The sequence below is a fragment of the Pseudomonas sp. Lb2C2 genome, from assembly GCF_052112205.1.
GTDB lineage: Bacteria > Pseudomonadota > Gammaproteobacteria > Pseudomonadales > Pseudomonadaceae > Aquipseudomonas > Aquipseudomonas kilonensis.
Map to the genome: position 1 here is coordinate 1 of NZ_JAUTYW010000005.1, position 230686 is coordinate 230686.

Annotated in this window: 196 protein-coding genes, 8 tRNA genes and 2 riboswitches (1 of these 206 cut by a window edge); of the genes, 87 read left to right on the forward strand and 117 right to left on the reverse strand. The window is 60.2% G+C overall.

The genetic code is table 11. From position 1 onward, the window contains the following. Positions 1-831 precede the first annotated feature (831 nt). Genes Q7F16_RS15430 through aroC form a run of 3 tightly spaced genes read right to left on the reverse strand, consistent with a single transcriptional unit; the run spans position 832 to position 3671 of the window. Entirely contained in the window at positions 832-1365 is a 534-nt protein-coding gene (locus Q7F16_RS15430; RefSeq protein WP_079302197.1) for an acireductone dioxygenase, read from the reverse strand. 34 nt (positions 1366-1399) lie between these two features. Next, on the reverse strand, positions 1400-2545 hold the full coding sequence (locus tag Q7F16_RS15435) for an MFS transporter (protein WP_014339614.1): 1146 nt from the start codon (positions 2543-2545) through the stop codon (positions 1400-1402). A gap of 34 nt (positions 2546-2579) precedes the next feature. Continuing rightward, positions 2580-3671 carry a chorismate synthase gene (gene aroC / locus Q7F16_RS15440; protein ID WP_003204486.1) on the reverse strand — a complete coding sequence of 364 codons (1092 nt, stop codon included), beginning with the start codon at positions 3669-3671 and terminating at the stop codon, positions 2580-2582. Between the two features lie 142 nt (positions 3672-3813). Here aroC and Q7F16_RS15445 point away from each other — a divergent pair, with 142 nt between their 5' ends. Further along, the gene (locus Q7F16_RS15445; protein WP_079302200.1) at positions 3814-4779 is read left to right on the forward strand and encodes an alpha/beta hydrolase; all 966 of its coding nucleotides are present in this window, start codon (positions 3814-3816) and stop codon (positions 4777-4779) included. Positions 4780-4889: 110 nt separating this feature from the next. Beyond that, positions 4890-5678: an N-acetyltransferase gene (locus Q7F16_RS15450; protein WP_046065634.1), complete on the forward strand. Its 789-nt coding sequence runs from the start codon at positions 4890-4892 to the stop codon at positions 5676-5678. Positions 5679-5799: 121 nt separating this feature from the next. On the opposite strand, the gene prmB is transcribed toward Q7F16_RS15450, so the two are convergent. Beyond that, complete coding sequence (prmB, locus tag Q7F16_RS15455) at positions 5800-6708, reverse strand: 50S ribosomal protein L3 N(5)-glutamine methyltransferase (RefSeq protein ID WP_018612518.1); 909 nt, start codon at positions 6706-6708, stop codon at positions 5800-5802. A 254-nt stretch (positions 6709-6962) separates the two neighbouring features. On the opposite strand from prmB, the gene Q7F16_RS15460 reads away from it, so the two are divergent. The 5 genes from Q7F16_RS15460 (at position 6963) to Q7F16_RS15480 (ending at position 9734) form a co-directional block, all read left to right on the forward strand. Beyond that, positions 6963-7553, forward strand: coding sequence for a cysteine hydrolase family protein (locus Q7F16_RS15460; protein ID WP_014339619.1), 591 nt, complete (start codon positions 6963-6965; stop codon positions 7551-7553). Positions 7554-7683: 130 nt separating this feature from the next. Next, entirely contained in the window at positions 7684-8004 is a 321-nt protein-coding gene (locus Q7F16_RS15465) for a hypothetical protein (RefSeq protein ID WP_014339620.1), read from the forward strand. A 73-nt stretch (positions 8005-8077) separates the two neighbouring features. After that, the gene (locus Q7F16_RS15470; protein ID WP_409557360.1) at positions 8078-8635 is read left to right on the forward strand and encodes a Smr/MutS family protein; all 558 of its coding nucleotides are present in this window, start codon (positions 8078-8080) and stop codon (positions 8633-8635) included. Positions 8636-8712: 77 nt separating this feature from the next. After that, a complete protein-coding gene (gene folE, locus Q7F16_RS15475; RefSeq protein ID WP_003204506.1) occupies positions 8713-9258 on the forward strand; it encodes a GTP cyclohydrolase I FolE in 546 nt (181 codons plus the stop codon). A 104-nt stretch (positions 9259-9362) separates the two neighbouring features. Further along, a complete protein-coding gene (locus Q7F16_RS15480; RefSeq protein WP_046065646.1) occupies positions 9363-9734 on the forward strand; it encodes a glutathione S-transferase N-terminal domain-containing protein in 372 nt (123 codons plus the stop codon). Between the two features lie 153 nt (positions 9735-9887). Here the strand turns inward: Q7F16_RS15480 and Q7F16_RS15485 are convergent, their stop codons facing one another. Next, positions 9888-11054, reverse strand: coding sequence for an aminotransferase-like domain-containing protein (locus tag Q7F16_RS15485; protein ID WP_095974867.1), 1167 nt, complete (start codon positions 11052-11054; stop codon positions 9888-9890). An 82-nt stretch (positions 11055-11136) separates the two neighbouring features. On the opposite strand from Q7F16_RS15485, the gene Q7F16_RS15490 reads away from it, so the two are divergent. From Q7F16_RS15490 to Q7F16_RS15500, 3 genes are all read left to right on the forward strand, one after another. Then, positions 11137-11583: a MarR family winged helix-turn-helix transcriptional regulator gene (locus tag Q7F16_RS15490; protein ID WP_014339671.1), complete on the forward strand. Its 447-nt coding sequence runs from the start codon at positions 11137-11139 to the stop codon at positions 11581-11583. A gap of 375 nt (positions 11584-11958) precedes the next feature. Then, complete coding sequence (locus Q7F16_RS15495) at positions 11959-13308, forward strand: NCS2 family permease (RefSeq protein ID WP_046065632.1); 1350 nt, start codon at positions 11959-11961, stop codon at positions 13306-13308. A 62-nt stretch (positions 13309-13370) separates the two neighbouring features. Continuing rightward, positions 13371-13997, forward strand: a complete 627-nt coding sequence (locus Q7F16_RS15500; protein WP_046065631.1) for a LysE family translocator — start codon at positions 13371-13373, stop codon at positions 13995-13997. 183 nt (positions 13998-14180) lie between these two features. Here Q7F16_RS15500 and uraH read toward each other — a convergent pair whose 3' ends face one another. After that, a complete protein-coding gene (gene uraH, locus Q7F16_RS15505; RefSeq protein ID WP_014339674.1) occupies positions 14181-14534 on the reverse strand; it encodes a hydroxyisourate hydrolase in 354 nt (117 codons plus the stop codon). 413 nt (positions 14535-14947) lie between these two features. On the opposite strand from uraH, the gene puuE reads away from it, so the two are divergent. The 6 genes from puuE to Q7F16_RS15535 all read left to right on the forward strand — a co-directional run bounded on the left by puuE (position 14948) and on the right by Q7F16_RS15535 (position 20718). Continuing rightward, entirely contained in the window at positions 14948-15874 is a 927-nt protein-coding gene (gene puuE / locus Q7F16_RS15510) for an allantoinase PuuE (protein ID WP_409557361.1), read from the forward strand. Then, a complete protein-coding gene (uraD, locus tag Q7F16_RS15515; protein WP_046065629.1) occupies positions 15871-16386 on the forward strand; it encodes a 2-oxo-4-hydroxy-4-carboxy-5-ureidoimidazoline decarboxylase in 516 nt (171 codons plus the stop codon). The genes puuE and uraD overlap by 4 nt, the downstream gene beginning before the upstream one ends. Before the next feature lie 67 nt (positions 16387-16453). Further along, a complete protein-coding gene (gene alc, locus Q7F16_RS15520) occupies positions 16454-17449 on the forward strand; it encodes an allantoicase (protein ID WP_046065628.1) in 996 nt (331 codons plus the stop codon). A 121-nt stretch (positions 17450-17570) separates the two neighbouring features. Continuing rightward, positions 17571-18074 (forward strand): ureidoglycolate lyase, encoded by a 504-nt coding sequence (locus Q7F16_RS15525; protein WP_024618504.1) that lies wholly within the window; start codon positions 17571-17573, stop codon positions 18072-18074. A 51-nt stretch (positions 18075-18125) separates the two neighbouring features. Then, complete coding sequence (locus Q7F16_RS15530; protein WP_409557362.1) at positions 18126-19427, forward strand: urate hydroxylase PuuD; 1302 nt, start codon at positions 18126-18128, stop codon at positions 19425-19427. A gap of 505 nt (positions 19428-19932) precedes the next feature. Continuing rightward, positions 19933-20718 carry an outer membrane protein OmpK gene (locus Q7F16_RS15535; protein ID WP_018612491.1) on the forward strand — a complete coding sequence of 262 codons (786 nt, stop codon included), beginning with the start codon at positions 19933-19935 and terminating at the stop codon, positions 20716-20718. Between the two features lie 218 nt (positions 20719-20936). Here the strand turns inward: Q7F16_RS15535 and Q7F16_RS15540 are convergent, their stop codons facing one another. Further along, entirely contained in the window at positions 20937-22097 is a 1161-nt protein-coding gene (locus Q7F16_RS15540) for a patatin-like phospholipase family protein (RefSeq protein WP_046065625.1), read from the reverse strand. Positions 22098-22146: 49 nt separating this feature from the next. Continuing rightward, complete coding sequence (locus tag Q7F16_RS15545) at positions 22147-23079, reverse strand: lipid A biosynthesis lauroyl acyltransferase (RefSeq protein ID WP_046065624.1); 933 nt, start codon at positions 23077-23079, stop codon at positions 22147-22149. A 118-nt stretch (positions 23080-23197) separates the two neighbouring features. Here Q7F16_RS15545 and minC point away from each other — a divergent pair, with 118 nt between their 5' ends. The 7 genes from minC (at position 23198) to Q7F16_RS15580 (ending at position 28877) form a co-directional block, all read left to right on the forward strand. Then, positions 23198-23935, forward strand: a complete 738-nt coding sequence (gene minC / locus Q7F16_RS15550) for a septum site-determining protein MinC (RefSeq protein WP_046065623.1) — start codon at positions 23198-23200, stop codon at positions 23933-23935. A gap of 200 nt (positions 23936-24135) precedes the next feature. After that, the gene (minD, locus tag Q7F16_RS15555) at positions 24136-24948 is read left to right on the forward strand and encodes a septum site-determining protein MinD (protein ID WP_003179114.1); all 813 of its coding nucleotides are present in this window, start codon (positions 24136-24138) and stop codon (positions 24946-24948) included. Further along, entirely contained in the window at positions 24948-25202 is a 255-nt protein-coding gene (minE, locus tag Q7F16_RS15560) for a cell division topological specificity factor MinE (RefSeq protein ID WP_003179111.1), read from the forward strand. Before minD ends, minE begins: the two co-directional genes overlap by 1 nt. 104 nt (positions 25203-25306) lie before the next feature. After that, entirely contained in the window at positions 25307-25942 is a 636-nt protein-coding gene (locus tag Q7F16_RS15565; RefSeq protein WP_003204542.1) for an RluA family pseudouridine synthase, read from the forward strand. Between the two features lie 18 nt (positions 25943-25960). After that, the gene (locus tag Q7F16_RS15570) at positions 25961-27064 is read left to right on the forward strand and encodes a hypothetical protein (protein ID WP_409557363.1); all 1104 of its coding nucleotides are present in this window, start codon (positions 25961-25963) and stop codon (positions 27062-27064) included. A 95-nt stretch (positions 27065-27159) separates the two neighbouring features. Continuing rightward, positions 27160-28449: a M18 family aminopeptidase gene (locus Q7F16_RS15575; protein ID WP_014339686.1), complete on the forward strand. Its 1290-nt coding sequence runs from the start codon at positions 27160-27162 to the stop codon at positions 28447-28449. Positions 28450-28694: 245 nt separating this feature from the next. Next, on the forward strand, positions 28695-28877 hold the full coding sequence (locus tag Q7F16_RS15580) for a hypothetical protein (protein ID WP_014339687.1): 183 nt from the start codon (positions 28695-28697) through the stop codon (positions 28875-28877). A 7-nt stretch (positions 28878-28884) separates the two neighbouring features. Here Q7F16_RS15580 and Q7F16_RS15585 read toward each other — a convergent pair whose 3' ends face one another. Further along, entirely contained in the window at positions 28885-29631 is a 747-nt protein-coding gene (locus tag Q7F16_RS15585; RefSeq protein ID WP_014339688.1) for a UTRA domain-containing protein, read from the reverse strand. A gap of 349 nt (positions 29632-29980) precedes the next feature. Between Q7F16_RS15585 and Q7F16_RS15590 the strand changes: the two genes are divergently transcribed. The 6 genes from Q7F16_RS15590 (at position 29981) to Q7F16_RS15615 (ending at position 35381) form a co-directional block, all read left to right on the forward strand. Then, positions 29981-31048: an ABC transporter substrate-binding protein gene (locus Q7F16_RS15590; protein ID WP_409557364.1), complete on the forward strand. Its 1068-nt coding sequence runs from the start codon at positions 29981-29983 to the stop codon at positions 31046-31048. A 211-nt stretch (positions 31049-31259) separates the two neighbouring features. Next, positions 31260-32066 carry an alkaline phosphatase family protein gene (locus Q7F16_RS15595; protein WP_409557365.1) on the forward strand — a complete coding sequence of 269 codons (807 nt, stop codon included), beginning with the start codon at positions 31260-31262 and terminating at the stop codon, positions 32064-32066. A gap of 5 nt (positions 32067-32071) precedes the next feature. After that, positions 32072-32908 carry an ABC transporter permease gene (locus tag Q7F16_RS15600; RefSeq protein WP_409557368.1) on the forward strand — a complete coding sequence of 279 codons (837 nt, stop codon included), beginning with the start codon at positions 32072-32074 and terminating at the stop codon, positions 32906-32908. Beyond that, the gene (locus Q7F16_RS15605) at positions 32895-33695 is read left to right on the forward strand and encodes an ABC transporter permease (RefSeq protein WP_018612464.1); all 801 of its coding nucleotides are present in this window, start codon (positions 32895-32897) and stop codon (positions 33693-33695) included. Before Q7F16_RS15600 ends, Q7F16_RS15605 begins: the two co-directional genes overlap by 14 nt. Beyond that, positions 33692-34681, forward strand: coding sequence for an ABC transporter ATP-binding protein (locus tag Q7F16_RS15610; RefSeq protein WP_409557366.1), 990 nt, complete (start codon positions 33692-33694; stop codon positions 34679-34681). The genes Q7F16_RS15605 and Q7F16_RS15610 overlap by 4 nt, the downstream gene beginning before the upstream one ends. A gap of 46 nt (positions 34682-34727) precedes the next feature. Continuing rightward, positions 34728-35381, forward strand: coding sequence for an HAD family hydrolase (locus Q7F16_RS15615; RefSeq protein WP_079305096.1), 654 nt, complete (start codon positions 34728-34730; stop codon positions 35379-35381). An 18-nt stretch (positions 35382-35399) separates the two neighbouring features. On the opposite strand, the gene Q7F16_RS15620 is transcribed toward Q7F16_RS15615, so the two are convergent. The 3 genes from Q7F16_RS15620 to Q7F16_RS15630 form a co-directional block, all read right to left on the reverse strand. Then, entirely contained in the window at positions 35400-36188 is a 789-nt protein-coding gene (locus Q7F16_RS15620; protein WP_409557367.1) for a DUF2182 domain-containing protein, read from the reverse strand. Continuing rightward, positions 36188-36823: a DUF1326 domain-containing protein gene (locus tag Q7F16_RS15625; RefSeq protein WP_053189678.1), complete on the reverse strand. Its 636-nt coding sequence runs from the start codon at positions 36821-36823 to the stop codon at positions 36188-36190. The genes Q7F16_RS15620 and Q7F16_RS15625 overlap by 1 nt, the downstream gene beginning before the upstream one ends. A gap of 337 nt (positions 36824-37160) precedes the next feature. Continuing rightward, a complete protein-coding gene (locus Q7F16_RS15630) occupies positions 37161-38123 on the reverse strand; it encodes a zinc-binding dehydrogenase (RefSeq protein WP_079305090.1) in 963 nt (320 codons plus the stop codon). A 139-nt stretch (positions 38124-38262) separates the two neighbouring features. Here Q7F16_RS15630 and Q7F16_RS15635 point away from each other — a divergent pair, with 139 nt between their 5' ends. Continuing rightward, on the forward strand, positions 38263-40341 hold the full coding sequence (locus Q7F16_RS15635; RefSeq protein WP_167310222.1) for a carboxy terminal-processing peptidase: 2079 nt from the start codon (positions 38263-38265) through the stop codon (positions 40339-40341). A 118-nt stretch (positions 40342-40459) separates the two neighbouring features. Next, on the forward strand, positions 40460-42247 hold the full coding sequence (locus Q7F16_RS15640) for a bifunctional diguanylate cyclase/phosphodiesterase (RefSeq protein ID WP_186652463.1): 1788 nt from the start codon (positions 40460-40462) through the stop codon (positions 42245-42247). 207 nt (positions 42248-42454) lie between these two features. Here Q7F16_RS15640 and Q7F16_RS15645 read toward each other — a convergent pair whose 3' ends face one another. From Q7F16_RS15645 to Q7F16_RS15675, 7 genes are all read right to left on the reverse strand, one after another. Next, the gene (locus Q7F16_RS15645) at positions 42455-42814 is read right to left on the reverse strand and encodes a hypothetical protein (protein ID WP_041476095.1); all 360 of its coding nucleotides are present in this window, start codon (positions 42812-42814) and stop codon (positions 42455-42457) included. After that, entirely contained in the window at positions 42814-47598 is a 4785-nt protein-coding gene (locus Q7F16_RS15650) for an RHS repeat-associated core domain-containing protein (RefSeq protein WP_409557444.1), read from the reverse strand. The genes Q7F16_RS15645 and Q7F16_RS15650 overlap by 1 nt, the downstream gene beginning before the upstream one ends. A 188-nt stretch (positions 47599-47786) precedes the next feature. Next, positions 47787-48188, reverse strand: coding sequence for a sel1 repeat family protein (locus Q7F16_RS15655; protein ID WP_046062489.1), 402 nt, complete (start codon positions 48186-48188; stop codon positions 47787-47789). Then, positions 48189-48560 carry a hypothetical protein gene (locus tag Q7F16_RS15660; RefSeq protein ID WP_007898892.1) on the reverse strand — a complete coding sequence of 124 codons (372 nt, stop codon included), beginning with the start codon at positions 48558-48560 and terminating at the stop codon, positions 48189-48191. Then, entirely contained in the window at positions 48557-48898 is a 342-nt protein-coding gene (locus Q7F16_RS15665) for a helix-turn-helix domain-containing protein (RefSeq protein ID WP_003204574.1), read from the reverse strand. The genes Q7F16_RS15660 and Q7F16_RS15665 overlap by 4 nt, the downstream gene beginning before the upstream one ends. 114 nt (positions 48899-49012) lie before the next feature. Continuing rightward, positions 49013-49468 (reverse strand): YkvA family protein, encoded by a 456-nt coding sequence (locus Q7F16_RS15670; RefSeq protein WP_018605394.1) that lies wholly within the window; start codon positions 49466-49468, stop codon positions 49013-49015. 294 nt (positions 49469-49762) lie between these two features. Continuing rightward, positions 49763-50476 (reverse strand): FKBP-type peptidyl-prolyl cis-trans isomerase, encoded by a 714-nt coding sequence (locus tag Q7F16_RS15675; RefSeq protein ID WP_003204577.1) that lies wholly within the window; start codon positions 50474-50476, stop codon positions 49763-49765. 269 nt (positions 50477-50745) lie between these two features. On the opposite strand from Q7F16_RS15675, the gene Q7F16_RS15680 reads away from it, so the two are divergent. Together Q7F16_RS15680 and Q7F16_RS15685 are read left to right on the forward strand one after the other, a co-directional pair. Further along, the gene (locus tag Q7F16_RS15680; protein ID WP_046062490.1) at positions 50746-52551 is read left to right on the forward strand and encodes a di-heme-cytochrome C peroxidase; all 1806 of its coding nucleotides are present in this window, start codon (positions 50746-50748) and stop codon (positions 52549-52551) included. Between the two features lie 31 nt (positions 52552-52582). Further along, entirely contained in the window at positions 52583-53719 is a 1137-nt protein-coding gene (locus Q7F16_RS15685; protein ID WP_409557039.1) for a catalase family protein, read from the forward strand. A gap of 858 nt (positions 53720-54577) precedes the next feature. Here the strand turns inward: Q7F16_RS15685 and Q7F16_RS15690 are convergent. The 4 genes from Q7F16_RS15690 to Q7F16_RS15705 all read right to left on the reverse strand — a co-directional run bounded on the left by Q7F16_RS15690 (position 54578) and on the right by Q7F16_RS15705 (position 55095). Beyond that, positions 54578-54654: transfer RNA gene (locus tag Q7F16_RS15690), tRNA-Asp, on the reverse strand. Positions 54655-54671: 17 nt separating this feature from the next. Then, positions 54672-54747 (reverse strand) — tRNA-Val (locus tag Q7F16_RS15695). Between the two features lie 176 nt (positions 54748-54923). Continuing rightward, positions 54924-55000: transfer RNA gene (locus Q7F16_RS15700), tRNA-Asp, on the reverse strand. Between the two features lie 19 nt (positions 55001-55019). Next, a tRNA-Val gene (locus Q7F16_RS15705) sits at positions 55020-55095 on the reverse strand. 160 nt (positions 55096-55255) lie between these two features. On the opposite strand from Q7F16_RS15705, the gene rdgC reads away from it, so the two are divergent. The 3 genes from rdgC to sugE all read left to right on the forward strand — a co-directional run bounded on the left by rdgC (position 55256) and on the right by sugE (position 57712). Next, the gene (gene rdgC / locus Q7F16_RS15710) at positions 55256-56176 is read left to right on the forward strand and encodes a recombination-associated protein RdgC (protein ID WP_014339706.1); all 921 of its coding nucleotides are present in this window, start codon (positions 55256-55258) and stop codon (positions 56174-56176) included. 137 nt (positions 56177-56313) lie between these two features. Beyond that, positions 56314-57279, forward strand: a complete 966-nt coding sequence (locus Q7F16_RS15715; RefSeq protein WP_409557038.1) for a bile acid:sodium symporter family protein — start codon at positions 56314-56316, stop codon at positions 57277-57279. Between the two features lie 118 nt (positions 57280-57397). After that, positions 57398-57712 carry a quaternary ammonium compound efflux SMR transporter SugE gene (gene sugE, locus Q7F16_RS15720; RefSeq protein WP_014339708.1) on the forward strand — a complete coding sequence of 105 codons (315 nt, stop codon included), beginning with the start codon at positions 57398-57400 and terminating at the stop codon, positions 57710-57712. Positions 57713-57905: 193 nt separating this feature from the next. On the opposite strand, the gene Q7F16_RS15725 is transcribed toward sugE, so the two are convergent. From Q7F16_RS15725 to Q7F16_RS15740, 4 genes are all read right to left on the reverse strand, one after another. After that, a complete protein-coding gene (locus tag Q7F16_RS15725) occupies positions 57906-59780 on the reverse strand; it encodes an MFS transporter (RefSeq protein WP_014339709.1) in 1875 nt (624 codons plus the stop codon). 81 nt (positions 59781-59861) lie between these two features. Next, positions 59862-61010, reverse strand: a complete 1149-nt coding sequence (locus Q7F16_RS15730; RefSeq protein ID WP_409557037.1) for a TDT family transporter — start codon at positions 61008-61010, stop codon at positions 59862-59864. Positions 61011-61113: 103 nt separating this feature from the next. Further along, the gene (locus Q7F16_RS15735; protein ID WP_046062494.1) at positions 61114-61425 is read right to left on the reverse strand and encodes a cupin domain-containing protein; all 312 of its coding nucleotides are present in this window, start codon (positions 61423-61425) and stop codon (positions 61114-61116) included. Between the two features lie 68 nt (positions 61426-61493). Then, positions 61494-62684, reverse strand: a complete 1191-nt coding sequence (locus Q7F16_RS15740; RefSeq protein WP_409557036.1) for an MFS transporter — start codon at positions 62682-62684, stop codon at positions 61494-61496. Positions 62685-62787: 103 nt separating this feature from the next. On the opposite strand from Q7F16_RS15740, the gene Q7F16_RS15745 reads away from it, so the two are divergent. Further along, on the forward strand, positions 62788-63327 hold the full coding sequence (locus Q7F16_RS15745) for a TetR/AcrR family transcriptional regulator (protein ID WP_014339713.1): 540 nt from the start codon (positions 62788-62790) through the stop codon (positions 63325-63327). Between the two features lie 249 nt (positions 63328-63576). Then, positions 63577-67047 carry a hybrid sensor histidine kinase/response regulator gene (locus tag Q7F16_RS15750; protein ID WP_409557035.1) on the forward strand — a complete coding sequence of 1157 codons (3471 nt, stop codon included), beginning with the start codon at positions 63577-63579 and terminating at the stop codon, positions 67045-67047. 155 nt (positions 67048-67202) lie between these two features. Here Q7F16_RS15750 and rmuC read toward each other — a convergent pair whose 3' ends face one another. Then, complete coding sequence (gene rmuC / locus Q7F16_RS15755) at positions 67203-68591, reverse strand: DNA recombination protein RmuC (RefSeq protein WP_161798346.1); 1389 nt, start codon at positions 68589-68591, stop codon at positions 67203-67205. Positions 68592-68779: 188 nt separating this feature from the next. Beyond that, positions 68780-69103 (reverse strand): sel1 repeat family protein, encoded by a 324-nt coding sequence (locus Q7F16_RS15760; RefSeq protein ID WP_024616481.1) that lies wholly within the window; start codon positions 69101-69103, stop codon positions 68780-68782. Positions 69104-70057: 954 nt separating this feature from the next. On the opposite strand from Q7F16_RS15760, the gene Q7F16_RS15765 reads away from it, so the two are divergent. The 3 genes from Q7F16_RS15765 to Q7F16_RS15775 all read left to right on the forward strand — a co-directional run bounded on the left by Q7F16_RS15765 (position 70058) and on the right by Q7F16_RS15775 (position 72457). Beyond that, on the forward strand, positions 70058-70282 hold the full coding sequence (locus Q7F16_RS15765) for a hypothetical protein (protein ID WP_003204606.1): 225 nt from the start codon (positions 70058-70060) through the stop codon (positions 70280-70282). A 276-nt stretch (positions 70283-70558) separates the two neighbouring features. After that, positions 70559-71041 carry a hypothetical protein gene (locus Q7F16_RS15770; protein ID WP_409557034.1) on the forward strand — a complete coding sequence of 161 codons (483 nt, stop codon included), beginning with the start codon at positions 70559-70561 and terminating at the stop codon, positions 71039-71041. 144 nt (positions 71042-71185) lie between these two features. Further along, the gene (locus Q7F16_RS15775) at positions 71186-72457 is read left to right on the forward strand and encodes an OmpP1/FadL family transporter (protein ID WP_014339718.1); all 1272 of its coding nucleotides are present in this window, start codon (positions 71186-71188) and stop codon (positions 72455-72457) included. Positions 72458-72546: 89 nt separating this feature from the next. Here the strand turns inward: Q7F16_RS15775 and Q7F16_RS15780 are convergent, their stop codons facing one another. The 3 genes from Q7F16_RS15780 to Q7F16_RS15790 all read right to left on the reverse strand — a co-directional run bounded on the left by Q7F16_RS15780 (position 72547) and on the right by Q7F16_RS15790 (position 74945). Beyond that, a complete protein-coding gene (locus Q7F16_RS15780) occupies positions 72547-73098 on the reverse strand; it encodes a glutathione peroxidase (protein WP_014339719.1) in 552 nt (183 codons plus the stop codon). Between the two features lie 181 nt (positions 73099-73279). Next, a complete protein-coding gene (locus Q7F16_RS15785; RefSeq protein ID WP_079305506.1) occupies positions 73280-74488 on the reverse strand; it encodes an MFS transporter in 1209 nt (402 codons plus the stop codon). A 52-nt stretch (positions 74489-74540) separates the two neighbouring features. Continuing rightward, positions 74541-74945: a MarR family winged helix-turn-helix transcriptional regulator gene (locus tag Q7F16_RS15790; protein WP_003204618.1), complete on the reverse strand. Its 405-nt coding sequence runs from the start codon at positions 74943-74945 to the stop codon at positions 74541-74543. A 220-nt stretch (positions 74946-75165) separates the two neighbouring features. Between Q7F16_RS15790 and Q7F16_RS15795 the strand changes: the two genes are divergently transcribed. Continuing rightward, positions 75166-75441 (forward strand): helix-turn-helix transcriptional regulator, encoded by a 276-nt coding sequence (locus Q7F16_RS15795; protein ID WP_014339722.1) that lies wholly within the window; start codon positions 75166-75168, stop codon positions 75439-75441. Positions 75442-75633: 192 nt separating this feature from the next. Here the strand turns inward: Q7F16_RS15795 and Q7F16_RS15800 are convergent, their stop codons facing one another. From Q7F16_RS15800 to Q7F16_RS15820, 5 genes are all read right to left on the reverse strand, one after another. Then, a complete protein-coding gene (locus Q7F16_RS15800) occupies positions 75634-80463 on the reverse strand; it encodes an RHS repeat-associated core domain-containing protein (RefSeq protein WP_409557033.1) in 4830 nt (1609 codons plus the stop codon). A 181-nt stretch (positions 80464-80644) separates the two neighbouring features. Then, positions 80645-83467, reverse strand: a complete 2823-nt coding sequence (locus Q7F16_RS15805) for a hypothetical protein (protein ID WP_409557032.1) — start codon at positions 83465-83467, stop codon at positions 80645-80647. Continuing rightward, positions 83457-85976: a hypothetical protein gene (locus Q7F16_RS15810; protein WP_409557031.1), complete on the reverse strand. Its 2520-nt coding sequence runs from the start codon at positions 85974-85976 to the stop codon at positions 83457-83459. The genes Q7F16_RS15805 and Q7F16_RS15810 overlap by 11 nt, the downstream gene beginning before the upstream one ends. A 7-nt stretch (positions 85977-85983) precedes the next feature. Then, positions 85984-88446, reverse strand: coding sequence for a hypothetical protein (locus tag Q7F16_RS15815; RefSeq protein ID WP_409557030.1), 2463 nt, complete (start codon positions 88444-88446; stop codon positions 85984-85986). 57 nt (positions 88447-88503) lie between these two features. Further along, a complete protein-coding gene (locus Q7F16_RS15820) occupies positions 88504-90321 on the reverse strand; it encodes a hypothetical protein (protein WP_409557029.1) in 1818 nt (605 codons plus the stop codon). A gap of 206 nt (positions 90322-90527) precedes the next feature. Between Q7F16_RS15820 and Q7F16_RS15825 the strand changes: the two genes are divergently transcribed. Both Q7F16_RS15825 and Q7F16_RS15830 read left to right on the forward strand, forming a co-directional pair. Beyond that, positions 90528-90998, forward strand: coding sequence for a hypothetical protein (locus tag Q7F16_RS15825; RefSeq protein WP_409557028.1), 471 nt, complete (start codon positions 90528-90530; stop codon positions 90996-90998). Between the two features lie 24 nt (positions 90999-91022). After that, positions 91023-95990 carry an RHS repeat domain-containing protein gene (locus Q7F16_RS15830; RefSeq protein WP_409557027.1) on the forward strand — a complete coding sequence of 1656 codons (4968 nt, stop codon included), beginning with the start codon at positions 91023-91025 and terminating at the stop codon, positions 95988-95990. Positions 95991-96275: 285 nt separating this feature from the next. On the opposite strand, the gene Q7F16_RS15835 is transcribed toward Q7F16_RS15830, so the two are convergent. From Q7F16_RS15835 to cobO, 13 genes are all read right to left on the reverse strand, one after another. After that, positions 96276-97736: a hypothetical protein gene (locus tag Q7F16_RS15835; protein ID WP_046062679.1), complete on the reverse strand. Its 1461-nt coding sequence runs from the start codon at positions 97734-97736 to the stop codon at positions 96276-96278. Between the two features lie 128 nt (positions 97737-97864). Next, complete coding sequence (locus Q7F16_RS15840) at positions 97865-100078, reverse strand: autotransporter outer membrane beta-barrel domain-containing protein (protein WP_409557026.1); 2214 nt, start codon at positions 100076-100078, stop codon at positions 97865-97867. A gap of 244 nt (positions 100079-100322) precedes the next feature. Next, positions 100323-102359 (reverse strand): hypothetical protein, encoded by a 2037-nt coding sequence (locus Q7F16_RS15845; RefSeq protein ID WP_409557025.1) that lies wholly within the window; start codon positions 102357-102359, stop codon positions 100323-100325. A 203-nt stretch (positions 102360-102562) separates the two neighbouring features. Continuing rightward, entirely contained in the window at positions 102563-103294 is a 732-nt protein-coding gene (locus Q7F16_RS15850; RefSeq protein WP_409557024.1) for an adenosylcobinamide-GDP ribazoletransferase, read from the reverse strand. A gap of 2 nt (positions 103295-103296) precedes the next feature. Continuing rightward, positions 103297-103872 (reverse strand): alpha-ribazole phosphatase family protein, encoded by a 576-nt coding sequence (cobC, locus tag Q7F16_RS15855; protein WP_046062508.1) that lies wholly within the window; start codon positions 103870-103872, stop codon positions 103297-103299. Further along, entirely contained in the window at positions 103869-104924 is a 1056-nt protein-coding gene (cobT, locus tag Q7F16_RS15860; protein WP_014339734.1) for a nicotinate-nucleotide--dimethylbenzimidazole phosphoribosyltransferase, read from the reverse strand. Before cobT ends, cobC begins: the two co-directional genes overlap by 4 nt. After that, positions 104921-105442: a bifunctional adenosylcobinamide kinase/adenosylcobinamide-phosphate guanylyltransferase gene (cobU, locus tag Q7F16_RS15865; RefSeq protein ID WP_014339735.1), complete on the reverse strand. Its 522-nt coding sequence runs from the start codon at positions 105440-105442 to the stop codon at positions 104921-104923. The genes cobT and cobU overlap by 4 nt, the downstream gene beginning before the upstream one ends. 151 nt (positions 105443-105593) lie before the next feature. Continuing rightward, on the reverse strand, positions 105594-107045 hold the full coding sequence (locus Q7F16_RS15870; RefSeq protein WP_409557023.1) for a cobyric acid synthase: 1452 nt from the start codon (positions 107043-107045) through the stop codon (positions 105594-105596). Beyond that, the gene (gene cobD / locus Q7F16_RS15875) at positions 107042-108034 is read right to left on the reverse strand and encodes a threonine-phosphate decarboxylase CobD (protein WP_409557022.1); all 993 of its coding nucleotides are present in this window, start codon (positions 108032-108034) and stop codon (positions 107042-107044) included. Before cobD ends, Q7F16_RS15870 begins: the two co-directional genes overlap by 4 nt. Beyond that, positions 108027-108935, reverse strand: coding sequence for an adenosylcobinamide-phosphate synthase CbiB (gene cbiB, locus Q7F16_RS15880; protein WP_046062511.1), 909 nt, complete (start codon positions 108933-108935; stop codon positions 108027-108029). The genes cobD and cbiB overlap by 8 nt, the downstream gene beginning before the upstream one ends. After that, positions 108932-109582 carry a 5,6-dimethylbenzimidazole synthase gene (bluB, locus tag Q7F16_RS15885; protein WP_409557021.1) on the reverse strand — a complete coding sequence of 217 codons (651 nt, stop codon included), beginning with the start codon at positions 109580-109582 and terminating at the stop codon, positions 108932-108934. The genes cbiB and bluB overlap by 4 nt, the downstream gene beginning before the upstream one ends. Beyond that, on the reverse strand, positions 109579-110976 hold the full coding sequence (locus Q7F16_RS15890) for a cobyrinate a,c-diamide synthase (protein WP_046062680.1): 1398 nt from the start codon (positions 110974-110976) through the stop codon (positions 109579-109581). The genes bluB and Q7F16_RS15890 overlap by 4 nt, the downstream gene beginning before the upstream one ends. An 11-nt stretch (positions 110977-110987) precedes the next feature. Then, complete coding sequence (cobO, locus tag Q7F16_RS15895; RefSeq protein ID WP_409557020.1) at positions 110988-111614, reverse strand: cob(I)yrinic acid a,c-diamide adenosyltransferase; 627 nt, start codon at positions 111612-111614, stop codon at positions 110988-110990. An 80-nt stretch (positions 111615-111694) separates the two neighbouring features. Then, positions 111695-111922, reverse strand: a riboswitch (cobalamin riboswitch). 153 nt (positions 111923-112075) lie between these two features. Here cobO and Q7F16_RS15900 point away from each other — a divergent pair. Both Q7F16_RS15900 and Q7F16_RS15905 read left to right on the forward strand, forming a co-directional pair. Further along, positions 112076-112660 carry a hypothetical protein gene (locus Q7F16_RS15900; RefSeq protein WP_409557019.1) on the forward strand — a complete coding sequence of 195 codons (585 nt, stop codon included), beginning with the start codon at positions 112076-112078 and terminating at the stop codon, positions 112658-112660. Positions 112661-112800: 140 nt separating this feature from the next. Continuing rightward, positions 112801-114111, forward strand: a complete 1311-nt coding sequence (locus tag Q7F16_RS15905) for a PQQ-dependent sugar dehydrogenase (RefSeq protein WP_046062513.1) — start codon at positions 112801-112803, stop codon at positions 114109-114111. Between the two features lie 144 nt (positions 114112-114255). On the opposite strand, the gene Q7F16_RS15910 is transcribed toward Q7F16_RS15905, so the two are convergent. The 5 genes from Q7F16_RS15910 to Q7F16_RS15930 form a co-directional block, all read right to left on the reverse strand. After that, complete coding sequence (locus tag Q7F16_RS15910; protein WP_046062514.1) at positions 114256-114789, reverse strand: C40 family peptidase; 534 nt, start codon at positions 114787-114789, stop codon at positions 114256-114258. Between the two features lie 165 nt (positions 114790-114954). Next, positions 114955-115581 (reverse strand): C40 family peptidase, encoded by a 627-nt coding sequence (locus Q7F16_RS15915; protein WP_046062515.1) that lies wholly within the window; start codon positions 115579-115581, stop codon positions 114955-114957. Positions 115582-115793: 212 nt separating this feature from the next. Then, positions 115794-116498 carry a DnaA regulatory inactivator Hda gene (hda, locus tag Q7F16_RS15920; protein WP_003178999.1) on the reverse strand — a complete coding sequence of 235 codons (705 nt, stop codon included), beginning with the start codon at positions 116496-116498 and terminating at the stop codon, positions 115794-115796. 169 nt (positions 116499-116667) lie between these two features. After that, positions 116668-117741, reverse strand: coding sequence for an AI-2E family transporter (locus Q7F16_RS15925; protein WP_409557018.1), 1074 nt, complete (start codon positions 117739-117741; stop codon positions 116668-116670). Positions 117742-117773: 32 nt separating this feature from the next. Next, entirely contained in the window at positions 117774-118832 is a 1059-nt protein-coding gene (locus Q7F16_RS15930) for a DUF2066 domain-containing protein (protein WP_409557017.1), read from the reverse strand. 364 nt (positions 118833-119196) lie between these two features. Here Q7F16_RS15930 and purM point away from each other — a divergent pair, with 364 nt between their 5' ends. The 4 genes from purM (at position 119197) to Q7F16_RS15950 (ending at position 122110) form a co-directional block, all read left to right on the forward strand. Further along, positions 119197-120255, forward strand: a complete 1059-nt coding sequence (gene purM / locus Q7F16_RS15935; RefSeq protein ID WP_409557016.1) for a phosphoribosylformylglycinamidine cyclo-ligase — start codon at positions 119197-119199, stop codon at positions 120253-120255. Beyond that, a complete protein-coding gene (purN, locus tag Q7F16_RS15940; protein WP_014339750.1) occupies positions 120255-120905 on the forward strand; it encodes a phosphoribosylglycinamide formyltransferase in 651 nt (216 codons plus the stop codon). Before purM ends, purN begins: the two co-directional genes overlap by 1 nt. Positions 120906-120913: 8 nt before the next feature. Beyond that, the gene (locus tag Q7F16_RS15945; protein WP_014339751.1) at positions 120914-121627 is read left to right on the forward strand and encodes a DUF3108 domain-containing protein; all 714 of its coding nucleotides are present in this window, start codon (positions 120914-120916) and stop codon (positions 121625-121627) included. Positions 121628-121915: 288 nt separating this feature from the next. After that, positions 121916-122110 carry a hypothetical protein gene (locus Q7F16_RS15950; protein ID WP_003204666.1) on the forward strand — a complete coding sequence of 65 codons (195 nt, stop codon included), beginning with the start codon at positions 121916-121918 and terminating at the stop codon, positions 122108-122110. 208 nt (positions 122111-122318) lie between these two features. Here the strand turns inward: Q7F16_RS15950 and Q7F16_RS15955 are convergent, their stop codons facing one another. The 5 genes from Q7F16_RS15955 to cysM form a co-directional block, all read right to left on the reverse strand. Beyond that, a complete protein-coding gene (locus Q7F16_RS15955) occupies positions 122319-122858 on the reverse strand; it encodes a DUF2058 domain-containing protein (protein WP_003204668.1) in 540 nt (179 codons plus the stop codon). 26 nt (positions 122859-122884) lie between these two features. Beyond that, positions 122885-123718 carry a nucleoside triphosphate pyrophosphohydrolase gene (mazG, locus tag Q7F16_RS15960; RefSeq protein ID WP_046062519.1) on the reverse strand — a complete coding sequence of 278 codons (834 nt, stop codon included), beginning with the start codon at positions 123716-123718 and terminating at the stop codon, positions 122885-122887. Between the two features lie 199 nt (positions 123719-123917). Beyond that, positions 123918-126164 (reverse strand): GTP diphosphokinase, encoded by a 2247-nt coding sequence (gene relA / locus Q7F16_RS15965; protein WP_409557015.1) that lies wholly within the window; start codon positions 126162-126164, stop codon positions 123918-123920. Positions 126165-126264: 100 nt separating this feature from the next. Beyond that, complete coding sequence (rlmD, locus tag Q7F16_RS15970; RefSeq protein ID WP_409557014.1) at positions 126265-127635, reverse strand: 23S rRNA (uracil(1939)-C(5))-methyltransferase RlmD; 1371 nt, start codon at positions 127633-127635, stop codon at positions 126265-126267. Then, the gene (gene cysM, locus Q7F16_RS15975) at positions 127635-128537 is read right to left on the reverse strand and encodes a cysteine synthase CysM (RefSeq protein WP_409557013.1); all 903 of its coding nucleotides are present in this window, start codon (positions 128535-128537) and stop codon (positions 127635-127637) included. Before cysM ends, rlmD begins: the two co-directional genes overlap by 1 nt. A gap of 240 nt (positions 128538-128777) precedes the next feature. Here cysM and Q7F16_RS15980 point away from each other — a divergent pair, with 240 nt between their 5' ends. The 4 genes from Q7F16_RS15980 to Q7F16_RS15995 all read left to right on the forward strand — a co-directional run bounded on the left by Q7F16_RS15980 (position 128778) and on the right by Q7F16_RS15995 (position 133632). Next, positions 128778-131528 (forward strand): response regulator, encoded by a 2751-nt coding sequence (locus Q7F16_RS15980; RefSeq protein WP_409557012.1) that lies wholly within the window; start codon positions 128778-128780, stop codon positions 131526-131528. A gap of 66 nt (positions 131529-131594) precedes the next feature. Continuing rightward, positions 131595-132584, forward strand: a complete 990-nt coding sequence (locus Q7F16_RS15985; RefSeq protein ID WP_046062522.1) for a 2-hydroxyacid dehydrogenase — start codon at positions 131595-131597, stop codon at positions 132582-132584. A gap of 209 nt (positions 132585-132793) precedes the next feature. Beyond that, positions 132794-133228, forward strand: a complete 435-nt coding sequence (locus Q7F16_RS15990) for a hypothetical protein (RefSeq protein WP_409557011.1) — start codon at positions 132794-132796, stop codon at positions 133226-133228. Next, positions 133228-133632 carry an META domain-containing protein gene (locus tag Q7F16_RS15995; protein ID WP_014339759.1) on the forward strand — a complete coding sequence of 135 codons (405 nt, stop codon included), beginning with the start codon at positions 133228-133230 and terminating at the stop codon, positions 133630-133632. The genes Q7F16_RS15990 and Q7F16_RS15995 overlap by 1 nt, the downstream gene beginning before the upstream one ends. A gap of 198 nt (positions 133633-133830) precedes the next feature. Here the strand turns inward: Q7F16_RS15995 and Q7F16_RS16000 are convergent, their stop codons facing one another. After that, positions 133831-134298 carry a TlpA family protein disulfide reductase gene (locus tag Q7F16_RS16000; RefSeq protein ID WP_046062523.1) on the reverse strand — a complete coding sequence of 156 codons (468 nt, stop codon included), beginning with the start codon at positions 134296-134298 and terminating at the stop codon, positions 133831-133833. 114 nt (positions 134299-134412) lie between these two features. Between Q7F16_RS16000 and arsC the strand changes: the two genes are divergently transcribed. The 3 genes from arsC to Q7F16_RS16015 are packed head-to-tail and all read left to right on the forward strand — an operon-like array spanning position 134413 to position 135786. Then, positions 134413-134766: an arsenate reductase (glutaredoxin) gene (gene arsC / locus Q7F16_RS16005; RefSeq protein ID WP_018610326.1), complete on the forward strand. Its 354-nt coding sequence runs from the start codon at positions 134413-134415 to the stop codon at positions 134764-134766. Continuing rightward, positions 134763-135368, forward strand: a complete 606-nt coding sequence (gene wrbA, locus Q7F16_RS16010; RefSeq protein ID WP_003204695.1) for an NAD(P)H:quinone oxidoreductase — start codon at positions 134763-134765, stop codon at positions 135366-135368. The genes arsC and wrbA overlap by 4 nt, the downstream gene beginning before the upstream one ends. After that, a complete protein-coding gene (locus Q7F16_RS16015) occupies positions 135361-135786 on the forward strand; it encodes a DUF2069 domain-containing protein (protein ID WP_046062525.1) in 426 nt (141 codons plus the stop codon). The genes wrbA and Q7F16_RS16015 overlap by 8 nt, the downstream gene beginning before the upstream one ends. Positions 135787-135885: 99 nt before the next feature. On the opposite strand, the gene Q7F16_RS16020 is transcribed toward Q7F16_RS16015, so the two are convergent. Both Q7F16_RS16020 and ttcA read right to left on the reverse strand, forming a co-directional pair. Beyond that, entirely contained in the window at positions 135886-136560 is a 675-nt protein-coding gene (locus tag Q7F16_RS16020) for a DNA-3-methyladenine glycosylase I (RefSeq protein WP_046062526.1), read from the reverse strand. Between the two features lie 64 nt (positions 136561-136624). After that, the gene (gene ttcA, locus Q7F16_RS16025) at positions 136625-137449 is read right to left on the reverse strand and encodes a tRNA 2-thiocytidine(32) synthetase TtcA (RefSeq protein ID WP_014339765.1); all 825 of its coding nucleotides are present in this window, start codon (positions 137447-137449) and stop codon (positions 136625-136627) included. A 280-nt stretch (positions 137450-137729) separates the two neighbouring features. Between ttcA and Q7F16_RS16030 the strand changes: the two genes are divergently transcribed. Beyond that, positions 137730-138332: a Yip1 family protein gene (locus Q7F16_RS16030; protein ID WP_014339766.1), complete on the forward strand. Its 603-nt coding sequence runs from the start codon at positions 137730-137732 to the stop codon at positions 138330-138332. Between the two features lie 174 nt (positions 138333-138506). After that, positions 138507-139001, forward strand: coding sequence for a SprT family zinc-dependent metalloprotease (locus tag Q7F16_RS16035; RefSeq protein WP_014339767.1), 495 nt, complete (start codon positions 138507-138509; stop codon positions 138999-139001). Between the two features lie 120 nt (positions 139002-139121). Here the strand turns inward: Q7F16_RS16035 and Q7F16_RS16040 are convergent, their stop codons facing one another. Next, entirely contained in the window at positions 139122-140303 is a 1182-nt protein-coding gene (locus Q7F16_RS16040; protein WP_409557010.1) for a CaiB/BaiF CoA transferase family protein, read from the reverse strand. 313 nt (positions 140304-140616) lie between these two features. After that, positions 140617-141945: a dicarboxylate/amino acid:cation symporter gene (locus Q7F16_RS16045; protein WP_409557009.1), complete on the reverse strand. Its 1329-nt coding sequence runs from the start codon at positions 141943-141945 to the stop codon at positions 140617-140619. Between the two features lie 333 nt (positions 141946-142278). On the opposite strand from Q7F16_RS16045, the gene Q7F16_RS16050 reads away from it, so the two are divergent. After that, complete coding sequence (locus Q7F16_RS16050) at positions 142279-143277, forward strand: AraC family transcriptional regulator (protein WP_046062529.1); 999 nt, start codon at positions 142279-142281, stop codon at positions 143275-143277. 163 nt (positions 143278-143440) lie between these two features. Here Q7F16_RS16050 and Q7F16_RS16055 read toward each other — a convergent pair whose 3' ends face one another. The 3 genes from Q7F16_RS16055 to Q7F16_RS16065 form a co-directional block, all read right to left on the reverse strand. Further along, the gene (locus Q7F16_RS16055) at positions 143441-144787 is read right to left on the reverse strand and encodes an ATP-binding protein (RefSeq protein ID WP_409557008.1); all 1347 of its coding nucleotides are present in this window, start codon (positions 144785-144787) and stop codon (positions 143441-143443) included. Continuing rightward, complete coding sequence (locus Q7F16_RS16060; protein ID WP_013694070.1) at positions 144784-145461, reverse strand: response regulator; 678 nt, start codon at positions 145459-145461, stop codon at positions 144784-144786. The genes Q7F16_RS16055 and Q7F16_RS16060 overlap by 4 nt, the downstream gene beginning before the upstream one ends. Positions 145462-145566: 105 nt before the next feature. After that, positions 145567-146166, reverse strand: a complete 600-nt coding sequence (locus Q7F16_RS16065; protein ID WP_014339773.1) for a membrane protein — start codon at positions 146164-146166, stop codon at positions 145567-145569. 144 nt (positions 146167-146310) lie between these two features. On the opposite strand from Q7F16_RS16065, the gene Q7F16_RS16070 reads away from it, so the two are divergent. Continuing rightward, a complete protein-coding gene (locus Q7F16_RS16070) occupies positions 146311-147102 on the forward strand; it encodes a dienelactone hydrolase family protein (protein ID WP_046062532.1) in 792 nt (263 codons plus the stop codon). Between the two features lie 199 nt (positions 147103-147301). Further along, a complete protein-coding gene (locus Q7F16_RS16075; protein WP_409557007.1) occupies positions 147302-148027 on the forward strand; it encodes a 4'-phosphopantetheinyl transferase family protein in 726 nt (241 codons plus the stop codon). Positions 148028-148159: 132 nt separating this feature from the next. Here the strand turns inward: Q7F16_RS16075 and Q7F16_RS16080 are convergent, their stop codons facing one another. Together Q7F16_RS16080 and Q7F16_RS16085 are read right to left on the reverse strand one after the other, a co-directional pair. Then, on the reverse strand, positions 148160-149770 hold the full coding sequence (locus Q7F16_RS16080) for an ATP-binding protein (protein ID WP_409557006.1): 1611 nt from the start codon (positions 149768-149770) through the stop codon (positions 148160-148162). Then, positions 149767-150489 carry a response regulator transcription factor gene (locus Q7F16_RS16085; protein ID WP_046062534.1) on the reverse strand — a complete coding sequence of 241 codons (723 nt, stop codon included), beginning with the start codon at positions 150487-150489 and terminating at the stop codon, positions 149767-149769. The genes Q7F16_RS16080 and Q7F16_RS16085 overlap by 4 nt, the downstream gene beginning before the upstream one ends. An 862-nt stretch (positions 150490-151351) precedes the next feature. On the opposite strand from Q7F16_RS16085, the gene Q7F16_RS16090 reads away from it, so the two are divergent. Continuing rightward, the gene (locus Q7F16_RS16090) at positions 151352-154243 is read left to right on the forward strand and encodes a ribonucleoside-diphosphate reductase subunit alpha (protein ID WP_018610285.1); all 2892 of its coding nucleotides are present in this window, start codon (positions 151352-151354) and stop codon (positions 154241-154243) included. 266 nt (positions 154244-154509) lie between these two features. Here Q7F16_RS16090 and flgE read toward each other — a convergent pair whose 3' ends face one another. The 6 genes from flgE to Q7F16_RS16120 all read right to left on the reverse strand — a co-directional run bounded on the left by flgE (position 154510) and on the right by Q7F16_RS16120 (position 159602). Next, positions 154510-155808, reverse strand: a complete 1299-nt coding sequence (gene flgE / locus Q7F16_RS16095; RefSeq protein WP_409557005.1) for a flagellar hook protein FlgE — start codon at positions 155806-155808, stop codon at positions 154510-154512. A gap of 28 nt (positions 155809-155836) precedes the next feature. Further along, positions 155837-156559 carry a flagellar hook assembly protein FlgD gene (flgD, locus tag Q7F16_RS16100; RefSeq protein WP_046062535.1) on the reverse strand — a complete coding sequence of 241 codons (723 nt, stop codon included), beginning with the start codon at positions 156557-156559 and terminating at the stop codon, positions 155837-155839. A gap of 15 nt (positions 156560-156574) precedes the next feature. After that, the gene (gene flgC, locus Q7F16_RS16105; RefSeq protein ID WP_014339780.1) at positions 156575-157018 is read right to left on the reverse strand and encodes a flagellar basal body rod protein FlgC; all 444 of its coding nucleotides are present in this window, start codon (positions 157016-157018) and stop codon (positions 156575-156577) included. A gap of 3 nt (positions 157019-157021) precedes the next feature. Then, entirely contained in the window at positions 157022-157429 is a 408-nt protein-coding gene (flgB, locus tag Q7F16_RS16110) for a flagellar basal body rod protein FlgB (RefSeq protein WP_014339781.1), read from the reverse strand. 360 nt (positions 157430-157789) lie between these two features. Continuing rightward, positions 157790-158617, reverse strand: coding sequence for a protein-glutamate O-methyltransferase CheR (gene cheR / locus Q7F16_RS16115; RefSeq protein WP_003204735.1), 828 nt, complete (start codon positions 158615-158617; stop codon positions 157790-157792). 58 nt (positions 158618-158675) lie between these two features. Beyond that, positions 158676-159602, reverse strand: a complete 927-nt coding sequence (locus Q7F16_RS16120) for a chemotaxis protein CheV (protein WP_046062536.1) — start codon at positions 159600-159602, stop codon at positions 158676-158678. Positions 159603-159680: 78 nt separating this feature from the next. Here Q7F16_RS16120 and flgA point away from each other — a divergent pair, with 78 nt between their 5' ends. From flgA to Q7F16_RS16140, 4 genes are all read left to right on the forward strand, one after another. Then, complete coding sequence (gene flgA, locus Q7F16_RS16125) at positions 159681-160445, forward strand: flagellar basal body P-ring formation chaperone FlgA (protein WP_409557004.1); 765 nt, start codon at positions 159681-159683, stop codon at positions 160443-160445. A gap of 172 nt (positions 160446-160617) precedes the next feature. Beyond that, positions 160618-160935, forward strand: coding sequence for a flagellar biosynthesis anti-sigma factor FlgM (flgM, locus tag Q7F16_RS16130; RefSeq protein WP_014339785.1), 318 nt, complete (start codon positions 160618-160620; stop codon positions 160933-160935). 48 nt (positions 160936-160983) lie between these two features. Then, positions 160984-161451, forward strand: coding sequence for a flagella synthesis protein FlgN (locus Q7F16_RS16135; protein ID WP_046062537.1), 468 nt, complete (start codon positions 160984-160986; stop codon positions 161449-161451). A gap of 92 nt (positions 161452-161543) precedes the next feature. Then, positions 161544-162290 (forward strand): flagellar brake protein, encoded by a 747-nt coding sequence (locus Q7F16_RS16140; protein ID WP_409557003.1) that lies wholly within the window; start codon positions 161544-161546, stop codon positions 162288-162290. A 61-nt stretch (positions 162291-162351) separates the two neighbouring features. Here the strand turns inward: Q7F16_RS16140 and Q7F16_RS16145 are convergent, their stop codons facing one another. From Q7F16_RS16145 to Q7F16_RS16205, 13 genes are all read right to left on the reverse strand, one after another. Continuing rightward, positions 162352-163719, reverse strand: a complete 1368-nt coding sequence (locus Q7F16_RS16145) for an MFS transporter (protein WP_046062539.1) — start codon at positions 163717-163719, stop codon at positions 162352-162354. 70 nt (positions 163720-163789) lie between these two features. Beyond that, positions 163790-165031: a glutamine synthetase family protein gene (locus Q7F16_RS16150; protein ID WP_409557041.1), complete on the reverse strand. Its 1242-nt coding sequence runs from the start codon at positions 165029-165031 to the stop codon at positions 163790-163792. Between the two features lie 333 nt (positions 165032-165364). Next, positions 165365-166057: a sensor histidine kinase gene (locus Q7F16_RS16155; protein WP_014339790.1), complete on the reverse strand. Its 693-nt coding sequence runs from the start codon at positions 166055-166057 to the stop codon at positions 165365-165367. Next, complete coding sequence (locus Q7F16_RS16160; protein ID WP_046062542.1) at positions 166050-167657, reverse strand: tetratricopeptide repeat-containing response regulator; 1608 nt, start codon at positions 167655-167657, stop codon at positions 166050-166052. Before Q7F16_RS16160 ends, Q7F16_RS16155 begins: the two co-directional genes overlap by 8 nt. 634 nt (positions 167658-168291) lie before the next feature. Then, the gene (locus tag Q7F16_RS16165) at positions 168292-169188 is read right to left on the reverse strand and encodes a PoNi-like cognate immunity protein (RefSeq protein ID WP_409557002.1); all 897 of its coding nucleotides are present in this window, start codon (positions 169186-169188) and stop codon (positions 168292-168294) included. Between the two features lie 74 nt (positions 169189-169262). Continuing rightward, a complete protein-coding gene (locus Q7F16_RS16170; RefSeq protein ID WP_014339793.1) occupies positions 169263-170132 on the reverse strand; it encodes a hypothetical protein in 870 nt (289 codons plus the stop codon). Between the two features lie 263 nt (positions 170133-170395). After that, on the reverse strand, positions 170396-171010 hold the full coding sequence (locus tag Q7F16_RS16175) for a GAD-like domain-containing protein (RefSeq protein ID WP_046062545.1): 615 nt from the start codon (positions 171008-171010) through the stop codon (positions 170396-170398). After that, positions 171007-171705: a polymorphic toxin type 15 domain-containing protein gene (locus Q7F16_RS16180; RefSeq protein ID WP_409557001.1), complete on the reverse strand. Its 699-nt coding sequence runs from the start codon at positions 171703-171705 to the stop codon at positions 171007-171009. The genes Q7F16_RS16175 and Q7F16_RS16180 overlap by 4 nt, the downstream gene beginning before the upstream one ends. Before the next feature lie 119 nt (positions 171706-171824). Then, positions 171825-172538: a hypothetical protein gene (locus Q7F16_RS16185; RefSeq protein ID WP_409557000.1), complete on the reverse strand. Its 714-nt coding sequence runs from the start codon at positions 172536-172538 to the stop codon at positions 171825-171827. After that, positions 172535-181756 (reverse strand): two-partner secretion domain-containing protein, encoded by a 9222-nt coding sequence (locus tag Q7F16_RS16190; RefSeq protein WP_409556999.1) that lies wholly within the window; start codon positions 181754-181756, stop codon positions 172535-172537. The genes Q7F16_RS16185 and Q7F16_RS16190 overlap by 4 nt, the downstream gene beginning before the upstream one ends. Positions 181757-181801: 45 nt before the next feature. Further along, positions 181802-182320 carry a toxin-activating lysine-acyltransferase gene (locus tag Q7F16_RS16195; protein WP_046062547.1) on the reverse strand — a complete coding sequence of 173 codons (519 nt, stop codon included), beginning with the start codon at positions 182318-182320 and terminating at the stop codon, positions 181802-181804. A 9-nt stretch (positions 182321-182329) separates the two neighbouring features. Further along, complete coding sequence (locus Q7F16_RS16200; protein ID WP_409556998.1) at positions 182330-183991, reverse strand: ShlB/FhaC/HecB family hemolysin secretion/activation protein; 1662 nt, start codon at positions 183989-183991, stop codon at positions 182330-182332. Positions 183992-184448: 457 nt separating this feature from the next. Further along, positions 184449-184525 (reverse strand) — tRNA-Arg (locus tag Q7F16_RS16205). A gap of 526 nt (positions 184526-185051) precedes the next feature. Between Q7F16_RS16205 and Q7F16_RS16210 the strand changes: the two genes are divergently transcribed. The 3 genes from Q7F16_RS16210 to Q7F16_RS16220 all read left to right on the forward strand — a co-directional run bounded on the left by Q7F16_RS16210 (position 185052) and on the right by Q7F16_RS16220 (position 187044). Beyond that, positions 185052-185378: an Arc family DNA-binding protein gene (locus Q7F16_RS16210; protein WP_003204761.1), complete on the forward strand. Its 327-nt coding sequence runs from the start codon at positions 185052-185054 to the stop codon at positions 185376-185378. A 165-nt stretch (positions 185379-185543) separates the two neighbouring features. Beyond that, positions 185544-186356 (forward strand): AraC family transcriptional regulator, encoded by an 813-nt coding sequence (locus Q7F16_RS16215; RefSeq protein WP_046062549.1) that lies wholly within the window; start codon positions 185544-185546, stop codon positions 186354-186356. A 79-nt stretch (positions 186357-186435) separates the two neighbouring features. After that, entirely contained in the window at positions 186436-187044 is a 609-nt protein-coding gene (locus Q7F16_RS16220) for a LysE family translocator (RefSeq protein ID WP_409556997.1), read from the forward strand. 605 nt (positions 187045-187649) lie between these two features. Here the strand turns inward: Q7F16_RS16220 and mgtE are convergent. After that, positions 187650-189092: a magnesium transporter gene (gene mgtE, locus Q7F16_RS16225; protein ID WP_018612646.1), complete on the reverse strand. Its 1443-nt coding sequence runs from the start codon at positions 189090-189092 to the stop codon at positions 187650-187652. Between the two features lie 322 nt (positions 189093-189414). Here mgtE and Q7F16_RS16230 point away from each other — a divergent pair, with 322 nt between their 5' ends. Beyond that, a complete protein-coding gene (locus Q7F16_RS16230) occupies positions 189415-189918 on the forward strand; it encodes a hypothetical protein (protein WP_046062551.1) in 504 nt (167 codons plus the stop codon). Between the two features lie 39 nt (positions 189919-189957). On the opposite strand, the gene Q7F16_RS16235 is transcribed toward Q7F16_RS16230, so the two are convergent. The 7 genes from Q7F16_RS16235 to ltaE form a co-directional block, all read right to left on the reverse strand. Beyond that, positions 189958-190034: transfer RNA gene (locus Q7F16_RS16235), tRNA-Arg, on the reverse strand. Between the two features lie 72 nt (positions 190035-190106). Beyond that, a tRNA-Arg gene (locus Q7F16_RS16240) sits at positions 190107-190183 on the reverse strand. Between the two features lie 106 nt (positions 190184-190289). After that, positions 190290-190380 (reverse strand) — tRNA-Ser (locus Q7F16_RS16245). A 62-nt stretch (positions 190381-190442) separates the two neighbouring features. After that, positions 190443-190631, reverse strand: coding sequence for a carbon storage regulator CsrA (csrA, locus tag Q7F16_RS16250; RefSeq protein ID WP_003178872.1), 189 nt, complete (start codon positions 190629-190631; stop codon positions 190443-190445). Between the two features lie 184 nt (positions 190632-190815). After that, complete coding sequence (locus Q7F16_RS16255; RefSeq protein WP_046062552.1) at positions 190816-192057, reverse strand: aspartate kinase; 1242 nt, start codon at positions 192055-192057, stop codon at positions 190816-190818. A 92-nt stretch (positions 192058-192149) separates the two neighbouring features. Then, on the reverse strand, positions 192150-194771 hold the full coding sequence (alaS, locus tag Q7F16_RS16260) for an alanine--tRNA ligase (RefSeq protein ID WP_079305434.1): 2622 nt from the start codon (positions 194769-194771) through the stop codon (positions 192150-192152). Positions 194772-194917: 146 nt separating this feature from the next. Then, entirely contained in the window at positions 194918-195922 is a 1005-nt protein-coding gene (ltaE, locus tag Q7F16_RS16265) for a low-specificity L-threonine aldolase (protein WP_046062554.1), read from the reverse strand. Between the two features lie 267 nt (positions 195923-196189). Next, positions 196190-196358, forward strand: a riboswitch (FMN riboswitch). 100 nt (positions 196359-196458) lie between these two features. On the opposite strand from ltaE, the gene Q7F16_RS16270 reads away from it, so the two are divergent. After that, positions 196459-196968 (forward strand): 6,7-dimethyl-8-ribityllumazine synthase, encoded by a 510-nt coding sequence (locus Q7F16_RS16270; RefSeq protein WP_003204780.1) that lies wholly within the window; start codon positions 196459-196461, stop codon positions 196966-196968. A 122-nt stretch (positions 196969-197090) separates the two neighbouring features. Here the strand turns inward: Q7F16_RS16270 and astE are convergent, their stop codons facing one another. The 13 genes from astE to acs form a co-directional block, all read right to left on the reverse strand. Beyond that, positions 197091-198098 (reverse strand): succinylglutamate desuccinylase, encoded by a 1008-nt coding sequence (gene astE / locus Q7F16_RS16275; protein ID WP_003204782.1) that lies wholly within the window; start codon positions 198096-198098, stop codon positions 197091-197093. Between the two features lie 12 nt (positions 198099-198110). Beyond that, complete coding sequence (locus tag Q7F16_RS16280; protein WP_003178862.1) at positions 198111-198398, reverse strand: hypothetical protein; 288 nt, start codon at positions 198396-198398, stop codon at positions 198111-198113. A 69-nt stretch (positions 198399-198467) separates the two neighbouring features. Beyond that, the gene (gene astB / locus Q7F16_RS16285) at positions 198468-199814 is read right to left on the reverse strand and encodes an N-succinylarginine dihydrolase (protein ID WP_409556052.1); all 1347 of its coding nucleotides are present in this window, start codon (positions 199812-199814) and stop codon (positions 198468-198470) included. A gap of 254 nt (positions 199815-200068) precedes the next feature. Continuing rightward, positions 200069-201538, reverse strand: a complete 1470-nt coding sequence (gene astD / locus Q7F16_RS16290) for a succinylglutamate-semialdehyde dehydrogenase (RefSeq protein WP_161798345.1) — start codon at positions 201536-201538, stop codon at positions 200069-200071. Continuing rightward, complete coding sequence (gene astA, locus Q7F16_RS16295) at positions 201535-202560, reverse strand: arginine N-succinyltransferase (protein ID WP_409556053.1); 1026 nt, start codon at positions 202558-202560, stop codon at positions 201535-201537. Before astA ends, astD begins: the two co-directional genes overlap by 4 nt. A gap of 54 nt (positions 202561-202614) precedes the next feature. Further along, entirely contained in the window at positions 202615-203634 is a 1020-nt protein-coding gene (gene aruF / locus Q7F16_RS16300) for an arginine/ornithine succinyltransferase subunit alpha (protein ID WP_003178851.1), read from the reverse strand. A gap of 257 nt (positions 203635-203891) precedes the next feature. After that, positions 203892-205112: an aspartate aminotransferase family protein gene (locus Q7F16_RS16305; RefSeq protein ID WP_409556054.1), complete on the reverse strand. Its 1221-nt coding sequence runs from the start codon at positions 205110-205112 to the stop codon at positions 203892-203894. A 353-nt stretch (positions 205113-205465) separates the two neighbouring features. Then, the gene (locus Q7F16_RS16310) at positions 205466-206446 is read right to left on the reverse strand and encodes a GlxA family transcriptional regulator (RefSeq protein ID WP_014339809.1); all 981 of its coding nucleotides are present in this window, start codon (positions 206444-206446) and stop codon (positions 205466-205468) included. Positions 206447-206559: 113 nt separating this feature from the next. After that, the gene (locus tag Q7F16_RS16315; RefSeq protein WP_003204797.1) at positions 206560-207324 is read right to left on the reverse strand and encodes an ABC transporter ATP-binding protein; all 765 of its coding nucleotides are present in this window, start codon (positions 207322-207324) and stop codon (positions 206560-206562) included. 56 nt (positions 207325-207380) lie between these two features. Beyond that, positions 207381-208079 carry an ABC transporter permease gene (locus tag Q7F16_RS16320; protein ID WP_003204798.1) on the reverse strand — a complete coding sequence of 233 codons (699 nt, stop codon included), beginning with the start codon at positions 208077-208079 and terminating at the stop codon, positions 207381-207383. Continuing rightward, positions 208076-208765, reverse strand: a complete 690-nt coding sequence (locus tag Q7F16_RS16325) for an ABC transporter permease (protein WP_014339811.1) — start codon at positions 208763-208765, stop codon at positions 208076-208078. The genes Q7F16_RS16320 and Q7F16_RS16325 overlap by 4 nt, the downstream gene beginning before the upstream one ends. A 90-nt stretch (positions 208766-208855) precedes the next feature. After that, positions 208856-209629, reverse strand: coding sequence for an ABC transporter substrate-binding protein (locus Q7F16_RS16330; RefSeq protein WP_014339812.1), 774 nt, complete (start codon positions 209627-209629; stop codon positions 208856-208858). Between the two features lie 774 nt (positions 209630-210403). Further along, positions 210404-212359, reverse strand: coding sequence for an acetate--CoA ligase (acs, locus tag Q7F16_RS16335; protein ID WP_041476105.1), 1956 nt, complete (start codon positions 212357-212359; stop codon positions 210404-210406). A gap of 420 nt (positions 212360-212779) precedes the next feature. On the opposite strand from acs, the gene Q7F16_RS16340 reads away from it, so the two are divergent. From Q7F16_RS16340 to Q7F16_RS16365, 6 genes are all read left to right on the forward strand, one after another. Then, positions 212780-213043: a DUF2790 domain-containing protein gene (locus tag Q7F16_RS16340; protein WP_024617097.1), complete on the forward strand. Its 264-nt coding sequence runs from the start codon at positions 212780-212782 to the stop codon at positions 213041-213043. A 32-nt stretch (positions 213044-213075) separates the two neighbouring features. Further along, positions 213076-213291, forward strand: coding sequence for a hypothetical protein (locus tag Q7F16_RS16345; protein WP_409556055.1), 216 nt, complete (start codon positions 213076-213078; stop codon positions 213289-213291). Between the two features lie 490 nt (positions 213292-213781). Then, complete coding sequence (locus Q7F16_RS16350; protein ID WP_025215114.1) at positions 213782-215029, forward strand: ribonucleotide-diphosphate reductase subunit beta; 1248 nt, start codon at positions 213782-213784, stop codon at positions 215027-215029. A 391-nt stretch (positions 215030-215420) separates the two neighbouring features. Continuing rightward, positions 215421-215930, forward strand: coding sequence for a BRO-N domain-containing protein (locus Q7F16_RS16355; RefSeq protein ID WP_046062684.1), 510 nt, complete (start codon positions 215421-215423; stop codon positions 215928-215930). A gap of 292 nt (positions 215931-216222) precedes the next feature. Next, positions 216223-216594 (forward strand): type II toxin-antitoxin system RelE/ParE family toxin, encoded by a 372-nt coding sequence (locus tag Q7F16_RS16360; protein ID WP_046062558.1) that lies wholly within the window; start codon positions 216223-216225, stop codon positions 216592-216594. Further along, positions 216572-216892: a helix-turn-helix domain-containing protein gene (locus tag Q7F16_RS16365; RefSeq protein WP_046062559.1), complete on the forward strand. Its 321-nt coding sequence runs from the start codon at positions 216572-216574 to the stop codon at positions 216890-216892. Before Q7F16_RS16360 ends, Q7F16_RS16365 begins: the two co-directional genes overlap by 23 nt. A 168-nt stretch (positions 216893-217060) precedes the next feature. Here Q7F16_RS16365 and Q7F16_RS16370 read toward each other — a convergent pair whose 3' ends face one another. Next, positions 217061-217429: a helix-turn-helix domain-containing protein gene (locus Q7F16_RS16370; RefSeq protein WP_046062560.1), complete on the reverse strand. Its 369-nt coding sequence runs from the start codon at positions 217427-217429 to the stop codon at positions 217061-217063. A 317-nt stretch (positions 217430-217746) separates the two neighbouring features. On the opposite strand from Q7F16_RS16370, the gene Q7F16_RS16375 reads away from it, so the two are divergent. Then, positions 217747-218739, forward strand: coding sequence for a hypothetical protein (locus Q7F16_RS16375; RefSeq protein WP_409556056.1), 993 nt, complete (start codon positions 217747-217749; stop codon positions 218737-218739). 5 nt (positions 218740-218744) lie between these two features. Here the strand turns inward: Q7F16_RS16375 and Q7F16_RS16380 are convergent, their stop codons facing one another. Beyond that, complete coding sequence (locus Q7F16_RS16380; RefSeq protein WP_409556057.1) at positions 218745-219560, reverse strand: sulfite exporter TauE/SafE family protein; 816 nt, start codon at positions 219558-219560, stop codon at positions 218745-218747. A 112-nt stretch (positions 219561-219672) separates the two neighbouring features. Here Q7F16_RS16380 and Q7F16_RS16385 point away from each other — a divergent pair, with 112 nt between their 5' ends. Together Q7F16_RS16385 and Q7F16_RS16390 are read left to right on the forward strand one after the other, a co-directional pair. After that, a complete protein-coding gene (locus tag Q7F16_RS16385; RefSeq protein WP_409556058.1) occupies positions 219673-220449 on the forward strand; it encodes an AraC family transcriptional regulator in 777 nt (258 codons plus the stop codon). Between the two features lie 81 nt (positions 220450-220530). Further along, on the forward strand, positions 220531-220848 hold the full coding sequence (locus Q7F16_RS16390; protein WP_003204826.1) for a helix-turn-helix domain-containing protein: 318 nt from the start codon (positions 220531-220533) through the stop codon (positions 220846-220848). 17 nt (positions 220849-220865) lie between these two features. Here Q7F16_RS16390 and Q7F16_RS16395 read toward each other — a convergent pair whose 3' ends face one another. Further along, complete coding sequence (locus Q7F16_RS16395) at positions 220866-221924, reverse strand: MBL fold metallo-hydrolase (protein WP_409556059.1); 1059 nt, start codon at positions 221922-221924, stop codon at positions 220866-220868. 190 nt (positions 221925-222114) lie between these two features. Here Q7F16_RS16395 and Q7F16_RS16400 point away from each other — a divergent pair, with 190 nt between their 5' ends. Then, positions 222115-222723: a TetR/AcrR family transcriptional regulator gene (locus tag Q7F16_RS16400; RefSeq protein WP_046062565.1), complete on the forward strand. Its 609-nt coding sequence runs from the start codon at positions 222115-222117 to the stop codon at positions 222721-222723. 23 nt (positions 222724-222746) lie between these two features. Here Q7F16_RS16400 and Q7F16_RS16405 read toward each other — a convergent pair whose 3' ends face one another. Together Q7F16_RS16405 and Q7F16_RS16410 are read right to left on the reverse strand one after the other, a co-directional pair. Then, positions 222747-223280 carry a DUF1003 domain-containing protein gene (locus tag Q7F16_RS16405; protein WP_186650443.1) on the reverse strand — a complete coding sequence of 178 codons (534 nt, stop codon included), beginning with the start codon at positions 223278-223280 and terminating at the stop codon, positions 222747-222749. A 93-nt stretch (positions 223281-223373) separates the two neighbouring features. Then, positions 223374-224321, reverse strand: coding sequence for a LysR family transcriptional regulator (locus Q7F16_RS16410; protein WP_409556060.1), 948 nt, complete (start codon positions 224319-224321; stop codon positions 223374-223376). 14 nt (positions 224322-224335) lie between these two features. Between Q7F16_RS16410 and Q7F16_RS16415 the strand changes: the two genes are divergently transcribed. Both Q7F16_RS16415 and Q7F16_RS16420 read left to right on the forward strand, forming a co-directional pair. Further along, entirely contained in the window at positions 224336-225046 is a 711-nt protein-coding gene (locus tag Q7F16_RS16415) for a CTP synthase C-terminal region-related (seleno)protein (RefSeq protein WP_409556061.1), read from the forward strand. Then, positions 225043-225357, forward strand: coding sequence for an antibiotic biosynthesis monooxygenase family protein (locus tag Q7F16_RS16420; RefSeq protein WP_046062568.1), 315 nt, complete (start codon positions 225043-225045; stop codon positions 225355-225357). Before Q7F16_RS16415 ends, Q7F16_RS16420 begins: the two co-directional genes overlap by 4 nt. A gap of 214 nt (positions 225358-225571) precedes the next feature. Here Q7F16_RS16420 and Q7F16_RS16425 read toward each other — a convergent pair whose 3' ends face one another. Continuing rightward, positions 225572-225898, reverse strand: coding sequence for a DUF2025 family protein (locus tag Q7F16_RS16425; RefSeq protein WP_046062569.1), 327 nt, complete (start codon positions 225896-225898; stop codon positions 225572-225574). A 245-nt stretch (positions 225899-226143) separates the two neighbouring features. Here Q7F16_RS16425 and Q7F16_RS16430 point away from each other — a divergent pair, with 245 nt between their 5' ends. Then, positions 226144-227271 (forward strand): glycerophosphodiester phosphodiesterase, encoded by a 1128-nt coding sequence (locus tag Q7F16_RS16430; RefSeq protein ID WP_046062570.1) that lies wholly within the window; start codon positions 226144-226146, stop codon positions 227269-227271. A 122-nt stretch (positions 227272-227393) separates the two neighbouring features. Then, positions 227394-227699 (forward strand): PepSY domain-containing protein, encoded by a 306-nt coding sequence (locus tag Q7F16_RS16435; protein WP_046062571.1) that lies wholly within the window; start codon positions 227394-227396, stop codon positions 227697-227699. An 80-nt stretch (positions 227700-227779) separates the two neighbouring features. On the opposite strand, the gene Q7F16_RS16440 is transcribed toward Q7F16_RS16435, so the two are convergent. Continuing rightward, positions 227780-229405 carry a methyl-accepting chemotaxis protein gene (locus tag Q7F16_RS16440; RefSeq protein ID WP_046062572.1) on the reverse strand — a complete coding sequence of 542 codons (1626 nt, stop codon included), beginning with the start codon at positions 229403-229405 and terminating at the stop codon, positions 227780-227782. 260 nt (positions 229406-229665) lie between these two features. Here Q7F16_RS16440 and Q7F16_RS16445 point away from each other — a divergent pair, with 260 nt between their 5' ends. After that, on the forward strand, positions 229666-230686 hold the 5' portion of the coding sequence (locus tag Q7F16_RS16445) for a transporter (RefSeq protein WP_014339833.1). It continues 2 nt past the right edge of the window; 1021 of the gene's 1023 nt are visible here — the first part of the coding sequence; its start codon is at positions 229666-229668; its stop codon straddles the right edge of the window (only 1 of its three bases is visible, at position 230686).

The following is a 230686-nucleotide window of genomic DNA, read 5'->3' on the forward strand; positions in this document are numbered from 1 at the left end:
GAGCCTTGCTAGCGCTTGTAGGGGCCGTTTGGAGCCACAAGAGCGCTTCAGGTTTTAATCAGTTGGCTAACACCTGTCGGCACTACGTGCCGACGATGTTTTTATCGGTTTTTACACACTCTGGGCCCAGCGCGGCTATCCCGGCATCCATGCCGGGATGCCCACTCCACAATGCCTGCGTTCGGCCAGCGTGGTTAACGGGGCGCCGAGATCAACGTCCACCACGAGGCGGCCTTATAGCCGACCTGGCTCTCCCGGTCATATACCCATCAGAACTGTGGGAGCAAAGCTTGCTCGCGATGGCGGTGGCTCAGTCACATGGATGTTGGGTTTGCTGGCCTCATCGCGAGCAAGCTTTGCTCCCACAGGGGATTTGGGTGTTCATGAGTCTTGTGTTCACCGCAGCCCCATTGTGGGAGTGAGCTTGCTCGCGATAGCGGTGGCCCAGCCACATAGATGCCGGCCTGTGCCCTGCTCTTGCTCTTGCTCTTGCTCTTGCTCTTGCTCTTGCTCTTGCTTTGGATCTTGATCTGGGAGCCCCGTTAAACCACGATGGCCGAACGCAGGCATTGCGCAGTGGGCATCCCGGCATGGATGCCGGGATAGCCGCGCTGGGCCATGGATGGCCCTTCGCGGCGGCCCACGGAGCAATGCCGGAGTGAGGGCACACCGAGCCTAGGCGAGGTGCCGAGTGGTGGGGCAAAGCGCTTTTGGTTACTTTTGGCGCTCTCTTTCCAAAAGTGACCCGCTGTAAGAGCGGAACCGTCAGTAGCCGTTACCGCAGCAACGGATATACACACCAAAAAAACCTCATGGCACCACCAAAGCAGGTCAATCCTCCAAACGAGGAAACCGCCGAGCAATATCATCCCCCGTAACCTCAGCAACCAACCCCTGCAAATCACCAGACAAACGAATCGTAACGAAATGCGGCCGCTCCCCCCTGTCAAACCAATGCGGCGTACCGGCAGGCACCGTTATCAAGTCATTCCTTTCACACAGCACCGCATAGACATAATCGCCAAGGTGCAGGTTAAACAAGCCACGACCGGTAACGAAAAATCGCACTTCATCCTGGCTATGGCGATACTCATCGAGCTCCCCAGCCTGCTCCGGCTGATCACTGCTGACACTGACAACATCGACCCCAACATAGCCCCGCTCAGTCATCAACCCATCGATCTGAGCCTGGTAAGCCGCAATGATGTCCTCCTCACTGGCCCCCGGCTGGATTTTCACCGCCGCTTCCCAACGGGCAAAGTGAATACCTTGCTCAGCCAACGTCGCGGCAATGTCCTCAAAGTGGGTCAACACCTTGTTCGGAACATCAGGGCTCGAAACGTGATAGACGGACAGGCTGCTCATGACAATGGCTCCAGAAAATTAACGGTTCGAAGGCTCATGGCCGGTCCTCTTGCATACGTGTGGCAATGATAACGGCTGCCGCGAAAGCCGCGAGGCTGGCGAGGCTGAACGTCCAACTGGCACCCAAAGCGTTCCAGCTATAGCCGGAATACAACGCGCCCAAGGCCCCGCCCGTGCCGGCCAACGCCGCATACAGCGCCTGCCCCTGGCCTTGCTGGCGAGGCCCGAAGCTGCGTTGCACGAAATGGATGGCGGCGGCGTGAAAGCTGCCGAAGGTCGCCGCGTGTAGCACCTGGGCGAACAACAATACCCAGAGAAACTCGGCCAGCGAGCCCAACAACAACCAGCGCAACGCCGCCAGCAGGAAACTCGCCAGCAGCACCCGGCGCACGGAAAACCGCGTCAGGATCCGGCTCATCAGCAGGAAGACCAAGACTTCCGCCACCACGCCAACGGCCCAGAGCAGGCCGATCAGCCCGCGGCTGTAGCCCAGGTGTTCGAGGTGCAAGGTCAGGAAGGTGTAATACGGCCCGTGGCTCACCTGCATCAGGCCCACGCAGGTGTAGAACGCCAGCACACCGGGGTTGCGCAGTTGCCGCAGGAATCCCTCCCCCGCCACTCGCGGGCCCTGCAGCGGCTGGGCGTTGGGCACCCAGAAGCTGGCGAGGACGATGCCGGCCATGATCAGCACCAGCGCCGCCGGGTAGATGTCCAGGCTCAGCCATTCGAACAGGCGGCCGAGCACGACCACGGTGATGATGAAACCGATGGAGCCCCACAGGCGGATCTGGCTGTAGCGCGAGGCCTGCCCGCTCAAATGGGCCAGGGTAATGACTTCGAACTGCGGCAACACCGCGTGCCAGAAGAACGCATGCAGCGCCATGACCATCGCCAGCCAGGCGTAGCTTTTATCGATGAAGATCAGCGAGAAGGCCAGCAGCGTGCAGATCGCGCCAAACCGTACGATCGCGAGGCGCCGGCCGGTGTAATCCCCCAGCCAGCCCCAGATGTTCGGCGCCACGCAGCGCATCAGCATGGGAATCGCCACCAGCTCGCCGATGCGCGCCGCGTTGAATCCCAGGTGATCGAAATACAGCGCCAGGAACGGCGCCGTCGAACCGAGCAGCGCGAAATAGAACAGATAGAAACTGGAGAGCCGCCAGTACGGCAGTGCCGCCACGGCCGTCAGGCCACGGGGGTCGGCAGGCCAACCATCAAAGCTGCCCCAGCACCGGGGTGCTGACGCGAACGTCGGCGTTCTGGCCGCGATGACGCAGCAGGTGATCCATCAGCACGATCGCCATCATCGCCTCGGCGATGGGCGTGGCACGGATGCCGACGCACGGGTCATGACGGCCTTTGGTGATGACGTCCACCGGGTTGCCATGGATGTCGATGGAGCGGCCCGGCGTGGTGATGCTGGACGTCGGCTTCAAGGCCAGGTGCGCCACGATCGGCTGGCCCGAGGAAATGCCGCCGAGGATGCCGCCGGCATTGTTGCTCAGGAAACCTTGCGGGGTCAGTTCGTCACGGTGCTCGGTGCCGCGCTGGGCGACACAGGCGAAACCGGCGCCGATCTCCACGCCTTTCACCGCGTTGATGCTCATCAGCGCGTGGGCCAGCTCGGCGTCGAGGCGGTCGAAGATCGGCTCGCCAAGGCCCGGCATCACCCCTTCGGCGACCACGGTGATCTTCGCGCCGACCGAATCCTGGTCCCGACGCAATTGGTCCATGTAGGCCTCGAGTTCCGGCACCTTGTCCGGGTCGGGGCAGAAGAAGGCGTTCTGCTCCACCGAGTCCCAGGTCTTGAACGGGATTTCGATGGGGCCCAACTGGCTCATGTAGCCACGAATGACGATGCCCTGGCTGGCCAGGTACTTCTTGGCAATCGCCCCGGCCGCCACGCGCATGGCGGTTTCCCGCGCCGAGCTGCGACCGCCGCCACGGTAGTCGCGCTCACCGTACTTGTGGTGGTAGGTGTAGTCGGCGTGGGCCGGGCGGAACAGGTCCTTGATGGCCGAGTAGTCCTTGGACTTCTGGTCGGTGTTGCGGATCAACAGGCCGATGGCGCAGCCGGTGGTGCGCCCTTCGAACACGCCGGACAGGATTTCGACTTCATCGGCTTCCTGGCGCTGGGTGGTGTGGCGGCTGGTGCCGGGCTTGCGCCGGTCCAGGTCACGTTGCAGGTCGTCCAGGGAAATCTCCAGGCCCGGCGGGCAGCCGTCGACAATGGCGACCAACGCCGGGCCATGGCTTTCGCCCGCGGTGGTGACAGTGAACAGCTTGCCGTAGGTATTGCCGGACATGCAGGGTGCTCCGTGAAATCGCTGAGAGACTCAACCTTGGATTCGTAATGCGCGCCAGTATACGCAGGCTCCCCGCGTAGTTCATCCTCGAACCTTATCGGCGACCACCAGTCCAACCGGCACCTTCGCAACTAATGGCGTGATGATGTTAAAGCTGCTTGCCTTAAGCCTTACCTTGTTCACCGGCCTGTTTTGCAGCCTGGCCCAGGCCACGGTGCTGCAACGCCCGATCAGCCTCGACACCGGCAGTGGTGAGCTTTTCGGCTCGTTGCTACTACCCAAGTCCGACACACCGGTGCCGGTTGTCCTGATCATTTCCGGGTCAGGTCCTACGGATCGCGACGGCAACAACCCCGAGGGCGGGCGCAACGACAGCCTCAAGCGCCTGGCCTGGGTCCTGGCCAAACACAACATCGCCAGCGTGCGCTATGACAAACGCGGCGTGGCCGCCAGCCTCGCGGCGACACCGGACGAGCGCAACCTGAGCGTCGAGGCCTATGTGGCCGATGCCGTGGCCTGGAGCCGCAAGCTCGCCGCCGATCCGCGACTGGGCCCGTTGATCCTGCTGGGCCACAGTGAAGGCGCGTTGATCGCCAGCCTCGCCGCGCCCCAGGCCAATGCAGCGGCGGTGATTTCGCTGTCTGGCAGTGCCCGGCCGATCGACCAGGTGCTGCGCCAGCAACTGAGCAACCGCCTGCCACCGCCGCTGATGTTGCGCAGCAACGAGCTGCTCGACAGCCTCAAGGCCGGTCGACTCGACGACAACGTGCCGGCGCAACTGCAGGTCATTTTCCGCCCCAGCGTACAGCCCTACCTGATCTCGTTGTTCCGCCAGGACCCGGCCCGGGTCTTCGCGGCGTTGAAGATGCCGGCCTTGATTATCCAGGGCAGCAACGATATCCAGGTCAGCGTCGATGACGCCAGGCAGTTGAAAGCAGCCAAGCCCGACGCCGAACTGGCGCTGATCGAGGGCATGAACCACGTGATGCGCATCGTGCCCAACGACGTGAAACGGCAACTGGCCTCCTACAAGGATCCCAACCTGCCCCTGGCGGCCGAGCTCGGTGCGCGAATTCTGCGTTTTATAGGCTCGTTAGCCGCCCGTTGAGCGGTTTTAGTGGCAAGTGGCCCTCCAGTCCTGGCAAAAACGGCCGATAGCCCAGTGTCGGGCAGCGCTATGGCTGCCGACCCGCCGGCCTGGACAGGATTTTTGCCGTTATGACTGAAACTGATACTTCCCCCAACACAGCTGCCGAAGCCCCCGCCTCGCCTGCGGTGGAGCTGCCGTGGGCCGACGTGCATACCGAGCATCACAAAATGCTCCGGCTGGCGCCGCTCAAGACCGACCGCGCCACCGGTGTGCGGCCGCTGCGGTTTGTCGAGTTCAGCTATGTCGAGCGCCACAGCAAGGAACGCAGCCTGCTGCGCATGAGCATCCAGTTGCCGAACCAGCGCGTGCGCAAGGAACAGAATCACTTGGACGTCTGGGCCGACCACGTCGAGAAACGCCTGTTTTTTTCCCCGGACAACCTGCAAGTCGAGCCGTTCAACCGTGGCATCGGCCGTTTCCTCGCGGCCCAGGGCATTACCTGGGCCAAGAAACGCTGGTCGGCCTACCGGGTAGACGGCACCGACCTGGATAACAAGGACGCCCTGAACGAAGACACTCGCCTGCGCCGCGACCGTTTTCTCAAGGCTCAAGGCTTCGAGGTGGTCTACGCCGACGCCCAACACCTCAAGGGCAGCGTCAAGCCAACCCACGTTGGCGATCTGCTGGGGGACTGGAACACCGAGAAGCTGCAGTTCGTGGAAATCCTTGAAGCGGCGCAGATGCTGCAACAAGCCGAGCAGAACCTGGCGGAACAGGAAGTCAAACTCAAGCAGCAGGAAGAGAAGGTCAACAAGTTCAAGCGCGAAGACACTGGCTTGCGCTTCACCATCACCTGCCTGGTGGCCTTCGCCATGTTCCAGGCGGGGTTGCTGATCTGGATTGCGACGCGGCATTAAGCCCGACAGCGCCTGAATAACCCTGTGGGAGCGAGCTTGCTCGCGATGGCGGTGTGTCAGCCACCATTGATGCAACTGACCTGACGCCATCGCGAGCAAGCTCGCTCCCACAGTGGGTGTATCAAACCCGCGAAGCAAACAACCCCTGGTGCTGGCGGCACTGTTCGGCGCTGAGCATGAACACGCCATGGCCGCCGCGTTCGAAGTCGAGCCAGGCGAAATCGACTTCCGGGTACAGCGCCTCGACGTGCACCTGGCTGTTGCCCACCTCGACAATCAACAATCCCTTCTCGGTCAGATGATCGGCCGCCTCGGCCAGCATCCGGCGCACCAGGTTCAAGCCGTCATCGCCACAGGCCAGGCCCAGTTCCGGCTCGTGCTGGTATTCCTGTGGCATGTCGGCGAAATCTTCCGCATCAACGTAGGGCGGGTTCGACACGATCAAGTCGAAACGTTGCCCCGGCAGACCTTCGAAGCCATCGCCCTGGACAGTGAACACGCGCTCATCGACGCCGTGGCGCTCGATGTTCTGGTTGGCCACTTCCAGTGCTTCGAACGACAGGTCGGCCAGCACTACTTCGGCTTCCGGGAATTCATAGGCACAGGCAATGCCGATGCAGCCGGAACCGGTGCACAGATCGAGAATCCGTGCCGGCTCCTGGCCCAACCAAGGTTCAAAACGCTTTTCGATCAACTCGCCAATGGGCGAGCGCGGAATGAGCACGCGTTCGTCGACGATGAACGACATCCCACAGAACCAGGCCTCACCCAACAAATAGGCGGTTGGCACCCGCTCGGTGATGCGCCGACGCAGCAGACGCTGCACATGGACCAGCTCTTCGTCTTCAAGGCGGCAGTCCAGGTAGCTGTCGGCAATTTCCCATGGCAGGTGCAATGCGCCCAGCACCAGTTGCCGGGCTTCATCCCACGCATTGTCGGTGCCATGGCCGAAAAACAGATCCTCCCCATGGAAACGGCTGACGGCCCAACGGATATGGTCGCGCAGGGTACGGAGACGGGAAGTGATCACGGCGGCAAACTCCAGAAAAATCGACGGGCGAGTCTACCAGCCAAACGCGGCCCCACCCAAACACGCCCCGATGACGAACGAAAAACCCCGGACCAATCGTAGGAATTATCCGTTTTTTGATCCGCCTATTGAACAAGATGAGCATCTTGACAAGGCTGTAGGCCAGCAACGGCGGCCCTTGCGATGGAAGCGATTCACAGAACCGCTCAGCCAGAGGACAATGTCGCAAAAGCCCCACTCGAAGGAGCCCCAGAATGTCCGTTCCAAAAACGATGTTTCAACTCAGCGGCCGTGGTTATGCAGCGGCCAATCTGAGTCAAGCGACCTTGATCATCATCGATGCCCAGAAAGAATACCTCGCAGGCCCCCTGGCCCTGAGCGGCATGGATGCAGCCGTCGCGAACATCAAGCAATTGCTCGGTGCGGCCCGTGCAGCCGGTCGGCCGATCGTGCATGTGCGCCACTTGGGCACCCACGGCGGGCTGTTCGATCCACAAGGCGAGCGCGGGGAATTCATTCCCGGCCTCGAACCCCAGGGCGACGAAACCGTGGTCGAAAAGCTGCTGCCCAGCGCGTTCCACGGCACCGAACTGAAAAAGCGCCTGGAAGACTTCGGCCCCCTGGACCTGATCGTGTGCGGGTTCATGAGCCACTCCAGCGTCAGCACCACCGTGCGCGCCGCCAAGAACCTGGGCTTTCGCTGTACCCTGGTGGAAGACGCCTGCGCCACGCGCGACCTGCCGTACAAGGGCGGCGTCCTCAGCGCCGAACACGTTCAGCAGACCGAAATGGCGATCATGGCGGACAACTTTGCCACCCTGGCGTTGACCCGTGACTTCATCTGATTCGCCTTGATGAGCGGCCACTTTCGCCGCTCATCCGCAAAAGCCTCTCATTTGCCGCAATTGCCATACTGTCAGGAACAACCCGAACATCTTCCGGTCGAAGGGCCGATACCCATTGAGGAAGGTCGGAATGAAGTTATCCGATGGTTTTGACGCACGTCGCTTGCGGCCTAAAGGCCCAAGCAACTGGCGGTTTCGTTTTGGCGCGGCGATCGCTGCGCTATTGGCAACACTCGGTGTACTGCTGGCCATGGCCGGTGCCGCCAGCCTGCTGGGCCGCCCACCCGCACTGGGCGAGTTGAATGCCACACCAATGGGTTCGGCAATCATCCTGGCGGTCGGGCTTTTCGTGCTGTTGCTGGGCGTCTGGCTCTGGCGCCGCTGCCGCCGCCGTGCCCGCCAATCCCTGGAGCTGGCCATGGCTCCGCATCTGATGAAAAAGCACGACTGACCCGCCATCCGACGTTTTGTCGCGCCTGATCCCGCCAGAGTTGGGTAAACTGGCCGGCTTCGCGGAGGCTGACATGCAAGACGACGACTTTTCCCTGTTCAAAAGTGCGATCCAGGGCGTAAAACCGATCAAGCACAACCGTGCCGAAACCGGCAAGCCCAAGGCCGATCGCGCGCAAATCGCCAAGCTGCGCCAGGCCGCCACCGTGCGCACCGACGCCACGACCGTGGATGGCTTGTCCGATCAGTTCGTGATCGACGTCGGGCCGGAAGACGAGTTGATGTGGGCGCGCGACGGTGTCCAGGAAAGCCAGATGCGCAAGCTGAAGGTCGGCCAGATCCCTTTCGAGGGCAGCCTCGACCTGCACGGCATGAGCGTCGAAAAAGCCCGGGAAACCCTTTGGGCATTCCTGGCCGAAGCCACCAAGTTCGAAATCCGCTGCGTGCGCGTCACCCATGGCAAAGCCGTGCGCCTGGACGGCAAGCGGCCGATGATCAAGAGCCACGTCAACACCTGGCTGCGCCAGCACCCACAAGTGCTGGGCTTCACCTCCTGCCAGGCAAAACACGGCGGCGCCGGGGCGGTCTACGTGATGCTCAAGCGCACCATGATGGAAGGCCGCGACGAATAGCCCTCGCTTGCCGAGCTTGCAGCGCCGTGTCCGCCACCGTACCCTTGCCCTTTGCGTAAAATCCCACAGGTAGTTTCATGTCTCTGGAACAGAATTACACCGCGATTCTCGGCCAACTGGGCGAGGACGTTTCCCGCGAGGGCCTGCTCGACACGCCCAAGCGTGCTGCCAAGGCCATGCAGTACCTCTGCCGCGGTTATGAACAGACCCTGGAAGAAGTCACCAACGGTGCCTTGTTCAGCTCCGACAACAGCGAGATGGTGCTGGTCAAGGACATCGAGTTGTACTCGCTGTGCGAACATCACCTGCTGCCTTTCATCGGCAAGGCACACGTGGCCTACATCCCGAGCGGCAAGGTGCTGGGGTTGTCGAAAGTCGCACGCATCGTCGACATGTATGCACGGCGCCTGCAGATCCAGGAAAACCTCAGCCGCCAGATCGCCGATGCGGTCCAGCAAGTGACTGGCGCCCTGGGCGTGGCGGTGGTGATCGAGGCCAAGCACATGTGCATGATGATGCGCGGCGTGGAAAAGCAGAATTCCTCGATGATCACCTCGGTGATGCTCGGCGAGTTCCGGGAAAATGCCGCCACTCGCAGCGAGTTCCTCAGCCTCATCAAGTAATCCGTCGCATGAAGAAAACCGGCATTGATCGCCGGTTTTTTTTCGCCCGTGAAAAATCAGGTAAGCTGCGCGCCCTCTTCTTCCCTGCCGCGAGGCTTAATACCGTGATCGTCAAAGCGCTTCGAGTTGGCTTGGGCCAGCTCATCATCTTCATCGACTTCATCACCCGCCCGGGCAAGAAACAGCGCCCGGCCGAGGCCCAGGCGCAGGTTGAGCAAGCCGCTCGCAGCCTGACGCTGTATCAATTCCATGCCTGCCCATTCTGTGTGAAGACCCGCCGCACCCTGCGCCGCCTCAATGTGCCGGTGGCCCTGCGCGATGCGAAAAACAATGAGCAGGATCGCCAGACGCTGCTGGAGCAAGGCGGCCGGATCAAAGTGCCGTGCCTGCGGATTGAAGAGAATGGCGAGACCACCTGGATGTATGAGTCCAAAGTGATCATTGATTATCTGGATAAGCGGTTCTCGGCAGCCTGATAGTTTTCTGGTGTGACGACTGGCCTCATCGCGAGCAAGCTTTGCTCCCACAGGGGGCCTTGGTGAACACTGGATTTGTATTCACCACAGTCCCTGTGGGAGCAAAGCTTGCTCGCGATGGGGCCCGGACAGCCACCACAAAGCCCCCTGATATCAAGCTGCTTTTGCAGCCAACGCCTCCCGCACCACCCCCGCCAACCGCTTGAGCCCTTCATCCAACCGCGCCGGGTCGATGTGGCTGAAGTTCAAGCGCAAGTGCCCCGGATGCTGGTCCGGCTCCGGAAAGAACGGCTCCCCCGGCATGAACGCAACGTCGGCCGCCAGCGCGGCGGCGAGCAAGGTGCGGGTGTCCAGCGGCTGCCTGAGGGTCAGCCAGAAAAACAACCCGCCCTGGGGCACGTTCCAGTCCGCGATATCAGAGAAATGCTTTTGCAACGCCGCCTGGAACCGATCGCGACGATCCCGATAGAAATCCCTCAACTCACTCAAATGGCTGCGGTACTGCTCGGTGCCGATCCACTGCAGCGCCTGCCATTGGCCGATGCGATTGGTGTGCAGGTCTGCCGACTGCTTGAGTCGCAGCAGGTGCGGGAACAGATCCGGGCTGGCGATCAGGTAGCCCACCCGTAGCCCCGGCAACAGGGTTTTCGACACGGTGCCGGTGTAGATCCAACTGGTCTTCTTCAAGCGACTGACAATCGGCGTGGCACTGCCGCCATCGAACGTCAGCTCGCGGTAGGGTTCGTCCTCGATCAGGGTCACGCCAAACTCGTCCAACAGCGCCGCCACCGCATCGCGCTTGGCCTCGCTGTAGCGCACCGCCGAGGGGTTCTGGAACGTCGGAATCAGGTAGATGAACGCAGGCCGATGCCGCTCCAGCCGGGCCCGCAACTGTTTCAGGTCCGGGCCGTCGGCCTCCAGGGGCACGGTGATGCAGTCGGCGCCGAACAGCTGGAAAATCTGCAACGCCGCCAGATAGGTCGGCGCTTCGAGCATCACTTGCGTGCCGACGTCGATGTGCAGCTTGGCCGCCAGGTCAAGGGTTTGCTGGGAGCCGCTGACTACCAGCACCTGACTCGCCTCACAGGCCACACCCAGCGCCCGCGCCTGGGCCGCCAGGGCTTCACGCAGGGCGGGTTCGCCTTCGCTCATGCCGTACTGGCCCATGGACAACGGCATGGCCGCCCATTCCACTTTCGGCAGCATGGCTTCGGCCGGCAGGCCGCCGGCGAACGACATCACTTCAGGGCGCTGCGCCGCCGCGAGGATTTCTCGAATCAAAGAACTTTTGAGGCGCGAGACACGTTCGGAAAAAGCCATGGAGGTCACCTGTAGCGGGGCACGGGAGGAATGAGTCAAACTGATTGACCGAAATTACGCCGACCTCTGTGGATACGTCAATATGCTTGACCTTAAAAACCCGACTTCCCAACAGATGGCCATGGAAGCGTTTTTCTTCGGTTACCAGGCGTTCACCGCCAAGGCCGATGAAATGCTCGAGCGCCGCGGGTTGAGCCGGGTGCACCAGCGCATCGTTTTTTTCATCGCCCGCTACCCGTCATTGAGCGTGAAGGAGTTGCTGGCATTGCTCGGGGTGAGCAAGCAGGCGCTGAACATGCCGTTGCGGCAGCTGATGGAAATGCACCTGGTGAACAGCGTCGCGTCCGAGACCGACAAGCGCAAGCGGCTGCTGGAACTGACGGCCGAGGGCGAGCGGTTCGAGCAGGCGTTGCGGCGTGAGCAGGTGAAATTGCTGGAGCGGGTGTTTGCCGAGGCCGGGGAAGCGGCGGTGGATGGGTGGTTGGCGGTGAATCTGGGGCTGGGAAAAGGTCAGGTGGCTGTCGACTGAGTTTTCTCTGCAAGCTGTGTATTGCCCGGTCTATCGCCATCGCGGGCAAGCCTTGCTCCCACAGAGGGTCTCAGCGGACACCTGCTGGAAGCAAAGCTGTTCCCACGGAGGGTCAGTGGACACCCGCCGTGGGAGCAAAGCTTGCTCGCGATAGCGCCCTCAAGGGCGATATACCCCTATCGCCAGACATTTCGTCGACAACACAGAAAACATTATTTGCTTTATTTGTATACAAAAGCATAATTCGCTTCGTGCGAGTTCCTGACCAACAGGTCAACATACTTCGCCAGCCTTACCTGCCTCAGCGCATCGCAGCCACCCCCAGGGCGTGTGCGGTGCTGGAAATAACAATAAGACTCTTGAGGAGTACTCGCTGTGGAAAGCCGCAAACCCGAAGCCCAGACGCTGGACCTCTCGCCGCCACTACGCAGTGGCTGGCTGGAACGCCTCTTCAAACTCAGCTTGCACGGCACCACGGTGAAGACCGAGCTGATTGCCGGCCTGACGACGTTCATCACCATGGCCTACATCATCTTCGTCAACCCCAACATCATGGCCGACGCCGGCATCGATCACGGCGCCGCATTCGTCGCCACCTGCATCGCCGCCGCCCTGGGCTGCCTGTTGATGGGCCTGTACGCCAACTGGCCGGTGGGCCTGGCGCCAGGCATGGGCTTGAACGCCTTCTTCACCTACACCGTGGTCGGCACCATGGGCTACAACTGGGAAACCGCATTGGGCGCGGTGTTTATCTCCGGTGTGCTGTTCATGGTCCTGACCCTGTCACGAGTCCGTGAGTGGCTGCTCAACAGCATTCCGGTGAGCCTGCGGTTCGCCATGGGCGCGGGGGTCGGGTTGTTCCTCGGACTGATCGGCCTGAAAACCGCCGGAATCATCGTCGACAGCCCCGCCACCCTGATCAAGCTCGGCTCGTTGCGTGAGCCCGGTCCATTGCTGGCCGCGGTATGCTTCCTGATGATCGCCGTGCTCAGTTATCACCGCGTGTTCGGCGCGATCCTGATCAGTATCATCGCCGTGACCCTGGCCGGTTGGGGCCTGGGGTTGGTGCAGTACAACGGCATCCTGTCGACACCACCGAGCCTGGCCCCCACCTGGATGGCGATGGACGTAGCCGGTGTGTTCAACGTCAGCATGATCAGCGTGGTGCTGGCCTTCCTGTTCGTGCACATGTTCGACACCGCCGGCACCCTGATGGGCGTTGCCCAGCGCGCCGGCCTGGTAAAAGCCGATGGCAAGATCGAGAACCTGTCCCGCGCCTTGAAAGCCGACAGTGCCTCCAGCGTATTTGGCGCCATGGTCGGCGTGCCGCCGGTGACCAGCTACGTGGAAAGTGCCGCTGGTGTGGCGGCAGGTGGCCGGACGGGGCTTACCGCCGTGACCGTCGGTGTGCTATTTATTGCCGCCATGTTCTTCGCACCGCTGGCCGGGATGATCCCGGCCTACGCCACGGCCGGGGCCTTGATCTACGTCGCCATGCTGATGATGGGCGGCATGGCCCACATCGAATGGGACGAGGCGACCGACAGCATCCCGGCCATTGTCACGGCCATCATGATGCCCCTGACGTTCTCGGTCGCCGACGGTATCGCCCTGGGTTTCATCACCTATGTGGTGCTCAAGGCCGGCACCGGTAAACACAAGGAAATCTCCGTCAGCCTGTGGGTGCTCTGCGCGATCTTCATCGCCAAGTTCATCTTCTTGTAAGCGACAACATATCCACCCGCCTCACCCCTTGGGTGAGGCTTTTGTACATCAGGAGCAAAGCAATGAATCTGGAAACCTGGCTGTTGTTCAGTGGCGCCGCCTTGGTGGTGATCCTCATCCCCGGCCCGTTGTCGTTGTTGATGATCGGCAACAGCCTGAACTACGGCCTGCGCCGCTCGTATCCGGCGTTCCTGGGTGGGGTCATCGCGTCGATCTGCCTGCTGAGCGCCTCGGCGCTGGGGCTCGGTGCGTTGTTGATGGCGTCGGAGCAGTTGTTCAGTGCCCTGAAGATTGTCGGTGCCCTGTACCTGTTTTACCTGGCCTGGCAGAGCTGGCAGCAATCGCGCCAACCGTCCCAAGGCCCCGACGTGCCCCAGGCCGCCGCCGTCCCGCGCTTTCGCGCCCTCTTTGGCCGAGCGTTCGTGTTGGGCGCCAGCAACCCGAAAGACATCCTGTTCTTCGCCGCTTTCCTGCCGCAATTCTTGAGCGCCGAACAAGCGTTCCTGCCACAACTGCTGATCATGATCGCCACCTGGACCGTACTCGACCTGCTGTGCAAGCTGGCCTACGGCTTCGGCGCCCACGGTGCGGCGCGGTATCTGCGTACGGGTAAGGGCCAGGGCTGGTTCAACCGGGTCAGTGCCGGGTTGTTTGGCGGTGCGGGGGCAGCGTCCCTATTGAGCCGCTAAGCGCCAAAAGCATCGCGAGCAAGCTCGCTCCCACAAAATCCAGTGTGGGAGCGGGCTTGCTCGCGAAGGCGCCCTCCCAGACACCCTATTTTCACGGACGAAAAAAAGCCCGCAGTGTGAGCGGGCGAAAAACCAAAGAAGCGCCATGCGCAGTCGCTTCCAGGACAAGGCAGCCGCTTGGGGTCAGCTGCCTCGATAGGTGGAATAGGCGTAAGGTGAAATCAGCAGCGGCACGTGGTAATGATCCTGCTCGGCCGAAATGCCGAAGCGCAGCACCACCACATCCAGGAACGCCGGCTCGGACAACTGGACACCACGGGCGCGGTAGTAGTCACCGGCATGGAATTGAATCTGATAGACGCCCGAACGGTAGTCATCCCCTTGCAGCAGCGGTGCGTCGCAGCGACCGTCGCTGTTGGTCAGCGCGCTGGCGACCAGCTGCAGTTGCGAACCTTCCACACGGTACAACTCGACCTTGATCGAGCTGCCCGGGCAGCCGTGTGCAGCATCCAAAACGTGAGTAGTCAAACGTCCCATTGATTGTGCGCGCCTCGCTGCTGTGCAGTCCGGCCCGACGCCTCCTGAATCAGTTGAAAGACAGGCCGCACCATTTCGGAGCACGAAACGCCACGGCGATGAGCGAATTAAGACACTTTAAAAGAAAATTGTACACAATAAAAAACAGATATTTAGTCCGCATGCGTTCCGACAAAGGCTCCTGCCCAATCTTAAGCCACACCAACGGATGCGCCACTCTTCCAGCCATTAATTGACCAGATGGGCAGGTTTCTTGCAGTGTAGACAAACCGGGGACAGCGGTGAAAAATGCAAAAAATCAGGCTTACAAATCGCACATAAAGTTGTATACAATCACTCCATCGTCGTGACGCCAGCCTATGATCCATCGCCAGGGCGCCACCCACATGGTTCGAACAAGAAGGAAAACTGCAGTGAGCGCTGACTACCCACGCGACCTGATCGGTTACGGCAGTAACCCTCCCCATCCCCAGTGGCCGGGCAATGCCCGCATCGCCCTGTCCTTCGTGCTCAATTACGAAGAAGGCGGCGAGCGCAACATCCTGCATGGCGACAAGGAATCCGAGGCGTTCCTCTCGGAGATGGTCGCGGCGCAACCGCTGCAGGGCGAGCGCAACATGAGCATGGAATCGCTGTACGAGTATGGCAGCCGCGCCGGGGTCTGGCGGGTCCTCAAGCTGTTCAAGGACTTCGATATCCCGCTGACCATTTTCGCCGTGGCCATGGCCGCCCAGCGCCATCCGGACGTGATCCGAGCCATGGTCGCCGCCGGTCACGAAATCTGCAGCCACGGCTATCGCTGGATCGACTACCAATACATGGACGAGGCCCAGGAGCGCGATCACATGCTTGAAGCGATCCGCATCCTCACCGAAATCACTGGCGAGCGTCCGCTGGGTTGGTACACCGGTCGCACCGGCCCCAATACCCGCCGGCTGGTCATGGAGGAAGGCGGTTTTCTCTATGACAGCGACACCTACGACGACGACCTGCCCTACTGGGAACCGAACACGCCCAACGGCAAGCCGCACCTGGTGATCCCCTACACCCTCGACACCAACGACATGCGCTTCACCCAGGTGCAGGGTTTCAACAAGGGCGACGATTTCTTCCAATACCTCAAGGACGCCTTCGACGTGCTGTATGCCGAAGGCGCCGAAGCCCCCAAGATGCTCTCCATCGGCCTGCACTGCCGCCTGATCGGCCGCCCTGCCCGCCTCGCGTCCCTCAAGCGCTTCCTTGAATATGCCAAGGGTCATGAACAGGTCTGGTTCAGCCGCCGCGTCGACATCGCTCGCCACTGGCAACAGACGCACCCGTATCCGGAGGCTTCGAAATGACTGCCTTCCAGACCGTCAGACCTTCTACCTTGAACCGCGAAGCGTTCGTCAAAGCCTTCGCTGATATCTATGAACATTCGCCATGGGTCGCCGAAAAGGCTTTCGACCTGGGCCAGGACCCGTCGATCGACCAGATCGAAACCCTGCACCAGCGCATGAGCGACATCCTGTTGAGTGCCGATCACGCCAGCCAACTGGCCCTGATCAACGCTCACCCGGACCTGGCCGGCAAAGCCGCCGTCCAGGGCCAACTGACCGAAGCCAGCACGAACGAACAGGCCGGCGCCGGTATTCACCAATGCTCGAGCGATGAGTTTCGGCGCTTCACCGAGCTGAACGACGCCTACAAGGCCAAGTTCAAGTTTCCCTTCATCATGGCGGTAAAAGGCAGCAACCGGCATCAGATCCTCGCGGCGTTCGAAACGCGCATTCATCACTCGGTAGACACCGAATTCAAATGCGCGCTGGCAGAGATCAACAAGATCGCGTTGTTCCGATTACTGACCCTTTAGCGAGCAGCTTGGCCTTCGGGCTCCTGCAAGCATTCCCAGCCAACTTATTTAAAGGCAGACAAGAAGAATGAAAGCTTACGCCGTACCTTTCGAGAAGTTCGTCAACCTGGCCGACGCCCGCCTCGGCACCAAAATCATCTCGGTCACCGATGACTGGTTCGCCGACGCCAACCGTTTGTTCCAACCGACCCCGGCCGTATGGAAGGAGGGCGTGTTCGATGACAACGGCAAGTGGATGGACGGCTGGGAATCGCGGCGCAAGCGCTTCGAAGGCTACGACAGCGCGGTGATCCGCCTGGGTGTGGCAGGCTCGATCAAAGGCGTTGACATCGACACCTCATTCTTCACCGGCAACTACCCACCGTCGGCCTCCCTGGAAGCCTGCTTCCTGACCGAGGGCGAGCCGGACGAAAACACCCAATGGACTGAAGTGCTGTCGGCCGTCGAGCTGCAAGGCAACAGTCACCACTATCACGAAATCAGTAACGACCAGGCCTTCAGCCATCTGCGTTTCAATATCTACCCCGATGGCGGCGTGGCTCGGTTGCGGGTCTACGGCATTCCGTTCCGCGACTGGTCGACCGTGGGCGACAACGAACAGCTCGACCTGGCCGCGGCCCTCAATGGTGGCCGTGCCCTGGCCTGCTCCGACGAACACTTCGGCCGCATGAGCAACATCCTCAACCCGGGCCGTGGCGTCAACATGGGCGACGGCTGGGAAACTGCCCGTCGTCGTACCCCGGGCAATGACTGGGTCATCGTCGCCCTGGGCCATGCCGGCGAAGTCGAGAAAGTCATCGTCGACACCCTGCACTTCAAGGGCAACTACCCCGACAGCTGCTCGATCCAGGGCGCGTTCGTCAAGGGCGGCACCGACAGCCAGATCGAAACCCAATCGCTGTTCTGGCGCGAGCTGCTGCCGAGCCAGAAACTGGAAATGCACGCCGAACATACCTTCGCCGAGCAGATCAAGGCCCTGGGACCGATCACCCACATCCGCCTGAATGTGTTCCCGGATGGTGGCGTGAGTCGCCTGCGGGTGCTCGGTAAGGTGTCGAAATAAGGGTGAACCCGAATCGCGAGCAAGCTCGCTCCCACATTTGAAATGCATTCCCCTGTGGGAGCGAGCTTGCTCGCGATGGCAGCACAACAAACAACACAGAATTCAAGGTAAGAAAAACAGCATGCGCACACTCAAGATCGAACCGTTGACCAAAGAAGCCTTCGCCCCGTTCGGTGACGTGATCGAAACCGACGGCAGCGATCACTTCATGATCAACAACGGTTCGACCATGCGCTTCCATCGCCTGGCGACGGTGGAAACCGCCACGCCGGACGACAAGGCGATCATCAGCATTTTCCGCGCCGACGCGCTGGACATGCCGCTGACCGTACGCATGCTGGAGCGCCATCCGCTGGGCAGCCAAGCCTTCATTCCGCTGCTCGGCAACCCCTTTCTGATCGTGGTCGCGCCACTTGGCGATGCACCTGTATCAGGCTTGGTCCGCGCCTTCGTCACCAACGGCAGGCAGGGCATTAATTACCATCGCGGCGTCTGGCACCACCCGGTGCTGACGATCGAAAAGCGGGATGACTTCCTGGTGGTTGATCGCAGTGGCACAGGCAATAACTGCGATGAGCATTTTTTCAAAGAGGATGAGTACTTGATCCTCGCCCCCCACCAATAAGAGAAGGTCCGATCACGCGAAAACAAGCGTGACGGGCGAGAGGTAAAGACTGTGGAAGCACATATGCTGGAATGGCTGAACCTGAGCGTACGCTGGGTTCACATGATCACTGGCGTGGCCTGGATCGGCGCGTCGTTCTACTTCGTCTGGCTGGAAAACAACCTCAATCGCGTCAACCCCAGGAGCGGCCTGGCCGGCGACCTGTGGGCCATCCACGGCGGCGGCATCTACCACCTGGAAAAATACAAACTCGCACCACCGTCCATGCCGGACAACCTGCACTGGTTCAAGTGGGAAGCCTACTTCACCTGGATGTCGGGCATCGCGCTGTTGTGCGTGGTGTTCTATTGGAATCCGACCGTCTACCTGCTGGCTCCCGGCAGCAGCCTGAGTGGTCCCGAAGGCGTCGCCCTGGGCCTCGGTTCGTTGCTCGTCGGCTGGTTCGTCTATTCCTTTCTTTGCGACTCAGCCCTGGGCAAGCGCCCTGCCCTGCTCGGCGTGATCCTGTTCGTACTGTTGATCGCTGCGGCCTACGGGTTCAGCAAGGTGTTCAGCGGTCGCGGCGCCTACCTGCACGTCGGGGCGGTCATCGGGACGATCATGGTTGGCAACGTGTTCCGCATCATCATGCCGGCCCAGCGTGCACTGGTGGCGGCCATCGCCGAGAACCGCACGCCCGATCCTGCACTGCCGGCCAAGGGTTTGTTGCGTTCGCGCCACAACAACTACTTCACCCTGCCGGTGCTGTTCATCATGATCAGCAACCATTTCCCGAGCACCTACGGCAGCCAGTACAACTGGCTGATCCTGGCCGGGATCGCCGTGGCGGCGGTGCTGGTGCGCCACTACTTCAACACGCGCCATGACAGCAACCGGTTTGCCTGGACGCTGCCGGTCGGTGCCCTGGCGATGATCTGCCTGGCGTATGTCACAGGTCCCAAGCCCATGCCCACCGCACCGGAGGTGGCCAAGGCGCCCGGCGTGATCGAGTACCAACCGTTGCCGGAAACGGCAGTGGGGGGTGGCGCGAAACCGGCGACGGCCCCCGCCGCACCGACAGCGGCGCCCACTCAGGCCGCCAACGCCCAGGGCCCTTCGTTCGAGAAGGTCCACAGCGTGATCCAGGAACGCTGCTCGGTCTGCCACTCGGCCAAGCCCACCAGCCCGTTGTTCAGCGCCGCGCCGGGCGGGGTGATGTTCGACACCCCGCAGCAGATCCAGCAACAGGCCGCGCGCATCCAGGCCCAGGCCGTCACCAGCCAGATCATGCCATTGGGCAACATCACCCAGATGACCCAGCAGGAACGCGATCTGATCGGCGCGTGGATCAACCAGGGCGCGCGGACCAACTGAACCTCGCGCGCCAATAGCGTCACATGTCATACCGCTGACAGGCCGACCGGCTCACCACCGGCCGCCCGTCAGCGACTGCCTGCGCCTCAACAATAAAAACAAGAGGAAAGCACCCGATGACCCAGCCCCTCCATCACGCCCCAAATTCGCCGCGCATGCGCCGTTGCAGGGCACTTGAGCCCAGCGATACATGCCCGTATCCTGCGCGGCCGTTCGAAACCGGCCGACACAAAAACCCTCTCCGATCCTGACCGGCCCGCCAACTTATCCAGGCACCGGCGTATAGAATAAGCGCCCTTCCGAACACACCTCTTTCGACTGTTCCAAACAGCTGGATGAGTCTTTTTCCGGGTTTCCCCCGGCCTTGGCTCAGCTCTTGCTATCAGCATTCGCCACGCTAAAAAAGCTGACCGAACGGATGTTTTTTAATCCATGGAAAAAGGCGCCACACCAGAGCGCTGACCTGAAAAAAAAGCGGTACCACTTACCTTTGGGAGCAAACCGAATGAAACGTACGTGCACCAGCCTGATACTCGCGGGATCCTTGCTGGCCGGGGGCCAAGCGATGGCCGATGACCTGTTCCAGTGGCAGAACAACAGTCTCACCTACCTGTACGGCAAGGATTTCCAGGTCAACCCGCGCATCCAGCAGACCGTGACCTTCGAACACGCCGACGCCTGGAAATACGGGGACAACTTCTTCTTCCTCGATCGGATCTTCTATAACGGCCAGGACGACAGCCAGTCCGGCCCGAACACCTACTACGGCGAGTTCAGCCCACGCCTGTCGTTCGGCAAGATCTTCGACCAGAAGCTGGAACTGGGTCCGATCAAAGACGTGCTGCTGGCCATGACGTATGAGTTCGGCGAAGGCGACAACGAGTCCTACCTGATCGGCCCGGGCTTCGACCTGGCGATTCCCGGCTTCGACTACTTCCAGCTGAACTTCTACAACCGCCAGACCGAAGGCCCACGCGCCGGCGACAACGTCTGGCAGATCACCCCGACCTGGGCCTACACCCTCCCGGTGGGTTCATCCGACATCCTGATCGACGGTTTCATCGACTGGGTGGTGGACAACGACACCAACTCCAAGGGCACCTACCACGCCAACCTGCACATCAACCCGCAGATCAAATATGACCTGGGCAAGGCGTTGAAGCTCGGCGCCAAGCAGTTGTATGTGGGTGTGGAGTATGACTACTGGAAGAACAAGTACGGGATCGAAGACAGCGACGGGTTCAAGACCAACCAGAGCAATACCAGCTTCTTGCTGAAGTACCATTTCTGATCCTGGGATCGATATCGCAGACAATCCCTTTGTGGGAGCGAGCTTGCTCCGGGCGGCGATCCGACGATAGCGGTGGGTCTGCTTGCATTGATGTTGAATGTGCCGCCGTCATCGCGAGCAAGCTCGCTCCCACATTGGTTTGTGTGTTGGGCTCACTTCCAGCGCCCACCACAAATCCCCTTGTGGGAGCGAGCCTGCTCGCGATTGCGGTGGATCAGTTACCCCTGCGCCAACCCCAAAAACCGACTCAACGCCTCACGCTGCGCCAACGCATCCTGGCGTCCCAGCTCGATCAGTTCGCTGCAATACCCCGCCTCGAATAACAGATAACTCAGCACCCCCGCACCGCTGGTCTTGGTCGCGCCCGGCCCGCGCAAGAATAACCGCAACGCACGGGGCAGCTCCTGGCGATGGCGGGCGGCGATTTCGTCGATCGGCTGGCTGGGTGAAATCACCAGCACATCTACTGGTGCCGCGCCGAGGGCGTGGGCCGGTACGTCATCGGGCAGCAGGTGACTGAAACCGTTCAGGCGCTCAAGCAACTCGATGTCGCTTTCCAGGCTGTCAATGAACGTGCTGTTGAGCATATGGCCGCCGATCTGCGCCAGGGTCGGTTGCAGGCCGGTGTAGCTGCGCTCGGTGGGATCCTGCCCACCAGCGCCACGGGGGTTGCCGCTGACGCCGATCACCAGCACCCGATTAGCCCCCAGGTGCAACGCCGGGCTGATGGGCGCCGATTGCCGCACCGCGCCGTCACCGAAATATTGCGGGCCGATCCTGACCGGCGCGAACAATAACGGAATCGCCGAGCTGGCCAACAGATGCTCCACCGACAACTGCGTCGGCACACCAATACGCCGGTGGCGCAGCCAGGCATCAATGGTCCCGCGCCCCTGGTAGAAGGTGACGGCCTGGCCGGACTCATAACCGAACGCCGTCACCGCCACCGCTCGCAATTGCTGCTCGGCGATGGCCTGCTCGATGCCCGTGGCATGGAATTGGGCCTGGAGCAGTTCGCGCAACGGCGAACTGTCGATCAGCGCCACCGGCAGCTTGGCCCCCAGGCCCAGCAGGCTATGAATGATGAAACGCCTGGCCTGGGCAATAACGCCCCGCCAGTCGCTGCGCATGACCTGATGGCTGCGCACCGTTTGCCAGAACGCCGTCAGCCGCTCGATGGCGGTCTTGAAGTCCATCGCCCCGCTCGCCAGGCTGACCGCGTTGATCGCCCCCGCCGACGTACCGACGATCACCGGAAACGGGTTTCGCGCCCCGTCCGGCAACAATTCGGCGATGGCCGCCAGTACGCCTACCTGATACGCCGCTCGAGCCCCGCCGCCGGAAAGAATCAAACCTGTAACCGGTTCAGCTGGGGTCATCGCAATGCTCCGTGCTCAAGGTGCTGCTGAAAAATGGCGAACTACTGGCTCAACCGCGCTTGTCATACAGCTTGGGCTCGCCCGGCGGACGGCTCTTGAAGCGCCGATGCGCCCAAAGGTATTGCTCGGGGCAAGCGCTCACCGACTGCTCTACCCACTGGTTGATGCGCAGGCAATCGGCTTCCTCGGTCTCGCCCGGGAAATCCGTCAGCGGTTCCTGGATCACCAGGCGATAACCACTGCCGTCGGCCAGGCGTTCCTGAATGAAGGGCACCACCAGCGCCTTGCCCAGGCGGGCGAACTTGCTGGTAGCGGTGACCGTCGCGGCCTGGATGCCGAACAGCGGTACGAACACGCTTTGCTTGGCGCCGTAATCCTGGTCCGGCGCATACCAGATCGCCCGCCCGGCCCGCAGCAGCTTGAGCATGCCGCGCACGTCGTCACGCTCCACCGCCAGGGAATCGAGGTTATGCCGCTCGCGGCCCCGGCGCTGGATGTAGTCGAACAGCGGGTTCTTGTGTTCGCGGTACATGCCATCGATGGTGTGCTGCTGGCCGAGCAAGGCCGCGCCGATTTCCAGCGTGGTGAAATGCAGCGCCATCAGGATCACGCCCTTGCCCTCGCGCTGGGCCTGCTTGAGGTGCTCCAGCCCTTCGACATGGGCCAGTTTCGCCAGCCGCGAACGCGACCACCACCAACTCATGGCCATTTCGAAAAAGGCGATGCCGGTGGAGGCAAAGTTTTCCTTGAGCAGACGCTTGCGCTCGGCAGCGGACTTTTGCGGGAAACACAGCTCCAGGTTGCGCCGGGCGATGCGCCGTCGGTCGCCGGCCACCCGGTACATCAGCGCACCCAATGCACGACCGACCCGCAGCAGTAACGGATAAGGCAACTGGACGATCAGCCACAACAGCCCCAGGCCGCACCACAGCAGCCAGAAACGCGGATGAAAAAATGCAGTTCGAAAACGCGGGCGATCCATTACAGCTTCCATTAAGACATGGGCCGCGCATTCTACATTGTTCAACCCGGGTTGCGGCTGGCGGACGATCTCGTTATAAGTCTCGGCACTTTTAGTGACAAGCCGTTGTACGCCGACCATGAGCCAAACCGAACCGCTAGACCAAGATCCCGTGTTCCAGCTGAAGGGCAGCATGCTCGCCATTACGGTGCTGGAGCTGGCCCGCAACGACCTGGAAAGCCTTGACCGGCAACTGGCGGCGAAAGTCGCCCAGGCGCCGAACTTCTTCAGCAACGCCCCCCTGGTGCTGGCCCTGGACAAGCTGCCGGCCGGCGAAGGCGCGGTGGATCTGCCAGGCCTGATGCGCGTTTGCCGCCAGCACGGTCTGCGTACCCTGGCGATCCGCGCCAGCCGCATCGAAGACATCGCCGCCGCCATTGCCGTGGACATTCCAGTGCTGCCGCCGTCCGGCGCCCGGGAGCGCGTGCTTGAGCTGAGCCCGGTCGAAGCGAAGAAAACCCCGGAAAAACCACCGGAGCCCACCATCAAGCCGACGCGCGTCATCACTTCGCCAGTGCGCGGCGGGCAGCAGATCTATGCCCAGGGTGGCGATCTGGTCATCGTGTCCTCGGTCAGCCCGGGGGCGGAACTTCTGGCCGATGGCAACATCCATGTATACGGCCCGATGCGCGGTCGCGCGCTGGCCGGCGTCAAGGGGGATACGAAAGCCAGGATCTTCTGTCAGCAATTGAGCGCTGAACTGGTCTCCATTGCCGGGCAGTACAAGGTCTCCGAGGATTTGCGCCGCGATCCGTTGTGGGGGGCCGGCGTTCAGATCAGCCTGTCGGGCGACGTGTTGAACATCATTCGGCTTTAACGGATACTGCCGCATTTTCCAAGCATCTCTAAAACGAGCGAAAACGGCTTAAACGACGTAGGAAAAAGGATCAGGCAGTGTTTACCGGAGGTAAAACTCGCCCGACATCCGATTCCAGCCAAGCCTGTCCAATTGCAGCAGTTTTCCAGAGATGTTTTTCAGGGGCTGACAAAGTCCTTTTTCCTTAGGGGTGAAACACCTTGGCCAAGATTCTCGTGGTTACATCCGGCAAGGGTGGTGTGGGTAAGACCACCACCAGCGCCGCTATCGGTACCGGCCTCGCTCTGCGCGGCCACAAGACAGTCATCGTCGACTTCGACGTCGGCCTGCGTAACCTGGACCTGATCATGGGTTGCGAGCGTCGCGTGGTCTATGACTTCGTCAACGTGGTCAATGGCGAAGCGAACCTGCAACAAGCCCTGATCAAGGACAAGCGCCTTGAGAACCTCTACGTACTGGCCGCCAGTCAGACTCGCGACAAAGACGCGCTGACCCAGGAAGGCGTGGAAAAAGTGCTGATGCAACTCAAGGAAGACTTCGAGTTCGTGGTCTGCGACTCCCCGGCCGGTATCGAGAAAGGTGCCCACCTGGCCATGTACTTCGCGGACGAAGCGATTGTCGTGACCAACCCGGAAGTGTCGTCGGTCCGTGACTCCGACCGCATGCTGGGCCTGCTGGCGAGCAAATCCCGGCGCGCCGAGAAGGGCGAAGAGCCGATCAAGGAACACCTGCTGCTGACCCGCTACAACCCGCAACGGGTCAGCGATGGCGAGATGCTGGGCGTCGAAGACGTCAAGGAAATCCTCGCCGTCACCCTGCTGGGCGTCATTCCGGAATCCCAAGCGGTACTCAAGGCTTCCAACTCCGGCGTGCCGGTGATTCTCGACGACCAGAGCGATGCCGGCCAGGCATACAGCGATGCCGTCGATCGCCTGCTGGGCAAAACCGTGGAGCATCGTTTCCTCGATGTAACGAAGAAGGGTTTCTTCGAGCGCCTGTTTGGAGGTAGGTAATGAACCTTTTTGACTTCTTTCGTGCCAACAAAAAGCCCAGTACCGCCTCGGTCGCGAAAGAGCGTCTACAGATCATCGTGGCGCACGAACGCGGCCAACGCAGCACCCCTGACTACCTGCCGGCCTTGCAGAAGGAACTGGTGGAAGTGATCCGCAAGTACGTCAACATCGGTAGCGATGACGTGCATGTGGCACTGGAAAGCCAGGGCAGTTGCTCGATCCTGGAACTCAACATCACCCTGCCGGATCGCTGATCGCTCCGGCTGGAGCCACGGCGGCTCGGGCCCTTCTCCTCTTTCCCCCTGGGATTTGAGAAGGGCCCGAGCCGCCGTTGGCGTTTGTAACGAGACTGTTTTCAATGCCCCTGTCCAACATCCGCATCATTCATCAGGACGCCGCTGTCCTGGTGGTCGACAAGCCGACCCTGTTGCTCTCCGTGCCCGGCCGGGCCGACGACAACAAGGACTGCCTGATCACCCGCCTGCAGGAAAACGGCTATCCGGAAGCGCGAATCGTGCACCGACTGGACTGGGAAACCTCCGGCATCATCCTGCTGGCCCGCGACCCGGACACCCATCGCGAACTGTCCCGGCAATTTCACGATCGCGAAACCGAAAAGGCCTACACAGCACTGTGCTGGGGCCAACCGGAGCTGGACAGCGGCAGCATCGACCTGCCCTTGCGCTACGACCCGCCGACCAAACCTCGGCATGTGGTGGACCATGAGCACGGCAAACACGCCCTGACCTTCTGGCGCGTGCTGGAACGTTGCGGCGATTGGTGCCGGGTCGAACTCACGCCGATTACCGGGCGCTCGCACCAATTGCGCGTGCACATGCTGTCCATCGGTCATCCGTTGCTGGGCGACGGGCTCTACGCCCACCCGCAGGCCCTCGCTGCCTGGCCACGCCTGTGCCTGCACGCCAGCATGCTGAGTTTCACCCATCCGCAAAGCGGCGAGCGCTTGCGCTTCGAGTGCCCGGCACCGTTCTAAATTCGATAAAGGCTTGGCATGCAGGTTATTGATTTTCAGGAAACACCCGTCAAAAAAGTCCGCCATCAGTTGCTTTACCTGATCTATGGCGACAAGGACGCTTATCGCCACGAAGCCAAGTTCAGCATCCTGACCGCCCTGGCCCACGGCAATCTGTCAACCTTGCCCAGTATCAGGATCCTGACCGACCGACCTGAGGATTATCAGGGCTGGCCAGTCGAGACCCTCGCGCTGAGCCCGCAGTTGCTGACCGAGTGGCAAGGAAATAATGGCTACATTCACCGGCGCAAGGCCTGTGCCATCCTGGCCGGCCTGACGCTGGCGGAAAAAACCCTGTTCGTCGACACCGACACGCTGTTCCTCGCCGATCCCGACCTGCTGTTCAAGCAAATCCAGCCAGGGCAGTACCTGATGGACAGCTTCGAATACAACTGGGACTACGTCTGCAAGCGTGAGGACTACCTCAAGCTGGGTACGCACCTGCGCGCCCATGGCATCAGCCCGGACAACAGCTTCAAGCTCTACAACAGCGGGCTGTGCGGCGTGACTGACAACGACGCGGCGCTGCTGACCCAGGCCATCGAGCGGATTGACGAATGGACCGAAGATGGCTTCGACATCCATACCATCGAACAGATCGCGATCTCGTTCACGTTACGCAACCAGACCATTAACGAAACCAACAAACACGTCTATCACTACTTCGCCGAAAAACGCTTCTTCCACACCATGCTGGCGCACTTCTTTGCCCAGCACGGCGAGGCGTTCGGTACGCAGTTGCTTGAGCGCTGCCATGAGGTACCGCGCACCCGGCCTTTCCCATCGGCCTGGTGGCGGCTGAAGATCAAATGGAAATTGCGCCACCAGCGCGGCGCCTTGTACAGGATCGGTCGCGACCTGCTGTATGGCAGCGCGGCGCCGGAGCATCCCTACTACAACCTTTGCCGCCACCATTGGTGGGATTCGGCATCGCGGGAGATTCTTCGCCTGGACCCGGAGCGCCAGCAACAGCTGTTCGGCCAACTGGAGCACTGGCCGCAGCACCTGCCAGAACCGTCCAAGGCGCAAGACAAGCCCATCATCATGACTTATCTGCGTGAGCGACTCGCGACGTCGGGATAATCAAGGGCATTGGACACAAGCGCCATCGGGGATTGGGCCTGCAACGCTTGTCGTCGATGGGTTAAACTGCCGCCCATTGCTGTCTGGAGTTTCTTATGCGCGCAGAGTTGAACCAGGGCCTGATCGACTTTCTCAAGGCCTCCCCTACCCCGTTCCACGCCACCGCCAGCCTTGCCAAGCGCCTGGAGGCGGCAGGCTATCAGCGTCTTGACGAACGCGAGACCTGGGCCACCGAGGCCAACGGTCGCTATTACGTCACGCGCAACGACTCCTCGATCATCGCCTTCAAGCTCGGCCGCAACTCCCCGTTGCACGACGGCATCCGCCTGGTCGGCGCCCACACCGACAGCCCCTGCCTGCGAGTCAAGCCGCAACCGGAACTGCAACGCCACGGGTTCTGGCAACTGGGCGTGGAAGTCTACGGCGGCGCGTTGCTGGCGCCGTGGTTCGACCGCGACCTGTCCCTGGCCGGGCGCGTGACTTTCCGCCGCGACGGCAAGGTCGAAAGCCAGTTGATCGATTTCAAGGCGCCGATCGCCACGATCCCGAACCTGGCCATCCACCTCAATCGCGAAGCCAACCAGGGCTGGGCCATCAACCCGCAGAATGAACTGCCGCCGATCCTTGCCCAGTTCGCCGGTGACGAGCGCGTCGATTTCCGTGCCGTGCTCACCGATCAACTGGCCCGCGAACACGGCCTGAATGCCGACGTGGTGCTCGATTACGAGTTGAGCTTCTATGACACGCAAAGCGCTGCGGTCATTGGCCTGCACGGCGATTTCATTGCCGGCGCGCGCCTGGACAACCTGCTGTCGTGCTACGCCGGCCTGCAAGCCTTGCTGAACGCCGACACCGAAGAAACCTGCGTGCTGGTGTGCAACGATCACGAAGAGGTCGGCTCATGCTCGGCCTGTGGCGCCGACGGTCCGATGCTGGAACAGACCCTGCGTCGCCTGCTGCCTGAAGGTGAAGAATTCGTCCGCACCATTCAGAAATCCCTGCTGGTGTCGGCGGACAACGCCCACGGCGTGCATCCCAACTATGCCGACAAGCACGACGCCAACCACGGCCCCAAGCTCAACGCCGGCCCGGTGATCAAGGTCAACAGCAACCAGCGCTACGCCACCAACAGCGAAACCGCCGGGTTCTTCCGCCACCTGTGCATGGCTGAAGAAGTGCCGGTGCAAAGCTTCGTGGTGCGCAGTGACATGGGCTGCGGTTCGACCATCGGCCCGATCACCGCCAGCCAACTGGGCGTGCGTACCGTGGACATCGGCCTGCCGACCTTCGCCATGCATTCGATCCGCGAACTGTGCGGCAGCCATGACCTGGCGCATCTGGTGAAGGTGCTGAGCGCGTTCTACGCCTCTCGCGAATTGCCATAGCCGCCCCGAAGGCATGATGAACCCTGTGGGAGCAAGGCTTGCCCGCGATGAAGGCGACTCGATTTCTGGAAAGACCGAGTCGCCTTCATCGCGAGCAAGCTTTGCTCCCACACAGCTTTGCTCCCATACAGTTTTCTTCCCACACAGTGTTTGCCTCGGGAATGAGGGCGATGTGACATACATCAGCACACCCCGGCAAAACCCCAACTAGACTGGCCTTATCCTTCCCCGACAAGGCTGTCGCCATGATCTCGATGTCTTCGTTCAACGCCATGCTGGTGCCCATCATTGCCGGCATGATCCTGCTGGCCATCGGCTTCAACTTCCGTGACAAGAATGTCGGGGTCTTTGCCATGTGGATCGGCATGTTGTTGATCCTCGCCACGGTGGTGATCAAGATCCTGAGCAAGCTCAACGAGTCGCTCTGACCCTGCCTCAGGCTGTCGGCGATTGTTCCGGCACAGGTTGTTCCGGCACATCCACACCGACATGGATCGCATCGTGTCGCCAGAACTCCAGGTCGCAATCGATCAGCCGCTGATGCTGGTCATAGTTGACCCGTGCAATTCGAAGCCCAGGGCTGCCCACCGAAACCTTCAACGCCGCTGCCGCTTCCGGCTGTAGAGAGGTGGGCACGATTTCAAACTTCACCCGGCCGTAGTGCAGGTCGTAGTGGCGGGCATACAGCTCGGTGATGGACTGGTTGAGATCGAACCCGAGGATGTCCGGGAAATACTGCGGGTTCAGGTAGTGCTCGACGTACAGCACCAGCCGCTCGTCGATACGCCGCACGCGGCAGATCTGGATCACGCTGGACAACGCCGGCAACTGCAACCAGGCGCACACCGCCGCCGAAGCGGGTTGCAGGCGCGCCGAGATCACTTGGGTAGAAGGCACACGCCCTTGGGCCGCGACCATGGCGTGGAAATGGCTGCGCTGCATCAGGTTGTAGGCCAGGCGCGGCGGCGAGACGAACCAGCCCCGGCGCTCCTCCCGATAGATCTGCCCCTGGGCTTCGAGCTGCAACAACGCCTCACGCACGGTAATCCGCGTGGTCCCGAACAATTCACTGAGCTTGCGCTCGGCCGGCAATTTGCTGCCGGGCGCCAGCAACCCGTGGTCGAGCTGCTCTTGCAGGACCTGTCCGATGGCTGTCACCGCTTTGGTTGCATCGATGCGCATCAACGTTACCTATCTGGACTAGACCAGCACTGTTTCGGGGCAGGATCGACGGTGCATCGATCCGCTTCTGGGTCCAGCAAGCCTAGGCACTGCACATGACTGGCAGATGACAGAGCCGCCGAACGGTCGTTCTGCAAGCGTGCAAATTAACGGCCAAGTCCTTGCAGATCAGCTGTTTAACCATGGTCTACGCTTAATTCGCAGCCAATCCCCACGAGCCTGGCATTTCCCGGGAGATCCGGCACCGACATCAAAATGTCACAGGGCTCGCCTACATTGGCTCAGGTATTGCTGACCTAGACCAACACAACCGCAATCGCAGCGTTGAAAACGCCCATAGGAGCTTCGGATGAAACAGCTTTTCCTGGCATCACTGTTAGGCTCGACCATTGCCATGTGCACCGCCGCCATGGCCGCTGACACCGATCTGAAAACGTTGGAAGCCGCTGCGAAAGCGGAAGGCGCCGTGAACAGCGTCGGCATGCCCGATGACTGGGCAAACTGGAAAGGCACCTGGGACGACCTGGCCAAGGTCTACGGCCTGAAGCACATCGACACCGACATGAGCTCGGCCCAGGAAATCGCCAAGTTCGCCGCCGAGAAAGACAACGCCAGCGCCGACATCGGCGACGTCGGTGCTGCTTTCGGCCCGATCGCGGTCAAGCAGGGCGTGGTCCAACCCTACAAGCCAAGTACCTGGGAGCAAGTCCCTGCCTGGGCCAAGGACAAGGACGGCAACTGGGCATTGGCCTACACCGGCACCATCGCGTTCCTCGTCAACAAGAAGCTGCTGCACGGCTCCGAAGTACCGACCAAGTGGGCGGACCTGAAGACCGGCAAATACAAAGTCTCCATCGGTGACGTGAGCACCGCTGCCCAAGCCGCCAACGGCGTGCTGGCAGCCGCCCTGGCCAACGGCGGCGACGAGAAGAACGTCCAGCCGGCATTGTTGATGTTCGCCGAGATCGCCAAGCAAGGGCGCCTGTCCATGGCCAACCCGACCATCGCCACGATGGAAAAAGGTGAAGTCGAAGTCGGCGTGGTCTGGGATTTCAACGGCCTGAGCTACAAGGCCAAGATGGCCAACCCGGATGACTATGTCGTGCTGATTCCGTCCGACGGCTCGGTCATCTCCGGCTACACCACCATCATCAACAAATACGCCAAGCACCCGAACGCCGCCAAGCTGGCCCGCGAGTACATCTTCAGCGACGCCGGCCAGATCAACCTGGCCAAGGGCAACGCCCGTCCGATCCGCGCCGAGCACCTGACCCTGCCGGCAGAGGTCAAGGCCAAGCTGCTGCCGAACGAGCAGTACAAAGGCGTGACCCCGATCAAGGATGCGGACGCGTGGGAGAAGACTTCCAAGGCACTGCCGCAGAAGTGGCAGGAAGAAGTGATCATCAATATGCAATAAGGCGGTAGCTCCCGCTCGGATATCCACTGGGCACCCAACTGTGGAAGCAGTCCCTGTGGGAGCAAAGCTTGCTCGCGATAAACGATGACACGGTCCTGAAACTGCACCGTATCACCAGCATCGCGAGCAAGCTTTGCTCCCACAGGCCTGCTCTTACAGTGGAGCTTGGGGGATCCGAGTTATCTGGTATCTGCCCGGAGTCCCGGTACCCATGAAGCACAACGTCATCCTGGTGGTGCTCGACGGTCTCAACCATGAGGTCGCCCGGCATGCCATGGGGCATTTGCAGGCTTACGTCAGCGCAGGACGCGCAGCCCTCTACAAACTGGAATGTGAGTTGCCCGCCCTGTCCCGTCCGCTCTATGAATGCATCCTCACCGGCGTCGTGCCCATCGACAGCGGGATCGTGCACAACAACGTCTCGCGCCTGTCGCACCAGCGCAGCATTTTCCACTACGCCACCCAGGCCGGCTTGAGTACGGCGGCCGCGGCGTATCACTGGGTCAGCGAGCTCTACAACGTTTCGCCCTTCGTGGCCGGTCGTGATCGTCACACCGACAACCCCGATTTGCCAATCCAGTACGGGCATTTCTATTGGAATGACCACTACCCCGATTCCCATCTGTTCGCCGACGCCGAACACCTGCGCTTGCGCTACCTGCCGAACTTTTTGCTGGTGCACCCGATGAATATCGATGACGCCGGCCACAAGCACGGCCTCGACACCCCGCAATACCGCAACAGCGCCCGCTCGGCCGACATCAACCTGGCGGTCTACCTGCAAGCCTGGCTCGACGCCGGTTACCAGGTGCTGGTGACGTCCGACCACGGCATGAACAACGATCGCTCCCATAACGGTCTGCTGGCCGAAGAACGGGAAGTGCCGCTGTTTGTCCTGGGCAGCGGCTTCAGTTTCGATCCCGCCGCCACGCCCCGGCAGACCGAACTGTGCGGCACCATTTGCCAGTTGCTCGGCGTCGACCACGACAAACCCTACTGCCAGGAGTTACTCAAGTGAACGCCATGACGCGCGGCAAATGGCTGGCAGCGTTGTGCCTGGTGCCCTTCGCGATTTTCTTCATCGTGTTCCAGATCGCCCCGCTGCTCTGGGTGCTGGTCAACAGCCTGGAATCGGAAGAGTTCGGCTGGGGCCTGGCCAACTTCAGCAAGATCTTCAGTTCCAAGTTCTACCTGCAAGCGATCCAGCACAGCCTGGAGATCAGCTTCTGGTCCAGTGTGTTCGGCATCGTCATCGCCGTGCTGGGCAGCTATTCCCTGCGCCGCGTGGATTCGCGGTTGCGCAACTTCGTCAACGCCTTTGCCAACATGACCAGCAACTTTGCCGGCGTGCCCCTGGCCTTCGCCTTCGTCATTCTGCTGGGGTTCAACGGCAGCATCACGATCATGCTCAAACAGGCGGGGATCATCGAGGATTTCAACCTGTACTCGAAAACCGGGCTGATCATTCTCTACACCTACTTCCAGATTCCCCTGGGCGTGCTGCTGCTCTATCCGGCCTTCGACGCCCTGCGCGAGGACTGGCGCGAGTCCGCCGAGCTGCTGGGCGCCAACGGCTGGCAGTTCTGGCGACACATTGGTTTGCCGGTGCTGACCCCGGCGCTGCTGGGCACCTTCGTGATCCTGCTGGCCAACGCCCTCGGCGCCTACGCCACGGTCTATGCGCTGACCACCGGCAACTTCAACGTGCTGCCGATTCGCATCGCCGCCATGGTCTCTGGCGACATTTCCCTCGACCCGAACATGGCCAGTGCCCTGGCCGTGATACTGGTGGCGTTGATGACCGTGGTCACCATCGTCCATCAGTTGCTGCTCAAGAGGAGCTACCATGTCTCGCGCTGAACCGGGCTCCGTCGGGCTCTACCATCGGGTGGTGGTGTACCTGCTGTTCGCCATCCTGCTGCTGCCCCTGGCCGGCACGCTCGTCTACTCCATCGCCAGCAGTTGGTCGGCCACCGTGCTGCCCAGCGGCTTCACGTTCAAATGGTATGTGCAGTTGTGGAGCGACCCGCGTTTTCTCCACGCCTTCGGTCAATCGCTGCTGGTCTGCGTCGGTGCGCTGGTGCTCTCGGTGGTGTTGATCCTGCCGTTGCTGTTCGTGGTGCATTACCACTTCCCCAAACTCGACGCACTGATGAACATCCTCATCCTGCTGCCCTTCGCGGTGCCGCCGGTGGTGTCATCGGTGGGGCTGTTGCAACTCTACGGCTCCGGGCCGCTGGCGATGGTCGGTACGCCGTGGATCCTGATCGGTTGCTACTTCACCGTCGCCCTGCCGTTCATGTACCGGGCGATCACCAACAACCTGCAAGCCATCAACCTGCGCGACTTGATGGACGCCGCCCAACTGCTCGGTGCCAGCACCTTCCAGGCGGCGTTCCTGGTGGTGCTGCCGAACCTGCGCAAGGGCCTGATGGTGGCGCTGCTGCTGTCCTTCTCGTTCCTGTTCGGCGAATTCGTGTTTGCCAACATCCTCGTTGGCACCCGCTATGAAACCCTGCAGGTGTACCTGAACAACATGCGCAACAGCAGCGGTCACTTCACCAGTGCGCTGGTGATTTCCTACTTCCTCTTCGTACTGGTCCTGACCTGGGCGGCCAACATCTTGAGCAAGGACAAAAGCCAATGAGCTACGTCAGCGTCCAACACCTGCAAAAAAGCTACGCCGGCACGCCGGTGTTCAGCGACATCAATTGCGAGATCCGCAAGGGCGAATTCGTCACCCTCCTCGGCCCTTCCGGTTGTGGCAAGTCCACGCTGTTGCGCTGCATTGCCGGCCTGACCGCGGTGGATGCCGGCCAGATCATCCTCGACGGGCAAGACATCGTCCCGTTGAGCCCGCAGAAACGCGGCATCGGCATGGTCTTCCAGAGCTACGCCTTGTTCCCCAACATGACCGTGGAACAGAACGTCGCCTTCGGCCTGCGCATGCAAAAAGTCGACGCCGCGGACAGCCGTCAGCGTGTGCTGGAGATCCTTCGCCTGGTGGAGCTGCATGATTTTGCCGCGCGCTACCCCCATCAACTGTCCGGCGGCCAATGCCAGCGCGTCGCCCTGGCCCGCTCCCTGGTGACCCGGCCGCGCCTGTTGCTGCTGGACGAGCCGCTGTCGGCCCTGGATGCACGGATTCGCAAGCACCTGCGCGAACAGATCCGACAGATCCAGCGTGAGTTGGGCCTGACCACGATCTTCGTCACACACGACCAGGAAGAAGCCCTGACCATGTCTGACCGGATTTTCCTGATGAACCAGGGAAAGATCGTACAAAGCGGCGATGCCGAAACCCTTTACACAGCGCCAGTCGACGTCTTTGCCGCCGGTTTCATCGGCAACTACAACCTGCTGGACGCCGACAGCGCGAGCAAACTGCTGCAACGGCCGGTGAGCGGCCGTATCGCCATCCGCCCGGAGGCCATCGAGCTGAGCCGCAACGGCGAGGCCGATGCGCTGATCCGCAGCCACAGCTTGCTCGGCAACGTGATTCGCTATCGGGTCGAGGCCCGTGGCGTGGAATTGGTGGTGGATGTGCTCAATCGTTCCGCCGCCGACCTGCACCCCGATGGCGCACGGTTGTCACTTTCCATCGATCCGTCGGCGCTGTGTGAGGTAGCCTGACGGCTTTGTTGATTTTGAAACTGATTTTGAAAAGGAAAACGCGCTGATGGCCCTGGCAATTTTTGATCTGGACGAAACCCTGATCCACGGCGACTGCGCCACCCTCTGGAGCGAACAGATGGGACGCCTGGGCTGGGTCGATCCCGAGTCCTTCATGCGGCGCAACAACGAGCTGATGGACGCCTACAGCCACGGCAAGCTGCGCATGGAAGCGTACATGGACTTCAGCCTGGAGCCGATGATCGGTCGCACCCCCGAGGAGATCGAGCACCTGGTGGCGCCGTGGGTGGAAGACTTCATCGAACCGATCATCTTCAGCGACGCCACCAGGACCATCGCCGAACACCGCAAGGCCGGTGACCGGATCCTGGTGATCTCGGCCTCGGGCACGCACCTGGTCAAGCCGATTGCCGAACGCCTGGGCATCGACGAGATCCTGGCGATCGAACTTGAAGTGACCCATGGGGTATACAGCGGCCAGACCGTGGGCACCCTGACCTACCGCGAAGGCAAGATCACCCGCCTGCTGGACTGGCTGGATGCCGAGGAAGAGAACCTGGAAGGCGCAAGTTTCTATTCCGACTCGCGCAATGACCTGCCGCTGCTGCTCAAGGTCGATTACCCACATGTGGTGAACCCGGACCCGGTATTGAAGGCCCATGCCGAATCGGCCGGGTGGCCAATCCACACCTGGAAATAAACCCCCACAGGTTTTGCCCTAGCCCAGCAGCAGCCACAGGCTCCAGCCGAGCAACAACCCACCGCAGAGACGACTGAGCCAGAGTCCCTGCGGCAGGTTTTTCTCCAGCAGGATGAAGGCACCGATCACGGCCACCCAGAGCAGGTTCATCACACCGACCACGAACAGCAGGCCCATCAGGGCCCAACAGCAGCCCACGCAGTAAGCGCCATGGGCCAGCCCCATGCGCCAGCCACCGAGCACGTTTGGGCGCCAGTAGCTGAGCAGAAAATGCAGCGGCCCGCGACAATGCTCAAGGCAGACCGCCTTGCCTGGCAGCCACTGATAAACACCTGCGACCAGCAGCAGGCCGGCGCCCAGGGCGGTGCTGGTACTGCGCATCCCCGGACTGAGCAGAGCGAGCTGCTCGAGCGCCCATTGCAACGCCGTGGCGCCCAGGGCGAAACCGGCCCAGACCAGAACATAGGCGCTGCAGAACAGCAGCAGGGCCAGGTGTCGCTGCGGCGCCGGCATGCGCTTGCGCAGCATCTGCTGGTAGATCAGCAGCATGGGCAGGGCGCTGGGCAGCATCATGCCGACCATCATCACCACCCACATGGCGAACATCAGCAGCGCATCGGCCAGGCTCCAGGGCATGAGCATGCCACCCATTGCCGCATCAGCCATGCCGCCCGGCGCACTCATGTCGCTGGCCATGCGCAACAGCAGCAGCCAGGCCAGGGCGGTCAGCGCGAGCAGGCAGAGCAGGAGCAGCCACTGCTCGCCTGTCAGTCGCTTGCTCGGCGTCACCGCCTGAGGTTCTGCCATTACGGCTCTATGCCATGGCCGGTGAAGTGCACGTGGGCGAGGTGGCTATGACTGCCCTGGGATTGTAGTTTGAGGGCTGAATGCGTCTGGTAGCTGCCGCTGGCCACTTCGGCCTCGAGGAACTCGAAGCCGTTGGGCAGGGACAGCCGGACTCGATGAGGTGAGCCGTCGATCGGGCTGCGGATCGGCTCGCCACTGGCCTGCAACACGCCTGGAATGTCCAGGTGCGCCAAGCGCTGATCGACATCGATGGAGAGGGTGATGGGCACGAACAGCGGTTCGAACGCTTCACTCATGGTGCTGCTGAACACCTGAAACACGTTGGCCCCGGGGTCGCTCTCCAGTCCAGAGAGGATGGTCAGCAAGGACTGGCGTTGCGCCTCGTCGGCGCGCTCGTCGATGAACACCTGGCAACTGCCGTTGCCCTCATGGATGGCGCCCGGCCAAGCGAAGGTGGCGGCCCAGCACAAACCGTCCAGCGCTACCTGATTGAAATACCCGTGTTCCACTCGCATCGACGCCACCGCCTGGCAGTGACCATGGGTCGGTGGCGCATTGAATTGACAGGGGCAGCCCCAATTGCAGTTGCAGGCAATGAATTCGACGCCCTGCATGCGCCATTCGGCGATGGCCATGATCAACCTCTTCACCTGGCGGGTGAAATGAAAGTTGCGGTTGCCCCATCCCCCATTAATTAACGCTAGCAGGGTGCGCGCGTCGGGTACGGGCTACCGACCGAAGGTCAGCTTGCCCGTGGTCGCTGGTGAGAGTTGCAAGCCACCGTCGATAGGAGGCCTTGGCTCAGCTCCCACAAGGAATTTGGGGTGAACACCGGCTCTATGAGCCCCCGAAGCCTCATGTGGGAGCAAGGCTTGCCCGCGATGGCGGCCGTACATTCAGCATCAATGCAAACTGATCCATCGCTTTCGCGAGCAAGCTTTGCTCCCACAAGTCCGCACCCTGCTCCGGGAATCAGCTCAGGCTTTCATCGATCACCAACACCAGCTTCCCGGACACCTGGTTGGTCGCCAGCTCCGCGAACGCTGCTTCGGCGTCCTTGATGGCGAAGGTCCGGGCCAGTTGCGGGCTCAGGCGTTTGTCGGCAAACAGCGGCCACACCTGTTGGCCCAGCTCGCTGATCAGGTCGGCCTTGAATTGCTCGTCACGGCTGCGCAAGGTCGAGCCGAGCAATTGGATGCGTTTGCCCAGCACCTGGGCCAGATCGAGTTCGGTCGAGCGCCCGCCCATCAGGCCGATCAACACCCAGCGGCCGTCAACTGACAAAAGTTTCACGTTGAGTTTGGCGTAGTTGCCGCCCACCGGATCGAGGATCACATCGAAGGGACCGAGGTCGTTCAGACTCTCCAGGCCGTCGGTGCGCACCACGCCGCCCTGGGCGCCCAGGGCCTCGCAATAGGCCAGCCGCTCGGTCGAACCGACACTGACCCAGCACGGATTGCCGAAGGCCTTGCACAGCTGGATCGCGGCCGAACCGACGCCACTGGCCCCGGCGTGCAGCAGCACTTTTTCACCCGGCTTGAGCGCAGCCAGTTGGAACAGGTTCAGCCACGCCGTGCTGTAGACCTCCGGCAGCGCGGCCGCTTCGGCCAATGACAAGCCCTCCGGGACCGGCAGCACATGCCGCCCATCGACCACCGCCTCCTCAGCCATCCCACCGCCGGCCAGCAAGGCGCAAACGCGGTCGCCGACCTGCCAGGACGAGCCTGGCCCGACCTCGCTGATCACCCCGGAACACTCCAGCCCCAACACCTGGCTGGCACCGGGTGGCGGCGGGTAAAGCCCGGCTTTTTGCAGCAAATCGGCCCGATTCAGGCCGGCGGCTGCCACACGAATACGAACTTGCCCGACATCACATGCCGGGCTCGGCTCATCTGCCCATACCACTTGGCCTTCAACGCCTTGCAATGCTTTCACGGTGCCTCCATAGTGAGTCTCGACTGGGCCCGCTGCTTCAACGCCGGGCTTTCTTGCATTATGCGCCCGGGCCACATGGAACCGGCGACTTCAAAGACGGCCTAATATGCGTTATCAATTGTCCCTGCGTCGAATCAGCATGAAGCACCTGTTCCCCAGCACCGCCCTCGCGCTAGTCATTGGCCTCGGCCTGTTACCGCTGTCGAACGATACGTTCGCAGCCAACAGCTGGGACAAGCTTCAGCCCGATCGTGACGAGGTGATTGCCAGCCTTAACGTCGTCGAGTTGCTCAAGCGCCATCACTACAGCAAGCCGCCGCTCGATGATGCGCGCTCGGTCATCATCTACGACAGCTACCTGAAGCTGCTTGATCCGTCGCGCAGTTATTTCCTGGCCAGCGACATCGCTGAATTCGACAAGTGGAAAACCCAGTTCGACGACTTCCTCAAGAGCGGCGACCTGAACGCCGGGTTCACCATCTACAAGCGCTACCTGGACCGCGTGAAGGCGCGCCTGGACTACGCCCTTGCCGAGCTGAACAAAGGCGTCGACAAAATCGACTTCAACGCCAAGGAAACCTTGCTGGTCGACCGCAAGGACGCCCCTTGGCTCAAAAGCACAGCCGAACTCGATGACCTGTGGCGCAAGCGCGTCAAGGACGAAGTGCTGCGCATGAAGATCGCCGGCAAGGATCCCAAGCAGATCCAGGAAACCCTGACCAAGCGCTACAAGAACCAATTGGCTCGCCTGGACCAGACCCGCGCCGAAGACATCTTCCAGGCGTACATCAACACCTTCGCCATGTCCTACGACCCGCACACCAATTATCTGTCGCCGGATAACGCGGAAAACTTCGACATCAACATGAGCCTGTCCCTGGAAGGCATCGGTGCGGTACTGCAGAGCGACAACGACCAGGTAAAAATCGTGCGCCTGGTCCCGGCGGGCCCTGCGGACAAGACCAAACAGGTCAGCCCCGCGGACAAGATCATCGGCGTCGCCCAAGGCAACAAGGAAATGGTCGACGTGGTCGGCTGGCGCCTGGACGAAGTGGTCAAGCTGATCCGTGGTCCGAAAGGCTCGGTCGTGCGCCTGGAAGTCATCCCGGCCAGCAATGCGCCGAACGACCAGACCAGCAAGGTCGTGTCCATCACCCGTGAAGCGGTGAAGCTGGAAGAACAGGCGGCGAAGAAATCGGTCCTCAACCTCAAGCAGGATGGCAAGGACTACAAGCTCGGCATCATTGAGATCCCGGCCTTCTACCTGGATTTCAAGGCCTTCCGTGCCGGGGATCCGAACTACAAGAGCACTACCCGCGACGTCAAGAAGCTGCTGACCGAACTGCAGAAGGAAAAGGTCGACGGCGTTGTCATCGACTTGCGCAACAACGGCGGCGGCTCCCTGCAGGAGGCCACCGAGCTGACCAGCCTGTTCATCGACAAGGGCCCAACCGTGCTCGTGCGTAACGCCGATGGCCGGGTGGATGTGCTGGAAGACGAAAACCCGGGCGCGTTCTACAAAGGACCGATGGCCTTGCTGGTCAATCGCCTGTCCGCGTCGGCCTCGGAGATTTTCGCCGGTGCCATGCAGGACTACCACCGTGCGCTGATCATCGGCGGCCAGACCTTCGGCAAAGGCACCGTGCAGACCATCCAGCCGCTCAACCACGGCGAGCTGAAGCTGACCCTGGCGAAGTTCTACCGGGTTTCCGGCCAGAGCACCCAGCACCAGGGCGTGCTGCCTGACATCGATTACCCGTCGATCATCGACACCAAGGAAATCGGTGAAAGCGCCCTGCCCGAAGCCATGCCATGGGACACCATCCGGCCTGCGATCAAACCGGCCGTGGACCCGTTCAAACCGTTCCTGGCCCAACTCAAGTCCGACCACGATGCGCGCTCGTCCCAGGACGCGGAATTCGTGTTCATCCGCGACAAGCTGGCCCTGGCGCAGAAGTTGATGATGGAGAAAACCGTCACCCTCAACGAAGCCGAGCGTCGCGCGCAGCATGCCGACATCGAGACCAAGCAACTGGTCATGGAAAACCTGCGTCGCAAGGCCAAGGGCGAAGAACCGCTCAAAGAGCTGAAGAAAGAGGACGAAGACCTGATCACCGAGCCGGAGAAAACCAAGCCGGAAGACGATGCCTACCTGAGCGAGACCGGGCGGATCCTGCTGGATTACCTGAAACTCAACACGGCGATCGCCAAGCACTAAAATGATGGCCATTTAATGGTGATGCTCGTCGGAGTGTCATCAAACTGACATCAGTCTGTCGTGAAATACAGGACTGGGTGCCGTGCACCCGGTCCTTTTTTTATCGCCAGAGATTGCCATGACCACGACAGAGCAGCTGAGTGCCTTGAGTTCGATCCTGGCTCAAAGCGGTTTGCACAGCCTGTTCCAACCGATCATCTGCCTTTCCGAACGGCGCATCGTGGGTTATGAAGCCTTGACCCGCGGCCCCTCCAACAGCCCGTTGCACTCCCCCATTGCGCTGCTTTCCGTGGCCCGTCAGGCCGGCCGCCTCAGCGAATTGGAACTGGCCTGCCGCCGCAGCGCCTGCCAACGCTTCAATGAGCAAAAGTTGCCGGGCAAGCTGTTTCTCAACGTCTCACCCGAATCCCTGCTCGAATCCGCGCACCAGACGGGGCGCACGCTGCAACTGCTGCAGGACCTGGGCATCGCGCCCAGCCAGGTCGTGATCGAACTGACCGAACAAACCCCCATCGATGACTTCCAGCTCCTGCAAACCGCCCTGCATCACTACCGGGCCATGGGTTTCTCGATTGCCCTGGACGACTTGGGCGCCGGTTATTCGAGCCTGCGTCTGTGGTCTGAATTGCGGCCCGATTACGTGAAGATCGACCGGCATTTCATCGACGGCATCCATCAGGACGCCCTCAAGCGCGAGTTCGTCGGCTCGATCCTGAAAATCGCCCGGGCCTCCCGCGCCCAGGTGATTGCCGAGGGAATCGAACTGCCGGAAGAACTGGCGGTGCTGATCGAAATGGGCGTCGACCTGGTCCAGGGCTATCTACTGGCCCGACCTCAAGAACAACCGTCGCGCGATGCCAAGGCGCTGATGCCCAAGCAGGACAGCGGCGTGGCGTCGCTGAACGATGAGATCAACGACCTCAGTGCGCTGCTCAACGAACAGCCGGCAGTGGCCCACAACACACCGACAGCCACCGTGCTGGAAGCGTTTCGTCGCCAGGCCAACCTCAACTCCCTGGCGGTGCTGGACAATCAGAACCAGCCTTGTGGCATCGTCCACCGCCATTCGCTCTCGGACGCCTTGCTCAAGCCCTTCGCCACCGACCTGTTCGCCCGCAAACCCATCAGCCGCTTGATGAGCGATGACTTTCTCGCGGTGGAGTTGAACCAGTCGCTGCAACAAGTCAGCCGCCTGATCACCAGCCGCGCCCGACAACGCATTGAAGAAGACTTCATCATCACCCTCAACGGCGGCTACCTGGGCCTGGGCCGGGTAATCGACGTGCTCAAGCTCATCACCGAACTGAAAATCCAGCAGGCACGCTACGCCAACCCCCTGACCCTGCTGCCGGGCAACGTCCCGATCCAGCAATGCCTCACGCGCCTGCTGCAACAACGGCAGGAATCGGTGATCTGCTACGTGGACATCGACAGTTTCAAACCCTTCAACGACATCTACGGCTACGGCCGCGGCGACGAGGTCCTGCTGTGCCTGGCCCAATGCCTGAACGAACGCATCGACCCCAGCCGCGACTTCGTCGGCCACATCGGCGGCGACGACTTCCTGCTGGTCCTCGGCCCGGAAGACTGGCGCAGACGCCTGGACCAGCTACTCAGCGACTTCCAGACCCACTGCCGCCGCTTCTACCGCCCCGAACACCTGGAGGCGGGATGCTTTACAGCGTTGAACCGACAGGGCGTTCGGCAAGAGTTCGCGTTGTTGTCATTGTCGATTGGCGTGGTGCATCTGCGCGCCGAGGCCTGTGAGGAATTGGATGCCAGCCAGTTGGCTGAGCTGGCTTCGCAGGCCAAGCATCATGCCAAGGACATTTTGGGGGGGAGTGTGTATTTGGTGGATGGTTTGGCGGAGCGGGCGCCTGTGGTGGGGTTGGGTTTGACGGTGTAAGCGGATTCTCTATTCGCCACAGCCCGAACGCCTGGCGCAAACCCTGTGGCGAGGGAGCTTGCTCCCGCTGGGCTGCGTGCTGATCGTTCCCACGCTCCTGCGTGGGAACGCCGCCAGGGACGCTCCGCGTTCCGCTTCCGGATGTGACGCAGAGCGTCACGGGATGCATTCCCACGCAGAGCGAGGGAACGATCAAATACAATTAAGTTATGAGTTTTCGGCCCCCTCTGACTGATAGCGCTTGAGGCAGCTCAGCAAAACTCTCATAAAGTGACGCTGATCCTTAACATCATCATCGAAATATGTGGTTATCCTCGAAAATATCTCATCAAAATTCGCCCCCTCTTCCAGATAGAAGGAAATTTTTTGAATAAACCATTCGCGCTCATGAGATTGAAATATTAAAAAATCTGATTTAAGCAAGGAATCAAACAACTCCACCAACTCAGAGTCGGCGTTGATATCCTTCGAGACAATAACCTCCTCCCTTGCCTCATCTATCGTATTCTCTATATCAAATACAAATAGGAGACTTCTTAGCACAACCATATCAGACGACTTCGTCATCACTCAAATTCCGTATAGCTAGTTATCGGAAGGCCTTTGTCATTCAGTATCACCACAGCCTTTGTTTGCTCGCCATATTCCAACCCTTCCTTTTTATATCCCTCTCCGACTTTTCTTCCAAACTCAATAGGCTCACGAGATTGTTGCAGACCACTTTCCTTGAAAACGAGCCGCGCTCTATTTATCGCATAAAGTTGATCTCGATGACTTATGAAGTGTGTTGCCGCAGTAGGAATTTTAGGTTCTCCCTTTTTTTTACCTTTGGTATAACGTTCAATTTCACCCGTTGTAGGATTTTTACCAGATTGCAGCCGTTCCATTTGCGATTGCAAGGTAGTCTGCGCACCGTGTTTTTCCAGAAAGTGAGCGCCATCAATGGAACCTTCCATTTCCCTTAACTCCTTATAAGCTTTTGCCTCCGCTAGTTCATGCTCCTGTGCCCGCTGCTCCGCCGTCATCGGCAGCCGCGGCTCCCCCTCATCCACCCCAACCTTAGCCGCCGGATCCTGCTCCCCAACCGCCGGCCTACACCCACCCTTCCCCGGACAATCCACCAACCCCAACGGATCCACCCACCCCGTCGGGTTCAGGGTGTACCGGTACCCATTGAGCCCACCCGCCAACTTGCTCGGATCAGGCGTCAAATAGCGACCGGTCTCGGGATTGTAGTAGCGGTGCCGGTTGTAGTGCAGGCCGCTTTCCGGGTCGAAGTATTGGCCCTGGAAGCGCAGCGGTTGTTCCAGCTGTTCGCCGCCGCCGTGCTGGAGTTCGGTGAGTTTGCCGTAGCCGTTGTAGCGCGCTGACCAGACGACCTGGCCGCTGTGGCTGGTCAGTTCCTGGGGCGTGCCCAGGTGGTCGAGGTGGTAGTAGAACGGCGTGGCTTTTTCCGGGCCTTCGCCATCAAGCATCGCCAGTGGGCGGAAGGTGCCGGGTTCGTAGACGTAGCTGCGGTGGTGGCGCGGGCTGTTTTCGGCGACGACCTGGTCGCCCTGCCAGAAAAACTCCGTGGTCAGGCCATCCACGGTCTTGCTGATGCGTCGGCCGAAGACGTCGTAGCGGTAGGAGGTTTCGCGGCCATCGGCCGTGGTGACGCCGATCAGGCGGTGCTGGCTGTCGTAGCGATAGGCGCTGACCAGGGCCTGGCCGCGGCGTTCGCGGATCAGGTTGCCGAAGGCGTCGTAGTCGTAGTGGCGGTCGCCCTCCTTCAGCAGGCGGTTGCCCTTGAGGGTGGTCGGGCCGGGGCGGTCCTGCATCAGCAGGTTGCCGGCCGGGTCGTGGCAGAAGTGTTCTGGCGGTTCGCTGTGGGAAAAGTCGATGCGGGTCAGGCGATCCAGCGGGTCGTACTGATAGCTGCGGCGGTTTCGGTTGTCGGAAAGGGTTTGCAGGTTGCCCTTGGCGCTGTAGGCATAATCGCGCCAGAACAGTTGCTGCTGTTGGCTCTGCCACACGGTCTGGGCCTTGAGGCGGCCCTGTTCGTCGTACGTGTAGTCACTGAGCAGCCGGCCTTGCTGACGTTGCCGTTCGCGACCGCCGACAAAGCGGTGCTCGGTCAGGCGCGAGCCGTTGAGGTCGATGGCGGTCAGTACGCCGCCCGGGGCATGGTGGTAGTCGAGTTGGCTGTCGTCCGGCAGGCGCAGGTGATTGAGGCGTCCGCAAGCGTCGTAGCGATAACGCAGGGTGCCCCAGCCCTGGTGCTCGCAGACCAGCCGATCCTGGGCGTCGTATTCGAAGGCCAGCGGATGATTGCTGCCGTCGTTGACGTGGACCAGCCGGCCCAGCTCGTCGTAGCGGTACTCGATGGCCTGGCCGTCGGGCAAGGTCTTGACCCGCAGCCGCCCGGCCGCGTCGCGCTGGTACTGGGTGAGCCGTTGCGAACCGTCCTCGCCGTGCTCGGTTTTTTCCAGCAGGTGGCCATTGAGGTCATAGGCGTAGGCGGTGCGTTGGCCGTCGAAGCCGACTTGCTGTCGGATCAAGCCGTTGGGCGTGTAGTCCAGCTGATATTTTTCGCCGGATTCGTTTTCGATTTCGGTCAGCAACAGCCGCGCCGAGTCGTAGCGGTATTTCAGCTCGCTGCCGTCGGGGTTCAGGCGGCGGCTGACCAGGTGCAGGTCGTCGGCGTATTCGTAGCGGGTCAGACGGCCCTGTTCATCGCGCTCGGCGGTGACCTTGCCGTAGGCGTTGTAGCGCCAGGTCCGGGTGGCACCGTTGGGCAAGGTCACCTGCAGCAGGCGGCCGACGGCGTCCCATTGGTAGTGCGTGAGCGCGCCGTGTTCGTCCTGGCGGCTGAGTAAACGCCCCAGGGCGTCGTAGGAAAAACACCGACGACTGCCGTCGGGCAGGATCTCTTCGGTCAGTTGGCCCAGGCGACTCCAGGTGAAGCGATGTTCAGCGCCATCCGGGTCATACGTCGCCAGCAGTTGCCCGTGGGCGTCGTAGGCATATTCCGTGCGCTGGCCGTCCGGGTCGATGAGGACGATCACGTCCCCCCGGGCATTGCGCCGGTAGCTCCACACGGCCTTGCCGCGCGCACGGGTGTGCAGGAAACCGTTGCGGTATTCGTAGGACGTCGGCGTCTCGTCCGGGGGAAGCAGCGCCACCAGCCGTCCGACGTCGTCGTAGCGGTATTCGGTCAGAGCGCCCAGCGGGTCCTGCTCGGCGATCAAGCGACCTTGTTCGTCGTAGGCCTTGAGGTGCTCACCGCCGTCGGGCTCGACCTTGCGCACCAGCCGCGCCCGGTCGTCGTGGACATACACCTCCTGGCTGCCATCCAGGTGCCGGACCGTGACGCTGCCGTCTTCGCCCCAGGTGTAGCGGGTGTCCATCTGCGCAAACGAGGCCCAGTGCCGTACGCAGCGAGACGCCGGTCCGCCCCCTTGCCATTCCCAATAAAAACTCGCCCCACCGGCCAGTTGTCGCTGGAGGATGACGTGTTGGTCGTCGTAGTCGTAGCGTTCGCTTTCACCGGCGGCATTGGTCGCTTCGATCAGTCGCAAACGTCCGTCGTAGCGGTAGGACACCAGCGTCTGTTCGGTCCGCCAGGCTTCGTCGAGGGTGATAGCGGGATGGAAGCTCTGGTAATCGACGGCGATCAGGTGGCGCTGCTCGTAACGCAGGCGCAGGGCGCGCCCAGCGCCGTTGTCCAGGCGGCAGATGTCGCCATGGATGTTGCGCTGGAGGGTCAGGCGGTTGTCGTAGCGGTCGCTGAGGGCGCTCAGGTGGCCGTCGCGAAAGTGCAGGAATGGAGCGTTTTCGCCGGGTTGGGCAACGATCAGTTCATCCGCCTCGGTGCCCAGGTAGATCGCCGCGCGGGCCAGGCTGTTGTGGATCGCCGGACGCTGGGCGCTGGGCAGCGGAAAGGTCGTGCGGCGGTTTTCCTGGTCGACCCAGGTGACCTGCTCGCCCTCGAGTTCCAAGCGATGGGCCAGGGCATGGCTCCAACCGCGCCCGAGGCCGACGTCCAGGTCGGCGGCGCTGGTGCGGTACAAACGGGTGAAGACAAATGGCAAGCGGCCATCGAGGGTGCCATCGTCGAGGGTCAGCAGTTCTTCGCCGGTGACCATCGACACCGGGCAGCCGCTGGTCTGGGTCTGGGCGGCAGTGTCGGCGCTGTCGCCGTTGGGGTTTTTCGACTGGGCGGGGGCGTCGTCGTGGGGTTCGTGCCTTTTCAGCGTGGTGTTGCGCTGCGCATCCCAGCGCAGTTGCATCCGACCTTTCTTTATCCCCGCCGCGATGCCGCGTGCCGCCACGGTTTTGTAGCGGTCCACGTAGGTCATGAAGCCGTTGACCACCGCGAAGATCGCACGGATGAAACGCTGCATGGCGTTCAGCATGGTTGCGCTGTGCCTGGCCAACCGCATCGACAGGTAGGCAATCCCGGCCCCTGCCCCGGCAAAGGTCAAGACCACACCGATCAGCAAGTCGATCACCAGTTGCACCGCCACGGTCGAGAGCCCTTTGGCCGTTTCGCCAGCGACTTCACTGGGCGGCAACATCTCCAGCCAGAGGCTGGCGGTACGCACAAGCATGCACAGTGCCGCTTCGTCGCTGGCCAGCAGTTGCAGCTTCGCCATCACCAGCGGTGCGTCTCGCGCCAGTGTTTTCAACTGATCAGCGCTGTCACCCAACCGCTCAACAAACTGACCGGGGTCCTTGAGGATGTCCGAGAGCAAGCTGATGCTGTCCCAGACACTTTCAATCGCCGCCCAACTACCGGCGAGCAACCCGTTTCCCACTGCTGCTGCCGAAGTCGACAGCGATTGTTGTGCCCATCGAGGCTTGAAACCCTGCCACTCACCGCGCAACCAGTCCGTCAGATCGGTGGTCAGGCCATCGTAGGAAGAAAACAGACTGGCGATTTGCTTGGCGGACACCCCGCCCTGAACGTGAACCCGATAGGACTTGCCCGCCTCCCCCGTGAAGGTCCCCAGGCCTTGGGCATCCAGGGTGACTGGCGTGACCTCGCCGCTGGCCACATCCACCACATCCACCACGATGTCGCCCAGCGGGATGTCGTACACCGACTCGAACTTGCTTTCGATCGTCATCGGCCCGCCCTTGGGGCACTGGACGACCGTGGAGAGGAAGTCATCGTCACCGGTGCTGACAGCGGTGGTGCTGTCGCCAAAGCGGATCAGCCGCTCCATGCCCATCAGTGACGGCAGGTCAACGGCATGGCTGGCACGGTCCGCCGCTCGGCTGTACCAGCGCTCGAGTTGCTCGCGGTAGAGCGACAAGGTGCCTTTGAAGCTGTCGAGTTCCTGCTCGATTCGGCTCACCTGATCCATCAGGACAGGGCTCGCTCAAGGGCCGGCAGGAAAAAACGGTCGAACATGGGCAGACGTCTCGCAGCACTCAGGGAGCGCGAGACTTTGCCGGGGATGACAGGGGAATTAAGTCAGGGGAAGGAGACAGAGCGCGTAGGGCGATTCGCTAAATTCGTCTGACCTGCATAACGAATCGCCTGTGGATAACCCTAGATATCGCGAGTTTCAAGTGATTTGAGCTTGATTTCGGCCAGCGGGTGCCCGGCTTTCGCCGCCAAGGTCCACCAACGTGCCGCTTCCACCGGGTCCGGCGCCTTGCTGGTTGTACCGGCCAGGCTGATCACGCCGACCTGGTAGGCGGCCTTGCCATCACCGGCCAGTGCCGCCAACCGCAACAGGCGAACCCCTTCTTCACGGGCGCCCAGCCCTTGACCTCGGAAGGTGAGGATGTGCCCGTAGAAACTCTGCGCACCGACATCGCCCAGGTTCGCCATGCGCGAGAACTGCCCCTCGAGCCAGGTCCAGCCACGCGGCTGGCGGACGAACCAGGACCAATGAAACAGCCGACGCGCCAGCCAGTAACCGGCCCGCGCCTTGAGTCGCCAGAGCACTCAGGCCTCCGCCGATTCGGGGTACTCGTATTCAAATACCCGAACCACTTCCGAAGCGTGCCAGGAGGCGGCGGCCACGCCATCGGAAGGCCCGGAAAAGCGGCCCAGGCGTTCAACGCACTCGAAGAACCCCGTGCGCGGTAACCGACTGGCGCCCTGACTGATCACCAATGAACTGCGTAGCGGCTGTTCCGCCCGGGCGTCCAGCGCCGCCAGGTGTTCAAGGGCCGCGGTCAAGGTTTGCATGGCCGGGGTGGGCAGTTGCAAACGCTCGAGCAAGGCGCGGTAGGTCAATAAATGGCGCTGGCGACGCGCCTGGTCCAACTCACCCAACAACCCATCCCAATGCTGCCGACTGATGCGTACGCTCACGATTCTTCCCTCCAACCCGGCACCGTCAACTCCCAGGCCAGACTGCGCCGAATCGCGGCATCGGGCTGACGCTCGCCGCTCTCGATCAAAGCCAGATAAGACGGGCTGATACCTACCGTGCGGGCCAGCGCCTCGATGGCGATGCCCTTCCCTTCGCGTAAACTGCGTAACTGATCCAGGCCAGGGAGAACCTGGCCCGGTGCCGCCGCGTGACGGACTGTCGCTTCGCGCGGCGGAGCTTGATCGATGCCTGCTGCCTTCAACAACGACTGGTACTGATCCCACGGCAAAACCGCGTACTCGGGCTCTCCGTCACGTGTGATTATTTGAATATCCATGTCTACCCCGTAGGACAACAACACTTAGCGAGTCAGCCTTTTTTCTTGGAAGTGTAATCCTAATACCGGCTAAGGTCGCGGGGCGATGAATTCTCTGGGGTAAGTGCTACCGAATCAGGTTTTTTTCTGACCTTGGAGTTGGAGTTGTTCCGGGGTATCGGGAAGCCTTTCGACCTGGGCGAGCTTCTCGGGCGATTGCCGATAACGCCAGGCGCGGAATGCCTCGAGTTCAACGTCGAGGGTTTTCATGATCCATGCCAGCACCGCAATGTCGTCGAACATGCCAAACATCGGCAAGATGTCTGGAATCGCATCCAGGGGACTGAGGAAATACATCAGCCCTGCCACCACCGACAGCATCGACTTGGCGCTGACAGCACGGTATTCGCCTCGCCAGTAGGCCAGGCACAAGGCCTGCAACAGACGCAGGTCCTCCTTGAGCTTGCCCAGCCGTCCACCCTCCCGGGCACCTTTGCTGGCGACGGCGAACAGCAACGTCGGCAATCGACCGCGGGCCAGCAAGCGGCCTGCCAAGGGCAGAAATCGCGCAAAATTCCACGGGGCCTTCATTTTTTCTCCCACTGAAATGTTATCCACACAAATTGTGGATAACCTTGTGAACAGAGCTGCATTTCACCGCTGAAGCCCCCGTTTCATATGGGCCCGGCTTAGATCGGGCGTTTTTTACTCACATAAAAAAACCCAATATTTCATTGACTTGACCGGCTGACTGCGTCTAGCACAGCGCCTGTATTGCCTATGACTATACCCTGCATCGTGCGTTCGGTTTTTTTGCCATTTTGCCGAAGCCCAGATGCGACAACGCCCCGCATAAGCGAGGCGTTGTCGTTATAGCAGACGCGATTACTTGGCTGCGTCTTCTTTTGCCGGATCCTTGATCGCCAGCAGTTCCAGGTCGAACACCAGGACCGAGTTGGCCGGGATGGCCGGGCTTGGGCTCTGGGCGCCGTAGGCCAGGTCGCTCGGGATGTACAGCTTGTACTTCTCGCCGACGTGCATCAGTTGCAGGCCTTCTACCCAACCCGGGATCACACCGCTGACCGGCAGGTCGATCGGGCTGCCACGCTCAACGGAGCTGTCGAACACGGTGCCGTTGGTCAGCTTGCCGGTGTAGTGAACAGTCACTACGTCGGTCGGCTTAGGCTGTGGACCGTCGGCTTTCTTGACCACTTCGTACTGCAGGCCGGAAGCGGTGGTGGTGACACCAGCTTTCTTGCCGTTTTCTTCGAGGAATTTCTTGCCGGCGGCTGCCGACTCTTCGCTCATCTTGGCCATGCGCTCTTCGGCACGCTTTTGCAGCGCGGCGAAGGCTTCGACCAGTTCTTCGTCTTTCAGCTTCTGTTCTTTCTTGCCGACGGCATCTTCGATGCCCTGGGCGACCGCTTTGGAGTCCAGGTCATCCATGCCTTCCTGAGCCAGGCTCTTGCCCATGTTCAGGCCAATACCGTAGGAAGCTTTCTGCGCCGGGGTCTTCAGCTCTACGCTGGTCTGCGAGTCGCAACCCGCGAGTACCAGGCCAACCAGGGCCACCGCCGCCGCCAACCGATGCTGTTTCATGCTATTTCCTTGTTCATGCGCCTAAAGGGCAATCGAATAAAGCCGCGAGCTTATCAGGCGGCCACGACCAATGGCTACCGGCATGTGAGCCACAAAGTAATGATAAGTTCAGGTCCGCAAACGCTTTTTAAGCCTGGACGAATGAAGCATCTGTCATCTGTTACGTACAGGGACAAATTGCCGCTCCTCCACAGGCCAGGGTAATGGCCACTTGCCGGCCGCGCAGCACTGAGGCATAAGGACATATCAAAAAAAACAAGGACGTTACCGTGCGCCTTCTCTCCCGCATTCTCTTGCTGCTCCTCGCGCTGCTGATCGTTATCGTGGCCGTGGTGCTTTATTACGTCGCCAATCCTCGCTTGCCGTTCTATACGCCCGTCGAACAGGTGCATTACCTGGATCAATGGAGCGCCGCCGAGCGCCAGACGTATTACTTCACACCCCAGGGCACCCAGGTCAAAGGCCTGCGCTACGACTGGTTCACCGCCCTCGAACTGCCATTTTCGCAACAACGCTTCGCATCGCCCGAATACCTGGCCCGCTTTGGCTTCCTGGTCGATCCGGCGCAGAAAGCCTCGCCGGACAATCCCGGCAACTTGCCGGTAGGGTTTGCGCGGCACCAGAACCCCGGCAGCACCGACCAGTTCCTGGATATCACCTGCGCGGCGTGTCATACCGGCGAATTGCGCTTCAAGGGCCAGGCGATACGAATCGATGGGGGCTCGGCTCAACACGTGCTGCCTTCCAGTGTTCCTACATTACGCGGTGGCAGTTTCGGGCAGGCATTGGTCGCCAGTCTGGCGTCTACCTACTACAACCCTTGGAAATTCGAGCGCTTCGCCCGCCAAGTACTGGGCAAGGACTACGACGCCCGCCACGAGGAATTGCGCAAGGCGTTCAAGGTTTCCCTGGACACGTTCCTGCGCGTGGCCTGGAACGACACCCATCGCGGCCTCTACCCCACCGAAGAAGGCCCTGGCCGCACCGACGCCTTCGGTCGCATCGCCAATGCCAGCTTCGGCGACGCCATTTCGCCGCAAAACTACCGGGTGGCCAACGCACCGGTGGATTACCCGCAGTTGTGGGAAATGTGGACATTCGACTGGGTGCAATGGAACGGATCGGCCCAGCAACCGATGGCCCGTAACGTCGGTGAGGCACTGGGGGTCGGGGCCACGCTGAATTTCTTCGACGCCCAAGGCAAACCGCTGCAAGGCGATGCGCGCTACCCCTCCAGCGTGCGTGTGCGCGACTTGAACAAGATCGAAGAGACCCTGCAACTGCTCAAGCCGCCCGTGTGGCCGGAAGCGCTGCTGGGCTCGATCGATAAACCACTGGCGGCCAAGGGGCGGGCCCTGTTTACCGAAAACTGCGCCGGCTGCCATGTGCCCAAAGTGATCCAGGGGCCTGACAGACCGGTCCAACAACTGCACATGCTGCCCGTGCAGGTGATCGGCACCGACCCGGGCACCGCCAATAACATCGCCGACCACCGCTACGACCTGAGCAGTCTGCAATGGGATCCGGCCGAGCTGGCGAAGCTGGAAGTGCAACTGCACCCGACCCCGACGGAGCCGCTGGACTTGAGCCAACTCTCGGTCGCCAAAGGCCTGGCCTATGTCACGGCATTCGTCGAGAACCGCGCTTACCGCGACGCCGGTGTCACCCCCGCCGAACGCCCGGCCCTGGACGGTTTTGGCCTGCCCATTGGCGTGCGCGAATTGCGCGCCTACAAGGCCCGGCCGCTGGCGGGCGTCTGGGCCACGCCACCGTTCCTGCACAACGGCTCGGTGCCGACAATCTATCAACTGCTGTCCCCCCAGGACGAGCGCGCGACCACGTTCTATAAAGGCAATTTCGAATACGACCCGCGTCACCTGGGCTATCGCACCGAAGCCTTCAGCAACGCATTTCTCTTCGATACCCGGATCACTGGCAACCACAACAGCGGCCATGAATTCCGCGCGGGCGAGCGCGGCAACGGCGTCATTGGGCGTCTGCTGCAACCGCAGGAACGCTGGGCGTTGCTCGAGTATTTAAAAGTGCTGGGCGGGCCACTGGAGTCGCAACTGTAATGATGAACCTCACCGGTAAAAGGAAGTTTCAATGTTGATCACGCTCTGGCTGCGCCTCGGTGCCTTTTTGGGCAAGACGCTCCTGTGGCTACTGGGCATCGGACTGCTCGGCTGGGCACTGTCCACAGCCTGGTTTGCCTGGCAACACAAGGGACCGGTCCCGGACAAGGAACAGGTTGCGCCCGGCGAAGCGGCCATGACCCAGGACATCATCCAGACCGCTATTCGCATCGTCGACCAGCACCGCGAAAGCACGCGCTACCTGCGCGATGCCCACGCCAAGGCCCACGGCTGCGTCATGGCCGAAGTCCAGGTACCGAGCGACCTGCCGGTAGCGTTGCGCCAAGGCGTATTTGCCGAACCGGGCAAGACTTGGGAGGCAACGATCCGCCTGTCCAACGGCAACGCTTATCCGCAATTCGATAGCCTGCGCGATGCACGAGGGATGGCGATCAAGCTGATGAACGTACCGGGCAAGCAACTGCTCGCTGACCGGCAATCACAGAGTGAGCAGGATTTCGTGATGTTCAATCATCCGAACTTCTTCGTCAGTGATGTCGCCGAGTACCGTCAGAATGTGGCCGCTCAGGCTGACGGGAAGAAGGCGATGGCTTTCTTTCCAAGCCTGGACCCGCGCAGTTGGCAGATCCGTCATTTGTTCATCGCCCTGGCGACACTCTCGCCGGCTCCGGCCAGCCCGACCCAGACCACTTATTTTTCGGTATCGCCTTACAAATTCGGCGAAGCCAATGCCAAGTTTCGCGTCGCACCGGACCCGGACAGTTGCCCGAGCTACACTCTGCCTCCCCAGAATCAGGACCTGCCGAACTTCTTGCGTAGCGCATTGAATCAGCAGTTATCCACCGACCGGGTGCCGGCGTGTTTTGTCTTGCAGATCCAGCGTCAGGATCCGAGCAAGTACATGCCGATCGAAGACACCAGTATTGAATGGCAGGAAAGTGATGCGCCGTTCGAGACCGTGGCACGGATCAAGGTTCCAGCTCAGGATTTTGATACGCCCAAGCTGAATCTGGCTTGTGATAATCAGTCGTTCAATCCTTGGTTCGGCATTGAGGCGCATCGGCCTGTTGGTGGGATCAATCGCTTGCGTAAGGCGGTGTATGAGGCGGTCAGCGATTATCGTCATCGGCGGAATGCTGAGCTGTAGAGGTTGGATTGGGGTGTATATCCGTTTTTTTGGTAACGGCTGCTGACGGTTCCGCTCTTACAGCGGCTCACTTTTGAAAAGCGCAAAAGTAAGCAAAACGCTCTTTCCCCACCACTCGGTGCCTCGCCTAGGCTCGGCATGCCCTCACTCCGGCATTGCGCAGTGGGCAATGCCGGAGTGAGGCCAGCGTGGTTAACGGGGCGCCCAGATCAAAGTCCAAAGCAGCAACAACAGCAACAGCGGGGCAAATGCCGGCCTCTATGTGGCTGAGCCACTGCTATCGCGAGCAAGCTCGCTCCCACATTGGATCTTTGGCGGGCACAAAATCCATGTGCACCGCAAAACCTGTGGGAGCGAGCTTGCTCGCGATGAGGCCCGCACATCCAACATCACCGCAAACTGACCCACCGCCTTCGCGAGCAGGCTCGCTCCCACAGGAGAAACGCGATCACCCAGAACCAGGTCGGCTATCAGGCCGCCTCGCGGTGGACGTTGATCTCGGCGCCCCGTTAACCACGATGGCTGAACGCAGGCATTGTGGAGTGGGCATCCCGGCATGGATGCCGGGATAGCCGCGCTGGGCCATGGATGGCCCTTCGCGGCGGCCCACGGAGCAATGCCGGAGTGAGGGCACACCGAGCCTAAGCGAGGTGCCAAGTGGTGGGGCATGAGCGTTTTGCTTACTTTTGCGCTCTTCAAAAGTGAGCCGCTGTAAGAGCGGAACCATAAGCCGCCGTTACCGAAGAAACGGATATACACCCAAAACCCAAGCCAAAAAAAACGGCGCCTCTCCTCTCTCAAGGAAAAGCACCGCTTCTTAGTAGCCACCTGGCGTTCAGCATTCCAGATAACCGAATATGGCGCAGCGGACGGGACTCGAACCCGCGACCCCCGGCGTGACAGGCCGGTATTCTAACCGACTGAACTACCGCTGCGCGTAACACTGAAAGTTTGGTGGGTGATGACGGGATCGAACCGCCGACATTCTGCTTGTAAGGCAGACGCTCTCCCAGCTGAGCTAATCACCCTTCACTTTCGATGCGGGGCGCATTCTCTCACATTTTTTTGTAACGTGCTGATTTAATTAGCAAATTCAGCAAAAAAACATGAGCAACGCACACCACAGGAACTGCAAACAGCAAAAAGCCCGCGTTAGCGGGCTTTCCGTGGTGACCTGGCGTTCAGTGTTCCAGGTTACCGAATATGGCGCAGCGGACGGGACTCGAACCCGCGACCCCCGGCGTGACAGGCCGGTATTCTAACCGACTGAACTACCGCTGCGCGTAACACGTTGAACGAATGGTGGGTGATGACGGGATCGAACCGCCGACATTCTGCTTGTAAGGCAGACGCTCTCCCAGCTGAGCTAATCACCCTTCGCTTTCGGTGTGGCGCGCATTCTACGGAGCACTCTTTAAGCTGGCAAGCACTTTTTAAATTAATTTTTTCAGGCCTTCCAAAGGCTTAGCGAAGGGTTGGCCTATGGCGCCGCGAAGAGAATAATGCCCCCCTTTGTATAAAGGAGAGACTCACCCCATGTGGTTCAAAAACCTGCTTATCTATCGCCTGACCCAAGATCTGCCTTTTGATGCCGAGGCGTTGGAAACTGCACTGGCCAGCAAACTGGCGCGTCCATGTGCAAGCCAGGAGTTGACCACTTACGGTTTCGTCGCGCCGTTTGGCAAAGGCGAAGACGCACCGCTGGTGCATGTCAGCCAGGACTTCCTGCTGATCGCCGCGCGCAAGGAAGAACGCATCTTGCCGGGCAGCGTCGTGCGCGATGCCCTGAAGGAAAAGGTCGAAGAGATCGAAGCCGAGCAAATGCGCAAGGTCTATAAAAAGGAACGGGACCAGCTCAAGGATGAAATCATCCAGGCGTTCCTGCCGCGTGCGTTCATCCGTCGCTCGTCCACCTTCGCCGCCATTGCACCGAAACAGGGCCTGATCCTGGTGAACTCGGCCAGCCCGAAACGCGCCGAAGACCTGCTTTCCACCCTGCGCGAAGTCATCGGCTCGCTGCCGGTACGCCCGCTGACGGTCAAGATGGCCCCGACCGCCACCATGACCGACTGGGTCAAGACCCAGAAAGCCGCGGACGATTTCTTCGTGCTGGATGAATGCGAACTGCGCGACACCCACGAAGACGGCGGCATCGTGCGCTGCAAGCGCCAGGACCTGACCAGCGACGAAATCCAGCTGCACCTGAACACCGGCAAGGTGGTGACGCAACTGTCCCTGGCCTGGCAGGACAAGCTGTCCTTCGTGCTCGATGACAAGATGGTGGTCAAGCGCCTGAAGTTCGAAGACCTGCTGCAAGACCAGGCTGAACAGGACGGTGGCGACGAAGCCCTCGGCCAACTGGACGCCAGCTTCACGCTGATGATGTTGACGTTCGGCGAGTTCCTGCCGGCGCTGGTTGAAGCGTTGGGCGGGGAAGAGATTCCGCAGGGGATCTAAACCCCGCCTCCCTGTGGGAGCGAGCTTGCTCGCGATAGCGGTATGACAGCCACCGAGATGTTGACTGACACTCCGCTATCGCGAGCAAGCTCGCTCCCACATTAGTATTCGGTGTTCTTAATAATAAGGATCAGGTCATGCGCGCATTGGCTGCATTGAGCCGCTTTGCCGGCAACACCTTCGCTTACTGGGTACTGTTTTTCGCGGTACTGGCATTCCTGCAACCGCAGTGGTTCGTCGGCCTGAAAATCGCCATCGTGCCTCTGCTGGGCCTGGTGATGTTCGGCATGGGCCTGGCACTCAAACTGGAAGACTTCGCCGAAGTGGCCCGTCATCCGGGACGCGTAGCCTTGGGAGTGGTTGCCCAATTCGTGATCATGCCCGGTACGGCGTGGCTGCTTTGCCAAGTGTTCAGCCTGCCGCCGGAGATCGCCGTCGGCGTGATCCTGGTGGGTTGCTGCCCGAGCGGCACATCGTCCAACGTCATGACCTGGCTGGCTCGCGGTGACCTGGCCCTGGCCGTGGCGATTTCCGCCATCACGACCCTGCTTGCCCCTCTGCTGACCCCGGCACTGATCTGGCTGCTGGCCTCGGCCTGGTTGCCGGTGTCGTTCTCGGCGCTGTTCTGGTCGATCCTGCAAATCGTACTGGTGCCGATCGCGCTGGGCATCGTTGCCCAACGCCTGTTGGGGGCTCGGGTTCGTCATGCCATAGACGTGCTACCGCTGATATCGGTGGTGAGCATCGTGATCATTGTGGCGGCGGTGGTCGCGGCCAGTCAGGCGAAAATCGCCGAATCCGGCCTGCTGATCATGGCCATCGTGATGCTGCACAACAGCTTCGGTTATCTGCTGGGGTACTTCACCGGGCGTTTGTTCGGCTTGCCGTTGGCCCAGCGCAAAACCCTGTCGCTGGAAGTTGGCATGCAGAACTCCGGCCTGGGCGCGGCATTGGCGAGCGCGCACTTTTCGCCACTGGCGGCGGTGCCCAGCGCGCTGTTCAGCGTCTGGCACAACATTTCCGGGGCCCTGCTCTCGACGTACTTCCGGCGCATGAGCGAAAAACAGGACCGTGAGCTACTGGCCCGTCAAGCGGCAGATTGAAGGACAATCTTGACCGAATCGTCAGCATTGGGCACTCTTGCGCCCAATGCGGGGACGACCTCGCAACGCCATAGCGTTCATTATCCGGGGACGACCCCACCCATCGATGAGGTGCGTGATGTCCTGGATCATTCTGTTTTTTGCCGGCCTGTTCGAAGTCGGCTGGGCTGTCGGCCTGAAATACACCGACGGCTTCAGCCGCCCTCTCCCCACCGCGCTGACCATCGCCGCCATGGCGATCAGCCTCGGCCTGCTCGGCCTTGCAATGAAAGAATTGCCGCTGGGTACGGCCTATGCGATCTGGACCGGGGTCGGTGCCGTGGGCACGGTGATCGCCGGGATCATTTTGTTTGGTGAGTCGATGGCGCTGGTTCGCCTGGCCAGCGTGGCGTTGATCGTTGCGGGGTTGATCGGGCTCAAGGTCAGCACCTGAGCCCTCCTGCAAGAGCCAAACCTATGGGAGCAAGGTCTGTGGGAGCAAGGCTTGCCCGCGATAGCGATCGCAAGGACGCCCATCGCGAGCAAGCTTTGCTCCCACAAGTTTAATCCCACAGAACTTGCTCCCCACAGGTTTTAATCCCACAGGGCTTGCTCCCACAAGCTTTTTGCTCCCACAGTTTTTCGTTCTAGCGGACAGTCCCACGCAACTCCCCCACCAACGCCTGCAACTTCGCCGGCTCAGCCACTTCCACTGCGACCGCCGAACCCGCCACCAGCGTCACCCGCGACCAGAACCGGCGAAACAGCCCTTTGGCCGGGTCGCGACTGAAAAAACTGCCCCACAAGCCCTGCAGCGCCAGGGGAATCACCGGCACCGGGGTTTCCTGGAGGATGCGGGTCAGTCCGCTCTTGAACTCATTGATCTCACCGTCACCGGTCAATTTTCCTTCAGGGAAGATGCACACCAACTCACCGTCCTTCAGGTATTGGGCGATTCGCTTGAAGGCTTTTTCGTAGATGTGAATGTCTTCCTGGCGCCCGGCAATCGGGATCGTCCCGGCGGTGCGGAAGATGAAATTCAGCACCGGCAAGTTGTAGATCTTGTAGTACATCACGAAGCGAATCGGCCGACGCACCGCACCGCCAATCAGCAAGGCATCGACGAAAGAGACGTGGTTGCAGACCAACAGCGCAGCGCCTTCATCCGGAATAGCCTCCAGGTTGCGGTGCTCCACGCGGTACATGGAATGGCTCAGCAGCCAGATCATGAAACGCATGCTGAACTCAGGGACGATCTTGAAGATGTAGGCATTGACACCGATGTTGAGCAACGACACCACCAGGAACAGTTGTGGAATCGACAGTTTTGCCAGGCTCAGCAACACGATGGAGACGATGGCCGAGACCACCATGAACAACGCGTTGAGAATATTGTTGGCGGCAATCACCCTCGCCCGCTCGTTCTCCACCGTGCGCGACTGGATCAAAGCGTACAGCGGCACGATGTAGAAACCACCAAAGATGCCCAGCCCAAGGATGTCGATCAACACCAGCCAGGCGTGACCGAAACCGAGCACTTCAAGCCAACCGTGGCCTTCGACGCTGTCGGGGATTCCACCGGAATGCCACCACAGCAACAGACCGAATACCGTGAGCCCGAACGAGCCGAACGGCACCAGGCCGATCTCGACTTTGCGCCCGGAAAGCTTTTCGCAGAGCATCGAACCCAGGGCGATCCCCACCGAGAACACCGTCAGGATCAAGGTCACCACGGTTTCGTCACCGTGCATCCACTCCTTGGCATAGGCGGGGATCTGCGTCAGGTAGATCGCACCGACGAACCAGAACCAGGAGTTGCCGACAATCGAACGGGACACTGCCGGCGTTTGCCCCAACCCCAGTTTCAGGGTGGCCCAGGATTGGCTGAAGATGTTCCAGTTCAGGCGCATTTGCGGCGAGGCCGCCGCCGCGCGCGGAATGCTGCGGCTGGCCAGGTAACCGAGCACGGCAACGCCGATGATCGCGGTGGACACCACGGGTGCGTATTGCGCCGAGGACATCATGATCCCGGCGCCGATGGTGCCGGCCAGGATCGCCAGGAAGGTGCCCATCTCCACCAGGCCGTTGCCGCCGACCAACTCTTCCTCACGCAAGGCCTGGGGCAGGATCGAATACTTCACCGGACCGAACAGTGCCGAATGCGTGCCCATGGCGAACAGCGCCACCAGCATCAGCGATAAATGATCGAATAGAAATCCTACTGCGCCGACTGCCATGATGGCGATTTCGCCGAGCTTTATCAGACGAATCAACGCGTCCTTGGCGAATTTTTCCCCGAACTGCCCAGCCAACGCCGAGAACAGAAAGAACGGCAGGATAAACAGCAGCGCGCAGAGGTTGACCCAGATCGAACGATCGCCCTCGATGGTCAATTTGTAGAGGATGGCGAGGATCAGCGACTGCTTGAAAATGTTGTCGTTGAACGCGCCCAAGGACTGCGTGATGAAGAACGGCAGGAAACGCCGCGTGCGAAGCAAGGTGAACTGCGAAGGGTGACTCATCTTCCATGTTCCTGAGTGGCGTGGACGCTTATTGGAATGAACGTTTTTCGATCCAGGCCACACATTACCTGTCTTTAGCGATTATTTCGCCAGCCCTGCAATACAGGGCGACACAAACAACTCACCGTGCCAGGCGCCCAGGAGCGTACGCCGCCCGACGATCAGCCACATCACCACCAGCATCGCCACCAGCACAGCCCCGAACACGCTGAAAAAACCCAGGCCCAGCAGGTCCGCAAGCTTCAGCGTGGTCAGCGCGTACACGCCCAGGGGAAAGGTAAAACCCCACCAGCCGAGGTTGAAGGGAATGCCTGCACGCAGGTAGCGCGCGGTAATCAACAGCGCCATCAACATCCACCACAAACCCAACCCCCACAGCGTGATGCCGGCCACCAGCCCCAACCCGGCGGCGATTTCGCCTACGCCGGGCAGGCCATTGGCGGCAAAAATCAGCGGGGCATCGTTGCCCAGCAGCAACATGCCCAGGGCGCCGGTGCCGATAGGGCCGAGGGCCAGCCAGCTCGAGGCGGCCATGTTTTCGTGAGGCAGTTTGTGCAGGGCCATGCGCAACAGCAAAATCGTCAGGATGCTGAACGCCACTGGCAGGGAAAAGGCCCAGAGCACGTAGCTGGTCACCAGCATGACCAGTTGCCCATGGGCGTCGGCCAGATGCGGCGCCAACAGCCCGCCGCTGGCGGCTGCGACTTCGGCGGCCACCACCGGCAAGAGCCACACGGCGGTCATTTGGTCGATGCGGTGTTCCTGGCGGGTGAACATCAAGAACGGGATCAGCACGCCACAGGCCAGCGACATGGCCACGTCGATCCACCATAACGCCTCGGCCACCGCCACCACGCCCTCTCCCCAGCGCGGCAGCCCAAACAGCAAAAAGCCATTGATGATGGTCGCCAGCCCCATGGGAATGGTGCCGAAAAACATCGAGACTGTTGAATGGCCGAAAATCCGTCGCGCTTCGTCGAAGAACAGCACCCAACGGGCCGTGTACATGAGGGCGAACACCACGAACAACAGCGTGTTGAACAACCACAAGCCTTCGCCCAGGGCGCGCAGGCCGGGCATCGACGCCGGCCATTGCGCCAAGGCCAGCGCCAGCACACCGGTGCCCATGACGATGGCAAACCAGTTAGGCGTGAATTGGCGAATGGCCTCCAGCGGCCTGGGCAAATGGCTTAAGGGACGCAAGCGGTTTTTTGCAGCGCAGCATGTCATGGCGAACTCCTGTCCTCGGATGAGGTGGAGCCATGCTAGAGCCGGATCGAATATCTATATAACGGGTAACTTCTCTATATGTTATCGGTTTTTCAGATAACCATCAGACGCTGCCTTCGGTCTCGATCACCAGGATTCTCGCTTCGCCCAAGGGCTTGGCCACATGCTCAGTGCCCACCGATGCGTAGAAAATGTCCCCTGCCTCCAGCAAGGTCTCCTTTTCGACGCCCTCTTCCCGATAGCACATCTGCACTTGCCCATCGAGCACCACGAAGACTTCCTCGCCGTCATTGATGTGCCATTTGTACGGCTGATCGGTCCAGTGCAGGCGCGTGGTGATGCCGTTCATATTGGCAATATCCAGCGCCGCCCAGGCGCGGTCCCCGGTGAAGGATTTGCTGCGAATGATTTTCAAGGGATCGTCCGGAAAAAGGCTGAGTCGCCAAGACTAACCCACTGCCAGCAGCGCCTGCATGCTTGGTTTCAAGACCGCGCGCCATCGCTGACCGGTCTCATGGATTGACGTAACCCCAACAACGCGACGACACACAGCACAATCAACACCGCGCCATAGCCATCGGTGGTCGGGATCAGTCCGAACACCCGTGTCAGATTCCCGGCCAGCAGCGACGGCAGGCTGAAGGCTAGGTAACTGAGGACATAGAACGCCGACATCAGGCCGGCTCGTTCGTGGGGCAAGGCCAGCGGCATGATGCTGCGCAGCGCGCCCAGGAATCCTGCGCCAAAGCCGCCGCCGGTGACCAGCGTGCCGACGAAGAACAACGGCAAGCTGGCGCCATGCACCGCCGCCAGCACCAGCGCCAGGCCAATCACCAGCAAACTCGCGGACAGGCGCAACATTTTGTCTGCGCCTTGGTTGCGCAACAGGTAGATGGACGACGCTCCGCTGAGGGTCAGCACCGCCACCAGCGCGCCGCCGATAAGATTGGAGGTCGATCCGGTTGCCGCCCGCACCAGGGACGGTGCCAGTGACAGGTAGAAACCGCCCACCGCCCAGGCCGCCAGGTCCAGTGGCAGGACCCGCCACAAGGCTTGCCGCGCCTGGGGCGGCACATGCAGGGTTGGCCGCAGGGACCGCCAGGCACCGGGTTGCGGGCTGACGCTTTCCGCCAGGCGCCAGAGGTAAACGGCCTGAGCCAGGAACAAGCCCAACAGCAGCCAGTACGTCAGTTGCAAGGGCAACGGCGCGAACTCAGCCAGCAGGCCACAGCCCAGCGCCCCGCATGCCATGCCCAACAGCGGCGCGACACTGGTAATCAGCGGGCCTTGCCGACGGTCGAAATCCAGCAAGGCCGCCCCCAGCACGCTGGTGGCCATGCCGGTGGCAAATCCCTGGATCAACCGGGCACTGATCAACCAGGCAACGCTGTCGGCGCTGATAAACAGCAGCATCGCTAGCATATTGAGCAACAATGCCGCGAAGATCACCGGTTTGCGGCCCAGGTAATCCGACAGCGAACCCACGGTCAGCAAGGCCGCCAACAGACTGAACGCGTACACACCGAAAATCAGCGTCAGGACGGCCGGGGAAAATTGCAATTGTTCCTGGTAGAGGTGATACAACGGCGTCGGCGCGCTGGACGCGGCGAGAAAGCCGAGCAAGGTGAGCGCCAGGAATATCAGGCTGGCGCGGGTCGAAGCTGGACGGGACATGGGCACGCTCCACAGGAATATTCGCAAAAGCTAATTTTTTGCTTTTGTGAAGTGTGCTACCGGTGTGCGCTTAAAGCAAATTCTTTGTGTTAAGGTCTGACGCATGGCAATTAAAGAAGGTTTACGCCCCGGCGGTCGAAGCGCCCGGGTCCAAGAGTCGATTCATTCGGCGGTCCGCGACCTGCTGCAAGAGCAGGACCGCGCGACCCTGACCGTGCCGCAAATCGCTGCGCGTGCCGGAGTGACGCCGTCTACCATCTACCGGCGCTGGGGCGATCTGCCCGCGCTACTGGCCGACGTCGCCATCGCCCGCCTGCGCCCCGACAGCGAACCGGCCAACACCGGCAGCTTGCGTGGCGACCTGCGCGCCTGGGCTGAGCAATACCTGGACGAAATGAGTTCCGAGCCCGGTCGCAACATGATGCGCGACATCCAGGCCTGCGCCACGCCGGGGTATTGCGTGGGGATCCTCAGCCGTCAGTTGCAGATCATCCTGGATCGCTACCCCGATGAGCCCAATCCTGGCGTCGAACGGCTGATCAATGTGGTGGTGGCGCCGACGGTGTTTCGCATCCTCTTTGCCACCGCGCCACTTGAGGTTGGGGAGTTGTATCAGTTGGTGGATATTGCGTTGGTTCAGTAAGGCCTCCATCGCGAGCAAGCTCGCTCCCACATTGGGTCCTGGGCGAACATAGATTTTGCGTTCGCAGCAGATCAAATGTGGGAGCGAGCTTGCTCGCGATGAGGCCAGCAACCCCCTGCATAACCCAAGAATCCCCCCACCTGCGACACCCCACCACGCCTCGACCTTGGTCGACACTGACGAACCCGTGCGGGCATGCGAGACTGTCCTGCCGGGCTCAAGTCCCGGTGTCTTCGTCCGGGAGTTTCCATGTCGTTGTCCAGCGGGCTGATCGCCGTTGTCGCCCTGGCCTATATGGCCATCATGTTCGCCATCGCCTTCTACGGCGACCGGCGCAGCACACCGCTGCCGCCGCGGGTGCGGGCCTGGGTCTACAGCCTGTCGCTGGCGGTGTATTGCACCAGCTGGACGTTCTTTGGCGCCGTCGGCCAGGCGGCCGAACAGCTCTGGTCATTCCTGCCGATCTACCTCGGGCCAATCCTGCTGCTGGTGCTGGCGCCGTGGGTCCTGCAGAAAATGGTGATGATCAGCAAACAGGAGAACATCACCTCCATCGCCGACTTCATCGCCGCCCGCTACGGCAAGTCCCAATCCCTGGCAGTGGTGGTCGCGCTGATCTGCCTGGTCGGCGTGCTGCCGTACATCGCCTTGCAACTCAAGGGCATCGTGCTCGGGGTGAACCTGTTGATCGGTGCTGGCGCCGATGCCATGGGCACCCGCGCCCAGGACACCGCGCTGATCGTCTCGCTGATCCTGGCGCTGTTCACCATCGTATTCGGTACCCGCAACCTGGACGCCACCGAACACCACCGCGGCATGGTGTTGGCGATTGCCTTTGAATCCCTGGTCAAGCTGCTCGCCTTCCTGGCGGTCGGTGCGTTCGTGACGTACGGCCTGTACGACGGCTTCGGTGACCTGTTCAACCAGGCGATGCTCGCCCCACGCCTGGAGCAGTACTGGAAAGAAACCATCAACTGGCCGTCCATGGTGGTGCAGACCGGGGTGGCGATGATGGCGATCATCTGCTTGCCGCGGCAGTTCCATGTGACCGTGGTGGAAAACATCGATCCCCAGGACCTGCGCCTGGCCAAATGGGTATTCCCTGCCTACCTGGCCCTGGCCGCGCTGTTCGTGGTGCCCATCGCCCTCGCCGGGCAAATGATGCTGCCCAGCTCGGTACTGCCGGACTCGTTCGTCATCAGCCTGCCGCTGGCCCAGGCCCATCCGGCCCTGGCCGTGCTGGCGTTCATTGGCGGCGCCTCGGCGGCCACCGGCATGGTGATCGTCGCAAGTGTCGCGCTGTCCACCATGGTTTCCAACGACATGCTGTTGCCGTGGCTGTTGCGCCGCAATAACGCCGAACGGCCCTTCGAAGTGTTCCGCCAGTGGATGCTCTCGGTGCGACGGGTGAGCATCGTCGTGATCCTGTTGCTGGCCTACGTCAGCTACCGCCTGCTGGGTTCGACGGCGAGCCTGGCGACCATCGGCCAGATCGCCTTCGCCGCGGTGACCCAACTGGCCCCGGCCATGCTCGGCGCGCTGTACTGGAAACAGGCCAACCGTCGCGGTGTGTTCGCCGGCCTCGCCATGGGCATCTTCCTGTGGTTCTACACCCTGGTGTTGCCGATCGCCGCCCACAGCCTGGGCTGGTCGCTCAGCAGTTTCCCGGGGCTGGCCTGGTTGCACGGCAACCCCTTGAGCCTGCCGATTACTCCACTGACCCAAGGGGTGGTCCTGTCCCTGGCCGGTAACTTCACGCTGTTTGCCTGGGTCTCCATGCTCTCGCGCACACGCGTCTCGGAACACTGGCAGGCCGGACGCTTCATCGGCCAGGAAATCAGCGCCCGCCCCAACCCGCGCTCAATGCTGGCGGTGCACATCGAAGACCTGTTGCAACTGGCCGCTCGCTTCGTCGGCGAGGAACGGGCACGGCAGAGTTTCATCCGTTTTGCCTACCGCCAGGGCAAAGGCTTCAATCCGACCCAGAACGCCGACAGCGAATGGATCGCCCACACCGAACGCCTGCTGGCCGGTGTACTCGGAGCTTCTTCGACAAGGGCTGTGGTAAAAGCCGCCATTGAAGGTCGGGAGATGCAGCTCGAAGACGTCGTCCGGATCGCGGATGAAGCGTCGGAAGTGCTGCAGTTCAACCGTGCCCTGCTGCAAGGCGCCATCGAGAACATCAGCCAGGGCATCAGCGTGGTCGACCAGTCTCTCAGGCTGGTGGCCTGGAACCGTCGCTACCTGGAGCTGTTCAAGTATCCGGACGGCTTGATCAGTGTCGGCCGGCCCATTGCCGATATCATCCGCTACAACGCCGAACGCGGCCTCTGCGGCCCAGGCGAAGCCGAAGTCCATGTCGCCCGACGCCTGCATTGGATGCGCCAGGGCCGCGCCCATACCTCTGAGCGGCTGTTCCCCAACGGCCGGGTGATCGAGCTGATCGGCAACCCGATGCCCGGTGGCGGTTTCGTCATGAGTTTCACTGACATCACCGCGTTCCGTGAAGCCGCACAAGCACTGACCGAGGCCAACGAGGGGCTGGAACAACGGGTGGCCGAGCGCACCCGGGAATTGTCACAGCTGAACCTGGCCCTGACCGAAGCCAAGAGCACCGCCGAAGCGGCCTATCAATCCAAGACCCGGTTCCTGGCGGCGGTCAGCCACGACCTGATGCAACCACTCAACGCCGCGCGGCTGTTCTCCGCCGCGCTGTCCCACCAGCATGAGAGTTTGCCGAGCGAGGCCCGGCAACTGGTGCAGCATCTGGACAGTTCGCTGCGCTCGGCTGAAGACCTGATCACCGACCTGCTGGACATCTCCCGCCTGGAGAACGGCAAGATCAACCCCGACCGCAAGCCGTTCGTCCTCAACGAATTGTTCGACACCTTGGGCGCCGAATTCACGGCGCTGGCCCAGGAACAAGGCTTGAAGTTCCGGGTTCGCGGTTCACAGCTGCGGGTGGACAGCGACATCAAGTTGTTGCGGCGGGTTTTGCAGAACTTCCTGACCAACGCTTTCCGCTACGCCAAGGGCCCGGTGCTGTTGGGCGTACGCCGACGCAACGGCGAGTTGTGCCTGGAAGTCTGGGATCGTGGGCCGGGCATCGCCGAGGATAAGCTGCAGGTCATTTTCGAAGAGTTCAAGCGCCTGGACAGCCACCAGACCCGCGCCGAAAAAGGCCTGGGCCTGGGCCTGGCCATCGCCGACGGGCTCTGCCGCGTGCTGGGCCATACCTTGCGCGTGCGCTCCTGGCCGGGGCGTGGCAGCGTATTCAGCGTCAGCGTCCCCTTGGCCCATACACAGGTCGTCGCACCGAGCCCCGCGGCTGAACCCAACGGTCATTTGCCAAGCGGCGCGCTGGTGCTGTGCGTCGATAACGAAGACAGCATCCTGATCGGCATGAACAGCCTGCTGACACGCTGGGGTTGCCAGGTGTGGACGGCGCGCAACCGGGAAGAATGCGAGCGCTGGCTGGCCCAGGGCGGTCGACCGCAACTGGCCCTGGTGGATTTTCATCTGGACGACGGCGAGACCGGCACCGAGCTGATGGCCTGGTTGCGCACGCGCATGGGGGAACCGATCCCCGGTGTGGTGATCAGCGCCGACGGCCGACCTGAGATGATAGCCCAGGTGCATGCCGCAGGCCTGGATTACCTGGCCAAGCCGGTGAAGCCAGCGGCGTTGCGGGCGTTGTTGAGTCGGCATTTGCCGTTGTAATGGGCAGAGGAACACGCTGTTCCCCTGTGGCGATGGAAAATCTTGTGGGAGCAAGGCTTGCCCGCGATGGCGGTCTCAAGGATGCCATCGCGAGCAAGCTTTGCTCCCACAAGATGACCTCGCCACAAGTTTCTGCTTCAGCCCTGGGGTTGTGCTCAGCCCTGGGTTTTCTCGCCGGTTTCTTCCGGCAACTCAGGCAGCCCATCCGCATCGGTCATCGCCCGTTCGAGCAATTCGCTGGGCAGGCTCTTGCTGGCCCGGGCGCCGAGCAGTTTGAGTTGTTCGCTGCGGCTGATCAGGTTGCCGCGCCCTTCCGTCAGCTTGTTGCGCGCCGCGCTGTAGGCTTTGTCCAACTGCTGCAAGCGACTGCCAATCTCGTCCAGGTCCTGGATGAACAAGACGAATTTGTCATACAGCCACCCGGCCCGCTCGGCGATTTCCCGGGCGTTCTGGCTCTGGCGTTCCTGTTTCCACAAGCTGTCGATCACCCGTAGCGTCGCCAGCAATGTGGTCGGGCTGACGATCACGATGTTGCGGTCGAAGGCTTCCTGGAACAGGTTCGGCTCGGCTTGCAGGGCTGCGGAAAACGCCGCTTCGATCGGCACGAACAACAGCACGAAATCCAGGCTGTGCAGGCCATCCAGGCGTTTGTAATCCTTGCCGGCCAGGCCTTTGACATGAGCGCGCAACGACGCCACATGTTGCTTGAGGGCGTGTTGACCTATGGCGTCGTCTTCGGCGGCCACGTACTGCTGATAAGCCGTGAGGCTGACCTTGGAGTCGACCACCACTTGCTTGTCGCCAGGCAGATAAATCAACACGTCCGGCTGGAAACGCTCGCCGTCCGGGCCCTTGAGGCTGACCTGGGTCTGATACTCGCGGCCCTTCTCCAGGCCGGCATGTTCGAGCACCCGCTCCAGAATCAACTCACCCCAGTTGCCCTGGGTCTTCTGCCCCTTGAGCGCGCGGGTGAGGTTGGTCGCCTCGTCGCTCAGGCGCAGGTTCAATTGCTGCAAGCGCTCCAGCTCCTTGCCCAGGGAGAAACGTTCCCGGGCCTCAGCCTGATAACTTTCTTCAACGCGTTTTTCGAAGGACTGGATGCGCTCCTTCAGCGGATCGAGCAACTGGCCCAGGCGTTGCTGACTGGTTTCGGCGAAGCGCTGCTCACGTTCATCGAAGATCTTCCCGGCAAGTTCGGCGAACTGTGCCCGCAGCTCGTCTCGCGAACCTTGCAGGTCATCCAGGCGTTGCTGATGGCTTTCCTGCTGTTCGCGCAGTTCGGCATGCAACGACGCCGCCTGGGCGTCGAGCCGCCGCAGTTCCGCTTCCTTGTTGGCGCGCTCCAGGTTCCAGGCGTGGGCCGCATCCCGGGCATTGTCGCGCTCGATCTGCAACAACTCGACTTCACGACAGGCTGCGGCGAGCTCGGCTTGCTTGGCGGCGTTGGCCTGGCTCAGGTCGCTGATCTCGTCGCGGCAGGCATCGAGCTGGGCGTTGAGGCCATCGTGGGCCATGTGGGCTGTGGCCAGGCGCTCTTCCAGCAGGGCCTGCTCGTTCTGCGCGGCACCGGCCTGGCGTTGCAGGTGCCAGGCCAGTGCCAGCAAAGGCACCGCAGCGCCTGCCAGGCCAAGCAACAGGCTGGTCAAATCCATAGCCATGACAATTCCTACCGATCAAATAAAGCCCGAAGGTTAACCAAGCGGCTGGGGGTTGCCCAGCTCGGTCTTCGTTTTCAGCCTTCGATTTCACCGAGGGCCCGGCGGGCTCGATCATCGCCGGCCCGCGCGGCTTGGCGCAGCAGGTCATGGCCGATGCGTCGATCCCGGGCGTTGCCGCATTCACGGCACATCAACTGCCCGAGGCGACTTTGCGCGGCCACCACACCTTCACGGGCCGGTTGCTTGAGTAAACGGCCGGCCAAGTGTTTGACGCTGGGGCTGTCCCCCAGTCGCGGGCTGTCGAGCAACCACTCAGCCACCCGCATCGAAATACGCTTGGGTGGGGTAACACCAGGGGGTGTGGAGGTAACAGGATTTGATACTGAGCGAAACTTCATAAAACACTGTGGGACAGATCGGAAGGCGCGCCACTCTACTCCTTTTTTCGCACGGGTAAAGCCGAAAAAAACCAGCACGCCCGTGCTAGAGCAAGCGCTTGGGACAATCCACAGAAGCTGTGGATAACTCAGTGGACAACCCACCCTGAACTCGCGCAAAGCCCTGTGGAACGGGGCCTGCGCTTAAACTGACGATTTTTTCACCAGTAAAAAAAAGCGATGTTTTTCATTGACTTAAATTTTGGATACAGGCACCCACCCCGGATTGTTTCGACATGACAGTACGGTGACAAGTGGTGTAGCGAGTGTGCACAAGTAACAGCCGAACTGGTTATAACGCTGCATTTTTTTGGCGCATCTGGCGGTAAAACCTGGGGATAAACCTCAGGCCTTGCGGGCGACGTCGGTGGCAAGGGCGTACCTGCATGCGCTTGAATCCTGTGCTATGCACCCGCGCCCCCACAGCGGCTTATCAGTCTTCTGAATATTTTTTAACCAACGCCCTTCCTTTCATGGGTTCGATCCGTTACTATCCGCGGCGTTAGTACCAAGCTGAAAGTCAATTCCGGGTCGAACACATCTCCACGGTCAGCCATCCTTCAAAGGACGCCTCACCGAAAAAAGGAGACCGGCCCCCTCGATGGTTTCCAGGTAAACCTTGCGCCAACACAGCCTTTGATCGAATGCAAAGGGTGTTGCCAGGCTCATTACTCTGACCGAACCAACCTGCAAATTGATCAGGATCTTCACCCCGGGCCCAGAACCTTTGCCCTTGATGTGTTGCCTGCCCTCCTAAGTACCTACCTGCCAGCCCAAGCGCGCACTTCATATAGCGCTCAAACTGGCTGCTTTGTTCCAGTCGGGTTCTTCGTTCGACCAATGGTGGTCGACGTTACTGGAACGTTTTAACGTTGCACGGTTCTTAACCGTGTCATTTGTAGGAACACCCATAACATGTCTACTCAAATCCACGCACAGGATGCTATCCGCACCCTCACCAACGCTTTTGCCCCGATGAACTGCCTGATCATGGCCGCTCGCAAAGGCTGCTTCAGCTTCACCCTGGTCAACGAACACGGCATCGCCCGTCACAGCGAACGCCTGTACCCCGATCAGTACTCCAGCGCCGAGCCGCTGCAGGCCGTGATCGAGCGTACCCGCCAGGCACTGGTTGCCTGAGACGCCAGAAAGACTGAAAACCCAAAAGCCCCGCCCAGAAAGCGGGGTTTTTTATTGCCTGAAATTTCTCGATCAAGCGAAACGGCGTAAGCACCAAGGGATATAACAGTTATAACCGTTCGTTGAAGATGTTTTAAAAACAGTCCTTTACAGCGCAAATATGACACTACACTTCAAGTCAAGCGGCATGATCCGCTTCCGGCGGGGCCTGGACCGATCCACCGCTGCCAAGCCCACACTCTTCAGGCTCCGCCCCTTTCACACTTCGAGGGTTTTATGGGTATCGCTGCCAGCGAACTGTGTCGATATGTGATCCGCCCGACGCTCCTCTACCTTGACCGTCATAGCGCAACCGCGGAATCGTTGTTGCTGGGCATCGCCGCCAGCCAGTCCGCCCTCGGTTCAGCCCTGCATGATCGCCGCGGGCACGGCCTGTATCGCATTACCGAACCCCGACACCAGGCACTCTGGGATCATTACCTGGCGCTGGACCCGGAACGTGCCAGCCTCGTACGCGGCCTGGCCAGCCAGCACGCCTTTCTCAGCGGCCCGCACCTGGAATTGACCGTCAACCTGCGCTACGCCACCGCCATTGCCTGGCTACTGGTGGAGGAACAGAACACTCCGCTTCCCGAAGCCGATGACGTACTGGGCATGGCCCGCATCTGGCGACAGACCTTTCATCCCCAAGGGCGCCTGCGCGATTTCACCTGCGCCTGGGAAAGCTGTGTTTCACCACTGAACCAGGTCGCTTGCTGACGGGAAATTTGGAAAGTTCTTACAACGGTCGCGAATCTGGTCTGATTGTCCTACAAAACCGCTCTAAATCAAGCGATACAGGCTATAGCGCTTGAACGAAAATGTTGGTAATTTTCGCCCCGGTGATCACCAGGAGTTCTAACAATGAAAAAAATGATGCTCAAAACCACCCTTGGCCTTGCCGTTACCTTGGCATCCACTCAACTCTTCGCCAGTGGCTTTGCCTTGAACGAACAAAGCATTAGTGGAATGGGCACTGGTTTCGCAGGTCGCTCTTCCGCTGCCGATGACGCCAGCACCGTGTTTGGCAACCCTGCCGGCATGTCGCGCCTCAAGCGCCAGCAAGTCACCGGTGGCTTCGCTGCCATTGATGCCTCCACCGATATCAACGATGCCAGCGGCACCCAGTCCGGCACCAACAAAGGCGACATGGTCCCGCTCACCGGCGTTCCGATGGGTTATTACGTCAAGCCTATCGATGATCAGTGGGCGTTCGGCCTGGGTGTCTACGCACCGTTCGGCTTGATCACCGATTATGAAAATGGCTTCCAGGGCGGCAACTTCGGCAGCAAGAGCGAAGTGAAGGTCGTCACGTTCCAGCCAACCGTCAGCTATGCCTTCAACGACAAGGTATCGATCGGTTTCGGCCCAACCATCAACCGTATTTCCGGCTCCCTGGAATCGGACCTGACCACGCCGCTGTCGCCTAATGACGGCAGCGTGAAGATCAAGGGCGACGACATCGGCTACGGCTACAACATCGGCCTGCTGGTCCAGGCGACCGACACTACTCGCGTTGGCCTGACCTACCACTCCAAGGTCAAGTACAAGCTTGAAGGCCACACTGAAGTGAGCCCGGGAGCGGGTACACCTGCCTTCCTGCTTGACAGCGGTCGCTACGATGCTTCGCTGGATATCACGACCCCTGAGTCGGTGGATTTTTCGGTCACCCAACAAATCAATGATGCCTGGACCGTCTACGCCGGTAGCACCTGGACTCGCTGGAGCCGCCTGAAAGAAATCACCGTGAACAATGAAGGTGTGACTGGCCCGCTGGCTCCGAACTTCTTCACCAGCATCACTGAAGAACAGAACTGGCATGACACCTGGGCCTACGCCATCGGTACCTCCTACCAGTTGAACAAGCAGTGGGTACTGCGTACCGGCCTGACCTTCGACCAGTCGCCGACCAACAATCAGGACCGCTCGCCACGCATTCCGACCGGCGACCGGACCATCTTCAGCCTGGGCGCCGGCTGGAGCCCGACAGAAGACCTGACCATCGACGTGGCTTATTCCTACCTCAAGGAAGAAAAAGTCAAAGTCGGCGGCAGCAATGCGCTCGGCCAATCCTACAACGCTGAATACGAGAACAGCGCCAACGGTTTCGGTGTCGGTGCAACCTACCGCTTCTGATGTTTCACGGCGAACCTGAACCACTCGCCACCTGAAGCAAAAAAAGCCCCGCGCTCTGCAAAGAGGCGGGGCTTTTTCGTGGCCCGCGATCAGGGCTTGGAAGCAATGGCCGCTTCTACCGCCTTGATGAAATCGGGATCGTCAGGCTTGATCCGGCTGGAAAAACTACCAACGACCTTGCCCTGGCGGTCCACCACGTACTTGTAGAAATTCCATTTCGGCGCGCCGGATTGTTCAGCCAAGTGCTTGAACAGCGGTATCGCATCCGCACCGCGCACCGGTTGTGGCTCGGTCATGGTGAAGGTCACACCGTAATTGACATAGCAGACCTTGGCGGTTTCAGCACCGTCCTTGGACTCCTGCTTGAAGTCATTGGACGGCACACCCAGCACTTGCAGCCCTTGGTCCTTGTAGCGCTGGTTGAGCGCCTCGAGGCCTTTGAATTGCGGGGCGAACCCACAGAAGCTGGCCGTGTTGACCACCACCAGCGGCTTGCCGGCGAAGCGCTGGCACAAATCAATGGTTTCCTTGGCCCGCAGCTTGGGCAACGAACCCTCCAGCAACGGTGGGCAACCGGCGGCCCAGACTTGCCCGGTCACAGCCAGCAACAGGGCGGGAACAGCAAACCAGCGCATCAACATGTCGATTTTCCTTAAAAGCACGTCAGACCACGACGTTACTCGCAGCGTCCGATGCCGTCCATTGTTCAGCAGTTGCCCATGCCCAGTTGCATCAAGGCCAACCCGCCCTGATGCCAGCCCCACCAGGCGAACGCCAGCAGCAGGCCGGCGCCAGCAGCGATCAACCACGGGCCGATGCGGCTCATGCTGCACTGGCCTGGACTTGCAGACGCGCCACCGGACGTTCACGTACGGGCCAGTTCAACGCCGCCGCCAGCAGGCTGAGCAGGATCGACACCTGCCAGATCAAGTCGTAGCTACCGGTGCGGTCGTACACCACCCCGCCCAACCAACCACCGAGGAAAGAGCCCAACTGGTGGAACAGGAACACGATCCCACCCAACATAGAGAGATTTCGTACACCAAACAGGGTCGCCACCGTGCCGTTGGTCAACGGCACGGTCGACAGCCACAGCAAGCCCATCGCCATGCCGAACAAGTACGCCGTCGTGGTCGTCACCGGTAGCCACAGGAACAAACCGATCACCACTGCCCGCAACAGGTACAACCCGGTCAACAGGCGTGGCTTGGACATGCGCCCACCCAGCCAACCGGCGGTATAGGTGCCGAAGATATTGAACAATCCGACCAGGGCCAGCACGGTGGTGCCGACGCTGGCGGGCAGGTGCTGGTCCACCAGGTACGCCGGCAAATGCACGCCAATGAACACCACCTGGAATCCGCAAACGAAAAAGCCCACCGCCAGCAACCAGAACCCGGAATGACTGCACGCCTCACGCAAGGCTTCGCCCAGGGTTTGCTCATGGCCGGCAACCGGCAACGGCGCGTCCTTGAGCATGCTCACCAGCGGTACGATCAACGCCACCAGCAGCCCCAGCGCCAACAACGCCGCCGACCAACCGAGCCAGCCGATCAGCCCCAGCGTACCGGGCAGCATGGCGAACTGGCCGAAGGAACCGGCGGCACTGGCGATACCCATGCCCATGCTGCGTTTTTCCGGCGGCACGGCACGTCCGACCACACCCAGAATCACCGAGAACGACGTGCCCGACAGGCCGATGCCAATCAAAAGTCCCGCGCTCAACGACAAGGACCATGGCGAGTCGGCCATGCCCATGAACACCAGGCCCAGTGCGTACAGCACACCGCCGATCAGCACCACTTTCGCCGCACCGAAGCGGTCGGCCAGCGCGCCGGTGAAAGGCTGCGCCAGGCCCCAGATCAGGTTCTGCAAGGCAATGGCAAAGGCGAACACCTCACGACCCCAGCCGAACTCGCTACTCATGGGCGCCAGGAACAGGCCGAAGCCATGCCGCACGCCCAGGGACAACGCCAGGATCAGCGCGCTGCCCACCAGGACCCAACCACAGGTACGCCACATCGATGTCATTCTTGTTCTCCGCTCGCGGGTATATACCCACTTATCATCGAACGAACCGGCTTCACGCCAGTTCATCCAGCAAGGCCAGCAAGGTCGCACGCTTTTCGGCGCCCAGCTTATCGATCAGTTTCTGCTGCGCCGCTTCCCACGCCGGCAACGCCGCCGCCAGCCGGGCCTGCCCCGTTTCAGTGAGCACGACAATGCGGTTACGCAGGTCGTCACCCTCGGCCAGCGCCACCAGCCCTTCGCCTTCCAGCACCCGCAGGTTACGCCCCAGGGTGCTGCGGTCCAGGCCCATGGCCTCGGCCAGGGAAGAAATACTCGGCTGGTCCAGGCGCGCCAGGTTGCTCAGCAAAGAATACTGGGCAACGTTGATCCCGAAGCCGTCGAGGGCGCCGTCGTAATACCTGCTGACGCCACGTGCGGCACGACGCAGGTTGATGCACAAACATTGGGAAGGAAGCATGGTGCGTGTATATACCCGTGATTGGTGGAATGCAAATTTTATTGAAGACTCGACCTGTCATGTCTGACAGGTTTCAGGCGGCTGGAATCGGGATATAACGAGACCGTGCCTCCAGCCCTGCCTCAGGGTCTGAAGATGGGTCGTGCGAACCATGCCATCAAGAAGTAGGAAGATTCCGCCACCCCCACGCCATCAATGATGATGAATGGGAGTTTCAGTCATGTACCACAGCACCGTATTTTCTGGACGTTCGTCGCCGTATCAGGGCCGCTTCCGCCCCACGGAGAGCAAACAATCGCAAACCATCCGCCTCACCAACCGGGAAAAGGAATTTCTGCAGTGGAGCGAGGCCGGCAAATCCTCCTGGGAGATTGCCGTTATCGTCGATTGCAGCGAGGCCAACGTCAATTACCACTTCAATAACATCCGCCGAAAATTCGGTGTCAGTTCGCGGCATCTCGCGGGGAAGATTGCGCGTGAACAGGGGTTGATCTGAGCGTTCTGAAAGTATCTCTCCCGCGGTCGGGTGTCATTTGACTCTGTCGAGGCTCTCATGAGCCTGGGTTCGGGTGAGGTTCAGCGAAAGCAAACATTGAACTCATGCTCAATAAGATCCGAAACTGGAAAGCGACAGCACAGTTAATCGCTTTCCAGTTCATAGACAACCATTTATGAGATTGAGCCCCTCCTAGGTATACATATCCTTGAATCTCCCACCTCTTGCAACCGTTCGAACACGCACGACCGTTTGGCGAATAGCAACACCGAATTCATAATCAAAACCCATTACGAGCTCAGTTGTTACTATTGGAGACCCATGTCCTGTCACACCAACCTGTTTTCCCGGCTGACTAAGCCTAAGAGCTTTTTCATATCTGTCAGGATATTGTCTTCGTCTGTATTCTATCCACGCTAGCTTATTCTTAGCTCTCTCAGCAGCCGTCAGATTCGGGCGCGCTGACTTATCGCTTTTTACCTTCACGCGGCGATTACTTGGTATAGCGCCTACAGCTCCCCTTCTGGGCGGAGGCTCGCCATTTCCTGGGATCTCTGTCACCAAGCGTACGGGTTCAGGTCTCGCCGCAGATACCTCGGATCCATCATATAGAGGGTTATACTTGACGTTTGATGGTGGCTGATCCGCGAGGAGTTTTCGATAAACACCCGCAGTCCCTGCACCTAAAACCGTATTGGTCTCAGCAGCCGCAGATTTTGATGTAAATCCAAATATTTTCTGTAAAAAACCAACAACACCGTGCCCCGTCGGATCCGTAAAACTAATCGGATCCCCCAGGCAATAAGTGTAGGCATTCAGCCCCCCCTCCCCAAACGGACTCCAACTGTCCGGGCTATGAAACCTCATCAACAGCGGATTGAACGCCCGATAACCATTACCCAGCAAATACCAGCCAGTCTCATCCCTGACTTCACCGTTGTAGCCTGGACGTGAAGCAACCGGTTGCGCCGCATCGCGATAGCCGTAGGCGGTATAGGCGATTTCACTCACCTCGCCACCGTCGACCTCCCTCAGCACGCTCCCGCGGTAGTCAGCGGCCAGCAATAAAGACTTTGGGAGCGCACCCTCCTGCCGCTCCGCGAGCGTCACCCCATCGGCCGATACATAAGTTCTGTTCTGTGTAGCACCGATCGAATTGACCGCTTTCCCATCGCGATAGAACTGTTGCTCCCGGTTGGCATCGCTACCGCTGGCCGACAACTGATCGCCGCCGTCATAAGCATAAAATCTGCTCCCGCCCGAGTCGGATGCGCTCACACCGACCAAACGGGACAGCAGGTCGTAAGACAAAGTCCGGCCTTCTTCGTCCTTGATCAGATTGCCGTTGGCATCGTATTCAAGTTCGATATCCGGGTAGTCGGCATGGCTGTTGACGACCCGTGTCAATTGCGTCGGATCCGGGGTGTTGTATTCAAAACGAGCCGTATTGCTTTCAGTCGCCTGGCCCTTGATGAAGGTGGTACGCACTTGTTCGTGATTATCCAAGGCATCAAAGAAGAACAGTTGCCGAGATATGTGGTTGCCAAGGGGGTCCACCGGCGATTGCGGGCCTTCACAGCGGTATTCTTCGAGTCGCCCGCGAAGTTCGTATCGATAGGTTTCATTGCGAAGTAAGGTTTCACCCTCGCTCGCCCCTTCACTCAACTCACGCTGCTCGATCTGGTCCAGCCCGTTCCAGAGCTGCTTCAACCATGACTTGCTGCCATTGAGATCGAACACGCGCAGTGTTTCACGCCCCAGTGCATCGTATTCAAGATCGATGATCGCGCTGCTGTTCGCACCATCCACGGTCGCGATACGCGCCGTCAGCCCCTGGTCGTTATAGGTAAAGTCACTCCTGATAGAGTGTTCGGAGCCCTGCTCCCCAAGCTGGGTATAGGCCAGCCGGCCATTGATTCGATCATATTCAAACGACTGAACCTGTCCCGTGACGTCGTGATAACGAATCAGCCTTCCGAGCCGGCTATGGACATAACTCATTTCATACGGATCAGCGACATCCACAATCGTGCGGGTTTCGGTCTTTACTTGCCCCTGAACGTCATAAGTACGGCCCAACTCGATATCGAGTTCTGACGAGCTGATGAGCCGTGCATCCTGCGAATCGTAGTCATAAATGGCTTTGATCGGCGTGGGATTCTCTTTCAGGCGGCTAATTGTTTCCTTGCCCGCCACCGCATTGCGCGAGAGCGGCTCATCCGTCAGCTCATAGGCATATTCGTAGTGGATGACATCGCCGCTGGGCTGGATGACTCGATTGGCCTTGCTGTAACTGGTGTCGTACTCATGTCGAGTGATCCGCCCTCCAGTCGTCGACTGGTTGATACGCTCCAGGCTGTCGAACGCCTGTGTACCCAACTCTGTGTTACCCACCTTGATCAACGTCGGCAGATCGCCACGGCTGTGGCCCGCGTATTCACGAACCACCTTGTCCATCGTCGGCAATGTGGTTTCAAGCATGCGATCGAAAACATCGTAAGTGTAGGACGTCTTGTACCCCGCTGCGTTGTCTTCCCGTACCGTACGGCCCAGGCCGTCATACAGATAGCTGTGGATACTGATTGAACTTCCAGCAAGATCGAAGCGCTGAATGCTCACCGGTTTTTCGAGACGGTTGGTGGTAGTGACGCTCTTGCCCATACCCTCCGTCCATTCCGTGGTGGTGAAGGCAATAGGATCTTCCACGGCATGTTGAGTCACGCCCGCCGCGTCAGTACTGCTGGACTGCTGCCCCCAATCGTCAAACGTATACGTGGTTTTCAGTGTCAGCGGGTCGACTTCCAGCCAGTCGACTTCCTGCTCTTCAATCAATTGATCCAAGGCGTTGTAGGTCGCCCGATAGACATCCCGATACGCGCCATTGGAGAAGTCGGCATCCTGCTGTTCTTCCCTGATCGCTCTGTTCAGCCCATCGAACCAAGTGCGGGTCTTGATCTTCTTGACGTTTTCGAGTTCCTGGAATGCCTGCCCGGTTGCCGGTTCCTGACCCTCGTCTGTCGGGCGGATGAGTCTGTAGGTATAGGTGCGCGTCGCCGCGTAGTCGGGATCACCGGGTGCGACAGTTTCCGTCAATACCCGCAACAAGGCGTCATAGGTCGTACGAATCCTGATGTCCTTGTCTTGGGTCAGCAAGGGTTCGCCGTTGAGTAGCGAGCGCTCGGCGCTGACCGCCTTGACCAGGTTGTCGTGGCCGGTAAAGGTCTCGGTCGTCGCGAACACGGTTTCACCGAGGAGTATTTCGTTGGCGTTATTTACTTGGTTATCTTCAGACTTTTCCTCATCCGTCTTGATCCTGTATGCATACCCCGTCGTAGAAACGTAATGACTGTCCTGCGCCAGCAACGTGACTGTTTTCAGGCTCTCGAGCCCATGGACCAACGGATCGGCAGGCGTATCGAAATAATCGATGTTCGTGCTCTCCAACAAAACGTCGGTCTGGCCAACGACTTGCTGCAAACATTCCTCGACCTTGGCGATCCAGAGTTCATTGATTTCGCTTCTATCCAGTGCTGGCAGTGTCCTATAGCTGTACCGGGTCCGTAGGGTCGGCGCACCTGCCTGCAGATCAGGTACCAACTCCGGATCCGTTGCAGGCGTTACCGTTGTTTGCTCGACATGCCTGACAAACCCGTATGGATCCTCGGGGCACTTACCAGGAACCCCGGCAGCCGGGTAGTAGGACGTCGCCTCGGTGACGCCACTGGCCTGAACGCTCAAGGTCTGGTTGCCGTGGATGTCATACTCGCTTCTCTCGATGTCTTCACGCCACTTACGCGCATCGTCCGTCAACTCCCAGCGGGTACTCACCTTTTTGGGCAACTGGCACTGGCGTGGTTGCGCATCGAAAGACAACGTATCGTCATCATCCGCGTAATAATGGGTTTTCTGTGTCTGCTGATGCGTTCCCTGAAGGGTTGTTTCCGAAACCAGCAAGTGGAAGCGATTGAACCGGCGCGTCACGCTGCGCACCGCGTCAGTCCCGACCATCAATGTTTCGGTGGATTCATACTCGTAGGCATCAAGTCGTTTATAAAGGTTATCCAGACCATCATCCGACCACTCTATGCCGCTGCCGTAGCCGAGGAAATTATGGCCATCCGTGCCATAGGTATACTTCACCGCGATGGAACGCTGGCCACCACCGGGATCGGTAATATGCTCGGTCACCCTTGGCAGCTTGCGTTGCTCGTTGCCGCTACCGGGAAAGCCATGACCCACATCGTTGTAATGAACAGTTTCATGGGCGCCAAAAGGTGTCCAGACAGCGCTGATGCAATCCAGGGTTTTCTCGGTGTCGTACTTGAAGCGCCAACCCGCATGCTCCGTTGTCGGTAATGTGATTCGATCGACACGATCACTCTTCATGTCCAGGACCACCTCGGCCAACGGCGAACCATTGACGGGCATAAAGCCTATAGTGACGGCCTGAGAGATGAGGTTGCGGGTGATTTGAAGCACCAGACCATTGCTGTCTCGAATGGCGCTGAGCATCGGCGCTCCAGAAGCGACAGTCACATATTCCAAGGTGATCCGGTGCCCTTGCGGGGAATACATTTTTACCGGCACGGCCACCTGCGGGCTGGCCCCCTTGGGCTCCAAGACTTCGACAAGCCCGGACTTGTGAACGATCTTGAACTGGTTGTCCGGCAATTGATAAAACTGAAAATCCTCGATTTTCTGCTCTTTCATCCGCATACGATTGGCAACGCCTTCGTATGGCCCGGTGACTTTGAATGTCTGCCCCGAATACACCGAGACAACTTGGCTACTTGGGGTGTACTGACTTAGCGCAAGGTTCCAACCCTTGCCATAACCGCTATTAACGGTATTCAACGGATTGTAGCTGAGCATCAACGGCACAGACGGACCACGCAAATAGTTACTGAAAAGCTCCGTCAATGATAACGACACGGTATAAAAGCCGGTCCGAGGATCTACACCAGTCTGGATAAAACTCATGAAATTGAAAGCATTGGAGTGCACAGCGGTGGACGCAGTCATCGTCAACTCCACATATAAATCAAAGTCAATTGAATATCGGCAATGCAACGGGTGTCGCACTGCCGCCCGACATAGTTTAATGCCCGTTCGTGTTGATCTTGCCTTTCATTGGGGTCATCTATCTTTCGATCGGCACTGTTATCGCCACGAACGGGTACACCTGATTGCTTCGGCCTGCGTTTTACTCACCCAGGTGATCAACATATAATCTATTGCGATCCGAGGTTCTAAAACCAATGGCAAGCTTGTGCGAATTACCTTCATCATCCGTCAAGCGGACATTCAATGTTTTAAACCTCAGCGGGTGTAACTTTACCCGCTGATCCTGTCGAATGCCGTCGGAGTGTTCACAGCGAAAAAGCCCGACTCGAAACACGCCTTCGGCCATGGAGTTCCCGGGTTCCATTTCGGTTTTGACTGGAATACCCAAGTTTTTGACCAGTTCGGGATCATAGTGCATGACATTTTCATCACGCAGCACTAACGGGTCGTTATACCCATAGCCGGTATAACTGAACATCGTTTCATTAGGGGCCGGGCTTTCCCATTGCACAATCGACTTCAACTCGCCAGGTATCTCGCCTACGGTCGCTATTTGGAAGTTGACCCCCACTTGACCATCACGGCGATAAGTCAGCGTCCAGTAATCCGTCGTCTTCATGAAATGGTCGAAGTCATAATCACTGTCCGGATCTGACCCACCGCCCCCCAATATACGCTTACGTGTCAAATTATAATTATCGATGTCGGGGGTCGGCTGGGGCTCGGGTTCCAGCGTAATAATCCCGTCCGGATGTCCCGGGTCTATGTTCGATTGCCAAGGGTTCCCCTCGGCATCGAGGAATAGTGCATAAAATCGGTCGGGTTGGGCGCTACGAGACACCATGAACACTCTCACCCTGTTCGGCAACTCTGCGCGGTCAGCCGGTGGGGCTTCTGCATCGCGAGAGCCCGGGAACGGTTTAAAACGGTTGGGAATTCGCGTTTGCGCCCACTGCGGTGGAGGCACAGGCGAATCATCTTCCTCCAAACCTTCTTGCAGCGCCTTCACCTCGCTAACCTCTTGGTGCGAATCGACGTAGTATATTTTCAAGGAATCTTCTTCCTCAAAGGTCAACCTCGCGCCATTGGTCTGGATAATCGCTTCGAGCGGCAATTGCTGATAACCGTTGGCGAACAGTTTCTTGGAGCGCAATGGCTCCAGGTCAAATCGACTGAGATCTGACCAGCCGAGTTCTGCATTGTGGGCTGCCAGTTTTACGATGCTGTAACCGGCATACACGAGCATGCCTGAAGCTGAAATTTCGCATCTGACAATGTCGTAACGTCGACGTGAGGTCGCAGGGGCGGTATAGACGCCATCATCAGTGACCGTCCCGTCCCCGATAACCCGCCAAGTACGCTCTACTTGCTCGGGGGCGCCTGACTTTTCCGTCAATGACAGGGTTGCAGAGCGCCCCACATTGCTGGAAAAGTTTGGCTCTATCTCCAGCGTGGGAGCCGCTCTCGTCAGCACCACCGTCGCTTCGACCGACTCACCCGTGTCATCCCCGACAACAATGGTGTCCACCACGGTGAACTCGGGCAATGCGAGCAACTTGTCGGCCGACGGCGGTGTATAGATCGCCGTATTACCTGTTGCGGACAACGTGCCATAGGCCGGTTGCTGCCATGTCAGCGTCGCACCGCTCAGCGCGGTCGCGACAAAGGTCACGGTATTCGTCTGGTGCCCCTCGATGCGTGACACGACCGCCGGAGAAATAGCCATTGACTGGGTAGTCACCAGCAACAAGGCCTGTACTTCGTAACTAAGCCGCGTTTGGGGGTCTACGTAGGACGCTGTGATGATATTGCGCACCAGGTCCTTGCCCAACTCGGCGCTGGAGACGGGCTGGTAAAGCCCGGTGGTAGGATTGATCGTACCCGCCGAGGTGTTCGAATTAAGACTCCTGACACTCCAGCTGACGTTCGTCGCCGTGCCATTCAGATAGGCCTTGTATTCAACGGGTACGCCGCCGGCCTTCATGACGTGAACCCCTGGCTCGATGGTCAGCGACGTTCTGGAGGGATCCAGGCTGCCGAATATCACCAGATCCTTGGGAACATGGCGGGAATGTTCCACGAACACATTTTTCTGTCCGGGAAACAACAAGCTTTGGATCAGCGCCAGTTTGTCTTCATCATCAGATTGGTCGACATACTCTTCAGCCAACACCATGGTCGCCGAATAGTCACCATCATCGGGAATCAAGTACGGAAAGCGTTCCGGGGACGGAATGTCCCCACCGTGGGTGCTGCCCCTAAGCTTGATCATGACCACCACGGCACCATCGGCCGCGTTTTTCGCACCCGTCACTTCGGCCCCGGGCGCCCGCTGGGTCAGCACAATGAAATTCGTCGGGGTTAAATCACTGTGCCCTTTCAGGTCGAGAATACCCAGCACATAAACCTGCCGCTCCGGCGGCAACGCCTTGAAACGCGCATCAAAGTACGCGCCTATTTTGGCTTGGCTGGCCGCCGGTCCCGCGAGATTGCAGGAAAACCGCGTCCCCTTGGACAAATCCAGCGTCACCCTGCCCAGGCGATCGACCACGCCCACCACCAACGAAAGATCCAGTTCCACGGTCAGCGTATAACCGTGAGCTTCGCTAATGTCGAATTCATACAACAAGCCACGGCTCTTCTCGTAGACGCTAAAGTTTCCGCCCAGAATACTTAACGTCAACTTTGCCCTGGAAGTATCCAGCCGCGCGGGTTCGAACGACAGCAGTGGTTTACCCAGCATGACATTCGTCATCACGCCATATTCGGTTCCCGAGTCATTGAGGTCCATGGTGCCGGAGAATACCGGCAGATAGCTGGTGCCATCGTATTTTTCCAGCCATTGCTGTTGGAGTATCCGATTAAGTCGCTCACGACTAAAGGCACACACCGCGCCCCATCCACGGGTAATCGAGCCCTCTTTCATTTTTTCAACAATATCGACAAGCGCGTTACTGGCCATTTTGATTGTCCTCAGCGAGTGAAGCGATACGATTCAAAAGCTCCTTGGCCTTCTCACGGGCTTCGGAGTCCTGGCTGGACTGTTCAAATTGTTCGTAGACGTCTTCCAGCAAACGGTTCAGTTCCTCAAGAGAGAGGTTTTGCGGAATTTCCGGTGCAGGCTTATCCGGAAGTGGTGCGAGCGGTAAAGGAAGAATGGTGAAACCATCGGCCCGAACCCAGCCCAAATCAATGAGCACTGTGATGAGTGCGAACTGACTGTTGGTCGTTTGACTGGCGGTGAAAACCCCAGTGTCTGGATCAATCGTCCCAGCATCTTCGGGTATACATCCCCATGTCGGTGGATCCGGTGGAGTACCGCCGCTTAGTTGGGGAATCAGCTTCACTTGATTGGCGGGCATCCCCGCAAAATCGGTACGTATAACGGCCGCAACAAAATGCTTGATGACCATCAAGGTTGTTTGCTCTTGATGGGTCGTTGTATCGGTAACAATGACCTTATCTATTGTAAATGAGGCGCCGGGTGCCGCGTGCTTCAGTGGCGCGTAGTAGGTGTTTTCGCCACTTTCAGCCGTTTCGTTAATACGACCGTCGCCCTCGACACGCCATCTCAAGGCACCACCACGGCTATGGGCCGAAAGCTTACGACTTTCTTCGGGTTTCCCGGTTTCGGAGCCATTACAAATCTCTATCAGCGGGTTCAGGGTTATTGCCCTGGCCACTACCGTGACCAGCGCCCTGCTGATATGACGGTCATTGCCGGTGCCGGGCCCGGTAGCAATGACCTTGACCCGCTTATAAGTCCCGTGGATGTCCGCCAATGCAGGCGCGGTGTAGTCACCCGTCGCTGGATCCATTCGCCCGGCGCCTGAGGCGTTGCCCTCAAGGTCCTCGACACGCCATGTGACGCCGGATACCGGTGGTTCTGTCTTGAAAAGGTAGGTCCCACCGTGAGTCAACATGACTTCTACAGGATCGATGGAAAACGTGGTCAGGCGAGGATCGATGGAGCCGAATAAAACCATTTCCCTCGTAAGGTGCAAGGACTTGAGTTGTACGGCATCTTCGTTGTTGAAAAACAGCGTGTGCAGAACGAATACATCGATATCCTCAAGCCCGTTGAACAGCGTCATCGACACATTAGCGACGTTTTCACCCACCCGATACTTGAAATCGTCGGACTTCATAAAATTTCGCACATCCTCAGGGAACTCCTCGAGCCCGAGGTCGGACACATTCAAATACGTTTGATACTCCTTCATTCTTACCTGGAGCCGACGCGAGGTTGAATCGATCGAAAAATTATAGGTGGCACTAAATCCGAGGCCCATGGAAAACTCTTTTTCCCCATTCAGATAAAACTTCATCCGAAGAAATACATCTTCGCCACCCATACCCACTTGAAAATAGGGTTCACCACCATCAAGCTGGTAAAGCGTCATGGTGAGCAGGTCATCAGCATTTATATAAATCGGGAGCTTATAACCGTAAAAGGTCAAATACCTGCTGCCTACGATGACTTGAAACTCCGGAATTTCCAGGAAGCCTTCGGTGCCTTCTTTAACTTTTATTCTATAAGTGAAGCCTTTGTTATCTGTCTCACCCACGAACTGAGCATTCGGCGAGTTAAACGCCCGGGCCGTGCCTTTGCCGATAATGCCGTGCATGAAAAAGTGACTGCCAAATATCATCATTGCATCGAGATCAGGCCGATCACTGGGCAAGGGATACAACCAGTCCTCGCCTGGTGTTCCGCCCTGCACTTCGTCATCCATGGCGATACGTACCTCAACGGCGCCGCTGCCGAAGTTCGCGGCCCCACGCGTCGCCGCGCCCTCTTCCATAACGGTGCGTAGTTTGAATTTCTGAGGTTTCATGAACGCCTGGGTGGTGGTCGCCAACGTCCCCAGGGTAAACGTCCGCCGTTTCTGATCGGCCTCCCTGAACTTGCGCTTGAAGAAGGCCCCGGCCATCCGGCGCTGATGCTCGATCCGGTCGCCCTTCACTTCCCAGATGTAGCGTTGGGAACGAGGATCTCCCAAGTCCAGCACCACCTCGCCATCCTCGCTGACGGTGCCCTGGATGTCTTTCAGTTCGACCCTGTCGGCCACCAATGTCGGATGATCCAGCGGGTCGAAAGAGCTGATTCTATTGACTTGAGGGAAGCTGAGTACGTCATCCAACGATATATCCTTACCTCCGACAACGGCCATGCTCATATTGACTTCGGCCGAGTTCAGGTCAGGGTTGTTCTCGAAACTCAAGCGTGGCGCGTCGGTGACGTAGTCGATCAACCAACTCCACACGGACTCCGATGAGCCGTAGGATTCACTGATTGGCGGCATCACCGAATGCTTGTCGTGTTTTTCGATGTATTCCTGCAACAGTAACTGGTTGCACTTGTCTCGGTCATAAGCCACCAGCGCACTCCAATCATCCGTCCGAGGTTTGAGTGCGGCCCATTCCAGATATTGCTCGAGCGTTTTTTTTGGTGCGGCCATGATGTTCATCCTCTTCTCATGAAATGAAAGGGTTTGCCGATCTTTCAACTGATGAATTGGCAAGTCCATCCGTACACGATGTGCAACGGCAGCAAGCGCGATCACTCCGAGTATTTTCGAGCAAAATTTCCGGCGCGGGCTTAGGTGGAAAGGGTGCGAGCGGTAAAGGAAGAATGGTGAATCCGTCAAACTTGATTCCCCCCCGCTCCATCAACACCGTGATGACAACGAATTGACTACTGTTGACTTCGCTTGCGGTAAAAACGCCGTGGGTTGAATCAATTGATCCGGCCTCCGCGGGTAAACAGCTCCACGTTAACGCCTCCGTGAGCGGTTGCCCGCCAACCGTGGCAATCAACTTCGCGTGATGGGGTAATGTGTTATTAAGTTCGACGCTCACGGCTATCATTTGCCCGTGATGGTTCACCACTATCAGACAACTTTGTTGTTGGCCGGTAGCGGTGTTCTCAACGACCACTTCATCTATCGTGAACGTGGGCACGCCTGGCACCCGCTTCGGTGGGGCGCGGTAGGTATTTTTTCCGTGCTCATCGGCCGTTTCGTTAATACGACCGTCGCCGTTGACACGCCATCTTAAAGTACCGTTTGTGCCATGAGCCGACAGCTCACGGGTTTCATCGGTTGTTTCCGGGGAAAAATTACACGTCTCGACCAACGGATTCAGAGTGATAGCCCTGGCCACGACCGTAACCAGCGCCCTGCTGATATGGCGGCTATTACTGTTGCCTGGGCTGGTCGCTATGACCTTGATCCGTTTATAAGTTCCTTGGATTTCCGCCAATGAAGGGGCGATATAAGCGCCGCTATTTGCATTCATTTGCCCGACACCCGTGGTGTTACCCTCGAGATCTTCCACAACCCATCTGACCCCCAATGTTTCTGGTATGGTCCTGAACCGGTGGGCCTGGCCATGGCTCAACATGATTTCCAAAGGATCGATGGCAAACGTGCCCACGCGAGGACCGATGGTGCCGAACAGGAGCATTTCACCTATCAGGTCGACGGTCTCGAGTTGTACGGCATTCTCGGCGTTGAAAAAGAGGGTATTGAGGGTGAAGACATCGACCGCTTCAAGACCATTGAATATTTGCATGACGGCAAGGCCTACCAGATCCCCCAAGCCGTTCTTGAATTCAGGGGTGTACATATAGGCAGCCACGTCCAGCGGTAGCAGCGGATTAGGGTAATAATCGACGGCAGAATGGAATGTCGCCAATTTCACTTGAAGACGGCGCGATGTTCGATCGAACGAAAATCGATAAGTACCACTGAAGCCCAGGCCCATTAAACAATGGAAGGAAACACCATTCACCGTACATAACATCAGGCGCCTGCTGTTCTGATTCCCCATGCCAACGCCCAGCGACAGCGAGCCGTCCGCCCCCCGATAAAGTGTCATGGAGAGCCGATGATCCTGGCTGATATAGATGGGAAGTTTATAGTTCCTGAACGTTACCCTTCTGCCACCAACATCTGCTTCGAACGGTGGAACTTCCAAATAGCCCTCGGTACCGGACTTAATCCCAAGCCATTCGACGAAGCCTCTATGATCCGTTCGACTGTCAAACTGGGCATCGGGGGCATTGAATACCCTGGCCGTACCCTTACCCACAATGCCGTGCATGAAAAAGCGTGAACCGAACATCATCAATGCATTCAGATCAGGTCGGTCACTCGGCAGGGGGTATATCCAATCCTCTCCTGGTAACCCTCCCTGCAATTCGTCATCCATGGCAATGCGCATTTCAATAGCGCCATCGCCGTAGTTCGCCGCCCCAAGCCTGGCGGCGCCCTCTTCCATAACGGTACGCAACTTGAAGGACTGGGGCTTCATGAACTCCTGGGTGGTCGGCGCCAAAGTGCCCAGGGAAAACGTACGCCGCACCGGATCGGCTTCCCTGAACTTGCGCTTGAAAAAAGCCCCCGCTACCAACCGCTCATGCTCCAGCCCATCCCCCGTCACTTGCCAACGGTGGCGCTGGGAATCAGTATCGCCCAGGTCCAGCAGCACTTCACCGCCCTTGGAGACACTGCCCTGAACGTCTTTGAGCAGCACTCGTTCGGCCTCCAGACGCGGAAAATCCAAAGGATCGAAGGAGCTGATTTTTTTGACTTGAGCCTGGCCAGCCACGTCATCCAGCGTTACTTTTTTCCCGCCGACAATAGCCACACTCATATTGACTTCGGCAGACTGTTCGCCAGGGTTATTCTCGAAACTCAAGCGTGGCGCATCGGTGACATAGTCGAGCAACCAACTCCAGGTACTCTCTCCTGTCCGGTAGGCTTCATTGATAGGGGGCATCAGCGAGTGCTTGTCGTGTTTTTCTATGTATTCCTGTAACAGCAAGCGGTTGCACTGGCCCCGATCATAAGCCACCAACGCACTCCATTCACTCGTACGAGGTTTGAGTGCGGCCCATTGCAGATACTGTGCAAGTGTTCTTCGGGGCGCGGCCATGATATTTATTCTCTTCCCATGAAACGAAGTGGCTTGCCAACCTATTTAAACCATCGATCAAGCTGCCAATACAAAATTGGCAGGTGCATACAGCGTTTCCGCCCCCTGCTCATAAGTAATGGTGACTTGCACACTGATACTTCCAAGTTTCAACGACTGAAAAGCGGAAGGCAGCATGGATTTCGCGATCAAGCGGGCCGTGACGTCCTCAGGACTGACAGAATAATTTTCAAGAATGAAGACCGTCACGGGCGAATCGTCATTACCCTTTCCATTAATAACCACATTGACAATCTGGTCCTCACGCATATAGGGCCAGGCGTGCAGTGTGAACAGCTCGCCGACCGGAATAATTCGACTGATATAAATAGTCCCATTGTTCTGTTGGGCTTGAGCAGACTGAATGGTCCGGTAACGTGATTTTTCGATCGGCAATACGCGAACAATGAACACTTTCGACGGCACCGGCGCAGGCTCTCCAGTCTGCATGACGGTGTAATAAACCCGAACCGCCTTATCCAGATTCGCGGGGATATATTGTGGCGGTATATTGTATGTACGGCCCCCTGGGGTCACAGGGGAGAACGCAATATACTTGCCGCCCGTGCCATAACCTTCCCAATGCACGTTGACCTCGTCATCTGGACCATAATTGGCCTGCGGGTCTATATCGATGGTAACGCCTGACGTGGTCAAACCCAGGACATCCAATACACCTTCACCCGGTACCGGGTCATCCGGATCGGGCCGGGCGTTCTCGACGATGACCATCGGCAGATTCAAAGGTGCCCGCACGTTGGCCTGATACGGTGTGGCCGAGAGCGCCATGCCGACCCGAGCGTATTCATAGCGAAGGTCTATCCCTGCCCCCTGGCTGGCGCTGACCCATTCGGCATCCAGCATGAGTTCGAAAAAGCCTTTGTCCAGGGTCGATGCGTCGACCCTGGCACGCAATATGATCGGCGCCACGCCAGCGGCTGACGAAGAGGCATGGCAGAGGAATTCGTCACCAACGCTCATGCCGGGATAACCTTCGATGCGCAGCGGCAATCCATCGGGAAACAAGGCTGGATTGATCGTGCCCCCGTCGTGACCAACGATCGTCAAGGCGGGCAACATCGCCGAAGACGGGGCCAGGAGTTCAAAGGTTTGCCGAGAGGAGAACGTGACCTCCTGCTGGGTGCCGACGTACTGGATACCGTAGTACAACTCAACGGATCCATCTTCGACCCGCAGCAGATCGGAGCGATTGAGAAACAGGCCCAGGGGGTTGCCCGGTTCGCCCTCCAGGATCACCCTCGGGTAAGCCAGGGCCGGGGTGTATTCGCTGCCGTCGGGGTAAAACCGGCGGCCATGCAAGGTGACCGTATCGCCAACCGCCATCGCCTGGTAAGGCATCATCCACGGCGTGATGATTGAATCTGCCGTCTCCAGATCCAGGTGAAGGTCATGGGACTCTCTGATCTGCACCATGGGCAGTGACAGCGCTGTCAGCGCCCCGGAACGTTTGCCGAGGTGGAATAACAACCGTAGCGATTCGTCGCCGGGTGCTGCTCCTGGTTTTTTCACTCGAAACGAATAGAAAACCGTCCCGTTGCGAAGCCGCTGCAAGACGCTGTTCTCGATCATCACGGGCATACCGTCAGGGGTGAGTGCATCGTCATGCACCTCGACCTCCTCGTTGAGCCTGTCGATGATTTCGCCATTCTCCGCGCAGCCGAACCAGCTGACGATGAGCATGTCCGCATCGGCGATCCCGTCGTAACAGACGAAGGTTTCCAGATCCTGCGTACCAAGGCTGTCCAGGTCGATGGCATTGTCCGGCCCTAGCGCGGGAATCGTCGGCACTGGATTTGGCTGCGTCCGGATCGTCATGTTCCAGATTCCTTATGCTTGAAAGTTTTTAATGACTGTTTTCAGCAACGCTCAGGGTAGCTACCGGTTTCTGTCCCTTTACGTTTACGCCCGAACGAACGGCTTGGGAACTATCAGAACTGTTAGGTTTATGCCGGTGAATTTTCTGTTAGCGTTTATGAAAGCCTCACTTCACACATCTGGTGGCGAGAAAAGGGATTTATCAAATGAATACTTTCAAACGGAGTTTCACAGTCCTTTTATTTGGCCTGATCGGGTCCTGCTGTTTTATCGCCACGAGCAACGCGGCAGGTTTTATTAAAGTTCGTGAAGGTGATGGAATACGGGAGTGCAGTATTCCTGCCATTCCAGGAGATTATCTTGTCAGGCTTAATGGCTGCACAAATGATCAGGCGTACACCGTTCGTTTCGTCGATGTACCTTCGGCACTTCATGTCACTTTCTTCGACAACTCTATAGGCGGCTATTGCGAAAGAGATAAGAGCTGGGAAATAGAGGTCCGCACCATAAAAAATCCCACCACTACGCCTGCGGATGATTATATAAGCCTCGCGGCAATGTACAGCGTACCCGACAACACACTCGTTGTACCCGGCATATTGAAAATCAGAACAAGAACATCAGATGGCCCTATCAACGGAAGACTTACCTGCGTGCGCGTCGAAGAAGGAAAATAAACCTAACTCCAAGAGACTGTATTTATGGCCGCCTCCACCGCCGTCCACTCCACAGCCTTCAACTTCCTCAGCTTTGTGCAGTCCGGGGTCGATGCCCGCACGGGCATGTATACGGTTTCGTTATCTTTACCGGAAGTGAAAACCTGCGAACTCAGCGGACCGGTAGTGCCCCTGTCGCTCAACTTCAACCCTCTCAACACGGTCGACGGCGGCTTTGGCGTGGGCTGGGAGCTGGCCCTGACACAATACGTTCCCAGTACACAAATCATCTCGTTGCATTCAGGAGAAACATTCAAAGTCACGGGGCCGTACCCCGGATTCGCCAATCGTTTGCGGATGAAAGAGCAGAAAATAGAAGACTTCCAGTTGTTTACCCTGCCCGCCAACCAATTCAAGGTCGTGCACAAATCAGGACTTGTAGAAATACTGGAATCGAAGGGGGCCACACCTCAAGTGGCCGTGCCGGTAAAAATGTACTCCCCGCAAGGGCATGAGGTCACCCTTGAGTACATCTCCGCCTATGGCAAACCCATGCTCAGCGCCATTCGAGACAGTACCGGAGCACTGCTGCGAGTCACCCGCGACACTGTGGAGAAGACCGTCACGTTCGCGATGGGCATCGTCAACGGGACACCTTCGGCGCAGGTGATTCTGAGCCTCAAGGATGATCGCGTCGACAGGATCACACTGCCTACCACGGAAGGCGCCGGCTGGCGCTTTGAATACCGGTCGGAAAAGGACCTGCGCTGCATCGGCGAGGTCTGGACGCCTTTGGGCGCCCATGAAACCGTCCGGTATAACGACGAGGGTCATGGTTTTCCCGGTAGCGACAACACCCAACGCAAACTGCCAAGGGTGACCGACCACACCACCGACCCAGGCGGGGGTAATTCCCCCATTGTCGTGAAGTACAGCTACAGCGCTGATGGCCATAATTTCCTGGGCTATGGCAGCGCCATCGACTGGGATGACGATGGCCTGGACAACCTTTTCAAAGTCCTTGAGCCCTATGTCTACACCTCCACCGAAAGCCTGATGGCAGGCACTGAAACGGCGCGCAGCATTACCCGCACGTTCAACCGTTTCCACTTGCAGACCCAGGAAATCATTGCCCAGGGCAACCACCAGAAAGCCATACGGACCCATTATTACGCCGATGACGACAGTAAGCTGTCCTTCGACAACCAGCCCCGACAATGCCAACTGCCAAGGAAAATATCGACGCTATGGTCGATCAGCGATGACCCGCGCTTCTGGCGCATGGACACGGAAATCAATGAATACGACATCCACGGCAATCAGACATTGCGCGTGGAGCCCACCGGTATTACCGAGCGAACCACTTACTATCCCGCCGAGGGTGTCGAGGGATTTTGCCCGAGAGACCCCTACGGCTTTGTGCGGCACGTCAACGAGAAGACCCTGACGCCGACAAGCGATACCGGTCGGATAGCGGACCTCGAGCCTGGTGCACCGAGCCTGCGCACCCGGTTTCGCTACGCGGAGTTACCGCCCCTCAACGCCAGCCCGATCACAGTAGCCTGGCTATGCGTGGTGCAAGAACGCCTGTATGAGTTGATCGACCTGCCCGCATCACCCTCCGGCCCCAGCGAACCGACGGAGCGACAGCTTTCACTGACGGTCTTTAACTATATCAATGCCCCCGCCAACCCACTGACCCACGGCCGGCGCGCTCGGCAAGCCATCACCATGGGCCATGACAGCGGCCCCACGTCGTTCATCGACTACGGCTACGAAAAGAACCCTGCAAACTTGTCTTTACGTACGGAACAACGCTCATCGACAGACTTCGACAACGCCGTCCGCACGGTGCTCGACGAGCGCTCGATGCTCAACGGCGAACCGTTGCTGGTCACCGATAACGGCGTCCAACACAGTTATCGTTATGACGCCCTGAATCGGGTGCTGAGCGAAACCCAGGCCCCTGACAGCGACTACCCGGCCACTCGCCGCTACAGCTACCGTTTGATCCGCCCGGCCGATGCGGGGCAAACCCCGATAACGACCCAGGCCTACCAGCAGATGGAAGACGTCAAGGGCGTCCGGGTGCGCACACACTTCGACGGGCTGAGCCGGGCCGTGCGCGAGGAAATGGAAGACCTCGATCACTCTGGCGGAAGCTACCGCGATATCTACACCGCGAAATATAACGCCAAGGGCTTTTTGACCGAGGAAACGGAAATCGACTGGCTGGAAACCACGGACCTTCCCTTGACGACGTCCTATACCTACGACCTGTGGGGGCTACAAGACAGCGCCACCCGGCCTGACGGGGTTAAGGAGTGGACACGCAACAACCCGATTGCCTTTACCACCGAAGAATGGATCGACGGTACCGCACGAACCCGGACCATCACCAATCGCTTCGAAAAAACGGTCAGCGTCGAGCAAGTCGCTGTAGACGGGCAACGCATCAGCCAAACCTCATTCAAGTACGATGGGCTGGGCAATTGCACGCAGCAGGTCGACGAACTCGGCCTGATCACGCGTTATCGCTACGATGCTTTCGCGCGGTTGCGCAGTACCACCCTGCCCGACCTGACAACCGTCCATGACACTTACGCCGAGCACAGCCAAGCCGAGCTACACACCTCGATCGATGTGGAACCCGGCAATACCCAAATGCCCACTCGCAAAGTTGGCGAACAACGCTTCGATGGCCTGGATCGGCTGATCGGTATCACGGTTGGCCCAAGGAGCGAGCAACTGATATACGAAGCCGGCCATTTCCAGCCGCAACAACGAATCACGCCGGCCGGCAACCAGATCAACTATCAATACAAGCATGGCCTGAGCGAAAAGCCGACACTCATCACCGCGCCCGACGATCAGTCCACCTTCGAAGTCGACCTGCTGGATGCCCGGCTCGACGGCTCGAAAAACAGCGAAGGTGAATATCACTTTTCTTATGATGAGGCCGGACGCCTGATCGGCGAAACCTGGACCGATGCCGTCGACAACAGAACCTACAGCACGAGTTACAAGACTTCGCTCAAAGGACGTCGCTTGAGCCGTACCGATATCGGCAACCACCAGACCCGCATGGACTACGACCCACGCAACGGGCGCTTGCGCAGCATTGAACAAGGCCAGTTGCGGGCCACCTTCGACTACGACGCGATCGGGCGTCTGTTCCGCACCACCAGCACCGACAAGACAAGCAGCAATACCCTGACCACCACTCTGGAATTCGACGAAGTCGGGCGCGAAACCTTGCGTACCCTGGTGTTGCTCGGCGCACAAGGCCAACCGATCGAGGCCGAGCGCTCCATTGAACTGACCTACCTGGCCGACAGCAATGTAAAGACCCGACACCTGCGGGTAGCCGGCGCCACCGTCCTTCTGGAAACCTACAGTTACGACCTGCGCGGGCGCCTCGAGCGCTATCGGTGCTCGGGCAGCGACTTGCCCACGGACCGTTTCGGCAATGCCATCATCAGCCAATACTTCGAGTTCGATACGCTGGACAACATCATTTATACGCGCACAGTGTTCAACGATGGGCGCCTGGACATCGCGCACTTCACTTTTGCCGAGGACGATCCTTGCCAACTGGTGGACGCTCGTCACAGCCATCCTGACTATCAGCACCTGGAAACCCGTTTCAACTACGACGCTGACGGAAACCTGGAACACGACGAGTTGGGGCACCGGCTGAGCTATGACAGCCAGGGGCGCCTGGTGGAGGTCAAGACTCCGGCGGGACTGTCCCTCACCGCGTACCGCTATGACCCCCATGATCAGTTGCAGGCGGTCACGCCCCAAGGCGATACCCAGACCCTGCGCTTTTACCAGGGAACGCGGGTCACCGACACGTGGCACGATGATCATCATGTCCAGCTCCTCTACCATGAGGGCCAACCCCTGGGCCAGCAAACCCCCAGTGACAACGAACAAACGCTGCTGCTGCTGACCGACGCCAAGCATTCGGTGATCGGCGAAAACCAGGGCAGCGCAGTGCGCAGTGTCGTTTACGGTGCCTACGGCGAACGTGACGAAAACAGCAACCTGCAGAGCTTGCTGGCCTTCAACGGCGAGGCAGTTGAAAGCACTGGATGGTATTTGTTGGGCAATGGTTATCGGGCCTACAACCCGAGTCTAATGCGCTTTCACAGCCCGGACTCTCTGAGCCCCTTCGGGTCGGGTGGGCTTAACTGCTATATGTATTGTGCGGGTAATCCGATTGCTTTTAGTGATCCGACTGGGCACCAAACGCAGAGCCTTATTAACAACCCAGCATTCACCTATGGTGTGGGGGGGGGCCTCGCCGTATTCCTGGGTATCGTGCTCTCAATCCTGACGCTCCACCCAGGGCCGGTTGTCGCGGCCGTGGCTGAGGCGGTAGGCACAACAACCGCAACAGTGGTGTCTACCTTCAATACCGCGGCGAATATCGTGACCTGGGGCTCGGTAGCGATAAGTACGGGGGTGGACACCGCGAGGATGTTTGTTCAAGACAAGCCAGCCAATGAAACCATGGGTTGGTTCGTGTTCGGCGTCGGTTTGATTTCGCTTCCGAAGTTAAAGAAGCCGACGGTCAAAAAGCCGAATATCTCGTACCCTATACTTCATATCAAACTTCGGAGGCCGAAACTGAAGACTATTCGTAAAAAACCGAGTAGCCCCAAATTGAGGAGAAGCAGCAGCCTGATAGATAATTCGAACCTTAATTTATTCGATCCGAAACCGGTAAATAACGGGGTTTCTGTTAATTCCCCCCCTCGCTCAAGAGTCAACAGCTCCTCCGTAGCGGATCCCTCTGGGCAGTCGATCGTTGAATCAGGTAGCAATATCAACGATCCCCAAACGACGACCGGTACATCTCAGGTCGAGAAAACTCCCGCTGCGGGTATAAAGGAGTCCCTGAAACGCGAAAAAAATAACTTGGAGCAAGGAGTCCGGGGACGCGTAATTGACGGAGGTGTAATCTACGGACAGGATTACAACAAGCACAGGCAGATTGGCGGCTGAAGCCAGGCGACCCAAGTTGCCTGGTTTCCTGCAAGAAACATCATCAAGCTGCTCGCGATGACGAAGCACCTTCAGCCTCATTTCAAACTCATATACCGCTTTCGCGAGCAAGTTCGCTCCCACAGGGGATTTGTGGTGACTGAATGTCTAAAACCACCCCTGCATACCTGTGGGAGCGAGCTTGCTCGCGATGGCGCAAGCACATCCAACCGCAATGCAAGCTGATCCACCGCTTCCGCAAGCACTCTCACACTGGGTTCGCAGCACTCACAATGCCCTTCAGACTCACTCCAGCAGGTTCGGCGTCAAATGCTGGAAGGTAATCCACCTTGCACCTGCATCGAAACTGACTTTGGTCTCAACGGTAAATCGTTGATGAGCCACAAGAGACGACATGAAGAGCTTGGGCAACTTGACATGTACTCCCTCAGTGACCTGCTCAGGTCGGACCCGATGCTGGAACAGGACGATTTCGCTCACGGTTTGGCGTTGAGCATTCTTGCCCGAGACCGTGATGGTCACAAGGCACACCTCGCTGATAAATGCCCACGCCCGCTGATGAACAGGCAACCCCGTGGTGGGAATACTGGCTTTGGAAACGGGGTCGGAAAAAGGGGATTCAAGCTGAGGCACGAGGAATCTGTGCACCGGCAATGAGCCGACCTGTACCGTCAATATCCCTGACTGTTTGGTCGACGTGTCTGTCAGGACCAGGTCGTAATAGACCGGCAGACGCTTGCCGAACATCGCTGCGATATTGGCCGGTGGTATGGTTACTTGTTTGGTGCCCCATGGCACGGGAACGGAAATGGCCCCCACCGCCTCAGGCTCCCCAAACTGCATATGGACAACGTCGTCATCGTAATAAACGGCATCGTCAGGGATTTTCGCCGTTGCACCGGCTACCGTTTTTTGTGGGTCCAGATCCGCATACTCGGATGGGCTGCCTTCGGCTTGGGTGATCCATGGATGGGGAACGAAATGTGGCGCGCGCACCACCGATACCAGGAACGATACCGCGGAGGACTCGACGGATTGATTCCCTGCCCTGTCAGCGACGTGGTAGGAAATCGAGCGCATGCCATCGCCCATGTCACGTATGAGCGCCTCAGTGAAATCAAGCCGTATGGGGTCTTCGTAATCATCCCGGGTGAGGGACTTGCTGACCTCGCGGTACTGGCCATTATTTTCATTCAGCCATTTAGCCGTGATCGTATCGCCAGGGGCGGGCTCCAGATAAGTGGGGACCGTCACGGTAATAATCCCGTTATGGTCGATGAGGTACTGTTCGGAAAGGCCGTCCTGAATAATGTCCGGGTCGATTAATAGTTGGCTGTTAACCGCAAGAACAGGCGCTGTCGTATCAAGCGTAATCACCAACTCAGCGGAGGGATCAGGGTCATCATGGTTATAAGCCACCACCGTGTAGAACAACCGATGGCGTCCGTCATTGCCACGCAGTAGCCTTTTGGGCAACGTCACATACCGGTCTGACTCTTCGATAGGCTCATTCCATTTACGGAGGTCTACTGATTCTCCATCAAAGAACAGCTCAACCGACTCTTCACCCAAATCTGGAAAAGAGTGCTCCCATATCGTAAACCAGACCTTCAGGTCATCGTGCGTGGCAGCTTCCGGGAGCAGATTGATTTCACCGCCCGGGATATTATCGAGCAGGCCATCCACACGGGGCGGAGGCTGTTCTCTGGGGTTATCGGGAGATGATGTGTTTCCTGACTCATTCATGAACATGGCTCCTGTAAAAAAGAGCGAGGAATAAACGGCCGTGGCCTTATTCCCCGCGTCACATGAAAGAACATCAAACCCATACCGCAGCAGCACTCCCCTTCTCCAGCCGCACTTAAGCCATTGAACTACCAGAGATAGCGCACGCCCACGTTGGCCCCCCACGGCTGATCGATCTTGTTGCCGTTGCTGTAATCAAAATCGGCATGGACCGACACTTTGTCAGTCAATGTCATCGCCACACCCGCACCCAACTCACCGCGCGAGCCCGAGAGGTCATTGCTGAACTTGTTATCGTTGACTTCCACTTCGTTGTTATTGGCGAACTCGTGCACATACGCGGCACGCAGGTACGGCTGCAGCACGTTGCCTTCGCCCAGGTCAAAGTTGCGCCCTACCGTCGCACCGACCTTGCCCAGCAACGAATGCGTGCGGTCGCCTTCGGCGGACAAGCCGTTGTCCAGGCGATAGTCCTTGCCCTCGACGATCACGCCCGACAGCTGTGTATAGGGTTCAACAAAGTAGTCGTGTTCCAACTTGATGTGACGACCGAACTCCAGGGACCCACCAACACCGTGGCTGTCGTAGCTACCCTTGGTTTTCTTGCCATCGCTGAGCTGGACCTTGGACTCATTCTGGAAACGGTTGAACTTGAGCACACCGTCGAAGTAGTAGCCGCTGTCGTCATCCAGCCAGGTGGTGTAGGCACCTAGGTAGTAACTGTCGACTTCGCCCGTGGTGCCGCGGCTCAGGTCCAGGTCGGACTTGCTGTAGCCACCCAACAAACCCACCAGCCACTGCCCGTCACCCACCGGCAACGGCGCATCGGCACCCAACGACAGGCCCTGCTGGGTTTGCTTGTAGGCCACGCCGGAACTGGCGCTGACATCGAACTTGTTGCCATAGGCACGAATCCAGCCACCGGCCTTGCCTTGGTCCCGGCGCACTTCGCCCATGCGGCTGCGCAAGGTGCTGAGTTCGCCGTACCAGACCGTGGGTGCGGCATTGAACAGCGCCATCACCGATTGGGTACCGGGGCTGATGATTTTCGAAGCAGTGTTCAGATACCAATCATTGTCGCCTTGCTTGATCAGGTTGTAGGAGTAGGCCCCCAAGTCCACCTCACCACCCGCCAGGGAAAACTGGGCATCGCCACCGCCGATGTGAACCACCGGAATGGATGCCGCGGCTCCCGGCTCCGAGCCACTGCTGTCGAGCGCCACCAGGTGATTGCCGGTGGCTGTCCCGGTCACCGTCAAGGTGTCGACCTGGCCGGTGCTGAAGTTGGTGTGCATGAAGAAGGTGCCGTTACCCGACAGCTCGCCCACCGTCAATTTGTAGAACTCGCCCGGATTGCCGAACTGGATGCCACCGCCGTTCATGGAGAGCTTCTCGACCTCGCCATCACCGACCATTATCCAGCGGGCGTCGTTGTTGACGGACAGGCTCTCGACGTTTTCCAGGCGACCGGTGAGGGTTGCGAAGTTATCGAGGACAACGTCGGCACTGCTGCCGGCCTCCACGATGATGTCGCCGACCAGATGACTGTTATCGGCCCTGAAATTCGCCGAAGAACCATTGACGACTTCCACCAGCGTGCCGTTGCCGCCCACCAGGGTGGAGCCGTTGTTGACCTCGATGTTCACCCGCTCGGTGTTGGTCTGGGTCTGCCCGTCGATGATGATGGCCGAGCCGGTCAGTCCTTCGACGCGGGAATTGTCCAGGATCAGCGCGTTGTCGGCGGACAGGTTGAGGTCGGCGAACAGGTACACACCATTGAGTCCGCCAATGATGGTGCTGTCGGTGGCGGAAATTCTGCCGCCGAAACTTTGCACGCCGAAGCCATTGGCGTTGCTGCCAGTCACGGTGGAACCGGCCTCGAGTATCAATTGGCTGCGGGCACTGAGGGTTACCCCCACTCGCCCACCGATGATCTCGCTGTCGCTGACCACCGCGGTAGATCCACCGGTAGCTGATGTTGCCAGACGCAACCCGGTATTGCTGCTGACAACTTTGCTGCCGTTGGCGATGGTCGCGTTACTGCCGGATAAGTCGACTCCGTTGGCATTGCCTTGAGCGGTGACCTGGGTATCGCTCAGATTGATCGTCGACCCGCCGGACGCACGGATCTGGTAAGTCGTGGCGCCATTGGCCGTCAGCTTGCTTTCGGTCTCCACCAGGTAATCGTCGGGCGTGGTGGTGGCGTCGATGGTCTTGGACGCACCCTTCTCGATGAGTGTCTGCGCCAGGCCGGTCGGGCTGAGCAACAACAATGGCGCGAGGGTCACGAGTTTGAGAAAACGCGCAAGCGGCGTGATGGAGAATGAGTGGCTGACGGGCATGGATAACTCCTGGATAAACAAGCTGTCTGGCAACCGTCGAGCCTGGCGTTTTACTGCCTGGGTCCGAACGATCAAAAGGCGGCAATCCTAAGCACTCGCTTCCTGGATATATGTAGGATTTATCCTTGTGTTTGTGAGACTTTTCTTATTACTTCCGTATGAAATATCAATGTAGGCGCCTTTCCTATGAACCCGCATCGACCTGCACTCCCGGGCGAAAAACGCCCGGGTGCCAGCTCAAAGGTCAAGGCGTTGGTGGCCTTGGGATCTCGCACGGCTCGTTCGGTCGGTGGAAGGCGGTGATGGTTGTGAACGGTGTCGAATCAAGTGTTTCCGAGCCGTCATCATGGAAGTACTGGATCTTCGCCCGGCCCCTGCGACCCGTTGCTGCGGTCTCGTTATAAAGCGGCAGGATATGAGTCGTATAAGGTTCCACCCGAATGGTGAAACCGGTGAGAGGTGTACCGGTAGCGCCCAGCACGTAGTCCCGGTCAAACTGCGCCCCGACGATCGGATCTTCGGGATCGCTCAGATACTCTCCTCTCATGGGCGTGAAGACGAACTTGATTTCGTCGCCATCCTTGAGCACTCCGGTGAGGTCAGGGATGTCGACCCTGAGCGCGCCATCGTCATCAAGAACCCTGCAACCTGGGTACGGGGTCGTCACTGGATCAATGGTGGGGAAACTCGCAGGCGGCAGCTCAACCGCAATGGCGTTGACATTGACCTCGGTTGGAGTGGATTCCAGATCATTCTCAATGCCTGTCGCGCTCAATTGATAGTGCACCGGCACCTTCAGGCCATTGCCGCCGTCCTTGATGTAGATCCAAGGGATGTCGACGGTTTGATCCTGGCCAGGTACGTGCTCAGGATTTGTATCATCGAAGGTTATCTGGGCCTCTACGACACGAGTGCCATTCCAGAAAAAATCGATGATATGGCCGTCAACCGCCTCGGCGTACCAGGTAAAGGTAAATTTCGCGTCCTTGTCTTTGTCGGCCCGTGTCAACTGGTTGGTCCGGCTATCATCCCAATTCGTGACTACACCTTCCTCCAGGCTTGGATGCACCGGATTCGGCCAGTCGGGAGACGGCCAGGGAATCCATGGGATCGGCACTTCGAAGTTGACGTCGATATCAGTGTCCTCAGGTCCGAATAGCCGGCCTTTACGAACGACGTGATAACTGACGTTGGTCGCCTTGTCGCCGGTGGTGTTTTCGCCGTATTCCTGAAGCATGAGGAGTGTCGGCTCCACCGGGACCTCGATCTTGTCCAATGGATTGGGGCCAACGGGAACGTCGTCGTCCAAGGTTGTATTCCCCCACTTCAGACGAATGTAGTCATAGCTCTTGGGATCGTCATACAGAGGAATCCAGACGCTCACACCCGCTTGCGCATGCTCGACCACCAACGGGCCCGGGTCCGCTTGGGGGACTTGCGGTGGTTGCAGGTTGGTCGGTAGCGAGCCGAAGGTGAGGCTTATTTTCTGCCAAAGCGACAGATTGCTGGGATTGGTCGCCCTGTCCATCAGGACGTAGACGAAAACGCATTCGGCATCGCCAAACGCACGAACAAGGTCGCCGTCAATTTCGATGGGGGTATCCGTGATGCCTGGGGAGGGGACATAGCCAAAGTAAATCGGGGTGAGTCCAGTCGGGTCATCAGGAATGTGGGCGGCGTCCACCAGATAAACGGCGATGCGATCCGTCGCTTGCCAATCATCATAACCAGGAATCGTGGCAATCAATTTGCTACCAGGAGCCAGATTGGTGTCATCGAGGTAGGGGCTTGCAAACTTCAACTCTGCTGGCGGGTCGTGTCTATAAGGTGGCACTTGGTCGACAACGATAGGGGTTATTGGCGAATCGTCTTCCTCATTCTGATAAGTGTGATGGCGATACCTCACAAGACACGGAGAATTTTGCGGAAGGTATTCGGGACGAATGAGCATCGGGTATGGAAAAGTTTCTGGAAATTCATCTTCGCCCGTGGGTATCACAAACACATGATCGGCCACAACTTCAAAACGACCATTACCACGATCGAACAGGACTTCGATTGTCTCCGGCGTATTCGCAGGCGGCGGGTTATCCCATAGGGGGATAGATACCCTCAATCCGTTCTTCAGACTGGGGCCGTTGAGCAGGCCCGTCCCAATGTCGACTATTTCCGTATCAATGATTATGAATTTATCGCCCAACCCAGCCCGATGTTCAGTACGCATCCTGAGATAAGCGCTGTGCGCCTCACGCCGCTTCTTTTTGATATCCGCATTTGCCATGCTATCGCTCTCCCATTGACAACGCTCAGCCATTGAGACGCCAACGGCCACTAGGTTTTCTGGCAGATCGATAACAGCGGACACTACACAACGCTTCCCATCGCTCTGCGCGGCAGCTGAGGCCTTGAGCGAATTAAGCACGCGTTTTCAATGACGCGATACTGTCAGAGTTGACAGGTCGCCGGGACAAGATCAGGGCAAAATCAGCGCAACACCACCCCCACCAACACCGCCATCTCCAGCAATTCCAGCAACGCCCCGGCGGTATCCCCGGTGCATCCCCCCAGCCTGCGCAGCATCATCTGGCGCAAGCCGATAAACACCGCCGAGGCGACCAGCAGGGCAACGACGCCCACCCAACCCGTCACCAGCACGGCCCCCAGCGCGCACACCCACAACACCTGCCAACCGGCACGGCGGGGCAGATGATCGGCGAGGGCCTGGCCCAAGCCGCCGGCCCGCACGTACGGCGTGGTCAGGAACAGGCCGAGCAACGCGGCACGCCCCAGCACCGGCACGACGATCAAGGCCAACGTTTGTCCCTGCTCGATCAACGCCAGCAGCGCGGTGAACTTGAGCAGCAGCACCAACACCAGGGTGATCACCGCGATCGGCCCACTGCGCGGGTCTTTCATGATCAGCAGCGTGCGCTCGCGATCGCCAAAACCACCGAGCCAGGCATCGGCGCTGTCGGCCAGGCCATCGAGGTGCAGGCCGCCGCTGAGCAACACCCACGCGCTCAGCAACAGCGCGGCGTGCAGTAGCAATGGCGTGCCCAGCAGCAGTGCATTGAGCAGCCACAGCAAAACACCGAACAACAGCCCCACCACCGGATAGAACAACAGCGAACGGCCCAGCTGTTCAGGCTCGGGCATGCCGGGCAGGCGCACCGGCAGGCTGCTGAGAAATTGCAAGGCGATCCAGAAGGGCAGCATCGTCAATCCGCCTCTTTGAGCACTGGCCCTGCCGACACCGACAGAGAAAACAGTGCGCCATGGCCGACTTCGACATTGAGCAATTGCTCCCGAGGCAGGCCTCGGGCCTGGGCCAGCAGCAGGCGCATTACGCCACCATGGCTGACCAGCAAGACCCGCTGACCGGCATAGGCCGCGTGCAGGCGTTCGACCGCCGCCAGGACGCGGCTGGAAAACGCCAGCACCGGCTCGCCCTCGGGCGGCGTGAAGGCATAGGGATCGGCCCAGAACTGGCCCAGAGCCTCGGCGTCGGTGTCCATCAGCGCTGCTGCGCTACGGCCTTCCCAGGCGCCGAAATGCAGCTCTTGCAGGTCTTTGTCCAACTGCACCGGCACGCCGAGTCGGGCACCCAGTTGCTCGGCAAAGCGGGCGCAACGCTGCAACGGCGAACTCACCAGGCGATCCCAGGGCCCGCCTTGCTCGACAGCCGTGTGCATCTGCTCCCAGCCCCTGGCGGTCAAGGCATCGTCGAGGCTGCCGCGCAAGCCGCCGCCCAGCTCGGTTTCACCGTGACGCAGCAGGTCCAGGCGCAAAGTCATGCCGGGCGATCCGCCACGGCCGCTTCGGCAAACGTCGCCATTTGCCCATGAAGATCACAAGCCAGGCGCAACAGCGGCACCGCCAACGCCGCACCACTGCCCTCGCCCAGGCGCAGGCCGAGGTCCAGTAGCGGTTCAGCGCCGAGGGTTTCCAGCACGTGACGATGGCCCGGCTCGGCGCCGCGATGGCCGAACAGCAACCATGGCCGGCACGCGGGATTGAGCCGCACCGCCACCAGGGCCGCGACGCTGCAGATAAAGCCATCCACCAGCACCGCGACACCCTGCTGGGCACAGGCCAGGTACGCACCGACCAACGCGGCGATTTCAAAACCGCCGAGGTTGAACAGGGTCTGCAACGGGTCGTTGCCTTGGGCGCTGTGCAGCGCCAGGGCACGTTCGATCACCTGGGCCTTGCGGCCGACACCCGCCGCGTCCAACCCGGTACCCGGCCCGACCAGATGCGCCACCGGGCATTCGAGCAAGGCGCAGGCCAGGGCGCTGGCGGCCGTAGTGTTGCCGATGCCCATCTCGCCGCCGATGAACAAGTGCGTCCCGGCCGCAACCGCACGCGCCACACTGTCGCGGCCGGCGTGCAAAGCCTGCTCGCCCTGGCTAACGGTCATCGCCGGGCCCTGGGCGAAATTCGCCGTGCCCGGCCCGACATTCAGGTGCCGTACGCCGGGCAGGTCCAGCGCAGGCGTGACGGTGCCCAGGTCCACCACTTCCAAGGACGCGCCCAGTTGCCGCGCCAGCACGCTGATGGCCGCGCCGCCGCTGACGAAGTTGAGCAGCATCTGCCCGGTGACTTCCTGGGGATAGGCCGATACGCCTTCGGCGACCACGCCATGGTCACCGGCAAAAATCGCGATCCATAGCCGGTCGAGGCTCGGTTTGACCTGCCCTTGCAGGCCCGCCAGTTGCACCGCCACCGATTCCAACCGGCCCAGGGAACCCGCCGGTTTGGTCAGTTGTTGCTGACGGGCCGTGGCCTGCTCCAGGGCCTGGCTATCGACGGGCTTGCACGGGTCCAGCCACCAGCAGTGATTCATAACGCAGTACCTTTGAGAGTCAGGGGCAGGCCGGCGACGGTCAGCACGACGCGCTGACAACGTTCGGCCAAGGCTTGATGCAGCCAACCGGCTTCATCGACGTAACGGCGAGTCAGCTCGCCCAGCGGCACGACACCCATGCCGGTCTCGTTGCTGACAAAAATGATCTCCCCGGGCAACGCGGCCAGGCAGTCCAGTAGTGCTTCACGTTCGGCGTTCAGTGGCTCGGGGTCGTCGAGCATCAGCAGGTTGGTCAGCCACAGGGTCAGGCAATCCACCAGCAGGCATTGCCCGGGGGCGGCGTTTTCCCGCAGCACCCGCGCCAGGGCCAGGGGTTCTTCCACCAGCGCCCATTCGGTCGGGCGCCGCGCGCGGTGTTGCGCGACTCGCGCGTTCATCTCGCCATCCAGGGGTTGGCTGGTGGCGATGTAGGTCACTGGCAATCGGGTGTCTGTGGCGAGTTTTTCCGCCAGGCGACTCTTGCCGGAGCGGGCGCCGCCGAGGATCAGTTGCAGCATGGGTCATTACCTTTTATTTGGCGGTGTGGCGACTGGCCTCTTCGCGAGCAAGCCCGCTCCCACAGTTGATTCGGGGTGTACATGAATTCGGTGATCATCAGAGATCCAATGTGGGAGCGAGCTTGCTCGCGAAAGGGTCGGTACAGCCACCTCAAATCCCACAGAGTTCACGCAACAACCGAGTATCCAAATGCTGTTCCACCAGATCCGCCAGCCGCTCGATGTCCCGCTCGCGCAACCCGTGGTAATCCACCGCCTGCACATTCTGCAACCCGGCCCAGCGCAACAACGCGCTACTGGCCGCCGGTGATTCAAAGAGCCCATGCAGGTAGGTGCCGAACACCTGCCCGTCGAGACTCTGGGCACCGTCGCAACGGCCATCCTGCAGATGCACCGCCGCGTTTTCCAGGGCTGGGCCGGTGGTCACGCCCGCGTGGATCTCATAGCCGCTGACCTCAGCCTCTTCCAAGGCCAATCGCCCGCGCACATTGCGCAATTGCTTCTCGTGCTCCAGCGTCGTTTCAAAATCCAACAAGCCCAGCCCGGCACTGGAACCGGCCGCGCCTTCGAGCCCCAACGGGTCGTGGACCTGCTGGCCGAGCATCTGCAAACCGCCGCAGATGCCCAGCAATTTGCCGCCGTAGCGCAGGTGGCGATTGATCGCCGTTGCCCAACCGTTGGCGCGCAGGTAGGCCAGGTCGCTGCGCACGCTTTTCGAACCGGGCAGGATGATCAGGTCAGCCGGCGGGATGGGCTGGCCGGGGCCGATGAATTGCAAGTCGACCTGCGGGTGCAGGCGCAGTGGATCGAAATCGGTATGGTTGCTGATGCGCGGCAACACCGGCACCACCACCTTGAGCACCTGTTCAGCCTTGTCGGTTTGGCGCTGGTCGAGGCCGTCCTCGGCTTCCAGGTGCAGGTCCATCACGTATGGCAACACGCCGATCACCGGTTTGCCGGTGCGCGCTTCCAGCCAGTCCAGGCCCGGTTGCAGCAAGGCGATGTCGCCGCGAAAACGGTTGATGATGAAGCCCTTGACCCGCGCCTGTTCGCTGGGCGACAGCAGCTCCAGAGTACCGACCAGATGAGCGAACACCCCGCCACGATTGATATCGGCGATCAGCAGCACCGGGCAATCCACCGCCTCGGCAAAACCCATGTTGGCAATGTCGCCGGCACGCAGGTTGATCTCGGCCGGCGAGCCGGCGCCCTCCACCATCACCACCGGATAGGCCGCGCTCAAGCGCGCGTGGGAGGCCAGCACGGCTTGCATCGCGATGGCTTTGTAATCGTGATAGGCCACGGCATTCATGGTGGTCACGGCACGGCCATGGATAATCACCTGGGCGCCGGTGTCGCTGTTGGGCTTGAGCAGCACCGGGTTCATGTCGGTGTGCGGTTCCAGTCCCGCCGCCTGGGCCTGCACCGCCTGGGCGCGGCCGATTTCGCCGCCGTCGGCCGTCACGGCGCTGTTGAGGGCCATGTTCTGCGGCTTGAACGGCACCACGCTTACACCCTGGCGTCGGACCCAGCGGCATAAAGCCGTGACCAAGGTACTTTTACCGGCATCGGACGTGGTGCCCTGCACCATCACTGTGGTCATCGGGTGTCCTTGGCGTAGGTCTCTAAAGCCTGTTCGAGGCGCAGGAATTCGCTGTCGTCGGCTGGCAGTCCGAAGCGCAGGCTGCTGGTGTTGGTAAACAAGCGCAGGAGAATGCCGCGATAGGCCATGAATTCATGAAGCCCCAGGGCATGTTCGGTGACCAGCCATTGGAACAACCCGCAGCCGCCCTGCGGCTTGAAGCCGTGGCGTTCGAGCATCAGCGACAGGTGTTGGCTGGTGGCTTCGCAGCGTTGGCGCTGACGGGCGTGGGCGTCGGTGTCCAGCAGGCACGCCTGGCCCAGCACCCGGGTCGGCCCGCTGACGACCCACGGCCCGACCTGTTCGGCGAGCAACTTGAGCAAGCGGCGCTCGGCCAATACAAACCCCAGGCGAACTCCGGCCAGGCCAAAGAACTTGCCGAACGAGCGCAGCACGATCAACCCGACCTGATGGGTGTGCGCCGCCAGGCTCAGCGCCGGCGTGACGTCCATGAAGGCTTCATCCACTACCAGCCAGCCACCGCGCTGGGCCAGGCGCGCATGCCAGTCCAGCAAGCGCTCGGGCGTCAGGCTCAGGCCCGTGGGATTGTTCGGATTGACCACCACCAGCACGTCGAGGCTGTCGAGAAAGAAATCCACCTCCGACTCCAGCACTTCGCGCACGATGTAGCCGCTGCGGCGCCAGGCTTCGGCGTGCTCGGCATAACAGGGCGACAAGACGCCGACCTTGCCGGCCCGACGCAGGCGCGGCAACAGCTGGATGGCCATCTGCGAACCGGCCACTGGCAGCACGTTCAACGCACCGTAGTAATCGCAGGCGGCCTGTTCCAAGCCGTCATCGGTTTCCGGCAGGCGCGCCCAGGCCCGCAGGGGAATCACCGGGACTTCGAACGGCCAAGGCGCGAGGCCGCTGGACAAGTCGAGCCAATCCGCTTCGGCAATGCCGTATTGCCGGGCTGCGTTGCGCAAGCGACCACCGTGCTCAAGCATAAAACTCAGCTCCCAGGCAGAGAATCAGCAGCCATAACCATACGCCGCGCTGGACCAATTGCCAGCCGCGATCAATGGCGTCGGCACTCGCCGGCACGCCTTCGCCCAGCGCTGGACGTTGATGCAGTTCGCCGTGATAAATCGCCGCCCCGCCCAGCTCGACACCCAGCGCTCCGGCACCGGCGGCCATCACTGGTCCGGCGTTGGGGCTGTCCCAGGTCGGACCCTGGGTGCGCCAGCACTTGAGCGCCAGGCGGGTTTTGCCGAGCAGCGCGTAGGTCAATGCCACCAGGCGCGCCGGAATGTAGTTGAGCACATCGTCGATTTTTGCCGCCGCCCAACCGAAGCGCTCGAAACGTTCGTTGCGATAGCCCCACATGGCGTCGAGGGTATTGCTCAGGCGGTACAACACCACCCCCGGCGCACCGGCCACGGCGAACCAGAACAACGCGGCGAACACCGCGTCGCTGCCATTTTCCAGCACCGATTCGGTGGCGGCGCGGGCCACGGCGGTTTCATCCAGTTCAGCCGTTTCGCGGCTGACCAGATAGCCGACACGCTTGCGCGCCTCGTCCAGATCACCGCTGCGCAACGCCCGCGCCACCGGTTCGACATGTTCACCGAGGCTACGCAGGCCGAGGGCACAGTACAGCGCCAGGATCTCCACCAGCCAGCCCACCATCGGCGCCCACGAAAGGGCCGTGGCGAGCAAGGTCAACGGCACCACGGCGATGAGCCACGCCGTCACCCCATGGCTGCGCCAACCGCGTCCGCCGGAATTGAAGCGCTGTTCGATGCGATCGGCAAAACCGCCGAACGCCACCAGCGGATGCCAGCGCCGGGGCTCGCCCAGCAGCGCATCCAGCGCCACTGCGGCGGCACTGAGCAAGGCCACACTCATGGGCTCACTCCCCAATGGTTTTCATACAGCAGTTCATTGAGCGGACGCGGTTGCGCCCACCCTTCCAGGGCGAGCATCGGCGCCGGGTAAAAACCCTCGACCGGGCCCAGGCAGAGGATCGCCAGCGGCTTGGCCCCGGCGGGCAGGCCCAGCAGGTCGGCCAGGGCCAGGGGCTCGAACAACGACACCCAGCCCATCCCCAACCCTTCGGCCCGGGAGGCCAGCCACAGGTTCTGGATTGCGCAGGACAGCGAGGCCAGGTCCATTTCCGGCAAGGTCCGCCGACCGAAGATGTGCCGCTCGCGGTCCTCCATCAACGCCGCTACCAGCACTTCGGCGCAGTCGTCGATGCCTTCGACCTTGAGCTTCATGAATTCATCGCTGCGCTCGCCCAGGGCCTCGGCGGTGCGAATGCGCTCTTGCTCCACCAATTCGCGGATCTGCCCACGCAAGGCGCGGTCACTGATGCGGATGAAGCGCCACGGTTGCATCAGGCCGACGCTGGGGGCCTGGTGCGCGGCTTCCAGCAGGCGGCGCAGCAAGGCCGGCTCGACCGTGCCACCGGTGAAGTGGCGCATGTCACGGCGCTCGGCGATGGCGCGGTAGATGGCGTCGCGTTCGGCCTGGGAGAAAGCGGTATCGGTCATGGCCTCTTCGCGAGCAAGCTCGCTCCCACATTGGCTAGCGTTGCACTTGAGATCACCGGGTCCCCTGTGGGAGCGAGCTTGCTCGCGATAGCGGCCTCAAGGTCAGGCGCAAACAACGCGGCAATTGCTCTGGGATTGGACGGAAAATAGAAGTGCACATAGGACGCCGTCATCCGCCCCTGCCGGAACACCGCTTCCGCCCCACGCCCGCCGTTGGGGCTATGGCCACGGGCAATCGGTTCAAGTTCGGTGCTGGTCAGCGAATGATGATAGGTATGCCCACGCAGGGTGCCTTCCGGCAAGTCCACCGATTGCAGCGCCAGGGCCGCCAGGCGCTTTTGCATCTGCGCATCGCCGGCCAGCAAACCCAGCAGTTCGGCGCGCACGCCTTCGACATCGGTCAATGAGTCCAGCAGATACAACATGCCGCCGCATTCGGCGAGCAACGGTTTGTCGGCAGCCTGATGAGCACGGATCGCTGCCAGCATTGGCGCGTTCCCGGCCAGCGCAACGTGGTGCAGCTCCGGATAACCGCCAGGCAAATAAAGGCTGTCCGCCTCGGGCAGTTCGCTGTCATGAATCGGCGAAAAGAAACACAACTGCGCGCCCATGGCCCGCAGCAGATCAAGGCTGGCGCCATAGGTGAAGGCAAACGCTTCGTCACGGGCCACAGCGATGCGCACCCCGGCGAGCCACGGCTCAACAGCGATCACCTCAGGCGCGGCGAATGCCACCGCTGGCGGCAACGCCACTTCGCAACTGCCGGCCAGGGCCTCGGCGGCAGCGTCGAGGCGCGCGTCCAAGTCGTTCAACTCGCTGGCCTGGACCAACCCGAGATGACGGCTGGGCAATTCGATGCCGGTTTCCCGGGACAGCGCGCCGTACCAGCGCAGGCCTTCGGTCAGGCTGCCTTCGAGCAATTGCGCGTGGCGCAAGGTGCCGACCCGGTTGGCCAAGACCCCGGCGAACGGCAGGTCCGGTTGATAACGGGCCAGGCCCAGGGCCAGCGCGCCGAAGGTCTGGGCCATGGCCGTGCCGTCGATCACCGCCAGCACCGGCACGCCAAAATGACGCGCCAGGTCGGCGCTCGACGGGGTACCGTCGAACAGCCCCATCACCCCTTCGATCAGGATCAGGTCCGCGTCGGCGGCGGCCTCCCACAACAGCCGCCGGCTTTCCTGCTCACCGACCATCCACATGTCCAATTGATAGACCGGCGCGCCGCTGGCCCGCTCGAGGATCATCGGATCGAGAAAGTCCGGGCCGCATTTGAATACGCGCACCTTGCGTCCCTGGTTGCGATGCAACCGGGCCAGCGCCGCAGTGACGGTGGTCTTGCCCTGGCCCGAGGCCGGCGCGGCGATCAGCACCGCCGGACAATGGCGGCTGGTCATGGCGGGATCGCTCACAGTTCGACGCCTTTCTGCGCCTTGATACCCGCCTGGAACGCGTGCTTGATCATGCCCATTTCAGTCACGGTGTCGGCCAGTTCGATCATCTCGGGCTTGGCACCGCGACCAGTCACCACCACGTGCTGCATCGGTGGACGTGCCTGCAGATCGCTCAGCACCTGATCGAGGTCGAGGTAACCGTACTTGAGGGCAATGTTCAACTCGTCGAGCACCACCAGGCCGATGGACGGATCGCTGAGCAACTGGCGCGAGACCGCCCAGGCGGCTTCGGCGGCGGCGATGTCGCGCTGGCGATCCTGGGTTTCCCAGGTGAAGCCTTCGCCCATGACGTGAAAGCGCACCTGCTCCGGGAAGCGGCGGAAGAACAGTTCTTCACCGGTGCTGTTACGCCCCTTGATGAACTGCACCACGCCGCATTGCATGCCGTGGCCCATGGACCGCGCAAGCATGCCGAACGCCGAGCTGCTCTTGCCCTTGCCGTTGCCCGTCAGCACCAGCAGCAAGCCGCATTCATTCGGCGAGTTGGCGATGCGCTCGTCGATCACGGCTTTCTTGCGCAGCATGCGCGCCAGGTGGCGTTCGTCGCGATCGGACGTGTCGGTGATGAGGGAGTCGGTCATGGGAAGCCTCCGTTTGGGATTGGATAACGGCGGGCGGGCGCAAAAAAAGACGGCAACAAGCCTGGCATCGCCCACCGTGATGCCGTTGGATGAATCAGGCCGGTCTCCGGGCTCATGAGCGGCGTGGTGCCTGGCTGCGCGCCTTCCCATGTCATACGACACAGTGGTGAGTGGCCTGTGTGGCCACAAAGCGCAGCGTTGACTCATTTACCGTTGCGGGGGCAGCGCCGGGTTCGTATGCACTCACCGGCTTCCCTGTTTCACTCTGTCGACCGCAGCCACAGAGCACCTGAAACAAGCGGCGAAGGTTAGAGGGTTGGGGGTGGAGCGTCAATTAAAGCCGCCTGTCGGGGCAATCATTGGCGCCGATCAATAAAATGACGCCAATCTTGTGTGATTCTGCGGCAAATGATATCAAAGCGACATTACGACCCGATATCACAAGAACAAGAGGGCAAAGCATGCAAGGCATGATCATCAGCAATCCAAAATTGGAATTCCTGCGCCCGATGCTGGAACGCTGGTTTGACTGTATCGACCGCTACAATGCGGTGCGTGGCGATAACGACACGCCTTATTGGTTCGACGAAAAAGCCAACCTCGGCTTGCTGTCGGCTGCCGCCTGGATGGCCGAGATGGTCACGCTGCAGAACGCGCCGACCCGCAAGCAGAATGAAGAAGGCGAACGAAACGTCAGCGCCGACCTGTTCATCGCCAGCACCGAGGAGCGCGCCTTCATCCAGGCCACCCAGCGCTGGCCCAAGGTCAACAATCTGAATCTGACCCAGCCACTACAGGAAGCCACCAGCGATGCCAAGCGCATCAGCTACGCCAGCGATCTGAAGCTGGGCTGCCTGTTCGTCTCGCCGCAAAAAGCCCAGCAAAGCGCCACGCCCGAAGAATTGCAGGACATGATCGACGACCTGCAGAAGGAAAACACCTGCGCCGTGGCCTGGTACTTCCCTTACGCCTACCGCAAGTTGCGCAATGAAGCCGGTCACTACCACCCGGGCATCGCCGTGCTGTTCAAACAGGCCCATGGTTGATTCTGCGCAAGGAACTGTGAGAGCCAAGCTTGGCTCTCACAGGAAGTTTGTTTGGCTGGCTGACAGGCCTACCCGCGGTTGAACCATCGCGCGTCTACGCTCCTCTATGAATAACTACATGCATTCATAGGGAAGCCAGCATGCTCAAGCCCGCCCATCTTTTGATCGTCACCCTTGCCGCAGGACTTGTCGCTTGTGGCGAGTCTTCCACCTTGCAAGTGTCCGACGGCACCGGCCCAGCGCCGAAACTGCCTGAACCGAACAAGACCCTGATCCCTACCGTCAACATCGCCGAGGCCATCGGCTGGCCGCAAGGCGCCAAGCCAACCCCGGCCCCGGGCCTGCAAGTGGGCGCGTTCGCTGAAGGACTGGACCATCCACGCTGGCTCTATGTGCTGCCCAATGGCGATGTGCTGGTGGCCGAAACCAACGCCCCGCCCAAGCCGGACGACGCCAAGGGCATCCGTGGCTGGGTGATGAAAAAAGTCATGGGCCGCGCCGGTGCCGGTGTGCCCAGCCCGAATCGCATCACCCTGTTGCGCGACGCCAATCACGACGGCATCGCCGAAACCCGTACGGTGTTCCTGGAAAACCTCAACTCGCCATTCGGCATGACCCTGGTCGGCAATGACCTGTACGTGGCCGATACCGATCGACTGATCCGCTTCCCCTACCAGGAGGGTGATACGCAAATCCAGGCGCAGCCGACCAAGGTCGTTGATCTGCCCGGGGGCACACTCAACCACCACTGGACCAAAAACGTGATTGCCAGCCGCGACGGCAGCAAGCTGTACGTCACCACCGGTTCGAACAGCAACGTCGCGGAAAACGGCATGGAGGCCGAAGAAGGTCGCGCCGCCATCTGGGAAGTGGACCGTGCCAGCGGCAATCACCGCATTTTCGCCTCAGGCCTGCGCAACCCCAACGGCTTGGCCTGGGAACCCCGAAGCGGCGCGCTCTGGACAGCGGTGAACGAGCGGGATGAGATCGGCAGCGACCTGGTGCCGGACTACATCACCTCGGTCAAGGACGGTGCCTTTTATGGCTGGCCCTACAGCTACTATGGGCAGAACGTCGATGTCCGGGTCGAACCACAAAACCCGGCCCTGGTGGCCAAGGCCATCGCCCCGGACTACGCCGTCGGCCCCCACACCGCCTCATTGGGCCTGACCTTCGCCGAGGGCAGCAGCTTGCCCGCACCGTTTACCGAAGGGGCTTTCATCGGCCAGCACGGCTCCTGGAACCGCAAGCCCCACAGTGGTTATAAAGTGATTTTCGTACCGTTCAACGGCGGCAAGCCGGTGGGGCAACCCGTGGATGTGCTGGCCGGCTTCCTCAACGCCGACGAAAAAGCCCAGGGGCGGCCAGTGGGCGTAGTGATCGACAAGCAGGGTGGGTTGTTGGTGGCCGATGATGTGGGGAACAAGATCTGGCGCGTATCAGGTAAATAAAGCGACACCCCCTTGTGGCCAGGGGATTTACTCCTGACCTGTGGGAGCAAGGCTTGCCCGCGATGAAGGCGATGCGGTCTCTCAGAGATCGAGCCGCCTGTTTCGCGAGCATGCTTTGCTCCCACAGATCAGGAAAACAACAACTCAGGGATTGCGCGCCAGATGCTCCGGCTGCAGCACACGCTTGGCGCCTAGGTAGGCTTTCTGCCAATAGGCCTTGGACAAACTATCGAGCTTGACCGTACCACCCGTAGCCGGTGCATGGACAAAGCGCCCCTCGCCGACATAGATCCCGGCATGGCTGACCTGGGAGCCACCGTTGGTGGCGAAGAAAACCAGGTCACCGGTCTGCAACGCGTCCTTACCCACTTCTGGCGCCCGCATGCTGATCATTTCACGCGTGGAACGTGGCAGGGCAATACCGGCGGCGTCTCGGTACACATAACCAATCAAGCCACTGCAATCGAAGCCTGAATCCGGCGTGTTGCCGCCCCAACGATAAGGCGTACCCACCAAACCCAGCGCCCGGAAGAGCACATCTTCGGCGACCGGGGAAAAGGGTTGCGAGGGGGCAAAGACCACCGGAGCCCGCACTGGAACAGGCGGCGGAGTGCGGCTGGCGCACGCACTGAGCAGCGCGGCGAGGAACATGAGTGCGAGGCGGGCCGACGTCGACATATGCAGAACAATCCTGATCTGGATGCGGCTTTTCTGCCGTGGGCATGAAAACAAATCCGCCTGCGGAGTACGCAGGCGGATTGCCATCAATCAATGATCAAGGATTCTAGCGGCTATGCAGCAAACTTCAAGTAAGACTTTAAGTTTGCCTTACAAACTGTGTGCTTACTTGCGAGCGGTGACCACCGTCGGGGCCATGGCGAGGGCGCGCTTGGCTTCGATGAAGGTCTTGCTCCAGTAGCTGTCGCCCAGGCTGTCGATCCGCACGCCACCGCTGCGGCGGCTGCTGGAATGGATGAACTGGTTGTCGCCCAGGTAGATACCGGCGTGACTGACGCGACCGCGACGACCGTTGGTGCTGAAGAACAGCAGGTCACCGGGCTCCAACTGGTTACGTGCGACCAGAGGGGCGTTCACGTTGATCATTTCGCGAGTGGAGCGCGGCAGGTTCATGCCGGCCTCTTCGCGGAACAGATAACCGATGAAACCACTGCAATCGAAGCCGGCTTCAGAGGTACCGCCAAAACGGTAGCGGGTACCGATCAACGACATACCGCGTTCCAGGATGCTGTCAGCCAGTACTGGAAGCTGGTAAGGCTTGCTGCCGGCGAAGGCGGCGAGTTCTTTGTCGGAGGCCATTTCTTCCTGGAACGCAACGGAGGAAGACTGGGCGGTAACGGTATTCTTGACCTGTGGTTGTTGCTCTTGCTGGGTCACTGGAGAGTGGGCAGCGCAACCAAACAACAGGGTAACGAGTGCGAGAGGCACGAGGGGTGCGAAGCGATTTAGCATGGGCACGACCGTGGCTGAAGTAGTAAAGATGGCGAGACTATGCCTTCTATCAACCTCATTTGCAAATTCAATCGATGCAAATGTGACTTCTCGGTTTTACGTTTACATCTAAGCGCTTAAGCCCATTTTGAACGTCACGTGGCCTGCCGCCCAGCAGGACCGCGGGTTTCGCCGCGCCCAGAGAAGGCCAAGAGCCACTACCTGCAACGGTTCTACCAGCCCAGAGTTTCTTTCAAAAAAGGAATAGTCAGTTTGCGCTGGGCCTGGAGTGAGGCCTGGTCGAGGCGTTCGAGCAGTTCGAACAACGCGCTCATGCTGCGGGTACCACGGGTGAGGATGAAATGCCCGACTTCGTCGGTCAGGTGTAGGCCACGCCGAGAAGCGCGCAACTGCAAGGCACGGAGCTTGTCTTCGTCGGACAGCGGGCGCATCTGAAAAATCAGCGCCAGGGTGAGACGGGACTTGAGGTCCGCCAGCTTCACCGGCAACTCCCGTGGCGACGTCGACGCGGCGATCAGCAAGCGCCGACCGCTGTCGCGCAACCGATTGAACAGGTGAAACAGCGCTTCTTCCCAGTCAGCCTTGCCGGCCACGGCCTGGAGATCGTCCAGGCAGACCAGTTCGTACTGTTCGAGGTTATCGAGGATCTCAACGCCGCGATCGAGCAACTCGGCCAACGGCAGGTACACCGCCGGTTCGCCCAATTGCTCGAACCGCAGGCATGCGGCCTGCAACAGATGCGTGCGCCCTACCCCGTCCTTGCCCCACAGATAGATCAGGCTTTCGGTCCAGCCGGCGTCGGCTTCGCAAAGCCGCTCGACATAGCCGAGTGCAGCGGCATTGGCGCCTGGGTAGTAGTTGATAAAGGTGGCGTCATCACGCAGACGCACACCTAGGGGCAGCTGAATCGGTTTCATGCGGACTGAACAGTTCCCAAGGAACCGTTAGTGGCCTCTGTGTGAAGTGCGCAAAGTTTATACCCGTGGCGCGGACCGCACAATGCGCCGGACCACGAGCAAAATCAAAGGTTTGCAGCGGCAAGGGCACGGAGCGTCAGTTTCCCTGACACCCCGCCTGTTATTTGCCCTATAGGTCGGGGTCTTCGACGCCGCTGTAGATGTCCGAATCCTTGTACAGATCGTGCATATGCCGCACCAGCACCATGATCACCGCCGCCACCGGCAGCGCCAGCAGGATCCCGGTGAAGCCGAACAATTCGCCCCCTGCCAGGATCGCAAAGATCACCGCCACCGGATGCAGGCCAATGCGGTCGCCCACCAGCAGCGGCGTCAGCACCATGCCTTCCAGGGCCTGGCCGACCATGAACACCGCGACGATGCCCACCATCGGATACAGGTCGCCGCCGAACTGGAACAACCCGGCGACCAATGCCGCGCCAATCCCAATCACAAAGCCCATGTATGGCACGATGGCCGCCAGCCCGGCGATCAAGCCGATCAACAGCCCCAGCTCCAGCCCGACCAACATCAGCCCTGCCGCATAGATGAAACCCAGGGCCACCATCACCAGCAGTTGCCCGCGCACGAACGCCCCCAGCACTTCATGGCATTCGCCGGTCAGGGTCATGATGCGTTCTTCGCGATGACGCGGCAGCAGGCTGCGGATCTTGGCCATCATCAAGTCCCAGTCCCGCAGCAGATAGAAGGCCACCACCGGAATCAGCACCAGGTTTGCCAACCAACCGATCAACGCCAGACCCGAGGCCGTGGCCTGGCTCAACACCACGCCAACGATGTCAGTGGTCTGGCCCATGTGCTCGCTGATGGCCGCCTTGACCTTGTCGAACTTCCAGAAACCGTCCGCCAACCCCAGCTTCGACTGCACCCACGGCACCGCGCTGTGCTGCAACCAATCGAGCATCTGCGGCGCCAATTCGTACAGGCGCACCAGTTGCTTGGCGAGCATCGGGATCAGCACCAGCAGCAGCGCGTTCACAATCAAGGTGAACAGCGCAAACACCGCCACCACGCCCCAGGTTCGCGACAGGCCGAGTTTTTCCAGGCGATCCACCACCGGATCGAACAGGTAGGCCAACAGCAAGGCAACCAGGAACGGCGTAAGGATCGGATGCAGCAAATAGATAAGCGCAATCAGCAGGGCAACCCCGCCCAACCAGAACCAACGCCGCGTATCGCCCATGAACCACTCCTAGCTATATAAAGAAAGAAAACCTACCAGCGGAACCGCAGATTGGCTGCCGGCGCAGGCACAGGTGCTGCAACCGGGGCCGAGCCATCGGCGGCGGGCGTTGCCACCGGCACTGGCGCGACAGCCTCGCCGGGTGGAATTTCCTGCAGTTTAGCCAAGGCCAACTGTGCCTTCAGTTGTTCGGAACTGCCCTTGACCCGATAGACGATCCGGTCCCCTTCAACCTGCTGCAGTTGCCCACCGAACGGTTCGAGCAGACGCCCCAGCTCCGCGTAGCGCTCCAGGTTCATGCCCTGCACTTCCAGCAGTTGCTCGGTGGCCACGCCCGGCTTGGCGACGAAGCGCGGCGCCAGACGTTGATTCACCGCGAGCATCACCGCATCGGCCAGGGCCGCCGGATCGGCGCCCTGGGCAGAGCCCTGCTCGCGCTGATCCCCCAGCCACAGGCGCCAGGTGCCGTGCCACTGCCCGCCCTCTTCCTTGGCGTGGACTGCCAGCAAGGCGTCTGTCGCGTAGCGCTCCGAGGCATCGCGCAAAGGCGCCGGGTCGCTGCCTTCCAGGTTCGGTGCGGTGGCAACGATCTGCTCGCTCAAATCCGCCAGCGGCAGGTGCAGGGCCAGGCCCCGATGCTGCGCGGCGCGCCGCAGTGGCGTGGCGCTGGCCTGGCCATCGCCCACCAGACTGGAGCCTTCGGCCGAGTCGTTCAGCCACCAGCCGAGGATCGATGGCCGGTTCGCGCTCCACAGCGACAAGCCTGCCGAACGCAATGCCCGGTCGGTGCTCGCCGGGTCGAAGTCCACCTTGAGGCTTTCCGGTGGACCAGCGTCGTAGCCATATTGAAGAATGATCTGTTGCGGGTCCTGGCGGATCGCTGCCAGACCAGGATTCTGGGCCGCCTTGGCGTCGCCGGTCAGGCGCAGCACCAGCGTATCCAGGGCACGCAGCGTCGCCTGGTTGCGCTCCTCCGGGGTCTGGCTGGCGACCGGTTCGAGCACTTGGTAGAGGCCATTGACGGTTTCGGCATGACTCGCCAGGCTGATCAGCGACAAGCAGCCCACAGACAAGAATTTGAACAAACGCATGGAAGATTCCCGGACATAACGGCTGGAACAGGCCGTGTGAAGAAGATTGAGCATGGCTGTGACCACAGCACCCGGCAAAACATTCACACGCCCGGTGGAAGTTTCGCACTGTCATCACCATAACCGGTTACCGCTACACCTTATACAGACGCGCTACGCAGTACCAATATAAGAAATATCGGTTTTTTTCCGTGGATATGTCCCTGCCCGTCGGCGCGAGGATGGCCGCTGCCCCTCAAGCCTGATAAAATCGCGCGCCTTCGCAGACCGGCAATGGCTGGGCTCCCGGAATAATTCGTACAACGGTTATTCAATGGCCCCGGCGTCGGTCGTTACCCAGAAATCCCCCCTAAAGGCCTGGATCATGAGCAAGCAACCCTCCCTGAGCTACAAGGACGCCGGTGTAGACATCGACGCCGGTGAAGCATTGGTCGAACGCATCAAGAGCGTCGCCAAGCGCACTGCGCGTCCGGAAGTCATGGGCGGCCTGGGCGGTTTCGGCGCCCTCTGCGAGATCCCGGCCGGCTACAAGCAACCGGTCCTGGTCTCGGGCACCGACGGCGTCGGCACCAAGCTGCGCCTGGCCCTGAACCTGAACAAGCACGACAGCATCGGCATCGACCTGGTGGCCATGTGCGTGAACGACCTGGTGGTCTGCGGCGCCGAGCCGCTGTTCTTCCTCGACTACTACGCCACCGGCAAGCTCAACGTCGACACCGCCGCCCAGGTCGTGACCGGCATCGGCGCCGGCTGTGAGCTGTCCGGCTGCTCCCTGGTCGGCGGCGAAACCGCTGAAATGCCTGGCATGTACGAAGGCGAAGACTACGACCTGGCCGGCTTCTGCGTCGGCGTCGTGGAAAAGACCGAGATCATCGACGGCTCGAAAGTCGCCGCTGGTGATGCCCTGCTCGCCCTGCCGTCCTCCGGCCCGCACTCCAATGGCTACTCGCTGATCCGCAAGATCATCGAAGTCTCGGGTGCCGACATCGAAAACACCCAGCTCGACGGCAAGCCACTGGCCGACCTGCTGATGGCCCCGACCCGCATCTACGTCAAGCCGCTGCTCAAGCTGATCAAGGACACCGGCGCCGTCAAGGCCATGGCCCACATCACCGGTGGTGGCCTGCTGGACAACATCCCGCGCGTGCTGCCAAAAGGTGCCCAGGCCGTGGTCGACGTGGCGAGCTGGACCCGCCCGGCGGTGTTCGACTGGCTGCAAGAGAAAGGCAACGTCGATGAAACCGAAATGCACCGCGTGCTGAACTGCGGCGTGGGCATGGTCATCTGCGTGGCCCAGGAGCACGTCGAGACGGCCCTGAACGTACTGCGTGAAGCCGGCGAGCAGCCTTGGGTCATCGGTCAGATCGCCACCGCGGCCGAAGGCGCTGCACAGGTCGAGCTGAAAAACCTTAAGGCGCACTGATGTCCGCAACCTGTGACGTGGTGGTGCTGCTGTCCGGCACCGGCAGTAACTTGCAGGCCTTGATCGACAGCACGCGGACCGGCGACAGCCCGGTCCGTATCCGCGCGGTGATTTCCAACCGCGCCGATGCCTACGGCCTGCAACGCGCCAAGGAGGCGGGGATCGACACCCGTGTCCTGGATCACAAGGCGTTCGAGGGCCGCGAAGCCTTCGACGCTGCGCTGATCGAACAGATCGACACCTTCAATCCGCAACTGGTGGTACTCGCTGGCTTCATGCGCATCCTCAGCGCTGGCTTCGTGCGTCACTACCAGGGCCGCCTGTTCAATATCCATCCCTCGCTGCTGCCCAAATACAAAGGGTTACACACTCACCAGCGGGCGCTGGAGGCCGGAGACACGGAGCACGGCTGCTCTGTGCACTTTGTCACCGAGGAACTCGATGGCGGACCACTGGTCGTACAGGCAGTAATACCGGTAGAGTTGCACGACACGCCGCAAAGCCTGGCGCAACGGGTTCACGCCCGCGAGCACCAGATCTACCCGATGGCCGTGCGTTGGTTTGCCGAAGGAAGGCTGACCCTCGACGATCGCGGTGCCTCACTGGACGGCCAGTTGCTCGCCGCCAGCGGCCATTTGATTCGATACTAGGAGATTTTATGCGTCGCGCCCTGCTCTTCGCTTGCGCTCTGCTCGCCTTGCCCCTGGCACAGGCCGCAGAACTACAACCGTTCTCCGCCAGCTACACCGCCGACTGGAAACAGTTGCCCATGAGCGGCACTGCCGAGCGCAGCCTGACCAAGGAAGCCAACGGCACCTGGAAGCTGAGCTTCAAGGCTTCGATGATGATCGCCAGCCTGACCGAAGAAAGCACCCTGACCCTGGACAAGGACACGCTGCTGCCACAGTCCTACCACTTCGAACGCGGTGGCCTGGGCAAAGCCAAGAAGGCCGACCTGGACTTCGACTGGAACACCAAGATGGTCACCGGCACCGATCGCGGCGACGCGGTCAAGCTGCCGCTCAACCGTGGCATGGTCGATAAATCCACCTATCAACTGGCCCTGCAACACGACGTGGCGGCCGGCAAGAAAAGCATGAGCTATCAGGTCGTCGATGATGGCGAAGTCGATACCTATGACTTCCGCGTGCTGGGTTCGGAAAAAGTCGACACCAAGGCCGGCCAGATCGACGCCATCAAGGTCGAGCGCGTGCGCGACCCGACGCAAAGCAAGCGCATCACCGTGCTCTGGTTCGCCAAGGACTGGGATTACCTGCTTGTACGCCTGCAACAGGTCGAGACCGACGGCAAGGAGTACAACATCATGCTCCTGGACGGCACGGTCAACGGCAAGGCTGTGAAAGGCAGCTGATCGACGCCGACAACAAGAAGCCCCGCCGATGCGGGGCTTTTTATTGCCCGGATTTCATGACCACCCACAGGGGTTGCGCTTTCACTCAGGTTTGCCGCTGCAACATGAAAATTTCTTCATGAAAAACCACCTGCGACCGAATGCCGCGCACTGCCTGGCCTGCAGGACGGATGCGCTTTCCATGAAAACTTCTTAACACGCCAAAGCATTTACTTAGCACGCTACCAAAATCTATAACAAAGCCCTGCACACGCCTTGCTGCAGATAACAGAGATTGGAGCTTGCAAGATGACTGTGAAAGTAACTGAACGCGACGACGCCCACATGTCCCACGAAGGGATTGCCGCCGGTATCCGGATCTGGGATGTGCATCAACAGGATTTGCTGGTGGGGATGTTCCACTCCGAAACGGACGCTCACAGCTACAAGGCCGAGCTGGAGCGTGAGGAATGGCAGCGCTCGCGTGAGACCGCAGAGTCCTGAGCGACGAAAACACCTGTGGGGTCTGTGGGCCTGTGTGGGCCTGTGGGAGCAAAGCTTGCTCGCGATAGCGGAGTGTCAGCCTGTAAAAATGTCGCCTGATACTCCGCTATCGCGAGCAAGCTTTGCTCCCACAGATCTCATAGATCCCTACAGATATTCCCTCAGGCCTTCCACAGGCTTTGTGTTCAGCTCAAAGGCTGCGCCCCGCTTACCACATCAAATCATCAGGAATCTGATACGCCGCATACGGATCATCAGCATCCACTTCTTCGGTCTGGGTGTTGAGCTGGACGATGCGCTGGGGGTCGCGCTCCTGGATCTTCAGGGCCGCCTCGCGCGGGATCACTTCGTAGCCGCCAGCATGGTGGACAATCGCCAGCGAGCCACTGCTCAGCTTGTTGCGCATCAGAGTGTTGACCGAGATGCGCTTGACCTTCTTGTCGTCGACGAAGTTGTAATAGTCCTCAGTGGTCAGCTTCGGCAGGCGCGAGACTTCGATCAATTGCTTGATCTGCGCGGCCCGAGCCTTCTGCTCGACCTTTTCCTGCTGCTGACGGTTGAGTTCCTGGTCGCGCTTGACCTTCTCGGCCATGGCCTCCTGGGCGGCGCGCTGCTGGGAGTCATCCAGTTCGATCTGGCCTTTATGGGCCAGGCGTTGCTGCTTCTGTTTCTCTTTGCCGACCTGCTTGGCCTGCTTTTGGTTGACCAGCCCTGCTTTGAGCAACTGGTCGCGAAGGGAAAGGCTCATGGTGCTTACTCACTTAGGCAACGGCCTCAGCCACAGCTGGGCAAATTCTTTTCCTGACGTTTGGCTTCGCCCCACAAGGCGTCCAACTCTTCGAGGGTGCAATCTTCCATGGGACGGTGGGTGTCGCGCAATGCCTGTTCGATAAATCGGAACCGCCGCTCGAATTTTCCGTTGGCGTCGCGCAGGGCGGTTTCCGGGTCGACCTTGAGGTGGCGAGCCAGGTTCACCACGCTGAAAAGCAGGTCGCCGATCTCGTCGCTGATGGCCACCGGATCGTTGTCGGCCATGGCTTCGAGCACTTCGTCCAATTCCTCCCGGACTTTGTCGAGCACCGGCAACGGGCCTGGCCAGTCGAAACCAACCTGAGCCGCACGCTTTTGCAGCTTCGCCGAACGGGACAACGCCGGCAGCGCCCCCGGCACATCGTCGAGCAACGACAACTGCTCGGGCACCGCGGCTTTCTCGGCCCGTTCCTCTGCCTTGATTTCTTCCCAGCGCTGCTTGACCTGTTCTTCGCTCAGGCGCGGGATATCCACGGGCGCATACAGGTCACCGGTAGGAAACACATGGGGATGGCGGCGGATCAGCTTGCGGGTGATGCTGTCGACCACGCCAGCGAATTCAAAGCGGTTTTCTTCCCGGGCCAACTGGCTGTAATACACCACTTGAAACAACAGGTCGCCCAACTCGCCCTGCAAGTGATCGAAATCGCCGCGCTCGATGGCATCGGCCACTTCGTAGGCTTCTTCCAGGGTATGGGGGACGATGCTCGCGTAGGTTTGCTGGATGTCCCACGGGCAGCCGTACTGCGGGTCCCGCAGGCGGTTCATCAGGTGGAGCAGGTCTTCGAGGCTATACATTAAATCGGTCTCATCACACAAAGCCCTGTGGGAAATAATCCATAGGAGCAGCCTGTGGTGAGAGAGCCTGTGGGAGCAAAGCTTGCTCGCGATAACGGTGGGTCAGTCCCCATATAGGCTGGGTCCACCACCGCAATCGCGAGCAAGCTTTGCTCCCACAGACGTTGCTCCCACAGGCTCCCAGATTTTCGGACTGCGCTTAACCCGGCGTCCGGTTACGCCGGGTCTCGATGATGTTTGGCAACTGGGAAATCCGCCCCAGCAACCGCCCCAGCGCATCCAGCCCCGGAATCTCGATGGTCAGGGACATCAGCGCGGTGTTGTCTTCCTTGTTCGAACGGGTGTTGACCGCCAGCACGTTGATCCGCTCGTTCAGCAACACCTGGGAAACGTCACGCAGCAGACCGGATCGGTCGTAGGCGCGGATGACGATGTCTACCGGGTAGGTGAGCACCGGCACCGGCCCCCAACTGACCTGGATGATCCGCTCCGGCTCGCGACCGGCCAATTGCAGCACCGAGGCACAGTCCTGGCGGTGAATGCTCACACCACGACCCTGGGTGATGTAGCCGACGATCGCATCCCCCGGCAATGGCTGGCAGCAGCCGGCCATCTGGGTCATCAGGTTGCCCACGCCCTGGATCTGGATATCGCCGCGCTTGCCTGGCTTGTAGCCGGTGGCCTTGCGCGGGATCAGCTCCAGTTGCTCGTTGCCCCGCTCCGGCTCCACCAGTTGCTGGGCCAGGTTGACCAACTGCGCCAGGCGCAGATCGCCGGCACCGAGGGCGGCGAACATGTCCTCGGCGGTTTTCATGTTGGCTTTTTCGGCCAGCTTGTCGAAATCCACCTGCGGCAGGCCCAGGCGCCCGAGTTCACGCTCGAGCAAGGTCTTGCCGGCGGCGACGTTCTGGTCGCGAGCCTGCAACTTGAACCAGTGGACGATTTTCGCCCGCGCCCGCGAGGTGGTGATGTAGCCCAGGTTCGGGTTCAGCCAGTCACGGCTCGGCGTACCGTGCTTGCTGGTGATGATCTCGACCTGTTCACCGGTCTGCAGGCTGTAGTTGAGCGGCACGATCCGCCCATTGATCTTGGCGCCACGGCAGTTGTGGCCGATCTCGGTGTGGACCCGGTAGGCGAAATCCAGCGGCGTCGCGCCCTTGGGCAGGTCGATGGCGTGGCCGTCGGGGGTGAAGATATAAACCCGGTCCGGTTCGATGTCGACGCGTAGCTGTTCGGCCAGGCCGCCGATGTCACCCAGTTCCTCATGCCACTCGAGCACCTGGCGCAGCCAGGAGATTTTCTCTTCGTAATGGTTGGACCCGGACTTGACGTCGGTGCCCTTGTATTTCCAGTGGGCGCAGACGCCCAGCTCGGCCTCCTCGTGCATGGCATGGGTGCGGATCTGCACTTCCAGTACCTTGCCCTCGGGGCCGATCACGGCGGTGTGCAACGAGCGATAGCCGTTTTCCTTGGGGTTGGCGATGTAGTCGTCGAACTCCTTCGGAATGTGCCGCCACAAGGTATGGACGATCCCCAGCGCGGTGTAGCAATCGCGCATTTCCGGGACCAGTACACGAACGGCGCGAACGTCGTAGATCTGGCTGAATTCCAGGCCCTTGCGCTGCATTTTTCGCCAGATCGAGTAGATGTGCTTGGCCCGGCCACTGATGTCGGCTACCACGCCGGTGGCCTGCAACTCTTCGCGCAGCTGGGTCATCACGTCGGTGATGAAGCGCTCGCGATCCAGCCGCCGCTCATGCAACAGCTTGGCGATCTGCTTGTATTGGTCGGGCTCCAGGTAGCGGAAGGACAAGTCCTCCAGCTCCCACTTGATGTGACCGATGCCGAGACGGTGGGCCAGGGGTGCATAAATGTCGAACACCTCCCGGGCGACGCGATTGCGTTTTTCGTCATCGGCAGACTTCACGGCGCGGATGGCGCTGGTGCGTTCGGCCAGCTTGATCAGCGCGACACGCACGTCGTCGACCATCGCCACCAGCATCTTGCGCAGGTTTTCCACCTGGCCCTGAGTACCCAGCACCATGGACTGGCGCGGGCTGAGGCTGGCGCTGATGGCGGCCATGCGCAGCACGCCGTCGATCAGCTTGGCCACCACCGTGCCAAAGCGCTGGCTGACCACCGGTAGCTGGATCTGCCCTTCGCGCACGCCGCGGTACAGCACCGCCGCCACCAGGGAGTCCTGGTCGAGCTTGAGGTCAGCGAGAATTTCAGCGATCTCCAGGCCCGTCTGGAAACTCGAGGTGCCTTCGGACCAGAGGTTCTTCGCCGCATTGTGCTGCTGCTCCGCCTCGCGAGCGAACTCGCAGGCGGCTTTCAAGGCTTCGCGATCCAGTGCCATGTCGACGCTGACCGCATGATCGAGCCAAGCCTCGAGATTGATACTGCCGTCGGTGTTGATCGGCTGGTGTGCTCTCACCTGTACCATCTTTACTTACCTTCCCTACGACGCAGATTCAATGCGTCAACTTCGCTGACCTTCATGCCCGTGTTTGCGCCCAGGACTGTGGCGGGTTGGCACGAACGGGTCAGTCGGACAAGCCATCCTGGCTCGCTTCAAATAACGCCATGGCCTCGACATGCGCCGTTTGAGGAAACATATCGAGAATCCCGGCACGTTTTAACCGGTAGCCCTGCTTGATCAGTTCGACCGCATCCCTGGCCAAAGTTGCCGGGTTGCACGATACATAGACCAACCGCTTGGCACCCAGGGACGACAGCTTGCGCACCACCTCGAAAGCACCGTCACGGGGTGGGTCCAAGAGTACCGCAGAAAAGCCTTCGCCGATCCATTCGGCATCGGCCAGAGGCTGGGATAAATCAGCCTGAAAAAAGGCAGTGTTATTCAAATTGTTGCTGACGGCATTGACCGCCGCACGATCCACCATGGTTTGCACGCCTTCGACGGCCACTACCTGGCGCACGCTTTGGGCCAGCGGCAAGGCAAAATTGCCCAGGCCGCAGAACAGATCCAGCACCCGTTCCTCGGGGCGCGGCGCCAGCCATTGCAAGGCTTGGGCGATCATCGCTTCATTGACCCCGGCGTTCACCTGGATGAAATCCCCGGGCCGGTACGCCAGCTCAAGGTCCCAGGCGTCCAGGCGAAACCCCAAGGCTTGCCCAGGCTCGACCGGTTGCGGTTCACCTTCACCGTGCAACCACAACTGAGCTTCATGGAACGCGCAGAAGTCCTTGAGGATCGTCAGGTCGGCCTCCGACAGCGGCGCCATGTGACGCAGCAATACCGCGAGGGACGAACCGGCGAACAATTCCACATGCCCCAGCGCCTGGGGTTTGCTCAAGCGACGCAGCATCTCCGGCAGGCGGCTCATGATCGGTTGCAAGGGCTGTACCAGCACCGGGCAATCACCGATGGCGACGATGTCCTGGCTGCCGGCGGCGCGGAAACCGACTTCGAGTTTTTTCGCCTTCTGGTCCCAACGCACCGCCACCCGGGCGCGACGCCGATAACCGAACTCCGGCCCGCTCAGGGGAGCGGCCCATTCATCTGGCACCACCCCGGCCACCCGCGACAACTGCTCGGCGAGCATGCGCTGTTTCAGGGCGAGTTGTTCGTCATGGGGCAAATGTTGGACGCTGCAACCGCCGCAACGACCGGCATGGATGCACGGCGCTGCGCGACGCAGTTCACTGGCCAGGAACACCCGCTCGGTGCGCGCCTCGACCACTTTGCCATGAGCCCCGAGCACCCGCGCCTCGACTTCTTCGCCGGCCAGGGCTCCGATGACAAACCAGGTGCGCCCGTCAACAAAGGCAATGCCCCGGCCATCGTTGGCCAGGCGCTCAATGGTCAAGCGCTGCTTTTTACCGGTGGGCACTTGCGGGGCCCGGCTTCCACCGCTGGGCTGGAAGCGCAAGCCTCTTTCTTGCTTGGCCATCAGTTGGGCGCGTCGAAAATGCCGGTCGACAGGTAACGGTCGCCACGGTCGCAGATGATCGCGACGATCACCGCATTCTCAACTTCCTCGGACAAGCGCAGCATCCCCGCCACGGCGCCGCCCGAAGACACGCCGCAGAAGATGCCTTCTTCGCGAGCCAGGCGACGGGTCACGTCCTCGGCTTCGCTCTGGGCCATGTCGATAATGCGATCCACGCGCTCGGCCTGGTAGATCTTCGGCAGATACTCCTCGGGCCAACGGCGGATGCCGGGGATGGCCGAGCCTTCCATCGGTTGCAGGCCGATGATTTGCACGTTCGGGTTCTGTTCTTTCAGGTAGCGCGAGGTGCCCATGATGGTACCGGTGGTGCCCATCGAGCTGACGAAATGGGTGATGGTGCCGTCGGTCTGGCGCCAGATTTCAGGGCCGGTGGTGGTGTAGTGGGCCTCGGGATTGTCGCCGTTGGCGAACTGATCCAGCACCTTGCCACGCCCTTCGGCCTGCATGCGCTCGGCCAGGTCCCGGGCGCCCTCCATGCCCTCCTCCTGAGTCACCAGGATCAACTCGGCACCGTAGGCCGTCATCGCCGCCTTGCGTTCGGCGCTGGAGTTGTCGGGCATGATCAGGATCATCTTGTAGCCCTTGATCGCCGCTGCCATCGCCAAGGCTATGCCGGTGTTGCCGGAGGTCGCCTCGATCAGCGTATCGCCGGGCTGGATCTGCCCGCGCAATTCGCCACGGGTGATCATCGACAGCGCCGGCCGGTCCTTGACCGAACCCGCCGGGTTATTCCCTTCGAGCTTGAGCAAAAGCGTATTGGTGGTCACGCCGGGCAAGCGTTGCAAACGGACCAGCGGAGTGTTGCCGACGCAATCGGCGATGGTTGGGTACTGCAGAGTCATGGCGTATTCGCAATCCGGACTGCGGGGGCGCCTATCATACCGGCAAACCTGGCGAGGCCATATCACGCAAAGTAAGGGGGTTATGGCTTATGGGAATAAGCGAGGCGAAAGCCGAGCGCGCGCCTGTGGCGAGGGAGTGAATTTTACAAAGATCACCCGCCCGCAAATCGCTACACTGCGCAGGTAATGCGTGCCGGATGCGCGCACCGCTCAATCAGACGCTGGATGCAGGAGACAAGTGTGCTCAAGAAACTGGGAATCAAAGGCCGCGTGCTGTTGCTGACCCTGTTGCCAACCAGCCTGATGGCGCTGGTCCTGGGCGGCTATTTCACCTGGATGCAGCAATCGGACCTGCACGCCCAGTTGTTGCAACGTGGCGAGATGATCGCCGAACAACTTGCGCCGCTGGTCGCCCCGGCCATGAGCCGCCAGGACACCGATCTGCTGGAGCGCATCGCCACCCAGTCCCTGGAGCAGACGGACGTACGCGCCGTGACCTTCCTTGCTCCCGACCGCGCGCCGCTGGCCCACGCCGGCCCGACCATGCTCAACCGGGCGCCGGAGGGCAACAGCACGCAGCTACTGCAACGCACCGGCAACGACGCCACGCGCTACCTGCTGCCGGTATTCGGAAAGCACCGCAACCTGGCGGGCGAACTGATTCCCGAAGAAGCCGACCGCCTGTTGGGCTGGGTCGAGCTGGAGTTGTCCCACAGCGGCATGTTGCTGCGCGGCTATCGCAGCCTGTTCGCCAGCCTGCTGCTGATCGCCGCCGGCCTGGGCCTGACCGCGTTGCTGGCCCTGCGCATGGGCCGCACGATCAACCGTCCACTGAGCCAGATCAAGCAGGCCGTGGCGCAACTCAAGGACGGTCATCTGGAAACCCGCCTGCCGCCGCTGGGTAGCCAGGAGCTGGATGAACTGGCCTCGGGCATCAACCGCATGGCCAGTACCTTGCAGAACGCCCAGGAAGAATTGCAGCACAGCATCGACCAGGCCACCGAAGACGTGCGCCAGAATCTGGAAACCATCGAGATCCAGAACATCGAGCTGGACCTGGCCCGCAAGGAAGCCCTGGAAGCGAGCCGGATCAAATCCGAATTCCTGGCGAACATGAGCCATGAAATCCGCACGCCGCTCAACGGTATCCTCGGTTTTACCCACCTGTTGCAGAAAAGCGAACTGACCCCGCGCCAGCTCGACTACCTGGGCACCATCGAAAAATCCGCCGACAGTCTGCTGGGGATCATCAACGAGATCCTCGACTTTTCGAAGATCGAGGCCGGCAAGCTGGTGCTCGACAGCATTCCGTTCAACCTGCGCGACCTGCTGCAGGACACCCTGACCATCCTCGCCCCCGCCGCCCACGCCAAGCAGCTGGAACTGGTGAGCCTGGTCTACCGGGACACGCCGTTGTCGCTGGTGGGCGATCCGCTGCGCCTCAAGCAGATCCTCACCAACCTGGTGAGCAACGCCATCAAGTTCACCCGCGAGGGCACCATCGTCGCCCGGGCCATGCTCGAAGACGAGCACGAAGACAGCGTGCAGTTGCGCATCAGCATCCAGGACACGGGTATCGGCCTGTCCAACCAGGATGTGCGAGCGCTGTTCCAGGCGTTCAGCCAGGCTGACAACTCGCTGTCGCGGCAACCGGGTGGCACCGGGCTGGGCCTGGTGATTTCCAAGCGCCTGGTGGAACAGATGGGCGGTGAGATCGGCGTCGACAGCACACCGGGCGAGGGTTCGGAATTCTGGATCAGCCTGCGCCTGCCCAAGACCCGTGACGATGCCGAGGACCTGCCTGGCCCGCCTTTGCTGGGCCGGCGCGTGGCGGTGCTGGAGAATCACGAACTGGCCCGCCAGGCCTTGCAGCACCAGCTCGAAGACTGCGGCCTGCAAGTGACGCCGTTCAACACCCTGGAGAGCCTGACCAACGGCATAACCATCGCCCACCAGACCGATCAGGCCATCGATCTGGCCGTGTTGGGCATCACCAGCAACGACATGCCGCCGGAGCGCCTCAACCAGCACATCTGGGACCTTGAGCACCTGGGCTGCAAAGTACTCGTGCTGTGCCCCACCACCGAACAGACCCTGTACCACCTCTCGGTGCCCAACCCTCACAGCCAGCTCCAGGCCAAGCCGGCCTGCACCCGCAAGTTGCGCCGCTCGCTGTCCGACCTGGTCAACCCACGCCCGACCCGCAGCGAACCCCACGAGCCGGTTTCCAGCCGCGCCCCGAAAGTGCTGTGCGTGGACGACAACCCGGCCAACCTGTTGCTGGTGCAGACCCTGCTCGAAGACATGGGCGCCAAGGTGCTGGCGGTGGAAAGCGGCTACGCGGCGGTGAAGGCCGTGCAGAAGGAAACCTTCGACCTGGTCTTGATGGACGTGCAGATGCCCGGCATGGACGGTCGCCAGAGCACCGAGGCGATCCGCCAATGGGAAAGCGAGCGGCACTGCACGCCGCTGCCGATCGTCGCCCTCACCGCCCACGCCATGGCCAACGAAAAGCGCGCCCTGCTGCAAAGCGGCATGGATGACTACCTGACCAAACCCATCAGCGAGCGGCAATTGGCCCAGGTGGTGCTCAAATGGACCGGCCTGGCCCTGCGCAACCAATCGCCGGAGCGCGGCGGCGACGCTCAGGGCGGCAGCGAACTGCTGGTGCTCGATCACGAAGAAGGCCTGCGCCTGGCCGCCGGCAAGGCCGATCTGGCGGCGGACATGCTGGCGATGCTGCTGGCCTCCCTGGAAGCCGACCGCGAAGCGATCCGCCAGGCCAGCGAGGCCAACGATCACAACGCGCTGATTGAACGGGTCCATCGCCTGCACGGCGCCACCCGTTACTGCGGCGTACCGCAATTGCGGGCGGCCTGTCAGCGCAGCGAAACCCTGCTCAAGCAACAGGATCCCAAGGCCGCCGCCGCCCTGGAAGAACTGGAGCGGGCCATCAACCGCCTGGCGAGCGAGGCGCGTATCAGCGCCTGATCCAGGGCAATGGCGACCGGAGCGATGGCGGTTAAGCTGGATCCATACCAATGCCAGGAGGCCGCCATGCGCGTGATTTTTTTCAGCAGCCAGACCTACGACCGCGACAGCTTCACCCAGGCCCCGACGCCCGCGGGCCTTCAATTGCAATTCCAGCCCGCCCGCCTGAACCTCGACACCGTGGCCCTGGCCGAACGGCATGAAGTGGTGTGCGCCTTCATCAATGATGACCTCAGCGCCCCGGTGCTGGAGCGGCTGGCCGAAGGCGGCACACGGCTGATCGCCCTGCGCTCGGCCGGCTACAACCATGTCGATCTGCTCGCCGCCAAGCGCCTGGGCTTGAGTATCGTCCGGGTTCCGGCCTACTCGCCCCATGCCGTGGCCGAACATGCCGTGGCATTGATCATGGCCCTCAATCGCTGCCTGCACCGCGCCTACAACCGCACCCGAGACGGCAATTTCAGCCTCCATGGGCTAACCGGGTTCGACCTGGTGGGCAAGACCGTCGGAGTGATCGGCACCGGGCAGATTGGCGCTACGTTCGCGCGGATCATGGCCGGCTTCGGTTGCCAGCTGCTGGCCTACGACCCCTACCCCAACCCGCAGGTCGAAGCCTTGGGCGCCCGCTACCTGCCCTTGGCCGATCTGCTCGCGCAAGCGCAGATCATCAGCCTGCATTGCCCGCTGAACGAACAGAGCCGGCATCTGATCAACGCTCAATCGCTTGCCGCGATGCAACGCGGCGCCATGCTGATCAACACCGGACGCGGCGGCCTGGTGGACACACCGGCCTTGATCGAGGCGTTGAAAAGCGGCCAGTTGGGCTACCTGGGCCTGGATGTGTACGAGGAAGAGGCCCAGTTGTTTTTCAAGGACCGCTCCGACCTGCCCTTGCAGGATGACGTGCTGGCCCGGCTGCTGACCTTTCCCAACGTGATCGTTACCGCCCACCAGGCGTTCCTGACCCATGAAGCGTTGGCAGCGATTGCCATGACCACCCTGGACAACATCGCGGCCTGGGCGGCCGGCACGCCGCAGAACCTGGTAGACAGCTAACCCTTGAGCCGGCACAAACCCTGTGGGAGCGAGCTTGCTCGCGATGGCGGTGCATCAGCCAGCCTCGATGTTGACTGACACACTGCCATCGCGAGCAAGCTCGCTCCCACAGGGGATGGAGTTTCGTCGGCCTGATCTCCAGATGCCCGCCATCGAGACCATCCCAAGCCATGCCCCGTGCTAGCATGTCGCGCCTATTTGGAGGACCCATGGCCGAACACGATTTCCGCTACACCCTGATGAACCCCCAGCACACCTTGACCGAAGTCCGTGCGCTGGCGCCGGGCCGCTACCAGGTCACCGGCAATGGCGGTTCGATCCAGGCCGATGATGTGTTGCTCGTCACGCTCAAGGGCAGCAAGGACTTGTCCATGCGCCTGACCGTGGACACCGTGCGGCACCTGCTCAAGCCCATGGGCCAATGGACCGCCATGACCACCGGCCCGGTGTTCGGCGAACTGGCGATCCACACTTGGCAGGTCAACTGCGACAGCTGCGCCAAAGAACTGAGCTTCGAATTCGCCGTCGATGCCAAGCTCGGCGTCAAGGCCCAGAAACCGGCCGCCACCGCACGGATCGCCGAACTGGGCTGGACCACCGTGGGTGAAAAACACCTATGCCCGAAATGCCAGGAAGCCGCCTGATGAAACGTTTGGCCCTGTCCGCGTCGATCGGCATGAGCCTGATGGGGTGTGCCGCTGAACCTGTGCAGTTGCAACATAACCGCAGCTACATCCTGGAGTGGATCGGTGAACGGCCATTGATGGACTACAGCCACCTGACCATCACCCTTGGGGATGACGGTCGCGCCTATGGCAATGGCGGCTGCAACCACTGGTTCGCGCCCTATACCCTGGAAGGCCACCGCTTGAGCTTCGGCAAGATCGGCAGCACGCGCAAACTCTGCGCCCCGGCGGTGATGGAGCAAGAAACGCGCTTCTTGCAGGCCCTGGAAAAGGTCGAGCGCTGGGACATCTCGCCCATCGAGCAAATGCGCTTCTGGCCGGCCCAGGGCAAGCCACTGCGTTGGTGGCTGGAAGAGGGCTGAGGCCTGAGCGTCCAGGCACACCTGCTTGGACCAGGAACATGTTAATCCTGTGGCGAGGGAGCTTGCTCCCGCTGGGCTGCGAAGCGGCCCCTGGATGCATCAGTCACTTTGATGCATCAGGCAGAATGCAGGGGCCTGCTGCGCAGTCCAGCGGGAGCAAGCTCCCTCGCCACAAAAGCTCCCATGTCCACATAGGGATCACTTGAGCGCCTGCAACGCCTCAAGCCTGGCCATCACCCCCGCCGCCGTCTGCTCTCCCAGCAACTGCTCGCGCACCTTGCCCTGGTTATCGATGATGTACGTCACTGGTAGCCCTTCGCTGCGAGGCAGGTCGAAGATCTCGGCCGGATCCCGGGCCAGCACCGTGAAGCGAATCCCCAGCTTGTCGCTGGCACTCTTGAGTTCTTCGCCCTGCACCTGGTCGAAGTTGACCCCGAACACACCGACGTTGCGGCCCTTGAGCTGTTCGGCCAAGGCATTGAACTCCGGGATTTCGGTACGGCACGGCGCACACCATTCGGCCCAGTAGTTGAGCACCACCCATTGTTTGTCCAGCCGCTGCGAGGCAATGGCCTGGCCGTTCTGGTCCACGCCGTAGTCGTTCCCGCAACCGGCGAGCAACAAAATGCCGATGAATGTCAGTGCTGCCGTCAATCGCCTTGCCATGTGCCAATCCTTGTCTGAATGTGAACGCTGCTGCGACCCGTCGCCTCTCTAAGGTGCTAGGGGCTTCGCGGCACAGTAGAATAGCCGCCACCTTACGCAAGATGCGACCCGCTCATGACCGATCTGACGCTTTATCACAACCCGCGCTGCTCGAAATCCCGCGGTGCGCTGGAACTGTTGGAGGCCCGTGGCCTGACGCCCACCGTGGTCCGCTACCTGGAAACCCCGCTCGACGCCGCGCACCTGGAACGCCTGCTGGGCAAGCTCGGCATCACCGCCCGGCAACTGCTGCGCACCGGCGAGGACGAATACAAAGACTTGAACCTGGCCGACGAAAGCCTGAGCCAGGCCCAGTTGATCGCGGCCATCGCCGCCCACCCGAAGCTCATGGAACGGCCGATTCTGGAAGCCGGGGAAAAGGCTATGATCGGCCGTCCGCCGGAGAAAATCCTGGAGATCCTGCCGTGACCACGCCGTACATCCTGGTGCTGTATTACAGCCGCAGCGGCTCCACCAACGAAATGGCCCGGCAGATCGCCCGTGGTGTCGAGCAGGCCGGGCTGGAAGCCAGGTTGCGTACGGTCCCGGCGATTTCTGCCGAGTGCGAAGCGGTTTCCCCGGACATCCCGGAACAAGGCCCGCTCTACGCCAGCCTCGATGACCTGAAAAACTGTGCCGGCCTGGCCTTGGGCAGCCCGACCCGGTTCGGCAACATGGCCGCGCCGCTCAAGTACTTTCTCGACGGCACCAGCAACCTGTGGCTGACCGGCGCCCTGGTGGGCAAACCGGCCGGGGTATTCACCTCCACCGCGAGCCTGCACGGCGGCCAGGAAACCACCCTGCTGTCGATGATGCTGCCGCTGTTGCATCACGGCATGCTGATCACCGGCCTGCCCTACAGTGAATCGGCCTTGATCGACACCCAGGGCGGCGGCACGCCCTACGGCCCGAGCCATCACGCCGGGGCCGACGGCAAAAGCGGCTTGAACGAACATGAGGTCGCCCTGTGCCGCGCCTTGGGTTTGCGCCTGGCGAAAACCGCCCTGTTGCTGGAGAACGGCCGTGGCTAAGAAGCCGAAGATACTGCCTTCGATCCAATGGCTGGAACCGCGCGTACGCCTCGCCCGCGTCATCAGCCTGCTGTGCTTTTTCGGCCTGGTGGGGTTGCTCTGCGCGTACTACCTGCTGATCGCCGACCTGCACGGCGCGCGCCCCTGGGTCATTCTGCTGATCGAACTGGTGCCGCTGCTGATACTCGCGCCCGGCATGCTCACCGGCAGCGCCCGCGGACACTCGTGGATGTGCTTCGTGGTGAATTTGTATTTCATAAAGGGCGCGCTGGCGGCCTATGACCCGAACCGGCAACTGTTCGGCGTGCTAGAAATGGCGGCGAGCGTGGCGGTGTTCTGCTCGGCGTTGTTGTATGTGCGTTGGCGGTTTCAGTTGAATCGGCGGTTGGCGGGCGAAGGCGAGCCTTCCGTCGCCTGATAGGCCGCTATCGCGAGCAAGCTCGCTCCCACAGGGGTTTTGTGAACGCCAAAGATCCAGTGTGGGAGCGAGCTTGCTCGCGATGGGTGCAACTCGGTCTCAATGATTGACGGTGTAAGCCAGCATCATCGAAATCTGCGACATCGGCCGCCCCCCACTCTCTTCATGCCACTGGTTAAAGGCATTTTGCACCGTCGCCAGGTCCCGCAGGCTGGTGGGGACCTTGTCGATGATCTCCTGGGCATTGAGCGCGGCCACGACGTCATAGCTGGGCACAAACGTATCCTTGCCCATCATCCGCAAGAAGCGCGGCGCCGACAGGCCGCCCAGTTGATGGCCGTGCTTTTTCAGGTAGGTCCACAGGCCGACGATGTCGGTCACCGGCCACTCGGCGACCAGCGCGCCGAAGCTGCCCTTTTCATGGGCCACGTCCAATATCAGCTGCGCGTTGCGCGGCACGCTCTTGAGCTTGCCCAGGTGGCGGATGATTCGCGCGTCCTGCATCAACCGCTCCAGGTGCTCGGCGCTCATCAGCACGACTTTCTCCGGGTCGAACTTGAAGAACACCTCTTCGAAGGCCGGCCACTTGGCGTCCACCAGGCTGTGCTTGAGCCCGGCGCGGAACACCCGCAGCGCCATGGTCGAGAGGTAGCGGTCGTCGCTGATCTTGCGCAGTTGCGCCGGGGTCTTGGGAACCGGCAGGTGGGCTTCCAGTTCAGCCGCCGAACCGAAGCGGTTCAGACAGTACTCGTGCAGCCACTTGTAATCGCGCATGCCCTCTCCTGGGGGTTAAAAATGAAAACGGCGCTTGAAAGCGCCGTAATAACTATCGGTAGAGTCAGAGATTCACCACATTGACGAACCGCGGCGTGGCGTTTTCGTCGATGCGCAGGTTGGTGAAGTCGAACAGGTTGCGGTCCGCCAGTTGCGACGGAATGACATTCTGCAAGCCGCGGAAAATGCTCTCGGTACGGCCCGGGGTCTTGCGCTCCCACTCCTGGAGCATTTCCTTGACCACCTGGCGTTGCAGGTTTTCCTGGGAGCCGCACAGGTTGCAGGGGATGATCGGGAACTGCTTGAAATCCGAATAGGCCTGGATGTCTTTCTCGTTGCAATAGGCCAGCGGGCGGATCACCACGTTGCGCCCGTCATCGGCGCGCAGCTTGGGCGGCATGGCCTTGAGCGAGCCGTTGTAGAACATGTTCAGGAAGAAGGTCTCGACGATATCGTCGCGGTGGTGTCCCAGGGCCATCTTGGTTGCGCCGATCTCGTCGGCGAAGGTGTAGAGCGTTCCGCGCCGCAGGCGTGAGCACAGCGAACAGGTGGTCTTGCCTTCGGGAATCAGTTCCTTGACCACCGAATAGGTGTCTTTCTCGACGATGTGATATTCCACGCCCAGCGACTCGAGGTAGGCCGGCAGCACATGCTCGGGGAACCCGGGCTGCTTCTGGTCCATGTTCACCGCGACGATGTCGAACTTGATCGGCGCAACCTTCTGCAGATGCATCAGCACATCGAGCAAGGTGTAGCTGTCCTTGCCGCCGGACAGGCAGACCATGACCTTGTCGCCGTCCTCGATCATGTTGAAATCGGCGACCGCCTCACCGGCCTGGCGGCGCAGGCGCTTTTGCAGTTTGTTCTGGTTGACCGTAAGAGTGCCCATGACGCGAAATCCGTGAGGTGTGACGAAAGGCCGGCATTTTACGCAAAAAATCCCGGATGTGGCACCGCCCCTGCCAGCAAGGTGGCGCCCACAGATCAAGCCGCGATTAGCCTTTTCCTTTACAGCGCGATTTGCTCTAAGCCCCCCATCCCCCTCGGGGTGACTCCTTTCTATACTGCGACATAAGGTCGCACACACTTACAGACCTTTACTTACCCGGCCATTTGGCCCGTAGGCGCTCCGTTGGGGGGCGATGGCAATAACAAAGGAGTGACTGACTATGATCCATCATGTCGTGGGGCTCTTTACCCACCCTGATCAAGAATGGAAAGAAATCCGTGGCGATCAGGAGGAAAGCATCAGCCACATGTACCTCACCCACACGCTGATCCTGGCGGCTATTCCCGCGGTATCGGCATTCATCGGCACCACGCAGGTGGGATGGGTCATCGGCAATCGTCCACCGGTCATGCTCACCCAGGAAAGTGCGCTGTGGATGACCGTCATGTCGTACCTGGCCATGTTGGGCGGTGTGGCAGTGATGGGCGCCTTCATCCACTGGATGGCCCGTACCTATGACGCCAACCCGAGCCTGGCCCGTTGCGTTGCATTCGCCACCTACACCGCGACACCTTTGTTCATCGGCGGCCTGGCGGCGCTCTACCCGCACATGTGGCTGGGGATGATCGTCGGCACGGCGGCGATCTGCTACACGGTCTACCTGCTGTATGTGGGCCTGCCGACGTTCATGAACATTCCCCAGGACGAAGGTTTTCTGTTTTCCAGTTCGGTACTCGCCGTCGGCCTGGTGGTGCTGGTGGCCATCATGGCGTTCACGGTCATCGTCTGGGGGCTGGGCGTCGGCCCGGTCTATACCAATTGAAAGATTGAAACGGTCCCGATAGTACCCTCCAATAAAAAAGCAGGATCTGCCGACACAGGCCGCCGCAAGGCGGCCTTCCTGTGTTTGAGCCACACGAAACGACCACTGAGCGCCTGGACGATTCGCAACGGCCGACGCTTGCGGCATACTCGGGCTTCTGGAGACCCGTAAAGCATGCTCGAGCAACTCAATACCCGCGTCGAAGAGTGTTACCAACAAGCCGAATCCTTTTTCAAACGTCCTTTCAAACGCCCGGTGGTCAGCTTCAAATTGCGTGGCCAGAAGGCTGGTGTCGCGCACCTGCATGAAAATCTGCTGCGCTTCAATCCACAGTTGTACCGGGAAAACGCCGAAGACTTCCTCAAGCAGACCGTCGCCCATGAAGTCGCGCACCTGATCGCCCACCAACTGTTTGGCGAACGCATCCAGCCCCATGGCGAGGAATGGCAACTGATCATGCGCGGGGTCTACGAACTGCCGCCCAACCGCTGTCACACCTACGCAATCAAACGCCGCAGCGTGACCCGCTACATCTACAAATGCCCCTGCGACGGCAGCGACTTTCCGTTCTCGGCCCAGCGCCACAGCCTGGTGCGCCAGGGGCGGCGGTATTTGTGCCGTAGCTGCCGCAATACCTTGGTGTTCAGTGGGGAGACCAGGGTGGAATAGCAGGCTTTTGTGGCGGCTGGGCTGGCCCCTTCGCGAGCAAGCTCGCTCCCACAGGGGTTTTGTGAGCGCCGCAAATCCAGTGTGGGAGCGAGCTTGCTCGCGATAGCGGCCTGACAGACGCTACAAAACCACCCCGCGCTTACGCAACGCTTCGATCCGCTGCGCACTAAACCCCAACTCCCCTAACACCTGATCCGTATGCGCCCCCACCCCCGCGCCAATATGCCGAGGCTCGGGCAACCCTTCGGAAAATCTCAACGGGCAAGCCATCTGCGCCTGGCTCGAACCATCGCCCCGGGGCACCTGAGTCACCAGCTCCCGAGCCTGTAACTGCGGATGCCGGACAGCTTCCTCCAGGCTCAGTACCGGCTCGACGCAGGCATCGATTTCTGCAAACAGGCTGCACAGCTCGGCAAAGTCATGCTTCTCGAACTCGGCCTGCAGTGCCTGCTTGAGCGCGTGTTGTTGTTCAGGCTTGGGCGACAACCCCTGGGCCGCGAGCTCCGGCCGCCCCAAGGCCTCGCACAGCGCCTGCATGAAGGCCGGTTCCAGGCTGCCCACCGACATCCAGCGACCATCGCGGGTGCGGTAATAGTCATAGAAGCTGCCGCCGTTGAGCATCTGCTTTTCCCAACCCGGCTCGACACCGCAGGCCAGGTAACCGGCACCGGCCATGGCGTTGAGGCTGAACACACAGTCAGTCATGCTCACGTCCAGGTGCTGACCCTGCCCGGTTTGCTGACGGGCGATGACCGCCGCCAACAGCCCGATCACCCCGTGCAACGAACCACCGGCGATGTCTGCCGCCTGGATCCCCAGCGGCAACGGACCGCTGTCGGCACGACCGGTGTGGCTGGCCAGCCCCGCCAGGGCCAGGTAATTGATGTCGTGACCGGCGCGGTCCTTGTAGGGCCCGGTCTGGCCGTAACCGGTGATCGACACATAGATCAGCCGCGGATTGATCGTCTTCAAGGCCTCGTACCCCAGGCCCAGTCGCTCCATCACGCCGGGGCGGAACTGTTCCAGCAGAATGTCGTAGTCCGCCAGCAACTGCGTGACCACCGCCAACCCTTGCGGCTGCTTGAGGTCCAGGGCCAGGCTGCGCTTGTTGCGGTTGATGTAGGCGTGGCTGGCCGATACCCCCTGGTCATGGGGTGGCAGTACCCGCAACAGGTCCTGGCGGGTCGGCGACTCGATGCGCAACACTTCGGCCCCCATGTCCGCCAGCAACAGCGAGGCGAACGGGCCGGGCAGCAGGGTCGAGAAGTCCAGAACCTTGAGCGATGCCAGTGGGCCTTGCATGGGCGATCTCCAAGAGAGTGATGGTGAAAGGCTAGGCAGGGGTTGAGGGCAGGGCAATTACCGCAGGTGTCACTTCGAATGACGATTGCGCTCAGGCTGGCACGGAATCTTTGTGGCGACGCTGGGCTGTGGGAGCAAGGCTTGCTCGCGAAACAGGCGCCTCGACTCCTGAAAGACCGCATCGCCTGCATCGCGGGCAAGCCTTGCTCCCACAGAGTATGGGATAAATCCCCTCGCCACAAAAAACATGTCCGTCTTGAAATTGAGTGCAAAAAAAACCCGCCGAAGCGGGTTTTTCATTACAGCCTGAAGATTACTTCGCTGGCGCGGTTTCAGCCGTTGCAACCAGATCGTCTTCTTCACGGACGTCGGAGATACCACGACCACCGGAAGCCAGCTCGGTCTGCAACTGGTCTTCGTCCAGCTCCTTGACCCACTTGGCAACCACGATCGTGGCGACGGCGTTACCCACCAGGTTGGTCAGGGCGCGGGCTTCGGACATGAAGCGGTCGATACCCAGGATCAGTGCCAGGCCGGCCACCGGCAAGGTGCCCACGGCCGACAGGGTGGCCGCCAGTACGATGAAGCCGCTACCGGTCACGCCAGCAGCACCTTTGGAGGACAACAGCAGCACCAGCAACAGGGTGATCTGGTGAGTCAGGTCCATTGGGGTATCGGTGGCCTGGGCGATGAACACTGCAGCCATGGTCAGGTAGATCGAAGTACCGTCGAGGTTGAACGAGTAGCCAGTCGGGATGACCAGGCCTACGACCGACTTCTTGGCACCCAGGCGCTCCATCTTGATCAGCATGCGTGGCAGGGCCGATTCCGACGAGGAAGTGCCCAGCACGATCAGCAGTTCTTCACGGATGTAGCGGATCAGCTTGACGACGCTGAAGCCGTGGGCGCGGCAGATGGCGCCCAGCACCACCAGTACGAACACCACGCAGGTGATGTAGAAGCAGATCATCAGCTGGCCCAGCTGCACCAGCGAACCGACACCGTAGGCGCCGATGGTGAACGCCATGGCACCGAACGCACCGATAGGCGCCAGCTTCATGATCATGTTGATGATGATGAACATCACGTGGGCGAAGCGATCGATGAAGTCCAGCACCGGCTTACCGTAGGAGCCCAGGCGATGCAGGGCAAAACCGAAGAGCACCGAGAACATCAACACTTGCAGGATGTCGCCGTTGGCGAACGCACCGACGATGGTGTTCGGGATCACGTTGAGGATGAAGGCAATGATGCTCTGGTCTTTACTGGCATTGATGAAACCGGCGATCTTGCTGGTGTCCAGGGTCGTCACGTCGATGTGCATGCCGGCGCCCGGTTGCACGACGTTGACCACGACCAGGCCGATCAGCAGGGCGATGGTGGAAACGATTTCAAAGTACAGCAGCGCATAGCCGCCAGTCTTGCCGACCGACTTCATGTTCTGCATGCCGCCGATGCCGCTGACGACGGTACAGAAGATGATGGGGGCGATGACCATTTTGATCAGTTTGATGAACCCGTCGCCGAATGGCTTGAGGGCAACACCGGTCTGCGGGTAGAAGTGGCCGAGCAAAATACCGATGGCAATGGCTACGATCACCTGGAAATACAGGGATTTGTACAGTGGCTGACGAGTCGTCATGGCAAACCTTCCTCAAGAGTCCCGTTTGACGACTTCCACCTGTCGTCCACGGCACCTCAATTGCGAACCCTCCTGCACTGGAGGGATTTGTTTTTTGTCGGCTGCACGCGGCAGACCTGTGTGCTCTATCGCAAGGCTCGTGCCATTTTTTGGAAAAACCCTACAACCCTTATTGCACAAGGGCTTATGGATTCCTCAAGGGCTAAACACGACTGAGGAAGGTGGCGGATTTCCGCCCACGCAGAGTTTCTCACTCCGGGATTTGGCGGATATCCGCCTTGTCGGGTCCCAGTGCCCTGCTACCATCGCCCGCTTAACGAACGGACTTCTGCCATGCGCCAACGCACGATCGCCAGCCACTTCGCCCGCGCAGCCCTGGGCGGCGCACGTCGGCAAGGCTTCGACTATTTTCCTGTGCTGCAACAACTGGGCATCAGCCCAGAGCTGTTGGATGAGCCGCGCGCGCGGATTGCGCCAGAGCAGTTCGCACGCCTGTTGCAGGCGCTGTGGCTGGCATTGGGGGACGAATACCTGGGGTTCGGCAGGGCTGCGAGCAAACCCGGGACGTTTGCCATGATGTGTCACGCGTTGATCCACTGTCGGACCCTGGGCAAGGCCCTTCAGCGCGGCTTGCTGTTCTACAGTTTGCTCCCCGACGCCCCGCGCCTGACGCTGGAAGCCGAAGGCGAGCGAGTGCGGCTGGTGCTGGACGATTCGACGCTGTGGGACCCGGATCACTTCCTGACTGAAAGCCTGCTGGTGGTCTGGCATCGCCTCGCCAGTTGGCTGATCGGCCAGCGGATCGGTCTGGAACAGGCGACCTTCGGCTACGCCAAACCTGCCCACGGTGCCGAATACGACCTACTTTTTCCCTGTCCGCTGATGTTCGAAGCGCGCAGCAGCAGCCTGTTGTTCCACAGCCGCTACCTGGACATGCCACTACTGCAGGACGAACGCACCCTCAAGCATTTCCTCGAACGCTCCCCCGCCGACCTGCTGTCGCGCCCGGACGATGGCCACAGCCTGAGCAGCCAGCTACGCCGCTTGCTCAGCCGCGACACCGCGCGCTGGCCCGACCTGGACACCGTCGCTGCCCATTTGCACATCAGCCCGCAGACCTTGCGCCGGCACTTGCGGGAGGAAGGCACCAGTTTCCAGGAACTCAAGGATCAGCTGCGGCGGGATATCGCCATCTACCACTTGGGGCGCGCGGACTTGTCGTTGCAGCAGATTGCCGAGCAGTTGGGGTTCTCAGAGCCGTCGGCGTTTCACCGGGCGTTCAAGAAGTGGACGGGGCTGACGCCGGGAGCTTATCGGGCGTTGGAAAACTGAGTGGTGGCATCCACTTTCTGTGGTGTATCTACCGTCTCCTGTGGCGAGGGAGCTTGCTCCCGCTGGGCTGCGAAGCGGCCCCAAAAATTTGCGAGCGCTGCGCACTCGAGCGGGAGCAAGCTCCCTCGCCACAAAGGGCGGCGCCCCGCCGAAAATATTCCAGTCAGACCACCGGAAAATGAATCCGGAACGCCGCCCCGCCCAGCTCTGAATCCCCCAGGGTCAGCTTGGCGCCGTAGCTCTCGATGATGTCCTTGACCACCGCCAGGCCGATACCCTGCCCCGGGTGCTGGCGATCCAACCGCTCACCCCGCTGGAGAATCCGCGCACGTTGATCCGGTGGCACACCCGGCCCGTCGTCCTCGACACTCAACTCCGTGCCGCCGAGGGTCTGGTGCACACTGATGCGCACCTCGCCCAGGCACAACCGATAGGCGTTCTCCAGCAGATTGCCGAGCATCTCCAGCAAGGCCCCCTGTTCGATCGGCACCTGGCATTGCTCCGGCAAATCGAAACTGACATTGACCCGTTTGTCGCGATAGACCTTGTCCAAGGTGTCGCACAGGCTTTGCAGCACCGGGCGCAAGGGCACCTGATGGCGTACCAGCCCGCTTTTGCGCAGGCTGGCGCGCTGCAACTGGTAACCGATCTGCTGGCTCATGCGCTCGATCTGGGATTGCAGCACCCAGGCCTGGCCACGATCCTCGGGGCGCCGGGCCATGTCCTCGCTGACGCCCTGCAACACCGCCAGCGGGGTCTTCAAGCTGTGGGCCAGGTCATCGAGGGAGTCGCGATAACGGCTGCGCTGCTCCCGCTCGCTGTACAGCAAGCGGTTGAGGGAACCGGTCAGGCGCAGCAGTTCCCGGGGATGTTCGGTACTGAGACTTTCCCGGGCCCCGCTTTCGATTTCGTCGAGCTCCTGGCTCAGGCGCCGCAGCGCCCGAAGCCCCCAGGTCAGGCCGATCCACAACAGCGCCAGCAACACCAAAAGGGCTGCGCCAAAGCCCAGGTACAGATTGTCCCGCAGCCCTTGCAGGGTCACTTCGTAGTCGCGCACCGGTTGCAGGGTGACGATGCTGAACGCCGCACTCTGGCCGCCGAGCAACTTGATTTCGACGTCATAGACAAAAAACTCCTGGCCGTCGTTCTCGCGAATGCGCGCAAACTGATTGCCCTGGCCGTCATAGCGTGGCGTGTAGTTGATGTTTTCTTCCTGGGTGGCCTTCGACCGCCAGACCAACCGCCCCTCGCGATCATAGATGTAGCCCAGCAAGCGGGCATCGGCGAGGTTGAAACGCTCATCGGGCAACTGCGCCGGCATCTTCAAGCGGTTGTTCTCCACCCGGGCGGCGGAAATCAGCGTGGTCACGTCCGAGGCCAGGCGTTGCTCGATGGATTCCTGCAACGCCAGGCTGAACGCGCCTTGCATGGCCGGCAACAAGGCCAGCATGAACAGCACCGCCAGGGTCATGGCGGCCAGCATCAGCCGCAGGCGAAGCGAACGAATCACTGGCAGCGCTCGTTGAACAGGTAGCCCAAGCCACGCACGGTGTCGATGGGCTTGAAGCCGGCGGGGGCTTCCAGCTTACGGCGCAGGCGTCCGACCAGCACCTCGATGACATTGGGATCACGCTCGTCGTCATCGGGATAAAGCTGCTCCATCAAGCGGTCCTTGGCCACCACTTGCTGGTGATGGCGCATGAGGTATTCGAGTATGCGGTATTCGTAGGCCGTCAACGCCAACGGCTCCTCACCGAGGGACGCCTGCTTGCGGTTGAGGTCAAGCAGCAATGGCCCGGCCACGATGGTCGACTGGGTAAAGCCGCTGGAACGACGCAACAAGGCGTTCAACCGGGCCTCCAGCTCTTCGAACTGAAACGGCTTGACCACGTAGTCATCGGCACCGGCGGCCAAGCCTTCGACCTTGTCCTGCCAGTTGCCGCGGGCAGTCAGGATCAGGATCGGAAACGTCTTGTCCTGTGAGCGCAGCCGGCGGATCAGCTCCAGCCCGCTGATCCCCGGCAGGCCCAGGTCGATCACCGCCAGGTCATGATTGAATTCCCGGACCTGGTATAAGGCCTCTTCGGCATTGGCCACGGCCTGCACCACATGGCCGCTGTCGGTGAGACGGGTTTGCAGGTGGTGACGCAACAGCGCTTCGTCTTCGACGACCAGTAATTTCATGGAGCCTCTCCCCAGGCAAATCAAACAATCCAGTGCGGCGCACCTCAACGAAAGGCGCCGGATCGTCTTCGACCGATCCGGCTGGATACGCTCACCATCGACCGCTTAGAACGTGTAGTTGGCGGACAGGTACGTCTGGGCGCTGCTGGTCAGGTCCAGCGAGCCGACCTTGTCGCCACCGTGCGGGCTCATCTCGGTGCTGGCGTTGCTGCGCAGGTAACGGTAACCCAGTTCAACCGAGGTGTTTTGCGAAATTTGTTGCAGCACGCCCCCTTGCAAGCCCACGGCGTAGCCGATGTCGCTGTCGCGGCTGAAGCCAGGAGAATCCTGGGTCAGCTTGGTCAGGCCCGCCGTACCGCCACCGAACAGTTTGGTGCTGCTGGTGACCGGATAGAACACATCGTAGCTGCCCAGCAGGTTTTCCTGGCGCAGCTTGATGCCGTTGTGGGTGCCCGAAACATTGTCGTAGGTGGCGTAGTAGCGGCCCTGGTCGTTTTGCTTGCCCAGTCGCAGGCCATACGTGGTGTCCTTGCCGATGACGCCGTCGGCGTTGGGGTTGTTCAGGGCGCTGTCCAAGGCGTCGGATTTCTTCACCTTGTCGCTGGTCTGGCCAAGGGTCAGGCTGGCGAAATTGTCATCGGCGTGGGCCATGGCAGTGGCGCCCAGCACGGTGAAAGCCAACAACAGTTTTTTCATAGCAGTCATGGTCAAGTTCCTTTGCAGCGTGGATGTTTTGTGAAGTCGTGGTCACCTTAACCAGTGATCCCTGAACACCCCTTGAACGTTCTCTGAACCTGCGCTGAATGAATCGGCTAATCTGTGCGGACCACTTTTATAAGGAGATCCGTCATGCGCAGGCTGCTTGCTGTTGTACTTCTGGCCATGAGCGGCGTGAGCCACGCCGCCATCCAGACCCAGGAACTCCCCTACACCAGTGCCGACGGCACCAAGCTGATCGGCTATTACGCGTATGACGACGCCGTCAAAGGGCCGCGCCCGGGCGTGGTGGTGGTGCATGAATGGTGGGGGCTGAACGACTACGCCAAGCGCCGTGCCCGTGACCTCGCCGGCCTGGGCTATAGCGCCCTGGCCATCGACATGTACGGCGACGGCAAGAACACCGAACACCCCAAGGACGCCATGGCCTTCATGCAGGCGGCGCTCAAGGACGGCAAGGCGGCCAGTGCCCGCTTCCAGGCCGGTCTCGACCTGCTGAAGAAACAGCCTCAGACCGATCCGGACAAACTCGCTGCCATCGGCTACTGCTTCGGCGGCAAGGTGGTGCTCGATGCGGCACGCCAGGGTGTGCCGCTGGCCGGCGTGGTGAGTTTCCACGGTGCATTGGTGACCAACACCCCGGCAACGCCGGGCAGCGTCAAGGCCAAGGTGCTGGTCGAACATGGCGCCCTGGACAGCATGGTCACCCAGGACAACGTCACCGCGTTCAAGAGTGAGATGGACAAGGCCGGCGCCGACTACAAATTCGTCAGCCTCGAAGGTGCCAAGCACGGCTTCAGCAACCCCGATGCCGACCGCTTGAGCCACGGCGAACATGGCGGCCCGGACATTGGCTACAACAAGGAAGCCGATGAGAAGTCGTGGGCGGATATGCAGAAGTTCTTCAAGAAAATCTTTGGCTGAGCACACTTCTTTCAGCTGAAAAAATGATGTTTTTGTGGCGAGGGAGCTTGCTCCCGCTTGAGTGCGTAGCGCTCACAGATCTTTTGGGGCCGCTTCGCAGCCCAGCGGGAGCAAGCTCCCTCGCCACAAAAGCCAGCCTCTGCCCCATACACACGCCCCCCACTACCCAGCCTCCAGCCAACCCGGCAAAATGCCTGGCATGAATACACTCCCCACCCTGCCCGCCTGCTGCTCGCCTTTGGATGAACATTGGCTCTTGCCCGATGCCCTGCCCGATACGGTGCTGCTGAGCACCCGCTTCGACCCGTTGCTGCTGGTGAGCACCGACTTCCCCAACAGCGCCATCGAACCTCCGGCGAGCATCCAGCGCTCGGTCGCCAAGCGCCAGGCAGAATTCCTGGCCGGTCGGATCTGCGCCCGGGCGGCGTTGCAGCGGCTCGACGGCCTGGCCTGCGTGCCGGCCATCGGCGAAGATCGCGCGCCTGTGTGGCCGGCCCATGTCAGCGGTTCGATCACCCACAGCACGGGCCGTGCAGCGGCCATCGTCGCGAAAAAAGATCACTGGCAAGGGCTGGGCATGGACGTGGAAAACCTGCTCGACCCCGAGCGCGCCGAACGCCTGGCCGGCGAGATCCTCACTTCGCCAGAGTTGCAGCGCATGACCAAACTCGCGCGCGATGACCGGGCCTTGCTGGTGACCCTGACCTTTTCAGTGAAGGAAAGCCTGTTCAAGGCGCTGTATCCGATCGTCAGGCAACGCTTTTATTTCGAGCATGCCGAGGTGCTGGACTGGACACCCGATGGGCAGGTGCGCCTGCGTTTGCTGACGGACCTGTCTGCCGAGTGGTGCCATGGCAGTGAGCTGCAGGGGCAGTTTGGGGTGAAGGATGGGCAGTTATTGAGCCTGGTAGGGATCAGGGCCTGAGAGCTGTGCTGCTTTTCAGGGCCTCATCGCGGGCAAGCCTTGCTCCCACAGCAAACCACACTTAAATCAGGGAGCACTGATCTGTGGGAGCAAGGCTTGCCCGCGATGGCGGTCGATCAGGCCCCCCACCTATCAAGACCTGTCTTGATGCCTCGGCCAACTCAAGCTGAAGCACGCCCCGCCCAAGCTCTTGCTCTTGCCGATCAGCGCCCGACCGTCGTGCCAGTGGATGATCCGTCGCACGATCGACAGCCCCAACCCATGGCCGCCCGAAGCCCGGGCGCGGCTGTCGTCCAGGCGCAGGAAAGGTTTGAAAATCCGCTCCCATGCCGCTTCCGGCACGCCGGGCCCGTCATCTTCCACATCCACCCGGCAGCGCAACTGGCCTACCTGGTAGCTGACGGTGACCCGGGAACTGGCGTGACGCATGGCGTTACCCACCAGGTTCTGCAGGGCGCGATGCAGAAAGCGTGGCTCGGCCTCGACCCAGGCGCCGTCGCAATCGGCGGCCGACAGGCATAGACCGCGCTCGACCGTGATCCCGGCCCGCAACGGCCCCAGCTCATCGATCACTTGATTGACCAGCGCATCCAGGTCCACCCGCTGGAAATTCAGGGCCGGTGAACCCTGTTCCAGCCGCGCGTAGGTGAGCATTTCGTCCACCAGCCGATCCAGGTCTTCGATGTCGTGGTCCATGCCCGCCAGGTATTTGTCCCGGGCCTGGGGCGTGGTGGCGCTGCCGAGCATTTCCAGGCCGAAGCGCAGGCGCGCCACCGGGGTGCGCAATTCGTGGGACACCGCTCGCACCAGCTCGCGCTGGATCGCCAACAACTGCTGCAGGTGTTCGGCCATGCCGTTGAACGCCGCAGCCAGTCGCCCGACCGAGTCGGCGCCTCGGGCCGGCACCCGGGTTTCCAGGCTGCCCTGGGCGATCTGGGTGGCGGCCGACTCCAGGCCACGCAAGCGCCGCTCCAATTGGCGTACCAACAGGTAGACGATCAAGCCGATCAGGCTCAACCCCAGCGCCGCGATCAGCACCAGCCATTGCGGCGGATAAGGGTTCATCTGGTACAGCGGACCGATCTCCAGCACCCATGGCGTGCCGACCATGCCGGCGAAGACCCGGATGGAGTCGCCGCCCTTGCCCAGCGCCATCACCGTATCACCCTCGGACACACGACGGCGCTGGTCTTCGTCCATGTCGGCCTGCTCGGCGGTCATGAGTCGCAGGTCGAAACCAAAACCTTTTTCCTGCGCCAGTTGCGCCAGCCGTTTGGGTTGTTCGGCCACTGGATAACGCACCAGCTCGTCGGCCAACAGGTAGATGGTCGCGCGGGCCAGTTGTTCGCTGATCTGCTGGACTTCCCCCACCAACATCAGTTGCTCGCCATCGCTGACCAGCCGATAGACTTTTGCCGCATGCGGCCCGGTCTGCTCGACCAATGCCTGGCCGCGCAGCACGCGGGTGCGTTGGCCAAGGTCGAGGTCGGTCTGGGTGAAGGTCTGCAACGCCAGGGGAATGCCCAGCAGGCGCTCCCACACCAGCAACGCCCGCCGCCGTTCGGTGTCGTTCATCGGCCGCAGGTTGTCGGCCATCAGCGAAAACGTGCCGTGGGCCAGGCGCTCGCGGTATTGCTCACTGCGGGTCTGGTTGAGCAGGTGCAAGGCCAATACGCCGAGGACCGCCACCAGCACCAGCGCCGCACACATGCCGCCATAAATGCGCAGGAAGATCGAATTCACGGCGCCAGGTCTACGCAAGCTTCAGGAACGAATAGGTAGCCTTTGCTGCGGATGGTCTTGATCAGCCGTGGATGATCCGGGTCGTCGCCGATCTTGGGGCGGATGCGCGAAATACGCACGTCGATGGAGCGGTCCTGACCGTCATAACCAATGCCGCGCAGGGCGGTGAAGATTTCTTCCCGGGACAGGATGCGCCCGGCATTGGACACCAGCAGCCACAGCAGGTCGAATTCGGCGCTGGTCAGCTCGATACCGTTGCCCTGCAACCAGGCTTCGCGCAGGGCGTCGTCGACCACCAGCGGGCCGAATTGCAGGCGTCGCGGCTTCTGCGCGACGCTCGGCTCCGGTTCGCTGCGTCGCAGCAAGGCCTGGATACGCGCCAAGAGCAAACGCGGGCGAACCGGCTTGCACACGTAATCATCGGCGCCCAGGTCCAGGCCCTGGATCTGATCGGTGTCGTCGGTGCGGGCGGTGAGCATCAGGATCGGCCCGTCATAGTGCTCGCGCACCTTGCGACAGATGCTCAGGCCGTCTTCGCCGGGCAGCATCAGGTCGAGGACCACCAGATCCGGCTGCTCGGCAATGATCCGCGCCGCCGCCACCGCGCCGTCGCCTTCGATGGCAACACGCAATCCGTTGCTTTCGAGGTATTCCCGGGTCAGCTCGGCCAGACGCTGGTCATCCTCGACGATCAATACCTGCCAGGCTTCTTGTTCCACTAGGGCCTCGTCTTGCTGCGAATATAAAAGGAAGGATCAGCACTCACCTGTGGCGAGGGAGCTTGCTCCCGCTGGGGTGCGAAGCGGCCCTAGGATTTTTGCGGTCGCTGCGCAACCGAGCGGGAGCAAGCTCCCTCGCCACAAAAGGTGCCCACTTCAGGTATTCGGAAACAGCTCCCCCCATCTTTTTGTCATGTTAAAGGAGGATAAACACACCCACGCATGGGCCGATTGTATAAACGTCGCCTGCGCAGAAAACAAGCGGACAAATGCGTTTCGATCGAGTGGGTTTTATGTGGTAATGTCCGCGCCCGCAAAAACCACCAGGCTGTTTTCGGATCGTCGAAACCGATGAAAAAAGGTCCACTCCAGCTAGGTCGCGGCCTACAGAGCAGTTCCACGTTTCGCACACAAATTACGCACAGGCTTATCCACAGGTAGTACGTTGCATACCCCCCAAAAACGCATTATCTTGTAGCCCGCCGCGCAAAAAACCCTACATGTAGGGTTTCAGGCCAAAAACCAAACACAAGTCGGGCAGAGAATTCAAGCGCTTTTCTTGCTTCTGTCCAGCTGAAACACCGCATTTCCCCAAGCCCAGACCGCCCCTGCGGATGGCAACTGTTTCCAGGTCGAAAACGACCGAAACGGTACGGGTGTTGCAGTCAATTGCTGCCACCCCGACAACCCGGTTTCGAGCCTCGCTCGCAACCTGAGAACTTCGGATGGAAGCGGCATTAAACGCCTGCTTCCTACTGTCCCGAAGTTGTTATGCCCGGCGCCAGTCGGTTGTAGTGCTTCAGGACGGAACGGTGGGCACCGTGATGGTGCCCAAACAAACATAGAGAACGTGGAGACACCCATGCACACCGACACAACTCGCGAGAACCCGCAGGGCACCGCGCCGCTGGCCGCCGATTCGAACCCGGATCTGTCCGCCACCGCGCCGGGCCAACTGCGTGTGATCAAGCGTAACGGCACTGTCGTTCCTTACACCGATGACAAGATTACCGTCGCCATCACCAAAGCGTTTCTCGCAGTTGAAGGTGGCACCGCTGCCGCTTCGTCGCGAATCCACGACACCGTGGCCCGCCTGACCGAACAGGTCACCGCGACCTTCAAGCGTCGCATGCCCTCGGGCGGCACCATCCATATCGAAGAAATCCAGGACCAGGTCGAACTGGCGCTGATGCGTGCCGGCGAGCAGAAAGTGGCCCGCGACTACGTGATCTACCGTGACTCCCGCGCCAAGGAACGTGCTATCCGCACCCCGGCCGACGCACCGGTCCAGGCCCACCCATCGATCCGCATCGCCCGCGCCGACGGCAGCCTGGCGCCGCTGGACATGGGCCGCCTGAACACCATCGTCACCGAGGCTTGCGAAGGCCTGGAAGAAGTCGATGGCGACCTGATCCAGCGCGAAACCCTGAAGAACCTCTATGACGGCGTCGCCCTCAAGGACGTCAACACCGCGCTGGTGATGACCGCGCGGACCCTGGTGGAACGCGAGCCGAACTACTCCTTCGTGACCGCCCGCCTGCTGATGGACACCCTGCGTGCCGAAGGCCTGAGCTTCCTGGAAGTCGCCGAGAGCGCGACCCACCACGAAATGGTCGACCTGTACGCCAAGGCGTTGCCGGCCTACGTTGCCAAGGGTATCGAGTTCGAATTGCTGAACCCGGTCCTGGCCGAATTCGACCTGGAAAAACTCGGCAAGGCGATCAACCACGAGCGTGACCAGCAGTTCACCTACCTGGGCCTGCAAACCCTGTACGACCGTTACTTCATCCACAAGGATGGCGTGCGTTTCGAACTGCCGCAGATCTTCTTCATGCGCGTGGCCATGGGCCTGGCGATCGAAGAGAAGCAGCGCGAAGACCGTGCGATCGAGTTCTACAACCTGTTGTCGTCCTTCGACTACATGGCCTCGACCCCGACCCTGTTCAACGCCGGTACCCTGCGTCCACAGCTGTCGAGCTGCTACCTGACCACCGTTCCGGATGACCTGTCGGGCATCTACGGCGCGATCCACGACAACGCCATGCTGTCGAAATTCGCCGGTGGCCTGGGCAACGACTGGACCCCGGTTCGCGCATTGGGCTCGTACATCAAGGGCACCAACGGCAAATCCCAGGGCGTCGTGCCGTTCCTCAAAGTGGTCAACGACACCGCAGTCGCGGTCAACCAGGGCGGCAAGCGCAAGGGCGCGGTCTGTGCCTACCTGGAAACCTGGCACATGGACATCGAAGAGTTCATCGAGCTGCGCAAGAACACCGGTGATGACCGTCGTCGTACCCACGACATGAACACCGCCAACTGGATCCCCGACCTGTTCATGAAGCGCGTCTTCGATGACGGCAAGTGGACCCTGTTCTCGCCATCCGAAGTGCCGGACCTGCACGACCTGACCGGCAAGGCTTTCGAAGAGCGCTACGAGTACTACGAAGCCCTGACCGAGTACAACAAGATCAAGCTGTTCAAAGTCGTCCAGGCCAAAGACCTGTGGCGCAAGATGCTGTCGATGCTGTTCGAAACCGGCCACCCATGGCTGACCTTCAAGGACCCGTGCAACCTGCGCAGCCCGCAGCAGCACGTGGGCGTGGTCCACAGCTCGAACCTGTGCACCGAGATCACCCTGAACACCAACAAAGACGAGATCGCGGTCTGCAACCTGGGCTCGATCAACCTGCCGAACCACATCGTCGACGGCAAGCTGGACACCGCCAAGCTGCAACGCACCGTGAACACCGCTGTGCGCATGCTCGACAACGTGATCGACATCAACTACTACTCGGTGCCACAGGCGAAGAACTCCAACTTCAAGCACCGTCCGGTCGGCCTGGGCATCATGGGCTTCCAGGACGCCTTGTACCTGCAGCACATCCCGTACGGTTCCGATGCCGCGGTCGAGTTCGCCGACAAGTCCATGGAAGCGGTCAGCTACTACGCGATCCAGGCTTCCTGCGACCTGGCCGACGAGCGTGGCGCCTACGAGACGTTCCAGGGTTCGCTGTGGTCCCAGGGCATCCTGCCGCTGGACTCGCAACAGATCCTGATCGCCCAGCGCGGCCAGAAGTACATCGACGTTGACCTGAACGAATCCCTGGACTGGGCACCGGTTCGCGCCCGTGTGCAGAAAGGCATCCGTAACTCCAACATCATGGCCATCGCACCGACCGCCACCATCGCCAACATCACTGGCGTGTCGCAGTCGATCGAACCGACCTACCAGAACCTGTATGTGAAATCGAACCTGTCGGGCGAATTCACCGTGATCAACCCGTACCTGGTTCGCGACCTCAAGGCCCGCGGCCTGTGGGACTCGGTCATGATCAACGACCTGAAGTACTACGACGGCTCGGTGCAGCAGATCGAACGCATCCCGCAAGAGCTCAAAGAGCTCTACGCAACGGCCTTCGAAGTGGACACCAAGTGGATCGTCGACGCCGCCAGCCGTCGCCAGAAGTGGATCGACCAGGCTCAATCGCTGAACCTGTACATCGCCGGCGCTTCGGGCAAGAAGCTGGATGTGACCTACCGCATGGCCTGGTACCGTGGCCTGAAAACCACTTACTACCTCCGTGCCCTGGCCGCGACCAGCACCGAGAAGTCGACCATCAACACCGGCAAGCTGAACGCGGTTTCCAGCGGCGGCAACCACGGTGACGATTCGGTCCTGGCTGCTCCAGCCGGCCCTGCGCCAGTGCCAAAGGCCTGCGCGATCGACGAGCCGGATTGCGAAGCTTGCCAATAAGCTGAGCGGGTGGGCGCGTAAAGGCGCCTGCTGAAAGAAGCCCCCGATAGACCGCTGGTTTATCGGGGGCTTTCTTTTGCCTGGAGAAAAGTCGGTGCCTGGACTGGCCCCATCGCGAGCAAGCTCGCTCCCACAGGGGTAAGCATTCCAATGTGGGAGCGAGCTTGCTCGCGATGGGGTCAGGCCAGGCACCACAAAAATCACCGCCCATGAAAAAGCCCCTCTTGCGAGGGGCTCCTTGTGCAGCCTTCAAACCACCATCGACATCAAGCCATCTGAATGATGGTCTGCATGATGGTGCTCTGGGTGGAGATGGTCTTGGCGTTCGCCTGGTAGTTGCTTTGCGCCTTGATCAGCTCGACCAGTTCGTTGGTCAGGTTGACGTTGGACTCTTCCAGGGAGTTGGAGACGATCGAACCCAGGGTCCCGGTTTCCGGGGCATCGTAGCCCGGGATGCCCGAGGCGAAGGTTTCTTTCCAGCTGGTGCCACCTACCGGCTGCAAACCTTGCTCGTTGGTGAAGCTGGCGAGCGCGAGCTGGCCGATCGGCTTGGTCTGGTTGTTGCTGAAGTTGGCCAGCAATACACCGCTGCCGTCGATGGTCAGGTTGGTGATCTGGCCGGTGGCGTAACCGTTCTGGGTTGGAATCGAGCGGGCGGTGTCGGCGTTGAACTGAGTGGTGTTGCCCATGGAAATCGTGATGGTTGGCGCACTCGCGGCGCCGTTGGCGGCCCATACGCCGTTGGTCACGGTGCCGGGAACCCAACCGGTCAGTACCAGATCGCTATTGACCGTCGCTGGCGGAGTGGTGACCGTGGTCAACTTGCCGCTCGAGTCAAAGTTCATGGTCGAAGGAACAGGCGCGTTCGCACCGGTCGTGGTCGGCGCGGTGCCGTTCAGGTTACGACCATCGATCAAGGTGTAGACATTCCAGGTGTTACCGGCAGTCTTGACCATGTATTGGTCCATGGAGTGCTGATTGCCCTGGGTGTCATAGACCGGGGTAGTGAATTGCTTGGTGAACGTGGCCGTGTCGGTCGGATTGAACGCCGCAGTGATCGCTGTCGCCGTCGAATTCAGGTTAATCGTCGACGAAACCAGGCTTGTCGCTTGCGGCGGCAGGTTCGAGGTGTCGATGCGCAGGTCGGTCAGGATGCCGTTGAGGATGTTGCCATTGGCATCCACGCCATAGCCCTGCAAACGCGCAGTGCCATCGCTGTTGGTGATGTAGCCTTCCTTGTCGGTCTTGAAGGTACCGGCACGGGTGTAGCTCAGGGAACCGTCGTTGCTCAGGACAAAGAAGCCCGAACCCTGGATACCCATGTCCAGCACGTTGCCGGTGTTGTTGACGTCACCCTGGCCGAACTGCTGGGAGACGTTGGCCAGGCGCACGCCGTTGCCGACGGTCTTGGTGCCGGAACCCAGCTTGGTGGCCGAGTAGACGTCTTCGAATTCCGCACGGGACGATTTGAAACCGGTGGTCGCCACGTTGGCGATGTTGTTGCCGGTCACATCCAGATGCTTGTTGGCTGCATAGAGACCGCTAAGGCCGATGTTGAAAGACATGTTGACTCCTTTTGCCGGTTAGTCGGCTCTACATACCAATAGTTTGTACTTTGGACAGGGCAATGCTGCCCAGCCCGGCCAAGTTGAGCATCAGCTCACCACCCGTCTGGCTGATCGTCACGCTGCTGACAGTCGCCGGCAGGTTGGTAATCAGCGACACGGCCTTGCTGTCGATAGTGGTCGAAGCGGTGAAGGAGTAGGTGCCCGACTCGACCGTCGTGCCCGCGTCGTTCTTGCCATCCCAGATGAAGGCGGAGTTGCCGGCGTTCTGGCTGCCCAGGTCAATGGTGCGAACGGTCTTGCCGTCCTTGTCCACGATCTTGACGGCGACGGAAGACACCGATGTCGGTACCACCACGGTCCCGTTGAGGCTCTTGGAGGTATCGACCACCGCCTTGTCGCCCGGGGCGATGACCGAGCGGCCCACCAGTGACGAGGCTTGCAGGGCCTGGGACGAGTTGTAGTTGCTGGCGAGACCGCTCACGGTGTCGTTAAGAGTGGTGATGCCTTCCAGGCTGCTGAACTGCGCCAGCTGGGCAACGAACTCGCCGTTATCCTGCGGCTCCAGCGGGTTCTGGTTTTTCAGCTGGGTGACCAGCAATTGCAGGAACGCATCCTTGCCCAGCGACTGCGACCCCGTGGCCGAGCTCGTCGCCGAGGACAGGCCATCGGTGGTGGTGTTGGTCTTGACCGAGGAGTTGGCCAGAATCTCGTTGAGGCTCAAACCACTGGTTGTACTGGTAACGCTCATGTGACTCGCCCCTTATCACTGACCGAGGGTCAGGACCTTCTGCATCATGGTTTTGGCGGTGTTCATCATTTCGACGTTGGTCTGGAACGAACGGCTGGCGGAAATCATGTCGGCCATTTCTTCGACGACGTTGACGTTCGGGTAGTAGACATAACCCTTGGCGTCGGCAGCCGGATGGTTTGGCTCATAACGGGCATCGAGGTTGCTCTGGTCTTCGACCACGCCAAGCACTTGTACACCCTGCCCGGCCGCGTCCTGCTCCTGGAACAGCGAATCGCTGCCGCCGGACTGGCCGCCCTGGAACATGGTGGCGAATACCGGGTGGCGAGCGCGGTAGGTCTGGTCGATGCTTGAGGAAACGGTCTCGGCGTTGGCGATGTTACTGGCGACGGTGTTCAGGCGAGTGGTCTGGGCACTCATGGCACTGCCGGCAATGTTGAATACGCTAGCAATCGACATGGCTTACTCTCCGCGCAGGGCCGATACCAGCCCTTTGAACTTGCTGTTGAGCAGGGTGAAGCTGGCCTGGAAGTTCACGGAGTTTTCCGTGTAGTTGGACTGTTCCAGTTGAGCGTCCACGGTGTTCTGGTCGATCGAAGGTTGCATCGGCGTGCGATACATCAGCGATTCATCGCCATTGCCCAAGCCTTCGGCTTCGATATGACGGCTGTTGGTCATGTTCAAGGCGAAGTGGCCGTTCTTGGCCTTCTCGTTCTGCTCGGCGAGCACTTTGGAGAAGTCCAGGTCCCGAGCCTTGAAGTTCGGGGTGTCGGCGTTGGCGATGTTGTTGGCCAGGACTTCGGCGCGCTGGGCGCGGAAGCTCAGGGCCTGTTCGTGGATACCGAGCGCTTTATCGAAGCTGATGCTCATGTCGGAAACCTTTGGGTGACCAGAATGTACGTACGACGGCTAAAGCAAGCGCCGTGCCATTTTCAGAACTCCCATAAACCGGGGCTTTGCGGGCACCGGCAAAGCGGCAATGCCAGAAAAGCGGCAACGGGTTTCCGCAGGCTGCCGCTTTTCTGCCGCTTTCATCAGGCAACGGAGGTCAAAAATGTGGGAACGAGCTTGCTCGCGATAACGGTGTGTCAGTCAACATTGATGTCGTCTGCAATACCGCTATCGCGAGCAAGCTCGCTCCCACAGGGATAATGGTGATGGGGAGGAAATTAGCGGGCATAAAAAAACGGGAGCCCCTGGGGACTCCCGTTTTTTGACAGCTCAAGCCAATCACTTCGCCTGGTAGATGATCCCCGGGCTGCATTGGACCATCTGGTAATGATCCGGCAAACCGTTCAACGCCTCGGAGGCGCCGAGGAACAGGTAACCGCCCGGCTTGAGCGTGCTGTGGATGCGCAGCAGAATGTCTTTCTTCACTTCGGCGGAGAAATAGATCAGTACGTTGCGGCAGAACACGATGTCGAACTTGCCCAGGCTGGCATAGCTGTCCAGCAAGTTGAACGAACGGAACTCCACGCGGCTCTTGATCGGCGCCTTGACCACCCATTTACCCGGCCCCTTGGGGTCGAAGTAACGTTGCAGGCGATCCGGCGACAGGCCCCGGCCGATGGCCAGGCTGTCGTACTCGCCGGTCTTGCAATTATTGAGCATGGTCCCGGACAGGTCGGTGGCGACGATTTGCACGCCGCCTTTCAACTGGCCGAGGTTGGACCGCTCGAACTCATCGATGGACATCGACAGCGAATAGGGTTCCTGCCCCGACGAGCAGGCCGCCGACCAGATCCGCAGGCGTTGGCCCGGACTGGCCTTGATGGCCGCCGGCAGCACTTTGTTCTTCAACACCTCGAACGGATAGGTGTCGCGAAACCACAGGGTCTCGTTGGTGGTCATCGCGTCCACCACCATCTCGCGCAAGCCACTGCGCGGCTGGGTCTGGATGCGCTGCACCAGCTCGCCCAATGACTTGAGGCCCTGTTGCTCCATCAATTTATTGAGACGGCTCGACACCAGGTATTGCTTGTTTTCACCAAGCAAGATGCCACAGGCTTTTTCCAGGAAGACCCGGAACTGTTCGAAATCCAAATTACCCGTAGACAAGATACCGCCTCTTTCATCGTGTTGACTTGCCGGGCGCACAACGCGCCCGACCTTTGCTTTATTCTGCTGCCTTGATCCGATCGACGACCCGGGAAGCCAGGTCGTCAGGGCGGAATTTCGCCAGGAAATCGTCGGCACCGACCTTCTTGACCATCGCCTGGTTGAAAACCCCGGACAGCGAAGTATGCAAGATGATGTGCAGCTTTTGCATGCGCGGGTCGCTGCGGATTTCCGACGTCAGGGTGTACCCGTCCATCTCCGGCATTTCAATGTCGGAGATCATCATCAGGAATTCCTCCTCGGGCTTCTTGCCCTCGTCGACCAGCTTGCGCAGGTAATCCAGCGCCTGCCGCCCGTCGTTCAACGCCACCACCTCGACACCGACCGTTTGCAGGCAACGGGTCACCTGCTTGCGGGCCACAGAAGAGTCATCGACGGTCAACACCCGCAGCGAAATCGCCTTGTGCTGGGTTTCGGCATCCACCACCCCCGCGGAGATCGCCTCCGGCGTGGGCGCTACTTCGGCGAGGATTTTCTCCACGTCGATGATTTCCACCAACTGGTTATCGACCCGGGTCACTGCCGTGAGGTAGTGATCGCGGCCGGTGCCCTTGGGCGGTGGATGGATCTCTTCCCAGTTCATGTTGACGATGCGCTCCACCGAGCGGACCAGGAACCCCTGGGTCTTGGTGTTGTACTCGGTGATGATCACAAACGGATTGCTCTGGTCCAGCAACCGACCGGAACCGGTCGCCATCGCCAGATCGAGAATCGGGATGGTCGCTCCCCGGATATTGGCCACACCGCACACAACGGGGCTGGACTTGGGCATCAGGGTCAGCTTGGGGCATTGCAGCACCTCGCGGACCTTGAATACGTTGATCCCATACATCTGTTGGCCGTCGAGACGGAACAACAACAGCTCCAGGCGATTCTGACCGACCAGCTGAGTGCGCTGGTTTACCGAATCCATTACTCCCGCCATGCCCTGACTCCTACGTAACGCTAATGTGTCCGACGCGCATTCATCACTAAACGGCACGGGGCTTGCTATTGAACCGGCATGAACGCACAAACGACATTTTCTCGACGCCTGACCACTCACTGCCGCCACTGGCTCGGTGCACTGTTGGCTGTCTGCCTGTTCACTTCGGGCGGTCCTGCCCTTGCTGCTGTTCCGGTTACCTTGCCTGATCTCCTTATCGGCGTCACTCAGGGCTTTCTTGAATTCACCGTAGAAGACTATCTGGCTACCAGTCAAACCGAAGGTCGCTACGAAATCGAAGTCAACCAGCTCGACCCGCGCCTGCGCATGCCGATGTGCGACAAGGAATTGACTGCCTCGCTGGAGAGCCCGGCCAGGCCCCTGGGCCGCGTCACGGTGAAGGTTCGTTGCGACAGCGCCACGCCCTGGACGGTGTTCGTGCCCGCTCAAGTGCGCCTGTTTCGGGAAATTGTCACCACCACTCGTCCGCTCAAGCGGGCCGGGATCGTCGAACCCCAGGACGTGATACTACGCGAACGGGACGTCAGCCAGATCAACCAGGGCTTCCTGACCTCCATTGACCAGGCCATCGGGCAGAAACTTGTCCGACCAATGGTCGCCGACCAGATCGTGACGCTGGTGCACTTGGAGCAGGCCGAGGTGGTCCGCAAGGGCGACCAGGTGGTCATCACCGCCCGCAGCGGCTCCATGGCCGTGCGGATGCCCGGCGAAGCCCTGTCCAACGGCGGCATGCGCGAACAGATACGGGTGAAAAACCTCAATTCCAAGCGCGTGATCAAGGCGCAGGTGATGGCCCCAGGCCAAGTGGAAGTGGCGATGTAGTGATCAGGTAGAGGAGGTAGAAGGCTGGCGCTTGATCCCGGTGTTCCCTAGACTGTGCCTTACGCAAAGGCAAGCGCAGACGTGCGCACGTTCATTGAATAAATGAGCCTAAAGTTTTTTTGGGGATGGCCGAAAACATGGCAAGCGTCCAAATACCCAGAGGTTTTTTACCATGGTCATCGATTTCAATCGTTTAAACAGCTCTTCACCGCTGACAGGCACTACGCGTACCAGCGCCACCAAGGAAACCGTCGAAGCCGACAAATCCGCGCCGCTGCCTACACCCGCCGAACAAGTCAGCAACGGGGAGTCGGTACACCTCAGCAATGAGGCTCAGCAGTTGCAGAAGGTCACTGACAAGCTGCGCGATCAACCTGTCGTCGACAACGCCCGCGTGGCCGAGTTGAAAGCAGCAATCGCCGATGGCAGCTATAAAGTCGACAGCAACCGCGTAGCCAGCAAACTGCTCAACTTCGAAGCCCAGCGCTAGGCCACCGCCTGCGCCAGGCTTTTGGACGCTTAAGACCCAAGGCCAGCCATGCACGACACTAATTTATTGCAACTGATCACCGACGACTTTGTTCCAGCGCAACAATTGCTGGAATTATTGCAGGCCGAATCCGTGGCACTGCACGGTCGCGACATGCCTCTGCTGGAGAATATCCTGGCGCAGAAACAGGCATTGATCATCTTGCTTGACCAGCATGGCCGCAAACGCAGCGAGATCCTCGCCAGCCTCAACCTGCCCGCCAGCCATGACGGCCTTGAGCAACTGGCCAGCCAGTCGACGATTGGTGATCAACTGCTGTCCCAGAGCAAAGCCCTCAACGACCTGCTCGCCCAGTGCCAGGCAACCAACGCTCGCAACGGCCAGTCGATCCTGATGCAGCAGGCCGCCACCGCCAACCAGTTGCGCATTCTCAACGGTGGCGAGATCCCGACGCTGTATGACGCTCGCGGCTCGACCGCCAAGATGGTCAAGCACCGCCCGCTCAGCCAGGCATGAAACGAACAATGCCTTCGCTCTATCAACGCGCGATACATGCTGGCAAAATGCCGGCCATTCGTAGTCGTATTTTGCCTGGAGACTGACTCACCGTGTTCAATGCCTCAAACGCGGATGATGCTCCGCAGCCGCCCAAGGTCCTCACCACGCCCCTGGAAATCGCCGGCAACCTGCGGATGCTGCAAGAGAGCCACGACCCGCTGATCATTACCTTCCATGAACGTAGCCAGCGCTTCCAGAGCTATCTGGTCAACGTCGACCGCGAGACCAACTCCATTGCCCTGGATGAAATGATCCCCCGGGACGGCGAGCGTTTCCTGCTGGCCGGCGAGCCGTTTCGTGTCGAGGGTTTCCATGACGGCGTGCGCATCGCATGGGATGGCAAGGGTCCACTGACCATCGATGAATCCAGCGACGGTCGCTGTTATCGCGGCGCCCTGCCCGACGAAGTGGTCTACCACCAACGTCGCAACGCCTTCCGCGCCGCCCTGAAACTGGCACAACTGGTGAGCGTTGAACTGGGCGGCGACAAGATGAAGTCCCCCGTGGATGGCAAGCTGCTGGACATTTCCGCCACCGGTTGCAAGTTGCGCTTCGAAGGCGACATCACGGAGCGTCTGCAATTGGGCCAGGTGTACGAGCGTTTCATCGCGGCCCTGCCGTTTGGCAACATGACCGCGCCAGTCGAGTTGCGCTACCTGCATTTCGAAGAAAGGATCAACACCACGTTCGCCGGTGTACGCTTTCACAACATCAGCGGCCTGGTGCAACGGCAGGTCGAGCGGTTCGTCTACCAGCTTCAACGAGAAGCCCGGCGCTTCGATAAAGACGACCTCTGATCGTCGCACCATAAAAAACGGGCAGCCCCTTGCGGTGACTGCCCGTTTTTTTATGTCAGCTTCAAGGCCTGGCCTGGGTAAAACTCGGTGTCTCTGGCGCCTCGGTTTCAGTTTCCGCCTCGGCCGCAGTTTCAGTGGCCGGCTCAGGCTCCGCGTCCGGATTGGCCGGCGCCTGCATCTGCTCCTGCACCACCTGCTCATCCACTCGTGGATCAAGGCACGCCACCAAAGGCGAACTCGACATGCTGTCCGGCATCGCCACATGATGCAGCGGTGCATCATCGACCTGATGCAGGTTGGTCACCGCTTTCGGCCGGATCCGCCACACCAACACCAAAGCGAAGAAGGCGAAAAAGCCGTAGAGCATCTGGCTGCCGAACATCTTCATCAGCACACCGGCCACCAGCGGCCCGATACTGGCGCCAACGCCATAGGTCACCAGCAGCATTGCGGTCAGGGACACCCTTCGATCAGCTTCGACGTGGTCATTGGAAAATGCCACCGCCAGCGGATACAGGCAGAACTGCACCAGCGAACAGAAGAATCCCGCGACGAACAGCACCTCCAGCGGCACCGTCGGAAGAATCGCCAACGGCAGCGCACAGATCGTCAGGACCAGCGCAAAGCAGCGGATCAGCAGCGCCCGGTCATAACGGTCGGACAGCCACCCCAGCGGCCACTGCACCAGCAATCCGGCGAAGATGCAGCTACCCATGAACAGACCGACCTGCTCGGTCGACAGGCCCTGCTGAGAGGCATACAGGGGCGCCAGGCCATAGAACGAGCCGACGATCAACCCGGAACCCAGCACCGTACTCAATGACTGCGGCACACGCTTGATGAAGAAGCGCGGCTCCATGGGTGCCGGATGCAGCGCCGCCGGGTGAATTCGCCGGGTCAGTGTCACCGGCACCAGGCACAAGGCGAAGCACAGCGCCACCAGCATCAACAGCTCAGGCCCCAGGGCCGGGTGCATGACCAGGATCAACTGGCCCAGCACCAGCCCCAGATAGGAGGCAATCATGTAGCCGCTGAACACCACGCCACGCTGCTTGGCGTCGGCTTGCTCGTTGAGCCAGCTCTCGATGACCATGTACTGGCACATCATCCCGAGGCCGACAATCATCCGCAGCACGATCCAGGCCGGCAGCCAGTCCACCAGGCCATGGCCCAGTACTGCCGCCCCGACAATCCCGGCGCAGGCCGAATAGGCGCGGATGTGCCCGACGCGGGCGATCAGCCGGTGGCCGATCTTGCCACCCAGCACCAGGCCGAAATAGTTGGCGGCCATCAGCGCACCAACCCAGAGGCTGTCCACGTGGTCGGCGGCCAGGCGCAAGGCCAGGTAAGTACTCAAGAGGCCCGAGCCGATCAACATCATCAGCGAGGCGAAATAAAGCGCTCGAAAAGGTTTCCAGATTTGGCGCATCGGCGTTCCGAGCGGCTCCTTGAGGTGAGTAAGGGCTACCTGTTGAAGATAGCCCGAATGCGACGGTTCGTTATGCCTGGGCCGCGAGGACACGCCTTTCCCAGGGCGTGATTTCATCGAAGAAGCTGGTCAGTTCCAGGGTCTTGGAGGCGATGTAGCCTTCGATGAACTCCGTACCGAACAGTTCCTTCGCCAGATGACTACGCTTCAGACGCTCCAGGGCAGCATGCAAGGTACATGGCAGCGACAGATTATCCGGCACTTCGAATTCGCCCTGGATCGCCGCGCTCGGCTCCAGGCGATGTTCGATCCCATACAGCCCGGCGGCCAGGCTGGCGGCAATCGCCAGGTAGGGGTTGGCATCGGCCCCCGGCAAGCGGTTCTCGACCCGCCGGGCCGCCGGCGAACTGGCAGGAATCCGCAACCCGGCCGAACGGTTGTCATGGGACCAACAGGCATTGTTCGGCGAGGCGAACGGGTGGCACAGGCGCTGGTAGGAATTCACGTTCGGTGCGAACAAGGCGGTGAAATCCGCCAGGCATGCCTGTTGCCCACCGATGAAGTGCCGGAAAGTCGCCGTCGGTTCGCCCGCTTCGTCGCTGAAAACGTTGCGAGCGCTGTCCGCCTCGACGACGCTCTGGTGGATATGCATCGAACTGCCCGGCGTGTGGGCCAGGGGCTTGGCCATGCAGACCACGGTCAGGCCGTGCTTGAGCGCCACTTCCTTGAGCAGGTGCTTGAACAGGAAAGTCTGGTCGGCCAGCAACAGCGGGTCGCCGTGCAGCAGATTGATCTCGAACTGGCTCACGCCCATTTCATGCATGAAGGTGTCGCGAGGCAGGCCCAGCGCCGCCATGCATGCATAGACTTCACTGAAGAACGGGCGCAGGCCGTTGTTGGAGCTGACGCTGAACGCCGAATGGCCATCTTCGCGACGCCCGTCCAGGCCCATCGGCGGCTGGAACGGCTGGGTCGGGTCCGGGTTGGGGGCGAACACGAAGAATTCCAGTTCGGTCGCCACTACCGGCGCCAGGCCAAGGGCTGCATAGCGAGCGACAACGGCCTTGAGCTGGCCGCGCGTCGAGAGCCGGGAGCTTTCACCGGTCAACTCGTCGGCATCGCAGATCGCCAGGGCACGGGGCTGCTGGCTCCAAGGCAGGCGATGAATCTGTTTCGGATCGGCCACCAGCGCCAGGTCGCCGTCGTCGCTGCCGTAGAAACGCGACGGCGGATAACCGCCCATGATGCATTGCAGCAGCACGCCCCGCGCCAACTGCAACCGCCGGCCTTCGAGGAAACCCTCAGCGGTCATTACCTTGCCCCGCGGCACGCCATTCAAATCCGGCGTGACACATTCAATCTCATCAATGCCCGTCAGTCGCTGCGCGAGTGAACGCTGGCCATCGGTCGTCATGACGCAATCCTTGTTATGTGCGAGCCGCGAACGGCAACCCGTACAAAATAGGCTTCGGCTGTTCGGAATATCAAGCACCCACAGACAATTAAAATCTTGTGCAATACGAGTGTGGGAGCGAGCTTGCTCGCGATAGCGTTGGCTCAGTCAATACTGAGCTGACTGATACATCGCTATCGCGAGCAAGCTCGCTCCCACAGGGGATTTGTGCTGTTTTTTATAAGGGCACGCTCAGGGCAGGTAAAGCCGGAACACCCCGCCACCCAACACACCGCCATTGGCAATCTCGGTACGCCCGCTCACGCCGCCGCGCTGGTGCAGCCCGGCGATCCGCGCGGCGAAGTACAGGCCCAGCCCGGTGCTGCCAGTGCTGTGGTTGATGCCCTGCACATACTCGGCCTGACGCTCGATCATCTCTGGCGGGTAACCTTCGCCGTCGTCGTTGATGGTCAGCACCAGTTGCCCGGCCTCATCGCTGACACTGATCAGCAGCGCCTGGCGCGCATGGCGAATGGCGTTGTTGATGCAATTGTCGAGCACCGACGCCACCAGCTCACGGTCGAAAAAGCCCAAGGGGCTGAGCGGATCGACGTCATAGGTGACCATGATCCCGCGACTGCGGAACACGTCCTGATGGCCGGCCAGTTGCGCCTCGATGAAGTCATCCAGCTCATGGTAGGCCGGGTGCAGCGGCAACTGGTTGACGCCGAGCTTGTACAGCCCCAGCAACTGCACCATGAGGCCATTGAGGTGGGCGAACTCGAACTCGATGACGCCCTGCTCCGAGGTTTGCCGCTCGGATTCGGGCAAGCGTTCGAGCCATTGCCCATGCGCCTGCATGAGCAAGGTCAGGGAGTTTTTCATGTCGTGCACGGTCGACGCGATCACCGTGGAAAAATCGAGGGCCTGTTCGCTGTCATTCATCGCCAAATGCCTTGCTTCGCAGTTTTTGATAACGCGCAAAACGCGCATCGGTGTCGGGCATCATGCCCACCAGTTTCAGGCAGGCGCGGCACTCCTGCAGCAGTTCCGACTCCACGCTGGTGTCGGTGCCATGCAGCAGCGATTGCGCCATGTTCAGGGCAATACTGATGTTCTTCGGTTGCATCTTCAGGGCGCGGCGGAACAGCTCCCGCGCCTGCGGCAACGCGCCGGTCTTGTAGACCCGCACGCCTTCGCGGTTCAACTCGGCGGCGGCATTGCCTTGATTGAGGATGTTCGGATCGTCGGTGAGCTTGGCGATGCCTTGCATCACCGTCGGGTCATCACCGTAGATTTCCGCGCAGTTCTTGAGCATCGACTCGCCGGCGCTGGTCTGTCCAAGCATTTGCAACTGCTTGGCCACCAGCAACGCGGCCTCGGCGCTCATGAATTGCTCCATGCCATCAAGGCGCTGCAAAGCCTGTTCGGTGAGCTTTTCGGCGGTTTCGGCATCGTTGAGCAACAGGCTGGTGGCCTTCATCAGCCGCGCCCGAACCTGCAACCCCGGATCGTTGAGGTTGTCCTTCGCCACCGCGCTGAGAGTCGTGTTTATCTCCAGCCGGGTGCGGGTGTCGAGGCCTTTTTCGCTGCCCTTGCTGATCAGCGCATGGGCCAGGCCGAGGTTGCTTTCCGGGTCCTTGAAGCGCGACTGCGCGCCCTGCCCGACCGCCTGGCGATAGGCCCGGGAAGCCGTGTCATAGTCTTCGTTGGTCATCGCCAGCTTGCCCAACAACGATTGGCGGCGCACCGCCAGCGGCGACAGGCGCACCGCCTCTTCCAGCACGTGCTGCGCCTGTTTGGTGTCACCTTCGGCCACCAGCACATCGGCCATGCCGTCGTACAACGCCGGCATCATTGGAAAGACTTTCAGGGCCTTTTCGTAGACAGCCTTGGCCTGCCCCACCTGGCCGCGCTTGAACATCAACTTCCCCAGCCCCGCATAGGCCCACGGCAACGGGCGATCCGCGATGATGGAGTTGTACAGTCGTTCAAGAGCCTCGTTCTGATTCAGGTCGCGCAACGCATCGGCCCGATAACGCAGGCACAACGGCCCGTAGCGCGGGTCCTGCTTGCACAGGGCGATGCAGGCATTGAGCACTTCCATCGGCTTGCCACGATCAAGGGCTTGCAGGATCGGCTTGAGCAAGGTCTTGCGCTGCTCGAGCCGCTCCAGCCGCTGGGCCAGGCCGGAGCGGTTGAACGGTTTGGTCAGGTACGCATCGGGCTCATGCTCCAAGGCACTGAGCACCATCGCCTGGCTGGTCTCGGCGGTCACCATGAGGAAAACACTTTCATGGCTGATCAACTTTTCGACCATCAGGTCTTCAAGCACCTGCTGGCCATTCTTGCGCCCATCGCCCAGGTGATAATCCTGCAGGATGAAGTCATAGCGTTTCTGCGAACACATGCGCAGCGCCACTTCACCGGTGTCAGCGGTGTCCACGTCCTTGACGCCCAGCTCACGCAGCATGGAGCGAATCGAACTGCGGAAATCCGAGAAATCATCGACGATCAGAAAACTTTTTTGGTGGTACGCCAGCATCGAGGATGTCCAGGCAAGTAAGAAAATAACCCAATGGCATAACAACGAAACGCCCTGTCACAGCCCCGAGGCGCGCAGATGATAGCCACCAGCCAGCAACGTTCAAGGGATTTCAGCAACCGCTTGGCCTGGCTGTGTCGTGACGCACATTGCGAGCCGAAACGCTGGAGACAACCGGGCTCATTGGGTTATCGGCAGGAGATGGCGTTCCGTTAAGAGGAACATGTGGGAGAAACCAAGTGCAGACGACTGGCTGAACACCCGTGGCGAGGGAGCTTGCTCCCGCTGGGCCGCGCAGCGGACCTGTTTTTTGCGGCTGCTGCGCAACCGAGCGGGAGTAAGCGCTCATGGAACAAATTGCAACCATGTGATTTTTAAGGCTGAAAATACACATCGATCGTTCCCACGCTCCTGCGTGGGAATGTCGCCAGGGACGCTCCGCGTTCCGCTTCTGGAAGGTGACGCAGAGCGTCACGGGATGCATTCCCACGCAGAGCGTGGGAACGATCAAAAACAGATATCTCGTGGACGTCGCTCTAGTTCCCTGCGCCACAGCGCAGCGTCGAAGACGCGGTGGGGACTCCCTCGCCACGAAGGGTGATGTCAGGCTCGGGATCCACGCAAAACTTGCTCACTAACGACGTCCCAACAGCCTCGCCCAAAAACCTCCCATTTTCTCCACAACCACCGTAGCAGGAGGTGCAGCTTCCTGCCTGAGCGGATGCGTACTCGGCCCATTGGGTCTCAATAAGTCCCCTGGGTAATGCTCAAGACCCAAGCACTGTGAGTCGTCCATACCGAATGCCTTGACCGCCGCCACGGCCTCCACGCACCAACGACCGAAATAGGCGCCGCCGTCGAAATTTTCATCACCGTAGGTGTACCAATAGGGATGCCTATAACTGACAGCCTGAGGATCAGAGCCAGACTTGGCACCGGTACGCACCTCCGCGTACCAATGCTTGACGAACGCACTCAATAGAGATGCTTGCGAATCCGCCGGAGCGTCTATCGCCGTCAGCAACCGAGCGTAGGGTTTCGGATAAAGCAGCACAGCACCTGTTTTACGTTCAGGGCTGCGACTCGCGATTATTCGGTCGAGCAGCACGTCCTCGCCTTCGTTACCGATCAACGCCAATAACCGCTTCCACTGGTCATCTGGAATATCCAGCGCCAATCCCAAGCCCACCAGCCAGAAGCAGGTGATGTAATGGTCGTAGTTGACGCGCCAGCTATGGCGAGTGAATTGCTGCTCCTGGGTCCACACCGGCGCGCCAAGGCGCTCGGCCTCCTCCCAGGCATCGAGCAGCCCGGGAAAGTATCGCGACAGGTCCGCTATCGGTTCTCCAGCGGAATACCGGCGCAGCATCTGGTGCCAGTGTTTCTGCGCAATGATGAAAACGTACTGCGGCGCATAATCGGGATCGCCGGCAGGTTTGGCGGCAGTTTCAAGCGCCTCGACGATGCTCTCATCACCATACTCAACCCATTCCGACCAATAGAGGGAGTCTCCCAGCGGTGCCCGAATCACCTATGTTCCCTCCGAAATTCAACATCCTAGAATTTGCTTGTCTTTAAGCTGGGAGCCAGTGATCGCGCCTTCGTCTAAAGCCCGAAGAAACCCTCGTAAGCCGTCTCCACCCGAGCAGCAAGCTGATCAGAAATGATGATCAGGTTTCCTAGCGCAGCCGTCTCTGCGGACAACAAAGGACTCGACACCGCTGGAGCAGTCAAACCTAGTTGCTGTCGGACCTGGAAAATCGCATAGATCTCTAAAGGCAGCAAATCGAAAGGCGCATATTTAAACTCAGGGTCCCAAGCCCCACCGTTGTCTTCAGCGTTGGATAAATGATATTGACATAGCTCTTCCAGTGCATGAGCAAGCCCTTGTTCATTAGTCCATTCGTCTATCACTTTTTGATAAATACCCAGGTCCATCGACTTAATACCTGGAAGCGTATCTCCTTGCGAATAGACTGAATAAAGCCAGAGCATAAAAGGCTCGAATCGACGCTGTTTAAGATAGCTGGAGTCGACGGCGCCATTGATAGTCAGCATCCCGGCCAGCACATCGGCCACAGACGCGGCCAAATCTCGACGATCAGCCACTATCAATCCGGCCAGCAAGCATCCCGCAATGCTCAATTGGTTAGTCAAATTGGGGACAGTCTTGAGGCCTTGAAGAAAACTCGTTTTGGAGAAAGCCTTTGCTTTGAGCATCAGTGCCCAATAACGGTACATCATTGAACGCGAAACATGCTCCCAGCCAGAAACATCTCTGTCACTGATAGCGACTTCGCCCTGAATGCCATAATAGGTCGCCAGCATCCCCAATGAATCAGCCACGTTGTCCAATCCACCTAACGAGTCGCTGGCCAAATCTTCATCAATGTAGTCAAGCTCCTGAGCCGTCATGCCTTCCGACTGAGAAAGCCAACGTCGATGCTGCTCAAGTAGGCTATTGATTTTTTTCATTTCAGTACGTTCCCATGTAACCCAAAAACATCAATTGCGCGCCCAAGGAGAGACTCTCAATACTTCTCCCTTTAGATCAACACCGATCAAATTTCCGCTCACACTTTCAGGTGTTTGCCTAAACTCCCTGAGCATCTGACGTGCCCGCTGTTGATCAGCGACGTCTGTAAAAAGGGGACAGACCTATTTGGAAACTAGGAATTAAATAATCCGCCCTTCCAACAAACAAATTTATCCCCTTTCCTCCTTTCCCTCTTACTCGTTCAAGAACGCATCTGTCGCAGGATCATTAAATGAACCTCCAAGTTACATTTAACCAAATGATCTAGCGAAGCAGTCCCCCCAACAAACAATGCCGGCTCAAAGCCGTAAAGCTCACTCTCATCAAGCGCCCCCAACTTCTCTAGCGCTCGCTCAAATAGAAACTCACCTTGATCATCCTCCAAATCATAACGCTCCTTATCAGACATAGCGAAAAATGTCTGAAGGGCTAGATCCGGATTTTTGTTAGGCGTTTTCAGTTTACTCATTAACGCGACGATAGACCCCGTCGGACACGAAACAACAATCTTCTGATTGTATTTTTCACCCCAAGCATAGAGAGTCCCAAACGCGCTCCTCGCAATAACGTGGTAGTTATCTATTTGTGGAAATTCAGTGCCCGCGAGCCACATATCGAGCAGATGTTTATAATCATCCGGATTTACCGTCCAGAAAAGGCCATTGGCATATCCGCACCACCCCTCATCCTGCCAATAGTCAAGCAACGCCTCAGGCAGCACCCCACGATATTTAGCAATTTGGGAGTCAGGCACATGTCGATGAGATGTGGCTTCCCCCATCACGCTGATGAAATACTGGAAATCTTCGTCCCTCATCTTGCCTGTGCTCCTCTGAGTAGCTCTAGCCGGACATTCAATTTAGCGCTGCCAGCACCGGTGGAAATGGCCGTATCTACGGCTTGATCGACAGATGATAAACGACTTGACCAGCTAGCACCTATGGATGAGTTCACATTGGTGTCCCCCATCCTTACCGGCGCTGGCGTCGTCCAACCGCCTGCAACCATGTCAGGCTCGTGCAAGGCTGCAAGACTAGATTTAATTTCCTTGGCGCGATCTTTTGCCATCTGCGTTGCCGTAGAACGATCGACACCTTTATTTATTAAACTTTGTCGAATACTCTCAGACACTTCTCTCTCGAACTCACGACCTAGACTTCGCTGCATTGAATCAGCTGCGGGATTGCGGCCTTGTTGAATGTAGGCATCCCGTGCAATTTTAAACTCATCAGCTGTCATGCTATTAATCGCATCCTGCTGAGCTTGCAACTGCTTGTTGTACTCCTTCAAAAATGTTTTCTGCTGATCGGGGGACATTTCTTTGTAGCGAGGATTATCGTAGGGATTAAAACCGTCTAGCTTCAGCTCATCAAGACGATCAATCACCTTGGTTGGTTGAGTCCCCTTAACACCCGAACTATAGTCCACGGTGTTTTCAACAACCTTCCCATTAACCGTCGTCGTGCCAGGGCCATACCCCCCCTCAAGCTTCTTGCTATACGCCCACTCCACGCTGCTCCAGTTCATCAAGAAAAGGGGACAGATTTATTTGGAAACCTAGGAATTAAATAATCCGCCCTTTCCAATAAACTAATCTGCCCCCCTTTTCCCGCTTTTCCCAGATATGCCCTCTAGACCAGCCCCAAGATCGGCTTGATCTGTTCATTCATTTCCACAAAGGTTTCATAGGACATGCCCGGGTCATCATTGAGAACCAAATAAACCCCATCCATCAGCCGAACCGCCATAAGACACTTGCCTTGCAGTCGTGCAATGACTTCATCAGGGCCATAGCCAAGAGCACGCTGACAAAGGGCTGCATCCCAGAACTGGGCAGGAAATAGCGTATAAATATTGTTGCGCCCATCAACATCTATAGTTTTATCCTCACGCAGCCGATTGTAAGCCAAGTTATCATCATTCAACCCCCCTTGATAATACAGACCATACAAATCATAGGACACATGAGCCTTATACCCCTTAAACGCCTCAATCACTTTTGGCAAATACTCATTCACAACAAACTTATAATCAACAGCTTTGTTTGATATTTTAAATCCAAAACGCAAGTGCTCGTCATAGGAGGCCCTATCCTCATATATGTATCGATCACCACGATACGCATAGTCCCCCACAAACCGAAGCCCTCTGATGGGAAGCTTAACAGTATAGGTAGCAATCAACCCGTCGCCGCAACTCGGGGCGGCAGGAAGTTCAAGACCTGCGAACCCTAAAGGAGCACCAATCCGAGACATCCTATCCATGACCTCAGCATGCCGCTGATCTATAGATAAAGTTCTGTCAGGACGCGCATAAAGCCATAGTTCTATATCTGCTGCACTCATGGGTTTCTTGTCCTAGTACTAACAATGTTATCGAAGCCACTGGATCGAATGAAAGCCCTAGCCTGCGCCTCAACTTTCTGGTTAGGAAACTCATATACAACTTTAAACCCAGGATTCTGTTCCACAGCAGATTTCACACGCTGCAAAGTATCCATAACCGACTTCTGCGTTGAAGGACTCCAAATAGCCAACTTTGTCTTTGCATCAATTAACATAACAGATGAACCATCAGCCGCCTTCTCTATTCCGTCAAACTTAACAAAATTGACACCTTTTTCGTTGGGGTTGGTATAGCGCAGAGCCGGTACCGCTCCTTTACCTGTCGCTAAATCAGTAAACGCACCATTGGTACCCGCCTGAAAATCCTGCGCCGCCGGCTTGCCTTTTGGGCCTTCAGCAACATAAATCAGCCCTTTATTTTCACCGCCCAAGGCTCTTGCCTCAGTCTCGGTCAGTACCCGGGTATTGAGGTTTGGCAATAAATCATCAGCCTTACTTCCAGGCCCTTTTGCCCCAACACTATACTCCCCCGTATTCTCGACAACCTTCCCATTAAAAGTGGTCGTGCCAGGGCCATACCCCCCCTCAAGTTTCCCGCTATACGCCCCCTCCACGCTGGTCCAGTTCATCGGCTTACCAGCCGACGCTTCAGCTTTGGCAATGTTGGCCATATCGGCCATTTTTTCAAGCTCTTTTGCCCCTACCTTGATCCCGGTTTTCGCCAGCGCCACGCCGCCCTTGGCCGCCGTGCCCACGCCCGTGGCGATGGTGCCGACTTGCCAGACCAGTTCGCCAATATCCTCACCCAGTTGCACGGCACGTTCGTCGCCGCCGTGTTCCAGGGCGTCTTCGATACGTGCGATTTTGGCTTTGGCGTCATCGACCATGGCGTTGCCTAATCTCTGGCGTGCCTCGGGATCCTCGATCAAGGCTTTGATGCCTTTGATCCCTTCAACCGGATTAAGGAGGAATTGCGCCAGCCCTTCGACGTCGCTCCAACCCGCCTGCGCCAAGCCCTTGCCGATACCGAATCGGGTCAGTACTTCTTGTTTTTGGTAAATGTACCCCCACTTGGCAACCACCTTAGCTTTGCCCACCAGGTCAGCCTCGCTGTACTCCTTCTCCGCCTGAACCAGTTGCTGAGTCGCCAGCCAGTTGTTGTCCACCGCTGCGCCCGCCGCGCTGGTGGCCGTGGCCGGGTCGAGCGAGGAGCTGGTGGCGGCCAGCCCGGTGACGAGGCTGACGATCAGGTTGCGCTTGGCCTCACGCTGGGCTTCGCTTTCATCGGGGCTGGCTTCGGAGAACAGGCCGGTGAGCAGGCTCGACGCCGCCGCGCCTGCCGCACCGCTGCCACAGCTCTGGCTGCTGGCGGCGGCGCCGGCACAGGCGACGATGCCGTGCAGGGCGGCGTGCAGCGGCGAGCCTTCGGTGAGTTTGCCGTCCGCCACCAGGTCGCCGATGTAGCCGGCACCTTGCTGCTGCACGTAATTGACCACCAGCCCTTGAACGAAGGCACTGTTGCCGCCGCTGATGTTGCCGCTGGCCGCGCCCACCAGGGCGGTGGTGATCTGCCGGTAGGTACCGCCCGCGCCCCACTTGTCGGCGATGCCGCTGGCTTCGGCGTTCAGGCGCTGAGCGCTGCCGAGCAGCGCCAGGCGTTCGGTGTCGGTGAGTTTGGCGTTGGGGTCCAGGGCCGCTGTCTGAGCCGCCTCGGCCTGTTTGCGCTTGAGGTCGACTTCTTTGGCCTTGTTGGCGAGCAAGGTGCTGGCTTCGTTGGCGAACGCCCCGACGATCTCGAAACCGGCACGGATTTCGTCTTCGTCGAAGATCGGCTTGAGGGTGTTGGTGGTGTCGCGGTCGCTGGAGACATCGCGGTTGAGGCTGGCGATAGTTTGCTCGCCGTTCTTGCCGGTGCGCTTCTGTTGCTCGGCGTCGTTGCTGATGACGATGGTGCCGCCACTGATGCCGCTGCGGGTGACGCTGCTGGCATCGTCGCTGGCACTGATGGCGATCGGCATCGTGGCGCTGAGGTCGTTGTCGTTCTTCGGCAGGTCGGTGCCAGGGGTTTGCGTGCCGCCGCTGGTGGCGTTGCCCTGCTGGTCCTTGCCGACTTCGCGATAGCCGCCGCCGACGCTGACGGTGCTGGCGTCGTACTCGGCTTTGTTCTTGATGTCGCGACTGGTGAGGCTGGCGGTGACCAGGCGATTCTTACCGTCCTGCACGGCCTTGTCGCTGCTGGCGATGACAGCGCCGACCAGATCGGTGTTGCCACCCACCCGAATGTCGAACCCGTCGTCCCCGGCCTTGATGCCCGATTGCTCGGTCACGCTGGCGTAATTGGAGTCGATATCCGTGGCACCGAAGCTGCCGCTGGCACCGCTGACCGAACTCATGCCGAAACAGAACGGCGGAATGCACAGGCTGATACCAACGCCCAGGCTCTTCTCATCGACCACGTAGGTGTTGGTGTCTTGCAGACTTTCGATGTTCAGGTCGCCGCCGATATCGGCCAAGACCTGTTTGCCGCTCGCCACCGCGCCTTTGAGGTTGGTGTCACCGCCCGAGGACAGCAACAACTGGTTGCCCGCCTGGACATGGGTATTGGTGTGGGTGAGGCCATCGCCATCCGCCTGGCCGCGGCTGCCGGACACCCCCAGGTCCAGGGTGAAGCCGTTGCGAGCACCGAGGGAAAAGCCAATGCCGATGCTCGCGCTGCTGCCTTTGCTGTCGGTTTCCTGCTTGTCGATATTGCGCGCGGCGAGCAGGTTGATATCGCCGTCCGCCAGCAGGCTGGCGTTGCGGCCGGCCTTGATATCGCTGCCTTGCACATTGATGTCGCTCGCGGCGCCAGCTCCCGTGGCGCGCAGGCGAACGTCGTTGCCGGCGGTCATGGTCGAGCCAGCCGCGCTGTCGCTGGTGTAGGTGGTGGTGCTTTCGTTCTTCTTGGTGCCCAGCGACAGGCTGATGTTGATCCCGCCCACCGCGCCCGGGTCCATCGCCACGGCAGTGGCGGCATTGTTGGCCGCCAGCACGGCAGTGGCGGCAGCCAGGGCCTTCATGCGCCCGTCGTCGGTTTTCTCCGACGCCCGTTTCATTTGCTGGGACGTCTGGATCGCACTGATCACCGGGTTGGTCACGGTGAGGGTGAACCCGGTCTGCTTGAACAGGGTTTCCCGCTCGCGCTCGCGGGTGTTGCGCGCCTCGACGACGTCGATGGTCTGCGCCGTGACGTCGATGTTACCTTGTGGCGCCGACACCTGACTGCCCACCTGGCGGTAGCCCTTGCCCGCTTCGATCAACACATCGCCAGCGGTGGAGCCGACGGTGCTGGCCACGGCCGTGTGCTCGGTGGTGAGGTCCTTGACGCTCTGTTGCTGGCTGCCCAGGGTGACGGCAATGCCACCGCCGCTGAACAGGCCGCTTTTTTTCACGGACTTGTCATGGCGTTCGCTGCTGCTGGCGGTGTCGGCTTCGATGTTGACGTTGTTGTCCGCCACCAGCACCGTCTGGGTCGTGGACACCACGTTGCTGCCCTTGAGGTTGATGTCTCGACCGGCCTGCACATAGGTCTGCTCGCCACTCAGGGTGGAGCCTTCGACCGAGGTCTGGCTGATGGTGTCGCGGGTGGTGGTGGTCTTGCTGGAGAACATCCCGTTGCTGCCCTTGACCTTGTGGGCTTCATCGGCGAACTGATAGTTCTGGCCGGCGGTCAGGTTGACGTCGCGCTTGGCCTCGGCAAACACCGCGCCTTGCTCGCTGGTGACATGGGCGGCGCGGGCGTTGAGGTCCTGGCCTGCGCTCAAGCGCACGTCGCCCTGCCCTTGGACCTGGGAGCCAACTTCGGTCTGGCTGGCGTCCTTGCGCCAGTTGCTGCTGTTCCAGGTCAGCGCTTGCTCGTGGGCTTCGCCGACCGTGGCCAGGTTGATGTTCTTGCCCGCCTCCAGCAACGTACTGCCGCCCTTGCCGGCATTGACCACCTGGGCTCCGGTGAGGTTGAGGTCGTTGCCGGCACTCACGCCCATCGTGCCCTGGGCGCCACTGACGAACAGCCCGGCCACCCGCGACAAGTTGGTGCGGGTGCCTTGGGCGCTGCTGCTGTCCCGGCTGCTGGAGATGACGTTGATGTCCTGCCCGGCCTTGACCGACAGGCTGTCCACGGCACCGATCAGGCCGCCGAGGTTGTTGAGGTTTTCCCGCGCGGCGAGCGATACCTTGTCGGCCTGGATGCGCCCACCGAGGTTCTCGATGTTCTGCGCGGTGATCGCCATGACACTGCGCCCCGCCAGGCTGCCACTGTTGACCAGGTCGCCGGCGATGTTCAGGTTCAACTGCTGCCCGGCAATCAAGGCACCGGAGCCGTTGAGGTCGCCTTCCTGGACCCGTACGTACACCTGCGGCACCAGCACGTTGCGGGTGTCACCGTTGGCCAGGGTGACTTGCTTCTGCACCAGCCAGACGATGTCACTGGTCAACTGGGCCATCTGCTCGGAGGTCAGGGCCACGCCGGGCACCAGTTGCCATTGGCTGGCGACGGTCACGGCGTTGTCGATCAGGGCGCGGTACTGCACTTCGTCATTGGCATAGCCATCGAGGAAACGTCGGCCGGTGAGTTGCGCGATCTGTTCACGAATCAATTTCTGTTCGTAGAAGCCGTCGCCCAGACGTTGTTGCGTCAGGGCCGGGTCCACTTGCAAACGCTGCAACATGTAGTCCGACGACAGCCAGGTGCGGTAACTGGCAAAACGCGGGTCGGTTTCGATCAGGTAGCTGCTGGTGTTCTGGGGATTGGTGGTGAACAAGCTGTTGTTCGGCAAGGCCAGGGATGGCCCGCCACTGCGAATCTGCTCGGCCACGCCCTTGCTGTTGAGGGTGGTCTGAGCCGCGACCTGCACGATAGGCGCCACTTGATAGGTTCTGCCGACCGGGGCACTGACCGTGCCCGGGGCGGCGATCTGCTCGCCGACGCCCTGTGTGGCGCGGGCGCTGATCTGGGTGCCGGTACCGTTGCCGGCGGCGTTCTGGGCGAACACGGTCGGCTGCAGGGTGATGTCCTGAATCAAGGGCGCAGGCGTGTAGGCCGTGACGGCCGTTCCCTGACGGTCCCGGCCCTTGCGCTGGATGCGATAGAAATTGCTGGCGGTGCCACTGTCGGTAGTGGTGCGCTGGCCGGTCAGTTCGGTGTTGGTCAGGCTGGTAATGTTGGCTTGCAACAACCCACCGGCAATGATGCGGCTCTTGTCGTTGAGCACATCCCCTGCGTTGATCTGCATCGTCCCGCCAGACAGGATCTGCGCCGGCGCCGAGGTGGCGATCTGGGTTTCCTGGACCACGCGGGTGTAGTCGTAGCGGTTCCAGTTGTCTTTGCGACCTTCAGGCGTGTAGAGGTAAAGGACCTCATCGTTACGCAGAGAAATCTGGTCGCCCTGGTAGCGGTTTGGCGAACCGCTGAGCTGGAACTCCTGCAAGGCGGTGCGGCTGACTTCCACCTGTTGGGTGCTGAAGTGTTCGTTGGTGTTGCGCACGCTTTGCACATCGAGCGACAGGTTGCCGAGGGCCTCGATGGTCGCACTGGCGTTGGTCAACAGTTGGGCCCGGCCCTGGGCCTTGTCACTGGCGTTCAGCGCACCGCCGATGGCGAGGTCCCCGGCACTGAAGATCATTGCCTGTTCGCGGTTGTCCAGGGTGCCGGTGCCAATGTCCAGCGACTCGCGGGCGGCGATGGTCGCGGCGAGGCCGTTCTCATCGCGGTTGCTCAGTGCCGAGGTGGCGATCGCCAGTCGATCACCGTACAGACGCCCGGTGCCCAGGTTATTGAGCGACAGCGCTTGCACACGCACTTGCTGTCCGTCGATCAGGCCACGGTTGGTCAGGCTGTCGTTGACGGTCAGGCGAACCTGGCCGGCGCTGATCTCACCGCTGGCGGCGTTGTCCAGCGTCTGCGAGCGCACCAGCAGGAGATTGCCTGCCAACAGTTTTCCGCTGTTGTTGAAAGCGCCCTCGGTGCTCAGGTCAATCTTGTTGTTGGCCTGGATCTGTCCACTCAGGTCCAGGCCACTTTGCAGGCTGAACGTCAGGTCACCCAGGCTCAGGGCCCGACCGGTGCCTGCGTAATAGGCCGCGTTAAGGGACAACAGGCTGCCGGCGAGCAAGGTCCCGTCGAGGTTGTGCACTGCCTGGCGACGCTGCGCCGGATCGCGATCAGTGATGGTCAGGCCGGCCCCCGCGGAAATCAGGCCGCCCTGGTTATCCAGCGCTTGGCTGACGCCGATGGACAATCCTTGGTCGGCGCGCACGGCACCGGCCTGGTTGCCAAAAGTGTCGAGCACCAGGCTCATGGCACGACCTTCAAGGCCCTGGTTGGCACCCTGGGTGGCGCTGTTGTCGAGCACGCCGGCCGTCACGCCCAGCGTTCCCGCACTGCGCACCAATCCACCCTGGTTGGTGAGCGTCTCACCCAGCACCAACTGGACATCGCCGAGGCCTTGCAATTGACCGCCGCGGTTATCCACCCGGGCGCCTTCGACTTGTACGCTCTTCTCACCAATGACCTGGCCGCCGCTGCCGTTGGTAAGGTCGGTGGCCTTGAGCACCAGCGCGCCTTTGGCGCCGAGGAAGCCGGCGCTGTTGTTGAAATGGGCGCTGTGGATTTCCACCGCACCCTGGCCGCTGATGCCTTGGGTGGTGCCGGACTGAAGGTTGTTCAGCGCCTGGCTGCCGGTGTCGATGAACAGCTTACCCTTGGCCTGGATCAGGCCCGCCGCGTTGCGCAGTTCACCGCTGCGCAGGTCGAGGGTCGCACCGGCATTCAACGTGCCCTGGCTGTTGTCCATCAGCAGGTCGTGGCTGTCCAGGTCCAGGGCCTGGCCACTGATCACCCCGCCCTGGTTATTCAGGCCCTGGGCCGACAGATCGATATCGCCCAGCGCTTCAAGGCGCCCGCCGCTGTTGTTCAATTCATCGGCCGAGACACTGACCAGCAAGCCGGACTTCACCGAACCCAGCACGCCATTGGTGTTGTTCAACTGCCCGGCGATGATCTCCATGCGCTGGGTGGCGGCGAGCGTGCCGCCGATATTGTTCAAGCGGTCGAACTCCGCGTGCAGCTCACCGCCGGCGCTCACCGTGCCTTGGGTGTTATCCAGCGCCTCGCCGCTGACCTTTGTCGTACCGCTGGCGGCCAGCGTCCCGCCGCCGTTATTGATCTCGTTGTCGGCCGTGACGGTCAACGCACCGTTATTGGTGGCGAGGACTTTGCCGCCCTGGTTGTTCAACGTGCCGACCTTCACGCTCACCGCGCCGGGACTGCTGACTTGCCCGGCCTGATTGTCGAAACGTTCACGGGCAGTGACCTGCAAGGGCTGCGCGCCGGTCTGGAGAATGCGTCCGCGCTGGTTGGACAAGGTCGTGGTGTCGAGCGTGATCTGTTGGCCTTGGGTCAGGCCATCATCGACCACCGCCTCGCGGGCCTTGACGCTCAATGTGCCATTGCTCGCCAGGGTGCCTTTGCTGCCGGCCAACTGGTCGGCCTGGATGTCCAGGGTGCCTTTGCCGGCGTGCTCGACCGTGCCGCTGCTGTTGTCCAGGCGATTGGCGCCAAGCTTCAGGTTGTTGGCGTTGGAGGCAATACGGCCACGGCTGTTGTCGAGCGTGGCAGTGGCTTTGATCGACGCGTCGGCGGTGCCGGTCTGCACCAGCTCACCACCAGCATTGGAGACATCCCGCGCGCTCACTTGCAGGTTGCCAGCGGTGACTTTGGCCCCATCGGTGCGCAGGGTCTTGGCCGCTTTGGCAGTCAGCACCTGGGTCGCATCGACTTGACTGCCGCTGAGGTTGGCATCGCCGGTGCTGGCCGTCAGGGTGACGTTGTGGCCCAGGGTCTGGCTGCTGCTCAGGTCCAGCTCAGCGGCCTCGACGCTGACATCGCCGCCGGCAAGGTTCTGGCCTTGCGCCTTGACCGTTGTGGCTCGTAACGCGAGGTTGCCGCTGCTGCCCAACTTGCCGTCCACCCCGACGCCCGCAGCCAGGCTCGAGGCCGTGGTGCTGCGAATGTTCTTGGCGGTCAGCGTGGTGTTGCTCTGGCTGGCCACGGTGCCGCTGTTGTCGATGTCACCGGCACTGTTGAGGCCCAGGTCGCCCTTGGCGTAGAGCGTGCCGCTGTTTTCAACACTGCCAGCAGTGATTCGGGTCGCCGCTGCGCTGCTGATCGCGCCCTGGTTTTGCAACTTGCCGTCGGCGCTGATCACCACCTCGCCAGCCATGGCGCCGATCTGCCCGGCGTTGCGCACACCCACGCCGGATTCGGTGCCCACCAGCATGATCTTCCCGGCATACATGCCGCCGAGCTTGGCAACGTCGATGGCAACGGTGGGTTTGTCTCCCTCGGCGGCTGACAGCGGCGTGGCCTGGGTGTTGTCGGCATTGACCTGATTGCGTCCGGTCGTAACCTTCAAGTCGTTGGCCCACACCCCGGCGTTGACCTGCACTGAGCGGGCAATCAGGTCCGTGTAGTCGGTCTCGCGGGCATCCAGGCCTTTGCCTTCGATATTGATGGTGCCGCCCTGCACGGTGTAGCCGGTGATGCGACCGTTCTCCAACTGCGCCCGACCGGTGCTGAGGGTGGCCCGGTCGGCGTTGATGAAGCCGCAACCGTTGCAGGTGATACCGGACGGGTTGGCGATCACCACTTCGGCGCGCTGGCCGGCGACTTCGACGTAACCGCGCAATTGGCTGGGATTGCTGGAATTGACTTCGTTGAGGATGACCCGCGCGCTGCCATTGCCCAACATCGGGTTGCCTTCGATCCAACCGCCCAGTTTCGTCTGGCTATTGCCCGTGCCGTTGTTGAGGATCACCCCCCGGCCGTCGACGTCGAACTGGTTGTAGGTGTTGCGCGAGACACCGCCGGCGCTGGGGGCGCGGATATTCACTTGCGGCGTACCGTTGGCACTTTGTATCACTGTCGGTCGTTGGCCGGCCGGAGCGCCTGGGTCGGCGACGATGGTGGCGGCCCAGGTCGGCGCCACACTCAAGGACACCAGGCCAATCGCGGTCATCACAGCAAAGCGCAACGCCCCGAGCGTCGCCGTGCAGGCCACTGCGCCCGTCATCGGACCGGAGCGGGTCCCCGGCGCCTTGACCTGGCTGGTGACGTTCTCGGCCACGACCATCAGCAGTCCGCGGGCCTTGTTGAAAACGATTCGGTACAGATGCTTGTTCATAGCAATTCCATTTGCGGAGCCAGCCCGCACGACCAGTGGTTGGAGTTACGCTTCGATTGCCAGCGGGTGGGCGGCGAACCAGGCCTGGGCCTGCTCGGGAATGACCCCGATCCCTTGGAATGTCTTGACCCGCAGGCCACGCTCATCGCCTCGGTGATAGAGGGCACGGGCGCAGCGATCGATGAAAAGGTGACGTTGCAACAAGCGGCTCAATACCGCTGTGTGGCCAAAAGGGGCGACCCAGTCGTTGAGCCAGAGGCGCTCGCCGCTGTTCCAGTCGTCTTGGGTCAGCGCCAGCGGCGACTGGCGCAAGTAGCGTTGCTCTGCCGCCTCGTCAAGGTTGAGCCAGGACAGGTAGAACACCGGCTTGCCGTGCTCGGAACCAAGTACGAACTGGCGATGTTTGAGGGCCGGCAGCAGCAGCGTCGGCAAGGTGTGCAACGGCGCATCGCGATGGGCCTTGGAGTGCATCCACAACCAGGTGGCGGAGCCGAACACCGCGGCTTCGCTCCAGGGTTCATCGACGAGGCCGGGGGCGATAATGTCTAGCGTCTCGAACTGCATGGGATCACCTCAGAATGACCAGATGACGGTGAAGGCGCTGGTCACGTTGGCTGTCTCGAAACCATCGGGTTTCTTCAACGGCGTACCCACCGACCAGTCATAGGACAGGCCCTTGTAACCGCCACGGATGCCCACCACGGCCCCCGCCAGGCGCTGGCCGATCAAAAACTCACTGGCTTGACCGCTGACTTCGCCATAGTCGATACCGGTATAGAGCTCCTGGCCGGTCTGCCCCAAGGACAGGCCGATTTCGTTGCGCAGGGTCCAGCCACGGTCAGCGGAAAGAATGTTTTCACCATCGAAGCCCCGCACGCTGTAGCGTCCGCCAATGGAGAAGCGATCCTGGGGCACCAACGGCGTACGATTCCATTGCGCGCGCCAGCCGCCGATGTAGCGCAGTCGCTGATCGCCGAGCTGGAACGGCACCTGCAATTGGGCGTCAGCGGTAATGATCTGCGAGCGTGACGTGCCGGCATCAAAATCCTGCTCGGGTGCCCTGAGCGAGTCGTGGGCACCGGTGCCGCGGCGATAGGCGACACCCAGGTCAAGAATCGAAGCGCCAATGAACTCACGATGGTCCAACCCCAACTGCCAGCCAGCCATGCGCCGTTTCTGGTTGCCGACTTCGGTGTCGTCGATGAAGTTCTCCGACGAACGCGTCCACAGGCTGCCCCAGGCGGTGGTCTTGCGAACGGCGTCGCGGTACAGCAGGCGTGACAGACGCAACTCGTTGTTGCGACTCTCGCCCCGATACTGATAGGTCTGGCTGGCGCCAGCGACAGACTGTTCGTAGTTGTATTCGCTGCTGGTGAACCCCAACTGCCAGTAGCCGAACGGCAGCGAATAATGAAGGGTGCTGCCATCGGAGCCGCGGTGCCCGGACTCGCCACCGCCCAAGTCATGGTTGACACTGGCGTAGAACAAATCGTTGAGTGACAGCAGGTTATCCAAGGACAGCGACACGTTGCCCTGGTATTTACCCGTGCTCTTGCTGCCCGAATTGTCCACCGACAGACTCACACGGGCAGGGAACCGCTGGTTCCAGGCGATCACCACGTCGCTCTCACCGGGTTTGGCGTCGGCAGCACGGGCCGGTGCGATCTTGATGTCGGCCTCGGCGGTCGGCACGCGCTTGAAGTTTTCCAGCGCCTGCTCGATGTCGCGCAAGTTGAGCAGGTCACCAGGATTGGCTGGCATCGCGTTCCAGGCATTGGCGCGGGAGCTGGTGCCCTCCTCGAAACGAATCTCGCGAATGCGCCCTGGCACCAGGGTCAATACCAGAACGCCGCTGTTCAAATCCTGGGCTTCGGCGAGGACGCGAGTGGTGACGTAGCCGGCTTCGATGATCGCGTTCTGCATGCGTTTCATCGTCAGGTTGATCCCGCCCCCGCCGAGGCAACGACCGATGGCGGGGTCATCCTTGGGGTTGGCGGCGCGCAACGCCCACTGGAATTTCTCCCACGCCTCGCCAATCAGGCGGATGTCATTGATGGCAAAGCAGGGACTTTCCTTGGCGGGCAAGCGATCGACACCCTCATCCACGGGGGCTGCCTGCAGGCGTACGTCCGGCCGGGATTCCAACTGCTCCCTCAACACCCGTTCGCGCTCTTGCTGGCGCAGCAGTTCTTCTTCAGGCCCAGCCGCCTGCGCAGCGCTCCACGCACCCGTCATCCACGCTGTCATCAACAGCAGCGCGAGACGTTTGGCGTTTTGTGCAGATGAACGGGTTCCGTCAACACAACGGCGAGCGTTGCTCGGTTTACGCGTTCGGCAGGGTGCGGCTGGGTGCATGTCACATCCTTGTGGCCTGAATCGAAGACACGGTGAGTCAGGCCCGCCGGACGCGGCTTGGCGCTGACATAGATAAAAGAGGTACGAATTCCATCGAAAACGAAGGAAAAGTCCTACAACGTACCGAGACGGTCAGATAGCCGAGGGGGAAGAAAGTTTCGCATTACCGAAATATCCTCGATACAAATGGGTAGAAATGGGAAATCGGTCACAGCATTGAGGGGGAAAATGGCCGTGCAAGGCCTGAACGGCGCGCTCAGGCCAGGGTTGATCGTTCGGGAGAGGGGGGTGCGAGCAGGAAAAGTCAGCGACAATTTCGCTAACCCATTGTTTATAATGGTGTCCCAGGGCAGGTTCGAACTGCCAACCTTCCCCTTAGGAGGGGGATGCTCTATCCAATTGAGCTACTGAGACACGAGTCGACCACGAGAGACGCGGTGCGCAGGACGGCGTGCATGTTAACGACCTGCCCTGCGTTTGTCATGTCGCCCATGGCTTTTTAAGTGTAGGCAAATAGTACTCCCTGTAAGGCTGACAGGTGCTGAGGGCCGCGTTTCGGCCGCCACTCATCTGCCCTGGCTCGCTTATCCTAGTAAATCGGCCATTTGCCACTATCCTGTACAAGACAGGGACGGCACGCATTTTTGTCCATTTCCGTTATCCGCCAGACGGTATGGCACATAGACACAATCCGACGGTCACAGATGCGAACCTGTTGTTTTTTTACCAACCAGTCCGCATTTTTTGATGAAGGGTACTGGCATAACGCCTTTACCCGGATCAGAATTTGTCACAGAATTGGCGCCAATGATCTGGCAATTTTGAGGCATGATGCGGGCCTCTTAACAATTCAGGTTGAACATTTGGCAATGGAGCTTGTCCTATCGACATCCTGCGGCCAATCCCGAGAACCGCTTCCCTGAACTAACCGGTTAAATATATGCGCCCATTGAAACAGGCAATTTATTCCAGCCGTACGGCTGACAAGTTCGTCGTGCGTCTGCCAGACGGAATGCGGGAACGCATTGCCGAAGTGGCTCGCAATCATCACCGCAGCATGAACTCTGAAATCATCGCGCGCCTTGAGCAAAGCCTTATTCAGGAAGGCGCGTTGGGTGAAGAGTTGAGCATGCGCCTGGACAGCCCGGAGCTGTCATTGCATGAGCGCGAACTGCTTCAACGCTTCCGACAACTCTCCCATCGCCAGCAGAACGCCCTCGTTTCGCTGATTGCCCATGACGCAGAAATGGCCGCAGACGCGACCTGATCGCCCCAAATACTCAAGCCAGCCTCGTGCTGGCTTTTTTTTGCCTGGCGTTTGGCCCAAGCCTGCATTTCAAGCGCTCATCAGAGACATCGAACCAACACCACTGCTGATCCATGGCGGTGATGCTAAATTGATCCGCTAAAAAGCATGGACCCGGAGTCCTGCATGAAAGGTCACGCATTCAAGATCCAAAGAATCCCAGGGCTGGGCGTGGAAATCGTCGAGGCCGATTCAGATCGAACGTTTGCCCGGCATATGCACGAACATTTTGGTATTGGCTTACTTGTGCGTGGGGCGCAACGTTCAGCCAGTGGCCGAGGCCAGGTAGAAGCGACGGCTGGCGACCTTATATCGGTCAATCCGGCCGAAGTGCATGACGGCGCGCCCATCGGAGACGGAACGCGTCGTTGGCAGATGCTGTATTTCGACCCGCCACTGATTGCACAGGTATTAAAGGATATGGCGAACGATGGGGGCGTCTGCGCCCAGGAATTTGCTTATCCGGTGCTGCAAAGCCCGCGCGCGGCGGAATTGTTCCGCACTTTGTACCAGACCGTCGCTGAAGCCGAGGAGTTTGGCGATCACCTGAAGATCGAAGAAACGCTCGTGCTTTTGCTCGGACATTTGCTGGATCGCTCCATACCGGTATCGTCTTTGCCGGAGGTCGCGGCAAACCGTGCAAAAGCCTTGATCGACGACGATCCACAGTCGTCCATGTCGCTTGCCCTGCTCGCCAGGGAGGCCGATTTAAGCCGCTTCCAACTGGTACGCGCCTTCACCCGCCTGACCGGTTTGACGCCCCACGCCTATCTGCTGCAACGACGTATCCACCGAACACGACAACTGATCGCCGCTGGCATGCCGCTGGCCGATGCGTCCCTGGCCAGCGGTTTCGCCGATCAGAGCCATATGACCCGATGCTTCGTGCGCAGCTTTGGATTCTCACCCGGCATGTACGCCCGGAAAGGACACCCGTAGCGACCTGCAATTTCGTTCAAGACGCCCCTCCTCACCGCAGGCAGGCTGGAGACTTCATAACTGCCAAGGTCGGCGTCGCATGAACCTCGAATTTTTTGTCACTTCCCTGATCGTCGCAGCTTCGCCTGGCACTGGCGTGGTCTATACGGTTGCAGCTGGCCTGGCCCGGGGCTGGCGCGCGAGTGTGGTAGCCGCATTGAGTTGCACCTTGGGGATCGTGCCACACATGCTGGCAGCCATCACGGGCCTCGCTGCACTGCTGCACACCAGCCCACTGGCCTTCGAGATCATCAAGTACCTTGGCGTCGCTTACCTGCTGTGGATGGCATGGAGCACGCTCCAGAGCCACGGGGCCTTGCATATTGATCCGCACAAGACTCCGCGTTCGAATGGCGCGGTGATTTTTTCGGGCATCTTGCTCAACCTGCTGAATCCAAAGCTGTCGATTTTTTTCCTGGCCTTTCTACCGCAATTTCTCGCGCCAGGAGAAACGGATGCCATGTGGCGCATGCTGCAACTGAGCTTCATTTTCATGGCGATCACCTTTGCCATCTTCGTCATCTATGGCGTGTTCTGCGCATCGATGCGTCGCCATGTTCTGGAGCGTCCATCCGTGTTGCAGTGGTTGCGCCGGCTATTCTCGGCAGCTTTTGTGTTACAGGCGGCACGATTGGCGTTGATGCAGTGATGCGCGGGGGGGGGATTTTGCGGGGGGCAGGGTTGGTGTGTATATCCATTGCTGCGGTAACGGCGGCTTAGGGTTCCGCCCTGACGGCGGGTCACTTTCGAAAAGCGCGAAAGTAACCAAAGCGCTCATGCCCCACCACTCGGTGCCTCGCTTAGACTCGGCATGCCTGAACGAAGGCATTGCTCCGTGGGCCGCCGCGAAGGGCCATCCATGGCCCAGCGCGGCTAACCCGGCATCCATGCCGGGTTGCCCACTGCGCAATGCCTGCGTTCGGCCATCGTGGTTAACGGGGCGCCGAGATCAACGTCCACCACGAGGCGGCCTTATAGCCGACCTGGTTCTTCCGGTCGTACTCCGATCCAATTGTGGGAGCGAGCCTGCTCGCGAAGGCGGTGGTTCAGTCACATGGATGTTGGGCTTGCTCGCGATAGCGGTGGTGCAGTTGCATAGAGGCTGGACCTGCCAGCTGCTCTTGTCTTTAGTCTTGACGCCCCGCAATCCAAAAGAAGCGCAAAAAAAAACGGCGCTTCCCATTTCTGAAAGAAGCGCCGTTTTTTCTAAGTGGACAGTATTACGCCAAACAGACGGGTTTCTTGATGAGTGACTCAGAGCAGGAAAATCGTCGCCAATCCCAGGAAGATGAAGAACCCGCCACTGTCAGTCACTGCGGTAATCATGACACTGGCGCCCATGGCAGGGTCACGGCCCATGCGGGCCAGGGTCATGGGGATCAGGACCCCCATCAATGCCGCCAGCAGCAGGTTGAGCGTCATCGCGGCTGTCATGACCACCCCCAGCGACCAGCTGCCATAGAGCAGATAAGCCACCACGCCAATCACCCCCCCCCAAATCACGCCGTTGATCAGGGACACAGCCAGTTCCTTGCGCATCAATCGCGAAGTGTTGCCGGTACTGACCTGGTCCAGCGCCATGGCACGGACGATCATGGTGATGGTCTGGTTGCCAGAGTTGCCACCGATGCCGGCGACGATGGGCATCAGCGCCGCAAGCGCCACCAGTTTTTCAATGGAGCCTTCGAACAGGCCGATGACCCGGGAGGCAACAAACGCGGTGATCAGATTGATCGCCAACCAGGCCCAGCGGTTACGCAGGGACTTCCAGACCGAGGCGAAGATGTCTTCTTCTTCGCGCAGACCGGCCATGTTGAGGACTTCGCTTTCGCTTTCCTCACGAATCAAGTCGACCATTTCATCGATGGTCAGACGGCCGATCAGTTTGCCGTTCTTGTCGACCACCGGTGCCGAAATCAAGTCATAACGTTCGAACGCCTGGGCCGCATCATAGGCATCTTCGTCCGGGTGAAAGCTCACCGGATCGCTGGCCATGACCTCGGCCACCTGTTTTTCCGGGTCGTTGACGAGCAGGCGCTTGATGGGCAGCACGCCCTTGAGCACGCCGTCGTAGTCGACCACAAACAGTTTGTCAGTATGCCCCGGCAGTTCCTTGAGGCGACGCAGGTAGCGCAAGACCACTTCAAGGCTGACGTCCTCGCGGATCGTCACCATCTCGAAGTCCATCAGCGCACCGACCTGCTCCTCGTCGTAGGACAACGCCGAACGCACACGCTCACGCTGCTGGCCGTCGAGGGCTTCCATCAGTTCATGGACAACGTCCCGCGGCAGTTCGGGCGCAAGGTCGGCGAGTTCGTCGGCGTCCATTTCCTTGGCCGCCGCCAGCAACTCGTGATCATCCATGTCGGCGATCAGGGTTTCGCGAACCGAGTCCGACACTTCGAGCAGGATGTCACCGTCGCGATCAGCCTTGACCAACTGCCAGACCGTCAGACGCTCTTCCAGTGGCAGGGCTTCAAGAATGTAGGCAACGTCGGCGGAGTGCAGATCATCGAGCTTGCGTTGCAGCTCGACGAGATTCTGCCGGTGGACCAGGTTCTCGACCCGGTCATGATGCGGACCTTCCTGGCGATGCGTCAGGTCTTCGACGACCCGCTGGCGATGCAGCAGCTCAATAACTTGAGCGAGGCGATCCTGAAGGCTTTCCTGCGTTTTTTTTACTTCTACTTGGGTCATAGGCGAACTCCACTCCCAGCAGTGGAGCACGCCGGAAGGATCAATCAGTCAATTCATGATTGGCAAAACTAAATATTGAGTAACTACTGGGTAAGTCCATGGAGATATTCCAAAGCCCCGGCGGGGCTGACGGGCGCAATCATACACCGCTTGACGCTTTAAAACGCTAAAAAATCATGGCAAGAACAAGCGCTTGCGAGACAAACCTGAACACAGGCTGAACCTGTTCCTTTACGACGACTTATCCAGAAAAGAAAACACACGCCGCGGCAGAAATGCGGCGACTACCCTTCTCTTCTGCACCGTCAAGGAGGACGACCGGATGCACCTCAACCACTGCCTGTTCCTGCTCGCCTGCTTGCCCTGCCTGCCTTTATCGGCTGCCGGGCAGACCGTGCATCGCTGCGAAAACATCACAGGGCACGTGACATTCACGACCCTGAGCTGCGGCCCGGGAGAAGCCCTGTCGCTACAACAGATCCACCCCTACCGCCCAGGTTCGACCGAACCGACGAGCGAGGCGATGCTGCCCGAAGCGGAGCGCCGGCAAACATCCAGCAACAAAACCACACGCAAGGAACCGACCGTGGTTGGCCAGTTCCAGGACCGCTGCGGGAACCTCATCGACGCCAGGCAGCGCCGCGACGCCATCCTGGACCGACGCATCATCGCCGGCATGAGCCAACAGGACGTAGAGAGCGCCCTGGGCAAGCCAGACTCGATCAAAGTTCGGAATTCGAGCACACGGTATAGCTACAAGGCGAAGAAAGGTCGCAGTGCAGAGGTCGTATTCGATGAGAGAGGATGCGTGAAAGGCAAATCGTAGACAGCAAAAAGCCCGCGTAAACGCGGGCTTTTTGGTGTTTGGTGCACTCGACAGGATTCGAACCTGTGACCGCTCGGTTCGTAGCCGAGTACTCTATCCAGCTGAGCTACGAGTGCAAGTTGTGGTTTTATACCAGATCACAACTGGTTGAAGCCAAGTTATTTGCATTGCTGCAAACAACTCTTAAATGGTGCACTCGACAGGATTCGAACCTGTGACCGCTCGGTTCGTAGCCGAGTACTCTATCCAGCTGAGCTACGAGTGCATTTGTTGCCGCGCATTATAGGTCGTCAATTCCTTTTGTAAAGCGCTTTTTTCAGTAACTTCAAGCACTTACTGATCAAGCCAGATTTTGACGCACTAAAAAATAATGGCGGAGAACGGGGGATTCGAACCCCCGACACCCTTTTGAGGTGTACTCCCTTAGCAGGGGAGCGCCTTCGGCCACTCGGCCAGCTCTCCGCAACACGGGGCGTATATTAACCACCTTCATCCCCGTTTGCAAACATAAAAATCGATAAAAATTAATGGCTTGGTTCGTCGTCCTTCTCTTTCTTGATACGCAGGTAAATTTCCTCGCGGTGTACAGCAACCTCTTTCGGGGCGTTGACGCCGATACGCACTTGGTTTCCTTTGACGCCGAGCACGGTCACGGTGATTTCGCCATCGCCAATAATCAGGCTTTCTGCACACCGACGGGTCAGAATCAGCATACCTTTCTCCTCACGCAATTCACTTAAGGGACAACAGTCTGCAAAAAAAAGGCATTGGACCTACAACCGAAACGGTCGAAGCCTACAGGCCTAGTATTGACCAGCGCGGGCAAAAGAACAGTTTTGGGACGCGCCATTCAGAAAAACAAAGGGCGCGGTCCAGCCGCGCCCTCCAGACAACGCTTTACTCGCCCGGTTGGGCAGCAGCGTCGAGTTCGAAAGCCGTGTGCAGGGCGCGCACGGCCAGTTCCAGGTATTTCTCTTCGATCACCACGGAAACCTTGATTTCCGAGGTAGAGATCATCTGGATATTGATGCTTTCCTTGGCCAGGGATTCGAACATGCGGCTGGCCACGCCTGCGTGGGAGCGCATGCCGACACCGACGATCGAGACCTTGGCAATCTTGGTATCGCCCACCACTTCCCGAGCACCGATCTCGCTAGCGGTTTTTTTCAGTATCGCTTCAGCAGACTGGTAGTCGTTACGGTGCACGGTGAAGGTGAAGTCAGTGGTGTTATCGTGCGAGACGTTCTGCACGATCATGTCGACTTCGATGTTCGCGGCACTGATCGGGCCGAGAATCTTGAACGCCACGCCGGGGGTGTCTGGCACGCCACGGATGGTCAGCTTGGCTTCATCGCGGTTGAAAGCGATGCCGGAAATGATCGGCTGTTCCATGGATTCCTCTTCATCAATAGTAATGAGGGTGCCCGGACCCTCTTTGAAGCTGTGCAGAACGCGCAGCGGAACGTTGTACTTGCCGGCGAATTCGACCGCCCGGATCTGCAACACCTTCGAACCGAGGCTGGCCATTTCCAGCATCTCTTCGAACGTGATCTTGTCCAGGCGCTGGGCTACAGGCACGACCCGTGGGTCAGTGGTGTAGACACCGTCCACATCGGTGTAGATCTGGCATTCGTCAGCCTTGAGGGCCGCTGCCAGCGCTACGCCCGTGGTGTCGGAACCGCCACGACCGAGGGTGGTGATGTTGCCCTGCTCGTCCACGCCCTGGAAACCGGCGACGACCACGACACGGCCAGCCTTCAGGTCGCCGCGAATCTTCTGGTCGTCGATCTGCAGAATACGCGCTTTATTGTGCGCGCTGTCCGTCAGGATACGCACCTGGTTGCCGGTGTAGGACACCGCCGGCACACCACGCTTGATCAGCGCCATTGCCAGCAAGGCGATGGTCACCTGCTCGCCGGTGGAAACGATCACGTCCAGCTCACGGGGAACCGGTTGCTGGTCGCCGCTGATTTGCTTGGCCAGATCGATCAGACGGTTGGTCTCGCCGCTCATTGCCGACAGCACAACCACCAGGTCATCGCCCGCCTCGCGGAATTTCTTAACCTTGTCGGCGACTTGTTCGATTCTCTCGACAGTGCCGACCGAGGTGCCTCCAAATTTCTGTACGATCAAAGCCATTTCAAAGCCGCCTCTGCCCATGAAGGGCGCCCAATAAATCACTCAAACAGCGGCTGGGCTCGTCACTAGACCACGAGCCCAGCGGCGCTGCCTTAAATACCCTGCTCTACAAATGCAACGGTCTGGGCCAGTGCCGCGTCCAGTGCGCCAACGTCGGTACCACCGCCTTGCGCCATGTCCGGACGACCACCGCCCTTGCCGCCCACTGCCGCAGCGGCCTGCTTCATCAAATCACCGGCTTTGAGTTGGCCAGTCAGGTCTTTGGTCACGCCTGCGACGAGAACGACCTTTTCCTCATGGACACTGCCGAGCAGGATCACTGCGCGGCCGAGTTTGTTTTTCAGTTGATCGACCAGCGCCAGCAGCGCCTTGCCATCCTGGCCATCCAGACGTACAGCCAGCACGTTCACGCCCTTGACGTCCACGGCCTGGGCCGACAGATCGTCGCCCGCGGCGCTGGCGGCCTTGGCCTGCAACTGTTCGAGTTGCTTTTCCAGCAGGCGGTTGCGCTCCAGCACAGCCGACAGCTTGTCGATCAGGTTGTCACGGCTGCCCTTGATCAGGGTTGCCGCTTCCTTGAGTTGTTCTTCGGCCGCGTTGAGGTACGCCAGGGCCGCCGCGCCGGTGACCGCTTCGATCCGGCGCACGCCGGATGCCACGCCACCTTCGCTGATGATTTTCATCAGGCCGATGTCACCGGTGCGGTTGGCGTGGATGCCACCGCACAGCTCAACGGAGAAGTCGCCCATGCTCAGCACGCGCACGCTGTCGCCGTATTTCTCGCCGAACAACGCCATCGCGCCCTTGCGCTTGGCGGTCTCGATGTCGGTTTCTTCGGTTTCTACCGGGGAGTTCTTGCGAATCTCGGCGTTGACGATTTCTTCCAACGCCTTGAGCTGCTCAGGCTTGATGGCTTCGAAATGACTGAAGTCGAAGCGCAGGCGCTGACTGTCCACCAACGAACCCTTCTGCTGGACATGCTCGCCCAGCACCTGGCGCAACGCAGCGTGCAGCAAGTGCGTGGCGGAGTGGTTCAGCGACGTGGCATGTCGAACGTCGGCGTCGACATGGGCGGCCACCGGGGCTGCGATCATCAGGCTGCCCGAAGCCAGCACGCCATGGTGCAGGAAGGCGCCGCCGGTCTTGGTGGTGTCACGTACGTCGAAACGCGAGCTGCCCGCCTGCAGGTAACCGCTGTCGCCGATCTGGCCGCCGGATTCGGCGTAGAACGGGGTCTTGTCCAGCACGATCACGCCTTCCTGGCCTTCGCTCAGGATGTCGACCGACTGCCCATCCTTATAGATGGCAACGATCTTGGCCGAGCCGGTGGTGCCCGCATAACCGGTGAACTCGGTGGCCACATCAACCTTGACCAGGCTGTTGTAGTCCATGCCAAAGGAGCTGGCGGAACGCGCACGCACCCGCTGGGCGTCCATCTCGCGCTCGAAACCTTCCTCGTCGAGGGTCAGATTGCGTTCGCGGGCGATGTCGCCGGTCAGGTCCATCGGGAAACCGTAGGTGTCGTACAGCTTGAACACCACATCGCCCGGAACCACGTTGCCCTTGAGCTCGGCCAGATCCTGCTCGAGGATCTTCAGGCCTTGCTCCAGGGTCTTGGCGAATTGTTCTTCTTCAGCCTTGAGCACGCGCTCGATGTGCGCCTGCTGGGACTTGAGCTCCGGGAAGGCTTCGCCCATCTCGGCCGCCAATGCCGCGACGATCTGATAGAAGAAGCTGCCCTTGGCGCCCAGCTTGTTGCCGTGACGGCAGGCGCGGCGGATGATCCGGCGCAGCACATAACCGCGGCCTTCGTTGGAAGGCAGCACACCGTCGGCAATCAGGAAACCGCAGGAACGGATGTGGTCGGCCACCACTTTGAGCGACGCCTGGTTGTCGTTGGTGCAACCGATGGCCTGGGCCGACGCGCTCAGCAGGCTCTGGAACAGGTCGATTTCGTAGTTGGAGTGAACGTGCTGCAGCACCGCACTGATCCGCTCCAGGCCCATGCCGGTGTCGACCGACGGCGCTGGCAGCGGATGCAACACGCCATCGGCGGTGCGGTTGAACTGCATGAACACGTTGTTCCAGATCTCGATGTAGCGGTCGCCGTCCTCTTCCGGCGAGCCGGGTGGGCCGCCCCAGATGTCGGCGCCGTGATCGTAGAAAATCTCGGTGCACGGGCCGCACGGGCCGGTGTCGCCCATGGTCCAGAAGTTATCGGAGGCGTAAGGCGCGCCCTTGTTGTCGCCAATGCGCACCATGCGCTCAGCCGGGACACCGACCTCTTTGGTCCAGATGTCATAGGCTTCGTCGTCGGTAGCGTAGACCGTTACCCAGAGCTTCTCCTTGGGCAGGTTCAGCCACTTGTCGGAGGTCAGGAAGGTCCAGGCGAAGGTGATGGCGTCGCGCTTGAAATAGTCACCGAAGCTGAAGTTACCCAGCATTTCGAAGAAGGTGTGGTGACGTGCGGTATAGCCGACGTTTTCCAGGTCGTTGTGCTTACCGCCGGCACGCACGCACTTCTGGCTGCTCACCGCACGGGTGTAGGCACGTTTTTCCTGGCCCAGGAAGCAGTCCTTGAACTGGTTCATCCCCGCGTTGGTGAACAGCAGGGTCGGGTCGTTGCCCGGAATCAAAGAGCTGGAGGCTACTCGGGTGTGGCCTTGCTCTTCGAAGAAGCGAAGGAAGGCTTCACGGATTTCTGCGCTTTTCATTAGGTTCTTCCACGGAGGCTGCGGCCAAAGGCCTGTGCAAAACGTCAACAGACGAAGCAACGGCAAAGGGCCGCATTATATCGGCCCTGCGCGTGGGGTACAGCGTGTTTATGCGATAGAAACTGTCAATTGGCCCGGTTGACGGGTCAGTGGCGGGAAAATTCGACGAAAGCGCTGATCACCTGGTCGATTTGCGCCGCGCTCACGTCCATGTGCGTCACCATTCGCAGGCGTGGAGCAGCGCTGAGCTTGACGCCCCGCTCATCGGCAAATGCCTTGATCGCCTCGGCCCGCTCGCCCATTTGCACGTAGACCATGTTGGTCTGCACCGGCTCGACCTCGTAACCCGCCGCACGCAAGCCCTCGGCGAGCCGCTGGGCATTGGCGTGGTCATCGGCCAGGCGCTGGACCTGATGTTCCAGGGCATACAGCCCAGCTGCCGCGAGAATCCCCGCCTGGCGCATGCCGCCGCCGACCATCTTGCGCAGCCGGCGGGCCTTGCCGATCAGCTCGACGCTGCCGCACAGGACCGAGCCCACCGGCGCGCCGAGCCCCTTGGACAGGCACACCGACACCGAATCGAAATATTGCGTGATCTGTCGGGCATCGACATTCAGCTTGACCGCCGCGTTGTACAACCGCGCCCCGTCCAAATGCAGAGCCAGGCCATGTTCCTGGGTGAAACGCCGGGCCCGGGCCAGGTATTCCAGTGGCAGCACCTTGCCCTGCATGGTGTTTTCCAGGGCCAGCAGGCGGGTGCGGGCAAAGTGGAAATCATCGGGCTTGATCGCCGCAGCGACGTGCGCCAGGTCCAGGGAACCGTCCGCCTGCACCTCAAGGGGCTGGGGCTGGATCGAACCGAGCACGGCCGCACCGCCGCCTTCGTATTTGTAGGTGTGAGCTTGCTGGCCGACGATGTATTCGTCGCCGCGCTCGCAGTGGGCCATCAACCCCAACAGGTTGCTCATGGTCCCCGTGGGCACGAATAGCGCTGCGGCAAAGCCCAGGCGAGCGGCCAGTTCAGCCTCGAGGCGATTGACGGTCGGGTCTTCCCCATACACGTCATCGCCGGTAGGCGCGCTGGCCATGGCATCGAGCATGCCGGCGGTAGGTTGGGTGACCGTGTCGCTGCGAAGATCGATAACGCTCATGAATCTGGCCTCGGGTGCTGGAGGGGGAATTCCCTTTCGAAGGGCAATTACTGCGGGCATGGAGAGGAATAATCAAGTCTGCTCGACGGAAAGGGCAGCAACCCCCTTGTGTGCCGTGGGAGCAAAGCTTGCTCGCGATGGCGTCGGGTCAGGCAGTATTGATGTTGGCTGACCCACCACTATCGCGAGCAAGCTTTGCTCCCACGGCTCGCTCCCACAGGGGTTTATGTGTTAAAAATCCTCCGCTGTCACAAAGCGTGGCGGCAAAAACGTTCTCAGGGCGGGGTGTAATTCCCCACCGGCGGTAATTGCACGCAACGTGCATAGCCCGCGAGCGCTTGGTGGTACACCACTTTTTGGGGTGTAGCGGCAAGGTCAGCAGACCCGGTTTGATTCCGGGGCCGACGGTCATAGTCCGGATGAAGAGAGAACGGGATTGGCACCCAAGGGCCGACTGCGACTGTCCGTGCGCGGCGTACCCTCGAATCCCCTTCGATTCATGACGCCCTGTTTTTCACACAAACAGGAACCAGAACATGCAACCCACTGCAATCGACAGCAAAAGCAAAAGTCATCCGGGCGAGCGCGTCGCGTTCATCCAGGCCTGCTGGCACAAGGAAATCGTCGACCAGAGCCGTAAAGGCTTCGTCGCCGAAATGATCACCCAGGGCTATCAGGAAAGTGATATCGACTTCTTCGAAGTCGGTGGCGCCTTCGAGATTCCGCTGCACGCCAAGCTGCTGGCCAAATCAGGCCGCTACGCCGGCATCGTCGCCGCCGGCCTGGTGGTGGACGGTGGCATCTACCGTCACGAGTTCGTCGCCCAATCGGTCATCAGCGGCCTGATGCAGGTCCAGCTGGAAACCGAAGTGCCGGTATTCTCGGTCGTGCTCACGCCGCATCACTTCCATGCTGGGGAGGAACATCAGAAATTCTTCTTCGAACATTTCGTGCACAAGGGCCAGGAAGCAGCGAAAACCTGTGCCGATACATTGCACAAGACCCGGGCGTTGCGTCGTAGTGAGCAGCGGGCGGTGGCGGTCTAAAAGCCGCAAAAAACCTGTGGGAGCGAGCTTGCTCGCGATAGCGGAGTGTCAGTCGCCTTCAACATTGACTGGTACACCGCTATCGCGAGCAAGCTCGCTCCCACAATGGTTCGGTGTGGGTTTTAGATCAGGTTTTCGTCGGTCGCCGGCACGATCAGGATGCCAGCCCGCAAGCCATTCTTGACCTTGGGGTTCGGAAAGATGATTCGGGCGCCCTCCTCTTCGATCACCCAGCGGGTCTGGGCGATGTCTTCGGCCAGCACGTAGCCTTTCCCCAATTCCGAGAAGTTCTCGATGTCCGCCGGCAGGTTCAGGCGGAAGCTGTCGCTGTGCTTGATGATTTCCCGGGCGACGCTGAACAGTTGCAGGCCATCGAGCCCTTCATCCAGCTCCGGCTCGTTGCCTTCGATGATCTGTTGCAGGCGGGTTTCCAGCAGGCTGACGTTGACGCCGTCGTTCTGCCCGAATGGCCGGGCCTTGCCCAGTTCCAGGGTGAAGGACTCGGCACCCAGTTGGTCGTAGGTGTAGGCGCTGAACACAATGGACGGCTTGTTCTGCAGCAACACCGCCTCCATGCCCCCGGCACGCAGGCGTGCCAGTTCACGGCGTGAATGCTGGCGACCTTCTTTCCACGGGTAGAGGGCGAACTGCTCGATCTTCGAGCCGCGGATGGCGGTGTGCAGGTCGTAATGCAAGCGACTGCGTTCTGGCCGGCTGAAAAAACTGGCGGCCAAGCGCTCCAGCTCGCAGGCCCGTAGCGCCTCAGGACCGCCGCTCAGCTCATGGCGGCCATTGAACAGTCGGTTGACGTCCTGTTCGACGAAACGCTCACCGCGCCGGATGGCCTCGGGATTGCCGAACAGGAACAGAATGCGTGCCCGCGGCTTCAAATGGCCACGGGCGATGTCATGCAGCAGGCGGTCGAGCAACTCGATCGGCGCGGTTTCATTGCCGTGGATACCGGCCGACAGCAACAGGTCCAGGCCATTATCCCGGGCTTCGGGCGGCTTGACCTCCAGCGCGCCCTCGCTCAACCAGCGCATCCGTACGCCTTCGACAGTCAGTTGAGTCTTCTCCGCCGGTTCACGGCCGGCGAGGGTCAGTTCAAGCAGTTTGCCGAGGGCGAGCATAGCGCGGTTTCCTTAATGGTCGTGGCCGCAATCCGGGCCATGGACATGGTCATCGTCGCCGACGTCCGCCGGTTCCATTTCCAGTTGCAGGCTGACAAGGTTGGTCGCCAATGGACGCAACAACAGGTTGGCGTATTCCTCGTCCCCTTCCTCGACATCGACGCCGATCAGCAACTGACCGCGGCCATCCTGCTGGATCCACAACTCCTTGCCTTGCCACATCACCGCGACGCGGGTGCAGGAAGTTTCCAGTTGGGTGCCGTCGGTGTCTTCAAGGATCAGCTGCAGGGTATCGCTCATGTCTTTACATTCTCGTCTGGGGATAAGGCAACGCGCCCTGCTTTGACTGTAGTCAGGTCGCGCGCGCTTTCAATTGATCTGGAAAGGATAAACCGAGCCAAGTTTAAGGATTTGTGTCAGTTCATCCAGTGCCGCACGGCATTCGAGCAGCAACTGCGGGTCTGCCAGATCGTTTTCGGTCATGCGGTCGCGGTAATGCCGCTCGACCCATTGGGTCAGCGAATCGTACAGCGGCGCGGTCATGATAACCCCTGGGTTGACGGCCGCCAGCTCGGTTTCATTGAGGGCCACGCGCAACCTCAGGCAAGCCGGGCCGCCACCGTTCTGCATGCTTTGCTTGAGGTCGAAGACCTTCACTTCGCGAATCCCCCCGCCAGCGCCCGTCAGGCCCTGCAGGTATTGCCAGACACGTTCGTTGCTACGGCATTCTTCCGGCACGATCAAGAGCATTGAACCGTCGGGACGCGACAGCAACTGGCTATTGAACAGGTAGGAACGTACCGCGTCATCGACGGTGACCGCCGAACGCGGTACGCACACCGATTGAAATTTCCCACCGACCTTGGCGAGTTTGCTGCTCAATTCGGCCAGCATCTTGTCGGTCTCGAGAAACGCGTCCTCGTGATAGAACAGCACTTCGCCATTGCCCACCGCGATCACGTCGTTGTGGAACACACCCTGGTCGATCACCGATGGGTTCTGTTGGGCGTACACCACGCCCTCCTCCCTCAGCCCGTGCAGGCGGGCAACGGCCTGGGAAGCTTCCAGGGTCTGGCGCGCCGGGTATTTCTGCGGCGCGGGATAGCGGGTATCAAAGGCACTGCGACCGAACACGAAGAACTCGACACCAGCCTCGCCGTAGGCGCGGCAAAAACGGGTGTGGTTGGCCGCGCCTTCGTCGCCAAACTGCGCCACCGCCGGCAAGGCGGCGTGGTGGGCGAAGTGGTGCTGGTTGGCGAACATCGCCCCCAGCACACGGCTGGTGGTCGGGTGCTCGATGCTGCGGTGATATTTGCAGTTCAGGTTGGCGGCGGTGAAATGCACGCGACCATCGGCCGTGTCAGCGCTCGGGCTGACCGTGGCGGCGTTGGCCACCCACATGCTGGAGGCCGAGCAACTGGCAACCAGCAGCGGCATCGCTTCTTTCGCGGCCTGCTGGATGACTTGGGCATCGCTGCCGGCAAAGCCCAGCCGGCGCAGGGCCGCCACGTCCGGGCGTTCCTGTGGCGCCAGCACACCTTGCTGGAAACCCATGTCCATCAGCGCTTTCATTTTCGCCAGGCCCTGCAACGCCGCTTCCTTGGGGTTGGAGGACTGCTGGCTGTTGCTCTGGGACGCGACGTTGCCGTACGAGAGCCCGCCGTAGTTATGGGTCGGCCCCACTAGACCGTCAAAGTTGACTTCATAGGATTTCATCAGCGAGGCTCCACGAGAATCTGTTTTTTTATAGGCATCAATAACAACCGAGTCGCGGCTATCGCGGGCAAGCCTTGCTCCCACAGGTTTTGCATAGCTCCTGCGGGAGCAAGCTCTACTCTCACAGGTTTTGCATAGCTCCTGTGGGAGCAAGCTCTACTCCCACTGGTTTTCATAACTCCTGTGGGAGCAAGCTCTACTCCCACTGGTTTTCATAACTCCTGTGGGAGCAAGGCTTGCCCGCGATGGCGGTCTCAAGACATGCGCACGCCGGGGGTCAGGGCAGCCGGCATCACAAGGCTTGGTGTCTCCAGGGAAGCCACCGGATACGCGCAATAATCGGCCGCGTAATAAGCGCTGGCGCGATGGTTGCCCGAGGCGCCGACACCGCCGAACGGCGCGCTGCTGGCGGCACCGGTCAGCTGTTTGTTCCAGTTGACGATACCGGCGCGGCTTTGCAACCAGAACTGCTGGTAACGCGCCTGGGAATCGGACAGCAACCCGGCGGCCAGGCCATATTGCGTATTGTTGGCCTCGGTGATTGCCGCTGCGAAATCTTTGTAGCGGATCACTTGCAGCAACGGCCCGAACAGCTCTTCATCAGGACGCTCGGCCACGGCCGTCACGTCCAGGATACCCGGCGTCAGCAATGCGGCCTGGGCCTGCGGTTGAGTCATGCTCAACAGCGGCACGGCGCCTTTGCCCAGCAAATGGTTTTGCGCATCCATCAGCGCCTTCGCCGCGGCCAGGGAAATCACCGAACCCATGAACGGTGCCGGTTGCTGGTCGAAGGCACCGACTTCAATGGTCGAGCTGACCGCCACCAGGCGCGCCAGCAAGGCATCGCCCCAGGCGCCTTCCGGCACCAGCAGGCGGCGCGCACAGGTGCAGCGCTGCCCGGCGGAAATGAAAGCGGACTGAATAATGGTGTAGACCGCCGCATCGACGTCCGCCACCTCATCCACCACCAGCGGGTTGTTACCGCCCATTTCCAGCGCGAGGATCTTGTCCGGACGCCCGGAAAACTGTTGGTGCAGCAGATTGCCGGTGCGGCTGGAGCCGGTGAAAAACAGCCCATCAATGCCTGGGTTCGCCGCCAGGGCGATGCCGGTTTCCCGCGCGCCTTGCAGCAGGTTCAGTACGCCCGCCGGCAGACCGGCCTCGATCCAGCACTTGACCGTCAGTTCGGCAACTTTCGGCGTCAGCTCGCTCGGCTTGAACAACACGCTGTTGCCGGCCAGCAGCGCCGGCACGATGTGGCCGTTGGGCAAATGACCAGGGAAGTTGTAGGGACCGAACACCGCCACCACACCGTGGGGCTTGTGGCGCAATACTGCGGTGGCGTCGCCCAGGGGGCCGCTCTTCTCGCCGGTCCGCTCGCGGTAACTCTGCACCGAAATGGCGACTTTGTTGACCATGCTGGTCACTTCGGTCGCTGCTTCCCACAACGGCTTGCCGGTTTCTTCACCGATGCAATGGGCCAGTTCGTCCGCGTGATTTTTCAGGGCAGCGGCAAAGGCTTCCAGCACCTGGATGCGTTCATCCAGCGAGCGCCGAGCCCAGTCCGGGAAAGCCTGGCGCGCGGCCTGCACCGCCGACTCCACTTGCGCCGCCGTGGCACCGTTACCCGACCACACCACCTCTTGGCTCACTGGGTTCAACGACTCAAAGAGGTCACCCTGGCCTTCCAGCCAGCTTCCTGCGATGTACAGCGAGTTCATTATTTCGACTCCCGGGCAGCAGACAACGCGACGGCACGTACCTGATCGCCGGCGTTAAGTTGAAGACGCTTGGCGGTCAGCGGATCGACCACCAGCGTGCCGGCGGCAAAGCGCGCCGGTGCAGCAGTGATGCGGCAGTCTTCGCGCTTGCGGTTATGGATGAGGAACGGCGTGGCGTCATCGCCCGGCGTACCGATGGCCAGCACCAGCGCCTGGCTGTCGCGAATCGCGCGGATCTTGCCGGTTTCGCACTCCACCGCCGGACCGGCGTCGAAGATGTCGACGTAACCCTGGTAGCTGAAACCTTCGCTCTTGAGCATCGACAATGCAGGTTCCGTATCCGGATGAACCTGGCCGATCACGGCCCGGGCATCTTCGGACAAGAAACAGGTGTACAGCGGGAACTTGGGCATCAGCTCGGCAATAAACGCCTTGTTGCCCACGCCGGTGAGGTAATCGGCCTGGCTGAATTCCATCTTGAAGAAGTGCCGGCCCAGGCTTTCCCAGAACGGCGAACGCCCCTTGTCGTCGGACATGCCGCGCATCTCGGCGATGATCTTGTTGCCGAACAACTGTGGGAATTCGGCAATGAACAACAGCCGCGCCTTGGCCAGCATGCGACCATTGAGACCACTGCGGAAATCGGCATGCAGAAACAGCGAGCACAGCTCGGAATTGCCGGTCAGGTCGTTGGCCAGGAACAGGGTCGGAATTTCCCGATAGATGTTCAATTCCTGGGAAGCGCTGACCGTCAGGCCGACCCGGAAGTTGTACCAGGGCTCACGCAGCCCCACGGCACCGGCGATGGCGGAAATGCCCACCACGTGACCGTCGTCGTCTTCGAGCACGAACAGGTAATCCGCGTCACCGCGCCCGGCTTCGCCGCGAAAGGTCTTCTCGGCCCAGCCGACCCGATGGGCCAGGCGCTCTTCGTTGGCCGGCAAGGTGGTCAGGCCGGTGCCCGTGCTGCGGGCCAGGGCGATCAGAGCGGGTAAGTCGCTGCTGCGTACGGGACGAACGATCATGCTATCTCCTCAAACGGGTCGCTCACGCCACCCGCGAAACTCAGCTGTAAAGCGTTATACGGCTACCAGACGCACGCTGGCGCCTTCGCCGACGCCCAAGGCTTCGGCCGCTTCCATGTCCAGCGTCACAGGCTTGCCCGGCGCGTAATCGAGCTCGAGCAGCACGGCGCGGTAATCCTGCAATTGGGCATTGGCCACCAGGTATTGGCGGCCGGCCCCCTTGACCGGTTCGCCGATCTTGACCGGCACCACGCGGCTCTGGGCAATCGAGCGGATGCCCGAGACGCGGGCATGCAGGGTCGGGCCACCGTCGAAGATGTCGATGTAGTGATCGGTCTCGAAACCCTCGCGCATCAGGATGTCGAAGGTGATCTGCGCCCGCGGATGGACCTGGCCCATGGCTTCCTGGGCGGCGTCCGGCAACAGCGGCACGTAGATCGGGTAATGGGGCATCAGCTCGGCGAGGAAAGTACGGCTTTTCAGCCCGCACAAACGCTCGGCGGCGGCGTAGTTGAGGTCGAAGAAGTTGCGACCGATGGCGTCCCAGAACGGCGAGTCGCCATTCTCATCGCTGTAGCCGACGATCTCGGTCACCACCGAATCGGCAAACCGTTCCGGGTGGCTGGCAACGAACAGCAGGCGCCCGCGGGAATTGAGTTCCGACCATGGCGAACCCACCAGCTCCGGCACCACGTAGAAACTGGTCAGCAGGCTGTTGCCAGTCAGGTCGTGGCACTGGGAGAGCACGTGGATCTTGTTGTGGATCTTCAGTTCACGGGAGGCGTGAACGAAGGTCTCGTTGCGAAAGCTGTAGAACGGTTCGGAATAACCGGCCGAAGCGACGATGGCCGAACAACCCGCCAACTTGCCGGTCGCGGTGTCTTCGAGGACGAAGAAATAGCTCTCTTCACCGTTGAAACTGACTTCGGCGGCGAACGAGGCTTCGCTTGCGGCGATCTTGTCGCTCAGGCGTTCCACGTCATCCGGCAAGGAAGTGACACCGATCGGACTGTCCGCAGCCAGACGCTGTACCTCGCCCAGATCAGCCATTTGCGCAGGGCGCATCACCAGCATGGTGTCACTCCTTAACTTGAAATAAAGGGTTCGACCGTCAGGTCGATACACAGAGAATAAAAACCGGACCTGCTCCCCACTGACTCAATATGGGACCAGGTTTGTAGGAGCAAAGCTTGTGGGAGCAAGGCTTGCCCGCGATGCAGGCGACGCGGTCCTTGGTGAACTGAGGCACCCGCATCGCGAGCAAGCTTTGCTCCCACAAACCTGCACCCACATAAGTCCGGCTCCCACAATGGAGCCGGTCAAGTCTGAAATCAGGCTTGGCTCAACTTCGCCACGGCCCGCTCGAAGCGGTCCAGGCCTTCGTCGATGTCGGCGTCTTCCACCACCAGGCTCGGAGCGAAGCGAATCACGTCCGGGCCGGCTTGCAGGATCATCAGGCCTTCCTGTTCGGCGGCGTTGAAGATGTCCTTGGCCTTGCCTTTCCAGGCGTCGTTCAGCACGCAACCGATCAGCAAGCCCAGGCCGCGCACTTGGGTGAACAGGCCGTACTTCTCGCCAATCTGCTCCAGGCGAACCTTGAACTTGTGATGCTTGGCTTTGACACCCGCGAGCACTTCAGGGGTATTGACCACGTCGATCACCGCTTCGGCCACCGCGCAGGCCAGCGGGTTACCGCCATAGGTAGTGCCGTGGGTGCCGACGACCAGGTGCTTGGCCAGCGCTTCGGTGGTGAGCATCGCCGCGATCGGGAAACCACCGCCCAGACTCTTGGCGCTGGTGAGGATGTCCGGGACCACGCCGTAATGCATGTAGGCGAACAGGTGGCCGCTGCGGCCCATGCCGGTCTGCACTTCGTCGAACACCAGCAATGCGTCGTGGGCATCGCACAGGTCGCGGGCGCCTTGCAGGTAGGCCTGCTCGGCTGGCAGCACACCGCCCTCGCCCTGGATCGGTTCCAGCACCACGGCGCAGGTCTTGTCCGAAATGGCGGCTTTCAAAGCGGCCAGGTCGTTGTAAGGAACGTGGGTGATGCCAGTAATTTTAGGCCCGAAACCGTCGGAGTACTTCGACTGCCCGCCGACGTTGACGGTGAACAGGGTACGACCGTGGAAGCTATTGAGCGCGGCGATGATTTCGTACTTCTCACTGCCGAAACGATCGAACGCGACGCGACGGGCCAGCTTGAAGGCGGCCTCGTTGGCTTCGGCGCCGGAGTTGCAGAAGAACGCGCGCTCGGCAAAAGTCGCGTTGACCAACTTATGGGCCAGGCGCAGGGCCGGCTCGTTGGTGAATACGTTGGACACGTGCCACAACTTGTTGGCCTGTTCGGTCAGTGCACCGACCAGTGCCGGGTGGGCATGGCCCAGTACGTTGACTGCAATACCGCCAGCAAAGTCGATCAACTCGCGACCGGATTGGTCCCATACGCGGGAACCGGCGCCACGCACAGGTATGAAGGCAGCAGGTGCATAGTTGGGAACCATAACCTGGTCGAAATCGGCGCGTTGTACCGCGGCTTGCTCAACGGACATCGGAGTCTCCTGATGAGGAACACCCGCCTGGAACTGGCGGGCTTGGTAAGGATTGTAAGGACAGTTTTCAGCCCGGCCTTGCCGCCAAGCGACAACTTCTTATAGCGCCAACCCACGTTTTTCGCGGGTTTACGGCAATGCGACAAATAGCGTCGCAAAGGCGCAGTTTAAACGTTGCCGGTGTATTTGAGGGGCTGGCTTCCACATTTCCCTCGGCCATGCAAAACACTTGTGGCGAGGGGACTTATCTGTGGGAGCAAAGCTTGCTCGCGATACAGGCGCCTCGGTTCACCAAGGACCGCATCGCCTGCATCGCGGGCAAGCCTTGCTCCCACAGAAGTGTGTTTTGCCACTTAGCCCCGTTCGGACGGCACCGAGGACAATTCGAACGGGCTGCTGCTGCGTCGCTGGTTGCGGTCTTCCCGCGGTGTGGCGCCGAAGAAGTTGCGGTAGGCGCTGGAGAAGTGTGGCCCTGAGGAGAAGCCGCAGGACAGGCCGATCTGGATGATGGATTTGCTGGTCTGCATCAACATCTGCCGGGCCTTGTTCAGACGCAGCTCCAGGTAATACTGGCTGGGCACGCGGTTGAGGTATTGCTTGAAGATCCGCTCCAGTTGTCGACGGGATACACAGACATGCTGGGCGATCTCGTCGGTGGTCAGCGGCTCTTCGATGTTGGCTTCCATCAGCAGCACCGCCTGGGTGAGCTTTGGATGGCTGGAGCCAAGGCGGTTCTGCAACGGGATGCGCTGACGCTCGCCCCCCTCGCGAATGCGCTCGACCACCAATTCTTCCGACACCGCGCCGGCCAGCTCCGCGCCGTGATCGCGAGCCAGCACCGCCAGCAACAGGTCGAGCACCGACATGCCGCCGCAAGCGCTCAGGCGATCGCGGTCCCAGTCAAACAGATGGCTGGTGGCGATGACCTTGGGGAAGCGCTCGGAGAAATCGTCCTGCCAGCGCCAATGCACGGCGGCCCGGTAACCGTCGAGCAAACCCAGTTGGGCCAGGGGATAGACACCGGCAGACAAACCGCCAATCACACAGCCGGCCCGCACCAGTTGCTTGAGGGCGCTGCTCAGGGGTGAGGCCAGCGCGGCCGGCGGCTCATCGGCCAGCAGGAACAGCTTCTGGAAACCTTCGAGCTTGCCGGCCCAAGGCTCGCCCGGCAGTTGCCAGGCGCCGTCGGCCGACGGTTCGGCCTGCAAGAACGACAGTTCGTAGACCACATCCGGATGCACCCGCTGAGCAACACGCAAGGCCTCCTCGGCCAGCGCCAGCGTCAAGGCTTTAGTGCTGGGCCAAATCAGGAAACCTATTCGATGGGCAGTCATGGCGGGCAATCCGAAGCGAAAACAGTGTTAAAGCCAAAAGCGGCTGCAACCAAATTAGACCATCTGGCGCGCGGTGCGCAGCATGACCCAAATCAGGTGCGTAACGGGAGCGATTACTTGAGGCTGCCCGAAAGAAATTGTTGCAGGCGCTCGGATTGCGGATTGACCAGCACTTCGCGCGGGTTGCCGCTTTCTTCGACGATGCCTTTGTGCAAGAACACCAGTTGGTTCGACACTTCACGGGCAAAGCCCATTTCGTGGGTCACCACCACCATGGTCCGGCCTTCCAGGGCCAGAGCCTGCATCACCTTGAGCACGTCGCCTACCAGTTCCGGATCAAGGGCCGAGGTCGGCTCGTCGAACAGCATCACCTCCGGCTCCATCGCCAGCGCACGGGCAATCGCCACACGCTGCTGCTCGCCGCCGGACATATGGCCCGGGTAGGCATCCTTGCGATGGGCCACGCCGACCTTGTTCAGGTAGTGCTCGGCCTTCTCCCGCGCTTCAGCCTTGGACACACCCAGTACATGCACCGGTGCTTCCATGATGTTTTCCAGCGCAGTCATGTGGGACCACAGGTTGAAATGCTGGAACACCATCGACAGCCGCGAACGCATGCGCTGCAGTTGCTTGGGGTCTGCGGCCTTCAACGCGCCGTCCTTGCCGGCCACCAGCTTCAACTCTTCGTTGTTGAGCAGGATCTTGCCGGCGTGGGGTTGCTCAAGCAGGTTGATGCAACGCAGGAAAGTACTCTTGCCGGAGCCACTGGAGCCGATGATGCTGATCACATCGCCAGCGGCGGCTTTCAGGGACACACCCTTGAGCACTTCGTGACTGCCATAGCGTTTATGCAGGTCTTGGACTTCAAGCTTGTACATGCGGTCGGTTCTCACAAAACGTCAGTCGTTGAGCAGTCGATCGGATCGATGCGTTATCAGTGCTTGCGCGGGGCCAGGTAACCCAGCCAGCGGCGCTCGGCCAGTTTGAACAGGCGCACCAGGATGAAGGTCAGGCACAGGTAGAAAACGCCGGCCGTGATGTAGGCCTCGAACGGCAAGTAGTACTGCGCGTTCACCGTGCGCGCGGCACCGGTGATATCGATCAGGGTCACGATGGATGCCAGGCTGGTGGTCTGCAACATCATGATCACTTCGTTGCTGTATTGCGGCAGCGCCCGACGCAAGGCCGATGGCAACAGAATCCGGCGATACAGCTTGTAGCGCGACATGCCCATGGCCTTGGCCGCTTCGATCTCACCGTTGGGCGTGGCCCGCAGGCTGCCGGCGATGATTTCGGCGGTGTAGGCGCTGGTGTTGATAGCGAACGCCAGGCAGGCGCAGAAGGTCGCACTGGACAGCCACGGCCAGAGAAAGCTTTCACGCACGATCGCGAACTGCGCCAGCCCGTAGTAGATCAGGAACAGCTGCACCAGCATCGGCGTGCCGCGGATCACGTAGGTGTAGAGCCACGCCGTCATGTTGACGACCGGCTGCTTGGACACCCGCATCAGCCCCAGGGGCAACGCCGCCAACAGACCGAAGAACAGCGACAGGGCCAACAGCTTCAGGGTGGTCAACAAGCCACTGAAGTACAGCGGCAAGGCTTCATAGATGACGTTGTAGTCGAAGATCATAGATCAGCCGCCCTTACGCCTACCGAGTAGCGCTTCTCAAGGTGACGCAATGCCAGCAACGAGACACTGGTGATCACCAGGTACATCGCCGCCACTGCGAGGAAGAAGGTGAAAGGCTCGCGCGTGGCATCCGCCGCCTGCTTGGCCTTGAACATCATGTCTTGCAGGCCCACCACCGAAATCAGCGCGGTGGCCTTGGTCAGTACCAACCAGTTGTTGGTGAAGCCCGGGATCGCCAGGCGAATCATCTGCGGCACCAGCACCCGGAAAAACACCTGGAACCCGTTCATGCCGTACGCCATGCCCGCCTCGGCCTGCCCCTTGGGGATCGCCATGAACGCGCCACGGAAGGTTTCCGACAGGTAGGCACCGAAGATGAAGCCCAGGGTGCCGATACCGGCCGCCAGCGGGTTCAAGTCGATGTAATCGTCGTAGCCGAGCATCGGCGCCACGCGGTTCAGCAGGTCCTGGCCGCCGTAGAAAATCAGCAGGATCAGCACCAGGTCGGGAATGCCGCGAATGACCGTGGAATACAGGTCGCCCAGCCACGCCAGCCAGCGCACCGGAGAGAGGCGCAACGCAACGCCGATCAACCCCAGGACGATGGCCAGGGCCATGGACGACAAGGCGAGCTCAAGCGTCAACCATGCGCCATCGAGGATGACAGCCCCGTAGCCTTTCAACATGATTCAGGTCCTCGAAAGTGGGATGAAAAAATGGCGCAAACCGCAGAGATCCTGTTGCTTGCGCCATTTCGCACGAGTGGCGGGACGTCGTTACTTGCCGTAGATGTCGAAAGCGAAGTATTTGTCCTGGATTTGCTTGTACTTGCCGTTCTCGCGAATGGCGGTGATCGCGCCATTAATCTTGTCTTTCAGGGCATCGCCCTTGCGAACCGCGATACCGATACCGTCGCCGAAGTATTTCTCGTCGGTAAAGGCCGGGCCGACGAACGCGAAGCCCTTGCCGGCATCGGTCTTGAGGAAGCCGTCATCCAACAGCGTAGCGTCTGCCACGGTGCCGTCGAGACGACCGGCGGACACATCCAGGTAGATCTCGTTCTGCGAACCGTATGGCTTGATCTCGGCACCCAGCGGAGCCAGGACTTCACGGGCGAAACGCTCGTGGATCGAACCACGCTGCACGCCGATGTTCTTGCCCTTGAGCTCGGCCAGGCCGTCACTGACCTGGGTACCGGCCTTCATCACCAGACGGGCCGGGGTGTTGTAGTACTTGTTGGTGAAATCAACCGATTTCTTGCGATCTTCGGTGATCGACATGGACGACAGGATCGCGTCGATCTTGCGGACCTTGAGCGCCGGGATCAGGCCGTCGAACTCTTGCTCGACCCACACGCACTTGACCTTCATCTCTTCGCACAGCGCATTGCCGATGTCGTAGTCGAAACCGACGATGCTGCCATCCGGGGCTTTCGAGGCGAACGGAGGGTAAGCCGCTTCGATACCAATCTTCAGGGGCTTCTCATCAGCGAAGGTAGGCAGGGACAGCACGGACAGTGCCAGGGCGCCAAGCAGCACAAGTTTCTTCATCTTGGGACTCCATCGGTAAAGGGCAAAAACGGCAGAGTGAGCAACAGCCCAATATGCGAATGGGTGAAACGAACTTTGGTGCTGCGTCCTAGGAAGCTCACGTTTTATTCAACACGAGCCACGACGAGCGAGTGATCGGCATTCTAACGACAGGCCCGAAGCCGATATTTCTTCAATGCGACAACAAATTACAGAAGCACCGAGAAAGCTGTTCGAGCGCATTGACAGCCCCGCAAATTCATGCAAGAGCAAAAGAAGGGAAACCGATCTATGCTGCAAATAGCGGGCCCATTATTCGCAAACCCTTCTAATCCGGCAAGCACAGCGTGTCGGCTTATTTTGGGAGACGCCTGGAACCGCCCTGTAATGGGGCTTGGCGTTTCACATCGCCCCGTTGTGGCGCCTTTGGTTACACATTTCGAAACACCGGTAACGTTCAGACACCTCCTACTTTGAACGCCGATATTTATTCATCCACCTAACCCGTGGCGAGGGAGCTTGCTCCCGCTGGGCTGCACAGCAGCCCCAAACGCCAGGCACTACGGTTATCCGAACACCGAACCTGTGGCGAGGGGATTTATCCCCGTTGGGCTGCGAAGCGGCCCTAAAGCCAGGCAACTCGGTGTATCAGAAAGAATGAGTTGGGTGACTTGGGGCTGCTTCGCAGCCCAGCGGGGATAAATCCCCTCGCCACAAAAGTGAGCGCCCCAGGCCTATATAAAAAAGCCCCACTCGGCACTGCCGGGCGGGGCTTTTTGATGTTACACGCTACCGTCAGGCAACGTTCATGGTCTTGTGCGTCTCGATCAGATGCGCCACCACACTCGGATCAGCCAGGGTGGAGATATCACCCAACCCGTCGTACTCCGCCGTGGCGATCTTGCGCAGGATGCGGCGCATGATCTTGCCGGAGCGGGTTTTCGGCAGCCCCGGCGCCCACTGGATCACATCCGGCGAAGCAATCGGACCGATCTCCTTGCGCACCCAGTTCTTCAGTTCCAGGCGCAGGGCCTCGCTGGTTTCTTCGCCGGCATTGAGGGTGACATAGACATAGATGCCCTGCCCCTTGATGTCGTGCGGCACACCGACCACCGCCGCTTCGGCGACTTTCGGGTGGGCGACCATGGCGCTCTCGATCTCGGCCGTGCCCATGCGGTGGCCGGACACGTTGAGCACGTCATCCACCCGACCGGTGATCCAGTAGTAGCCATCCTCGTCACGACGCGCGCCGTCACCGGTGAAGTACATGCCACTGAAAGTCTTGAAGTAGGTGTCGACAAAACGGTCATGGTCGCCGTACAGCGTACGCGCCTGGCCTGGCCACGAATCGAGGATCACCAGGTTGCCTTCGGCGGCGCCTTCGATCAGGTTGCCGAGGTTGTCCACCAACGCCGGTACCACACCGAAGAACGGACGCGTGGCCGAACCTGGCTTCAACGCCGTGGCGCCTGGCAGCGGGCTGATCAGCACGCCACCAGTTTCGGTCTGCCACCAGGTGTCGACGATCGGGCAACGTTCCTTGCCGACATTCTTGTAGTACCAGTCCCAGGCTTCCGGGTTGATCGGCTCGCCCACCGAACCCAACAGGCGCAGGCTGCTGCCGTCAGCACCTTCGACGGCGGCGGTACCCGAGGCCATCATCGCGCGGATAGCGGTTGGCGCGGTGTAGAGGATGCTGACCTTGTGCTTGTCGACAACCTTGGCCACCCGGGTGATGTCCGGGTAGTTCGGCACGCCTTCGAACAGCAGCGTGGTCGCGCCATTGGCCAGCGGGCCGTAGACGATATAGCTGTGGCCAGTGACCCAACCCACGTCGGCGGTGCACCAGTACACCTCGCCTGGCTTGTAGTCGAACACCCGCTCATGGGTCAGCGCCGCGTACAGCAAGTAGCCGGCCGTGGTGTGCTGCACGCCCTTGGGCTTGCCGGTGGAGCCCGAGGTGTAGAGGATGAACAGCGCTTCCTCGGCACCCATTTCCTTCGGCGCGCAAACGGTGCCGGCCACTTTCATCAGGTCTTCGTACCAGATGTCGCGGTGCTGGTTCCACTTGATACCGCCACCGGTGCGCTTGCAGACGATGACTTTCTGAATGCTGCTGGTTTCCGGGTTGGTCAACGCGTCATCGACGTTGGCCTTGAGCGGGATCTTCTTGCCAGCGCGAACGCCTTCGTCGGCGGTGATCACCACTTTGGATTTGCAGTCGATGATCCGGCCAGCCAGCGCTTCAGGCGAGAAACCGCCGAACACCACCGAGTGAATCGCACCAATCCGGGCACAGGCCAGCATCGCGACCACGGCTTCAGGGATCATCGGCATGTAGATGGTCACCACGTCGCCGCGGTGCACGTCTTGGCCGCGCAGGGCGTTGGCGAACTTGCAGACTTCTTCATGCAGCTCGCGATAGGTGATGTTGCGGCTCTCGGCAGGGTCATCGCCCTCCCAGATAATCGCAATTTGATCGCCGCGCTCGGCCAGGTGACGGTCGAGGCAGTTGTAGGAAACGTTCAAGGTGCCGTCGGCGAACCACTTGATGTCGACATGGTGATCGTCGAAGGACGTCTGCTTCACCGTGGTGAAAGGCTTGATCCAATCGAGGCGCTTGGCCTGCTCGCGCCAGAAGCCGTCCGGGTTGACGACCGACTGCTGGTACATGGCCTTGTAGGTCGCCTCGTCAGTCAGCGTATTGGCCGCAACCTCGGGACGAACGGGATACACAGAAGCCGCACTCATCTTTCTTACCTCGGTGAATAGTTGTTTTTGTATGATCCCGTTGTAGCCCGGGGCGGGCCTATAGAACCATTCGACGATGGTAGTAACAAGTCCCTACAAAATGTCGGTACTAACCTGCGCACCCAGCGAATCCCCTGTGGGAGCGGGCTTGCTCGCGAAGGCGGCGGTAGATCCAATACAGATGTAACAGACAGCCACCGCTTCCTACGACGATTATTACCAGATCAACCAACAGTGTTTATCAAAACCGAGTCTGTTTACCCCCACCCTCACCTTCTAAAATCCACCTCGCCAACCGGCAAACACGATTAGCGCAACACAGCCCCCACGAAGGCCGTTAATCAAACTTCCAATATCAGCTCCACACGCAACCCTAAAAAGGTTGCGTGACCCCACTCGACCTCAAGAAAGGTGAATTAGATGAAAGCTTTATGGGTTCTGGTCCTCGGCAGCCTTTGCGCCACCGCGATGGCAGACGAGGTCCCGACCGATGTTGCACAGCAAAAACCGGCCATTGAGGAGTACACCTACTCCACCCACCTGGACATCGCCAAAGTCATCTCCATGAGCGAGATCCCGAACGTCTGCGAAGTGGTACCGGCGAAGATGGAATACGACGATTCCAAGGGCCAACGCCACATCCTGCGCTACAGCGTCATGGGCAACGGCTGCTCCAACGGCTGACTGACTTGATAAAGGAATTTGGAGCAACCACCATGAAAACCAAACTGATCCTGGCCCTGACCCTGTCCGTACTGGCCGCCAATACCTTCGCCGCCGACGGGTTTGATCGCACCGGTAGCGCAGTCGCAGAAGACGGCTACGACCACACCGGCTCCGCCACCGTCGCGCAAGACGGCTACGACCGCATCGGCTCTGCTACCGTTGCCGCCGATGGCTACGATCGCACCCGTTCAGCCCGCATCGGTTGATCATTACTGACATTTTCCACGGCCCGGTTTCGATCGGGCCTGGTTGTGTCTAGAACCGCCGAAAACCCTCCACAAACACAACATGTAGTGCAAACCCGCAAAAAACGCTCGTTTTTTGATCAAAAAAAACCGCGATACGATCCATGCAAAAAAAATCTTCAGCGGCCAAAGCCTTGTAAACCCTCGCTCCTACGCGGATATGCCACCCGCTACCCCTTCTGTGAGCTATTTCGCCGCAGCACGTAGGCAAAAAAGTCCTTATAATGCCGCCTTAAACGGGCCTGCAATATTCCCTTACAGGGGATCACGCCAGCCTGGAGCCCACGCAGAGGCCAATCGCCTCCTCGCGTTCACAGCCGCTCCGGAATGACCCGTACATTTTTCTGTTTATTGCCTGCGTCAGCTGCTGCAACAAACGATTTTTCCAAGATCCACCGCGGCCAGTAGGCCTTCATCGGGCATCTGGCCCTCACGCAGGAGACGACACGTCATGCTGAGCTGGGACGAATTCGACAAAGAAGACGGCGAAGTTGCTGTAAAAGGCGCAAACGCCGGCCACGCTTCTGAAGCCAACATGGACCGCCTCGACAGCGCCGGCGGTGCCGCCGCCCTGGAAGCGCGGGCCGTGACAGCCAGCGACTCGGCCGCGATCATTCGCGCCAAGGCTGCCCTCGACAAACTCGACGTCGCCGAAGGCCTCGCCGAACTCGAAGGCGCCTCTGCCCGTGTCGCCGTCGATGAAAAGCGCATGATCAACTGCCGCGCCGACCTCAACCAGCTCGTGCCGTTCAAATACGACTGGGCCTGGCAGAAGTACCTGGACGGCTGCGCAAACCACTGGATGCCGCAAGAAGTCAACATGACCGCCGACATCGCCCTCTGGAAAACCCCGGAAGGCCTGACCGACGACGAGCGCCGCATCGTGATGCGCAACCTGGGCTTCTTCTCCACCGCCGACTCCCTGGTTGCCAACAACCTGGTCCTGGCCGTGTACCGCCTGATCACCAACCCGGAATGCCGCCAGTACATCCTGCGCCAGGCGTTCGAAGAGGCGATCCACACCCACGCCTACCAGTACTGCATCGAATCGCTGGCCATGGATGAAGGCGAGATCTTCAACATGTACCACGAGATCCCATCGGTCGCGAAAAAAGCCGCCTGGGGCCTGAAATACACCCGTTCGATCTCCGATCCGAAGTTCGAAACCGGCACCCCGGACACCGACAAAGAGCTGCTGCGCAACCTGATCGCTTACTACTGCGTCCTGGAAGGCATCTTCTTCTACTGCGGCTTCACCCAGATCCTCTCCATGGGCCGCCGCAACAAAATGACCGGCGTCGCCGAGCAGTTCCAGTACATCCTGCGTGACGAATCCATGCACCTGAACTTCGGCATCGATGTGATCAACCAGATCAAAATCGAAAACCCACACCTGTGGGATGCCGAGATGAAGGAAGAAGCGACCCAGATGATCCTGCAAGGGACCCAGCTGGAGATCGAATACGCCCGCGACACCATGCCTCGCGGCGTGCTGGGCATGAACGCAGCGATGATGGAGGATTACCTCAAGTTCATCGCTAACCGTCGTTTGTCGCAGATTGGTCTTAAGGAAGAGTACCCAGGGACGACTAACCCGTTCCCTTGGATGAGCGAGATCATGGACTTGAAGAAAGAGAAGAACTTCTTTGAGACGCGCGTGATTGAGTATCAGACGGGTGGGGCTTTGAGCTGGGATTGATTTGAAAGAAAAATCCTAGGCTGCACACGTAACTAAAAACCCCGTGAAAACGGGGTTTTTGTATTTCTACAGGACCAAAACTGCGTTTAACTCTGGGACCGGCAAGCTACCTTTACCCTACGAAAAACTCAGAATCTTTCCGCATTGACGCCGTATCGTCTCGTTACCTATCTTAGTCGCAGGTGCCTAAGAAACGCCCAACGTAGTAGCTAATCGCCGAACATAGAACCGCGTACTGTCTAAGGACATTTGCAACTTTGTGTGGAGAGAATAGCTAGTTGGGATTTTTCTTACATCCTCTACGTCGGGCTCGCGCCGCTAACCTTTGAACGTAGAGGTCGTTATGCCCACAAAAATCTCACCCTGCTCTCCGTATACCTCGGAGACCCATCTGCCTGATGCTTATATTCCGATCGCTTTCACCCGTCACAACCTCCATCTGCATACCCTCTTGGTTGAAAACCAAGCTTGGTTCAGTGCCTCAGATTTGGGTCGCTTGATGAGCAAGCACCTTGATGAGCGCATGACACGCAAGCTTGACCCTGATCAGCGCCGGATGATGCTCGTGCATGTCCACGGCTTGACCGAAGAGCGTCTGATGCTGAGCGAGTCAGGCGTCTATGCATTGCTGGTTTATCACTACTGCCCTGAGTATCGATTGCTGCGTGAGTGGATCACGCATCAGGTAGTGCCAACCCTGCGGGATGAGCGCTATTCGCATAAGGTGGAACGGCCTACGTTGAGCGTGTTGGATTGGCCGAAGATGTCGCTCTGCATGCTGCACTGGCAGGATGAGCCATGGATTCGCCTGCGGGATATGCCCGCGGTGCTGGTGGATGATCCGTTTAGCCAGCATGAATCCTGGTGGCGGAAAGCTTCTCGGATTTTGCGAGGGTTTTGAGATTCAATCAGAAGCCGTCGTCCGTGTTCGGGCGGCGGTTTTTTGTTGGTGATATGGAATTGGGGCTGCTACGCGCCCAGCGGGGGCAAGCTCCCTCGCCACTGGTGTTTGGTGTTGAGGCTCGATTGCTGCTCGCTCGCACAGATTTTGCGATCTGTTGAAACAATATCAGAGCCCCGCTCCCCTCACGGCCGTGTCCCCCGTCCCCATACTAGATGGCGCTATCTGCAAGATTCAGGTTTTTGACACATATACCACTGAGTGGTAGCTTTACACATCAAAGGGAAAGCATATGCCAATGAGGGTATTCAAAACGAAGACCTTTGCTGCTGCAGCAAAGAAGGCAACGATCACAGATGCTGATCTCTGCAAGGCGGTGCAGGAGGTAGTGAACGGACAAGCCGATGATTTGGGCGGAGGCGTCTGGAAAAAACGCCTCAATGAAAATCGTCACCGCTCGATCATCCTTGCCAAGGGTCGTAGCTATTGGGTTTATCAGTTTCTGTTTGCTAAGAAAGACCAAGACAACATCACTGAAAAAGAGCTGGCCGCGTTTAAGAAGCTTGCTGATGCCTATAAAGGTTTGAGCAAGGAGCAGGTCCAGCATCTGCTGGACGGAAAAGATTTTGTGGAGATATGCAATGGCGAAAAAATTCAAAAGTGAGGCTTTCGAGTCGATTCATAGCTCGGCCGAGGCACTGCTGAAAATCGGCGCTATCGACAAGGCCACCATGCGGGAATTCGATGAAACCTGCATCGCTGAGGTGCCTGCTGAGATCCCGCCTGCTCAGATCAAGAAGATTCGTCTGCGCAGTCACGTCAGTCAGCCGGTTTTTGCCCGCTACCTGAACACAAGCGCATCGACAGTTAAGCAGTGGGAAGCCGGCGACAAACGTCCAGGAGGGATGGCCCTTAAGCTGCTCAGTATCGTGGAAAAACACGGTATCGAAATACTGGCCTAGCAGGCACGGAGCCGGAGACGAACTGACGACCGAAGGTGTATCACTGGGCAACAATCAAAAACCACTGCAAGACCAGACTGAGCCCCCTGACGGGGGCTTTTTCATGAATGAACCTGCCCACATCCTAGTCAACAGCGCTGTCTTTCCCAGTAGCTCGTAGAGCGGCAACTATACCGAGCTATCTCGCAACTTACGTTTCGGGTTGGCGCCACGAACGGGCATTTCGAAGACCGGCTTTTGCTGCACAAGCGGCGGCGAGTAAAGGTTTGTCGCGGCCTTGGTCAGCCCCAGTCGCAGCCCGAACTTTCTCAGAATAGCTTCGAGGGTGTTGATGGTCGGGTTACCCTTGTCCTTCTCGATCTGGTACAGGGCCTTGGTCGACATATTGCACATGGCAGCAAAGGTTTCCTGATCCAGGCCGGTCACCTCAAGCCGTAGCCGGCGAATAGCGGTTCCCAGGGTTTCGATCCCCGTCACATGCTGCATGGCGATGTCGTCAATGATTTCCCTGCGTCGTTCACCGGTGTTCTCTTTCATCGAAATTTCCCATTTACTGCTTCCGGCAATATATTGCCGGTTATCTGAAAGGTCGAGCTATAACCGGCATTATGATACCGATTTATTCGAGTTTGGGGCCGTAAAACCGGGGCTGCTACGCAGCCCAGCGGGGATAAATCCCCTCGCCACAGGTTGGTGTCAGGGCGCAGGTGAGTGGCAGGCTTGATGGTTGGGTTGGGTTTGGGAATCGCGAGCAAGCTCGCTCCCACAGGGGGTTTGTGGTGTGTTGAAACTTTGGGTGCAGCCCGCCGCGTCCTTCGGTATTAATACACTTCCTCTCATGGACCCGAGCCCCGATGAAATTCGACACCGCCTACTGCCTCAGCCTCGATGCCAAGCTTTCGATCTATGACGTTCGGGATCTGAATTTCGACGAGACCATGGCCTTCGATTCGGCCAAGGAGCGCTTTCAGTGCCCCAACGATGCCTGTCGGGTGGCGTTTGATGAGGACAATCGGCTGACGACGTTCAACGCCAAGAACGTCAATTACATCCGCACGCCACATTTCAAGAATCAGCCAACGACCCAGCATATCGAGGGCTGCCCTTACGTCAGTCCGAAAACGCCGAGGTTGGGTGTAGAGAGTGGCGAGGCGGAAACGGATGACGACCGCGAGGAGCATTTTCCGTCGGAGTTGTTGCTGACTCGGCGTCAGTACGTGCGCAAGCCGTCCGATCCGTCGAAGGACGTTGAAGCAGCGACTCGGCCTACGTCGCCCACCCTATCGTCCCACGGTGATGACGTTCATTGCGCCCATGATTCGACACCCGACAAGACCAGCGTCTTCGCCCACCCGGTGGAGTGTTTTGTGTCGAACTTCGCGGACAAGGACCTGCTCAAGCGCAAGCTGTTGAAGGTTGGCGAGCACACGGCGCCCTATGGATCGTTCTTCAAGAAGATCGAATACTTGCAGGACAATAAGGGCTTGATTTACTGGGGCAAGATCAAGGAAATAAAGGATTACACGCAAAGCTTTCGCATCGATTTCGAACCCAAGGTCTGGTTCAAGCAACCGGACGAGGCGAAGAAGAAGCCTTACTCAGTCAACGTTTACCTGAGCAAGAAGCTGATCGATAACTACCGCAAGCGCAGAGCGTTCCTGGAAGAGATCAAGCATGCCGTCGACAGTGACGCGCCGTTGTATTGCTTCTTTTATGGCGTGACGCCGGAGTTGAAACAGGTGCCGAGCAAGAAGAACCCCGAAGAAACGTTCGGGGTGTTCAGTGCCAATATCGAGAACCTGGATCACTTCATTGTTCGGGAAGCGCCGGGGTTGGTAGGTAAATAGCAACCCTATCCCAGCGACATTCCGCCCATTACCACCAGCAATAACCCCACATACACCCACGCATGCAACCGATCGGGTATCCGTCCGATCCATGGCGTTGCCAGACGAATACCCACTAACGCGCCAAGTGTCAGCACAGCGAAGGCCATCAAGTCGACGTAACCCACAAACCACGGCCCCAAATCAAACTCGATAAACCCGGCCATGGCCATGTAAGTCAACGTCCCGGCCACCGCAACCGGCAAACTCAGCGGGTTAGCCATGGACGTCGCGCGCGACATGTTCAGCCCGCAACGACGCAATAACGGCACCGTCATGACGCTGCCACCCACGCCCAGAAAAGTGGCGATGGCGCCGATGCTGATGCCGCCTGCCGATACCTCTGCCCTGCCCAATCGCCGTGGGATTACAGCGTCAGACTGTGTCAGAAAACCGCGTCTGAACAAGCAGTCCAGAATGGTTACGCCCAGATAAACGATGAAGGCATAGCGAATGACTTCGCTACTCGCCCACATCGCGGCAACGGCTCCGACGATAGCGCCCAGGCCGATGAAGCCGCCCAACGGCCACACGTAGTGGCGAATGAGGTTACCGGCACGGTAATGCTTGGCGGTGGCGATCAGCGCGTTGACGATCATCACGCAGGTCGAGGTGGCCACGGCGATGTGCATCGCCGATTGGCCGATAGGGTCGTCAGCGCCGTGGCTGGCGGTGAGCATGCGGTATAGCAAGGGCACCACGACGAATCCGCCGCCGAAGCCGAACAACACGGCGGTGACGCCAGTCATGCAGCCGAAAAGTGCCAGCAAGAGGTAGAACATCGCGCAGCATCCGTTAATTGAGAGAGGCCGACGATAGAGCGATGGGGCTTGGCCTGCTTCAGCAAGTAAGCCAATAATGTTTGCGTTTACGCCAATCGTTGGATACCGCTCGATGCGCAAGGTTTCGATTGACCTGCTGGACGACACGCCACGGCCAGTGGTGGCTATCGGCACGGATTACCCTGACGGTCATCGGTTGCCGCGCCATACCCATCGGCGCGCGCAGTTGCTCTACGGCGCCACCGGAGTCATGCAGGTCAGCACGGCAGACGGCAACTGGGTGGTGCCGCCGCAACGGGCAGTGTGGATCCCGCCCGGGGTTGCCCATGAAGTGCTGATGCTGGGCGTCAGCACGCGAAGTTTGTATATCGAACCGGTCGCCGTAACGGCCATGGACGCCCGATGCCAGGTCATCAACGTGTCGCCCCTGATGCGCCAGTTGCTGATGGAAGCCGTGGAGCTTGCGCTGGACTATGACGAGACTGGACGCGATGGGGTGCTGATCGATCTGTTGCTGCACGAGTTGCTGCGCAGCGCCCATCTGCCACTGCACCTTCCACTGCCCCAAGACCCGCGCCTGCTGGGCCTGTGCCAGGCATTTCTGAAACACCCGGACGCCCACGTCTCGCCCGTGCAATGGACGGCGCAGTTGCCTATCAGCCTGCGCTCATTCAATCGCCTGTTCAGACAGCAAACCGGGTTAAGTTTCGGCCAATGGCGACAACAAGCCTGCGTGATGTCGGCATTGTCCCGATTGGCCGTAGGCAATTCAGTGACCCGAATCGCCCTGGACCTTGGCTACGACAGCCCTGCGGCATTCTCCACGATGTTTCGTCGCGTACTGGGTCACGCCCCAAGCGCCTGGCTGGAGAAGACCGCCGGTCATTGATCAAAAAAATGAGATTGATCGGGATTCAAAACAACTGTACAAAAACACAGTATTTTTTAATCCCACAGCTTTGGAGCCCCCATGGCCTCTCTCGCAATCAAAACCACTCTGGAACGCATCGCTGTCTATCAATTCACCCCTGCCCACAGTGCACAGGCGCGAGCCATGCTGGGTTGGAGTGTCGAGGAGCTGTCCCGCCAATCCGGCGTCTCGGTCCAGGCCATCCGCCGCTTCGAGGCTGGCGGCGAGTTGCTCGATGTCACTCGCCTGGCCCTGGCCTTTCGCCTGGAGGCCGAGGGCCTTGTGTTCTTCCCCGGCTTCGCACCGGGACGCGGCATGAACATCAAGGGTGCGACGCCGGACCCGATGGGGCGCTCCGATTACGCAATGATTGAATAACGCCAAGCCTGTGAGTGCTATGCGATACCGGCCTGGTCCTGGTACGCCGAGGGCTCTACGTCCAGCCACCAGGCACGGCCACGTTGCGGCTGCGTCAGGGTGAATGCTTCGCCCATTTGCGGGGTGGCGATGTAAACATTGCGCTCCCAGGCCAGGGCCAGGATGCGATCGAAGGGTTCATACCAGGCATGCATCGCCAGGTCGAACGTGCCGTTGTGGATCGGCAGCAGCCAACGGCCCTTGAGATCGATATGAGCCTGCAGGGTCTGCTCCGGCTGCATGTGGACGTGGGGCCAATCGACGTTATAGGCGCCGGTTTCCATCAGCGTCAGGTCAAAGGGGCCATATCGCTCGCCGATGCGTTTGAAACCCTCGAAGTAGCCGGTGTCGCCGCTGAAGAAAATTCGCGTGGCGCCGTCGATCATCACCCACGAGGCCCACAAAGTGCTGTTGCTGTCGAACAGGCCGCGCCCGGAAAAGTGCTGGGAGGGCGTGGCAACGAACTCGATACCGTCCACCTCGGTACTTTGCCACCAATCCAGTTGACGCACCTTGCTGGCGTCGACGCCCCATTTGATCAGGGTGTCGCCCACGCCAAGGGGCGCCAGGAAGTGGCGAGTCTTGGCCGCCAGCTTGAGGATGGCCTGATGATCGAGGTGGTCGTAATGGTCATGGGACAGGATCACCGCTTCGATCGGCGGCAATTCTTCCAGGCTGATGGGCGGCTGATGAAAACGCTTCGGGCCGGCCCATTGCACGGGTGAGGCGCGCTCGGCGAACACCGGGTCCGTCAGCCAGAATTTATCCCGCAGCTTGAGCAATACGGTGGAATGGCCGAGGCGGAATGCGCTGTTGTTCGGCGCCGCCAGCAGCGCGGCGCGCGTCAGCGGTTGAACCTCGATGGCGCCCGCAGGCCGGGTGGTGCGCGGCTTGTGGAAGATCATGTTCCAGATGATGCGCAGGGTGGTGCCAAAGCCTTCCCGAGGGGTGAAGGCATGATTGCGAAACTTGCCCTGTTCATGCCGAGATGCGTCATGGCTGGACGGATTGTCGCTCGAAAGAGAGGGAATGGTCATGGTGCGATAACTCCAAGGACGTCGTCGCCATTGCGCTTCGTCGTTGTGGGACGCTGGATGGCCGTTGCATGCACGCTCAGCCGCTCGACTCAAAAACTACACCACTCGGTGTAGTTTCTAGATTGCATGAATCTCCGGAGCAAGTAAACTGCCGAGTGTAAGTTCTCTCACTTCAACCGACGAATTGCCCATGACCGTACCGCAGCGCCTTACCGAACGAAAACGCGAAGCCATCCTCCAGGCCGCGATTGCTGAATTCCGTAGCAGCGGTTTCGAGATCACCAGCATGGACAAGATCGCGGCGACCGCCGGCGTATCGAAACGCACGGTGTATAACCATTTCCCGAGCAAGGAAGCGTTGTTTGCCGAAATTCTGAATCGGTTATGGAACAGCATTACCGCAGAACAGGACATGCCCTACAGCCCGCAAAAGCCGCTACGGGAGCAGCTTCAAACATTGCTGCAAGCCAAACTGCAGCTGCTGGCGGATGAGAATTTCCTCGACCTGGCGCGCATCGCCATCGCCGCCACCATTCATTCCCCGGAGCGGGCCCAGGACATGGTGTCGCGCATGGGCCAGCGTGAGGAAGGCCTGACGGCCTGGATTCGCCAAGCCCAGGCCGATGGCCGGTTGAAACCCGTGGAGCCGGCACTTGCCGCCCAGCAAATGCATGGGCTGCTCAAGACGTTTGCCTTCTGGCCGCAGATTTCGATGGGGCAACCCAGCCTGACCCAGGATGAGCAGACCCGGGTGATCGAGTCGGCCCTCGACATGTTCCTGAGCCGTTACCAGGCCTGATCAAGAAGTCCTGTAATGAAGGGTTATTGCATCGATGGGTTGTGCACGACCTTCTGGTGCATTTCAGTGGTCAAGTTGTCGATACGCTCGGTCAATGCCTTGGTCATTTCCGTCAGGCGGGTGTTCTGCTCCAACAATTCGAGCAACTGCGCCGTATTCTGTGCGGCCTGGGCCTGGCGCTCGCTGTTGGCGACGGCCAAGGCTTCGCGATGCTGGGCGTCGGCTTCCGCCTGGGCTTTGTCCCGAGCGGCCTGGCGGGTTTGCGCCAGCAAAATCAGCGGCGCGGCATAGGCCGACTGCAGGCTGAACGCCAGGTTCAGCAAGATGAACGGGTAGGCATCGAAATGAAACACACCCACCAGGTTCAGGCTGATCCATAGCAGCACGATCAAGGTTTGCGCGCCGAGGAACATCGGCGTCCCGAAAAAACGCGCGAACGCCTCCGCTCTCAGCGCAAAGCGGTCATTGCCAAAGGTCGGCGCCAGATGCGCGTGGGGGCGATGAAAGCGCAAATGGTCAACGGGTGCGGCGGGAGTGGGTTGGGAAGACTTCGTCATCATGATGTTCTCTGCCAAGGGCTGGTGCTCAAGGCACTATAACCGTTGGGGGAGCGCCATCCATTGAGCCATGTACACCCTAGCCGTTAAAACTCAGCGCCAGCGCAGATTGCGTCCCAGCTCATCGAACAAGCTCACCACCGAGCGCAAGGCCCGGCAGTCGGGGCGGGTCAGGAGCCACAGGGCTGTGTCATACCCCTCCAGCGGTTTGCCAAGGGGCATCAGGCCTTGGTGTTCATCGATCAGAAAGTCCGGCAGCGCCGCCACACCCAAGCCGGCTCGCACCAGTTCGGTGACCGAGAGCATGCTGTTGCAGCGATAGGCGGGCACCACGCCGGGGAGATGCTGGCGGCGCCAGGCTACGGTGGGGTGATCCGGGAGGAAATCGTCCGGCGCGATCCAGATCATGGAAGCCAGGTCATCCGTATTCGCCGAGCGCAGGTAGGTGGCGCTGGCACATACCCGGTAAGCCACGTTGCCCAGCTTTCGACCGACCAGGTGTTCCGGCGGCGTACGGGTCAGGCGCAACGCAATGTCGGCATCGCGGCGGCTCAGGTTGGCGAAGTCGTTCGAGGTGCTCAGCTCAAGGGTCAACGCCGGATAAGCGGGCATGAAGCGCGCCAGCGCAGGCAGCAGCAACGCTTGCAGGACCGAGTCGCTGCACGTCAGGCGTACCGTCCCGCTGATGACCTCGCCGCCCTGCTCCACCCCCACCCGCGCCGCCTCCAAGGCCTGTTCGGCGCGCTCGGCTTGTTCGGCCAGCGCCTGGGCCAGGCTCGTGGGCAAGTACCCGGAACGGCTTTTTTCGAACAAGGGTTGGCCCAGGGCCGCCTCCAGCCGACGTACCGAACGAAACACCGTGGACACGTCCACCTGCAGCAGCCGTGCGGCCCGGGCCAGTGTGCCGCCACGGACCAGTGCGAGGATCAGGGACAGGTCGGGATAGTCCAGACGATAGTGCGCTGTTGCATTGATCACTTGGATAAACGCCAATATTGATTGCGTGAGCGCCAATCTATAGTGGCGACCAGGAATCAACAAGCGGCGAGTCTCTCATGGAAAAACAGCGTCCTTTACACATCGCCCTGGTCGGCGACCACGACCCACACATCACCGCTCACCGCGCGATCTCCATCGCACTTGAGCTGGCCGGCGGGCAAACCGGCCATGACATTCGCGTCCAATGGCTGGCAACGCCGCTCATCGCCGACAACGCAGTGCTGGAGGATTTCGACGGTATCTGGTGCGTGCCGGGCAGCCCCTACCAAAACGAAGCCGGCGCCTTGCAGGCGATTCGGTTTGCCCGCGAACAGCGTCGCCCTTTCCTGGGCACCTGCGGTGGTTTTCAACATGCCGTGCTGGAATACGCCCGCAACGTGATGGGTTGGGCCGACGCCGCCCATGGCGAAACCGATCCCGAGGCTGAACGGGCGCTGCTGACGCCGCTGAGCTGTGCATTGATCGAAACCCTCGACAGCCTGCAGCTCGATGCGGACTCGTTGATTGCCAAGGCCTATGGTCGCCAGAGGGTATTCGAGGGCTACCATTGCCGCTTCGGGGTCAACCCGGATTTTGAAAAGGACTTGCTCAATCAGCGCCTGCACGCCGTGGCCCGGGACTCGGCCGGCGGCCTGCGCGCGGTGGAGCTGCAGGACCATCCGTTCTTTGTCGCCACGCTGTTCCAGCCTGAACGTGCCGCATTGGAAGGGCGCGTGCCGCCGCTGGTCAGTGCGTTTGTCGAAGCCTGCGCCAGGAAAGAGTCATGAGTGCCCATTATTACGCGGTAATTTTCACCTCCCTGCGCACCGAGGGGGACCAAGGCTACGCCGAAGCCGCCGAGCGTATGCTGGCCTTGGTTCAAGAGCAGCCGGGGTTTCTCGGTGTCGAATCGGCGCGTGGCGACGATGGCCTGGGGATTACCGTGTCCTATTGGAGCGATGAAGCGGCGATCCTGGCCTGGAAGCAGCATCCTGAACACAGCGCGATCCGCGAGCGCGGCCGCTCCACTTGGTATGCCCATTGCCATACAAGGGTGTGCAAGGTCGAACGCGACTATGCCTTCCAACGCCCAATCTAGTGTCACAGTGTTTACCGTTGATCAATCTGTAGCGTGATAGCTGGGAAGCTTTTGTGGCGAGGGAGCTTGCTCCCGCTTGAGTGCGCAGCGCTCATCGCTTTTTTGGGGGCCGCTGCGCGACCCAGCGGGAGCAAGCTCCCTCGCCACAGGACCGTGCCATTCCAAAAATCCTTGTGGGCCCCCACAGGATCTCTGTTCAATTCAAGATTGAGGCTCAGCCTGTCACCAACTGCCGCACCGCGACGATTTCCGGCAGGTCGCTGCGGGCCATGTACACCCGCAAAGGTTCGGACAGGTTGATCCGGTCGTCGATGTTCTGGTCCAGCAGCAACTGGATGCGCTCGCGACTCAAGGCCATGGTGCCGTCTGCCACAGGGGCCCAGACAAATTCGCAGGTGGGGATGATGCCGTCGTCGGCCACGTCCATGCCGAAAGCGTCTTCGCTGAACCGTACGATGTATTGGCCAGTCTTGCGGTTCAGGCCGACAAAACCTTTGAGCTGGTCGGCGGCCTGGCAGATGAATGTCGAAGTGGTGCGCATGGTAAACCTCATGGATACGTCCCTCGGGACGTCTGATCGATGGTTTACACACAAGGCAAGTGAACGATGGTTTCAGGTTTCCCTCTGCCGGGGAAACTGGTGCGGCCAAGGGTACTGCAAAGCGGCCTGGAAATGCGTGGGAAAAATCTGCTTTGCACAAGTTTATGTCGGTATGGCGATAGCGCCGACAGCGTTCAGTTGTTAAAAGATAGGTTTTTGCACACACCTACGAAAGGATTTCGAGCATGCCTGTCACCTTCACCCGCAGCGCATTGGTGCTGAGCCTGTTGCTCGGCTTCGGCCAGGCCCAAGCCTCCGAGGCCCCGAGCCCCAAGGCCCTGGCAGCCCTCCAGGGCATTCCGCACCCAGCGGTCATCGCCCATCGAGGCGCCTCGTTCGACGCGCCGGAATCCACCGCTGCCGCCTACAAGCTGGCCCGCGACCTGGGCGCCGACTACCTGGAACTGGACCTGCAACGCAGCAAGGACGGCGTGTTGTTCGTCCTGCATGATGACAGCCTGCTGCGCACCACGGATGTCGCGGTCAAATTCCCCGAGCGCAAGGACAGCACCGCCAACGAATTCACCATGGCGGAACTCAAAACCCTCGATGCCGGCAGTTGGTTCAACACCGCCTACCCGGATCGCGCCCGCCCTTCGTTCGTGGGCCTGAAAATCCTGACCCTCGATGAAGTGATCAATATTGCCGAGGCCAACCCGCAGCAAAAACCCGGGCTGTACATCGAAACCAAGGAGCCGAAGCTGTTCCCCGGTATCGAACGCGACCTGAAGGACAAACTGCAGGACCGCGGTTGGCTGAGCCCCGCCGGGTCGAAACTGGCCAAGCGTGCCACCGGTGTCGGCCAGGGCAAGGGCAAAGTGGTCTTGCAGACCTTTGAAAAGAGCAGCCTCGAACTGCTGCACAAAGAGATGCCGAAGGTGCCAAAGATCCTGCTGTTGTGGGTGGGCGAAGGCAACATCGAGCCCAAGTCCAAGGTGACGTTTGCCGAGTCCGGCGAAACGGACAAGGCCGCCTATTACGCCAAGCAGGAACCCAAGGACAAGGCCGAATTCGAGCAGTGGGTCCAGTACGCCAAGGCCCACGGCGCCATCGGCACCGGTCCTTCGGCGGCGTTGACCCGTGGCGGCAGCCAGAGTTATTCGGACCTGGTGCAGCCGTGGATGAACCAGTACACCCATGACCAGGGTCTGCTGGTGCATGTCTACACCGTGGATGAAGCGGTGGACTTCAAGAAAGTGATGGAGGCCGGCGTCGACGGTATCTTCACCAATCGTGCCAGTGAGTTGCTCAAGTACTTCCAGCGTTCCGAGACAGGCAGCGTGGTGCAACTATTGGAAAAGAACGGCTACTGAGTCGCAGACGGTTGCCAGGCAACTTGCTTCAGGTTTTTTCGAATTAAGGGTGAATTAAGTTGCCACAGTTAATCTGAGCCCACTTAAACGACTCACCCTTAACAACACCAAGGAAAGAACTCATGAAAACGTTGACTGCCCTGTTTACCGCTGCTGCCCTGACCCTGACTGCTGGCCTCGCCCAGGCGGATGTTCGCGTCGATCAGATTCCTCAGCTGGTCAAGGAAGGCAAGATCAAGCCCCTTGAATCGATGAACGATGAAGCCCTGAAGTTGCACCCGGGCGCCACCATCACCGACACCGACTTGGATAACCACTTCAACGGTTATGAATATGAAGTCGAATTGAAAACCGCCGACGGCAAAGAGTTTGATGTTGATTTCGATGCCACGACCGGCAAAGTCTTGAGCAACAAGCAAGACACTTGATCCATCAGCAAAAAAAGAGCCGCGCAACCTTAGGGTTGCGCGGCTCTTTTGCGTTTATCAATACCTGTCGCGAACGACCGTCAGGCACTCAACCGCGCCGTCACTTCATTCAACTGTCCCGACAAGCCGTGCAAATCCCGACTGGCCGCTTCGGTGCGCTGCACATTGTCCAGGTTAGTGCTGGCAATGCAGGTGATTTCCGTCAGGTTGCGGGAAATGTCTTCGGCCACGGAAGTCTGCTCTTCGGCTGCCGTGGCGATCTGGCGGTTCATGTCGCGAATCGCTTCGACAGCCTGGGTGATGCGTTCGAGCATCACACCAGCCTGGGTCACTTGCTCCACACTTTCTTCACTGCGCGACTGCCCGCTCTCAATGGCGTGCGCCGCGTCCACCGCACCCGTTTGTACAGTCTGGATAATCTGGTTGATCTCGATGATCGACGAAGCCGTGCGTTGGGCCAGGCTGCGGACCTCATCGGCGACCACCGCGAAACCGCGCCCCGCCTCACCAGCCCGCGCGGCTTCGATGGCAGCATTGAGGGCCAGTAGGTTGGTCTGTTCGGCGATCCCGCGGATCACCTCCAACACCTTGCCGATGCGCCCGCTGTCGGTTTCCAACTGACGGATGACCGTGGCCGTGTTGGCGATCTCGCCGCGCATCCGGGTGATGGTGTGGATGGTCCCCTGCATGACCTTCCCGCCCTGTTGCGCCGATTGATCGGCGTCATCGGCCGCCTGCGCCGCGTCGGCGGCATGACGGGCCACTTCCTGGGCCGTGGCGGACATTTCGTTCATCGCCGTCGCCACCTGATCGGTGCGTTCGAATTGCTCGCTGGTGCCCTGGCTCATCAGGCTGGCGATGGCGTTGAGTTCACCGCTGGCACTGTCCAGTTCCGTGGCACTGCGTTGCAGGCGGGTAAAGGTTTCGGCAAGGAAATCACGTAATGTGTTGGCCGCGACTGCCAGATTGCCCAGCTCGTCCTGACGGTTGCTCGTCACACGCTCGGCGAAACGCCCCTGACTGAGTCGGGTCACGTAGTCGATCAGGTTACGGATCGGCTGAACCAGGTTGCGATTGACCAGCCACAGGCTGAACAACCCGATCAGCACGCCCGACACCAGCATGATCACGGTGCCCAGCATAATCGTGCGATCGGCACCGGCACTGATCAGCGTCGATTGCTCGGTGGCCAGCTTGCGCAGTTCCACCACCAGCGCACTCATTTGCTCACTGGCCGCACGGTCCACGCCCTTGACCGCCGCATCACCCGCCGCCGCATCGCCACCGGAGGCGACAAATGCGTCACGGCCCTTTTGGTAGGCGGCACCCAACTGACGATGCTCATCGCGCAGGGCCACGATGCGGGTCTTGATTGGCGCCGGCACACCTTCACGCCCGCTCAATTGGCCAAGGATGTCTTGGACATCACGCTGACGTTCCTCGAACTGCTTCCAGTATTTATCCAGGTCCGCCGGCTGCTTGCCGCGCAGCAGGACGTTTTTCCACTCCTGCACCTGCACCTTGAACTGCAGGTTGGCCTCGTCGATCAATTGCGAGGCACGCAACGGTCCATCGATCAGGTTGCGATAGTTCTGGACACCATTGGAAAGGAAATGAAAGGACGCCAGGGCGATCAGCAACATCGCCAGCAGGCTGCCGCTCAACAGGGCGAGAATCTGGGCTCGAAGGGATTTTTGTAGAATCATGGGGAGCAATCTCTAAGCAGGGAGAACAGGAACGACGTCCCGACCTCCATGTCCGCAACACACCGCGTCGCAACCCCAATACGGGGGGGATATGCACATACCATCGGCCTGCCAGGGGCATTCTTGAACCTTGGCGACTGCCGGTAGCGCCCGGATTGACGGCGCGAATAGAGCGGTCACAAAACCATCAAGAAAGCTTGCGAAGATGGCGTTCAAGTGAACCTGTAGCCGCCACAGGCACTTCCCGCCAGCGAGACTTCATGAACCACAGCATCGATCAAAGCCACCGCGATCCGGACCTGTTCGGCCTGCTTTACGGGTTTCGTTTCCGCCCCGGCGAACGCGGGCAGGAGATCGATTCGGCCCAGGCCTTACGGAGCCTGCAACACCCGCAAGACTCGGATGAATTCCTCTGGCTGCACTTGAACCTGGCCCACGCTGCGTGCGAGCGCTGGATGAAAGGTCACCTGGCCCTGCCCCAGGAGTTTTTCGAAGCCTTGCACGAAGGTTCGCGCTCGACCCGCATCGAGCATGTCGACTCGGCGTTGCTGGCCGTGGTGAACGATGTCGTGTTCAACCTCAGCAACATGGTGTCCTCGGATGTCTCCACACTGTGGGTTTGCGTTCACAGTCGATTGATCGTCAGCGCGCGGCTGCAACCCCTGCACTCGGTCGACAAGCTGCGCTCGTCGGTGAAGGCCGGCGAGTGCTTTCGCTCGCCAGTGGAATTACTCGTGCACTTGCTGCGCGACCAGGGCGAAGTGCTGACCCAGATCGTGCGCAAGACCAGCCTGAGCGTCGACCAGGTCGAAGATCAGTTGCTGTCCTCGCGCCTGTCCACCAACCGCGCCGAGCTGGGCAGCAACCGCCGGGTGCTGGTGCGCTTGCAGCGCTTGCTGGCCCTGGAGCCGGGCTCATTGCTACGTCTGCTCAACCGCCCGCCGCAATGGTTGCAGAAAGAAGACGTCAAGGAGCTGCGCAAATCCACCGAGGAGTTCGCCCTGATCATCAACGACCTCACCGCGTTGAGTGAACGGATCAAGCTGCTCCAGGAAGAAATCGCCGCCAACCTCAACGAACAAAGCAACCGCACCCTGTTCACCCTGACGGTGGTCACGGTATTGGCGTTGCCCATCAACATCATTGCCGGTTTCTTTGGCATGAACGTCGGTGGCGTGCCGCTTGCCAGCGATCCCGAAGGCTTCTGGATCCTGGTGGCGCTGGTCGCAACCTTCACGCTGATTGCCGGCCGCTGGGCATTTCGCAAGCGAGGTGACTATT

Bases quoted from the DNA above. Each gene is read 5' to 3' on its own strand.
- Q7F16_RS16440 (WP_046062572.1), bottom strand. From the start codon at position 229,405: ATGATTCTACAAAAATCCCTTCGAGCCCAGATTCTCGCCCTGTTGAGC.
- sugE (WP_014339708.1), top strand. From the start codon at position 57,398: ATGTCCTGGATCATTCTGTTTTTTGCCGGCCTGTTCGAAGTCGGCTGG.
- Q7F16_RS15725 (WP_014339709.1), bottom strand. From the start codon at position 59,780: ATGAGTCACCCTTCGCAGTTCACCTTGCTTCGCACGCGGCGTTTCCTG.
- Q7F16_RS15910 (WP_046062514.1), bottom strand. From the start codon at position 114,789: ATGTCGACGTCGGCCCGCCTCGCACTCATGTTCCTCGCCGCGCTGCTC.
- Q7F16_RS16190 (WP_409556999.1), bottom strand. From the start codon at position 181,756: ATGAACAAGCATCTGTACCGAATCGTTTTCAACAAGGCCCGCGGACTG.
- Q7F16_RS15610 (WP_409557366.1), top strand. From the start codon at position 33,692: ATGAGCTACGTCAGCGTCCAACACCTGCAAAAAAGCTACGCCGGCACG.
- Q7F16_RS15615 (WP_079305096.1), top strand. From the start codon at position 34,728: ATGGCCCTGGCAATTTTTGATCTGGACGAAACCCTGATCCACGGCGAC.
- Q7F16_RS16160 (WP_046062542.1), bottom strand. From the start codon at position 167,657: ATGCTGGCGTACCACCAAAAAAGTTTTCTGATCGTCGATGATTTCTCG.
- Q7F16_RS16020 (WP_046062526.1), bottom strand. From the start codon at position 136,560: ATGCGCGATTACAAGTGGCTGCACGAGTACTGTCTGAACCGCTTCGGT.
- Q7F16_RS16430 (WP_046062570.1), top strand. From the start codon at position 226,144: ATGCCTGTCACCTTCACCCGCAGCGCATTGGTGCTGAGCCTGTTGCTC.
- Q7F16_RS16385 (WP_409556058.1), top strand. From the start codon at position 219,673: ATGCGCAAGGTTTCGATTGACCTGCTGGACGACACGCCACGGCCAGTG.
- Q7F16_RS15890 (WP_046062680.1), bottom strand. From the start codon at position 110,976: ATGACCAGCCGCCATTGTCCGGCGGTGCTGATCGCCGCGCCGGCCTCG.
- Q7F16_RS16035 (WP_014339767.1), top strand. From the start codon at position 138,507: ATGCTCGAGCAACTCAATACCCGCGTCGAAGAGTGTTACCAACAAGCC.
- Q7F16_RS16220 (WP_409556997.1), top strand. From the start codon at position 186,436: ATGAACCTCGAATTTTTTGTCACTTCCCTGATCGTCGCAGCTTCGCCT.
- Q7F16_RS15580 (WP_014339687.1), top strand. From the start codon at position 28,695: ATGATCTCGATGTCTTCGTTCAACGCCATGCTGGTGCCCATCATTGCC.
- Q7F16_RS16075 (WP_409557007.1), top strand. From the start codon at position 147,302: ATGAATACACTCCCCACCCTGCCCGCCTGCTGCTCGCCTTTGGATGAA.
- Q7F16_RS16155 (WP_014339790.1), bottom strand. From the start codon at position 166,057: ATGAATGACAGCGAACAGGCCCTCGATTTTTCCACGGTGATCGCGTCG.
- Q7F16_RS15985 (WP_046062522.1), top strand. From the start codon at position 131,595: ATGCGCGTGATTTTTTTCAGCAGCCAGACCTACGACCGCGACAGCTTC.
- Q7F16_RS16060 (WP_013694070.1), bottom strand. From the start codon at position 145,461: ATGAAATTACTGGTCGTCGAAGACGAAGCGCTGTTGCGTCACCACCTG.
- Q7F16_RS15640 (WP_186652463.1), top strand. From the start codon at position 40,460: ATGACCACGACAGAGCAGCTGAGTGCCTTGAGTTCGATCCTGGCTCAA.
- Q7F16_RS15600 (WP_409557368.1), top strand. From the start codon at position 32,072: ATGACGCGCGGCAAATGGCTGGCAGCGTTGTGCCTGGTGCCCTTCGCG.
- Q7F16_RS16390 (WP_003204826.1), top strand. From the start codon at position 220,531: ATGGCCTCTCTCGCAATCAAAACCACTCTGGAACGCATCGCTGTCTAT.
- acs (WP_041476105.1), bottom strand. From the start codon at position 212,359: ATGAGTGCGGCTTCTGTGTATCCCGTTCGTCCCGAGGTTGCGGCCAAT.
- Q7F16_RS16215 (WP_046062549.1), top strand. From the start codon at position 185,544: ATGAAAGGTCACGCATTCAAGATCCAAAGAATCCCAGGGCTGGGCGTG.
- Q7F16_RS16270 (WP_003204780.1), top strand. From the start codon at position 196,459: ATGCAACCCACTGCAATCGACAGCAAAAGCAAAAGTCATCCGGGCGAG.
- Q7F16_RS15460 (WP_014339619.1), top strand. From the start codon at position 6,963: ATGTCCGTTCCAAAAACGATGTTTCAACTCAGCGGCCGTGGTTATGCA.
- Q7F16_RS16255 (WP_046062552.1), bottom strand. From the start codon at position 192,057: ATGGCTTTGATCGTACAGAAATTTGGAGGCACCTCGGTCGGCACTGTC.
- Q7F16_RS15915 (WP_046062515.1), bottom strand. From the start codon at position 115,581: ATGCTAAATCGCTTCGCACCCCTCGTGCCTCTCGCACTCGTTACCCTG.
- Q7F16_RS15450 (WP_046065634.1), top strand. From the start codon at position 4,890: ATGACTGAAACTGATACTTCCCCCAACACAGCTGCCGAAGCCCCCGCC.
- flgA (WP_409557004.1), top strand. From the start codon at position 159,681: ATGAACGCACAAACGACATTTTCTCGACGCCTGACCACTCACTGCCGC.
- Q7F16_RS15845 (WP_409557025.1), bottom strand. From the start codon at position 102,359: ATGGCAAATGCGGATATCAAAAAGAAGCGGCGTGAGGCGCACAGCGCT.
- Q7F16_RS15620 (WP_409557367.1), bottom strand. From the start codon at position 36,188: ATGGCAGAACCTCAGGCGGTGACGCCGAGCAAGCGACTGACAGGCGAG.
- Q7F16_RS15545 (WP_046065624.1), bottom strand. From the start codon at position 23,079: ATGGATCGCCCGCGTTTTCGAACTGCATTTTTTCATCCGCGTTTCTGG.
- Q7F16_RS15930 (WP_409557017.1), bottom strand. From the start codon at position 118,832: ATGCGTTTGTTCAAATTCTTGTCTGTGGGCTGCTTGTCGCTGATCAGC.
- Q7F16_RS15585 (WP_014339688.1), bottom strand. From the start codon at position 29,631: ATGCGCATCGATGCAACCAAAGCGGTGACAGCCATCGGACAGGTCCTG.
- flgM (WP_014339785.1), top strand. From the start codon at position 160,618: ATGGTCATCGATTTCAATCGTTTAAACAGCTCTTCACCGCTGACAGGC.
- Q7F16_RS15715 (WP_409557038.1), top strand. From the start codon at position 56,314: ATGCGCGCATTGGCTGCATTGAGCCGCTTTGCCGGCAACACCTTCGCT.
- Q7F16_RS16315 (WP_003204797.1), bottom strand. From the start codon at position 207,324: ATGTACAAGCTTGAAGTCCAAGACCTGCATAAACGCTATGGCAGTCAC.
- Q7F16_RS15635 (WP_167310222.1), top strand. From the start codon at position 38,263: ATGAAGCACCTGTTCCCCAGCACCGCCCTCGCGCTAGTCATTGGCCTC.
- Q7F16_RS16145 (WP_046062539.1), bottom strand. From the start codon at position 163,719: ATGCGCCAAATCTGGAAACCTTTTCGAGCGCTTTATTTCGCCTCGCTG.
- aruF (WP_003178851.1), bottom strand. From the start codon at position 203,634: ATGCTGGTGATGCGCCCTGCGCAAATGGCTGATCTGGGCGAGGTACAG.
- Q7F16_RS15665 (WP_003204574.1), bottom strand. From the start codon at position 48,898: ATGGATATTCAAATAATCACACGTGACGGAGAGCCCGAGTACGCGGTT.
- flgC (WP_014339780.1), bottom strand. From the start codon at position 157,018: ATGTCGATTGCTAGCGTATTCAACATTGCCGGCAGTGCCATGAGTGCC.
- Q7F16_RS15570 (WP_409557363.1), top strand. From the start codon at position 25,961: ATGCAGGTTATTGATTTTCAGGAAACACCCGTCAAAAAAGTCCGCCAT.
- Q7F16_RS16360 (WP_046062558.1), top strand. From the start codon at position 216,223: ATGCCAATGAGGGTATTCAAAACGAAGACCTTTGCTGCTGCAGCAAAG.
- Q7F16_RS16340 (WP_024617097.1), top strand. From the start codon at position 212,780: ATGAAAGCTTTATGGGTTCTGGTCCTCGGCAGCCTTTGCGCCACCGCG.
- flgB (WP_014339781.1), bottom strand. From the start codon at position 157,429: ATGAGCATCAGCTTCGATAAAGCGCTCGGTATCCACGAACAGGCCCTG.
- Q7F16_RS15955 (WP_003204668.1), bottom strand. From the start codon at position 122,858: ATGAGCCTTTCCCTTCGCGACCAGTTGCTCAAAGCAGGGCTGGTCAAC.
- Q7F16_RS15805 (WP_409557032.1), bottom strand. From the start codon at position 83,467: ATGGCCAGTAACGCGCTTGTCGATATTGTTGAAAAAATGAAAGAGGGC.
- Q7F16_RS15730 (WP_409557037.1), bottom strand. From the start codon at position 61,010: ATGACATGCTGCGCTGCAAAAAACCGCTTGCGTCCCTTAAGCCATTTG.
- Q7F16_RS16380 (WP_409556057.1), bottom strand. From the start codon at position 219,560: ATGTTCTACCTCTTGCTGGCACTTTTCGGCTGCATGACTGGCGTCACC.
- Q7F16_RS15675 (WP_003204577.1), bottom strand. From the start codon at position 50,476: ATGAAACAGCATCGGTTGGCGGCGGCGGTGGCCCTGGTTGGCCTGGTA.
- Q7F16_RS16065 (WP_014339773.1), bottom strand. From the start codon at position 146,166: ATGACTGCTATGAAAAAACTGTTGTTGGCTTTCACCGTGCTGGGCGCC.
- uraD (WP_046065629.1), top strand. From the start codon at position 15,871: ATGACTGCCTTCCAGACCGTCAGACCTTCTACCTTGAACCGCGAAGCG.
- Q7F16_RS15830 (WP_409557027.1), top strand. From the start codon at position 91,023: ATGGCCGCCTCCACCGCCGTCCACTCCACAGCCTTCAACTTCCTCAGC.
- minC (WP_046065623.1), top strand. From the start codon at position 23,198: ATGAGCCAAACCGAACCGCTAGACCAAGATCCCGTGTTCCAGCTGAAG.
- Q7F16_RS15815 (WP_409557030.1), bottom strand. From the start codon at position 88,446: ATGGCCGCGCCCCGAAGAACACTTGCACAGTATCTGCAATGGGCCGCA.
- cobU (WP_014339735.1), bottom strand. From the start codon at position 105,442: ATGCTGCAACTGATCCTCGGCGGCGCCCGCTCCGGCAAGAGTCGCCTG.
- ttcA (WP_014339765.1), bottom strand. From the start codon at position 137,449: ATGGGCACTCTTACGGTCAACCAGAACAAACTGCAAAAGCGCCTGCGC.
- Q7F16_RS16175 (WP_046062545.1), bottom strand. From the start codon at position 171,010: ATGAGGGACGAAGATTTCCAGTATTTCATCAGCGTGATGGGGGAAGCC.
- bluB (WP_409557021.1), bottom strand. From the start codon at position 109,582: ATGACCGATACCGCTTTCTCCCAGGCCGAACGCGACGCCATCTACCGC.
- Q7F16_RS15740 (WP_409557036.1), bottom strand. From the start codon at position 62,684: ATGTCCCGTCCAGCTTCGACCCGCGCCAGCCTGATATTCCTGGCGCTC.
- ltaE (WP_046062554.1), bottom strand. From the start codon at position 195,922: ATGAGCGTTATCGATCTTCGCAGCGACACGGTCACCCAACCTACCGCC.
- Q7F16_RS15595 (WP_409557365.1), top strand. From the start codon at position 31,260: ATGAAGCACAACGTCATCCTGGTGGTGCTCGACGGTCTCAACCATGAG.
- uraH (WP_014339674.1), bottom strand. From the start codon at position 14,534: ATGGGACGTTTGACTACTCACGTTTTGGATGCTGCACACGGCTGCCCG.
- cobO (WP_409557020.1), bottom strand. From the start codon at position 111,614: ATGACCGACTCCCTCATCACCGACACGTCCGATCGCGACGAACGCCAC.
- Q7F16_RS15685 (WP_409557039.1), top strand. From the start codon at position 52,583: ATGTTGATCACGCTCTGGCTGCGCCTCGGTGCCTTTTTGGGCAAGACG.
- mazG (WP_046062519.1), bottom strand. From the start codon at position 123,718: ATGTATAGCCTCGAAGACCTGCTCCACCTGATGAACCGCCTGCGGGAC.
- Q7F16_RS16135 (WP_046062537.1), top strand. From the start codon at position 160,984: ATGCACGACACTAATTTATTGCAACTGATCACCGACGACTTTGTTCCA.
- astB (WP_409556052.1), bottom strand. From the start codon at position 199,814: ATGAAATCCTATGAAGTCAACTTTGACGGTCTAGTGGGGCCGACCCAT.
- cobC (WP_046062508.1), bottom strand. From the start codon at position 103,872: ATGACTTTGCGCCTGGACCTGCTGCGTCACGGTGAAACCGAGCTGGGC.
- Q7F16_RS16365 (WP_046062559.1), top strand. From the start codon at position 216,572: ATGGCGAAAAAATTCAAAAGTGAGGCTTTCGAGTCGATTCATAGCTCG.
- Q7F16_RS15990 (WP_409557011.1), top strand. From the start codon at position 132,794: ATGGCCGAACACGATTTCCGCTACACCCTGATGAACCCCCAGCACACC.
- Q7F16_RS15945 (WP_014339751.1), top strand. From the start codon at position 120,914: ATGCGTCGCGCCCTGCTCTTCGCTTGCGCTCTGCTCGCCTTGCCCCTG.
- Q7F16_RS16305 (WP_409556054.1), bottom strand. From the start codon at position 205,112: ATGTCCGTTGAGCAAGCCGCGGTACAACGCGCCGATTTCGACCAGGTT.
- Q7F16_RS16170 (WP_014339793.1), bottom strand. From the start codon at position 170,132: ATGAAAAAAATCAATAGCCTACTTGAGCAGCATCGACGTTGGCTTTCT.
- Q7F16_RS16045 (WP_409557009.1), bottom strand. From the start codon at position 141,945: ATGACGACTCGTCAGCCACTGTACAAATCCCTGTATTTCCAGGTGATC.
- Q7F16_RS16120 (WP_046062536.1), bottom strand. From the start codon at position 159,602: ATGGCGGGAGTAATGGATTCGGTAAACCAGCGCACTCAGCTGGTCGGT.
- Q7F16_RS15995 (WP_014339759.1), top strand. From the start codon at position 133,228: ATGAAACGTTTGGCCCTGTCCGCGTCGATCGGCATGAGCCTGATGGGG.
- Q7F16_RS15485 (WP_095974867.1), bottom strand. From the start codon at position 11,054: ATGGCTTTTTCCGAACGTGTCTCGCGCCTCAAAAGTTCTTTGATTCGA.
- astA (WP_409556053.1), bottom strand. From the start codon at position 202,560: ATGATCGTTCGTCCCGTACGCAGCAGCGACTTACCCGCTCTGATCGCC.
- cbiB (WP_046062511.1), bottom strand. From the start codon at position 108,935: ATGAGTGTGGCCTTGCTCAGTGCCGCCGCAGTGGCGCTGGATGCGCTG.
- Q7F16_RS15820 (WP_409557029.1), bottom strand. From the start codon at position 90,321: ATGACGATCCGGACGCAGCCAAATCCAGTGCCGACGATTCCCGCGCTA.
- Q7F16_RS15750 (WP_409557035.1), top strand. From the start codon at position 63,577: ATGTCGTTGTCCAGCGGGCTGATCGCCGTTGTCGCCCTGGCCTATATG.
- Q7F16_RS16345 (WP_409556055.1), top strand. From the start codon at position 213,076: ATGAAAACCAAACTGATCCTGGCCCTGACCCTGTCCGTACTGGCCGCC.
- cobT (WP_014339734.1), bottom strand. From the start codon at position 104,924: ATGAATCACTGCTGGTGGCTGGACCCGTGCAAGCCCGTCGATAGCCAG.
- Q7F16_RS15525 (WP_024618504.1), top strand. From the start codon at position 17,571: ATGCGCACACTCAAGATCGAACCGTTGACCAAAGAAGCCTTCGCCCCG.
- rdgC (WP_014339706.1), top strand. From the start codon at position 55,256: ATGTGGTTCAAAAACCTGCTTATCTATCGCCTGACCCAAGATCTGCCT.
- Q7F16_RS16405 (WP_186650443.1), bottom strand. From the start codon at position 223,280: ATGACGAAGTCTTCCCAACCCACTCCCGCCGCACCCGTTGACCATTTG.
- Q7F16_RS16200 (WP_409556998.1), bottom strand. From the start codon at position 183,991: ATGACGGGTGCGTGGAGCGCTGCGCAGGCGGCTGGGCCTGAAGAAGAA.
- Q7F16_RS15625 (WP_053189678.1), bottom strand. From the start codon at position 36,823: ATGGCCATCGCCGAATGGCGCATGCAGGGCGTCGAATTCATTGCCTGC.
- Q7F16_RS15835 (WP_046062679.1), bottom strand. From the start codon at position 97,736: ATGAATGAGTCAGGAAACACATCATCTCCCGATAACCCCAGAGAACAG.
- Q7F16_RS15605 (WP_018612464.1), top strand. From the start codon at position 32,895: ATGTCTCGCGCTGAACCGGGCTCCGTCGGGCTCTACCATCGGGTGGTG.
- hda (WP_003178999.1), bottom strand. From the start codon at position 116,498: ATGAAACCGATTCAGCTGCCCCTAGGTGTGCGTCTGCGTGATGACGCC.
- Q7F16_RS15785 (WP_079305506.1), bottom strand. From the start codon at position 74,488: ATGACATCGATGTGGCGTACCTGTGGTTGGGTCCTGGTGGGCAGCGCG.
- folE (WP_003204506.1), top strand. From the start codon at position 8,713: ATGTCTCTGGAACAGAATTACACCGCGATTCTCGGCCAACTGGGCGAG.
- Q7F16_RS15825 (WP_409557028.1), top strand. From the start codon at position 90,528: ATGAATACTTTCAAACGGAGTTTCACAGTCCTTTTATTTGGCCTGATC.
- Q7F16_RS15925 (WP_409557018.1), bottom strand. From the start codon at position 117,741: ATGGGCGATACGCGGCGTTGGTTCTGGTTGGGCGGGGTTGCCCTGCTG.
- Q7F16_RS15645 (WP_041476095.1), bottom strand. From the start codon at position 42,814: ATGACGAAGTCGTCTGATATGGTTGTGCTAAGAAGTCTCCTATTTGTA.
- flgD (WP_046062535.1), bottom strand. From the start codon at position 156,559: ATGAGCGTTACCAGTACAACCAGTGGTTTGAGCCTCAACGAGATTCTG.
- Q7F16_RS16425 (WP_046062569.1), bottom strand. From the start codon at position 225,898: ATGCGCACCACTTCGACATTCATCTGCCAGGCCGCCGACCAGCTCAAA.
- Q7F16_RS15500 (WP_046065631.1), top strand. From the start codon at position 13,371: ATGAATCTGGAAACCTGGCTGTTGTTCAGTGGCGCCGCCTTGGTGGTG.
- Q7F16_RS15950 (WP_003204666.1), top strand. From the start codon at position 121,916: ATGACTGTGAAAGTAACTGAACGCGACGACGCCCACATGTCCCACGAA.
- cobD (WP_409557022.1), bottom strand. From the start codon at position 108,034: ATGCTTGAGCACGGTGGTCGCTTGCGCAACGCAGCCCGGCAATACGGC.
- rlmD (WP_409557014.1), bottom strand. From the start codon at position 127,635: ATGGCCAAGCAAGAAAGAGGCTTGCGCTTCCAGCCCAGCGGTGGAAGC.
- Q7F16_RS16415 (WP_409556061.1), top strand. From the start codon at position 224,336: ATGGAAAAACAGCGTCCTTTACACATCGCCCTGGTCGGCGACCACGAC.
- Q7F16_RS15535 (WP_018612491.1), top strand. From the start codon at position 19,933: ATGAAACGTACGTGCACCAGCCTGATACTCGCGGGATCCTTGCTGGCC.
- flgE (WP_409557005.1), bottom strand. From the start codon at position 155,808: ATGTCTTTCAACATCGGCCTTAGCGGTCTCTATGCAGCCAACAAGCAT.
- Q7F16_RS15670 (WP_018605394.1), bottom strand. From the start codon at position 49,468: ATGAAGGCCCCGTGGAATTTTGCGCGATTTCTGCCCTTGGCAGGCCGC.
- Q7F16_RS16185 (WP_409557000.1), bottom strand. From the start codon at position 172,538: ATGAGTGCAGCAGATATAGAACTATGGCTTTATGCGCGTCCTGACAGA.
- Q7F16_RS15540 (WP_046065625.1), bottom strand. From the start codon at position 22,097: ATGACCCCAGCTGAACCGGTTACAGGTTTGATTCTTTCCGGCGGCGGG.
- Q7F16_RS15745 (WP_014339713.1), top strand. From the start codon at position 62,788: ATGGCAATTAAAGAAGGTTTACGCCCCGGCGGTCGAAGCGCCCGGGTC.
- Q7F16_RS16420 (WP_046062568.1), top strand. From the start codon at position 225,043: ATGAGTGCCCATTATTACGCGGTAATTTTCACCTCCCTGCGCACCGAG.
- astE (WP_003204782.1), bottom strand. From the start codon at position 198,098: ATGCTCGCCCTCGGCAAACTGCTTGAACTGACCCTCGCCGGCCGTGAA.
- Q7F16_RS16030 (WP_014339766.1), top strand. From the start codon at position 137,730: ATGATCCATCATGTCGTGGGGCTCTTTACCCACCCTGATCAAGAATGG.
- Q7F16_RS15465 (WP_014339620.1), top strand. From the start codon at position 7,684: ATGAAGTTATCCGATGGTTTTGACGCACGTCGCTTGCGGCCTAAAGGC.
- Q7F16_RS16310 (WP_014339809.1), bottom strand. From the start codon at position 206,446: ATGACTGCCCATCGAATAGGTTTCCTGATTTGGCCCAGCACTAAAGCC.
- Q7F16_RS15650 (WP_409557444.1), bottom strand. From the start codon at position 47,598: ATGGATCAGGTGAGCCGAATCGAGCAGGAACTCGACAGCTTCAAAGGC.
- Q7F16_RS15905 (WP_046062513.1), top strand. From the start codon at position 112,801: ATGCTCAAGCCCGCCCATCTTTTGATCGTCACCCTTGCCGCAGGACTT.
- Q7F16_RS16330 (WP_014339812.1), bottom strand. From the start codon at position 209,629: ATGAAGAAACTTGTGCTGCTTGGCGCCCTGGCACTGTCCGTGCTGTCC.
- Q7F16_RS16090 (WP_018610285.1), top strand. From the start codon at position 151,352: ATGCACACCGACACAACTCGCGAGAACCCGCAGGGCACCGCGCCGCTG.
- Q7F16_RS15470 (WP_409557360.1), top strand. From the start codon at position 8,078: ATGCAAGACGACGACTTTTCCCTGTTCAAAAGTGCGATCCAGGGCGTA.
- Q7F16_RS15430 (WP_079302197.1), bottom strand. From the start codon at position 1,365: ATGAGCAGCCTGTCCGTCTATCACGTTTCGAGCCCTGATGTTCCGAAC.
- alc (WP_046065628.1), top strand. From the start codon at position 16,454: ATGAAAGCTTACGCCGTACCTTTCGAGAAGTTCGTCAACCTGGCCGAC.
- Q7F16_RS15770 (WP_409557034.1), top strand. From the start codon at position 70,559: ATGGGTATCGCTGCCAGCGAACTGTGTCGATATGTGATCCGCCCGACG.
- Q7F16_RS16230 (WP_046062551.1), top strand. From the start codon at position 189,415: ATGCACCTCAACCACTGCCTGTTCCTGCTCGCCTGCTTGCCCTGCCTG.
- mgtE (WP_018612646.1), bottom strand. From the start codon at position 189,092: ATGACCCAAGTAGAAGTAAAAAAAACGCAGGAAAGCCTTCAGGATCGC.
- Q7F16_RS15800 (WP_409557033.1), bottom strand. From the start codon at position 80,463: ATGACTGCGTCCACCGCTGTGCACTCCAATGCTTTCAATTTCATGAGT.
- Q7F16_RS15490 (WP_014339671.1), top strand. From the start codon at position 11,137: ATGCTTGACCTTAAAAACCCGACTTCCCAACAGATGGCCATGGAAGCG.
- Q7F16_RS16195 (WP_046062547.1), bottom strand. From the start codon at position 182,320: ATGCAGTTCGAGACGCTAGACATTATCGCCCCCGGCCTCGTCGATGAA.
- purM (WP_409557016.1), top strand. From the start codon at position 119,197: ATGAGCAAGCAACCCTCCCTGAGCTACAAGGACGCCGGTGTAGACATC.
- Q7F16_RS16400 (WP_046062565.1), top strand. From the start codon at position 222,115: ATGACCGTACCGCAGCGCCTTACCGAACGAAAACGCGAAGCCATCCTC.
- aroC (WP_003204486.1), bottom strand. From the start codon at position 3,671: ATGTCCGGCAATACCTACGGCAAGCTGTTCACTGTCACCACCGCGGGC.
- Q7F16_RS15795 (WP_014339722.1), top strand. From the start codon at position 75,166: ATGTACCACAGCACCGTATTTTCTGGACGTTCGTCGCCGTATCAGGGC.
- csrA (WP_003178872.1), bottom strand. From the start codon at position 190,631: ATGCTGATTCTGACCCGTCGGTGTGCAGAAAGCCTGATTATTGGCGAT.
- Q7F16_RS15445 (WP_079302200.1), top strand. From the start codon at position 3,814: ATGATGTTAAAGCTGCTTGCCTTAAGCCTTACCTTGTTCACCGGCCTG.
- relA (WP_409557015.1), bottom strand. From the start codon at position 126,164: ATGGTACAGGTGAGAGCACACCAGCCGATCAACACCGACGGCAGTATC.
- Q7F16_RS15575 (WP_014339686.1), top strand. From the start codon at position 27,160: ATGCGCGCAGAGTTGAACCAGGGCCTGATCGACTTTCTCAAGGCCTCC.
- Q7F16_RS15810 (WP_409557031.1), bottom strand. From the start codon at position 85,976: ATGAACATCATGGCCGCACCAAAAAAAACGCTCGAGCAATATCTGGAA.
- Q7F16_RS16070 (WP_046062532.1), top strand. From the start codon at position 146,311: ATGCGCAGGCTGCTTGCTGTTGTACTTCTGGCCATGAGCGGCGTGAGC.
- Q7F16_RS15850 (WP_409557024.1), bottom strand. From the start codon at position 103,294: ATGCTGCCCTTCTGGATCGCCTTGCAATTTCTCAGCAGCCTGCCGGTG.
- Q7F16_RS15590 (WP_409557364.1), top strand. From the start codon at position 29,981: ATGAAACAGCTTTTCCTGGCATCACTGTTAGGCTCGACCATTGCCATG.
- Q7F16_RS16350 (WP_025215114.1), top strand. From the start codon at position 213,782: ATGCTGAGCTGGGACGAATTCGACAAAGAAGACGGCGAAGTTGCTGTA.
- cysM (WP_409557013.1), bottom strand. From the start codon at position 128,537: ATGACTCTGCAGTACCCAACCATCGCCGATTGCGTCGGCAACACTCCG.
- Q7F16_RS15790 (WP_003204618.1), bottom strand. From the start codon at position 74,945: ATGCTTCCTTCCCAATGTTTGTGCATCAACCTGCGTCGTGCCGCACGT.
- arsC (WP_018610326.1), top strand. From the start codon at position 134,413: ATGACCGATCTGACGCTTTATCACAACCCGCGCTGCTCGAAATCCCGC.
- Q7F16_RS15565 (WP_003204542.1), top strand. From the start codon at position 25,307: ATGCCCCTGTCCAACATCCGCATCATTCATCAGGACGCCGCTGTCCTG.
- Q7F16_RS15900 (WP_409557019.1), top strand. From the start codon at position 112,076: ATGCAAGGCATGATCATCAGCAATCCAAAATTGGAATTCCTGCGCCCG.
- minE (WP_003179111.1), top strand. From the start codon at position 24,948: ATGAACCTTTTTGACTTCTTTCGTGCCAACAAAAAGCCCAGTACCGCC.
- Q7F16_RS16370 (WP_046062560.1), bottom strand. From the start codon at position 217,429: ATGAAAGAGAACACCGGTGAACGACGCAGGGAAATCATTGACGACATC.
- Q7F16_RS16375 (WP_409556056.1), top strand. From the start codon at position 217,747: ATGAAATTCGACACCGCCTACTGCCTCAGCCTCGATGCCAAGCTTTCG.
- Q7F16_RS16050 (WP_046062529.1), top strand. From the start codon at position 142,279: ATGCGCCAACGCACGATCGCCAGCCACTTCGCCCGCGCAGCCCTGGGC.
- Q7F16_RS15775 (WP_014339718.1), top strand. From the start codon at position 71,186: ATGAAAAAAATGATGCTCAAAACCACCCTTGGCCTTGCCGTTACCTTG.
- Q7F16_RS16210 (WP_003204761.1), top strand. From the start codon at position 185,052: ATGCGCCCATTGAAACAGGCAATTTATTCCAGCCGTACGGCTGACAAG.
- Q7F16_RS15780 (WP_014339719.1), bottom strand. From the start codon at position 73,098: ATGTTGATGCGCTGGTTTGCTGTTCCCGCCCTGTTGCTGGCTGTGACC.
- Q7F16_RS15765 (WP_003204606.1), top strand. From the start codon at position 70,058: ATGTCTACTCAAATCCACGCACAGGATGCTATCCGCACCCTCACCAAC.
- Q7F16_RS16325 (WP_014339811.1), bottom strand. From the start codon at position 208,765: ATGTTGAAAGGCTACGGGGCTGTCATCCTCGATGGCGCATGGTTGACG.
- Q7F16_RS16320 (WP_003204798.1), bottom strand. From the start codon at position 208,079: ATGATCTTCGACTACAACGTCATCTATGAAGCCTTGCCGCTGTACTTC.
- Q7F16_RS16150 (WP_409557041.1), bottom strand. From the start codon at position 165,031: ATGACCGCTGAGGGTTTCCTCGAAGGCCGGCGGTTGCAGTTGGCGCGG.
- Q7F16_RS16000 (WP_046062523.1), bottom strand. From the start codon at position 134,298: ATGGCAAGGCGATTGACGGCAGCACTGACATTCATCGGCATTTTGTTG.
- Q7F16_RS15840 (WP_409557026.1), bottom strand. From the start codon at position 100,078: ATGCCCGTCAGCCACTCATTCTCCATCACGCCGCTTGCGCGTTTTCTC.
- purN (WP_014339750.1), top strand. From the start codon at position 120,255: ATGTCCGCAACCTGTGACGTGGTGGTGCTGCTGTCCGGCACCGGCAGT.
- Q7F16_RS15870 (WP_409557023.1), bottom strand. From the start codon at position 107,045: ATGACCACAGTGATGGTGCAGGGCACCACGTCCGATGCCGGTAAAAGT.
- Q7F16_RS16040 (WP_409557010.1), bottom strand. From the start codon at position 140,303: ATGCAAGGCCCACTGGCATCGCTCAAGGTTCTGGACTTCTCGACCCTG.
- Q7F16_RS15760 (WP_024616481.1), bottom strand. From the start codon at position 69,103: ATGAAGTTTCGCTCAGTATCAAATCCTGTTACCTCCACACCCCCTGGT.
- Q7F16_RS16280 (WP_003178862.1), bottom strand. From the start codon at position 198,398: ATGAGCGATACCCTGCAGCTGATCCTTGAAGACACCGACGGCACCCAA.
- Q7F16_RS16435 (WP_046062571.1), top strand. From the start codon at position 227,394: ATGAAAACGTTGACTGCCCTGTTTACCGCTGCTGCCCTGACCCTGACT.
- alaS (WP_079305434.1), bottom strand. From the start codon at position 194,771: ATGAAAAGCGCAGAAATCCGTGAAGCCTTCCTTCGCTTCTTCGAAGAG.
- Q7F16_RS16395 (WP_409556059.1), bottom strand. From the start codon at position 221,924: ATGACCATTCCCTCTCTTTCGAGCGACAATCCGTCCAGCCATGACGCA.